The sequence below is a fragment of the Halostagnicola sp. A56 genome, assembly GCF_000691505.1.
GTDB lineage: Archaea > Halobacteriota > Halobacteria > Halobacteriales > Natrialbaceae > Halostagnicola.
The window spans coordinates 506,372-712,144 of record NZ_JMIP02000014.1 but is presented as its reverse complement, the minus strand read 5'-3'; the positions used below and the strand labels follow the sequence as shown (position 1 = coordinate 712,144).

191 protein-coding genes, 2 tRNA genes and 9 pseudogenes are annotated in these 205,773 nt (G+C 62.5%); 109 read left to right on the top strand and 93 right to left on the bottom strand.

Annotated elements, in window-relative coordinates:
- Positions 1 to 312: 312 nt before the first annotated feature.
- On the bottom strand, positions 313 to 2,295 hold the full coding sequence (locus EL22_RS05345; protein WP_082146673.1) for an ABC transporter ATP-binding protein: 1,983 nt from the start codon (positions 2,293 to 2,295) through the stop codon (positions 313 to 315).
- 785 nt (positions 2,296 to 3,080) lie between these two features.
- Between EL22_RS05345 and EL22_RS05340 the strand changes: the two genes are divergently transcribed.
- The 6 genes and pseudogenes from EL22_RS05340 to EL22_RS05320 all read left to right on the top strand — a co-directional run bounded on the left by EL22_RS05340 (position 3,081) and on the right by EL22_RS05320 (position 7,929).
- The gene (locus EL22_RS05340) at positions 3,081 to 4,853 is read left to right on the top strand and encodes an ABC transporter substrate-binding protein (RefSeq protein ID WP_231587880.1); all 1,773 of its coding nucleotides are present in this window, start codon (positions 3,081 to 3,083) and stop codon (positions 4,851 to 4,853) included.
- Between the two features lie 77 nt (positions 4,854 to 4,930).
- The gene (locus tag EL22_RS05335) at positions 4,931 to 5,941 is read left to right on the top strand and encodes an ABC transporter permease (protein ID WP_050050478.1); all 1,011 of its coding nucleotides are present in this window, start codon (positions 4,931 to 4,933) and stop codon (positions 5,939 to 5,941) included.
- A gap of 13 nt (positions 5,942 to 5,954) precedes the next feature.
- Positions 5,955 to 6,659: pseudogene (locus tag EL22_RS19130) on the top strand (ABC transporter permease); the annotation flags it as partial.
- A gap of 106 nt (positions 6,660 to 6,765) precedes the next feature.
- A pseudogene (locus tag EL22_RS05330) lies at positions 6,766 to 6,954 on the top strand (hypothetical protein); the annotation flags it as partial.
- Positions 6,955 to 7,093: 139 nt separating this feature from the next.
- Positions 7,094 to 7,468, top strand: a complete 375-nt coding sequence (locus EL22_RS05325) for a helix-turn-helix domain-containing protein (protein ID WP_050050476.1) — start codon at positions 7,094 to 7,096, stop codon at positions 7,466 to 7,468.
- A 110-nt stretch (positions 7,469 to 7,578) separates the two neighbouring features.
- Positions 7,579 to 7,929: a HalOD1 output domain-containing protein gene (locus EL22_RS05320; RefSeq protein ID WP_050050475.1), complete on the top strand. Its 351-nt coding sequence runs from the start codon at positions 7,579 to 7,581 to the stop codon at positions 7,927 to 7,929.
- 58 nt (positions 7,930 to 7,987) lie between these two features.
- Here EL22_RS05320 and EL22_RS05315 read toward each other — a convergent pair whose 3' ends face one another.
- Positions 7,988 to 8,485 (bottom strand): TspO/MBR family protein, encoded by a 498-nt coding sequence (locus EL22_RS05315; RefSeq protein ID WP_050050474.1) that lies wholly within the window; start codon positions 8,483 to 8,485, stop codon positions 7,988 to 7,990.
- A gap of 280 nt (positions 8,486 to 8,765) precedes the next feature.
- On the opposite strand from EL22_RS05315, the gene EL22_RS05310 reads away from it, so the two are divergent.
- Positions 8,766 to 9,317 (top strand): hypothetical protein, encoded by a 552-nt coding sequence (locus EL22_RS05310; protein ID WP_050050473.1) that lies wholly within the window; start codon positions 8,766 to 8,768, stop codon positions 9,315 to 9,317.
- A 36-nt stretch (positions 9,318 to 9,353) separates the two neighbouring features.
- On the opposite strand, the gene EL22_RS05305 is transcribed toward EL22_RS05310, so the two are convergent.
- Positions 9,354 to 10,118 (bottom strand): DUF5806 family protein, encoded by a 765-nt coding sequence (locus EL22_RS05305; protein WP_050050472.1) that lies wholly within the window; start codon positions 10,116 to 10,118, stop codon positions 9,354 to 9,356.
- 188 nt (positions 10,119 to 10,306) lie between these two features.
- Here EL22_RS05305 and EL22_RS05300 point away from each other — a divergent pair, with 188 nt between their 5' ends.
- From EL22_RS05300 to EL22_RS05290, 3 genes are all read left to right on the top strand, one after another.
- Positions 10,307 to 11,443, top strand: a complete 1,137-nt coding sequence (locus EL22_RS05300) for a thiolase family protein (RefSeq protein WP_050050471.1) — start codon at positions 10,307 to 10,309, stop codon at positions 11,441 to 11,443.
- Positions 11,444 to 11,638: 195 nt separating this feature from the next.
- The gene (locus tag EL22_RS05295) at positions 11,639 to 11,986 is read left to right on the top strand and encodes a hypothetical protein (RefSeq protein ID WP_050050470.1); all 348 of its coding nucleotides are present in this window, start codon (positions 11,639 to 11,641) and stop codon (positions 11,984 to 11,986) included.
- A gap of 67 nt (positions 11,987 to 12,053) precedes the next feature.
- Positions 12,054 to 12,656 carry a molybdenum cofactor biosynthesis protein B gene (locus EL22_RS05290; protein ID WP_050050469.1) on the top strand — a complete coding sequence of 201 codons (603 nt, stop codon included), beginning with the start codon at positions 12,054 to 12,056 and terminating at the stop codon, positions 12,654 to 12,656.
- Between the two features lie 42 nt (positions 12,657 to 12,698).
- Here EL22_RS05290 and EL22_RS05285 read toward each other — a convergent pair whose 3' ends face one another.
- Complete coding sequence (locus tag EL22_RS05285; protein WP_050050468.1) at positions 12,699 to 13,208, bottom strand: PaaI family thioesterase; 510 nt, start codon at positions 13,206 to 13,208, stop codon at positions 12,699 to 12,701.
- Between the two features lie 159 nt (positions 13,209 to 13,367).
- Between EL22_RS05285 and EL22_RS05280 the strand changes: the two genes are divergently transcribed.
- The gene (locus EL22_RS05280; protein ID WP_050050467.1) at positions 13,368 to 14,096 is read left to right on the top strand and encodes a phosphatase PAP2 family protein; all 729 of its coding nucleotides are present in this window, start codon (positions 13,368 to 13,370) and stop codon (positions 14,094 to 14,096) included.
- Positions 14,097 to 14,098: 2 nt separating this feature from the next.
- Here the strand turns inward: EL22_RS05280 and EL22_RS05275 are convergent, their stop codons facing one another.
- Positions 14,099 to 15,208: a hypothetical protein gene (locus EL22_RS05275; protein WP_050050466.1), complete on the bottom strand. Its 1,110-nt coding sequence runs from the start codon at positions 15,206 to 15,208 to the stop codon at positions 14,099 to 14,101.
- Positions 15,209 to 15,276: 68 nt separating this feature from the next.
- On the opposite strand from EL22_RS05275, the gene EL22_RS05270 reads away from it, so the two are divergent.
- Positions 15,277 to 15,996, top strand: coding sequence for a lipoate--protein ligase family protein (locus EL22_RS05270; protein WP_050050465.1), 720 nt, complete (start codon positions 15,277 to 15,279; stop codon positions 15,994 to 15,996).
- An 87-nt stretch (positions 15,997 to 16,083) separates the two neighbouring features.
- On the top strand, positions 16,084 to 19,344 hold the full coding sequence (locus tag EL22_RS05265; protein ID WP_050050464.1) for an FAD-binding and (Fe-S)-binding domain-containing protein: 3,261 nt from the start codon (positions 16,084 to 16,086) through the stop codon (positions 19,342 to 19,344).
- 293 nt (positions 19,345 to 19,637) lie between these two features.
- Here the strand turns inward: EL22_RS05265 and EL22_RS05260 are convergent, their stop codons facing one another.
- Positions 19,638 to 20,678, bottom strand: coding sequence for an Lrp/AsnC family transcriptional regulator (locus EL22_RS05260; protein ID WP_050050463.1), 1,041 nt, complete (start codon positions 20,676 to 20,678; stop codon positions 19,638 to 19,640).
- Positions 20,679 to 20,886: 208 nt separating this feature from the next.
- On the opposite strand from EL22_RS05260, the gene EL22_RS05255 reads away from it, so the two are divergent.
- The 3 genes from EL22_RS05255 (at position 20,887) to EL22_RS05245 (ending at position 23,446) form a co-directional block, all read left to right on the top strand.
- Positions 20,887 to 21,441: a hypothetical protein gene (locus EL22_RS05255; protein ID WP_197075847.1), complete on the top strand. Its 555-nt coding sequence runs from the start codon at positions 20,887 to 20,889 to the stop codon at positions 21,439 to 21,441.
- Positions 21,413 to 22,483, top strand: a complete 1,071-nt coding sequence (locus tag EL22_RS05250; RefSeq protein WP_050050462.1) for an anthranilate phosphoribosyltransferase — start codon at positions 21,413 to 21,415, stop codon at positions 22,481 to 22,483. Before EL22_RS05255 ends, EL22_RS05250 begins: the two co-directional genes overlap by 29 nt.
- A gap of 201 nt (positions 22,484 to 22,684) precedes the next feature.
- Entirely contained in the window at positions 22,685 to 23,446 is a 762-nt protein-coding gene (locus EL22_RS05245) for an SDR family NAD(P)-dependent oxidoreductase (RefSeq protein ID WP_050050461.1), read from the top strand.
- Positions 23,447 to 23,485: 39 nt separating this feature from the next.
- Here EL22_RS05245 and EL22_RS05240 read toward each other — a convergent pair whose 3' ends face one another.
- The gene (locus EL22_RS05240; RefSeq protein WP_050050524.1) at positions 23,486 to 24,490 is read right to left on the bottom strand and encodes a succinylglutamate desuccinylase/aspartoacylase family protein; all 1,005 of its coding nucleotides are present in this window, start codon (positions 24,488 to 24,490) and stop codon (positions 23,486 to 23,488) included.
- Positions 24,491 to 24,584: 94 nt separating this feature from the next.
- Here EL22_RS05240 and EL22_RS05235 point away from each other — a divergent pair, with 94 nt between their 5' ends.
- Positions 24,585 to 25,103, top strand: a complete 519-nt coding sequence (locus EL22_RS05235) for a peptidylprolyl isomerase (protein ID WP_050050460.1) — start codon at positions 24,585 to 24,587, stop codon at positions 25,101 to 25,103.
- 69 nt (positions 25,104 to 25,172) lie between these two features.
- On the opposite strand, the gene EL22_RS05230 is transcribed toward EL22_RS05235, so the two are convergent.
- The 7 genes from EL22_RS05230 to EL22_RS05205 form a co-directional block, all read right to left on the bottom strand.
- On the bottom strand, positions 25,173 to 25,907 hold the full coding sequence (locus tag EL22_RS05230) for a hypothetical protein (protein ID WP_050050459.1): 735 nt from the start codon (positions 25,905 to 25,907) through the stop codon (positions 25,173 to 25,175).
- Between the two features lie 895 nt (positions 25,908 to 26,802).
- Positions 26,803 to 27,699: a DMT family transporter gene (locus EL22_RS05225; protein ID WP_050050458.1), complete on the bottom strand. Its 897-nt coding sequence runs from the start codon at positions 27,697 to 27,699 to the stop codon at positions 26,803 to 26,805.
- A gap of 213 nt (positions 27,700 to 27,912) precedes the next feature.
- On the bottom strand, positions 27,913 to 28,425 hold the full coding sequence (locus EL22_RS05220) for a hypothetical protein (protein WP_050050457.1): 513 nt from the start codon (positions 28,423 to 28,425) through the stop codon (positions 27,913 to 27,915).
- Positions 28,426 to 30,114 carry a sodium/proline symporter gene (locus EL22_RS05215; RefSeq protein WP_050050456.1) on the bottom strand — a complete coding sequence of 563 codons (1,689 nt, stop codon included), beginning with the start codon at positions 30,112 to 30,114 and terminating at the stop codon, positions 28,426 to 28,428.
- The gene (locus EL22_RS17875; protein ID WP_197075846.1) at positions 30,104 to 30,250 is read right to left on the bottom strand and encodes a hypothetical protein; all 147 of its coding nucleotides are present in this window, start codon (positions 30,248 to 30,250) and stop codon (positions 30,104 to 30,106) included. Before EL22_RS17875 ends, EL22_RS05215 begins: the two co-directional genes overlap by 11 nt.
- 235 nt (positions 30,251 to 30,485) lie before the next feature.
- A complete protein-coding gene (locus EL22_RS05210) occupies positions 30,486 to 31,325 on the bottom strand; it encodes a proline dehydrogenase family protein (protein WP_050050455.1) in 840 nt (279 codons plus the stop codon).
- Positions 31,326 to 31,412: 87 nt separating this feature from the next.
- The gene (locus EL22_RS05205; RefSeq protein ID WP_050050523.1) at positions 31,413 to 32,141 is read right to left on the bottom strand and encodes a helix-turn-helix domain-containing protein; all 729 of its coding nucleotides are present in this window, start codon (positions 32,139 to 32,141) and stop codon (positions 31,413 to 31,415) included.
- 133 nt (positions 32,142 to 32,274) lie between these two features.
- Between EL22_RS05205 and EL22_RS05200 the strand changes: the two genes are divergently transcribed.
- The 3 genes from EL22_RS05200 to ppc all read left to right on the top strand — a co-directional run bounded on the left by EL22_RS05200 (position 32,275) and on the right by ppc (position 38,041).
- Positions 32,275 to 33,810 (top strand): aldehyde dehydrogenase family protein, encoded by a 1,536-nt coding sequence (locus tag EL22_RS05200; protein WP_050050454.1) that lies wholly within the window; start codon positions 32,275 to 32,277, stop codon positions 33,808 to 33,810.
- 487 nt (positions 33,811 to 34,297) lie between these two features.
- Positions 34,298 to 35,077 carry an IclR family transcriptional regulator gene (locus tag EL22_RS05195; protein WP_050050453.1) on the top strand — a complete coding sequence of 260 codons (780 nt, stop codon included), beginning with the start codon at positions 34,298 to 34,300 and terminating at the stop codon, positions 35,075 to 35,077.
- A 273-nt stretch (positions 35,078 to 35,350) separates the two neighbouring features.
- The gene (gene ppc, locus EL22_RS05190; RefSeq protein ID WP_050050452.1) at positions 35,351 to 38,041 is read left to right on the top strand and encodes a phosphoenolpyruvate carboxylase; all 2,691 of its coding nucleotides are present in this window, start codon (positions 35,351 to 35,353) and stop codon (positions 38,039 to 38,041) included.
- Positions 38,042 to 38,103: 62 nt separating this feature from the next.
- Here the strand turns inward: ppc and EL22_RS05185 are convergent, their stop codons facing one another.
- Positions 38,104 to 39,771 carry a PQQ-binding-like beta-propeller repeat protein gene (locus EL22_RS05185; protein WP_197075845.1) on the bottom strand — a complete coding sequence of 556 codons (1,668 nt, stop codon included), beginning with the start codon at positions 39,769 to 39,771 and terminating at the stop codon, positions 38,104 to 38,106.
- 171 nt (positions 39,772 to 39,942) lie between these two features.
- Positions 39,943 to 40,893: a MoxR family ATPase gene (locus tag EL22_RS05180; RefSeq protein WP_050050450.1), complete on the bottom strand. Its 951-nt coding sequence runs from the start codon at positions 40,891 to 40,893 to the stop codon at positions 39,943 to 39,945.
- Positions 40,894 to 41,011: 118 nt separating this feature from the next.
- Here EL22_RS05180 and EL22_RS05175 point away from each other — a divergent pair.
- The 7 genes and pseudogenes from EL22_RS05175 (at position 41,012) to pheT (ending at position 50,106) form a co-directional block, all read left to right on the top strand.
- Positions 41,012 to 41,096, top strand: a tRNA-Ser gene (locus EL22_RS05175).
- Positions 41,097 to 41,321: 225 nt separating this feature from the next.
- A pseudogene (locus EL22_RS05170) lies at positions 41,322 to 42,310 on the top strand (arsenic resistance protein).
- Between the two features lie 261 nt (positions 42,311 to 42,571).
- Positions 42,572 to 43,336: an endonuclease NucS domain-containing protein gene (locus EL22_RS05165; RefSeq protein WP_050050449.1), complete on the top strand. Its 765-nt coding sequence runs from the start codon at positions 42,572 to 42,574 to the stop codon at positions 43,334 to 43,336.
- 98 nt (positions 43,337 to 43,434) lie between these two features.
- Complete coding sequence (gene endA / locus EL22_RS05160) at positions 43,435 to 44,481, top strand: tRNA-intron lyase (protein ID WP_050050522.1); 1,047 nt, start codon at positions 43,435 to 43,437, stop codon at positions 44,479 to 44,481.
- A 382-nt stretch (positions 44,482 to 44,863) separates the two neighbouring features.
- Positions 44,864 to 46,489, top strand: coding sequence for a tryptophan--tRNA ligase (locus EL22_RS05155; RefSeq protein WP_050050521.1), 1,626 nt, complete (start codon positions 44,864 to 44,866; stop codon positions 46,487 to 46,489).
- Positions 46,490 to 46,789: 300 nt separating this feature from the next.
- Positions 46,790 to 48,346, top strand: a complete 1,557-nt coding sequence (locus tag EL22_RS05150; protein ID WP_050050448.1) for a phenylalanine--tRNA ligase subunit alpha — start codon at positions 46,790 to 46,792, stop codon at positions 48,344 to 48,346.
- A complete protein-coding gene (gene pheT, locus EL22_RS05145; RefSeq protein WP_050050447.1) occupies positions 48,346 to 50,106 on the top strand; it encodes a phenylalanine--tRNA ligase subunit beta in 1,761 nt (586 codons plus the stop codon). Before EL22_RS05150 ends, pheT begins: the two co-directional genes overlap by 1 nt.
- Positions 50,107 to 50,298: 192 nt before the next feature.
- On the opposite strand, the gene EL22_RS05140 is transcribed toward pheT, so the two are convergent.
- Complete coding sequence (locus EL22_RS05140) at positions 50,299 to 50,496, bottom strand: hypothetical protein (protein ID WP_049953837.1); 198 nt, start codon at positions 50,494 to 50,496, stop codon at positions 50,299 to 50,301.
- Positions 50,497 to 50,737: 241 nt separating this feature from the next.
- Between EL22_RS05140 and EL22_RS05135 the strand changes: the two genes are divergently transcribed.
- The 3 genes from EL22_RS05135 (at position 50,738) to pheA (ending at position 53,700) form a co-directional block, all read left to right on the top strand.
- Positions 50,738 to 51,046: a non-histone chromosomal MC1 family protein gene (locus EL22_RS05135; RefSeq protein ID WP_050050446.1), complete on the top strand. Its 309-nt coding sequence runs from the start codon at positions 50,738 to 50,740 to the stop codon at positions 51,044 to 51,046.
- Positions 51,047 to 51,517: 471 nt separating this feature from the next.
- Positions 51,518 to 52,843 carry an MFS transporter gene (locus EL22_RS05130; RefSeq protein ID WP_050050445.1) on the top strand — a complete coding sequence of 442 codons (1,326 nt, stop codon included), beginning with the start codon at positions 51,518 to 51,520 and terminating at the stop codon, positions 52,841 to 52,843.
- Between the two features lie 50 nt (positions 52,844 to 52,893).
- Positions 52,894 to 53,700, top strand: coding sequence for a prephenate dehydratase (gene pheA / locus EL22_RS05125; protein WP_050050444.1), 807 nt, complete (start codon positions 52,894 to 52,896; stop codon positions 53,698 to 53,700).
- 37 nt (positions 53,701 to 53,737) lie between these two features.
- Here the strand turns inward: pheA and EL22_RS05120 are convergent, their stop codons facing one another.
- Positions 53,738 to 54,475, bottom strand: a complete 738-nt coding sequence (locus EL22_RS05120) for a bacteriorhodopsin (protein ID WP_050050443.1) — start codon at positions 54,473 to 54,475, stop codon at positions 53,738 to 53,740.
- Positions 54,472 to 56,112, bottom strand: coding sequence for a methyl-accepting chemotaxis protein (locus EL22_RS05115; RefSeq protein WP_050050442.1), 1,641 nt, complete (start codon positions 56,110 to 56,112; stop codon positions 54,472 to 54,474). The genes EL22_RS05120 and EL22_RS05115 overlap by 4 nt, the downstream gene beginning before the upstream one ends.
- A gap of 248 nt (positions 56,113 to 56,360) precedes the next feature.
- Between EL22_RS05115 and EL22_RS05110 the strand changes: the two genes are divergently transcribed.
- The 4 genes from EL22_RS05110 to EL22_RS05095 all read left to right on the top strand — a co-directional run bounded on the left by EL22_RS05110 (position 56,361) and on the right by EL22_RS05095 (position 61,331).
- Positions 56,361 to 56,816 (top strand): peroxiredoxin, encoded by a 456-nt coding sequence (locus EL22_RS05110; protein ID WP_050050441.1) that lies wholly within the window; start codon positions 56,361 to 56,363, stop codon positions 56,814 to 56,816.
- Between the two features lie 100 nt (positions 56,817 to 56,916).
- On the top strand, positions 56,917 to 57,336 hold the full coding sequence (locus EL22_RS05105) for an Hsp20/alpha crystallin family protein (protein ID WP_050050440.1): 420 nt from the start codon (positions 56,917 to 56,919) through the stop codon (positions 57,334 to 57,336).
- Between the two features lie 154 nt (positions 57,337 to 57,490).
- On the top strand, positions 57,491 to 60,202 hold the full coding sequence (gene leuS / locus EL22_RS05100; protein ID WP_050050439.1) for a leucine--tRNA ligase: 2,712 nt from the start codon (positions 57,491 to 57,493) through the stop codon (positions 60,200 to 60,202).
- 883 nt (positions 60,203 to 61,085) lie between these two features.
- Positions 61,086 to 61,331: a ferredoxin gene (locus EL22_RS05095; protein WP_050050520.1), complete on the top strand. Its 246-nt coding sequence runs from the start codon at positions 61,086 to 61,088 to the stop codon at positions 61,329 to 61,331.
- 25 nt (positions 61,332 to 61,356) lie between these two features.
- Here the strand turns inward: EL22_RS05095 and EL22_RS05090 are convergent, their stop codons facing one another.
- Complete coding sequence (locus EL22_RS05090) at positions 61,357 to 62,013, bottom strand: helix-turn-helix domain-containing protein (protein WP_050050438.1); 657 nt, start codon at positions 62,011 to 62,013, stop codon at positions 61,357 to 61,359.
- Between the two features lie 80 nt (positions 62,014 to 62,093).
- Here EL22_RS05090 and EL22_RS05085 point away from each other — a divergent pair, with 80 nt between their 5' ends.
- Complete coding sequence (locus EL22_RS05085) at positions 62,094 to 63,485, top strand: cytochrome P450 (RefSeq protein ID WP_050050437.1); 1,392 nt, start codon at positions 62,094 to 62,096, stop codon at positions 63,483 to 63,485.
- Positions 63,486 to 63,547: 62 nt separating this feature from the next.
- Here the strand turns inward: EL22_RS05085 and mdh are convergent, their stop codons facing one another.
- Positions 63,548 to 64,462, bottom strand: coding sequence for a malate dehydrogenase (gene mdh / locus EL22_RS05080; protein WP_050050436.1), 915 nt, complete (start codon positions 64,460 to 64,462; stop codon positions 63,548 to 63,550).
- Positions 64,463 to 64,631: 169 nt separating this feature from the next.
- On the opposite strand from mdh, the gene EL22_RS05075 reads away from it, so the two are divergent.
- Both EL22_RS05075 and EL22_RS05070 read left to right on the top strand, forming a co-directional pair.
- Positions 64,632 to 65,075: a TIGR00725 family protein gene (locus EL22_RS05075; RefSeq protein ID WP_050050435.1), complete on the top strand. Its 444-nt coding sequence runs from the start codon at positions 64,632 to 64,634 to the stop codon at positions 65,073 to 65,075.
- Between the two features lie 82 nt (positions 65,076 to 65,157).
- Complete coding sequence (locus EL22_RS05070; RefSeq protein WP_050050434.1) at positions 65,158 to 65,955, top strand: Sjogren's syndrome/scleroderma autoantigen 1 family protein; 798 nt, start codon at positions 65,158 to 65,160, stop codon at positions 65,953 to 65,955.
- Positions 65,956 to 65,980: 25 nt separating this feature from the next.
- Here the strand turns inward: EL22_RS05070 and EL22_RS05065 are convergent, their stop codons facing one another.
- Positions 65,981 to 68,521 (bottom strand): DEAD/DEAH box helicase, encoded by a 2,541-nt coding sequence (locus EL22_RS05065; RefSeq protein WP_050050433.1) that lies wholly within the window; start codon positions 68,519 to 68,521, stop codon positions 65,981 to 65,983.
- A gap of 167 nt (positions 68,522 to 68,688) precedes the next feature.
- Here EL22_RS05065 and EL22_RS05060 point away from each other — a divergent pair, with 167 nt between their 5' ends.
- Together EL22_RS05060 and EL22_RS05055 are read left to right on the top strand one after the other, a co-directional pair.
- Positions 68,689 to 69,621, top strand: a complete 933-nt coding sequence (locus EL22_RS05060; RefSeq protein WP_050050432.1) for an ABC transporter ATP-binding protein — start codon at positions 68,689 to 68,691, stop codon at positions 69,619 to 69,621.
- Entirely contained in the window at positions 69,621 to 70,466 is an 846-nt protein-coding gene (locus EL22_RS05055; RefSeq protein ID WP_050050431.1) for an ABC transporter permease subunit, read from the top strand. The genes EL22_RS05060 and EL22_RS05055 overlap by 1 nt, the downstream gene beginning before the upstream one ends.
- A gap of 123 nt (positions 70,467 to 70,589) precedes the next feature.
- Here EL22_RS05055 and rpiA read toward each other — a convergent pair.
- Positions 70,590 to 71,323 (bottom strand): annotated as a pseudogene (gene rpiA, locus EL22_RS05050) (ribose-5-phosphate isomerase RpiA).
- Between the two features lie 123 nt (positions 71,324 to 71,446).
- On the opposite strand from rpiA, the gene EL22_RS05045 reads away from it, so the two are divergent.
- Together EL22_RS05045 and EL22_RS05040 are read left to right on the top strand one after the other, a co-directional pair.
- The gene (locus tag EL22_RS05045) at positions 71,447 to 72,172 is read left to right on the top strand and encodes an ABC transporter ATP-binding protein (protein WP_050050430.1); all 726 of its coding nucleotides are present in this window, start codon (positions 71,447 to 71,449) and stop codon (positions 72,170 to 72,172) included.
- Entirely contained in the window at positions 72,169 to 73,719 is a 1,551-nt protein-coding gene (locus tag EL22_RS05040) for an ABC transporter permease (RefSeq protein ID WP_050050429.1), read from the top strand. Before EL22_RS05045 ends, EL22_RS05040 begins: the two co-directional genes overlap by 4 nt.
- Before the next feature lie 56 nt (positions 73,720 to 73,775).
- On the opposite strand, the gene EL22_RS05035 is transcribed toward EL22_RS05040, so the two are convergent.
- Entirely contained in the window at positions 73,776 to 74,423 is a 648-nt protein-coding gene (locus tag EL22_RS05035) for a DUF5518 domain-containing protein (RefSeq protein ID WP_082146671.1), read from the bottom strand.
- 163 nt (positions 74,424 to 74,586) lie between these two features.
- Here EL22_RS05035 and EL22_RS05030 point away from each other — a divergent pair, with 163 nt between their 5' ends.
- The 5 genes from EL22_RS05030 (at position 74,587) to EL22_RS05010 (ending at position 80,840) form a co-directional block, all read left to right on the top strand.
- A complete protein-coding gene (locus EL22_RS05030) occupies positions 74,587 to 75,684 on the top strand; it encodes a thiamine ABC transporter substrate binding subunit (RefSeq protein WP_050050519.1) in 1,098 nt (365 codons plus the stop codon).
- An 87-nt stretch (positions 75,685 to 75,771) separates the two neighbouring features.
- A complete protein-coding gene (locus tag EL22_RS05025; protein ID WP_082146670.1) occupies positions 75,772 to 77,634 on the top strand; it encodes an iron ABC transporter permease in 1,863 nt (620 codons plus the stop codon).
- The gene (locus EL22_RS05020) at positions 77,631 to 78,794 is read left to right on the top strand and encodes an ABC transporter ATP-binding protein (RefSeq protein ID WP_050050427.1); all 1,164 of its coding nucleotides are present in this window, start codon (positions 77,631 to 77,633) and stop codon (positions 78,792 to 78,794) included. Before EL22_RS05025 ends, EL22_RS05020 begins: the two co-directional genes overlap by 4 nt.
- Positions 78,795 to 79,077: 283 nt before the next feature.
- Positions 79,078 to 79,389 carry a hypothetical protein gene (locus tag EL22_RS05015; RefSeq protein ID WP_050050426.1) on the top strand — a complete coding sequence of 104 codons (312 nt, stop codon included), beginning with the start codon at positions 79,078 to 79,080 and terminating at the stop codon, positions 79,387 to 79,389.
- 92 nt (positions 79,390 to 79,481) lie between these two features.
- On the top strand, positions 79,482 to 80,840 hold the full coding sequence (locus EL22_RS05010; RefSeq protein WP_156184049.1) for a hypothetical protein: 1,359 nt from the start codon (positions 79,482 to 79,484) through the stop codon (positions 80,838 to 80,840).
- Positions 80,841 to 80,897: 57 nt separating this feature from the next.
- On the opposite strand, the gene EL22_RS05005 is transcribed toward EL22_RS05010, so the two are convergent.
- Positions 80,898 to 83,273 carry an ATP-dependent DNA helicase gene (locus EL22_RS05005; RefSeq protein ID WP_050050518.1) on the bottom strand — a complete coding sequence of 792 codons (2,376 nt, stop codon included), beginning with the start codon at positions 83,271 to 83,273 and terminating at the stop codon, positions 80,898 to 80,900.
- A 265-nt stretch (positions 83,274 to 83,538) separates the two neighbouring features.
- Here EL22_RS05005 and EL22_RS05000 point away from each other — a divergent pair, with 265 nt between their 5' ends.
- Both EL22_RS05000 and EL22_RS04995 read left to right on the top strand, forming a co-directional pair.
- Positions 83,539 to 83,778 (top strand): hypothetical protein, encoded by a 240-nt coding sequence (locus tag EL22_RS05000; RefSeq protein ID WP_050050424.1) that lies wholly within the window; start codon positions 83,539 to 83,541, stop codon positions 83,776 to 83,778.
- Between the two features lie 80 nt (positions 83,779 to 83,858).
- A complete protein-coding gene (locus EL22_RS04995; protein WP_050050423.1) occupies positions 83,859 to 84,434 on the top strand; it encodes a DUF1684 domain-containing protein in 576 nt (191 codons plus the stop codon).
- Between the two features lie 159 nt (positions 84,435 to 84,593).
- On the opposite strand, the gene EL22_RS04990 is transcribed toward EL22_RS04995, so the two are convergent.
- Positions 84,594 to 85,274, bottom strand: coding sequence for a class I SAM-dependent methyltransferase (locus EL22_RS04990; RefSeq protein WP_050050422.1), 681 nt, complete (start codon positions 85,272 to 85,274; stop codon positions 84,594 to 84,596).
- A 484-nt stretch (positions 85,275 to 85,758) separates the two neighbouring features.
- On the opposite strand from EL22_RS04990, the gene EL22_RS04985 reads away from it, so the two are divergent.
- From EL22_RS04985 to EL22_RS04975, 3 genes are all read left to right on the top strand, one after another.
- Complete coding sequence (locus EL22_RS04985) at positions 85,759 to 86,337, top strand: ATPase involved in flagella biogenesis (protein WP_050050421.1); 579 nt, start codon at positions 85,759 to 85,761, stop codon at positions 86,335 to 86,337.
- Between the two features lie 283 nt (positions 86,338 to 86,620).
- Positions 86,621 to 87,427 carry a hypothetical protein gene (locus tag EL22_RS04980; protein WP_050050420.1) on the top strand — a complete coding sequence of 269 codons (807 nt, stop codon included), beginning with the start codon at positions 86,621 to 86,623 and terminating at the stop codon, positions 87,425 to 87,427.
- 130 nt (positions 87,428 to 87,557) lie between these two features.
- Positions 87,558 to 88,184: a DsbA family protein gene (locus EL22_RS04975; protein ID WP_050050419.1), complete on the top strand. Its 627-nt coding sequence runs from the start codon at positions 87,558 to 87,560 to the stop codon at positions 88,182 to 88,184.
- Positions 88,185 to 88,232: 48 nt separating this feature from the next.
- On the opposite strand, the gene EL22_RS04970 is transcribed toward EL22_RS04975, so the two are convergent.
- Complete coding sequence (locus EL22_RS04970) at positions 88,233 to 89,075, bottom strand: NAD(+)/NADH kinase (protein WP_050050418.1); 843 nt, start codon at positions 89,073 to 89,075, stop codon at positions 88,233 to 88,235.
- Here EL22_RS04970 and EL22_RS17040 point away from each other — a divergent pair.
- The 4 genes from EL22_RS17040 to EL22_RS04955 all read left to right on the top strand — a co-directional run bounded on the left by EL22_RS17040 (position 89,053) and on the right by EL22_RS04955 (position 91,526).
- On the top strand, positions 89,053 to 89,250 hold the full coding sequence (locus EL22_RS17040; protein WP_156184048.1) for a hypothetical protein: 198 nt from the start codon (positions 89,053 to 89,055) through the stop codon (positions 89,248 to 89,250). The two genes, EL22_RS04970 and EL22_RS17040, sit on opposite strands and share 23 nt — an antisense overlap.
- Before the next feature lie 51 nt (positions 89,251 to 89,301).
- Positions 89,302 to 89,550, top strand: a complete 249-nt coding sequence (locus tag EL22_RS04965; protein ID WP_050050417.1) for an amphi-Trp domain-containing protein — start codon at positions 89,302 to 89,304, stop codon at positions 89,548 to 89,550.
- 87 nt (positions 89,551 to 89,637) lie between these two features.
- A complete protein-coding gene (locus tag EL22_RS04960) occupies positions 89,638 to 90,066 on the top strand; it encodes a universal stress protein (protein ID WP_050050416.1) in 429 nt (142 codons plus the stop codon).
- Positions 90,067 to 90,224: 158 nt separating this feature from the next.
- Positions 90,225 to 91,526 carry a YrzE family protein gene (locus tag EL22_RS04955; protein WP_050050415.1) on the top strand — a complete coding sequence of 434 codons (1,302 nt, stop codon included), beginning with the start codon at positions 90,225 to 90,227 and terminating at the stop codon, positions 91,524 to 91,526.
- 29 nt (positions 91,527 to 91,555) lie between these two features.
- Here the strand turns inward: EL22_RS04955 and EL22_RS04950 are convergent, their stop codons facing one another.
- Together EL22_RS04950 and EL22_RS04945 are read right to left on the bottom strand one after the other, a co-directional pair.
- The gene (locus tag EL22_RS04950) at positions 91,556 to 92,209 is read right to left on the bottom strand and encodes an HVO_0476 family zinc finger protein (protein WP_050050414.1); all 654 of its coding nucleotides are present in this window, start codon (positions 92,207 to 92,209) and stop codon (positions 91,556 to 91,558) included.
- Between the two features lie 55 nt (positions 92,210 to 92,264).
- Positions 92,265 to 93,221 (bottom strand): aminopeptidase, encoded by a 957-nt coding sequence (locus EL22_RS04945; protein ID WP_050050413.1) that lies wholly within the window; start codon positions 93,219 to 93,221, stop codon positions 92,265 to 92,267.
- Between the two features lie 250 nt (positions 93,222 to 93,471).
- Between EL22_RS04945 and EL22_RS04940 the strand changes: the two genes are divergently transcribed.
- Both EL22_RS04940 and EL22_RS04935 read left to right on the top strand, forming a co-directional pair.
- Positions 93,472 to 94,485 (top strand): type II glyceraldehyde-3-phosphate dehydrogenase, encoded by a 1,014-nt coding sequence (locus tag EL22_RS04940; RefSeq protein ID WP_050050412.1) that lies wholly within the window; start codon positions 93,472 to 93,474, stop codon positions 94,483 to 94,485.
- An 89-nt stretch (positions 94,486 to 94,574) separates the two neighbouring features.
- Positions 94,575 to 94,970, top strand: a complete 396-nt coding sequence (locus tag EL22_RS04935) for an Hsp20/alpha crystallin family protein (protein WP_050050411.1) — start codon at positions 94,575 to 94,577, stop codon at positions 94,968 to 94,970.
- Positions 94,971 to 95,053: 83 nt separating this feature from the next.
- On the opposite strand, the gene EL22_RS04930 is transcribed toward EL22_RS04935, so the two are convergent.
- The 3 genes from EL22_RS04930 to EL22_RS04920 form a co-directional block, all read right to left on the bottom strand.
- The gene (locus tag EL22_RS04930; protein ID WP_050050410.1) at positions 95,054 to 95,923 is read right to left on the bottom strand and encodes a RimK family alpha-L-glutamate ligase; all 870 of its coding nucleotides are present in this window, start codon (positions 95,921 to 95,923) and stop codon (positions 95,054 to 95,056) included.
- Positions 95,924 to 96,118: 195 nt separating this feature from the next.
- Positions 96,119 to 96,649, bottom strand: coding sequence for a 50S ribosomal protein L16 (locus EL22_RS04925; protein ID WP_050050409.1), 531 nt, complete (start codon positions 96,647 to 96,649; stop codon positions 96,119 to 96,121).
- 296 nt (positions 96,650 to 96,945) lie between these two features.
- Positions 96,946 to 97,182, bottom strand: a complete 237-nt coding sequence (locus EL22_RS04920; protein WP_050050408.1) for a hypothetical protein — start codon at positions 97,180 to 97,182, stop codon at positions 96,946 to 96,948.
- Positions 97,183 to 97,267: 85 nt separating this feature from the next.
- Between EL22_RS04920 and EL22_RS17035 the strand changes: the two genes are divergently transcribed.
- Together EL22_RS17035 and EL22_RS04915 are read left to right on the top strand one after the other, a co-directional pair.
- Positions 97,268 to 97,432, top strand: a complete 165-nt coding sequence (locus EL22_RS17035) for a hypothetical protein (RefSeq protein WP_156184047.1) — start codon at positions 97,268 to 97,270, stop codon at positions 97,430 to 97,432.
- Positions 97,433 to 97,566: 134 nt separating this feature from the next.
- Positions 97,567 to 98,847, top strand: a complete 1,281-nt coding sequence (locus tag EL22_RS04915; protein ID WP_050050407.1) for a site-2 protease family protein — start codon at positions 97,567 to 97,569, stop codon at positions 98,845 to 98,847.
- A gap of 214 nt (positions 98,848 to 99,061) precedes the next feature.
- Here EL22_RS04915 and EL22_RS04910 read toward each other — a convergent pair.
- The 5 genes from EL22_RS04910 to EL22_RS04890 all read right to left on the bottom strand — a co-directional run bounded on the left by EL22_RS04910 (position 99,062) and on the right by EL22_RS04890 (position 102,434).
- Positions 99,062 to 99,134: transfer RNA gene (locus EL22_RS04910), tRNA-His, on the bottom strand.
- Positions 99,135 to 99,270: 136 nt separating this feature from the next.
- On the bottom strand, positions 99,271 to 99,693 hold the full coding sequence (locus EL22_RS15870) for an IclR family transcriptional regulator (RefSeq protein WP_082146669.1): 423 nt from the start codon (positions 99,691 to 99,693) through the stop codon (positions 99,271 to 99,273).
- Positions 99,694 to 100,136: 443 nt separating this feature from the next.
- Positions 100,137 to 100,592 (bottom strand): hypothetical protein, encoded by a 456-nt coding sequence (locus EL22_RS17870; RefSeq protein ID WP_197075844.1) that lies wholly within the window; start codon positions 100,590 to 100,592, stop codon positions 100,137 to 100,139.
- On the bottom strand, positions 100,589 to 101,134 hold the full coding sequence (locus tag EL22_RS04895; RefSeq protein ID WP_050050405.1) for an aromatic-ring-hydroxylating dioxygenase subunit beta: 546 nt from the start codon (positions 101,132 to 101,134) through the stop codon (positions 100,589 to 100,591). Before EL22_RS04895 ends, EL22_RS17870 begins: the two co-directional genes overlap by 4 nt.
- 1 nt (position 101,135) lies before the next feature.
- Positions 101,136 to 102,434 carry a Rieske 2Fe-2S domain-containing protein gene (locus tag EL22_RS04890; protein WP_050050404.1) on the bottom strand — a complete coding sequence of 433 codons (1,299 nt, stop codon included), beginning with the start codon at positions 102,432 to 102,434 and terminating at the stop codon, positions 101,136 to 101,138.
- A gap of 242 nt (positions 102,435 to 102,676) precedes the next feature.
- Between EL22_RS04890 and EL22_RS04885 the strand changes: the two genes are divergently transcribed.
- The 4 genes from EL22_RS04885 (at position 102,677) to EL22_RS04870 (ending at position 106,355) form a co-directional block, all read left to right on the top strand.
- A complete protein-coding gene (locus EL22_RS04885; RefSeq protein ID WP_050050403.1) occupies positions 102,677 to 103,120 on the top strand; it encodes a VOC family protein in 444 nt (147 codons plus the stop codon).
- 53 nt (positions 103,121 to 103,173) lie between these two features.
- Entirely contained in the window at positions 103,174 to 104,001 is an 828-nt protein-coding gene (gene hcaB, locus EL22_RS04880) for a 3-(cis-5,6-dihydroxycyclohexa-1,3-dien-1-yl)propanoate dehydrogenase (RefSeq protein WP_050050402.1), read from the top strand.
- A gap of 499 nt (positions 104,002 to 104,500) precedes the next feature.
- Positions 104,501 to 104,815: a hypothetical protein gene (locus EL22_RS04875; RefSeq protein ID WP_050050401.1), complete on the top strand. Its 315-nt coding sequence runs from the start codon at positions 104,501 to 104,503 to the stop codon at positions 104,813 to 104,815.
- Entirely contained in the window at positions 104,808 to 106,355 is a 1,548-nt protein-coding gene (locus EL22_RS04870) for a sodium:solute symporter (protein ID WP_050050400.1), read from the top strand. The genes EL22_RS04875 and EL22_RS04870 overlap by 8 nt, the downstream gene beginning before the upstream one ends.
- Positions 106,356 to 106,842: 487 nt before the next feature.
- Here EL22_RS04870 and EL22_RS04865 read toward each other — a convergent pair whose 3' ends face one another.
- Complete coding sequence (locus EL22_RS04865; RefSeq protein WP_231587879.1) at positions 106,843 to 107,763, bottom strand: alpha/beta hydrolase; 921 nt, start codon at positions 107,761 to 107,763, stop codon at positions 106,843 to 106,845.
- Positions 107,764 to 108,011: 248 nt separating this feature from the next.
- Here EL22_RS04865 and EL22_RS04860 point away from each other — a divergent pair, with 248 nt between their 5' ends.
- Entirely contained in the window at positions 108,012 to 108,512 is a 501-nt protein-coding gene (locus EL22_RS04860) for a cyclic nucleotide-binding/CBS domain-containing protein (protein WP_004594590.1), read from the top strand.
- Between the two features lie 68 nt (positions 108,513 to 108,580).
- Here the strand turns inward: EL22_RS04860 and acnA are convergent, their stop codons facing one another.
- The gene (gene acnA, locus EL22_RS04855) at positions 108,581 to 111,364 is read right to left on the bottom strand and encodes an aconitate hydratase AcnA (protein WP_050050398.1); all 2,784 of its coding nucleotides are present in this window, start codon (positions 111,362 to 111,364) and stop codon (positions 108,581 to 108,583) included.
- Positions 111,365 to 111,435: 71 nt separating this feature from the next.
- Positions 111,436 to 111,633: a heavy-metal-associated domain-containing protein gene (locus EL22_RS04850; protein WP_049938510.1), complete on the bottom strand. Its 198-nt coding sequence runs from the start codon at positions 111,631 to 111,633 to the stop codon at positions 111,436 to 111,438.
- A gap of 134 nt (positions 111,634 to 111,767) precedes the next feature.
- On the opposite strand from EL22_RS04850, the gene EL22_RS04845 reads away from it, so the two are divergent.
- From EL22_RS04845 to EL22_RS15865, 5 genes are all read left to right on the top strand, one after another.
- The gene (locus EL22_RS04845; protein WP_049986206.1) at positions 111,768 to 112,358 is read left to right on the top strand and encodes an AsnC family transcriptional regulator; all 591 of its coding nucleotides are present in this window, start codon (positions 111,768 to 111,770) and stop codon (positions 112,356 to 112,358) included.
- Between the two features lie 94 nt (positions 112,359 to 112,452).
- Complete coding sequence (locus EL22_RS04840; protein ID WP_004594598.1) at positions 112,453 to 115,059, top strand: heavy metal translocating P-type ATPase; 2,607 nt, start codon at positions 112,453 to 112,455, stop codon at positions 115,057 to 115,059.
- A 17-nt stretch (positions 115,060 to 115,076) separates the two neighbouring features.
- Positions 115,077 to 115,301: a hypothetical protein gene (locus EL22_RS04835; protein ID WP_004594599.1), complete on the top strand. Its 225-nt coding sequence runs from the start codon at positions 115,077 to 115,079 to the stop codon at positions 115,299 to 115,301.
- Positions 115,298 to 116,299 carry a DUF63 family protein gene (locus EL22_RS04830; RefSeq protein ID WP_050050397.1) on the top strand — a complete coding sequence of 334 codons (1,002 nt, stop codon included), beginning with the start codon at positions 115,298 to 115,300 and terminating at the stop codon, positions 116,297 to 116,299. The genes EL22_RS04835 and EL22_RS04830 overlap by 4 nt, the downstream gene beginning before the upstream one ends.
- A gap of 67 nt (positions 116,300 to 116,366) precedes the next feature.
- Positions 116,367 to 117,458, top strand: a complete 1,092-nt coding sequence (locus EL22_RS15865; RefSeq protein WP_231587878.1) for a helix-turn-helix domain-containing protein — start codon at positions 116,367 to 116,369, stop codon at positions 117,456 to 117,458.
- Between the two features lie 43 nt (positions 117,459 to 117,501).
- On the opposite strand, the gene gvpO is transcribed toward EL22_RS15865, so the two are convergent.
- A complete protein-coding gene (gene gvpO, locus EL22_RS04820) occupies positions 117,502 to 118,065 on the bottom strand; it encodes a gas vesicle protein GvpO, halophile-type (RefSeq protein WP_050050396.1) in 564 nt (187 codons plus the stop codon).
- Positions 118,066 to 118,166: 101 nt separating this feature from the next.
- Positions 118,167 to 118,451, bottom strand: coding sequence for a gas vesicle protein GvpA (gene gvpA, locus EL22_RS04815; RefSeq protein ID WP_050050395.1), 285 nt, complete (start codon positions 118,449 to 118,451; stop codon positions 118,167 to 118,169).
- A 749-nt stretch (positions 118,452 to 119,200) separates the two neighbouring features.
- On the opposite strand from gvpA, the gene EL22_RS04805 reads away from it, so the two are divergent.
- The 8 genes from EL22_RS04805 to gvpM all read left to right on the top strand — a co-directional run bounded on the left by EL22_RS04805 (position 119,201) and on the right by gvpM (position 124,038).
- A complete protein-coding gene (locus EL22_RS04805) occupies positions 119,201 to 119,830 on the top strand; it encodes a GvpL/GvpF family gas vesicle protein (protein ID WP_050050393.1) in 630 nt (209 codons plus the stop codon).
- A gap of 6 nt (positions 119,831 to 119,836) precedes the next feature.
- Positions 119,837 to 120,091 carry a gas vesicle protein GvpF gene (gene gvpF / locus EL22_RS04800; RefSeq protein WP_050050392.1) on the top strand — a complete coding sequence of 85 codons (255 nt, stop codon included), beginning with the start codon at positions 119,837 to 119,839 and terminating at the stop codon, positions 120,089 to 120,091.
- Positions 120,091 to 120,768: a gas vesicle protein GvpH gene (gene gvpH / locus EL22_RS04795; protein WP_050050391.1), complete on the top strand. Its 678-nt coding sequence runs from the start codon at positions 120,091 to 120,093 to the stop codon at positions 120,766 to 120,768. The genes gvpF and gvpH overlap by 1 nt, the downstream gene beginning before the upstream one ends.
- A complete protein-coding gene (locus EL22_RS04790; protein WP_050050516.1) occupies positions 120,761 to 121,723 on the top strand; it encodes a hypothetical protein in 963 nt (320 codons plus the stop codon). Before gvpH ends, EL22_RS04790 begins: the two co-directional genes overlap by 8 nt.
- Positions 121,724 to 121,833: 110 nt before the next feature.
- Positions 121,834 to 122,430, top strand: a complete 597-nt coding sequence (gvpJ, locus tag EL22_RS04785; RefSeq protein WP_082146683.1) for a gas vesicle protein GvpJ — start codon at positions 121,834 to 121,836, stop codon at positions 122,428 to 122,430.
- Positions 122,427 to 122,771: a gas vesicle protein GvpK gene (gene gvpK / locus EL22_RS04780; RefSeq protein WP_050050389.1), complete on the top strand. Its 345-nt coding sequence runs from the start codon at positions 122,427 to 122,429 to the stop codon at positions 122,769 to 122,771. Before gvpJ ends, gvpK begins: the two co-directional genes overlap by 4 nt.
- Positions 122,768 to 123,688 carry a gas vesicle protein GvpL gene (gene gvpL / locus EL22_RS04775; protein WP_050050388.1) on the top strand — a complete coding sequence of 307 codons (921 nt, stop codon included), beginning with the start codon at positions 122,768 to 122,770 and terminating at the stop codon, positions 123,686 to 123,688. The genes gvpK and gvpL overlap by 4 nt, the downstream gene beginning before the upstream one ends.
- Positions 123,685 to 124,038, top strand: a complete 354-nt coding sequence (gvpM, locus tag EL22_RS04770) for a gas vesicle protein GvpM (protein WP_082146665.1) — start codon at positions 123,685 to 123,687, stop codon at positions 124,036 to 124,038. The genes gvpL and gvpM overlap by 4 nt, the downstream gene beginning before the upstream one ends.
- 73 nt (positions 124,039 to 124,111) lie before the next feature.
- Here the strand turns inward: gvpM and EL22_RS04765 are convergent, their stop codons facing one another.
- From EL22_RS04765 to purF, 3 genes are all read right to left on the bottom strand, one after another.
- Entirely contained in the window at positions 124,112 to 124,327 is a 216-nt protein-coding gene (locus tag EL22_RS04765) for a hypothetical protein (RefSeq protein WP_050050387.1), read from the bottom strand.
- Positions 124,328 to 125,326: 999 nt separating this feature from the next.
- Positions 125,327 to 126,604 carry an HAD family hydrolase gene (locus EL22_RS04760; protein WP_050050386.1) on the bottom strand — a complete coding sequence of 426 codons (1,278 nt, stop codon included), beginning with the start codon at positions 126,602 to 126,604 and terminating at the stop codon, positions 125,327 to 125,329.
- 203 nt (positions 126,605 to 126,807) lie between these two features.
- Positions 126,808 to 128,280: an amidophosphoribosyltransferase gene (gene purF / locus EL22_RS04755; protein WP_050050515.1), complete on the bottom strand. Its 1,473-nt coding sequence runs from the start codon at positions 128,278 to 128,280 to the stop codon at positions 126,808 to 126,810.
- Between the two features lie 284 nt (positions 128,281 to 128,564).
- Here purF and EL22_RS04750 point away from each other — a divergent pair, with 284 nt between their 5' ends.
- Both EL22_RS04750 and grpE read left to right on the top strand, forming a co-directional pair.
- Positions 128,565 to 129,395 (top strand): cytochrome oxidase assembly protein, encoded by an 831-nt coding sequence (locus tag EL22_RS04750; RefSeq protein WP_050050385.1) that lies wholly within the window; start codon positions 128,565 to 128,567, stop codon positions 129,393 to 129,395.
- A 111-nt stretch (positions 129,396 to 129,506) separates the two neighbouring features.
- A complete protein-coding gene (gene grpE / locus EL22_RS04745; RefSeq protein WP_050050384.1) occupies positions 129,507 to 130,427 on the top strand; it encodes a nucleotide exchange factor GrpE in 921 nt (306 codons plus the stop codon).
- 64 nt (positions 130,428 to 130,491) lie between these two features.
- Here grpE and EL22_RS04740 read toward each other — a convergent pair whose 3' ends face one another.
- Both EL22_RS04740 and EL22_RS04735 read right to left on the bottom strand, forming a co-directional pair.
- A complete protein-coding gene (locus EL22_RS04740) occupies positions 130,492 to 131,283 on the bottom strand; it encodes an alpha/beta fold hydrolase (RefSeq protein WP_050050383.1) in 792 nt (263 codons plus the stop codon).
- 88 nt (positions 131,284 to 131,371) lie between these two features.
- Complete coding sequence (locus EL22_RS04735) at positions 131,372 to 132,055, bottom strand: helix-turn-helix domain-containing protein (RefSeq protein WP_050050382.1); 684 nt, start codon at positions 132,053 to 132,055, stop codon at positions 131,372 to 131,374.
- Positions 132,056 to 132,283: 228 nt separating this feature from the next.
- Here EL22_RS04735 and dnaK point away from each other — a divergent pair, with 228 nt between their 5' ends.
- The 7 genes from dnaK to EL22_RS04700 all read left to right on the top strand — a co-directional run bounded on the left by dnaK (position 132,284) and on the right by EL22_RS04700 (position 140,741).
- A complete protein-coding gene (dnaK, locus tag EL22_RS04730) occupies positions 132,284 to 134,131 on the top strand; it encodes a molecular chaperone DnaK (RefSeq protein WP_231587877.1) in 1,848 nt (615 codons plus the stop codon).
- A gap of 205 nt (positions 134,132 to 134,336) precedes the next feature.
- Entirely contained in the window at positions 134,337 to 135,317 is a 981-nt protein-coding gene (locus EL22_RS04725; protein ID WP_050050381.1) for a glycosyltransferase family 2 protein, read from the top strand.
- 61 nt (positions 135,318 to 135,378) lie between these two features.
- Positions 135,379 to 136,341 carry an NAD(P)-dependent oxidoreductase gene (locus tag EL22_RS04720; RefSeq protein WP_050050380.1) on the top strand — a complete coding sequence of 321 codons (963 nt, stop codon included), beginning with the start codon at positions 135,379 to 135,381 and terminating at the stop codon, positions 136,339 to 136,341.
- Between the two features lie 223 nt (positions 136,342 to 136,564).
- Entirely contained in the window at positions 136,565 to 137,326 is a 762-nt protein-coding gene (locus tag EL22_RS04715; protein ID WP_050050379.1) for a hypothetical protein, read from the top strand.
- A gap of 746 nt (positions 137,327 to 138,072) precedes the next feature.
- Positions 138,073 to 138,696 (top strand): FkbM family methyltransferase, encoded by a 624-nt coding sequence (locus EL22_RS04710; protein ID WP_197075843.1) that lies wholly within the window; start codon positions 138,073 to 138,075, stop codon positions 138,694 to 138,696.
- Positions 138,697 to 138,876: 180 nt separating this feature from the next.
- Entirely contained in the window at positions 138,877 to 139,827 is a 951-nt protein-coding gene (locus EL22_RS04705) for a glycosyltransferase family 2 protein (RefSeq protein WP_050050377.1), read from the top strand.
- Positions 139,824 to 140,741, top strand: a complete 918-nt coding sequence (locus tag EL22_RS04700; RefSeq protein ID WP_050050376.1) for a glycosyltransferase — start codon at positions 139,824 to 139,826, stop codon at positions 140,739 to 140,741. The genes EL22_RS04705 and EL22_RS04700 overlap by 4 nt, the downstream gene beginning before the upstream one ends.
- Here EL22_RS04700 and EL22_RS04695 read toward each other — a convergent pair.
- The 21 genes from EL22_RS04695 to EL22_RS04600 all read right to left on the bottom strand — a co-directional run bounded on the left by EL22_RS04695 (position 140,734) and on the right by EL22_RS04600 (position 155,005).
- Positions 140,734 to 141,930 carry a glycosyltransferase family 4 protein gene (locus EL22_RS04695; RefSeq protein WP_050050375.1) on the bottom strand — a complete coding sequence of 399 codons (1,197 nt, stop codon included), beginning with the start codon at positions 141,928 to 141,930 and terminating at the stop codon, positions 140,734 to 140,736. The two genes, EL22_RS04700 and EL22_RS04695, sit on opposite strands and share 8 nt — an antisense overlap.
- Before the next feature lie 66 nt (positions 141,931 to 141,996).
- The gene (locus EL22_RS04690) at positions 141,997 to 143,112 is read right to left on the bottom strand and encodes a glycosyltransferase family 4 protein (protein WP_197075842.1); all 1,116 of its coding nucleotides are present in this window, start codon (positions 143,110 to 143,112) and stop codon (positions 141,997 to 141,999) included.
- Positions 143,113 to 143,272: 160 nt separating this feature from the next.
- On the bottom strand, positions 143,273 to 143,791 hold the full coding sequence (locus EL22_RS04680) for a hypothetical protein (RefSeq protein WP_050050373.1): 519 nt from the start codon (positions 143,789 to 143,791) through the stop codon (positions 143,273 to 143,275).
- A 3-nt stretch (positions 143,792 to 143,794) separates the two neighbouring features.
- Positions 143,795 to 144,166, bottom strand: coding sequence for an HK97 gp10 family phage protein (locus EL22_RS04675; RefSeq protein ID WP_050050372.1), 372 nt, complete (start codon positions 144,164 to 144,166; stop codon positions 143,795 to 143,797).
- Positions 144,167 to 144,168: 2 nt separating this feature from the next.
- Complete coding sequence (locus EL22_RS04670; protein WP_050050371.1) at positions 144,169 to 144,597, bottom strand: hypothetical protein; 429 nt, start codon at positions 144,595 to 144,597, stop codon at positions 144,169 to 144,171.
- Between the two features lie 3 nt (positions 144,598 to 144,600).
- On the bottom strand, positions 144,601 to 144,903 hold the full coding sequence (locus EL22_RS04665) for a hypothetical protein (RefSeq protein WP_050050370.1): 303 nt from the start codon (positions 144,901 to 144,903) through the stop codon (positions 144,601 to 144,603).
- Entirely contained in the window at positions 144,896 to 145,078 is a 183-nt protein-coding gene (locus EL22_RS04660) for a hypothetical protein (RefSeq protein ID WP_050050369.1), read from the bottom strand. The genes EL22_RS04665 and EL22_RS04660 overlap by 8 nt, the downstream gene beginning before the upstream one ends.
- Positions 145,079 to 145,081: 3 nt before the next feature.
- Entirely contained in the window at positions 145,082 to 145,486 is a 405-nt protein-coding gene (locus EL22_RS04655) for a hypothetical protein (protein ID WP_050050368.1), read from the bottom strand.
- A 3-nt stretch (positions 145,487 to 145,489) separates the two neighbouring features.
- Positions 145,490 to 145,864, bottom strand: a complete 375-nt coding sequence (locus tag EL22_RS04650; RefSeq protein ID WP_156184046.1) for a hypothetical protein — start codon at positions 145,862 to 145,864, stop codon at positions 145,490 to 145,492.
- A gap of 8 nt (positions 145,865 to 145,872) precedes the next feature.
- Entirely contained in the window at positions 145,873 to 147,033 is a 1,161-nt protein-coding gene (locus EL22_RS04645; protein WP_050050366.1) for a bacteriocin, read from the bottom strand.
- Between the two features lies 1 nt (position 147,034).
- On the bottom strand, positions 147,035 to 147,520 hold the full coding sequence (locus EL22_RS04640) for a hypothetical protein (RefSeq protein WP_050050365.1): 486 nt from the start codon (positions 147,518 to 147,520) through the stop codon (positions 147,035 to 147,037).
- A gap of 2 nt (positions 147,521 to 147,522) precedes the next feature.
- Entirely contained in the window at positions 147,523 to 149,082 is a 1,560-nt protein-coding gene (locus tag EL22_RS04635) for a hypothetical protein (RefSeq protein WP_050050364.1), read from the bottom strand.
- Between the two features lie 74 nt (positions 149,083 to 149,156).
- Positions 149,157 to 150,059, bottom strand: a complete 903-nt coding sequence (locus tag EL22_RS04630) for a hypothetical protein (RefSeq protein WP_156184045.1) — start codon at positions 150,057 to 150,059, stop codon at positions 149,157 to 149,159.
- Positions 150,056 to 150,181 (bottom strand): hypothetical protein, encoded by a 126-nt coding sequence (locus tag EL22_RS18950; RefSeq protein ID WP_255349657.1) that lies wholly within the window; start codon positions 150,179 to 150,181, stop codon positions 150,056 to 150,058. The genes EL22_RS04630 and EL22_RS18950 overlap by 4 nt, the downstream gene beginning before the upstream one ends.
- Positions 150,182 to 150,332: 151 nt before the next feature.
- The gene (locus EL22_RS17025) at positions 150,333 to 150,494 is read right to left on the bottom strand and encodes a hypothetical protein (protein ID WP_156184043.1); all 162 of its coding nucleotides are present in this window, start codon (positions 150,492 to 150,494) and stop codon (positions 150,333 to 150,335) included.
- Positions 150,487 to 150,786: a hypothetical protein gene (locus tag EL22_RS04625; RefSeq protein ID WP_050050363.1), complete on the bottom strand. Its 300-nt coding sequence runs from the start codon at positions 150,784 to 150,786 to the stop codon at positions 150,487 to 150,489. Before EL22_RS04625 ends, EL22_RS17025 begins: the two co-directional genes overlap by 8 nt.
- Complete coding sequence (locus tag EL22_RS04620; protein ID WP_050050362.1) at positions 150,779 to 152,368, bottom strand: anti-CBASS protein Acb1 family protein; 1,590 nt, start codon at positions 152,366 to 152,368, stop codon at positions 150,779 to 150,781. Before EL22_RS04620 ends, EL22_RS04625 begins: the two co-directional genes overlap by 8 nt.
- Positions 152,369 to 152,376: 8 nt before the next feature.
- The gene (locus EL22_RS04615) at positions 152,377 to 153,702 is read right to left on the bottom strand and encodes a hypothetical protein (RefSeq protein WP_050050361.1); all 1,326 of its coding nucleotides are present in this window, start codon (positions 153,700 to 153,702) and stop codon (positions 152,377 to 152,379) included.
- Positions 153,677 to 154,366, bottom strand: coding sequence for a hypothetical protein (locus EL22_RS04610; RefSeq protein WP_050050360.1), 690 nt, complete (start codon positions 154,364 to 154,366; stop codon positions 153,677 to 153,679). Before EL22_RS04610 ends, EL22_RS04615 begins: the two co-directional genes overlap by 26 nt.
- A gap of 58 nt (positions 154,367 to 154,424) precedes the next feature.
- Positions 154,425 to 154,673: a hypothetical protein gene (locus EL22_RS04605; RefSeq protein WP_231587876.1), complete on the bottom strand. Its 249-nt coding sequence runs from the start codon at positions 154,671 to 154,673 to the stop codon at positions 154,425 to 154,427.
- Positions 154,674 to 154,756: 83 nt separating this feature from the next.
- Complete coding sequence (locus EL22_RS04600) at positions 154,757 to 155,005, bottom strand: hypothetical protein (RefSeq protein ID WP_050050358.1); 249 nt, start codon at positions 155,003 to 155,005, stop codon at positions 154,757 to 154,759.
- A 46-nt stretch (positions 155,006 to 155,051) separates the two neighbouring features.
- On the opposite strand from EL22_RS04600, the pseudogene EL22_RS04595 reads away from it, so the two are divergent.
- The 3 genes and pseudogenes from EL22_RS04595 to EL22_RS04585 form a co-directional block, all read left to right on the top strand.
- Positions 155,052 to 155,327, top strand: a pseudogene (locus EL22_RS04595) (Lrp/AsnC ligand binding domain-containing protein); the annotation flags it as partial.
- A gap of 63 nt (positions 155,328 to 155,390) precedes the next feature.
- Positions 155,391 to 155,879: an SRPBCC family protein gene (locus EL22_RS04590; RefSeq protein WP_050050357.1), complete on the top strand. Its 489-nt coding sequence runs from the start codon at positions 155,391 to 155,393 to the stop codon at positions 155,877 to 155,879.
- Positions 155,880 to 155,983: 104 nt separating this feature from the next.
- Positions 155,984 to 156,562, top strand: a complete 579-nt coding sequence (locus EL22_RS04585) for a nitrous oxide reductase accessory protein NosL (protein ID WP_050050356.1) — start codon at positions 155,984 to 155,986, stop codon at positions 156,560 to 156,562.
- A 40-nt stretch (positions 156,563 to 156,602) separates the two neighbouring features.
- Here EL22_RS04585 and EL22_RS04580 read toward each other — a convergent pair whose 3' ends face one another.
- The 4 genes from EL22_RS04580 to EL22_RS04565 form a co-directional block, all read right to left on the bottom strand.
- Entirely contained in the window at positions 156,603 to 157,052 is a 450-nt protein-coding gene (locus EL22_RS04580; RefSeq protein WP_050050355.1) for a hypothetical protein, read from the bottom strand.
- A gap of 164 nt (positions 157,053 to 157,216) precedes the next feature.
- Positions 157,217 to 157,963 (bottom strand): 7-cyano-7-deazaguanine synthase QueC, encoded by a 747-nt coding sequence (gene queC, locus EL22_RS04575; RefSeq protein ID WP_050050354.1) that lies wholly within the window; start codon positions 157,961 to 157,963, stop codon positions 157,217 to 157,219.
- A gap of 14 nt (positions 157,964 to 157,977) precedes the next feature.
- Positions 157,978 to 158,913 (bottom strand): 7-carboxy-7-deazaguanine synthase QueE, encoded by a 936-nt coding sequence (locus tag EL22_RS04570; protein ID WP_082146662.1) that lies wholly within the window; start codon positions 158,911 to 158,913, stop codon positions 157,978 to 157,980.
- On the bottom strand, positions 158,914 to 159,399 hold the full coding sequence (locus tag EL22_RS04565; protein ID WP_082146661.1) for a 6-pyruvoyl tetrahydropterin synthase family protein: 486 nt from the start codon (positions 159,397 to 159,399) through the stop codon (positions 158,914 to 158,916).
- Between the two features lie 110 nt (positions 159,400 to 159,509).
- On the opposite strand from EL22_RS04565, the gene EL22_RS04560 reads away from it, so the two are divergent.
- The gene (locus EL22_RS04560) at positions 159,510 to 160,199 is read left to right on the top strand and encodes a molybdopterin-binding protein (RefSeq protein WP_050050353.1); all 690 of its coding nucleotides are present in this window, start codon (positions 159,510 to 159,512) and stop codon (positions 160,197 to 160,199) included.
- Here EL22_RS04560 and EL22_RS18945 read toward each other — a convergent pair.
- Positions 160,196 to 160,318: a hypothetical protein gene (locus EL22_RS18945; protein WP_255349656.1), complete on the bottom strand. Its 123-nt coding sequence runs from the start codon at positions 160,316 to 160,318 to the stop codon at positions 160,196 to 160,198. The genes EL22_RS04560 and EL22_RS18945 overlap by 4 nt on opposite strands.
- 118 nt (positions 160,319 to 160,436) lie before the next feature.
- Here EL22_RS18945 and EL22_RS04555 point away from each other — a divergent pair, with 118 nt between their 5' ends.
- The 6 genes from EL22_RS04555 (at position 160,437) to EL22_RS04530 (ending at position 164,805) form a co-directional block, all read left to right on the top strand.
- Positions 160,437 to 161,522, top strand: a complete 1,086-nt coding sequence (locus tag EL22_RS04555; protein ID WP_050050352.1) for an ATP-NAD kinase family protein — start codon at positions 160,437 to 160,439, stop codon at positions 161,520 to 161,522.
- Between the two features lie 102 nt (positions 161,523 to 161,624).
- On the top strand, positions 161,625 to 162,656 hold the full coding sequence (locus EL22_RS04550) for a phosphate uptake regulator PhoU (protein WP_050050351.1): 1,032 nt from the start codon (positions 161,625 to 161,627) through the stop codon (positions 162,654 to 162,656).
- 105 nt (positions 162,657 to 162,761) lie between these two features.
- Positions 162,762 to 162,965, top strand: a complete 204-nt coding sequence (locus EL22_RS04545) for a hypothetical protein (protein WP_050050350.1) — start codon at positions 162,762 to 162,764, stop codon at positions 162,963 to 162,965.
- Positions 162,966 to 163,226: 261 nt separating this feature from the next.
- Positions 163,227 to 163,451 carry a hypothetical protein gene (locus EL22_RS04540; RefSeq protein ID WP_050050349.1) on the top strand — a complete coding sequence of 75 codons (225 nt, stop codon included), beginning with the start codon at positions 163,227 to 163,229 and terminating at the stop codon, positions 163,449 to 163,451.
- A 52-nt stretch (positions 163,452 to 163,503) separates the two neighbouring features.
- Entirely contained in the window at positions 163,504 to 163,938 is a 435-nt protein-coding gene (locus tag EL22_RS04535) for an SRPBCC family protein (RefSeq protein ID WP_050050348.1), read from the top strand.
- A gap of 6 nt (positions 163,939 to 163,944) precedes the next feature.
- On the top strand, positions 163,945 to 164,805 hold the full coding sequence (locus EL22_RS04530) for a carbon-nitrogen family hydrolase (protein WP_050050347.1): 861 nt from the start codon (positions 163,945 to 163,947) through the stop codon (positions 164,803 to 164,805).
- Between the two features lie 245 nt (positions 164,806 to 165,050).
- On the opposite strand, the gene EL22_RS04525 is transcribed toward EL22_RS04530, so the two are convergent.
- Complete coding sequence (locus EL22_RS04525; protein WP_050050346.1) at positions 165,051 to 165,857, bottom strand: RIO1 family regulatory kinase/ATPase; 807 nt, start codon at positions 165,855 to 165,857, stop codon at positions 165,051 to 165,053.
- Positions 165,858 to 166,020: 163 nt separating this feature from the next.
- On the opposite strand from EL22_RS04525, the gene EL22_RS04520 reads away from it, so the two are divergent.
- Positions 166,021 to 167,358: a hypothetical protein gene (locus EL22_RS04520; RefSeq protein WP_050050345.1), complete on the top strand. Its 1,338-nt coding sequence runs from the start codon at positions 166,021 to 166,023 to the stop codon at positions 167,356 to 167,358.
- A 73-nt stretch (positions 167,359 to 167,431) separates the two neighbouring features.
- The gene (locus EL22_RS04515; RefSeq protein ID WP_050050344.1) at positions 167,432 to 168,574 is read left to right on the top strand and encodes an acyl-CoA dehydrogenase family protein; all 1,143 of its coding nucleotides are present in this window, start codon (positions 167,432 to 167,434) and stop codon (positions 168,572 to 168,574) included.
- 62 nt (positions 168,575 to 168,636) lie between these two features.
- On the opposite strand, the gene EL22_RS04510 is transcribed toward EL22_RS04515, so the two are convergent.
- From EL22_RS04510 to EL22_RS04430, 17 genes and pseudogenes are all read right to left on the bottom strand, one after another.
- Entirely contained in the window at positions 168,637 to 169,143 is a 507-nt protein-coding gene (locus tag EL22_RS04510) for a DUF2062 domain-containing protein (protein ID WP_050050343.1), read from the bottom strand.
- Positions 169,144 to 169,246: 103 nt separating this feature from the next.
- Positions 169,247 to 170,503 (bottom strand): Glu/Leu/Phe/Val dehydrogenase, encoded by a 1,257-nt coding sequence (locus EL22_RS04505; RefSeq protein ID WP_050050342.1) that lies wholly within the window; start codon positions 170,501 to 170,503, stop codon positions 169,247 to 169,249.
- 88 nt (positions 170,504 to 170,591) lie between these two features.
- Entirely contained in the window at positions 170,592 to 171,629 is a 1,038-nt protein-coding gene (locus tag EL22_RS04500) for an NAD(P)-dependent oxidoreductase (protein ID WP_231587874.1), read from the bottom strand.
- Positions 171,589 to 172,830, bottom strand: a complete 1,242-nt coding sequence (locus tag EL22_RS04495; protein ID WP_050050340.1) for an NAD-dependent epimerase/dehydratase family protein — start codon at positions 172,828 to 172,830, stop codon at positions 171,589 to 171,591. The genes EL22_RS04500 and EL22_RS04495 overlap by 41 nt, the downstream gene beginning before the upstream one ends.
- A gap of 788 nt (positions 172,831 to 173,618) precedes the next feature.
- Positions 173,619 to 174,422 carry an ABC transporter permease gene (locus EL22_RS04490; RefSeq protein ID WP_050050339.1) on the bottom strand — a complete coding sequence of 268 codons (804 nt, stop codon included), beginning with the start codon at positions 174,420 to 174,422 and terminating at the stop codon, positions 173,619 to 173,621.
- Positions 174,415 to 175,338, bottom strand: a complete 924-nt coding sequence (locus EL22_RS04485) for an ABC transporter permease (RefSeq protein ID WP_050050338.1) — start codon at positions 175,336 to 175,338, stop codon at positions 174,415 to 174,417. Before EL22_RS04485 ends, EL22_RS04490 begins: the two co-directional genes overlap by 8 nt.
- 3 nt (positions 175,339 to 175,341) lie before the next feature.
- Positions 175,342 to 176,478, bottom strand: a complete 1,137-nt coding sequence (locus EL22_RS04480; RefSeq protein WP_050050337.1) for an ABC transporter ATP-binding protein — start codon at positions 176,476 to 176,478, stop codon at positions 175,342 to 175,344.
- Positions 176,479 to 176,483: 5 nt separating this feature from the next.
- A complete protein-coding gene (locus EL22_RS04475) occupies positions 176,484 to 177,626 on the bottom strand; it encodes a PotD/PotF family extracellular solute-binding protein (protein WP_050050336.1) in 1,143 nt (380 codons plus the stop codon).
- A gap of 154 nt (positions 177,627 to 177,780) precedes the next feature.
- Positions 177,781 to 178,607: pseudogene (nth, locus tag EL22_RS04470) on the bottom strand (endonuclease III domain-containing protein).
- Positions 178,608 to 178,729: 122 nt separating this feature from the next.
- A complete protein-coding gene (locus tag EL22_RS04465; RefSeq protein WP_082146660.1) occupies positions 178,730 to 179,218 on the bottom strand; it encodes a DUF371 domain-containing protein in 489 nt (162 codons plus the stop codon).
- A 69-nt stretch (positions 179,219 to 179,287) separates the two neighbouring features.
- Positions 179,288 to 180,631 carry an alkaline phosphatase family protein gene (locus EL22_RS04460; RefSeq protein WP_050050335.1) on the bottom strand — a complete coding sequence of 448 codons (1,344 nt, stop codon included), beginning with the start codon at positions 180,629 to 180,631 and terminating at the stop codon, positions 179,288 to 179,290.
- 153 nt (positions 180,632 to 180,784) lie between these two features.
- Entirely contained in the window at positions 180,785 to 180,907 is a 123-nt protein-coding gene (locus EL22_RS18940) for a hypothetical protein (protein ID WP_255349655.1), read from the bottom strand.
- A 226-nt stretch (positions 180,908 to 181,133) separates the two neighbouring features.
- On the bottom strand, positions 181,134 to 181,667 hold the full coding sequence (locus EL22_RS04455; RefSeq protein ID WP_050050334.1) for an inorganic diphosphatase: 534 nt from the start codon (positions 181,665 to 181,667) through the stop codon (positions 181,134 to 181,136).
- Positions 181,668 to 181,899: 232 nt separating this feature from the next.
- Positions 181,900 to 182,121 (bottom strand): hypothetical protein, encoded by a 222-nt coding sequence (locus EL22_RS04450; RefSeq protein ID WP_050050333.1) that lies wholly within the window; start codon positions 182,119 to 182,121, stop codon positions 181,900 to 181,902.
- A gap of 559 nt (positions 182,122 to 182,680) precedes the next feature.
- A complete protein-coding gene (locus tag EL22_RS04445) occupies positions 182,681 to 183,433 on the bottom strand; it encodes a hypothetical protein (RefSeq protein ID WP_050050332.1) in 753 nt (250 codons plus the stop codon).
- Positions 183,430 to 186,032 (bottom strand): annotated as a pseudogene (locus EL22_RS04440) (alkaline phosphatase PhoX). Before EL22_RS04440 ends, EL22_RS04445 begins: the two are co-directional and overlap by 4 nt.
- Positions 186,033 to 186,379: 347 nt before the next feature.
- On the bottom strand, positions 186,380 to 186,793 hold the full coding sequence (locus EL22_RS04430) for a hypothetical protein (protein WP_050050330.1): 414 nt from the start codon (positions 186,791 to 186,793) through the stop codon (positions 186,380 to 186,382).
- Positions 186,794 to 187,066: 273 nt separating this feature from the next.
- Between EL22_RS04430 and EL22_RS04425 the strand changes: the two genes are divergently transcribed.
- The 8 genes and pseudogenes from EL22_RS04425 to EL22_RS04390 all read left to right on the top strand — a co-directional run bounded on the left by EL22_RS04425 (position 187,067) and on the right by EL22_RS04390 (position 198,090).
- Entirely contained in the window at positions 187,067 to 188,074 is a 1,008-nt protein-coding gene (locus EL22_RS04425) for a Cdc6/Cdc18 family protein (RefSeq protein WP_050050329.1), read from the top strand.
- A gap of 110 nt (positions 188,075 to 188,184) precedes the next feature.
- A pseudogene (locus tag EL22_RS04420) lies at positions 188,185 to 188,933 on the top strand (hypothetical protein).
- Positions 188,934 to 189,111: 178 nt separating this feature from the next.
- Positions 189,112 to 189,819, top strand: coding sequence for a hypothetical protein (locus EL22_RS04415; RefSeq protein WP_156184042.1), 708 nt, complete (start codon positions 189,112 to 189,114; stop codon positions 189,817 to 189,819).
- The gene (locus tag EL22_RS04410; protein WP_082146659.1) at positions 189,819 to 190,181 is read left to right on the top strand and encodes a hypothetical protein; all 363 of its coding nucleotides are present in this window, start codon (positions 189,819 to 189,821) and stop codon (positions 190,179 to 190,181) included. Before EL22_RS04415 ends, EL22_RS04410 begins: the two co-directional genes overlap by 1 nt.
- The gene (locus EL22_RS04405) at positions 190,178 to 192,496 is read left to right on the top strand and encodes a DNA polymerase domain-containing protein (RefSeq protein WP_050050327.1); all 2,319 of its coding nucleotides are present in this window, start codon (positions 190,178 to 190,180) and stop codon (positions 192,494 to 192,496) included. The genes EL22_RS04410 and EL22_RS04405 overlap by 4 nt, the downstream gene beginning before the upstream one ends.
- A gap of 164 nt (positions 192,497 to 192,660) precedes the next feature.
- Positions 192,661 to 195,882, top strand: coding sequence for a PAS domain-containing protein (locus EL22_RS04400; RefSeq protein WP_050050326.1), 3,222 nt, complete (start codon positions 192,661 to 192,663; stop codon positions 195,880 to 195,882).
- Complete coding sequence (locus tag EL22_RS04395; protein WP_050050325.1) at positions 195,879 to 196,343, top strand: response regulator; 465 nt, start codon at positions 195,879 to 195,881, stop codon at positions 196,341 to 196,343. Before EL22_RS04400 ends, EL22_RS04395 begins: the two co-directional genes overlap by 4 nt.
- Before the next feature lie 46 nt (positions 196,344 to 196,389).
- Entirely contained in the window at positions 196,390 to 198,090 is a 1,701-nt protein-coding gene (locus EL22_RS04390; protein WP_050050324.1) for a bacterio-opsin activator domain-containing protein, read from the top strand.
- Between the two features lie 83 nt (positions 198,091 to 198,173).
- Here EL22_RS04390 and EL22_RS04385 read toward each other — a convergent pair whose 3' ends face one another.
- Positions 198,174 to 198,773 carry an HdeD family acid-resistance protein gene (locus EL22_RS04385; RefSeq protein ID WP_050050323.1) on the bottom strand — a complete coding sequence of 200 codons (600 nt, stop codon included), beginning with the start codon at positions 198,771 to 198,773 and terminating at the stop codon, positions 198,174 to 198,176.
- Positions 198,774 to 199,197: 424 nt separating this feature from the next.
- On the opposite strand from EL22_RS04385, the gene EL22_RS04380 reads away from it, so the two are divergent.
- From EL22_RS04380 to EL22_RS04370, 3 genes and pseudogenes are all read left to right on the top strand, one after another.
- Complete coding sequence (locus tag EL22_RS04380) at positions 199,198 to 202,455, top strand: MMPL family transporter (RefSeq protein ID WP_050050322.1); 3,258 nt, start codon at positions 199,198 to 199,200, stop codon at positions 202,453 to 202,455.
- A 279-nt stretch (positions 202,456 to 202,734) separates the two neighbouring features.
- Positions 202,735 to 203,487: pseudogene (locus tag EL22_RS04375) on the top strand (TrmB family transcriptional regulator); the annotation flags it as partial.
- Between the two features lie 187 nt (positions 203,488 to 203,674).
- Positions 203,675 to 204,730 (top strand): hypothetical protein, encoded by a 1,056-nt coding sequence (locus tag EL22_RS04370; protein WP_156184041.1) that lies wholly within the window; start codon positions 203,675 to 203,677, stop codon positions 204,728 to 204,730.
- A 345-nt stretch (positions 204,731 to 205,075) separates the two neighbouring features.
- Here the strand turns inward: EL22_RS04370 and EL22_RS04365 are convergent, their stop codons facing one another.
- Positions 205,076 to 205,750: a helix-turn-helix domain-containing protein gene (locus EL22_RS04365; protein WP_050050320.1), complete on the bottom strand. Its 675-nt coding sequence runs from the start codon at positions 205,748 to 205,750 to the stop codon at positions 205,076 to 205,078.
- Positions 205,751 to 205,773 lie beyond the last annotated feature (23 nt).

Here is a 205,773-nt window from a genome sequence, read left to right as displayed (position 1 = left end):
TGAATCGATTTGAAAAGAAACGTTAGTCGATTTGCAGCCGTTTAGAACGTATGATTTGTTTCCCGGAAGGACCCCATATACAGTAGTATGGTTGTAAAGAATTTTGGCCACCGACCGAGTAGTTCCCCCAGACACCAGTTGAGTGCCGAGTGAGACGCGTTCCGGGCGACGATTCGAAAATATGCCATGTAAATTCACACCACATATAATTCGGTAATGAAGAAAGTTGTTCCGATATGGAACACCATGTTCCCTCAGCTAAAACACCAGGGGGAGGAACGTGTCGCAACGACTCGAGGGTGGGGCGACGCCCTACTCGTTTCGCGTAATTCGCTCGACGAACGCCTCCGGCAGTTCGTCGATCTCGCCCGCCTGTACCCGCCAGAGGTTCGCGTAGAGACCGTCTCTCTCGAGCAGTGTTTCGTGACTTCCACGTTCGACGATCCGGCCGTCGTCGAGGACGAATATGGTGTCTGCGTCCCGCACCGTCGAGAGTCGATGGGCGATGACGACAGTTGTTCTGTCGACGGTGATTTCCTCGATCGAGCGCTGGATGAGCATCTCGGTCTCGGTGTCGACATCGCTGGTCGCCTCGTCTAGCACCAGAATGTCAGGGTCGGACAGAATAACGCGTGCGAGCGCGATTCGCTGACGCTGACCGCCGGAGAGTTTGACTCCTTCCTCGCCGACTTCGGTGTCGTAGCCGGCGGGAAGCGCATCGATAAAGGAGTGGGCCTGCGCGGCTTTGGCGGCGGAGACGATTTCCCTATCAGTCGCGTCGAAGCTACCGTAGGCAATATTCTCTCGGACCGTGCCGCCGAAGAGGTAGTCCTCCTGGCTGACGTAACCGATACCGTCGCGGAGACTCGAGAGCGTCACGTTTCGCACGTCGTGGCCGTCGATTCGAACCGCGCCAGCGTCGGCCTCGTACATTCGCATGAGCAACCGAACGACCGTCGACTTGCCGGCCCCCGTCGGGCCCACGAACGCGACAGTCTCGCCTGGTTCGACGGAAAACGAGACGTCCTCGAGGACGTACTCCTCGTCGGGGTCGTACGCGAAACTCACGGTATCGTACGCGATTTGACCATCGATGGTCGACAGATCCGTCGCTCGTTGTTCGTCCTCGATCGCGACGGGCATGTCCATGAGTCCGACGACGCGCTTGCTCGAGGCGAGCGCGTTTTCGTACTGCTCGACGATCCGTGCGATCTGTTTGAGCGGGCCGGTAAACCGCTGGCTCATGAACAAGAACGTCACCAGTGATCCGACGGTGAGCGTTCCGCTGAAAAGCGGCGGCGGACCGACGACGACCCAGTAGCCGCCGATGATAAACGTCGCCGCGAACGACGCGTTCGTGATGAGGCTGCTACCCGGGTGGTAGACCGTGTTGAGCTTGATTCGCTGCCAGTTCGTATGGAAGTACCGATACGAGGCATCGGCGACGCGCTCGGACTCGTACGATTCGGTGGTCATCGCCTTGATGAGGTTGATCCCGCCGAGGTTGTTCTCGAGGCGGGTGTTCATCCCGCCGACGCTCGAGCGAATCCGATCGAAGACGGGTTCGATCCGTCGCATGAACCACAGCGTGAAGACGGTAAGCAACGGGACAGCACCGAGGGTTACGACGGCCAGTTGCCAGTTCAGGTGGACCAACAGGGCCGTAATACCGACGAGGACGGTCACGATTCGAACCGTCATGGTGAGCGCGTCGTCGAAAAACTGCTCGAAATTAGAGATGTCGTTGTTGAGAATACTCATCAGTTCGCCCTTTTCGTGGGCGTCGAAAAAGCGAACATCCAACCGTTGTAGTTTGTCGTACGTCGACGTCCGGACGACGTGCATCAGGTGATGAGAGTAGTAGTCGACCGAAAGCATTCGAACTGTTGCAAGCAACGCGGTTAGTAGGTAACAGACCAGTATGACGCCGAAGGAAAACCAGAGTTGGCCCTCGGTCGTCGCTGGAATCATTGCAGTTGGGACGAGCGGGAGTTCGTACGCCGTCGTTTGATTGAACACGGCGTCGATGGCGACACCGAGAACGAACGGCGGAATCAGCGACGCCACGCGTTCGAACAGTCCGGCGAAGAGGCCGAACACGAACCAACCACGGCGGCCCGCGCCGAACCGAGCGAAGAGACGAACCAGCGGCCATTCGACTGCATCACGATACTCCTCGAGGTGGTGATCAATACGAGACACTTTCTCGGTTACCGTCGTCTCGCTTCGTTCAAATAGATTGTTGCTCGAAGACGAACACGAACACACCAGCCCGGTGCCGTCCTTAGACTGCATCAAGCGGTGTTTATCCGGTTTGATGCACTCCGCACGGGCGTATAGTACTGCACACCCACGAACGACACTAGCCGGTGCTGCCGACGGCAGCGATCGGGGAGTGCGACAGTGTTGATTTCCGAGTTCGTCCATTTCTGCCCTTGCATGTTCAAAATGCGAACAAAAAGGCACTGTCTCGGAACGTTACGGGCCTATGTAGCTATCCCTGTCGGAATTCACGCGACCGTGAGACCAAAATGGAGACGACACGCAGACTCGATCTACCGGACCCGGGATGGAGGGGACAAATGTGGAACCGGGCAAGCCGGAACGATCCACCAGTGGGCAATTCTGCGAGTATCGCCGTTGAATGAGACTATCGCCGGTGAACCGACAGTCGATCACCGACGGACCACTCGAGAATGATTTCGAGGGACTGTTCGAAGTTGGTGATCCTCAGCGGTCGTTCGAAATCGGTGGGACGGTCGCTGGTTTGCAAGTTTCAACGAGCTACGTTCTCGAGGACAGAATACGCGTTAGATAGGGGAATCACTGGAACTCGTCTGCAGCGATCGTTCTATTCGTGGTAGTAGCGGTGAAACTGCGCAAATAGATGTTCTACGGACAGTTCCGTCGATACGGTCGCTCAGTTACCCGCTCTGACAGACACTTGATGGAATCGGCACCACGGTCACTTTTTTCAGCTAAAAGGAAACATTCACTGGTTCAATAGGCCTGAAAAGTCAATATACGGAAGGGACAACCGATCCATAATGTTTTTTATTACCTAGTAACAATAGATGAGTATGCCATCACATGGCAAGGGACAACTACGGACGTCGAATCGGGGATCCATATCGCGCAGACACCTCCTCCGCGGTGCAGCGATGGGGGGAGCGGTCGCACTGGCTGGTTGCACAGGGGGTTCGTCTGATTCAGATACGTTCATTCAACCAACGACAGTAAATCCGAAAAACTGGCAGTTCAATCACCTCAACCTGCAGAATCCGTTCTCACACGAGTTGCAGAGCGACCAGCTCCAACGATACTACATCAACGAGGAGGAGTTCGAGTCCTATGCTGTTTCTATCGAGGAATTCGAAGGCGATACCGCGGTACTGAAGGTTCGTGACGGTCTCACGTGGCACAACGGCGATCCGGGTGATCCGGTCAACGCCGACGACCTCTACACGAAACTCGTCACCGACGCCATCATCGGCGATACGATATCGACGCTCTGGACGGACATCCAGCGAGCTGGGGACAAGTCTGTCGAACTCACCCTTGACGGAACAGTCAACAAACAGCTATTTCAGGATGGATTGAATTACTACTGGCTCGAGACGCCGTTCCGGCTGTACAAGGACTACGTTGAACGATGGGAGGACGCAACGACCGACGACGAGATCAGCGACATTCGGAACGACCTCCGTAACGACTCGTTCGACGAGTCGAAGGTGAAGGGCAACGGCCCCTTCCAGTTCGAGGAGCGGGACAACCGCCACCTCCGGATGAGTCTGTACGAACACCATCCGGATGCGGACAACATCAACTGGGAGACCTGGGAGATCCGCAAGGTCTCGACTAATACCTCAAGCGTGCTCCTCGGCGGCAAAGTCGACGGAATCCGAAATTACACAGCACCGGAAACGGTCTTCGAACAGGCTCCCGATGACCTCTTGAATGCGCAACTTCCCGCGCTGTGGGGGCACTCTCTCCCGTTCAATCACGAAGACGAGGACTTCAGTAATATACGAGTTCGACAGGCCATCAGCGAGTTCATCGACAGGGAAGCCTGTGCGGGCAACTACGGTCGGCTCGGGCAACCGGTCGAAGCACCGAGCGGACTCGTCGGAAACATTAATGGCCAGAACGAACAGACGAGCCGCTGGGAAAACAAAGTCTCCGACGAAATGGCCGATCAGCTGTACCGGTACGAGGACCCGGAACGCGGCCGTCGACTGCTCCGCAACGAAGGGTACCAGAAGGACGATGGCGACTGGTTCCGGCCGAACGGCGACCGGTTCGAAATGTCTATCAAGGTCCCTGCAGGGACCACTGATTGGCATCCGGTGTACCAAACGATCCGCGATAACCTCAAGACCGAGGGGATCGCTGCAGAAATGCAGCGGATCGAGGCGTCGACGTATTGGGCCGACCACTACACCGCCGGAAACTTCAAGGTGGCGTCGACGGGATGGACGCTCCAACGGTCCAGTCCATACTACGTCTTCGACATGTACTACAACATCGATACGGAGTTCATGAATCTGGATCCCGAGAACCTCGAGGCTCCACCAATGGGAGAACCCGACGGCGATCTCGAGTCGGTCGATCCGCGCGGACTAATGGAAGACTTACTCGTCGCACAAGATGAGGAGGAAGCAACCGCTCTTACTGACCAGATTGCGTGGATTACGAACCAAACGGTCCCCATGCTTCAGATACAGGAGATCAACGACCCGGTCTGGTTCTACACTGACGACTGGGAGGTTCCGGAGCCCAACTCGCCGAAGTACCAGTCGAAGTGGCCACTCTGGTGGTTCCCACGAACCGGCGAACTACAGGCCAAGGAGTAATTAGGTACCAGTAGATCCAGAGAGTCAACGAAAGGAGAACCATTATAAGCTAACACACACCACGAACAATCAAAATAATGTACATACTCAAGCGGCTTGGGCAAGCGTTCGTCACGTTCATCGCAGTAATTACTGTGACATTTGGGCTGACACGTGCGATGCCGGGCGGACCGGCGGACCACATTAGGGCGCAAGTCATCCAGAGCCGAGGGTCAACGAGCGTGGATATGTCTCGGATCAACGAGCTCACCGAGACGTATACGAATATCGACCCCTCGGCCCCGTTGCACGTCCAGTACTACAAATATCTCACGAACGTTCTGCAGGGAGACATGGGAGAGTCGATAGAGCTCGGCAGGAGCGTCAGCAGCCTCATTGTTCAGGCCGCCCCGTGGACGATCTTCCTGCTCACGCTTTCGATCCTGCTCACGTTCCTGATCGGCGTCGTGCTCGGCGCGGTCATGGCGTACCGGGAGGGAACCCAGTTTGACACCGGGTCGACAGTCCTTTCGATGTTTCTGAACTCGGTTCCCTACTATATCGCGGCGATCTTTCTGGTGTACGTCCTCTCGATCCAGTTAAGTATCTTTCCGCAGTCGGGGAACTACACTGTCGGGTTAGAGCCGGGACTGTCACCCGTCTTTATCTCCGACGTGTTCTACCACGCGACGCTTCCGGTCGCGTCCCTCGTCATCACCGGATTCGGCGGGACCGCCATCACGATGCGTGGGAACTCGATCCAGGAGATCGGGGAGGACTACATTCGAGTGGCACACCTCCGAGGCATTCCCGGACGTCGAATCGCGGTCCGGTATGTCGGTCGGAATGCGCTGTTGCCCATGTACACGAACCTGATGATCTCCGTCGGATTCATGTTCGGTGGATCGGTCATCCTCGAAGAGATCTTCGCCTACCCCGGTCTCGGAACCTACCTCCTGCAAGCAGTCAGTGCCCGCGATTACCCACTTATGATGGGGATATTCCTCGTCATTACCGTCACCGTTCTAATTTGCATCCTGATCGCGGATCTTACCTATGGGATGATCGATCCGCGAGTCAGCGAAGGCGAGGGCAAGGAGGCGTACTAAGAGGTGACATTCGATGGCTGAAACTAATTCAACGTTCGACGCGACCGACGATCACGAAAGTACGAAAGACAAATCAACAACCCGTTCGGAACTATACAAGGAATGGCTCGATGTGGCCGTGCTCGCCCCCCTACGGGTCGTCTGGAACGACTGGCGAACGAAGACCGGCTCCCTCATCATCCTGTTCTACGTCCTGATGGGAACGGTCGGTCTCTACCTCGTTCCCCCTCCAACACAGGGACAGGGACCGCAATATGTTGGACCCTTCGAAAGTATGGCGTATCCACTCGGAACGAACCACCTCGGTAGAAGCCTCCTATCAGAGCTCGTCCACTCGACGCCGCCGATGCTGAAGATGATTCTGGCCGGAGCAGTGTTCTCGACGATCATAGCGATGGTTGTCGGGACTATTTCGGGCTACAAGGGAGGAATTATCGATAGCGTCCTTACCACTCTCACGGACATCGCTATAACAATTCCCGGATTGCCCCTGGTTATCCTCCTCGTTGCCATCTTCGAACCGGAGAACCCATACCTGATCGGCATTTTCCTCGTGATCAACTCGTGGGCCGGTCTCGCGCGATCGATCAGATCCCAGGTACTCTCGATTCGAGACCGTTCCTACGTCGAGGTCTCCCGAATTATGGGTGCATCCTCCCCAAAAATAATTGTAGATGATGTCCTCCCGAATATTATGCCCTACGTCCTAATTAATTTTGTAAACTCAGCTCGTGGGATTATCTTCGGTTCAGTTGCGCTCTTTTATCTCGGGTTCCTTGGCGGATTCTCGAACAATTGGGGAATCATGCTCAACCAAGCAAGCGTACGTACGGGAGGAAGTCGACCGCGTCAACGAGAACTTCGAGAAACACGAGACGATCAAGCAGTTCCGACTGGTCCCCAAGGAGTTCACCGAGGAAAACGACATGCTCACGCCGACGATGAAGAAGAAACGCCGCATCATCCTGAATCGGTTCGACGACCGAGTCGACGAGATATACGCACCGGAGTGACGACACGATCGAATCACAGATTTGGCCGGACCGGGCCATCGAGACGGTGCCGAGATGGATCGGTTCGACGACGGCCGATTGTACAAGGTGACGTGGTCCGACTCGGTTCCCGGACTCGCGGACGCCCTCCTCGAGTCGCGTGCGACGCTCCTCGAGGGAATCGGTACCGACGAGGGGTTGGACGTTCGAGATCAGATTCCGCGAACAAGAGCGCACCGAGGCGTTCCAAGCGCGCGTCGACGAATACGATATCTCGCTCGAACTCGAGCGGCTCCGGGCGGAACTCGAGATTTCGACGAGCATGCAGTACGACCGCATCGACAAGCAGTACGAAACGCTCGTCACGGCCTTCGAGGCGGGGTATTTCGAGCACCCGAAGGACGCGACGCTCGAGGAAATCGACGACGAATTCGGCGTCTCCGGAGCGGCGATCACCGGTCGGTTGCGTCGCGGACTGACATCGGTGCTGTCACAGACGATAATGTGGGGCGAACAGCTGGACCGTTTCGAGTGACTCTCTGAGTTATCATCGGAAAAGTGTTTCAACATATTAACGGCTGTATTTAAGGGTCGAGAGACGCTACTCGAAGTCGACTATCGCCGGCGTCTGATCAGGAGATCTCAATGTCAGATTCATCGGAAACGGATTCACACCGGAGTGACGAGTCGATCACGCTACGCACCGATATCCAGCCGGACGAAACCACGACTGACGCGATCGTTCGCCTGCTGGAAAAGTTGCCCGAACGCGTCTACGACGAGGTGACCCCCCTCTACGACCACGTCGACCCGGAGGCGCTCGAGCACCTGTTCGCCGATACGACCGCGAGCGTTCGGCAGGGCACTGCGAGGGTGACGTTCGAAGACGTCCAGATCGCGGTTCGAGATGGCGACCGCGTCGAGATACGGATCGCCGACGAAATCGCTCCACCGACGATCACCGATCGAGACGAGTGCGAGACCGATCCGCCCTAAACCACGATTCGAACGAGTTCTGATCCGAGACGGATTAGGGGAACGCATCCTGGGCCTATTAGGCGTTCAACCGCCAGATCTCGAACGTGAGGGCGGTCGCGAACGCGACCCACGCGAGATACGGGACGAGCAGTGCGGCCGCCGTGCGATCGACCCGCCGAACGGCGGCGATGGTGGCGACGACCAGTACCAACAGGACTGCGACCACGCCGAGTGCGACCAGCGGCTGTTGCAGCGCGAAAAACGCCGGCGTCCAGGTGACGTTGAACGCCATTTGCACCGCGAACAGCCCGATCGCGAGCCCTCGCCCGGGGCCGTCGGCCCGCCAGACGCGCCACAGCGAGATTCCGAGAAGCGTAAACAGCGCCGTCCAGACGATCGAAAACGCGATCGACGGCGGGTAGAACCACGGCTTCTCGAGGGTCTGAAACCAGGCCGTGTTCGTCGAGGTGATCAGCGCCGGCGCGCTTCCGACGGCGTTGACCAGCAGGACGAAGCCGACGAGTTCGGCTATCGGGCGTGGCTCGAGGTCCAGGGACCGGACGCTGTATGCCATAGTCGTTGTACGGATCCGAGCGTCTTATACCCTCAGTCACGGGCCGGTTCGGCGGCGATTGGGCCCGTTCGAGACCCTCTCACTGCAGACCGAACCGGTTCCCATCGTACGGCCGTACGATCGACTCGAGGGGGCAACGCTTTTGTGACAGACCGTTGGGGACAAGCTATGAACGATCGCCTCGAGTCCACCGGGTTGGTCTCGATCGACTATTCGCGGAGCGGGTCCGAAGTGGCTCCGAGCAGGCGGATCACCGGCGATTCCGAGTGGGGCGGCTGCAATGACTGACGGAACCTCATCGGGTTCGACGCCGGACGAGTCCGATCCGTGGCTCGAGTTGCTCGCAGACGCGACAGCCGTCGAGCGAGAGTTTCGGGACGCAGGCTGGGAGACGGTGCTGGTCGAACCGGACGCTGTCACGCCGATCGAAACCGACGACCGCGTCGGTATCCGAGCGACAGTCGCGCAAAATCGCTACGCCGTCCTCGAGGACCTCGTCGAGCGGGACGACATCGCTTTCAGCGCGGTCGACGTCTACTACCAGACCGACGGCCAGACGATGTTCGTTCTCGCGGTCGAACGCGACGACGAGAGTCACCACGCCGTCCTGGTCCCGTTGTACTACGATCTGCCGGACGCATCCGCGGTGCTCCAGACCGCACTCGCGGAGGGCAATCTCTCGATCTACCTCGACCCAGCGGACGAACCCGAAGCCGAAGCGGAACCACAGCAGGCGGACGAATCAGAAGCGCCGGACGAAGACCGTTGGGTCGTGTTCTCCCACGACGATCCGTCGCTGTTCGTCGAGTCCGTCGATGAACTCGAGGAGTAACCGATCAATCGACGCGAGCGGAAGCCGCGGATTCGCCTACGCCTCGTCTTCTCGCAACTCCTTGCTGGCGTCGCGAACGTCGCGCATCACCGTCGAGATCCGCTCTTCGGCCTCGAGTTCCTCCTCGACCGAGAGGTCGACGCCTTCGACCTCGAGGAGGAACTTCGCGACTTCGGTCGCCTCGTACATCACGTCGTCGAGCTCTTCGGCGGTGAAGAAGTCACACATCGCGCCGTAGAGGAAGGTCGCGCCGGCGGTTCGGATCTTGTCCTCGAAGGAACTCCGGGCCTGATTGACCGCCTGCGGGGTGTAGGTGTCGGTCATGAAGGGGACGAGTTCGGGGAGGTTCTCACCGATCTTGGTCATCTCGACGCCGGTTTCGGTCCGGAAGTCCGAACAGAGGCGGGCGATGGCCCACTCGCGGGCCGTGATGTACGTTCGATCTCGCAGAAACTCGTTGACCCGGTCGTACTGTGCGCCGTCCATCTTCTGGAACCGGGCGTACTTCTGGACGTCCGCCGGCACCTCACTCCCGTCGCCCTCGTCCGGGTCCGGAACGCCCGGCATCGACTGCTCGGCTGACGCGTCGCGTTCGCGTGGCTCACTGCGACCGTCCGGCCCAGTGCGTTCGTCCGATGCGGTCTCCTCACCCTCGACACCTGCCGTTTCAGCACTGTTGTCGTCGGGGGTCGACTCGTCAGTCCCGGCGGGCGTCGAGTCGCCGCTTTGCTCCGTGGGAACTGTCTCGCTCGAGTCGGAATCCATATCCTCGGACCCCATTCGCGAACCGTCCTCGTTCATAGCCCTTCATTCCCAAGGCCCGGAGATAAGGATTGTTCTCGAGGGCGTCGCCTCGTCCGCCGCTCGCCGTTGACCCGCTTCCAGCATCGATTCATCGACCGCGTCTCGAGACGACCCGCGAGATAAACTCCCCTTGCATTTGGTGTGGTTCTGCGTGTTTTAAGATGATAAAGGCCGTCACCTAGGCTATGTCACAGACGCCAGTCATCGCGGCCGCGTATCGCACCCCGCAAGGGAAAGAAGACGGCGTGTACGCCGACCTGCGAAGCGAGGACCTCTCCATTCCGCTAATCGACGAAATCCTGGCCGAGAGCGGCCTCTCGAGCGAGGATATCGACGACCTGATGTGGGGCTGTGCCCAGCAGCGCGGCGAGCAGGACAACAACCTCGCGCGGATCATCGCCCTGCTCTCGGATCTGGGTGAGGGCGTTCCGGCGACGACGATCAACCGCTGGTGTGCCTCCTCGATGCAGGCGGTCATCTCCGCGTCGGACGCCATCGCGGCGGGCAACCGCGACGCGATCATCGCCGGCGGTGTCGAGTCGATGAGCCGCGTTCCGATGGGCGAGAGCACGACGGAGGTCCACCCGCGGATGGCCGCCGAGTACAACGTCGGCGAACTCCAGATGGGGATGACCGCGGAGAAGGTCGCAGAGGAGTTCGGCGTCTCGCGGGCGGACCAAGACGAGTACGCGGCCCGGAGCCAGCAACGGGCCGTCGAGGCGACCGAGGAAGGTCGCTTCGAAGACGAGATCGTCCCGATCGAGACGGAAGACGGAACGATCACCGAAGACGAGGGCCTCCGGCCGGGGACGACCGCCGAGAAACTCGCCGAACTGCCGACGGTGTTCAAATCCGACGGCAGCGTCACCCCCGGCAATGCCTCGCAGATCTCCGACGGCGCGTCCGCGCTACTGGTCACGAGCGAGGCCTTCGCCGAGGAACACGACCTCGAGATCCTCGCCGAAGTCGGGATGAACAACGTGGCCGGCGTCGACCCGACCATCATGGGAATCGGCCCGGTGCCGGCGACGCGCGGCCTGCTCGAGCGAAACGGTCGTGATATCGATGACTACGATCTGGTCGAACTCAACGAGGCCTTCGCCAGTCAGAGTCTCTACTCTCGAGACGAACTCGGGATCGACCCCGAGAGCTTCAACGTCAACGGTGGCGCGATCGCGATCGGCCACCCGCTCGGTGCCTCGGGTGCTCGCCTGCCGGTCACCCTGATTCACGAACTCCAGAAACGTGGCGGCGGTCTCGGACTTGCGACGCTGTGTGTCGGGTTCGGACAGGGAGCGGCGATCGAGTTCGACGTGAACTGACGGCCCGTTCGTTCACCTTTTGGTCCAGATTTTCCGAGGCTGCGAGCGAGCGACGCGAGCGAGTCGGCCGAGAGAAAAGGTGGTCGCGGCAGGGAGCGGCGATCGAGTTCGACGTGAACTAACGGGCTGATCGTCGCCTCCCGAGCGCGATACTGCCACGGAGCGATTTACAACTGTGTAGCCCGAACACCCCCTATGAGCAGTCTCCTGCTGATCGCGCTCGTCTTCGTGGCGCTGTGTGCTCACGCCGGGCTCGTGGGAGTGGTCTACTACGATACCGGGACGGTCGCGCTCGAGCGCCGGCGCTGGCTGTTTCTCGTCGGGCTGATCCCGATCTTCGGCTTTTTCATGTACCTCTTCGAGCGGAGCGAACTCGACTACGATCCGTCGACGGACCCCTACGCCGGCGGTGGCTACAACGTTCACCCGTCTCGAGCCGACGATTTTCCGTTCTCGAGTTCCGAAGGACAAGAGGGGGCTCGATTGGGCGAATCGGACGATGTGAGCCCAGCAGAGACCGAGAGGCGGCGGGACAAGGAATAGGACGACCTGCTGATAGCGGTCTCAGTACGGGGGAGCTATTATCGCCCTCGAGTACCGACACATCTCCATGCCCACAGACGAGACTCGCCGAACGACGGACGAGCACGGACACGATATCATCGACCCGCTGCACGTTGCCATCGTGACGGTATCGTCCTCTCGAGCGACCGCGGCCGACGGCGACGATCCGTCGGCGATCGAGGACCCCGGCGGCGATACGGTCGCCGAGTGTTTCGAGACCGACGGCCACGAGGTGCGCGAGCGCGTTCTGGTCCGGGACGATTACGCTGCGATCCGGACCGCGGTGCGACGACTGGTCGCGAAACGGGACGTCGACGTGGTGGTGACGACCGGCGGAACGGGGGTCACCGCGGACGACGTCTCCCCCGAGGCGACCGCCTCGCTGTTCGAACGCGAGTTACCCGGCTTCGGCGAACTGTTCCGGTCGCTCTCCTGGGACGAGGTCGGGACGCGGGCGATGGCCTCTCGAGCCACGGCGGGAATCGCGGTCGACACGCCGGTTTTCACCCTCCCCGGGAGCACGAACGCCTGTCGAACCGCCTGCGAGAAACTCATCGTCCCCGAAGTACCCCATCTCGCGGGACTCGCGACGAGTCACCGGACTGATGCAGCGGATCAGTCGCTCGAGGCGTTCCGATCCGAGGACTGAGCCGACGCTCGTAGCCAGCCAAACCAGCCGGTATCGGACCATCTATCGGTCGGTTACGCCCCGGAAGACGCGATAGGATCCCTGTCCGGTCGCGACCGCTTTCGTCTCGCCGTCTTCGGTCGTGCTCTCGACGGTGATCTCGCTTACCCCGACGCTCGAGCCGACCCGGACCACGTTCGCGGTCGCGCTCAGATCGCCCGTCGCCGGTCGGAGGTAGTTGACGTTGAGGTTGATCGTCGCGATGCTCGCGTCGAACGGGTCCTCGAGTTCCGTCCGGAGGGCGAGTCCGCCCGTCGTATCGACGAGCGTCGCGGCGACCCCGCCGTGCATATCAGGGCGTCGACCCGACCCCGAGTCGGGGCGGACGTTGGTGAGCTTCTCGTCGTAGGGGATCGAGAGCGTCATCGTTCCCGCGCCGACGTCGTCAACCGACGTACCCAGCCATGAGAGAAACTCCTGTGATTCGTCGATGTACGCCTGCAAGAACCCCTCGAGGTCGGCGTCCTCGGCGCCCGCGGGGATGCCAATCGAATCCGATATCTCGTCGCTCATAGCAATTCGTGGGTGAGCGCCGGTCTTGATCCCTGCGCTTTCGTGATTTCCCCGGGCAGCGCTCTCTCCCGTCCGAACTCGGACGGGCCACTCGAGCGACTCTCCGGCGAAGCTATCGACTCCCCTATCTTTTCCCCTCGGCCGTCGTAGTCACTGCCGATGTCTCGAGGCGTCGGCGCGCTGGAGTCGATCCAAGAGCTTCTCCCCGCGTGGGCAGCGCTCCCCGCTGCCGCGCTCACGCAACTGGGCGACATGTGGTTTTTGGCGCTCCTCTTCATCGCACTCTACTGGTTCGACGCGCCGAGACGCGAGGCCATCGCGACCGTCGCGGGCGCGTGGCTGGCCGGGGTCGGCGTGTTCCGGGGGCTGAAGGTGTTCTTTGGCCTGCCGCGCCCGAACGCACCGCTCGCGGATCCGAGCGCGTACCCCTCGATCGTTCGACCGGTCTACGAGGCGACGGCGCTGGCCGGCGGATACGGATTTCCGAGCGGCCACGCCGTCAACGCCACGATCGTCTACGTCGGACTCGCGGCGGTCCTCGCGGTCGGCACGCGACGCCAGCGCGCGGTTGGTGCGGCGGCGGTCGTCGGTATCGTCTGTCTCACGCGGATCGTACTCGGCGTGCACTACCTCGTCGACGTCGTCGCCGGCGTCGCGGTCGGGTTCTGCGTCCTCCTCGCCGTGCGAGCGCTCGCAGTCAGACGACCGGACGCGCCCGCGACGAGCGCGTTCGGGCTGGCCGTCGGCTGTGGCGTCTTCTTCGTCGTGATGAGCGGTGCCGTGACCGATTCCATTCTCGTCCTGCTCGCCTCGATCGGCGCGCTGATCGGGTTGCAGGCGTTCGCTCTGGGCCGTGACGATCCAGGGCGTGACGATCCGGGCCGTTAGGTTCAACTCTCGACGCGAACCTGAACCCGCTGACCCACCGCGAACGACCGATCCGGACAGACGAGTTTGGCGCCGAAGTCGGCGTCTCGAGCGAAAAACAGGGAGAGACCGGTTATCTCCTCACCGTCGACGGTGACGACGAGTTCGTCCCACGTGATCGTCCGCCCGTTCGCAGTTCCCAGGCGGTTCCCGTTCAGCGAGATGTCGCTCGCTATTCCGTGAGTCCGCCGAGCGACATCGTTGACACCCCTAGCGTCGCCATAGTCGCCACCGTCGCTGGCGTCGCCGTCGTTGCCGTCGTCGCCGGCGGTGACCAACCCGTCCGGCCGGGTCGAATCCGCTTCGGCGCTCGAGTTCTCGAGCGCCCCGCCTCCGGGTTCGAGAATCCCGCCGCCGTCGTAGTGGGGGAGTCCGCCGTCGAGGACGCCGCCGCCATCGGCGCGAATTCCCGCGAAGGACGCCCCTGGATTCGGGTGCGTCGGGCTATCGAGGATCGCGTACGTGTCGCCGACGTCGACGACCGTTCCGGTGCCGTCCCACTCGAGGGGCGTGATGTCGACATCCGCGCCGAGCTCGAGCGGGAGCGATCCCGTCGCACGGACCGGGTTCTGATCGGATCGGCGAAACCCGACGTGGAGGTGGTTGTCGACCCACGGCGCGAAGAATCCCGATCGAACGAGCATGCCGAGCGACTCGCCGGCGTGGACACGGTCGCCGACTTCGACCTCGGGTTCGACGTGGAGGATTCTGGCGAGGAGTTCGTCGGATTTGCCGACGCTGGCGGGATCGTCGGCTCCACTGCTTCGGCTCCCGGTATCGATTCCATTCCAACCGGCGCTCTCGTTCGACCCCTCGATCCCGTTCTCGTCGTCGATCTCGAGGACGATGAGATGGTCGTGTTCGGGCGCGTAGGGCTTCGACGGCGCGCTGACCGCTTTCGTCTCGAGAACCGTTCCCGAGACGGGATTCGGCGCGTCGGTCGTCCGGCCGCCCTCGAGCGTTCCAGGATAGAGGTCGATCGCACAGCCGCCGTCGTGGGCAGGATACGGCGAGTTGTACAGCGAGAACCGCTCGTACCGGGCGAGCATCGACTCGGTGAGTGTGACGACCATCTGTCGTCCGCAGGTGGGTGCCACGAAGGTTTAGGCGCGTCGGCACGTAGCCGGGCTCGAGACGACGAATGTCCGTCCGTGTCCTTCGCGGCCGTTCCGAGACCATCGACGCCGATCGCGCGGCGAGCCAGCGGCTCCTCGAGATCGCAGCGACCGGAACGCCCGCGGTCCGAGTCTGGCGACCCCACAGACAGGTCGCCTTCGGCCGACGAGACGCCGGACTCGAGGGGTACGACGACGCTCGGGCGGTCGCGCGCGAGTTCGGATTTTCCCCGGTCGAGCGTAGCGTTGGCGGTCGAGCGGTCGCCTACGACGGGAAGACGACGCTCGCCTTCGCCCGCGCCGAGCCCGTCGCGGACTTTCGGCAGGGGACCGACGAGCGCTACGAACGCCTGACCGCGGATCTCGAGCGAGCGCTCGAGCGACTGGGGGTGAGCGCCGTCCGCGGCGAGCCCGCGGACTCGTTCTGTCCGGGCACCCATTCGCTTTCGGTTTCGGCACCGAGTGATCGAACCGGCTCGAGTGAGGCTCCTGACCGCCGGAAGGTCGCCGGTCTCGCTCAGCGGGTAACGCAGGACGCGGCGCTCGCGTCCGGAATCGTCGTCGTCGCGAATCGCGACGAACTGGCGAGCGTTCTCGAGGGGGTCTACGGGGCGCTCGAGGTCCCGTTCGATCCCGGCTCTGTCGGCGCTCTCGAGACCGAACACGTCGATATCGAGCGCGTTCGGACCGTTCTCGAGGAGACACTGATCGGCGATCGCTCGGTATCGGCCGTCGACGCGGTGTGAGGTCGCTGTACCGGCCAGCGACGTGTCGGTAGTTCGAAATCCGAGGGATGCCCCACGCTTTATGCTGGCGACGCACAAGAATGTGGTATGGCCACGGAGCCGAGTGAAGATTCGGTCGTTGACGCGCGCGCTGAGAGCGACGATCCGGCCGCCGACGCGCGCGCTGATTACGACTACGCGAGCGCCGATGTCGATCGGCCGGGGTTGGTTCGGGACCTCGAGAACCTCGTCGACTGTTCGGTTCGGTTCGATTCGTACTCGCGACAGCTATACGCCACCGACGCCAGCCCCTACGAGGTGACGCCGGTCGGCGTCGTCTTCCCCGAGTCGACGGCGGACGTCGCACGCGTCGTCGAGTACTGCGCGAGACGAGAGATTCCAGTCCTTCCCCGCGGCGGCGGGACGAGCCTCGCCGGACAGACCGTCAATCGCGCGGTCGTCCTCGATTTTACCCGGCACATGAACGAGATCGTCGAGACAGACCTCGATGGGCGGACCGCGACGGTCCAGCCGGGAACCATCCTGGGGACGCTCAACGAGACCCTCGAGCCCCACGATCTGAAGTTCGCCCCCGACCCCGCCTGGGGCGACAAGAGCGCGATCGGCGGCGCGATCGGGAACAACTCGACGGGCGCCCACTCCCTGCAGTACGGCAAGACAGACGCCTACGTCGAGTCCTGCGAGGTCGTCCTCGCGGACGGCACCGTCACCCGGTTCGGTGAGGTGACTCTCGAGGAGATCGACGAGCGCAGGGATCCCGACGGCTCGCTCGAGGCGCGGATCTACGCCGAAATCGGGCGCATTCTCGAGGAGGACGCGGACGAGATTTCGGAAGCGTACCCGGACCTCAAGCGGAACGTCTCGGGGTACAACCTCGATCGGCTGGTCGCGGAAGCCCGGGGAGAGGTTCTCCCCGGGGGAGAAGACACCGGCGAAGCGGGTCTCGTCAACCTCGCGCGGGTGCTCGCCGGCAGCGAGGGCACGCTCGCGATCGTGACCGAGGCGACCGTCTCCCTCGAGCCGGTTCCCGAAACGAAGTCGGTCGCCCTGCTGTGTTATGCGGAACTCCACGACGCGATGGCAGACGTTTCGCCGATTCTCGAGCACGATCCCGCCGCCGTCGAAGTGCTCGACGACGTGTTGATCGATCTCGCTCGCGATACCGCAGAGTTCGCCCCCGTGACCGAGATGCTTCCTGAGGGAACGAACGCGACGCTGCTCGTCGAGTTCTACGCCGAGGACGACGCCGAGGGTCGGGATCGGGTCGCCGAACTGCTTGCCGACCGGTGCCCGTCGGTCACGCCCGCCGGGACGCCCGACGGCGGCGTTTCGGAGGGTGACTCGAGCACCGACGACTCGAGCGATCTGGACCCGAACAGCCGTGACTCGAGCGGTTCGGATTCGGGCGACTCCGACTCGAATACTGCGGTCTCACGCGACACGGAACCGGTCGCGATCGACGCGCTCGAGGCCTACGAGGACGCTGAGCGAGCGAAGCTCTGGAAGCTCCGAAAGTCGGGCCTTCCGATCTTGCTCTCGCGGACGACTGACGAGAAACACATCTCCTTTATCGAAGATACGGCGATACCGCCCACGCGGTTGCCCGAGTTCGTCAACCGGTTCGAGTCGATCCTCGAGTCACACGACACCTACGCGACCTTCTACGCCCACGCCGGACCGGGCGTGCTCCACGTGCGGCCGCTGATCAATACGAAGACCGATATCGGGATCGACCAGCTACGGGGTATCGCCGACGACGTGACGGACCTCGTGGTCGAACTCGGCGGCTCCGTCTCCGGCGAGCACGGGGATGGTCGCGCCCGAACCCAGTGGAACCGCAAACTCTACGGCGAGGACCTCTGGGGGACGTTCCAGGATCTCAAGACCGCCTTCGATCCCGATTGGCTCCTGAACCCCGGCCAGGTCGTCTTCCGCGATGAGAACCCGACGGACCTCCGCGAGAACCTCCGGTTCGACCCCGACTACGAGTACGACGCCGGGTTCGAGCCGACCCTCGAGTGGGACAACGACAACGGCATGCAGGGGATGGTCGAACTCTGTCACGGCTGTGGCGGCTGTCGCGGCGAGCAGTCGACGACCGGCGGGGTGATGTGTCCGACCTACCGCGCCTCACACGAGGAGATCACCAGCACCCGCGGACGGGCCAACTCCCTTCGGCAGGCAATGAGCGGGGATCTGCCGCGAGGGGAGCAGTTCTCCGACGAGTTCACGGAGGAGGTCATGGATCTGTGTATCGGCTGTAAGGGCTGTGCCATCGACTGCCCGAGCGAGGTCGACATGGCGAAGTTGAAAGCCGAAGTCACCCACGAGTACCACCAGCGAAACGGCTCGTCGCTTCGCGACCGGCTGTTCGCCAACGTCGCGAACCTCTCGCGATGGGGCAGTCGCTTCGCGCCCTTATCGAACGTCGCCCACAAGGTTCCGGGCTCGCGCTGGCTGCTCGAGAAGACGGTCGGCATCGCCGCGGATCGACCGCTTCCGACGTTCCACAGCGACACGTTCTCGGACTGGTTCGAACGCAGGGGCGGCGCGACCGTCGAGGAGGCCGACGCCGAGCGCGAGGTCGTGCTCTATCCCGATACCTACACCAACTACAACCATCCCGAGGCCGGCAAGGCGGCGGTTCGGGTGCTCGAGGCGGCGGACGTCCACGTCACAGTCCCCAACGGCGTCGGCGACACGGGCCGGCCGGCGTTCTCGAAGGGATTCCTCGAGAAGGCCCGGGAAACGGCACGGGAGAACGTCGACGCGCTCGAGTCGCATCTCGAGGACGGGCGGGATATCGTTCTCATCGAGCCCTCCGACGCGGTCATGTTGCAGTCGGACTACCTGGACCTGCTCGGCGAGGACGCTCGAGCGCTCGCCGACCGAACCTACGGCGTCTGCGAGTACGTCGATACCTTCCGGCTCGACGAGTCGATCTCGTTCCTGTCGCCGTCCGACCTCGAGCCGGGCGGCGACGATTCTGCGGCGGAGGAGGCGACCGCGGACGGCGGCGCGCTCGAGCACCTCACCTACCACGGCCACTGTCACCAGAAGGCGACGGCGAAAGACCACCACGCGGTCGGCGTCCTCCGGCGGGCGGGCTACGCCGTCGACCCGCTCGACTCCGGCTGCTGCGGGATGGCCGGCAGTTTCGGCTACGAAGCCGAACACGCCTCGATGAGCGAGGCGATCGCCGACGTGCTCTACGAGCAGGTCGACTCGAGCGCGGGCGACCGGGTCGTCGCGCCGGGTGCCTCCTGTCGGAGCCAACTCGAGGACCGCCCCGATGCCGAGGAGGAGCCGCCGACACCGATCGAGATGCTCGCGAACGCGCTCGAGTAAATCGTCCTTTCTCCGCCAGAGCTGTGATCGCCTGCCCTTCCCGTTGAGCGAACGCGATGCGTTCGCGATGGTCGGAAGAGCTTGCTCTTCCGTAGAGTCGTCCGGCTCTCGCGTTGCTCGAGCCACACTCCCGGCCGTTCACCCCGGCGCACGCTGGCGACGGTATCGAACATCGTGAGATGACGTCGCCGATCCCGTGCGAGGGACGGTGCTGAACGAAGTGAAGCGCCGAGGCTGGGGTGGCTCGAGGTATCGTGCGGGCGAAAGTGAAACGTGAGTGCAGTGATGTCCGATCAGTTCCCGACCAGCTCTTCGTACTGCGCGCCGGTTTGCTTCAGCGTCTCCGTCGAGTACAGTCGCTCGTGCTCTACGGGCAGGTACTCGCTCGCGAGTTCGTCGATCTTCGCGTCGACGGCCGCCGGATCGCGGCCGTGGATCATCGTGAACAGGTTGTAGGGCCACTCGAGCGCCGCTCGTCGCGGCCGGTGATAACAGAGCGTGACGTACGACCGGTCGCCGACGCGAACGCCGCGCTCATCGAGTTCGTCGTCGGGTACGTCCCAGACGACCATGCAGTTGGCGTCGAACCCCGTCACGACGTGGTTGACCACGCAGCCGATGCGCTTGATGCAGCCCGTCTCGAGGAGGCGCTCGATCCCGTGGAGGACCGACTCGACGTCCGCCTCGAGCTCCGCGGCGACGTCTCGGTAGGGCGTCCGCGAAAGCGGGAACCCGTTCTGGATCGCGAGCAGGAGGTCGGCCTCGAACCCCGAGAGGTCGCCGACGGCCTCCTCGCTGATCCGGGTCGCCGAGGCGTCGGTCCCGCCCTCGAGCGATTCGCGCGCGAACCGATCCGCGTTGACCACGGGGAACTCGAGATCGATGTAGTAGTCGGTCAGCATCGGGAGGTTCAGGACCGTACAGCCGGTTCGAGCCTCGATGTCCGCCAGAATCTCGTCGCGGGCCGCTCGAGAGCCGGCGGTGACGACGAACCACATGTTCCACTCGTGGTCGCGGGCGTAGTTGTGGTTGACCTGCCGGTAGCCGTTGATCACCTCGGCGATTTCGTCGAATCGCTCGTCGGGGGCTCGAACGGCCGCCAGCGTCGACGAGCCGATCACCGGCGGGTTGAGCACGGGACCGAATCGGCGGAAGATGCCGGCCTCGTGGAGACACCGAACCCGCTCGAGGGCGTCCGACTCGCCGATTCCGAGCTCCTCGCCGAGGCTTCGAAACGGCCGTTCGGTGACCGGAAAACCGCTCTGGTAGCCGTCGATGATCGCGGCGTCGGCGTCGTCGACCGCCTCGCGCCAGTCCCTCGAGAGGGTACTCATTGATTCGCCTAGGGACGAGCGCAAGGTAGTGGTTTCGGATCGTTTCCGGACCGCGTGGCGGGAGTAGAACCAACTCGAGCCAATCACCGGCCGAAACTGGAGAGCCCGCGTCGGAATCGTGAAATCGCCATCTACCGGTGAGATTTCGGTCCGGACCCTACTAGCGTAGCCATCTTGGTTAGGATATTCTCGCCGAGAGGTATTATCGATGTCACAGACACAACAGGGGTCGACCGACGAACGCGGTTCGGACAGCCAGTGGAGCCTCTACGTGGAAGACGGCGTTCTTGTCGCGGAGTTTCCCGAGGGGATGCCCTCCGAGCGGTCGGAGTACGAGAAGGTAAACCGCCGATTCGAGGAACTGGCCGCACAACCGCACGTCCACGCTCATCTCTCGTGGCTGAAGATGGACTCGGCGTTGAACGCGGATGTCTTCGAGAAGGCCCAGGAGGCGGCGAAAGCGGGCCTCGAATACGACATTACAAAGTGGGTGATGGTTTCGGAGGGAATCAAGCACATGGCCCTACGGAGCAAGATAAACGATATTCCGGACGTGGAGACGAACACGGCGAACACGTACGAAGCGGGGATGGAGGGGCTCGGCGCTGATCCGCGCTTCTCGACAGACTGTGCTCGATCCACGCACCGCATTCGAACCAATCCTCGCTCGAGCGTACGTATCAGCCGGTCACCGGAAGCGGGAGGCTTTTGCGCCGTCCGTCCGAACCATGGACATGGCTCAGACAACTCGAGAGTTCGGTGAGTGGCCGTTGAAACGGCTGATGACCGAGGTCGTCGGCACCGGCACGAAATCGTCCGAAGACATGTCTCGCGAGCAGGCCCGCGAGGCGTTCGAACGCATTCTGGCCGGCGAACCGGATCCGACGACCCTCGGCGCGTTCTGGCTCGCAAACCGGTGGAAGCACAACAACGCCGAGGAGCTCTCGGCATTTACCGACGTGATGCTAGAGGAGGGTGTCGTGAGCGCGGAACCCGACTGCGACCCCGTCGATTGCGGCGCGAACTACGACGGCAAGCACACCTCGGCGATCCTCGGCGTCGGTGCCGGCGTCGTCGCGGCCGCCGCGGGAACCCCCGTCGTCGTCCACTCCGGCGACCGCGTGCCGACCCAGAAGGAGACCGCGTACAAACACGTCCTCGACGAACTCGGCGTCCGAACCGAACTCGAGCCAGCGGAAAGCGCCGACATGGTCGACGAAACCGGCTTCGGCTTCTACTACCAGCCCGAGTTCAATCCGCCGGTCGACTCGCTGTACGATCGGCGCGATCAGATGGGCGTCAGGACGTTCGTCAACACAATCGAGACAGTCGCCAATCCGGCCAACGCGGACGTTCACCTCGGCTCGTTCTACCACCTCGCGTTCGCGAAGAAGATGACCGACCTGATCAAAGGCAGTGAGCACCTCGAGTACTCGCGCGTGATCATGTTCCAGGGGATGGAAGGTTACGACGACATTCGTCCCGGCTACACGAAGGTCGCAGAGTGGGACGAGGCCGACGGCACGTTCGAGGACTTCGAGATCGAAACCGCCGAGTACGGCATGGAGATGGAGGGCGACGACCTCGCGGTCGAAGACGTGCAGGTCGACTCTGCGCGGCTCACCGAGGAGGTGCTCGCCGGCGAGCGCGACGATCACTTTGCCGACGCCATCGCCTTGAACGGCGCGTTCCGGATCTACGCCCGCGGCGACGTCGACTCGCTCGAGGACGGTCTCGAGGCCGCTCGAGCGGCGATCTCCGACGGCAGCGCGCAGGCGGTGCTCGAGGATCTCCAGTCGTTCTGAATTCGGAACTGCACGTATTCTCCCCGCCTTCTCCAGCGGATTGAGGCATCTGAAGCACCGCGGCTTCGAATCGCTGATTCGGTTCGTGTCTCGAGCGGGCTCTTACCATCGTTCATTAACATCTGGTGCGCAGCGAACATCACTCACTCACGAGCGTGAAACTATGAACGAATTTATGTGCCGTCCGATCGATACGGAACCATGCGACTCGAGAACAAGACAGTTGTTGTCACGGGTGCGGCAGCGGGAATCGGGCGCGCGACCGCCAAGCGCTGTGCCGAGGAGGGCGCACGCGTCGTCGTGACTGATATCGACTCGAGCGGCGGCGAGGAGGTCGTCGCGGCGATCGAAGGGGCCGGCGGCGAAGCCGGGTTTTCCGAACTCGACGTTACCGACAGCGACCAGTTTCATGCGGTGATCGATGCGGTCGCCGCGGAGGACGGCCTCGACGTGCTGGTCAACAACGCCGGCACGGGCCATCCATCGTCGCGAATGGAAGCGACCGACGAGTCACTTCGGGACTTCGTGCTGGATGTCAACGTCAACGGCGTCTGGAACGGCTGTCACGCCGCGTTGCCCCACCTCAAAGAACAGGGTCACGGAGCCATCGTCAACGTGGGCTCGCTCGCGAGCATCCTCGGTCTCCCGAAACAGGCCGCCTACTCGCTGAGCAAGGGCGCGGTGTTGAACTTCACTCGAGCGATCGCCGCCGAGGCGGGTCCCCACGGCGTTCGGGCGAACACGGTCTGTCCGGGCTTTACGAACACGCAACTGGTCGAGCAGTACCTCGAGGGCCAGGGCGATCCGGAGCAAGCTCGCGAGGAGATGGAGGTCCAATATCCGCTCAAGCGGTTGGCCGAACCGGAGGAGGTGGCGGACGCGATTCTCTTTCTCGCGAGCGACGAAGCGTCGTTCGTCAGCGGTCACGGGCTGGTCGTCGACGGCGGGTTTTCGACCTGTTGAGCGGCGTGGCTCCGCTCCCGGTTTTGCTCTCAGCCGACCTCACTCGAGCGCGTGGTCTTCCTCCCGAATCGCGACGCTCGCGAGTTTGCTCCCCGCGGTCACCGTCGCTTCTCGTGTGAGCGTATAGAGGATCCCCTCGCGGTCGGTCACCGGGCGCTCGAGGACCTCGTAGGTGGCCGGCTGGTAGATCGTCCCGAGATCGACGCCCGTCGAAATCGACTGACCGAGTTCGAGGTCGGGATTCGGTCGAAACAGTCCCGATTCCTCGGCGGTGACCTGCCCGAGGTGATTCCGCGCGACGATCGGCGCGTCGACCCGATTCTGATCGCGTTCGCGGGCGAACTCCCGCGGCAGCATCTCGAGGTGAGCGAGGACGCTCGTCAATCCCACCACGCCGTCTTCGACGACGCTCTCGAGAATCTGCTTGCTGTGTGCGAGCTCGGGCGTTATCGACGGAATTCCCTCCTGCGTGGCCGCGACCCGAAGCTTGCCGGCGAACCCGCGTCGGTGCCACTCGTCGGGTGCGTCCTCCGCTGCCTCTTCGGCGAGCAGGAGGTCGGTACCGAACGCCCGCGCCAGCTCGGCGGAGGGCTCGTCGGCCTCGAGATAGACGACGTGGGGGAGCATGTCCGGGCTCCCCGTGTGCAAGTCGACGACGGCGTCCGCGTCTTCGATGTGCTCCCAGAGGCGGGCGGCCATGCGCTGGTGGAGGCTCCCGCTCTCGTCGCCGGGCCAGACGCGATTCATGTTGTCGTTGACGCTGTCGATCGAGTCGGGCGCGGTGTAGGAGACCCGATCGAAGGTCAGCGGGTTCGCGACCGGAACCGCGACGACCGTTCCCGAGAGCGACTCGAGCGGGAGGCGGTCGTGGAATCGCCGCAGGACTGCCGTCCCGTTGATCTCACGGCCGTGTTGGGCCGCCTGCACGTAGAGCGTCGGTCCCGAGTCCCCGCCGCGATACGTGTGGACCGTGGTCGTCAGTTCCACGCCCGAGGGCAGGCGGGCGAGCGTCACCTGCTCGGCAGTGTGCGTGCCGTCACTCATACGAAGCCGTTTCACGGCCAGCAGTATGTAGCTGCGGTCGCCGAATCCGATGGAGACCACTACCGTTTTCACTCGGCCGCCCGTCTCGAGTGATATGGGAGACGTTACTGCGACGCTGCACACGAACCGTGGCGACATCGACGTCGAACTGTACGACGACCGCGCGCCGCGGACCGTCGACAACTTCGTCGGGCTGGCGACAGGCGCCAAGACCTGGGAAGACCCCGAGACGGGCGAGGAGGTCGAGGGCGAGCCGCTGTACGACGACGTGGCCTTCCACCGGATCATCGAGGACTTCATGATCCAGGGCGGCGACCCGACCGAAACCGGTCGCGGCGGCCCCGGCTACCAGTTCGACGACGAGTTCCACGACGACCTGCGCCACGACGACGAGGGCATCCTGAGTATGGCCAACTCCGGCCCCGACACCAACGGGTCGCAGTTCTTCATCACCCTCGCTCCACAGCCCCACCTCGACGACCGCCACGCAGTCTTCGGAAAAGTCACCGACGGCATGGATGTCGTCCACGAACTCGGAGACGTCGACACGAACGCGAACGACCAGCCGAAAGACGACGTCGTCCTCGAGTCGGTTTCGGTCGACTACGAGTAAGGTACTCCGACTGCGGCCGAGTCCGAAACAATTTTTCACGAGTTACCCGCGTTCGTCCGGTATGGTTACCTACCAGCCGTCGGTAATCGTAACGATGCCTTCCCCGGTGGCGACGTTGACCCGCGTCTCCGGGTCGACGGTTAGACTGGTCAGCCCCGACTCGAGTTCGTCGGGTCGCTCGAACCGGGCAACACCCGTTCGGTACGTATAGTCCGTCGTCGTCAGGCACGGACGGCGGTAGCAGCCGAACGCGTGGATGCCATCGTCGGTCTCCTCGATCCGCTTTATGTACGGCGTTTCGGCGCTCGAGCCCCAGCCGGTCTGGACGATCAGAACCGCCTGCTCCGCGAAATCGGTCCGTTTGAGCAACGCCGTCGCCGGGGTGGTGGTTTCGAGGTCGACGCGCTCGAGGTCGGTCTCGTCGGTGAGCAGCGCCGTAAACAATTGCGGATTTCCGTCGCCGCCATCGCCGCTCCCGAGGCCGCCGTCGATCGATATCGATCGGCTCGTCGCCTCGTACTCGAACTCGAGTGACGGCGCGGCGGGCATCTCGTCGCAGAGATAGAGCGGGTCGCGTTCGTTGTCCGACCCGAACCCGCAGTCTTCCGCCTCGATTTCGTACGGTGGCGTGTCGATTCGGTCGAAATCGTCCGTAGGCCATCCATCGACGCTTCCGTCGGAACTCGTTGGGTTGCGGTCTCGTGAACGCGACCTCCGCCTGTCGCCTGCCACCTGTCCGGTGGCGAATACGGTCGCGAGCGATCCACCTGCGGCCAGTAGCGCCTTTCGTCGAGTATACTCCATGGGCAAGTGACTTTCCAACGGCGTATAATAAAAATCTTTTCTAGGATAAAAATATGTAGGTAATTGGTGGATGTAATAAGTCATAAGAGAGGATTGATAACGCCGTGTGGATTTCCAACAGGGAATCCACACTTCCCCCGAACTTGTCGGGTCGCTCACCAGATGAGGAGACGGCAGTCGGTTCGCTCGAGGCGTGTGACATCGGTTGTGTCGACGGCGTTACGTTCCGCGCGATCGGCTCGACTCGAGCTATTGACCGGCGCACGTTATGGGGATTTGAATATGATAGTACTTGTATGTATACACCATCTAGTCAATACTCATATGGTTAATTGCGGTCGCCACGACGTTCGCAGCCCCCTATCCCACTGGAACGGCGATCGGTTCGGGCTGGGTTGCTCGAGAGCCGTACCTCCTCGCCGGAAGATCGTGACTCGCGCAAACGGTGATGGAGTGTCGTAACGCGGTTAGTCGCAGAAGGACGACGCCTCGAATCGTTTGTCGGAGCAACCTCCGGTGATCGCTCGTCGTTCCCGACCGGCCGCGACACCGCGATATGAGGGCCCCGAAGCGTTTCCGTACTCGTAGTGAGCGGATCGACGGATGAAGCGAGCTCTCGAGCTGTGAGTCGCCGTACTCGGTCGCCGCGATTCGATATCATTTAACCGATGTATGCCTGTAATAGTACGAAAGCAATCATGAACTTATTTTTGATATATTTGGCAGGCGATCCGAATAGGTGGAATCGGTAACCGGGGTCGACCGAGAGAAGCTACCGGGCTGAGAGGCCGAAACGCGACGGCGAGCGTCGAGCGTCGGGGACTACGGCTGCCGTTCGCGAGTTGACCTTCGGCGATCGGATCGATCGCTCGTGAGGGAGACGAGGTCGGTGCGATCACGAGGCGGTAGTCACGACGTACACGCCGAGCGCCATGAGTAGTCCACCGATGAAGAATTCAGTGCCGATCGATTCGCCCAGTACCACGGCACCGAGTGCCGCACCGACGATCGGTTGGGCGAAAAAGAACACCGCAACCGTTCCCGCGTCGGTGACTTCCATCCCCTTGTACCAACAGTACCAGGCGACGGCGGTACTCAGCACCCCCAGATAGAGGACGGCTGCCACGAGCGGTCCGGTTACCGAAACCGATCGTATCGTCGCGTCCGTAAACCGGAGTTCGACCGGTACCAGTATCGCTAGCAGCGGAACTGCGAGCACCGTCGAGTACGTCGCGGTCTCGAGGGCCGAATACCGACGAATCAGCGGCTTTCCACACACCGTGTAGGCCGCCCATCCGGCGCTCGCGATGACGAGAAAGCCGATCCCCGCTGCGCTTTCCGCCCCGATCGTCGCTAGTTCGTACTGACCGGCGAGGACGAAAACCGTACCTCCGATCGCGAGAGCCGTGCCGGCGAGTTTGCGAGGCGTGAGTTCTTCCCCGAGAAGGGCGACGCCGAGACCCAGCGTGAAGACGGGCGTGAGGACGGTTATGAGTGATCCCTCGCTCGCCGTCGTCAGGTCTGTTCCGGCGAACTGCGTCCCCATCGTGACCGCGACCCAGACGCCGAGGACGGCGAATCCCCGCCAGTCCCTGCGAGTAAACGACCGTCGGGGGTACGCGACGCGAACCAGTCCGAGAAGGACGGTCGCGCCGATAAAAACCCGTAGAAACGCCAGCGTTACCGGAGGAATCGACTGAAAGCCCCATTTACTGACGACGTACATTCCACCCCAGAGAATCGCTGCGAACGACGGCACGAAGAGAACGATTTCCGAGCGAGGATCGTCCATAGTGGCGAACGCGGACACACCGAAAAGAGCGTAACGGAACTCGCTTCTCGAGTGGTGCTTTTCGCCGTCTCGGGACAGACGCCTGTACGATCGGATCCGGGGTTGGAGATCCCGCGTCGATATACGGAGCGGAACCGGCCAACGAATCCGGATCGACGAGCAGTCTCGAGACGAGCGATCACGCAGGGAGGCGACCAAGTGGAGGGTTTCGCCTCAGTCCGTTAGCGGCATCTCCGTACCGCGGACGCTATCGACGATGACGTCCCCGTCGGGTCGGGACGCGATCCAGAACAGTTTGTGGGCGTCGACCGACCGTTCGAAGGTCAGTTCCGGGGCGGAGCCGACGGCGACTTTCCGGAGGGTCCACGTGAACACCGCGTCTTCGGCCTTGTCTCGGACTTGCACGTCGGAGAGTTCGGACGGGAGGACGAGCACGTCGTCGACGGTTTCCGTAACGGTCTCAGGAAACACGTCAGCCCGAACGGCGAGCCGACGAGAGCGGTCGACGCTGACGACGTACTCGATGTCGCGCGCCGAAATCAGTGGCCGTTCGATCGTCGCAACAGCGTCGTAGATCCGGTATGGGTACGCGACGGCACCGACGCGACCACTCGAGTCGACGTCCTCGCGCGTCACCATCGGCTCGATGACGGTGAGGGCCGCGCGTTCGCGCCGCTGGCCCGTGATGGTCGCGGGCTCGACAGACTGCCGACGCGCGTCGCTCATTTACTCGTCACCCTCGTCCCAGTACTCGCTGCCCCTCACGTGTGCGCGAATGGTATCGGTTTCCGTGACGGCCTTGGGATCGATGTCGCGGCCGCCGTCGGTCACGTAGTCAGGGGTACCGGTCGGACCGTCGGCGCTCGAAAGAGCCGAGAGCGGTTTGTTGAAGGAATCGAAATGATCGTCGATATCCTCCGGCGGCGTCGTCAAAAGCGAGACGACGATGAGCGTCGCCGTCGAGAGGATGAACGCGGGGAAGAGCCCGTAGACCCCGATCAGTCCCGTGAGGAACGCCGACCCCTCGACGGACCCCATGAGCCCGGCCAGTTCGAGGACGGTCGACAGTTGTGTCCAGAGGATCATCGTCGTCGTGCCGACGATCATGCTCGCGACGGATCCCGTCGCGGTGACCCGTTTCCACCACACGGCCGCGATGAGCGTCGGTCCGATGGCCGCACCGAGGCCGCCCCACGCGTAGTCGAGGACGAGCGTGTAGATCGGCGTGTTCTGTGCGAGGAAAGCGAACGCGACGCTCGCCGCTCCGAGCCCAAGCGTGACGTACTGGGAGTAGCGAACGAGCGTCTCCTGACTCGCGTCCGGATTGACGTACCCGTGGTAGACATCCTCGACGATAGCGCTCGTGGCGACGAGCAGCTGTGAGTCCGCACTGGACATCATCGCGGCGAGCGCGGCCGCCAGGATGATTCCCGCGATCGCACCGGGGAAGAACTCGAGCGTGAGCAGCGGCATGACGTTGTTCGGGTCCTCGATGCCGCCCTGACCGAAGGCGACCAGCGCGTACAATCCGACGAAGCCGGCGCCGATGTAGGCGATGAACATGAACAGCTGGGCGACGAGGGCGGCGAGACGGATGTTCTTGACCTCGTCGATTCCCATGAACCGGACCATCACGTGTGGGTTCCCGGGGATACCGAGCCCGATGGCCGCGTAACTGATAATACCGAAGATGGCCGCCCAGCCAGTCATGCCGGCCGTGACGCTCGTGTAGGAACTCCCGACGGAGGCGAGTTCGCCGAACGGGAGCCCGTAGTTGGTAAACGCGATGATCGGCAGGATGATGAACGCGGCGAGGATGATCGCGCCCTGTACGTAGTCGGACCACGCAACGGCGAAGTAGCCGCCGAGCATGGTGTAACCGACGACGATGACGCCGCCGACGAGGATCCCGACCACCGAGGAGACGCCGGTGAGAACCTCGAGCAGCGTCCCGGCGGCGACGATCTGTGCGCCCACGTATCCTCCCTCGAAGATCATTAGGACGATCGCAGAGACGCCTTTGACGTACCCGGTATCGTCCTGCAGCCGCGTCTCGAAAAAGGTCGGCAGCGTGACCGCCTTCACGATCTCCGTGTACTTCCGGAGACGCTTTGCGATCCCGGCCCACGCGAATAGGTCGGCGGGGATCATCCCGAGCCCGTTGTAGAAGGCCATCACACCGGTTCCGAACGCGTCGCTCGGAACGCCAAGCGTGAGCCACCCGCTCATCTCGGAGGCGCGTTCGGAGAACCCCGTGACGACCGGGCCGATGCTTCGTCCGCCGATGACGTAGTCGTCGACCGAGTCCATGAGTCGGGAGGAGTAGAGTCCGATCCCGAGGAGGACGAGGAGATACACCGCGAACGTCCCGAGAACCCAGATCCCGGCCGAGCCGGCGAGTCCCTCACTGACCATGGTTCGTTTCCTCGTAGCGGTTGCGTATCTTCTTTTCCCGTTTCCCTTCCCACACGTAGTATACGCCGAGCATCACGAGATACATGGCGAAGGGTCCGAATAACCAGACTAATTCGACCGATCCACTCTCAGGCATACAGGTGTGTGCTTACCACCCACACATAAACGTACCGAATTTGCCCCTTTTTTGGTGGCGAATTAGTCGTCTCGAGGAGAGCGCTGTTGCTGTCGTCCCGCAGTGAGATCGTTTCCAGCGGTCGATCGCGGGGCATTACGAGGTGCTTCCGTCGAGTCGAGAAACTCTCGGGAAGCGTGTCTCGAGTCGGAACCGACAAACGCGTCTCGCGCGCGATAGAGCAAAACCGGGTCAGTCAGACGCCGACGACGGCCCGAAGCGCGAACAAGGCGTTTTCCTTTCGCTCGCGGATCCGACGGTAGAAGTACTGCATCCACTTGTCGCCGTAGGGAATGTACTGATTGACCTCGTAGCCCTTCGTGGCGAGGTCTCGCTGGGCGTCCTCGCGAACGCCCATGAGCATCTGGATCTCGAAGGGGGTGTCGTGCTCCTTGTGAAGGTCGATCGCAGTCTCGAGCATCGTCAGATCGTGGCTTCCGACCGCGATACCCTGATCGAACTCCCGGAACAGGAACTCGAGATGCTCGATATACGCCTCGTTGACGGCTTCTTTCTGCTTGTAGGCGACCGAGGACGGCTCGTCGTAGGCTCCTTTAACCAGTCGGACCGCCGCGGGAACGTCGGCGAGGCGGCGCAGGTCGTCGCCCGTGCGTTTGAGGTTCGCCTGAATGGCGACGCCAACGCCGTGGGGATGGTCCTGGGCCGTCGATTCGACGGCGTCTAAGGTCGTGTCAGTCGTCGTGTGATCTTCCATATCACACCAGACGAAGATGTCTTCGTCGGCCGCGACATCGACGATCCGTTCGAAGTTCTCCGTGAAGACCTCGGGGCCGACGTCGATCCCGATCTGGGACGGTTTGACCGAGACGGACCCGTTCAGGCCGCGAGAAGCCAGTTCGGAAACGAGACGGCAGTACTCGTCTGCGTCCGCGTCCGCGGGCTCGCGGTCGTGATAGTGTTCACCGAGGAGGTTGACGATGCCACCCATCCCCGACTCGTTACAGTCGGAGACGTGATTCAGCGTGCCGGACACGGTCGTTCCGGCGACGAATCGGCTCGCGATCGGGGGGATCATATCGTGTCGGTGGCACGCAACCCCCCTAAATCGATACCCGACCAAAATATTCAGTAGGGAGGGGCAGGAATTAATGTTGGGGGCCGATCAGGGCTCGTCCGGGTTGAGCAGTTTCGCTTCGGCTTTCCGGAGGTGCTCGAGCAGCGTCGTTTTCGAGACGCCAAGTTCGTCAGCGAGTTCGCGCGTGTCGATCTCGCGCGGCCACGCGTAGTAGTTGTGCTCGCAGGCGAGTTCGAACGCGTCCCGTTGGCGGGGCGTCAGCCGATCGAGTCGGTCCGGCGTTCCCGACGAGTCGCCCGCCGGCGAGGCGATTTTGCTGATCGAGATCTCGGCATCGGTCTCGGCTCGGATGCTCTCGAGTCGGCTCTGAATCTCGGGGCGACCGCCGGCGACGAAGACCGGCCAGTGCTCGAGCCCGCGTTCGACGCGCACCGACGCGTCGTGAATGAAGCCGTGAGAGACGAGCGTGTCACTGATACTGTGTTCCGGCTCGTACTCGACGAAGAGTTCGCGGGTCGCGTTTCCGGGATCCGGTGCCCCGCTGGTTGGTCGCTGGCCGAGTTCGACCGTCGAGTGTGTCAGTGGCGACTCGTTCGCGAATTCGACGAACTCGTCGAGTTGCGCCGTCGTGTCCGCGTAGACGGTGAAGTGGCCCTTGACCGTTTCCTCGACGGTTCGGTGGACGGTGTGGACGAGCAGTCCAGCATCGACCGCCTCGGTCGCCTGTAACCCCCAGCAGTCGGGATGCCAAATCTCGAGCGCGAGTCGCGTACCGTCTGTCCCCGTCGTCGTCGCTGTAGAACTCGTGCTGCTCATGTGTCGGTTCTGTTCGTCCGTTTCGGTGTGAGCAACATAAACATACTGAATACAGACACCGTGGTCCCCGCCTGAGTCGGTCCCGACCATGGGAGGCGGTGGTTATTCCCTGCCGATCCGTGACTGATACGATATGAGTCAGCAGACGACAGCCCAGCCGAACCGTCACTACATCGACGGCGAGTGGACCGACGGCGAGGGCAACGAGACGTTCGAGAGCGAGAACCCTGCAACCGGCGACACGCTGCGGACCTTCCATCGCGGAACCGAGGCCGACGTCGACACGGCCCTCGAGTCCGCCGAACGCGTCCAAGACGAGTGGGAAGAACTGTCCCATATCGACCGCGCGGAGTACCTCTGGGACATCTATCAGGAACTCCGCGACCGGACGGACGAACTCGGTGAAATCGTCACCAAGGAGTGCGGCAAGGAGATCTCCGAAGGGCGAGCCGACGTCGTCGAGGCCGCACACATGGTCGAGTGGGCAGCCGGGAACGCCCGGCACCCGCATGGGGACGTCGTTCCGTCCGAAATCGGGAGCAAGGACGCGTACATGCGGCGCAAACCCCGCGGCGTCGTCGGCTGTATTACGCCGTGGAACTTCCCCGTCGCGATCCCGTTCTGGCACATGGCCGTCTCGCTGGTCGAGGGCAATACCGTCGTTTGGAAGCCCGCCGAGCAGACGCCGTGGTGTGCCCAGATCGTCGCCGAAATGTTCGAGGCAAGCGGGATTCCCGACGGCGTGTTCAACATGGTTCAGGGCTTCGGCGACGCCGGCGAAGCCATCGTCGAGGACGAGCGCGTCGACACCGTCCTCTTTACCGGTTCGGCGGAAGTCGGCCAGCAGGTCGGACAGACCGTCGCCGAACAGCCAGGCAAACTCGCCGCCTGCGAGATGGGCGGCAAGAACGCCGTCGTCGTCACCGACGAAGCCGACCTCGACACGGCCGTCCACTCGGCCGTGATGAGTTCGTTCAAGACCACCGGCCAGCGCTGTGTCTCCGCCGAGCGCCTGATCGTCCACGAGGACGTCTACGACGAGTTCAAGGCGCGATTCGTCGAGATCGCCGCGAACGTCGCCGTCGACGACCCGCTCGCCGAGGACACCTTCATGGGCCCGCTCGTCGAGGGCGAGCACAAAGCGAAGGTTCTCGAGTACAACGAACTCGCTCGCTGCGAGGATGTCAACGTACTCGTCGACCGTGACGAGCTGGCCGCCGACGAGATTCCGGAGGGCCACGAGGATGGCCACTGGGTCGGTCCGTTCGTTTACGAGGCAGATCACGAGGCGGACCTCCGCTGTACGCAAGAGGAGGTCTTCGGCCCCCACGTCGCGCTCATGGAGTACTCGGGCGACATCGAAGATGCCGTCGAGATCCACAACGATACCGAGTACGGGCTCGCGGGCGCGATCATCTCCGAAGATTACCGCGAGATCAACTACTACCGCGACAACGCCGAGGTCGGACTCGCGTACGGCAACCTGCCGTGTATCGGTGCGGAAGTTCACCTGCCGTTCGGCGGCGTCAAGAAGTCCGGAAACGGCTACCCCAGCGGCCGCGAAGTGATCGAGGCCGTCACCGAGCGCACCGCCTGGACGCTGAACAACTCGAACGACATCGAAATGGCACAGGGCCTGTCCGCGGACATCACGACCGACGATGACTGAACCAAACTGTCCGCTCTGTGGGCGACCGACCGACACGTCGGACGACTGGTGTCAACACTGCGGTCTGACGAGTCACTGCGGCGCTGATTAGCGCCGAGTCCCGGTCGACGACCGACACGGAGACCGACCGCGCAAAACTGATCTGCTGTCGTCGACGGTGGGGCGTTCCGAATGCGTGAACGATCCGGTGATCAGCTCCGATCTGGAGATGCGATCAACTGGTGCGTTCGATCGATCCGCCCATCTCCGTAGCCGGCCCGTTCACACGTTCCGAACGGAAGACCACTGACGGGAATCGCGGCTCTGCCATCGACGGCAATCGAACGGTCGTGGGAACAACCCACATATATGGGCGGTGTCGGATGTACCGAATGAGAAACTCACAGGATGATAATTGAAGAAATAAACTCGATATCTGACAGACATCGCAGAATTGTGTTCACACATTCCGAACGCTTATGCGCAGACGACACGACACCCTCGAACCATGACGGACGATCGCCCTCGGCCGGTTAAGACGACACAAACGTCACTCGGACTCGTTCGCGCGGTCCGCGACAGTGACGGTGCCACGCTGAGCGAACTGGCCAGCCGCCTCGAACTGGCGAAAAGCACCGTCCATAACCATCTCCACACGCTGGTAGACGAGGGATTTCTCGTCCGAGACGGCGATACCTACCACATCGGTCTCCAGTTCCTCGCGTTCAGCGAGCACGCACGCGAACGGAACCCGTTGTACGCGACGGCGCGGCGACACGTCTACTCCCTCGCCGAGAAAACCGGCCACGAGGCCGACTTCATCGTCGAGGAAAACGGCCGTGCGTACTCTCTCGAGTACTCGATCGGCGAGTCGACCCGACAGGGACTGTCGGAATCCAGTCCGTTCCGGGCGGGCAACCGATTCTACATGCACAACTGCGCCTCGGGCAAGGTCTTGCTGGCGTCGATGCCCGAATCGCGTGTCCGAGAAATCATCGATCGGTGGGGACTTCCGGCGACGACTGATGACACCGTCACCGACGAGTCAACCCTGTTCGACGAACTCGAGACGATCCGGCGCCGCGGATACGCAGTCAACGACGAGGAACTGATCGACGGATATCGGTCCATCGGTGCGGCCGTCACGAGGCCCGAAGGCGAGGTCGTCGGCGCATTCTCGATCGGCGGACCCACGTATCGCATGGCCGTCGACGAGTCGACGACTGAGGAGATCGCACAGCTGCTAATAGAGGAAATCAGTTCGCTCGAATCGGAACTGTTTCGGTAGACATTACAACAATATGTATGTAATGAGCTCTATGATCGATCGATAGTTTTCTGCTGAGCCCCTTTCGCTCCGACGACGTGATAAACAATAACTGTTTTTTCATCGAGCCCGCCAGGCGTTCTAAATCACTCTATAGACACTATAATTGAATTAGAGACAGTATCACCGATATCACAATATATTCGACGATCGACGAATGCACGTACGAACAATAATCGTAGTAAAGGTTTTAATTCCATCGGGTTTTTCAAGGGGGAGGATCACAACCATGTTATGGACCTGCACAACAGGGACGTCCGACAGGACGTACGCGAACTGGGTGCACTGCTCGGTGACGTCCTCGAGCAACAGACCTCACGGCGGGCGTTCGACACGGTTGAGTCGTGTCGACAGACCGCGATCGAGTACCGCTCCGGCGACCTCGAGAGTCGGGATCCACTAATCTCCGAACTTGAGGGACTCTCGCCCCACCAACAGCGGATCGTCGCCCGCGCGTTTACGACGTACTTCGAACTGATCAACCTCGCCGAAGAGCGAGAGCGAGTTCGGTCGATCCGGCAGGGGTCACAGGAGGGCTCGCTCGCGGATAGCCTCGAGATGGTCGCCGAGGAACTCGGCGAGGAGGATCTCGAGACCGCACAGCAGATCCTCGACGACGTGCTCATCGAACCGACGTTTACCGCCCACCCGACGGAAGCGCGGCGGAAAACGGTCAAATCCAAGCTCCGGGCGGTCGCGAACCACCTCGAGACGCTCGACGAACGGCTCTTGACCGACAAGGAGCGAAGCCAGGTCTGGCGCGACGTCGACGCGGAAGTGACGAGCCTCTGGCAGACGCCGCAGGTTCGCAAACGCCAGCCCGAACCCGAAGACGAGGCCCGAAACGTGCAGTGGTACCTCGAGAACACCCTCTTCGACGTCGTCGGAGAAGTATACGACGAGTTCGGCGTCGCGCTCGAGGACGAACTCGAGGGGGACGTCGACCTGCCGAAGCTGTTCGAGTTCCGGTCGTGGGCCGGCAGCGACCGCGACGGAAACCCCTACGTCACCCCCGAAGTCACCGCGAACACCTTGGAACGCCAGCGCTCGGTCGTCTTAGAGCGGTACCGCGAACAGCTCAAACGCCTGTCCGGCGTCCTGAGTCAGGACGGCAGCCGCCTCGAGGTCGACGGCCCCTTCGAGGCGAGCCTCGAAACCGACCGTGAGCGCCTGCCCGGCAGCGCACAGACCGCGGAGACCCGGTATCCGGGCGAACCCTACCGACAGAAGTTGAAGCTGATGCGCGAGCGACTCGATCGGGTCGGCGACGTCCGTCCGGGGGGCTATCCGGACGCCGACGAACTCCTGGGCGACCTCGAGTTGATCGCCACCAGCCTGCGGGAAAACGGCGCGGAAACCGTCGTCGAGGCTCACGTGGACCCGATTCTCCGGCAGGTCGAGACGTTCGGCTTCTCGCTGGCCAGTCTCGACCTCCGCGAACATCAGGCGAAACACACCGACGCCATCGCCGAGGCCCTCGAGCGCGAGGGAATCGATTACCGCGGGCTCTCGGAGGACGAGCGCGTCGAGTTCCTCACCGACGCCGTCTTACAAGACGAGACGGTTATCGACCTCGAGGCCGTCGAAGACCTTTCTGACGCTTCGGCGCGCGTGCTCACCCTCTTCGACGAACTCGCGGACTGGCAGACCGAGTACGGCGTCGAGGCGATCGACACCTACGCCATCTCGATGACCGACGAGCCGAGCCACGTCCTCGAGGTGCTGTTTCTGGCCGATCAATCGGGCATCGTCTCGCTGCCCGAACACTGCGGAATCGACATCGTCCCACTGCTCGAGACCGAATACGCCCTCTCGGGTGCCCGCCGCATCATGGGGACGCTCTTCGAGAACGAGGCCTACGCCAAGGCGCTGGAAGCCCGCGGGCGAACCCAGGAGATCATGCTCGGGTACTCGGACTCGAACAAGGAAAACGGCTTCCTCGCGGCGAACTGGTCGCTGTACAAGAACCAGCGCCGGCTGGGCGAGATCTGCGACGATTACGACGTGACGATGCGGCTGTTCCACGGCCGCGGCGGCTCGATCTCTCGCGGTGGCGGCCCGATGAACGAGGCGTTGCTGGCGCTGCCGAACAGCACCGTGACGGGGCAGGTCAAGTTCACCGAACAGGGCGAGGCGATCGCCGAGAAGTACGGCAACCCGCGCATCGCTGAGCGAAACATCGAACAGATGTTAAACGCCCAGCTTCGCGCACGCCGAAACGCGATCAACCAGCCCGAAGAGGAGATCCGCGAGGAGTGGTTCGAGGCCATGGAGACCATGGCGACCGCCGCTCGACAGGAGTATCGCGACCTCTTAGAGAGCGACGGCTTCGTCCAGTACTTCGAACAGGCGACGCCGATCACCGTCATCGAGGATCTGGACCTGGGCTCGCGGCCCGCCTCCCGCAGTAGCGAGCGGACGGTCGAGGACCTGCGGGCGATCCCGTGGGTCTTCTCGTGGACCCAGTCGCGGTGTATCCTCCCCGGCTGGTACGCGATCGCCGCGGGCGTGAGCGCGTATCTGGACGATGGCGGCTCGATAGAGACGCTCCAAGAGATGTACGACGAGTGGGCGTTCTTCCGTTCGGCGTTCGACAACGCCGCGCTCTCGCTGTCGCGAACCGAACTCGAGATCGCCGCGGAGTACGCCGACCTCGCCGAGGACGACCTGCGCGAGGAGTTTTTCTCCCGCCTCACCGACGAGTACGAGCAAGCCGCCGAGTACGTCACGACGATCGGTCGGCGCGACCAGTTACACACTCGCGACTGGCTTGGCGAGAACTTGGAGCGACGAAATCCCTACGTCGATCCGTTGAACGTACTGCAGACGTACCTGCTGGATCAATCCCACAGAACTGACGTCGAGGAACGAACGCTCAGACTGACCGTCAAGGGGATCGCGGCCGGAATGAAAAACACCGGGTAATTCGTCGGTCGTCCGATTCGAGGATCCGTTCGAGCAATCGTCTGACTCCACGGCCCGTTCGATCAATCGTCTGATTCGAGGGTCCGTTCGGTTTGTGCCGTCGATTCGTCGGTTTTACTGCGACGTCGGAGCCACTCGAGCGCGAGGCCGCCGCCGACGAGTCCCGCACCGCCGGTGAACCCGGGAGTATCGTCGCTCGCGGCCTCATCCCCACCGCCATCGGTAGAACCGTTCGCACCTCCGTCGCTGGACGCGTTCGAGCCCGCAGTCTGGGACTCGTTCACACTTTCGTTACCGCCGGTGATTCCGCCCTCGCTTCCGTTTGCGGCCGTCCCGCTCGAGCCGTTCGACGCGTTCGTCGGGTCGCTCTCGTTCCCGGGACTGGTCGTCGCGTTCTCCGAGTCGATGATGTCTTCGAGGTCCGTCACGTCGTCGGTTCCGTTCTCCCCGCCTGCGCCACCGTCGGCACCTTCGTCAGTCGCGTTTTCCCCACCGCCATCCGGTCCTCCGTTTTCGACCTCTGTGTCCGTCGAGTCGGTCTCGCGTTCCTCGCCGCCGGACGGGCGTATCGCGACGACCTGATTGGGGCTGGTGATGTAAATCGTCTCCTCGGTCGCGACGAAGGAGTCACTCGGCCAGTTCAGTTCGTCGAGCGTGTTGATGTCGAACTCTCCGAATCCGAACGCCCAGCGACGGCTTCCGTCCGCGAGGTCGAACGCGAATATCGCCGGCTCGTCGGCCATCAGATGTGATGGGACGACGACCGTTTCGCCGACGATCACGGGTCGGCCCCACTGGTCGACCGAACCGCCGATCGACCAACTCTTGTCGGTCTCGTGGTGTGTTACCCGCATGCTGTGTCGGTTCGTTCTGACCCGTACGTCGTCGGTCACCGCCAGCGGAAACCGAAACGAGATGTTGGCGACCCGTTCGCCGGTCTTCGCGTCGAGGACGGGGCTTTCGGCCGCGTCCGAGATGTCCCCGGTGTAGAGGCGCTCGCCCGTCGCCACGAGGTAGCCGTGGGGATCGCTCGAGTACTTCCACCAGTACGACCACTCCCGTTCGCCCGTCGTCGCATCGAGCGCGACGAAGCCGGCGTCACCGACCGCCGCGTACACGAGGTCGTTCGCGACGGCCACCGGAATCGCCTCGAAAGACAGTTCCTCGGAGCCACCGCTCGTCTCGAGTTGAACCGTCGATCGCTCCCAGACGACCGAGCCGTCGCCCGCGTCGAACGCGTAGAGGGTGCCGTCGACGACGACGTACACCAGATCGAAGGCGACGGTTGGATCGGGAACGGTCGCCCCGTCGTCGAACTGTTCTCGCCAGCGCACGTCGCCTGTCTCGGACTCGAGGGCGGTCAACTGCTCGCCGCCGACGAAGACGCCTTCTCCCGCTACCGCGGGGGTTCCGTCTGCGCCGATTTCCTCGCCGACCCACAGCGCTTCGCCCGTCTCGTCGTCGATCGCGTGGACCTCGTCGCTCGTCCGGAGGTACACCGTTCCGTCGACGACAGCGATGTCGCCTTCTTCGCCGTACGACCAAGCGATCGCCTGCGGTTCGGGAATCGGCTCGTCTGCCGACACGTACGCGGTATTTCCTGGGTTTCCGTGATAGGACGACCAGCCATCCGGCGCGGCCACCGTCCCGTCGGACGACTGTGCGCTCGCGCCACTCGCACCGACCGGAGCGAGCAACCCACCCGCCACGAGGGTACCACCGACCCCCAATACCGATCGTCGACTCCATCTAGTCATACCCTCACTGACGTGCGATCGCTCATTCCTATCCCCACGGTAAGTCGGTTTCAGTGGCCGAAACTCGAGGGAAGTTCTGCGCTCCGTGCGGGGCCCGCAACTGTCCTGGCACCGATCACCGGAAGTAAAACGAGTGTGAGTGGCTCACTCGAGGGTCGGAACCGGGACGGACTCGAGGACGCTCTCGACGATTGCCGACTTTTCGACGCCGTTTACTGTCGCGTCGGGGGTGAGAACGAGTCGATGCGCGAGCACCGGTTCGGCTACGCGCTTGATGTCGTCCGGCGTGACGTACTCGCGGCCCGCGAGGGTCGCGCGAGCGCGGGTGGCCTCGAACAGGCGCTGGGTCCCTCGCGGGGAGACGCCGACCTCGACCCGGCCGTCCGATCGCGTCTCGCGAACGAGCGAGACGACGTACTCGAGGAGGTCCTCGTCGACGCGGACCGATTCGGGAACGTCACGAATCGCCGAGACGGTCTCGGACTCTAACACCGGATCGACGGTGGGGCTCATGTCGTTCCGGCTGGCTCGCCGCCGGAGAAGCTCTCTCTCGCCAGCTTCGTCCGGATACCCCATCGACGTCTTGACGAGGAAACGATCCACTTGCGCCTCCGGGAGCTGAAAAGTGCCTTCCTGCTCGACGGGGTTCTGGGTCGCGATGACGAAAAACGGCTGTGGCAACTGCCGCGTTTCTCCGTCGGTGGTGACCTGTCCCTCCTCCATCGCCTCGAGCAACGCGGCCTGGGTTTTCGGCGGCGCGCGGTTGATCTCGTCCGCGAGGACGATGTTCGCGAAGATGGGGCCTTCGTTGAACTCGAACTCGCGCTCGCGTTCGTTGAACACGTGCGTGCCGGTGACGTCGGCCGGCAGGAGGTCGGGAGTGAACTGAATGCGCGAGAACGAGAGCCCGAGCGCGGTGGCGACGCTGCGGGCGGTCAGGGTCTTTCCCGTCCCGGGGACGTCCTCGAGCAAGACGTGTCCCCGTCCGACGACGCCGACGAGGATCGTCTCGAGAAACTCTCGCTCGCAGATGACCGCGTCGCCGATCTCCTCGAGAACCGACTCGCACTCCGCGCTCGCCTGTGTGAGGTCCATGGCGGTATGCAACGACGGAACGCTCAAAGCTTTTCTGCTTAGTTGTCACGTTGGCGCGGAAACAACTCGAGCGAAAAATCGAAACCCGTAAAAACGTTAGCCGGGTACTACGAGTTGAGCCGAGATAGCCTAGCCCGGCCAAGGCGGTAGATTCGAAATCTACTGTCCTCACGGACACGGGAGTTCAAATCTCCCTCTCGGCGCTTTTCACGACGACAACGACAGTGAGCGAAGCGAGCCGTCCGTCGTCGTGAAAACGTATAGAGGAGTTTGAACGAGACCAGTCGCGCGCAGCGATAGCGAGCACGTCTGGCCGTTGTTCAAATCTCCCTCCCGGCGCTTCTCCGCTCGAGACAGGAGCAAAACACAGCGAGCGAACCGCGAGAGCATCCAAAGGTACTTCCTCGATATCGACCAACGTCGACCAGATGGACCAGCGCTGGTTGCAACGCCACCAGATCGGCGTCTACGCGCTCGCAGTCGGCGCTGCAGTCAGCGTCGGACTCGCCCGACCCGACACGGCGTCGGCCCTCGAGCGACTCATCAACCCGTGCTGGCGGTCTTGCTCTACGTGACGTTCCTCGTGATCCCACTCGTCGAACTCCGGAACTCGCTGACGAACCGCCGGTTCATGGCCGGTGCGCTCGCGGTGAACTTTCTCGTCGTCCCGGTCGTCGTCTTCGGCCTCGCTCGAGTCCTCCCGGACGATCCGGTCATCCTCGTCGGCGTCTACATGGTATTGCTGACGCCCTGTATCGACTACGTCATCGCGTTCACCGACATGGCGGGGGGCGACGCGGGGCAACTCACCGCTGCGACGCCCGTGTTGATGCTCGTCCAGTTGCTCTCGTTACCGATGTATCTCTGGGCGTTCATGGGTCGGGACATCGCGGCGACGATCGAACCAGGGCCGTTCCTCGAGGCGTTTCTCTTTCTCATCGCCGGGCCGCTGACGCTCGCGTGGCTCACGCAGCTGTGGGGTCGGCGTGCCGACGCTGGCCGCCGATGGGAGGAGCTCATGGGGTCGCTGCCCGTTCCGATGATGGGAGCCACGCTGCTCGTCGTCATCGCATCGCAACTGCCACGCGTGCGGGACTCGCTCGAGCAGATCGTGGTCGTGATACCGGTCTACGTCGCGTTCCTGTGTCTTATGCCCGTCCTCGGACGGGTGGCGGCGACCGCCCTCCGGCTCCCTGACGGGGAGAGCCGGGCGCTCGTGTTCACGTCCGTCACGCGTAACTCGCTGGTCGTGTTGCCGCTTGCGCTCGCGCTCCCGGCGGAGTACGCCATCGTCCCGTCGGTGGTCGTCATGCAGACGCTCGTCGAACTCATCGGGTTGCTCGTGCTCACTCGACTCGTCACCTCCCGCGTCTGGGAGCGCTCGGAAACGATGCTCAGAAAAGTTGGATCACAGTGATCAGCGACCAAATTAGCTGCTCGCGTTTCGCGAACGAGCACGAAAACGATCCTTAGAGAGCGTACCATAGAAAGATCCARTGAACTCGATTAGCTCTGCTTCTGGATCCGGTGCAACGTGCAACTCGTGACCTTTTGTATCTTCGTGGGAGTTATCGTATCTTCGGATGGTCCCATCCTCGACCGTTGGTTGTACAGCCAACGAGTTAAGAATGCCGGTGGTGCCCTGTAGTTTATATACGAATCCGCGGCCAGACCGCCCATGATCGACGATGCGCTCCGCGTGCTCGCGGGCGACTGCACCGTAATCACCGACGGAACGTCTCGAGAGGAGTACCGCGGCCGCGTGACGACCCTCGTCAAGCCCGACAACACCGTTCTCGTCCACGATATTAACGGCTACCAGCCGGTCGCGTGGCTCACCCGCGCCGACAGCGTCTCGAGCGACCGCTCGGACGGCTTCACGCTCGTGGCGAAAAAGGACACCCAGACGCTTCGGATCGCCGCCCACGAACAGGACGCGTTCGCTCACTACCCCGCCTCGGCGGCGGGAACGCCGGTTGGCGACTGTCCCGACTGCGGCGGCGCGCTCGTGCGCTCGAGCGGCGTGAATTGCGTCGACTGTGGAACCCGCTACGGCGTTCCCTCGGACGCGACGATCCGCGAGGACGCCTGCGACTGCGGGCTTCCTCGGATGCGCGTCGAACGCGGGCTGGCGTTTAACGTCTGTCTCGATCGGCGGTGCGAGTCGCTCGACGACGCGGTTTCGGAGGCGTTCGACCGCGAGTGGGGCTGCCCCGAACCCGACTGCGATGGCGACCTGCGAATCCTCAGACGCGGCGGGTTGCTCGCCGGCTGCGAGCACTACCCCGACTGCGACACCGGGTTCAGGGTCCCGTCGGGGGTCGTCGACGGCGAGTGCGCCTGCGGACTGCCGACGTTCAACACCCCCGGCGGCACGCGCTGTCTCGACGCCACCTGCGAGGGGGTGGTAGAGCACGCACCCAAAGCGACCAGCGGCGACTGAACCGGGTTCGCGACGCGCTCCCGTGCAGATGCAGCACCCCGGCCCCGCCTGCCGACCCGATCCACAGTCCCTTTGTGCCGGGCGGCACAACCGCGACCATGACACTCGAGGGTCGGTTCGACGAGGACGCGGGCGTCGTCCGGGTGGGCGCGGACGCACGCCAGCGCTACCACGATTCGCGGGGCTACGGCTATCCGCTCGAGGGAAACGAAATCGCGCTCGCGCCCGTCGAGGCGGCGCACTTGCTCTATCGGGGCGACCTCGAGGCGGTGGTCGACGACGGCGAACGACTCGCCTTTCGGGACCTGCTCGCCCGCGAGCCCGGCACCGATTTCGGGGTTCGATTCCTCGTGTACGCCGATCTGCGCTCGAGGGGGTTCTATCTCTCGCCGGCCGCGGAGCCGTGGGTGGCCGACCCGCCGGACTGTGACTTCGCGGTGTTTCCCCGCGGCAAGGGCCCCGGCGACGGCGAGGTCGCCTATGCGCTCCGGGTGATCGGCGAGCGAACCGACATTCCGGCCACGGCGCTCGAGGAGAGCGTCCTCGCGGTCGTCGACGAGGAGAGCGAGATCACGTACTTCGACGTGAACCGGCGGGATCCGACGGGGGACTCGGCGACGATCGAGTCGGATCGCGGGATCGACGCCGACCTGCTGGCCGATCGGGTCGTCGTCTGGGAGCCGCCGGCGGCCCTCTACGAGACGGCCTTCTACGGTCAACCGCTCGAGGGCCGGGAGTACGACCGGCCGACGCTGCAGTGTTCCCTGCTCGAGGCGGCTCACCTCGCCGAGCGGGGCGTTCTCGCCCTCGAGCCGTCGGTCGTTCGCGAGCGGGGGCGGGCGGTCGAAGGCGAGCGGTTCGATCGGCGGCTTCGAGTCTACGAGACGCTTCGCGAGCGCGGCGTCGTCCCGAAGACGGGCTACAAGTTCGGGGCCGACTTCCGGACCTACGCCGAGGTGGACTCGATCGACGATCTGGGCCACTCCGAGTTGCTGATCCGGGTGCTCGCTGGGGATCACGTTTTTGAGCCGCGAGACCTCGCGTTGGACGTTCGGCTCGCCCACGGCGTTCGGAAGACGATGGTGTTCGCGCTCGTGGATGGTGGTGAGATCGAGTGGTGGTCGCTCGAGCGACTTACACCGTAGGACGTGCTGTAACGGAATTATCTACTGTACAGTAGTGAGAGCGATCCACTCAGGAACGCTACTCACGCTGGTAACACTGACTTCCACATCGCTCACGGGTCACTCCGTTCCCCGTTCACATTTCGAGATCCTCACTACGTTCGGATCTCGCACTCCCCAACCGATTCGCTCAATCGCTCTGCGCTTTCGCTCATCCACTGGAAGACGCTTCGCGACTTCCAAGCCGTTCGGTCACAAAGTGACCGAAGACCTCGCACGACTTTCGATCGCCGTTCGCTTGAACCGCGATCGAGCGCGCGCCACTGTCGGATATCTGGCCGATCACGCCGGATCCGCACCGAAGCCGAAGCCTTTTGCGCGCTGGCGCGCCAACACGGTGATAATGACCGGAGACGAGCCACTTGAGGACTCGGTGGAACTGAGAACGGATGGCGGTGAGCGATCACGTAGATCGCGATCCTCGTCGGAACTCCGCTCCGACGGTGGAGCCGCAGGCGCAGACGACGTCGCGCTGGATCCGTGGGGTTCCTCGAGCGTCTCCGACTACCGGAATCTCTTCGAGGAGTTCGGGATCGAGGAGTTCGAGAAAATTCTCCCGGAGGTGCCGAACCCGCACTATCTGTTACGCCGGGGCGTCATCTTCGGTCATCGGGATTATCGGCCCGTCGCCGAAGCGATGCGAAACGACGAGCCCTTTGCGGCGCTCTCGGGGTTCATGCCGACGGGGGATCCCCACATCGGCCACAAGCTGGTTTTCGACGAGATCATCTGGCACCAACAGCAAGGAGCCGACGCCTACGGGCTCATCGCGGATCTCGAGGCCCACGCCGCCCGCGGGCTGACCTGGGACGAGATCGACGAGCACAGCCGAAACTACCTGCTCTCCTTGCTCGCGCTCGGATTCGATCCCGAGGAGGGCGACCTGTACCGCCAGTCGACCAACCGCGAGGTGCAGGATCTGGCGTTCGAACTCGGCGCGGAGGCGAACTTCTCGGAGTTCGAGGCGATCTACGGCTTCGACGGCGAAACCGACGTCTCGCATATGCAAAGCGTCGTGACCCAGATGGCCGACATCCTCTACCCGCAACTCGAGGAGCCGAAGCCGACCGTGATCCCCGTCGGCCCCGATCAGGACCCCCACGTCAGGCTGGCTCGAGACCTCGCCGAGCGGATGCGCTTCTTCAAGGTCTCGAAGGCCTACGCGAGTTTCGAACTCGACGACGAGGAACGCGAACTCGTCGCCGAGTACTACGAGCGACTCGATCCGGCGGAGTTCGACGACGACGCGCTTCGGTGCGTGCACGTCGCCGAAGAACTGGAGCGGACGCCGCTCGAGGAACTCGACGTGTCGCCCGACACCCTCGGCTCGGTCGTCTCGAAGCTCTCGGAGGCCGGCAAGGAGCCGGTTCGCCCCCGAACCCGATTCTTCAATCGTCGGGCGACTGACGACGCCTTCGAGGCGCTCATCGACGCCGTCGACGGCGAGAAGCGCGTCTACGAGAACCACGTCGACGCGTTCGACCTCGACCTCGAGGCGGCAGAGTCGCTGGCGAAGACGATCGAAGTCGAGAACGGCGGCTACGGATTCGTGGCACCGTCGTCGATCTATCACCGGTTCATGACCGGCCTCACCGGTGGCAAGATGTCCTCGTCGATCGAAGCCTCCCACATCTCGCTGCTCGACGATCCTCAGGAGGGCTACGACAAGGTCAAGTCGGCGACGACCGGCGGCCGCGAGACGGCCGAAAAACAGCGCGAACTCGGCGGTCGGGCCGACGAGTGTCCGGTCTATGAGCTGTACGCCTACCTGCTCGCAGGCGACGACGACGAGTTCGCAAAGGAGGTCTACGACGAGTGCGTCGGCGGCGAGCGCCTCTGTGGCGGTTGCAAGGAGCAAGCGGCCGAACTGATGCGGGACTTCCTTGCGGACCACCAGGAAAAGCGCGAGGAAGTCGAGGACCTGCTCGAGCAAGCGGACATCGAACTCGAGTCGCCGCGGCGCGGGTAGGGTCTCGAGTCGCCGCGACGCGGATTGAAACAACTGGCCGACAACTACACGCGCTAGAGGCGTGGGACCGTCCCGCAAGGCTTTTGCCGGAACCGGCTCACCGGACAGGTATGGCAACCGAATCCCGTGTCCGTGCCAGTGTCACTCGCAAGCCACAGCAGCCGTCGTCGGGATTCGGCTTCGCTTTTTTCCGGTGAGTCGGTGAACGCTCGAGCGGCTCTGACGAGCCGATCGGGTCGAAACCGGCCGTACCGAGTCGGAACCGCTAACTGACCGACCCACAGCCATTGAAGTAAGCGAATGAAACTCCCACACGCACAGGCCGCGGTCATCGAGGCCGCGAGCGCAGACGAGGCACAGTCCGTCGACGCCCTCGCTGCGGCGACCGAACTTCCCCCGGAGACCGTGACCGGCGCGCTCTTCGAACTCGCAGACGAGGGATTGGTCGCCGTCGAGGAACGCGTCGACGAAACGGTATCGATAACCGATGAGGGCCGCGAGTACGTCGATGCGTGCCTTCCCGAAGTTCGGCTCTACGAGGCAGCACTCGAGGCCGGTGCCGATTCCGGGCCCGTTTCGATGGGACAGGTCATCGGCGCATCCGGGCTCGAGGGACAGGCGGTCGACATCGCGCTGTCGAACTACGCCCGGAAGGGGTACGGCTCGATCGACAGCGGGGAGATCACCGCCGATCCCGACGCTGACCCCGGCGCAGATTCGGAGGCGAACGCGCTCGAGGTGGTCGCGGATGCGACGGAAACCGACGACGGCGCGGACGAAGCCGCCGGGGCACCCGTCGATGTCCTCGAGGTCGACGCAGAGACGATCGCTAACCTCGAGCGTCGGGACTTACTCGAGCGAAGCGAGACAACCGTTCGCTCCGCGACGCTTTCCGAACTCGGCGTCACGGAGCTGATGGCGGGCATCGAGACCGCAGAGACCGTCGGGCAGGTCACGCCAGAACTGCTCACCAGCGGCGACTGGGAAGATGCGGCGTTCGCCGAGTACAACGTCGAGGCCGACGCCGAACCGGCTCGAAGCGGCAAGACCCACATCCTGCGCCAGACCGCGGATCGCGTGAAAGACGTCCTCGTCGGTATGGGTTTTCAGGAGATGGAAGGCCCCCACGTCGACGCCGACTTCTGGATCAACGACTGCCTGTTCATGCCCCAGGACCACCCTGCTCGGACTCACTGGGACCGGTTCGCCTTAGAGCAGCCGACCCACATCGACGACCTGCCCGCGGATCTGGTCGACCGCGTCGAGCGCGCTCACCGCGAGGGCGTCGGCGAGGACGGCGAAGGCTATCACTCGCCGTGGGACGAGGACTTCGCGCGGGCGCTCGCACTGCGCGGCCACACGACCTCGCTTTCGGCGCGATACCTCTCCGGCGAGGAGATCGGCGATCTCGAGCCGCCACAGCGATTCTTCAGCGTCGAGAAGGTGTATCGAAATGACACGCTCGACCCGACCCACCTCCTCGAGTTCTTCCAGATCGAGGGCTGGGTGATGGCCGAGGATCTCTCCGTTCGCGACCTGATGGGCACCTTCGAGGAGTTCTACGCCCAGTTCGGGATCACGGACATCGAGTTCAAGCCACACTACAATCCCTACACGGAGCCGAGCTTCGAGCTGTTCGGGACGCATCCGACGACGGGCGAACTCGTCGAGATCGGCAATTCGGGGATCTTCCGCGAAGAAATGCTCGAGCCCCTCGGCGTCGACTGTGACGTGATGGCCTGGGGACTGGCCTTAGAGCGCCTGCTGATGTTGATGTACGGCTTCGAGGACATCCGCGACATCCACGGGACGCTATGTGATCTGGAACTGCTGCGAGAGACGGAGGTGACTTACTGATGCCCACGGTCGAAATCGACCCCGACGAACTGCGCGAGTTAACCAGCGCCGACGAAAAGAGCGACGACGACCTGATCGAAGACTTATTCGCGCTCGGTCTGGAGTTCGAGGGCCGAACCGAGGACGACGAGTTCGAACTCGAGTTCGCGCCGGATCGACTCGACCGGCTTTCGGTCGAGGGCGTCGCCCGCTCGCTTCGCTACCAGTACGGCGACGACAGGGGCGTCTACGTGCCGAACACGAACTCGGCCGAGTGGACCATCGAGGTCGACGACGATGTCCCCGACGAGCGCCCGTACGTCACGGGCGCGGTCGTCCGCGGCGTGAATCTAGACGAGGAGGCGTTAGATTCGCTCATCCAGCTACAGGAGAAGCTCCACGCGACGATGGGCCGCAAGCGCGCGAAAGGCGCGATCGGCATTCACGACCTCACTATGCTCAAGGGCGCCTCGACGGGAGCGGCCGACTCGAGCGTCCGCTACACCGGCATCGACCCCGAGGGCGACCGGTTCGTGCCGCTGGATTCAGATCGGGAGATGACGCCCACGGACGTGCTCTCCGAACACCCGACCGGCGACACCTACGCCGATCTGGTTCGAGACCTCGAGCGATATCCGGCGATCTACGACGAACTCGGGCTGTTCTCGTTCCCGCCGGTGATCAACGGTCGGCGAACCGAGGTCTCGACCGACTCGCGGGACCTGTTCGTCGAACTGACCGGCACCGACCAGTGGACGATCGACAGGATGTGTGCGATCATCTGCTACGCCCTGAGCGCCCGCGGCGGGACTATCGAGGAGGTGACCGTGGCGTATCCGGATCGCGAACTCGTTCGGCCCGACCTCTCGCTCGAGACCAAGACCGTCGCCCACGACCGCATCGAGACGATTCTCGGCATCGACCTCGATCCCGAGGAAGTCGTCGATCTGGCCGAACGAGCCGGTCTCGAGGCCGAGACGGAGGAGGCCGAGACGACGGAGGCTGAAACGGCGGAAAGCGACGCCGCTGCCCTCACGTACGAGATGACGATTCCGCCCTACCGCGTCGACGTACTCCACCCGATGGACATCATCGACGACCTCGGGCGGGCCTACGGCTTCAACGAACTCGAACCGCGCTACCCCGACGTGGGGACCGTCGGCGGCCGGCACGAGCGCAGTCGCCTCGAGGACGCGACCCGCCGGAGTCTCGTCGGGCTCGGGTTCGAGGACCTGCTCAACTTCCACATGATCAACGAGGCCGAGAACTTCGATCGACTGTCGCTTCCGACGCCGGACGACGACAGTGCGGACGAGGCAGTCTACGGCGTCGGCAAACCCGCTACGATCAAAGAGCCCTACAGCGAGGACTACACCATGCTTCGGACGTGGGTGCTTCCCTCGCTGGTGATGGTCCTCGAGCGAAACACCCACCGCTCGTACCCTCAGGATCTGGCCGAAATCGGCTTCGCGGCCGAGATCGACGACTCGGAGAACACGGGCGTCGCCGAGCGCCGGAGCGTCGGTGCCGTGCTCGCACGCCACGACGCGGCCTACGAGGACGCGAAGGGCCGACTCCAGACGCTCGTCCGAGACTTCGGCGGGGACCTCGAGACGCCCCCGACCGAGCACCCGTCGTTCATCGACGGTCGGACCGCCGCGGTCGTCATCGACGGCGAGGAAGTCGGTGTGATCGGCGAACTCCACCCGAAGGTGCTCGTCGAACACGACCTCGAGGTTCCGGTCGCGGCGTTCGAGTTCGATCTCGAGGCACTGAACTGAGCACCGTCCGCTGAGTGGACGCGGTAAGTCAACGATATTTTCCCGCGAGCGAACGAAGTGAGCGAGCGGGCCGACGACTGACTCGGAGTGAGCAACGCGAACGGAGAGGAAAAAGGAGTGCTTTTCATCGACGTTTTGCCGAGCGAGCAGCGCCGCTCGCCGGCGCTGTGAGCGCAGAGCAAAAGGTCGGTTTTAGAAATTGTGTTCGACTTCCTCCTCGTCGGCTTTCTGGATGATGATCTTCCCGTCTCGAACGCGGACGAAGACCTCGTCGCCGATGTCCATGCCCGCCACCTCGAGTTCGTCCTCGTGGAGATTGAGATGGACGTTGTGATAGTTCCCGTTATCGTCTTTCGCGCCGCTTGGACTCAGCTTCTTTTTCCGGACCATCGCGGGGTTCTAACACGAACTTCACCGCAGGATCTACTTAAGTGTTTTCTACGCGATATCGATGTGCCACGTCACCTATGACGTACGTATCTGAATATATGGGCGGAATTTCACGCCGATGAACCAGTTGGTGACAGTTTGTGGGGGACCGGATGTACTTAAAGATACTGGCGCAGTCGGTCGATTTTGGGGGATATCTTTATGTCGGACCGTGTGCTGAATTGACACGGAGGGAAAAACCATGGTACGTGAAGATGGTAAGCGGAACTTTGCACTGCGCACGTCTAACGGAGATGAGGAGAGCGTCTTCTCTGGGAACACACCTCGGCAGGCCGCACTCAAAGCGGCACGGCGACTCGAGGCCGGCTCGAGCGAGGACGCCGCCGAGCGAGTCGAACTCCGGCTTCGTGAGAAGGGGACGGACAAGGTCCACATCTACGACGGCTGGGCCTGGGAGGAAACCGCACCGGACGACAAACCGGACTGGATGCCGGGTGAGATCACGGAAGCGAACGTGGCAAAGCAGGGAATCGAACACCTCGACGAATAATCGGCGGCCGGTGATTCTCGCGAGGGTGTGACTCGAGTGCCGACGCTCTTGAGTACTGGGTCTTCGGCCCTGTCTCCGTCGTACCATCTAATCGATCAACTTCGGCCGGCCGGCTTCGGTCGATCGCTTCGACCGACTGCTTTCGATCGACTCCCTCGGACCGTATTAGTGGTCGCTTGTCCAGTTTCAAAAGACGATAATACAACCTAGTGTAACGGCTATCCCGTTGTACTGTTATATCTGTCTAATAAACACGCTTATATGTGGCTGGCTGGCCATACCCAATAGAAATATGAGTACGTTCGTCCACCAAATATGGGATGGGGCAACTGTGTGTCCACATCGAAATAAGAACATCGTTCTGGCCGGGTTCGTGGCCTCGTCAGCGCGACCCGCCGAGCGCCGACGGTCGGTCGGCTGTGTCGGTCTGGGTTCGATCGGATCGGTCGTCGAATCGAACGAGGTGGGCGTATGATCGACGCCAAGTGGAAGAACTTGCTCCTCGCGACGGCGATGTTCAACCTCGGTTTCGTCATCTGGTTCTCATTCGCTCCGTTCACCGACGCCATCGCGACCGAGTTCGGCCTCTCGATCGCGCAACTCGGCGTCGTCTCGAGCGCGGCCGTCGTTGCCGTCCCGCTGGGGCGGATACTCGTCGGGCCGCTCACCGACAGGTACGGCGCGCCGGTGATCGCCGGGATCACGCTTCTGGTCGTGGGTACCTTCTCGATTATCAGTGCGTTCTCCCAGACCTACGAGGTATTCGTCGGGTCGCGTATTATCGCGTCGCTGGCCGGGATCACCTTCGTGATCGGAATTCAGCACGTCTCCCAGTGGTTCGAAGAGGAGAACCTCGGACTGGCGGAGGGGATCTTCGCCGGCATCGGCAACGCCGGTGCGGGGCTTGGCGCGTATTTCACCCTGCCGCGGCTTTTCGGCGCGGAGTACAGCGGCCCGATATTCGCGTCGAACTGGCGCGCCGCGTTCTTCTACACCGGCGTGATCGCGGTCGTTCTGGGCGTCGTCTACTACGTTTTCGGCGGTGCCGCGAAGACCGAAGCCAGACGGCAGGCGACCAGAGACGGCGTCAACAGACGACAGTGGCTCTACATCGCAACCCGCCACGGCGCGGTCGTCCTCGCAGCGGCGTACGTGATGACGTTCGGCCTCGAGGTGGCGATGAACGGCTGGCTGGGGACCTACTACCGCGAGGGATTCGGACAGGGCGACATCGTGATCGCCGCCACCTTCGCCGCGACGTTTTCGGTCGCAGCGGGCTTGCTTCGGCCGATCGGCGGCTACGTCAGCGACGTCCTCGCTCGCAGGGAACTCGAGTTGCTACCGTGGTTCGAAGGACGATACCGGGAACAGTGGACGTTCATGACGCTCGTGTTCGTCGTCCTGACGATGTTCGGTATGACGGCAGCCGGATTGACCGGGAACGTCTACATGGCGGTCGGCGCCGGATTCCTGGTCGGCGTCGGCTGTGCCTTCTCCGAGGGCGCGATCTTCGCACAGGTACCGGCGATGTTCCCGAACAACTCCGGTACCGTCGCCGGCATCGTCGGCGGTATCGGTACGGTCGGCGGCTCCGTCTACCCGCTCGTGTTCGCCGCGCCGTTCCTTCCGAACCTCCACGTCGGCTACGCGATCGTCGGCGTCTCGATGATTCCCATCCTCGCCTTCTGCGCGTGGGTCTTCCAACCGCACGTCGCGGCGGATGCGACCGAGAAGGGATGGCTTGTCTCCGATGACCCGCCGACCGGAACCAGCGCTCCCACCGCGGCCGACGACTGACGACCCGGGTTCCCGATGGGCTTTTGCTCCCGACCCGTAAACAAGAGGTTATGACCGTTGTCACGCTCGGACCCGAGGGGACGTACTCTCATCGCGCGGCACAGGCGATCGGCGACGACATCGACTTCCGTCAGTCCGTGACGGCGATCGTCGACGCCGTGGCAAGCGGCGAGTACGATCGGGGTATCATCCCCATCGAGAACAGCATCGAAGGCAGCGTCACCGAAAGCCTCGACGCGATCGCCGAGTACGAAATCGCGATCGTCAGCGAGATCGTGACCCCCATCAACCACGCTCTGCTCGCCCAGGGCGAGGACTTCGAGACGATCGCCAGCCACTCTCAGGCGCTCGCTCAGTGTCGATCCTACCTCGAGGAAACGTACCCCGACGCGACCCTCGAGGCCGTCGCCAGTACGGCCCAGAGCGTCGAGTACGCCCGCGAGGACCCGTCGATGGCCGGTATCGCCCATCCGGACAACGCCGGCGACGGTATCGAAGTGATCGCCGACGACATTCAGGAACGGTCCTCGAACGCGACGCGATTCTTCGCGGTCGCACCGGCGGCGGATCGATCGCCCGGCGGCGGGAAAACCTCCATCGTCGCGTATCCCGACGTCGACTATCCGGGGCTGCTCCTCGAGCTCCTCGAGCCCTTCGCCGATCGAAACATCAACCTCACGCGACTCGAGTCCCGTCCGAGCGGCGAGCGACTGGGTGACTACGTCTTCCACATCGACATCGAGGCGGGCCTCTACGAGTCTCGAACCGAGGAAGCGCTCGCGGAACTCGAGAAACTCGCTGAGAACGGCTGGGTCCGGCGGCTGGGGTCGTACGATACGGAGCACGTGGTCGAATAGGACGGATTGGGTTGCCGAAAACGCGTTTGTACTCCCGTCAGTCGCCTGGTTCCCGGTTTTCGACCGGATCGAACGAATCGGTCGTGTCGGTACCGAACGACAACAGTCCAGTCCTCGATGCGTCCTCGAGCGCCTCGACGTTCCGGAGGACGAGCGCGCCGAAGCCGACGACGAGGACCACCTCGACGTAGAGGAGCACGATCAGCCCGACGAACTCGTCGACCAGCTGGAAGGCGACGATGAGCCCGTTCGCAACGAGTCCGATCCACGCGAGGGCGATCAGGTGCTTGAGTTTGTTGTACAGGAGCGACCGCTCCGGCGATTGGACGGCCGCCGTCTGTGCGAACGGGCCATACAACAGCACGATGCCGACCACGAGAAGCACGAACGGCACGAGCGTCGCGGCCGTCATGGCGGCCCCGTCGAGGAAGCCGGCGAAGTACGTCACCCACACGCGCGCCAGGACGACGCCGAGCAGGCCCAGCGTCAGCCGCTTGCCGGTGCCGGCGATCGAGCCGATAACGAGTACGATCGGGATCCACATCGCCGTATACCCCAGAAACCGGATCGGATCCTCCCCGATCCCGAGGGCCTGCTGGATCGGTGCCGTCCCCAGGTAGACGACGGCCATCGCGCCGGCCGCCACGGTGGCCGCGTACCCGTACCGCCGACACGCGATCGGGAGGGTGCGCGCCCAGCCGACGAATCCCAGGGTGATCAGTCCGAGAAGGACGCCGGCGAGTTGCATCGAGTTCGCATAGAGGAAGTTCATCATACACGACCACCTCCGCTCCCGTCGGCCGTTATCGGACGGGACTGCCGTTCGAGGGCGAACTCATCGATCAGTCCGAGCAGATCTTCGGCGCTGTCCCCGAGATCCGTCGCCGTCTGCGTGACCGAGTCGATCGTCGCACTCGTCTCCTCGGAGGCCGCGGCAGCCTGCTGTGATTTGGTGCTGGTCTCGTCGGCGACGTCGGCGACGTCGTCGACGATGATCGACAGCTCCTGGGCCGAGTCGGCCTGATCGCCGGTCGTCTGCGCGATCTGCTGGATGCTGCTATCGACCTGCTCGATCTCGGTTGAAACCGTCTCGAGGCGCGACTCGAGGTCGTCGACGAGCGTCGCCGTCGTCTGCATGTTCGAGTCGACCGCGGAGATCTCGTCGGCCGTCGTCTGCGTGCGGTCTCTGATCGACTCGAGGGTTCCCTCGATGTCGCCGACGGCGTCCATCGTCTCCTCTGCGAGCGATTTGATCTCGTCGGCGACGACCGCGAAGCCGTTGCCGGCGTCGCCCGCCGTCGCGGCCTCGATCGACGCGTTCAGCGCGAGCAAGTTCGTCTGGTCCGCGATGTCGTCGATCAGGGCGATGATCTCCTCGATCTGCTCGGTCTCTCGGGTGAGTTCCTCGGCCGTGTCGACGACCGTCTCCGTGTTCTCGACGAGTTCGTCGATGTTCGTCGACACTTCGGCCGCGACCTCGCGTCCTTCGTCGGTCAGCGTCGACACTTGGTCGGACTGCTCGGCGATCTCGTTGGTCGTCGAGGCGACCTCCTCCGTGGCGGCGGACAGTTCGCTGACTTCGCCAGAGGCGTTGTCCAAGTCCTTCGACTGGTCGGCCGCCCCCTCGGCGATCTTCTGGACCGACTCGGCGACGTCCTGACTCGCCGTCCGGATCTGGCGACTCGAGTCGTCGAGTTCGACCGACATGGTCTCGACGGCCTCGGCCGAGCGCTGCACTTCGGCGATGGTGTCGCTCATCCGGTCGAGCATCTCGTTGAACGAGGTCGCGATCGCTTCGGTCGCCTCGTTATCGACCGACGGCTCGAGCCGCCGGGTCAGGTCGCCGTCCGCACAGGCGTCCATCACCTCGGAGAAGCGCTCGGCCTCCGCAACCAACTGTTCGTTCTGCCGTTCGACTTTCGCCCGCGTCTCCTGAACCCGGGCCCGTTCGGCCTCGAGTTCTTCGGCGCGCTCCTCGGCGTCGGACCGGGCTCGTTCGGCCCGTTTTTGTTCCTCCTCGAGCGTCTCGAGCGATTCCTCCAGGGAATCGCGCATCCGCGCGACCGACCGGTAGAGCGATCCGATTTCGTCGACACGATCGGTCTCGAGGTCGACATCGAACTCACCATCACCGATCTGTTCGGTCTTGCCGGCCAGGCGACGAAGCGCCAGCGAGACGTTGCCGCCCAGTACGATACCGAGGAGGCCGAGGTTCACGCTGAACACGACCGTGATCCCGGTCAGTGCGGCGATGGCACGCGTCGTCGCTTCATCCGCCGGACCGGTGACGACGTGTCGGCCGAAAAGAACCGCAAACGCGAGCGTAACGACCAGCACACAGCCGACCATCACGGCTATTTTCATGCTATACTGCTTCCGAATTCTATCGGGAACGAACGTTTCGAATACCATTATATTTCCTGCCCGAACGTACCTACATCGGTGACGGCGGGTTGCTGCTATGACAAAACTATATGGAAGACAGATAATTGTTATCGCCGATCTGTTCGAACTCTCGACCGGATTTTCGGAGAGTGTCATGGCCGAACGAGTATATACTCGTTCCAAGTTCGATGTGTCCGGCGGTAGAAGTATAAAAATTATATCTGGTTGCCCTCGAGCACCGTAAACGGTTTTTCGGGTCCAGCCGGAGTTCGGGTATGTCCCTCGACGACGGCGACGACGCCCCGAGTGTCCGCGCATCGAATCAGGACGGCGACGAAGTTACGCTCGAGTTCGACGATCCGACCGTCGTCTACTTCTACCCGCGCGACGACACGCCCGGCTGTACCATCGAGGCCACTCAGTTCCAGCGCGAGTACGACACCTATCGGGATGCCGGCGTCGAGGTCTACGGCGTCTCGACCGACGACGTCGACTCCCATCGCGAGTTCTGTGAGGCGGAGGGCCTCGAGTTCGATCTGCTGGCCGATCCGGAGGGGGACCTGGCGGATCGATTCGGTGTCGACCGGAGCGGTGGCACAGCAGCCCGGACCACGTTCTTCCTCGCGGACGGCGAGGTAAAGACGGTCTACGAGAACGTCGATCCGGACGGTCACGCCCGCGACGTGCTGGGTGACGCACTCGAGGACGGCCACGCGACGCTTTCCGAGTAGCACCACGTCGTCGGATACCGCTCCGGTTCCATCGGTCGCGACGGCCGTCCGTCGACGACCGACGGGCAGCGTTTATTCACCTCGAGCGCGTACTCGAAGTATGCGCCAGAACCCGTTCGACGACCTCGAGGAACTGCTCAACCGAATCAGCAACCAGGTCGAGGAGGGAATGATGACCGGCGGGCTACAGGTCCCCGGCTCGGTCGCCGTCGATGTCGCCGACGAGGGCGACGAGTTCGTCGTGACAGCGGACTTGCCCGGCTACGAAACCGACGACATCGAACTGACGCTCTCGGACGGCGCGCTCCGGCTCGAGGCGACTCGCGAGGACGAGACGGCGTTCGAGGAGGGCGAGTACGTCCGTCGCGAGCGGACGAGCAAGTCGGCGAACCGCCGCATTCGGCTCCCCGAGCCGGTCGACGAGGAGGCCGTCTCGGCGACCTTCACGAACGGCGTCCTGACGGTGACGCTTCCCAAAGAAAGCGGGGACGACGAGTCGAAACGGATCGACATCGAGTGATCGGTCGAATCGACCGACCGATCGCGCTCTCTGCCGAACGGCTCGAGCGTGTCCCGACGAGACCGTCGCGGCGATGAAAAACGGCACCGACGGAGCGAGGCGGCACTTGGATGGAAAGGTATAGGGCCGCGTCACGAACACACCTAACCAAGAGATGACCGAAGAGGGATACGACCACGTAGCGGTCGAACGGCGCTGGCAGGACGCGTGGGACGAGGGCGACGCGTATCGAACGTCCGACGACGTCGAGGATCCGACGTACGTGCTGGGGATGTACCCGTATCCGTCCGGTAAACTCCACATGGGCCACGTCCGAAACTACACGATCACGGACGCCTACGCCCGCTACCGGCGGATGAACGGCGACGACGTGCTCCACCCGATGGGCTGGGACGCGTTCGGCCTGCCGGCCGAAAACGCGGCCAAGGAACGCGATACGAACCCTCGAGACTGGACCCTCGACTGCATCGAAACGATGCGCGAACAGATGGTCTCGATGGGCTTTGGCTACGATTGGGAGCGCGAAATAGCGACCTGCGAGCCGGAGTACTACCGGTGGAACCAGTGGCTCTTCTCCCGGTTTCACGAGGAAGGGCTCGTCGAACGACGCGACGCCGAGGTCAACTGGTGTCCCGAGTGCGAGACTGTGCTGGCCGACGAACAGGTCGAGGGCGAGGCAGAACTCTGCTGGCGCTGTGACACGCCGGTCGTCCAGCGCGAACTCGAGCAGTGGTTCCTGAAGATCACCGAGTACGCAGACGAACTGCTCGAGGCCATCGACGACCTGGAGGGGTGGCCCAACTCGGTGCGCCAGATGCAGCGCAACTGGATCGGCCGCCAGTACGGGACGGAACTGGACTTCGAAATTGAGGGGAGCGAGGCGCGTAGCGCCTCGAACGGACGCGGCGAGGGCACCGAGCCGCGGGAGTACGGTGCCGTCGAGGCCTTCACCACCCGCGTCGACACGATCCACGGGGCGACGTTCTTCGCGCTCGCGCCCGACCATCCGATCAGCGAGGAACTCGCCGAGGAGAACGACGAGATTCGCGAGTTCGTCGAGCACGAAGCCGATCCCGAGGGCGACGAACCCAACGGCGTCGCGACCGGCCTGACCGCGACCAATCCCGTGACCGGCGACGAGATCCCGGTCTACGTCGCAGACTTCGTCCTCTCGGACGTAGGGACCGGCGCGCTGATGGCCGTGCCGGGTCACGACGAGCGCGACCACGCCTTCGCCGAGAAGATGGGCGAGGAAATCGTGCCCGTCGTCGCCCCCGAGCCCGACGACTGGGACGGCGAGACGGTTCCCGACGCGCCGGACGTCAGCGAGGAAGCCTACACCGACGACGGCGTGCTGGTCAACTCCGGGGAGTACTCCGGCCTCGAGAGCGAGGCCGCTCGCGAGCGACTCACTGCGGACATCGACAGTGCAACAGAGGCGACCCAGTACCAGCTTCGCGACTGGGGGATCTCCCGCCAGCGCTACTGGGGGACCCCGATCCCAGTCGTCCAGTGTGAGGATTGTGGTCCCGTGATGGTTCCCGACGAGGAGCTGCCGGTCGAACTGCCGGAGTTCATCAACACCACCGGAAATCCGCTCGACGCCGCCGAGGAGTGGAAGGAAACGACCTGTCCGGAGTGTGGGAGCGAGGCCACTCGAGAGACGGACACGATGGACACCTTCGTCGACTCCTCGTGGTACTTCCTGCGGTACGTCTCGCCGGATCTCGAGGACGCGCCGTTCGATCTCGAGCGGGCCAACGACTGGATGCCGGTCGACCAGTACGTCGGCGGCATCGAACACGCCGTGATGCACCTGCTTTACTCACGATTCTTCACGAAAGTCCTCGCCGACAACGAGGGCTTAGACCACCGCGAGCCATTCGAGAACCTGCTCGCACAGGGGATGGTCCAACTCGAGGGCGAGAAGATGTCCAAGTCCGTCGGCAACGTCGTCTCGCCCCAGCGGATCGTCGAGGAGTACGGTGCGGACACCGCGCGGCTGTTCATGATGCAGGCCGCCCAGCCCGAGCGGGACTTCGACTGGAGCGAGGAGGGCGTGCGATCGACCTACGCCTTCCTGACCCGCCTTCAGGAGCTGGTCGAAGACTATGCTTCGAGCCCGCCCGACGGCGAGGACGACGCCGTCGCGAGTTACGTCGAGAGCGAGATCGACGCGGCGATCGCGATCGCCGGCGAGGAGTACGACGACCTGACCTTCAACGCCGCGGCTCGCGAGAGTCAGGAACTGGTCCGCACGCTCCGCCAGTACGCCGAGTACACCGAGCCACACGCTGCGACCTACGAGCGCGGCCTCTCGGCGGTCGTCCGCCTGCTCGCGCCGGTCGCGCCCCACATCGCCGAAGAACTGTACGACGCGCTCGGAAACGACGAGTTCGTCGTCGACGCCCCGTGGCCGAGCGCGACGGTTGATCGCGCCTACGTCGAGAAGCGCCGCAACCTGGTCGAGAATACCCGCGAGGACATCCGCCAGATCATCGACGTGGCCGGCATCGAGGACCCGAAATCGATCGATGTCGTCGTCGCGCCCGAGTGGAAGTACGACGCCCTCGAGATCGCCATCGAGAGCGACGCCGACAACCTGATCGGCGAACTGATGCAAAACTCCGAGATCCGCGAGCAGGGCGACGCGGCCGCAAGCTACGGACAGGACCTGCAAGCCGAGCGAGAGGCGCTGACCCACCCGCTCGAGATCGACGCCGAGTACGACGCCCTCGAGTCGGCCGTCTGGCTGATCGAACGCGAGTTCGATGTGCCGGTTCGGGTCGTCCGCGCGACCGACGCCGCCGACGACGTGCTTCGAAACGCCGAACCCGGCCGCCCGGCGATCGAAATCGAAGACTGACTCGGGTGGAATCGGGGAGTCGGGTGGCGCTCGGCGTTCGCCTCGATCGTCAACTGGGTCCGTTTGGTGTGGGTTGTTTTTCGATGATGGCGGTCTCGGGTTCGGGAGCGCCGCGTGCCTTCGATCGTCCGCTCCCAGTTTCACTCGAGCACGGACAATCGCCGATTGCTCGATCTCGAGCGCTATCGAATAGCACTACTCGAGCAGATCTTTCGCGACCCGACAGCCACGGGCCGAGTCGCTGTGATGTCCTAAAACGAGCCTAAAACGAGCTTGACGACTGCGGTGGCTGGAAGCTCACACTGGGCGATATGATGTCGGAATCCACTACTGAGGCTGACGACAGGGATTTCCACGTCCTCCCCAACCGATTCGTTCGCTCGTACACTCGCTCACTCATCCCTCGCGCAAATTTCGCTCGCGGGTCGGATCGCGACCCGCGAGCGAGCGCGCGCCACCGTACTTCACCGGTATGGTGTAGAATACGCACTTTGTACGTCGCGAGAGTTTCGAACTTAGGGTTGAAGATCGACATAGAGCGACTATCTACTGGCTGGTGTCGCCCGCCGGGCCGTCGCGGGCCGCTGAGTCGCGACTATCGCCTATTGGGCACTCGTTGGTCTCCATTTACAATTTCGTAAAAACGGGCGTATTACTCTCGAGAACCCCCCATTTCGAACTCGAGTCGAGCGCTTTTCGAGACGGCTCGAGACCGATGCGTTTGTTAACTCTGATCTGAAAGAATAATTCACAGACTTATAATACCAATCCTATATCGTATTCATTTTAATTTACTGGCCAGTTGTATTACTATTGTCATCTCGGCTTCCGTCTCGAAATCCGGTCCGGAAGCGGTATGTCGGTGACTCACGAACCCTCGAGCATGAGAGTCGAATTCGACGAGGACACGTGTATCGGCATGTACCAGTGTGTCGCCGAATGGGACGCGTTCTCGAAAGACAAGTCGGCAGGAAAAGCAGTGCTCGAGGGAAGCGAGGAGGAAACAGATGGGATCTTCGTCCGCGAAGTCCCCGACGGGGCAGAACTCGACGCGAAGTTCGCGGCCCGAACCTGTCCAGTCGACGCGATCACGATCTACGACGACGACGGCGAGCAGTTGATCCCCTGATCGATCGGTACGTTTCTTCGAGTCACTACCGTCGTAAGGCCGCGTCCACTAATTTCGATTCGACCGTCCGAAGAAGCGTCGAAGCCGCACTTTCCGAGCATTCGAGCGCTGTCGCGACCTCGGCTAACGACCCGCTGCGAGGGACGTCGTAGTAGCCCAGTTCTCGAGCCATCTCCATCGCTTCGAACTGCCGCATCGTCAATCGCCCCGCGAGCGTCTCGGCTCTGCGCTGATGATCACTGACTCGCTGTACGTCGATACCGATATCATCGGGGAACCGAGCAAGCAGTCCCGACAGTGCGTCGGGTTCACCGAGTACGGTGACGTGCATTCGCTCTCGCCCGGTATAGACCAGTGGCGGGACGATAACGAGACCCGATTCGTCGAACGCGCCCAGCAGCGTTTCGTCTGCGGCCCGAATGTCCATCACGGTGTAAGCGTAGAACGTATCATCGTCGATCGGCATAAGTTCGAATTGACGGACGACGGCTAAGTCGGTCGCCGCTGCTTTGATTTTGTCGGGATCACCGACGATCAACGAGAGGAATCGCACCCGCTCGCTGTCGGAATCGACGTGCCAGGAGAGCAGTTCCTCGCGGTGAAAATCGAGTTCGGAATCGGGTCTGGGGACCGAAAGCTGCATCCATTCCGGAAGGCGAAGCGTCAGGTCCATCGATTGCATACGCTCAGGTCATTCGCATTGATAAAGAAGTTCAGTGGTTCGGGCGAACGCCGACCATTGCGTCTGCCCTGTGTCCAACTATGTCCGATACCGAACCGCACTCGCTCCACTCCAACGATTCCGGGCCATCTTCGGCAACCAACCCATCGAACGCTGCTCTCCCACCAGGACCGCGAGGACTACCAATACTCGGAAGCACGCTCTCGATTGTCCGCGACCCGCTCGAGTTCGTCGAGTCGGCGAAGCAGTACGGTGATATCGTCAGCTACGAGGCATACGGAACCGAGTTCGCACTCGTCTACGATCCACACGCCGTCGAAGCCATCTTGGTCTCGCGATCGGACGAGTTCGAAAAAGGTGATTTCGAGACCGACTTCGGCGAACTCATTGCCCCCGACGGTATTGCGTTCACCGAGGGGCAGCGCTGGCGACGACAACGCACTCTCTTGCAATCGTCGTTCACGCCCAATCGAATCCACGCCGTTGCCGACGGAATGGTCGCTGAGGCGAATCGACTCGTCGACGACTGGGACGACGGCGACGAGATCGCGCTTCGGGACGCACTGTCGACGTACACGCTCCGCGTGCTCGCCCGGACGCTATTCGACCTTCCGCTCGACGGAGAGCGCATTGCGACCGTCACGCGGGCGGCCGCCGCGGTGAACAAGTACGCATCCCCGCAGCGGCTCGCTATCGGATCATTCCTGCCGTCGTGGATTCCGGACCGCGCCGAGCGCGAGTACGAGACTGCGATGGCCGACCTCGAGGCGCTCATCACCGAGCTCGTCACAGAACGTCGTCAAACGGACGCGACGGGTGATGACCTCCTCTCGGTGCTGGCTCGAGCGGAGTACCCGGATGGGTCGCGACTCTCGGCTGACGAGATTCGAGATCAACTCGTCACGTTCCTCTTTGCCGGTCACGAGACAACGGCGACGGCGCTCGCAGTGGCCTGCTGGCTCCTCGCTGGTAACTCGAGCGTTCGTGCCGAACTCGAGTCGGAACTCGCGGCCGTCTGCAACGACCGGAATCCCACGATCGGAGACCGTGCTCACCTCGAGTACACCGAAGCTGTCCTCAAGGAAGCGATGCGACTCTATCCGCCGGTCACGGGCATCTACCGCGAACCGCTGGCTGAGACGGTGCTGTCCGGCTATCGGATCCCGACCGGGATGACCCTACAGCTCTCAGTTTACGGTATCCATCGTGACGAGCGCTGGTGGGCCGACCCCGAGACCTTTCGCCCCGAACGGTGGCTCGCAGATACCGAACGGCCGGAGTACGCGTACTTCCCCTTTGGCGGCGGACCACGCCACTGCCTCGGCATGCGTTTTGCGATGGTCGAACTCCAACTCGCACTCGCAGCGCTCGCCCGCCGTGTCGAGTTCAGTCGCCTTGTGGAGACCCTCGAGCCGTCACTCGGGGTGACGCTCGATCCCGGCCCGCTCGAGACGCGAGTGGAAAATCGATAACGCAGGCCGTTTCGTTCGATCTGCGCACAACTGACGAAAAACCTTCCGACGGAACGAGACGCCTACGAGATCTTCTCGTACTGCTCGGAGAGTTTCTCCGCGGCCTCGCCAAGTTCGTTGCGCTCGAACTCCGAGAGGTCCCACTCGACGATCTCTTCGATTCCGTTCGCGCCGAGTTTGGCCGGGACGCCGAACGCGGTCCCCTCGTGTCCGAACTCGCCCTCGAGTTTTACGCTCGCGGGTAGCACTTCGCCTGTATCGCGGAGGACGGCCTCGACCATGTGGCCGACGCCGGTGGCCGGCCCCCACTGGGTCGCGCCTTTCTTCTCGATGACGTTCATCGCCGAGGTCTGGAGTTCCGAGAGCAGTTCCTCCTTCTCCTCGGCCGTGAACTCGAGGTCGCGGCCGTTGACTCGGACCTTCGAGAAGACGGGGACCTGCGCGTCGCCGTGTTCGCCGAGGATCGTCGCCTCGACGTTCTGGACGGGAACGTCGTAGCGCTGGGCAATAACGTACCGGAAGCGAGCTGAATCGAGTCGACCGCCGAAGCCGATCACCTGCTCCCGTGCGCGCTCGCCGGTCTCGTAGAGGTGCCGGTTGAGCAGGTCGACCGGGTTCGACGTGGTGATCGTGACGAAGTCGTCGTTGTGTTCCGCGAGCGAGGAGCCGATGTCCTCCATGATGGGGGCGTTGTCGCCCGCGAGGTCGATCCGGGTCTGTCCGGGCTGGCGCGGGATGCCCGCCGTGATGACGACCACGTCCGAGCCTGCGGTGTCCTCGTATCCCCCCTGCCGGATGACCGTGTTGGAGTCGTAGGCGACGCCGTGGTTCGTATCGGCGGCCTGTCCGATCGTGTCGTCTTCCTTGTCCGGAATGTCGACGAAGACGAGTTCGTCCACGATATCTCGAAGCGCGATGTTGTAGCCTGCGGCGGCCCCGACCGTCCCGGCCGCGCCGACCACGCTAACTTTCGTCATACCACGTAATGGTGCACCATCCCACGCGTTAAATCCGTCGAAACCCGTCAGTTTGGACGAGATACCCGTCGTCGAATCGATGGTCGTCGACCGACTGAGGGTGCGCTCGAGTTCTCCACACACCGTCGATGACCGAACCGATCATAGGACGGGGTGTCGAAACTCGAGTATGCGCGTGAGCGTCGTCGGCGGTGGAACGATCACGAACGGACAGGAGCGAACCGCGGTTGCAGTCGGGAAAGCGCTCGCGGCGAACGGCCACACGGTCGTCTGCGGTGGGTTGGGCGGCACGATGGAAGCGGTCTGTCGCGGCGCAAACTCCGAAGGCGGCGAGACGATCGGAATCTTGCCGACCGATCGACGAGCCGACGCCAACGAGTACGTCGACACGGCCGTCGCGACTGGACTCGGCCACGCCCGAAACGCGCTCGTCCCGATGAACGGGGACGCCGTCCTCGCGCTGGCCGGCAGTGCCGGGACGCTCTCGGAGATCGGCCTCGCGCAGGTCTACGACCGTCCGATCGTCGGGATCGACACCCACGAGGTCCCCGGAATCAAGGTCGTCGAAACCCCCGAAGCGGCGGTCGCCGCGCTCGAGGCGGCCGTTCGCTGATGGAAACGGGCGAGATCGACAGTCCGAACGCGCCTGCCCCACCTTCGCAGCTTTTTCGACGTTCCAGCCCGTTGAGACGAGTATGAGCGACTTCGACAAGGAAGCCGAACGGGAGAAGCTTCGGGAGAAGTACGAGCAGGACAAACGCGAGCGGGAGGCGACCCAGCGGATGAGCGACCTCCTGCTCAAGGGCGCGCGGATGACCAACACCCACTGTAACACCTGCGGCGATCCGCTCTTCCAGCAGAACGGCACGACGTTCTGCCCGTCCTGTCACGGCAGCGCCGAGGGTGTAGAGGCGTCTCCGGCCGACGAGTCGACGACGCAGGATTCACAACAGACGAGCGCTCCCGACGGCCAAGCCCCGGCCGCAGGGTCCGAGACGGATACCGCGACGCCGGCGGACGCGTCTGAGCCGGTGAACTCATCCGAAGCCGTCGACTCGTCCGGGCCAGTCGATGTGTCCGAAACGACTGCCGACGCGTCCGAGACAGCCGCCGACCGATCGGGCGCGACGGCGACGGAGCAGACGCCGCCGACCCAGCCTCGAGACGGTTCGACCGAGCCCTCGAGCCCAGACCGAACGACCACGCAGCCGTCTAAGCCCTCGAGCCCCGACCGACCGGCCGCCCAGCCGTCCGAGACCCGGGACGAGTCGCCTCGATCCGCGCCGAGCACAACGCCCTCCCGAGCACGCACCGGCGACGACCGCGGGACGCCAGTCGCACTCGAAGGCGACCTCGAGACTGCCCAGGACGCGCTGGTCGAATCCCTCGAGCGATTCGCCCGGAAGGCCGCCGAAACGGACGATCCCCGATACGCCAGGGAGTGTCTCGAGGCCGCCCGCGAGGCGAGCGAGGCGCTGTCGGCGTTGCGGTGAGGTGAGGTGGAATCTTCTGTGCCGGTTATTTTCCAGAGCCGGTGTAGTCGCTCCCGATAACCTCGCGGATCCGCTCTGCGGTGACCGAGCCGACGCCGTCTGCGGCCTGTAACTCGTCTTCGGTCGCGATCATCACCGCCTCGACGGTGCCGAACTCACAGAGCAACGAGCGGGCGGTCACCGGCCCGATTTCGGCGATGGAGCCGACGACGTACTCCTGTTGTTCGGCAAGCGTTTTGCTCTGTTTCTCGCCGTGGACCGAGACCTCGCGGTCCGACGTCTCCTGTTCGCGCCCGGCGATGACGCCGAGCAGTTCTTTCGTATCGGTTTCGTCTTCGGTCCGGAGCACGCTCGCGCCGAAGTCGACGGCGAGACTCGAGAGCGCGCCTCTGACCGCGTTCGGGTGGACGTCCCGCTGTTCGTACAGCCCGTCGCCTTCGACGACGACGACCGGACGGGAGTAGTGTCTGGCCATCGCGCCGACCTGCTCGAAGACCGACCGATCGCCCCCGACCAGCGAGTCTACGAAGTCAGCGACCGACTTGCGCTCGACGACGACCCGATCCGAGAGCACGTAATCCCCCACATCGAGCGTCTCGAGGCGGATATCGACATCATCGCGTTTCGAGAGCTCTCGAGCGATGTTCGCGTCCATCTCGCGCTGGTCGGCGACGATTTCGATCGCGTCGCCCTCAGCGTGGGGCTCGTGCGGTTCGATTTCGGCATCCGCGGAGTCGTCGGTTCGGTCACCGCCATCGCCGTCATCGCCGCTGTCGCCGCTATCGCCGTCATCACCGTCGTCACCGCCGTGGAATTCGCGCAATCCTGGCCGATCGGCAACCCCCTCACTTCCACTGGAGGAGGCGGCTCCGTCGGGCGATTTCTGCGTTCCGTCGTTCACTTCCGCTTCGGTTTCGCTCGCGGTGGCACTCCTGCTATTACTCCCGCCTCCGCCCCCGTCCCCGCCAGCGCTCTCGAACGCGGCGAGGGACTGCTGGGCGTCGTCGAGTTCCTCCTCTAAGTCGTCGGCCATTCCCTTCAGTTCGCGCAGTTCGTTCTCCATCTCCTTCTCGCGACGGCGCGAAATCCAGAAGTAGGCCTCGTCGCGCGTGTCTTCTGCCATCAGGACGACGACCCGACCCTCGGACTGACGTCCGGTTCGGCCCTTGCGCTGGATGGATCGAATCGCCGTCGGCACGGGTTCGTAAAAGAGCACGAGGTCGACTTCGGGAACGTCGAGTCCTTCTTCGGCGACGGACGTCGAGACGAGTACCTCGAACTCGCCCGCCCGGAAATCGTTTAGCACCTCCTGCTGTTGGGTCTGGGTCATCCCGTCGGAGCCCTCGCGGTCGCCCTGGCCGACGAAGCGTTTGGCGTCGAAGCTGTCGTTGAGGAAGTCCGTCAGCGCCTCCGCGGTGTCTCTGGACTCGGTGAACACGATGACCCGCTCGCCGCCCTCGAGGCCGAGCGTTTCGGCGAGCAGCATCCGCGTTTTTCGGTACTTGGGGTGGAGTTCGTCGTACTTCTCGGCCTTTCGCATCGACTCTTTGACCCGCGGGTCCGAGACGAGTCGCTGGCTCGCCTTCGATGCGCCCGAGGATCGGGCCTGGTTGCGCTGGCGGTCGAAGTACCGCCGTAGCGCCTCGACGCTCTGGGTCTCGACGAGCGTCACCGCCTGCCGGAGTTTCATCACCTCGGCGTGGACGGACATGCCTTTGAACCCCTCCGACTGGTCGTTGTTGATCAGCTCCTGTAACTCGGCGCGCATCCGGTTTAGATCCTTCTGGGACTGGTCCGGCTGGGTCGACTTCGCGATGCCGAGTTCCTTGAGTTTCTCGAGGCGCTCCGTGATCACCTCGTTCAGGGCGTCGCGGATCTCGATGACCGCTTCGGGAAGGTCGATTCGTTCCCACTCGACGTCGGTGTCGTGGGTGAACTCCGAAACGTCCGCATCTTCCTCGGTCATCACTTCGACCTCGTGGAGCCCGAGGTTCTCACACACCTCGAGGATAGCCTCCTCGTCGCCGCCCGGCGAGGCGCTCATTCCGGTCACGAGCGGCTGGTTCGCGTCGGCGTGGTACCGCTCTGCGATGTAGTTGTAGGCGTAGTCGCCGGTCGCCCGGTGGCACTCGTCGAAGGTGATGTGGGTCACGTCCGAAAGCGAGATACGACTCCCAACGAGATCGTTCTCGATTACTTGCGGCGTCGCCATGATGACGGTCGATTCGTCCCACAGCGCGGCCCGGTCGTCCGGACTTACGTCGCCCGTAAAGACGACGATCTCGTCGTCGGGGATCTGGAGAGCCTCTCGGTAGAATTCCGCATGTTGCTGGACGAGGGGTTTCGTCGGCGCGAGCATGAGCGACTTGCCGCCGACCTCCTCGAGCCTGCGGGCGGTCACGAGCAGGCTCACTGTCGTCTTGCCCAGCCCGGTCGGGAGACAGACCAGCGTGTGGTCGTTCGCGGCCGTGCCCGCGAGTTTCAGTTGATAGAGTCGGCGCTCGAGGAAGTCCGGCTCGAGCAGGGGGTGATCGATGGAGGGGATTTCCTCGTCCGTCGCTGCCATTGCCGTCGATTCGAGGCGGTCCCGGTTAAGAATTCGTGTATCGGGGTGAAAGTGGTCGCCGGCGCGAGACGTCCGTCTCGGGGGTCGAACCGGCTCGGGGAGAACCCGGTTCGGCATATATGACAACAGATAATAAAGTCTATGTAGATGGACGCTCGCTCTCGAGTATGGCCGCCATCGAACTCAGCGGCGTGACCAAGCGGTACACGAGTTACGGTTTCTTCGGAAACCGCTCGGTCACGGCCGTACAGGACCTCGATCTCACCGTTCGTGAGGGTGAGATATTCGGGTTTTTAGGCCCGAACGGGGCCGGCAAGTCGACGACGATCGACCTCCTCCTCGATTATGCCGAACCGACAGAGGGCTCGGTTCGAGTGTTCGGCAACGATATCCCCGGCGATAGCGTCGCCGCCAGAGAGCGCATCGGCGTCCTCCCCGACGGCTACGGCCCCATCGGCGAGCGAACGGGTCGCGAGCACGTCGAGTTCGCCATCGACGCCAAGGACGCGGACGACGACCCGGACGAACTCATAGAGCGGGTCGACATGCGCGGACCCGACGAATACCCCGTCGAGGAGTACTCGAAGGGGATGGCCCAGCGACTCATGCTCGCGATGGCCCTCGCCGGCGAACCCGACCTGCTGATTCTGGACGAACCCTCGACGGGGCTCGATCCCAACGGGGCACGAACCATGCGCAAAATCGTCCGCGAGGAGAACGCGCGCGGTGCGACGGTCTTCTTCTCGAGTCACATCTTAGAGCAAGTCGAGTCGGTCTGTGACCGCGTCGGCATCCTCGACGCCGGGCAACTGGTCGCCGTCGACAACCTCGAGAGCCTCCGGGCGGAGACCGGCCAGTCGGCCACGGTCACGGTCGAACTGTCGACGGTCCCGTCGGACGTATCCGCTCGAGTGGGCGAGATCGACGGCGTCGCCGACGTTCGAACGAACGGAACGGCGGTCGTCGTCGCCTGTCGAAACCACGCGAAGGCGCCCGTGATCGCCGCCTTCCACGAGTCGGCGGCCGACGTGACGAACGTGACGACCAGCGAGACGTCGCTCGATGACCTCTTCGAGCACTACACGAGGGGTGTCGCCTGATGGCGGTCGGCGACGGCTCGCGACTGGGGCTGTACGTTCGCGAAGATGTCCGCGACACCGTTCGCGAGCGGCAGGCGCAGGTGATCCTCGGACTGTACGCGCTCGTCGGGTTCTGGGTGACCAACAGCGCCGGGAGCAACCCGGCGGTCGATCCCGCGGAGATCGACCTGTTCGCGAAACTCGCGACCCCACTCGCGTTGCTGACGCCCCTGCTCGTGCTCGGGTTTTTCTGTTCCTCGCTCGTCGAAAAGCGGACGTCCGGTGCGTTGACGGTCGTTCTCGGGCTCCCGTTCTCGCGGAAGACGGTCGTCCTCGGCACGCTGATCGGGCGCAGTATCCTCATCACAGGGGCGCTAGTGATCGCAACCGTCGTCGCCATCCCGGTCGGTTATCTCCGCGGTGTCTCGATTGATCCAGTCGCTCTCGTTGGATCCACGCTCGTGTTGATCCTCCTCGCGATCACGTTCACCGCCGTCGCGGTACTGATATCGGCGACGACGCGAACGGCGACTCGAGCGACCGTCGCCGCGTTCGCTACCTTCGTGATCTTCGCCGCCAACATCTGGGCGCAGTTCCCGCGCCTCGTCGTGTACGCTAGCAACGGCCTGTCGTATCCGGAGACGTTTCCCGCGTGGTACGACTTCGTCGTCGCGTTGAATCCGATGGCAGCCTACACCTATCTGATCGCGGACGTATTCCCGGCCCTCGGCGGGATCGGCTTTATTCGACCGCCCCAGGAGCCCGCGTTCTACGAGCGCCCGGCGTTCGCCGTCGCGGTCCTGCTGGGCTGGATCGCGTTCGCGACGTGGTTCGGACACCGCCGGTTCCGGGGCGCCGACCTGTAACTTACAGGCTCGACTGAGCAGTCGTCTTTCAGAGGTAATCGCTTTTTCTCAGAGGGATTTTTCGTCAGTAATCGGCTTTCGTCACGTAGTCGCCTACCGGAATAGCCGTCTGCCGCCAGTCGCTCAGTACTCGCGCACCTCGACGCCCGACTCGGTCCCGACGTAGGTCGCGTCGGTTCGCCCGACGAACAGCCCGTGTTCGACGACGCCGGGGATCGACGCGAGCCGACTCGCGAGGTGCTCCGGATCCTCGAGCGGGCCGAACGAGCAATCGAGGATGAGATTGCGGCGTCGGTGACGACGGGGCCGTCCTTGCACTCGGCCGCCCGGAGGGTCGGCTCCCCGCCCAGTTCGCGGACCGCGTCGGCGACGACCGTGTGGGCCTCGGGCACCACCGCGAGCGGGACCGGTCCCGAGAGGCGGTCGACGAGTTTCGAGGGATCCGCGACGACGACGAACCGATCGGCCGCGGCGTCGACGATCTTCTCGCGCGTGTGGGCCGCGCCGCCGCCTTTGATCAGGTCGCCGTCGCCCGCGTCGGATCGGTCGAGGACCTGCTCGGTGCCGTCGCCGGTGTCGACCACCTGATCGGCACCGTCGATCGCCAGGTCGACGCTCGAGACCGCATCCAGGGACGTAAGCGGGATCCCGACCTCGAGCGCGAGCTGGCGGGACTGAAAGGAGGTAGGGATTCCTTGCACTTCGAGTCCGTTCTCGACCGCCTCGCCGATCGCCCTGATCGCGTGGGCCGTCGTCGAACCGGTGCCGAGCCCCACGACGAACCCGTCTTCGACCGCCGCGGCGGCGCGTTCGCCCGCCCGGCGTTTCGCCTCGTCGGAGCCGCCCGTACGCTTCATGTCTCGAGCACTGTGCGGGGGCGCAAAAAACGTTGCACCTCCCGTTCGCCGGCGACGGCGAGCGGTCTGCACCCAGTGGGGTAGCCGCGAAGGTTTTTCGCCGACGATGTGGAGGGGACCACCATGTCGAACACGGGGACGATTTCGGAGCCCGAGATTGCGGTCTCGCTCGAGGACGTCCGCAAAACCTACCAGCTGGGTGAGCCCGTCCACGCGCTCGACGGCGTCTCGCTCGAGATTCCCCGCGGGTCTTACACCGCGATCATGGGTCCGAGCGGCTCGGGCAAGTCGACGCTGATGAACCTCGTCGGCTGTCTCGATACGCCAACGGCGGGGGCGGTCGTCGTCGACGACAAGGACGTGCGCGACCTCTCCAGCCGCGAGCGAACCCGGTTGCGCGGCAGCGAGGTCGGCTTCGTATTCCAGACGTTCAACCTCATGCCGCGGCTGAACGCCCTCGAGAACGTCGCGCTCCCGCAACTGTTTCAGGGGATCTCTCGAGGCGATCGGCGCGACCGGGCGCGCGAACTCTTAGAGCGCGTCGGGCTGGGAGATCGGATCGACCACCTCCCGAACGAGCTTTCGGGCGGTCAACGCCAGCGGGTCGCGCTCGCTCGAGCGCTGGTGAACGACCCGGCGATCGTCCTCGCGGACGAGCCGTCGGGGAACCTCGACACGGAAACGGAATCGCAGGTACTCGACCTCTTCGCGGAGTTCCACGGCGGCGGGACGACAATGATCGTCGTGACCCACGAGCGCCACGTCGCCGAGCGCGCCGAGCGGATCGTCCACCTGCTCGACGGTAAAATCGAGCGAATCGAGGAGCTCGACGGGGTCGAGGAGAAATGAAGGTCCTCGAGACGTTGGGGCTCTCGTGGCGTTCGATCGCCGGCCACAAGCTTCGATCGGGGCTGACGATGCTGGGGATCGTCATCGGCATCGCGGCGGTGATCGCGTTCGTCACGCTCGGCGCGAGCCTCCAGGCGGGTATCATCGGCGACATCAGCCCCGACGACCAGCGGTCCCTCTACGGCTGGGCGGCCGATCCCGACGTCGAGGCCGGACCGGGTGCCGGTGGACAGCCGATCTTCAGCCAGAGCGACCTCGATGCCGTCGGCGAACTGGAGGACGTCGAGGCGGCCTACGGCTACGCGCCGTTACAGGCGCAGACGGTCTCCAGCGGAAACGAGACGGTTCCACAAGGCGACGGGGTGGTCGCGTCCGGGCCGTCGTATATCGGGAACGACAATCTCGAGGCGGGCGAACAGTTCGAGATGGGGGAGACCCAGGCGGTTCTCAACCCCGCTGCTGCCGGCCAGTTCGAAGATGAGGTAGCGGTCGGCGACACCATCACGCTCACCCTGCTCGGCGGTCAGGAGATCGAAACCGAGGTAGTCGGGATCACCGAGACCTCGGAAGGGTTGAGTCCGTTCGAGGGCTTCGAGAGCTCGCCGCGAATCTACGTTCCGACCGACCCCTACTACACGGAGCAGATAGCGGGACTGGGCGCCGGAGCCGGTCAGGGGGACGGACCCAGCCAGAACGGTGGGACGAATCAGAGCGGTGTGCCGGGTGCGAACGACAGCGGACAGTCGCCCAACGCGAGTGACGGCGGAGAGCCGAGTAATGCGAGTGTCGCTGGACAGCCGACTAACGCGAGTGACGCCGAACAACCGACGAATGCGAGCGACGCCGGACTGCCAGTTATTACGAGCAACGCGGAACGGTACGGAGCCGCGAGTCACACTGACACTGGCGGCCTGCAAACCCGCACGCTCTCGATGCAAGACGGGGCAAACGGCGACTCGAGCGCCGAGAGCGTCCGGTTTACCGCCATCGTGGTCGAGGCCGAGTCGAGCGACGACGCGGCTATCGAGGCCGCTCGAGACGCCGCCACGAACTATCTCGAGAGCGACGAGTCCGACGCGAGCGAGTTCCTGGGGGACGATCTCGTCGTCTCGCTCGAGACCAGTACCGAGCTCCTCCAGCAGGTACAGGACATCCTGAACCTGCTCCAGAGCTTCATCGTCGGTATCGCGGCGATCTCGCTGCTCGTCGGCTCGATCGGAATCGCGAACATCATGCTCGTGTCGGTCACCGAGCGCACGCGCGAGATCGGCATCATGAAAGCCGTCGGTGCGCAGAACCGCGACGTACTCGGCCTCTTCCTGATGGAGTCGGTGATCCTCGGCCTCGTCGGCGCGGTGCTTGGGACCGCACTCGGGTTCGCGACGGGCTATCTCGGCGCGTGGTACATCGACCTCCCGCTCGTCTACCCGCTCGAGTACGTCGCGCTCGCCATCGTCGTCGGCGTCCTCGTCGGTATCGTCTCCGGCCTGTATCCCGCCTGGCGAGCCGCGCGAACTGATCCGATCGACGCGCTCCGGTACGAGTAGGCGGTCGGCGATCGAAGTGGTCGGTGATCGAGACGGCCCGGCGATCGGTCGGTGAGCTATCGCGAATCGTCGTCTCGAGCGTCGCTGTCTCGCCCGTCGTCGCTCCCGTCGGTGTTCTCGTCTCGAGAGCCGGTCCAATGCTCCTCGCGGTCGTCGGTGACCGGCGGTCGGTCCCGGTCCCAGTAGGAGTCCGACTGGCGGTCATCGGCCCGATCGGCGTCGGAGCGGCCGACCCGATCGGCCGTGTCGGAGGGTGATCGCGGGGTCGACGACGCGTTGGTCGAACGGGTCGACCCCCGATCCATTCCGATCGTTTCCCGCGAGGCGGCGTGTTTGTCGGGGTACTCCCGCGCGACGTACGCGCCGAGCAGCCCGCCGAGGATCGAGAGGCCGACGATAGTGACGAACAGCGTCCCCGCGATTAGTCCGAGCACCACCAGCCCGAACAGGGCACCGCTGGCGGGGACGCCGACGAACCCGACGCCGAAGCCAAAGAAGACGAGAAAGAGCATCGCTATGCCGGCCATCGGCAAGAACATTATCAGTCCCGCTAGCGTGCCGGCGACGAGTCCGTCCCGGCCGTCCGGCCCCTCGAGGAAGCCGGCCACCGCGCCGCCGATTGCCGGCGATATCGGGAGAAAGGAGAAGACGACGCCGACGACCGCGCCGATGACCGCGTTGACGAGTGTCCGTCCGGAAGCCATGCTCGAGTCGCTAGTCGACGGCCACGGAGAAAAAGTCGGTGGGGATCTCGAGGACGGGTCGGAAGTGAGAGGGCGGAGACGCCCCACGAGCGCCGTTATCGGAGTCAAAACGGCGAACGGATCGATCACGGCGCTTAAGACCACCCAGTGTAACAACCGAGTAATGCAACGACGATCGTTCGTTCGCGCAGCCGGAATGGGGGCAGTTACTGCCGGACTTGCCGGCTGTCTGACGCGTGAAAACGGCGGGAACGGTGACGGAGATGGGGACGGCGACGGACAACTCGAGATCGCGAGCTACACGTCCTTCGTCGAGGGGAACTTCGAAGACGCGCCCTCGCCGGCCGAGTGGCTCACGGAGGCGTTCGAGGACGAATATCCCGACACAGAGCTCAAGTGGACGGTTCCCGAAAACGGGATCAATCGCTACGTTCGGGATGCCAAGCAGGGAAACGAGATCGGGCCCGACGTCTACCTTGGGCTCAACGTCGACGACCTCGTCCGCATCGACGAGACGTTCGGCGGGCAGTTGTTCGATCCGATCGATCGGGACGAACTCGAGAACGTCGACCGCGTTCGGGACGATATCGACTTCGGTGACCCGGACGACCGAGTGATTCCCTACGACACGGGCTACATCAGCCTCGTCTACGACGAAAGCGCAGTCGAGACGCCCAAAACGCTCGATCAGTTGCTCGAGAGCGAGTACGAAAGCGAGTTCGTCGTCCAGAACGCACAGCGCTCCGATCCGGGGCGGGCCTTCCTGCTCTGGACGATCGATATGTACGGCGAGGACGGCTACCTCGAGTACTGGGAAGATCTGCAGGCAAACGATACCTTGATCGGCGATAGCTGGACCGACACGTACTACGGCCCCTACGACAACGAAGAGCGGTCGGTCATCGTCTCCTACTCGACCGATCAGGTCTTTTACGCGGGCGGCGACCTCACGCGCCATCAGGTCGCGTTCCTTGACGGGAAAGGGTACGAAAACCACGAGGGGATGGCCGTCTTCGCCGACAGCGGAAACGCCGAACTGGCCCACGAGTTCATGGACTTCGCGCTCACGGGCGAGGCCCAGGCGGCGATCGCCGAGAAGAACGTCCAGTTCCCGGCGGTCGCGGACGAACACGTCGATCTGGGCGAGGACTTCTACGACCACGCTCTCGAGCCCGACGAATCGATCACGTTCACCTACGACGAACTCGAGGGGAACCTCTCCGGCTGGGTCGACGAGTGGGGACGGACGATCGCCCAGTAACACCGTGACACGAAGCGACGACGCGACAGTGAACGAAGCTGGTTCGACCGCCGCTCGATTCGCCGAGGGAGTTCAGACCGGTGGGCAGTGAGCGGTGGGAATTGGCTCGAGCGCCACGCTCTGGGACTGGCCGCCGCGCTGACTGCGGGCGCGCTCGTCGTCATGTTGTACTTCCCCATCGGCGTCGTCTTCGCGAACGCGGCGTTCGTCGAGGGAGTGCCGACCCTCGAGCCCGTTCGCGACGTTCTGACCGACCCATTCTACGTTGGGTCGCTTGCTGCGGTCTTCGAGAACCCGCTGGCGATCGGGAGCCACATCGGGGCGCTCGCCGACTGGATCGGCTCGAGTTCGATCTCGCCGACGGTCGTGACGCCGCTTCCGGGAATCGATCTCCCGCTGCCCTGGCTGTCGATTCAGACGCCGGGTTTTCGGGGCGGCCTCTTCGGATTTACCGCCTATCAGGCGACGCTCTCGACAGTCGCGAGCGTCGCGCTCGCGCTGCCGGCGGCGGCTATCCTCGCGAACTACGAGTTTCGCGGCCGGCGGACGATCCGGTCGCTGACGATCCTCCCGTTCGTCCTCCCCGGAATCATGGTCGCGGTCGGGTTCTACGCCATGTTCGGACAGGCGGGGACGCTCAACTCACTGCTCGGACTGGTCGGCCTCGGCCCGGTTCCGTTCATGCAGTTCAGTCCGCTCGTAATCGTTATCCTCGCCCACGCGTTCTACAACGCGCCGCTGATCGCCAGAATCACCGTCGCCGCATGGGAATCGATCGACACGCGGACCGTCGATACGGCCCGCAGCCTCGGTGCGAGCCGGCGGCGCGCCTTTCGCGATGTCGTCGTTCCGCAACTGCTCCCGGCGGTGTTGACTGGGGCGCTGTTGACGTTCGTCTTCACGTTCATGACCTTCCCAATCGTGCTCGCGCTTGGCGGCCTCGAGCTGGCGACCGTCGAGGTTTGGATCTACGACCGAATGCGACAGCTCGAGTACGCCGAGGCCGCGACGCTGGCCCTGCTCGAGACGGTCCTCTCGCTCGCGCTCACCTACGTCTACCTCCGATACGAGTCCGCCCAGACCGGGCTCGCTCGAGTCGACGCGAGGACCGCTCGAGAGCCGCTCTTTCCCGACGTTAGAACCGCGCTGTCGCCGCGGCGGCTCGCGATCGGCTGCTACGGCGTCATCGCACTCGTCGTCTTCGTCGGCCCGATGGCGAGTCTCGTCGTCGGCAGCGTCACCGACGCCAGCGGGTTCACCCTCGGGCACTTTTCGTTCCTGCTCGAGCGACAACTCGACGGGGCGGCGTTCCAGACGCGGCCGTTTCCGGCAATTCGAAACTCGCTGCTTTTCGGCGTCGGGACGCTGGCACTCGCCGTGCCGATGGGCGTCGTCGTGAGCGTGCTCACCGCTCGAGCCGGATGGAGCGGAACGATCGTCGAAACCCTCGCGATGGTTCCCCTAGCCGTCAGCGGCGTCGTCGTCGGAATCGGACTCCTTCAGGGCCTCGTCTTCGGAATCGAGCTCCCCTACGGCTGGCAGTTCGAAGTGACCGGACCGGTCGCCATCGTCGTCGCCCACGCGGTCGCCGCCTACCCGTTCGTGACGCGGAACGTCTCCCCGCTGCTGTCGAACCTCGACCCGACGGTCGTGGAGTCGGCGCGCGCGCTCGGGGCCTCCCGAATCCGCGCCCTCCTCGATATCGAACTGCCGCTGATCGCGAGCGGGATCGTCGCCGGCGCGGCGTTCGCCTTTGCCATCTCGATCGGCGAGTTCTCTTCGACGGTGATTTTGGCGGGCGGGACCGACGCCTACACCATGCCAGTCGCACTCGAGCGGTATCTCGGGCGGCGGTCCGGTCCCGCCATCGCGATGGGGACGATCCTGCTTTTCGTCACCGCCTCGAGTTTCGTCGTCATCGACCGCGTCGGCGGGAGGTTCGAACGGTGACCGAACTCCGCCTCGAGTCCGTCTCGAAGCGATACGGGGCAAACGAGGACGGGACTGCGGCGCTCGAGTCGGTCGACCTCCGCGTTCGGGATGGGGAGTTCTTCACCCTTGTCGGCCCTTCCGGCTGCGGAAAGACGACGACGCTCCGGACCATCGCGGGCTTCGAGGAGCCGACGACGGGAACGGTTTCGTTCGATGGCGAGCCCGCGAGCGGGACCAAGCCTGAAAACCGCGACGTCGGCGTCGTCTTCCAGAACTACGCGCTCTTCTCGCACATGACCGTCGCCGAAAACATTGGCTACGGCCTCCAGTTTCTCGAGTCGGAGGGGGATCCCTCGAGCGACCGGCGCATCGCGGAGTTGCTCGAACTCGTCGATCTCGAGGGGATGGGCGATCGGGAACCGGACCAGCTCTCCGGCGGTCAGCAACAGCGCGTCGCGCTCGCTCGCGCACTCGCTCCCGAACCCAGCGTGCTCCTGCTCGACGAACCGATGAGCGCGCTCGACGCTCGCCTTCGGGAATCGCTCCGCCGACAGCTCAAGCGAATCCAGGAGCGACTCGAGATCACGACCGTCTACGTGACACACGATCAGGAAGAGGCGCTCGCCGTCTCCGACCGCGTCGCCGTGATGAACGACGGCGCGGTCGAACAGGTCGGACCGCCGGAGACGGTCTATCGCGATCCGGCGAGCCGGTTCGTCGCCGAGTTCGTCGGCGACAACAACGTCTTCGAAGCCAGGGTGCTCGAGTCGAGCGCCGAGGAGACGCGGGTGGAAATCGGCGACCGAACGTTTCGAGTGCCGGCGCTCGAGGGCGAACGTAACCTCGAACGATCAGGCGAACGCGGCCTGGAGCGGTCGGGCGAACGCGGTCTCAAGCAATCTGGCAAGCGCGGCCCCGAGCAATCGGGCGACCGCGGACGGCCGTCCGTCGCCGATCGCATGACGATCTGTATTCGACCGGAACACCTCTCGCGGACGGCGTCGACCAACCGGTTCCCGGTGACCGTCGAAACCAGCGAATTCCTCGGCCCGACCGTTCGCGTTCATGGTCGGTGGAACGGGATACCGGTCGTCTTGGCGCTCGAGGAGGTGCCCACCGAGGAATTGACCGTCGGGTTTGCTCCTGAGGACGCCCGACTCGTCGAACGGTCGCCGTAGCGAAATACAAGTGCGAACATATTCGGTTCAATTCTTTGCCGCTGAGAACCGAACCCATTACTCAAGAGAGTAACCGGTTCAGTTTCTTTCACAGTCAGGGTGAATCCGTTCGCGTCCCGCGGCCACTCAGGTGACTCACCACAGCAGTTCTGAAGACGCATTCGGACGACACCTGAGACGGCCACCATAAATCGATTCCCGCGGGTCTGGCACGCGTCACGGGCCTCGTTCACCCGTTTCGCTGCTGGATATCGACGATCACAGCACCCGACCGACTCGAGATATGGACGAATACACGGCAATCATCACGGTCGCGAACACCGCGACGCTGCTCACCGGCGGTGCCGTGGCAGCGCTCGCCTTTCGCGCGTACAGACGCACCGACGCACCGGCGCTTCGAGCCGTTACGATCGGCTTTTGTTGCATCATCGTCGGCTCGATCCTCGGCGGACTCATCCACTCGCTCGAGGGGAACGTCGCCCTCGGCGTCGCCGTCCAGAACTCGTTTACGGCGTTTGGCTTCGCCGTCCTCCTGTACTCGTTGTACGCGGAGATGAGCGACTCGGCGTCCGGATCGACAACGATAATCCGATGAGAGTCCGATAGCCATCACTCGACATGACTCTCTTTGTTGTGCCGTCGGTCGCTACAGTAATTATTTGACACGTGAGATCGATATCTTCGATCATGCGCCCTCCACGCGTGGTCCTCGGTATCGCTGTGGTCTTCCTCCTCACGGTCGCGTTCGTCCCGATCGGTTCGCCAGCGCCGCCGCCGGAAGGCGTCTGCGGGATCTGTGGGGACGAGTTCGAGCGGACGGCCGAGCGAAACGGCGTCAACACGAGTGTCGGTGAAAGTGCCCTCGAGATCCGAGTCGACGCCGACGGCGACAGTCAGTGGCGCGCCACCGCCACCCTGAACCGAACCGCTGCGGCCCAGTTCGAGGAGAACCGGACGGCCCTCGAGCGCGCCGTCACTCGGACGTATTCCTACTCCGGGATCGTCGGGGGTGAGGTCGAAAACCGCTCGACGACGCTCGAGGACCGCACCCTCACGGTCACGTTCGCCGTCGATGATTCCACTCACCAGTACCCCGGCGGCGTGATCGTGTTCGACGAGTTCACCCAGTCCCCGCCGACGACCGACGTGTACGTCAATGCGAACGCGTTCACGATCACGGGGCCGTCTGGAACAACGGTTACGCACGCGCCACCCGGCGGGTCGGTCGCGGAGAATCAAGCGACCTGGACATCCGAGAGCGATCAGCGATACGACGGTCCCGAACTCGGTCGCGAGCCGACCGTCGCGTTCGCCCCCGACGACGGCCTCGTCTCGAAGGCGGCCACGAGCGGCGCGCTCGAGGCCCACTCGTTCGGCCTGATCGAGTCGGAACTGCGCGAGTTCGCAGCGCTTCCGACGGGACTCCTCGGCCTCGTCGCGGCCGGATTGCTTCTTGCCGGCAACCGGCTTCCACGATCGCTTGCTCGAGGGCGAACGGCGACGCGGTGGGTCGGCGCCGGTGCCGTTCTCTACGCCGCGCTAGCCGTCCTCGCGGGCGTCATCGCCGGCGATTTCTGGATCGTCCTCGCAATCGTCGGACTCACCCTCGCGCCGCAGACGTTCCTGACGGCCGTCACCGCGCTGCTCACGGATTTCGTGAGCGCGAACACCGACAGGAACGTCTCGAGAATCGCCGCGGTCGCAGTTCTCGCGTGGACGGCTGGACTTATCGTCGGTGCGCCGCTGAGCGCGAACCTCGTGTTCTTCGCCGGTCCGCTGATCTTCCTGCCGTTCGGCGTGCTCGCGGGTGCAAACCATCCCGCGCGATTCCTGTTCCCGTTCGTCGCCGCGCTGGGACCGATAGTGGCTGGATTGGCGCTCGTCCCGCAGATCGGGATCGCGATCATCTCTGCGACGATGTTCGCGGGAATATTCCTCGGAACGATACTGCTCGGCGTTCCGCTGTTCGCCATCGGCCATCGGTTCGGGCGAACCGCCACGACTGAAACGGAACGGACGGACGCTCCGACGGGGACAGCGAGCTAGTTCGATAGCGTTCTCGAACCACAGTTGGTCGAATGCGGTGACTTACGGATCGAGCACCTACTGCTCGAGACGCGACCGAAACTGGTCGAGGCCGAACTCGAGCATATCGGGACTCACCGGCTGGAACTCCGCGTCTGCGGCGAGATAGGGACGGACCGAATCCCAGCTGTCGCGGGCGTAGCGCTCGTCGAGCAGCACGCGAACGCCGACGTCCTCGGGGCTTCGAACGACCCGACCGATCGCCTGTCGGGCTTTCCGTACGGCGGGGACGGTCAGCGCGTACTCGAACCCGTCGCCGAACTCGTCGTCGTAGGCGCGGCGAACGGCCTTCGTCCGAGGGCTCGAGGTGTTGACGATGGGGACACCACAGACGACCGCGGCGGACAGTCGGTCGCCGCGGTAGTCGACACCCTCCGTGAGCGTTCCCCGCAGGCTCGTCACCAGCACCTTCCCGTCGCCCGAGAAGAACTCGTCTTTCAGCGATTGGGTGGCGTCGTCGCTACTCGAGGCGTCGAGCAGGACGGGTTTGTCGATTCGGTCCTCGAGCGCCCCCGCCGCCCACTCGGCCTCGGCGTAACTGGGCATCCCGGCGAGCACGTTCCCCGGCAGTCGGGCGACGCGCTCGAGCGCGTCGATGTAGCTTCTGCGCGTCGGATTCTCCTCGCCGGGTCGGCCCCTGTTCTCGTAGGTGAACTTCGGCGCGGCGACCGCGAAGCTCTCGCGATTTTCCGCCGGGAAGTGCAGGCCGTACTGGCGCGTGACCACCGGCCGATCCTCCTCGCGTTCGAGGTACTCGAGACCCGTCACCTCCGTGAACGCGTCCATCGGCTCGAGGGTCGCGCTCATGAGGACGCCGCCGCCGAACGACGAGAGCTGCGAGCCGATGGCGTCGCTCGGGACGCAGTTGTGCAGGGCGATTCGAGCGGTGTAGGCCCGCCGCCAGGAATCCTGGGGCTCCATCTCGTTCCACGTCCGCTCGAGTTCGATTTCCCTGAAGTAGTCGGTGTGGCCGCGACGGTACCACTCGCCGAACAGACGGCCGGCGGCGGGCATCGAACGAGTTCGCTCCTCGTCTTCTGCGCTGTTCAAAATTCGTTCGACGACCGCGCCGACCGCCTCCGCACGAACCCACACCGCGTCGCTGTAGCCCGCTCGAGATGCCCACTCGCTCAGTTCGTCTTCGGACGGTGTGGCGGGGTCTCGAAGCGGAATTTCGTCGTCCTCGAGTTGGGTTAGATCCGCCTTCCAGTTCCCGTACTCCCTATCGAGGTGAGCCTCGACGCGACGAGCGAGTTCGCCGCGTAGATCCTGAACGAACTCGAGGGTCCGCTCGAGTTCGTCGTACGAAACGTCGCTATCGGCGAGTTCGCCGCGTACGAGATCGGCATCCGCCGTCTTGGACCCGCCCTCCGCCCGTCTCCCCTGCCGTTCCTGGCGAACCGGCTGGATCACGCGCGAGAGTTCCGTCTCCGCGTCTCGCAGCGTCCGGTCGGCGACCCCGTCGCTCACGAGGTTGCGAACGCGAGGTTCTAACATGTGCGCTTCGTCGCAGACGACGAACGTCGAATCGTCCAGCAGCGCGCCGGTAAAGGACGAGGTCGTCGTCGGGTCGAACGCGTGGTAGTAGTTCCCGATGACGACCTCGACGTGACCGAGCACGGCACCCATCACCGAGTGCGGACAGGTTCCGCGGCTGGCCGAGAGTCCAACCAGATCCTCGGGGGTCACGAGCCCCGTCTCGGTGAAATCGAAGGGGACCGCTTCGGCGGCGTCACCGTCGCTGCCGTCCTCTGGGAGATCCTCGAGGTACTGCGCGTAGAACGGGCAGTACTCGACCTCGCTCCCGGCCGGCCCGCCGTCGTCGTACTCGGGCATGTCCGGCGGATACGGCGTCGCTTCACCGGCGGTCTCGAGGAAGTTCGCCGACCCGCCACGGGACCCGCTGTCGGCGAGTCCGATCTGTTGACTTCGTGCACGCGAGGCGAGGGTCCCGGCCGTCGTGGACCCGCCCTCGCCGGTCAGCGCTCGAGTCCGATCTCGAAGCGACTCACAGCGGTCGTAGACGTTTCCGTCGTCGATACCTCCCGTCCCCTCGCGATTGTACGGACAGACGTCCGCCTTCCCGACGAGGGTGAGTCCGGAGACCGGATCCCAGTCGCTGGGCAGGTTCTCGTTTATCGTCTCGAGGTCCTTCTCGAACTGGTGGAGCTGTTGTTTGACGCTCGTGAGGACGAACACGCGCTCGTAGTCGCTGTCGGGATCGCGGACCAGATCGATCCCCGCCGTGAGCGCGATCATCGTCTTGCCGGTGCCACAGGCCCCCTCGATCACGGTGTAGCCGCCGTCTCGAGCGGTTTCGATGGCGGACTCGATGCCGTCGACCTGCTCGTCGTAGGGGGTCGGGTGACCGAACACCGAGCGCCAGTTCGTCATGGTGTCCGTATTCATCGTCGGTTGTCCATATCGTTGACGGACCTCGATAGGAGCGGCTTCCGGTATAAACACTCGCCCGCTAAACGATACAAAATCTCAATACCCACTGAACGATACAGGAATCACAACACCCGCCGAACGGTGCAGAAATTCCAGCACCTGCTGGGCGGTACAAAAATCCCAACACTGAGAGACGACGTGCCGAGAAATCGGAGGGTGATACTGCCAGCGTGGGGCTTACACGTCTCGGACACCTAGGGATGGTATGAGAGTCCCAAAACAACTGCGAGACGTCGACCGACACGGAGCCACCGTTCGGACCTACGACTACGACGACAGCGCGGTAATCGCGGTCGATTTCGGCGTTGGGGCAGGCGACATCACGATCGACGTGATCGACGACACGGCGATCGTCGTTACCGGCGACGAGCAGTTCGAGTTCGAACTGCCGGCCGACGCGAGCGACGTCTCGGTGAAAAACGGTATCCTCACGATCACCGAGTAGCGATCGATTCGTCGGTCGCTTTCGACCGCATCCGACTTCGAAACCACAACCCACTCGAGTCAGCGGCCGGTACGATTCCTATGAACGATTCGTTCGATGTCAATACGTGGCGAGCGGAACTCGAGGACAAACGCGACGAGAAAGACGAGTTCTTCGCCGAGCATCCCCAGTCGCCGATTCCACCAGAAGAGCGCGAGGCGTTCTCCGGGCTCGAGTACTTCGATCCGGACGCCGACTACCGAGTTCACGCGACCGTGTCAGTCCACGACGATCCCAATCCAGTGACGATGGACACGACAACGGGGAGAGAGGTCAGATACCTCCGAGTCGCGACGCTCTCGTTCGACCTCAAGCGAGACGACCCGGAGCTGTCCGACGGGACCTATGAACTCGCAGCCTATCAGATGGAACGACCCGAAGAAGAGCCGCTGTTTATCCCGTTTCGGGACAAGACGACCGGCCAGCAGACGTACGAGGGGGGACGATACATGGAACTGTCGCCTGATCGAGAGTTCGAGGACGGCGACGAGGTCGTCCTCGATCTGAACCTGGCGTACACGCCGTTTTGTGCCTACAGCGAGACGTTCGACTGTCCGCTCCCGCCCGAGGAGAACTGGCTCGGGGTGACGATTCCGGCGGGCGAACGATTCGAGTAGTGACCCATCACACGTTGGGAAGAGAGGATGGTTTCACGGTGGGAAAAGAGGACCATTTCGACTCGAGCGATCGCATCTCGGAAAGATAGCGTTCGATCGTTGTCTGCCGGTTTGTGCGGGCTGACACGATCTCGAGTGGAAATAGAGGGGTTCGAACGCTCAGAGTGCGACGCCGACGGTGAGGAGAGTACCGTACTCCCGGTATCGTTCGATCATCGCGTCTCGAGTGTCCCAGTCGTCGATCGGGAACTCGGCTTCGGCCGGGATCGTGATCTCGCGATCCGGAATGTTGTCCTGGGCCGCGACCGAGAGACCCGCCGCGCGGAAGGCGTCTCGATACTGCTCGCGAGACCAGCGGGTCATCTCGACGGAGATGAACTCCTGCCACTCGTGAGAGTGGACGTTCTCCTCGTAGTAGTTCACGGCGCAGTAGAAGGTTCCGCCGGGCGCGAGCACGCGGGCGATCTCCGCTACGGTCTCGTGGGGATCCGCCGCGTAGTAAAACGCTTCCATCGACCAGACGTGATCGATCGAGTTCGTCTCGAACGGCAGCGAGCCGAAGTCGCCGACGACGAATCCAACCTGCGGGTCGGACGTGTAGGTTGCAGCGTTCGACGCCATTTCCGGAGATCCGTCCAGTCCGTAGACACGGCCCGCGTCGTTGGTATCGCGAATCGCACGGCCGGCATACCCGCTGCCACAGCCGAGATCGAGGACGGTGTCGCCGGGCTCGACCGGCATCCTGGCGAGCGCGTGCTTTGCAGTGTGCCAGTGGCGATCCTCCATTCCCTTGTCGCGGCCGTCCGTGGCCCACTCGTCGAACTCCTCGCGAACGCTCATGGAGTGACGATACGGCGCGAACGACAAAACGCGTTCGCATCGCTGGACTCGCGTTCGCATCACTGGGCTGCTCCGAGACGGCGACAGACGACCGCACGAGCCGTTGTGAGAACGGGGGGCGGTGACCGAAAAAGCAGCTGTGTACGGCGCCGTGAAAACAGGGGTGGAATCGACCGACAGATACTTTAGGCTTGCCTAAAAAATAGAGTGTAGAGAGGTCCCGGCTGATACACGTCCCTGGGCATCGGACGGAGACCAGCCGTAAGCTGTCCCACCTCTCGCCCTTTTCCCATAGCACTCGCGATCTGTGCAGTCTCGGCGATCGCAGACCTACAGCCTGCGCAGTCTCGGCGATCGCAGACCTACAGCCTGCGCAGTCTCGGCGATCGCAGACCTACAGCCTGCGCAGTCTCGGCGCTCGCGGACCTACCACGTTCGATACATCCGCACGCTTAAGTCGATCCCGGAAGTTGATACCCTCAATATGGAGTATACTCTCGACATCGATGAGACACCGCCGACGGTCCCGGGCGGTACCGGCGTACTACTTCTTCATCCGAGCACGGGCGAAACCGACCGAATCGACACGGAGTTTTTCAAGACAGATACCGACAAGTTTCTAGTCGTCTCGACGCGAACGACCGCCCGCGAGGTACGACAGAAACTCGAGTACTACGACGTCGACGAGAAATCCGCGGAGATACTCGACACGCTGAGTATCGAACGAGGGCACTCCCGCCGCTCGAGTGATACCGTCCACTACGTCAGCGCACCGGACGACATCGACGGCATCCTCGAGCACATTGAAGGCTTCCTCGACGAGCACGAGGGAAAACTCCGCGTCAGCATCGACTCGGTCACGGAACTCGCCTACTACGCCGACGACGAAGCAGCTCTCGATGCCGTCGATTCGATCCTCGAATTACTCGCGGAGTACGACGCAATCGGGCTCTTTCACGTCTCCGAAGAGGTCCACGACGACGAGATTGTCGACGCGTTTCGCGACCGCTTCGACGGCGTGATCGACCTCGACGCGGACGGAACCGTCGCTGCGGAGTTCTAACGCGGTCGGAATCGTCAGTGGACGAGTTCGAACTCAGCGGAATCGTCGCTGCAAAGTTCTAACGCGGTCGGAATCGTCAGTGGACGAGTTCGAACTCAGCGGAATCGTCGCTGCAAAGTTCTAACGAGATACGAGGAGCTTTTCGGAGATATCGATCCCCGGGCGGGTGCGCTCTGTGTTATCATCGACCTTCTAAATCTATCAGCGCTACGTGAAGTTTCGCTAACAGCTTCTCCGATTCGAGCGAGGGTTTTTCCCTCTCTACGTGTGAGCCACGAACGAGATGCACGACGGTGACGCCGGAACGCGCCTCGAGCGAGCCGGGACCGGAGAGCACGCGCCGCGACGCCGTCTCGAGAGTCGCGCGGGTGCGGGATCGGTCTCTCGAGCGGCGCTGCAGCGAGACGCCTCCGTGCGCCAGTGGGGCGTCGTGACGCCGAGTGCGACCGTCATCGGCCGCGCGGAATCGCCCGAGGCGGAACTCTCGGATCGCGTCCGCCGACTGCACGACGAGCAACACGGGGCGACGCCCGGCTACGCCGAACGCGCCCACCGCCTCGACCGTCTCCGGACGGCTCAGGCGCTGTGCAACGCACTCGAGGTGACGCCGTGGCAACGTGACCTCGCGCTCGGAGTGATGGACGAGATCGACCTGACGGCGTTCGGCAGCCAGCGAGCGATCCCGACGGTCGCACTGGTCGTCATCCGCCACGTCGTCGACCGCGACCGACAGGCGTACTTCGGGCTGGACGACGTCGACGCGGCGTCGCTGTCTCCCGAACGGATGGAAGAGCTCTTCGGGCAGTACCGGGCCCACGATATCACCGACGAACCGACGTTCGAGCGACTGGCGGCGGAACACGGCCTCGATACGACCAGCCTCAACCGGCTCCGACGCGTGCTCGAGGAGCAACTCGAGGACGAACTTCCAGCCTACGGGCGGAACCCGTGGCGGGACCCGAACCTGCCGGCGACGGCGGCGATCGACTCGAGCGAGTCGGGCGAGTCGGGCGAGTCGAGTGGAGCCACAGAAGCCACGGAGCCTGGCGACCCCGTCGGGACCAGTGAGTCCGACGCCGACAATAGCTGACGCGGTCTCCGTCACCGCTACTCGTTGCGACTGATTCGTGGGCGATCTCCAATCTGCTCGCTCGAGGACGACTCGCGACCGGGATTTCCGGGAGCTATCGACTTTTCCGTGACGGTCCGTTAGGACGGCCATGAGCGAGACACCGGATCAGTTGACCGTCTACTCCGACTACGTCTGCCCGTTTTGTTACCTCGGGAGAGCGTCGCTCGAGCAGTACCGCGAGCGTCGGGAGGAACCGCTCGAACTCGAGTGGCATCCGTTCGACCTCCGGCGAGATAAACGCAATCCCGACGGCTCGATCGATCACTCCGCTGCGGACGGGAAGGACGACGACTACTTCGAGCAGGCGAAACAGAACGTCAGGCGGCTGCAAGAGGAATACGACGTCGAGATGGCCCAGGAGCTCGCGACCGAGGTCGACTCGCTGCCGGCGCAGATGGCCTCGTGGTACGTGCAGACGGAATACCCCGAGCAGTGGGAGGCGTTCGATCGGGCAATCTTCGACGCGCTCTGGACTGACGGGCGCGACATCGGCGACGGGGACGTTCTCGCAGAACTCGCTTCGAGCGTCGATCTTCCGCCGGACGAGGTTCGAACTGCGACCGGGGACGACGAACTCCAAGCTGAACTCGAGGACGCGTTCGATCACGCCTCCCGCAAGCGGATTACAGGCGTTCCGACGTTCGTCGCCGACGGAACCGCAGCCAGCGGGGCGCTCCCGCCGGATCACCTCCAGCGGCTCGTCGAGCAGTCCTGAACCGTTTCCAGCGGTTCGGAGAAACGATCCGAACCGCCCGGAGGAATCTCACTCGAGTTTCTCGAGCGCCTCGAAGAAGTCCACCGGAGGCCCGGCGAGCGTCACGGGATCGTCCGCGGTGGTCACCGTTACCGATGTCGGCGGCTCGAGACGCTGTCTGTTGCGGCCGTCGCTGATCGCGTAGGCCGTCTCGGCGTCGCGAACGGTGAGCGTGAGTTCGCTCGTGTGATCGATCACGAGCGGCGGCATCGGATCGGTCGCGGCCATCTGCGTGACGATAAGGGAGTCGACTGCGGGGTGCACCAGCGGGCCCCCTTCGCTCAAGTTGTAGGCGGTCGACCCGGTCGGCGTCGCGACGAGGACGCCGTCCGAATGGCTCTCGGCGTACCGCTGGCCGTCGACGAAGATCTCGATCGTCGCGCCGCCCCCGCTCCCTCGTTTCGGCCCGTGGACGACCACTTCGTTGAGCGCCGACTCGAGCGTCCACCCATCGCCGCTCGCCCGGAGTCGCTTTACAGCTCGACCGCCGATCGAGCCAGTATCGCGGCGTTCGGCGACCAGCGACGTGACCGCCTCGAGCGCGCTCTCCGGGGTGACGGCGTTGAGAAAGCCAACTTCGCCGAGGTTGACGCCGACGATCGGCGCGTCGCCGGCCTCGCGGGCGACGAACAGGAACGTCCCGTCGCCGCCGATGCTCACGACCAGGTCGAATTCGTTCATGCGCTCGACGGGAACGCAGCGCTTCCCGAGTGCGTCGCCGGTCTCGTCGTCGACGACCGCCACGACGCCCTCGCGCTCGAGCGCGTCGACCAATCGGGTCGCCAGCGACTGCGCTCGGTCGTTGTTTCGCTGGGCGACGATCCCGACCGTGAGCTCCTCCTCGGCGTCCATCGTCGCCGGCTACCCGCCCCGTCGCCAAAAACCCACTCGTTCCGCGCCGGATCGAACCGGGAGCGACGATGTCGACGCTGATCGACTGCCGATCTCGTTTCCGATCGTCGACCAGTCGCGTGCGACGCCGGTGATCGTCGACGGGAGGCCACCGGCGGCTGTAATCGGTTGTTAGAGACGTGTTCGCGGTCCATACTTTTGCGGGGCCGATCCCATATGCCGGCGCATGGCCCAACGAACGACGGCCGATCAGACGATGTCGCGAGCGGAACTCGGCGCGTACCTCGTCGAACTCGCCGACGAGTTCGACCGCGGAGGCGAGGATATCGATGTGGGCGTCGGAAACAAGACGGTGACGTTACACCCGCCGGACGATGTCTCCGTTTCGATCGATGTCGTCGAGCAGTCTTCGATGCTCCGCGGACAGCGCGAGACCGTCGACGTCAAACTCAGCTGGAAACCCGACCGCCAGTAGGCCTTCGAGTCCCGTCGAACCGCGCGAGACCGACGCGGCCGCCCGGAGTGAGAAGTTCTTTTTCCCCTCGCACCAGAGGTCCACCTAATGTACGAGACGATTCTCTTTCCCACCGACGGCACCGATCACAGCGCGACCGTCGCCGACCACGCCGTCGACATCGCCGAGACGCGAAACGCGTCGCTGCACGTGCTTTCGGTCGTGGACGATCGGGCCTTTCTGGTCCTCGACGACGACCGCGTCGAGGGCGTTCGCGCCGATCTCGAGGAAAACGCGCTCGAGGCGGCCGATCGTGCGGCGACGCGTGCGAACGACAACGGTATCCAGACCGAGACGGCTATCCAGACCGGCAATCCCGCCGAGTGCATTCTCGAGTACGCCGATGCACACGAGATCGATCTCGTCGTCATGGGAACCAGCGGCGACGACTACGAGAACAACGTCGTCGGGAGCGTTTCCCAGCGCGTCGTCAGGTCGGCTGCCGTTCCCGTTCTGACGATCGGTCCGGACGCCTGATCGCGGCTCTGCAGGCGACCTACTCGTCCGTCTGCGTAGCCCGCCTTGTGGCGACGCACGCCGGCCCTGTTGCACGCCAATCCTGTGTCGGTTGCGGACTGTCGTTTCGGGACGAACAACACGTACATTGATATCCAGTGGCACTAAACGCCGGACAGATGCGTCGCTCGCTCGTCATCGGGGTCGTGTTGCTCGCGTTCGCCTTTCTGTTTATCGGCGGTCCGTCCCTGTTTCTGTCGCCGTCGACCGGCGACGTCGCTCCCGAGTCCGCCGAGCGCCCGGAACCCGAAGTTCACTCCTTCGAGGACGTAGACAGCGGGATCTGGCCCTACCTGAGTCCACGCAAGGATCACGTCAAGCGAAGCCCGGTCAATGTGATCGTCCGCGGAGAGAGCGACGAGATCGTTCGGTTGCTCACTCACGAAGCGGACGGCGACTGGGAAGAACTGGATCAAAACGAGACGGCGGCCGGCTCCGATACGTATCGGCTCTTCGACGACGAACAGGTCGCGACAGGGACCGAATGGGGCGAAGCCGCTGGTGCGACCCGGTACGCGTGGGTCGATCCGGGCGGGGACCGCGAGCCCTACTGGACGACCGAGACGCTGCAAGTCGACGACGGCAAGTACTACGGCGAACGCATGCATATCCGCCTCTACGAGTCGCCCGATAGCGGCGACGACTGGGTCGCGATGCAGACTCACACCGAACACTTCGACTGGTTCACGCTCCGCCACCGCGTCGACGGCTCCGAACGGGCCCAGCTGAAAGTCGAGTCGGAGTTCATGGAGCTCCCGGGCGTCGACAGCCAGGAAGACGTTCGGCGTATCAATCTGGAAAACTCGGGTCCCTCAGATGCCGACGGCTGGGCGACCGTCGTTGACCTGCTCGGAATGGCGCTCGCGCCGGTCGCGATCAGTCTCGCGAGCAAAAACCAGGTGCGCGAGTGGCTCCCGAACACCGTCGACGAACGCCTCACTGCGGCCGATCGACGCAGGTTCGCGGCCGCGGTCGATCGGATCACCACCAGACACGTCGCCCTCGCCCTGTCCATTCTCGGGCTGTTTCTCGGGGTCAGATTCGCCGGGATCACCCTCGAGCGACACGCTGGGATGCTGACGATGCACATGATCGCCGCGTTGCTCTACCCAATTATCTCGATCGGCATTCCCGCCGTGACGTATCTGATCGCCCACGGGCTCACCCGCCGCCTCGACGCCGCGATCACCGCCTCCGGATCGCTGATTCTGGCGATCTGGATCGATTACGGCGTAGTGAACGTCAACTCGCTCCCAGTGGATGTCGTCGCTCAACGTATCCTCGTCGTCGTCGCGCTGGGACTGATCGCAGGCGGCGCAGCCAAACGCGCGACCCGGGAGTCGTGGCTCAACGACCTGCTCGTCGTCGGCGTCGCTATGTGGGTGTTGTTGTTAGCTGGAACGTTGTTCGGGTACTTCTGAGGCTCCCCGACTCGAGCGTATCGTCCGCGTTACCACGCCGACCAGGCGGTCGTCGTCTCGTCGTAGGCGTAGACGCGCTGTGCGTCCTTCGCGAGGACGATGTCGCCCTCGAGTTCGTTTCGGTCGCGCTCGTAGCCCGTCGCGTCGTCCCGAACGACGAAGGCGTCGATTTCGAACTCGTCGTCGCCAAAGGTTTCGACCGTTCCGACCTCGAACTCGTAGTCGCCGGGGACGTAGACCGTGATGCTTCGACTCTCGTCGTGCGTGCCGTCCTGTGGGTGGACCGTGACATCGACGGAGACGTTGTCGACCTCGCGCGTCCAGACGGTTTCGACGTCTTGGGCCGGCGCGGCCTCACGTCGGCGCTGCTCGTCGAGTTCGATGCTGGTCACGCGAACCGTCGAGAGCACTTCGTCGGTCTCGAGGATGAACTCGTCGCCCGTCTCGATGGTCTCGTCTTCGGGGGTCGTGACGTTCGCGGTGAAGGATTCGCCGTCCTGAGAGACGACGACATCGAGGGTGACTTCGCGTTCCGGCTCAGGTTGGATCTTGTGGACGTGGCTGCACTCGCTACAGCGGACGGTGATGCTACCGCCGCCCGGCGAGAGCACCTCGTGGACCGTCTCGAGGTCCGGAGAACACGAGGGACAGGTCGTCGGGACCCGGTCGGGTATATCGCTCATACCCGGCGTAAGCGCCACTGCCCTAAAAGGTGCGTGAACCTGATCGTGACTCTCCTCAGCGCGATTCTCCCGCGGGAAGGTCGACCTCGACGCCGTCGGCGAACACCGTCGGCTTGCGGATGATCCCGTCCAGATGAATCGGCGCGTCGACGTCGCCGCCGATGCCCGCGTCGTCTCCGATTGCGATGTGGACCGTGCCGCCGGCCTTCTCGTCTAACAACACGGAGCCGACCAGTTCGGTGACGGCGACGTTCGTCCCGATTCCCAGTTCCGCGAGGTTGTACGCCGCGTCGCCGACTTCTGCCGCGGCGTTCTCGACCGTCGACCGGATCTCGTCGTCGGAGATGTCCGTCACGAGGCCGTCTTCGACCTCGAAGGTCAGCGTCCGGCCGTCCTCGAGCAACCCGTGGGGCATCATCGTGCCGTCGACGACGAACGTCCCCGCGGCCGTCTCGGGGCTGACAAACACCTCTCCTGCGGGGAGGTTCGACATCGCACCGGCTTCGTGGACGATGCCGGTATCCGAGCGAAAGTCGCGGTCGCCGATTCCGAACGTGATGTCGGTTCCCGCCGCGGCCGTCACCCGAATCTCGTCCGCGCCGTCGACCTGCTCGCGGATGGCTTCACAGCGGGTGGCGATCTCGTCGTAATCTGCTTCGAGACCGGTGGCGAACACTTCTTCGGTGATCCCCGGCAGCGTCGCGACTCGAGCGCCTGCCTCGTTCGCATCGGTTCGCGCTCGCGTGTGGCTCAAGCTCTTCGTCGTCGGAGCCAGCACGACGTCGGCACCTGCCATCGCCGCTGCGACGGGTTCAGGCGGTTCCTCGCCGTGGGTGTCTCCCGGGGGATACCGGACGAACGCGACGTCGTCGGCTCGCTCGAGCGCAGCCTCGTAGAGCGCGTTCGCGATCGGCTCGCGGTTGCTGTCCGTGACGATGACACAGGACTCGTCAGCCCGGACGTCGAGACACTGTCGGATCGCCGTTTCGGCGGGTGTTCGAAGGTCTGCCATACCACTGGATGCGTGTAGTACGCCGAAAGGTCTTGCTCTCCCGGCGCTCGAGACGCCTCGATTCTCGCAGGTGTTCGCTTTGTACGAACGCTTCGATTCTCATCGATCCCTCGCCTCTCACGACCGCTCGAGCTCGCGGACGGCTCGAACTGGCACCCCCCATGACAGCGCGAGTACAAACTCCGAGGCGAGTAAAAACCGGCGGAGAAGCCTCGAAACGATTATCCGCGTCCGTAGTGGAGTCGGGAGTATGATACAGGTCGCGATCAACGGCTACGGGACGATCGGCAAACGCGTCGCAGACGCCGTTCGGGAACAGCCCGATATGGAGGTACTCGGCGTCGCGAAAACGCGCCCGAACTTCGAGGCCGAGACCGCCGTCGAGAAGGGGTATCCGCTCTACGCCGCGATCGAGGACCGCGCCGACCGCTTCGCCGAAGCGGGCCTCGAGATCGCCGGTCCGGTCGAGGATCTCGTCTCGAACGCCGATATCGTCGTCGACGCGACGCCGTCGGGGATCGGCGCCGAGAACAAGTCCCTCTACGAGGAGTACGACACGCCGGCGCTCTACCAGGGCGGTGAGGACGCCGATCTGGTGGACGTGAGCTTCAACGCGCGCTCGAACTTCGAGGCGGCGACGGGCACCCAGCACGTCAGGGTCGTCTCCTGTAACACGACCGGGCTCTCTCGAGTCATCGCGCCGCTTCAGGAGGCCTACGGCGTCGAGAAGGTCCGCGCGACGTTGGTTCGTCGCGGCGGCGATCCCGGCCAGACGTCTCGCGGCCCGATCAACGACATCCTCCCGGATCCGGTGACGATCCCGTCTCACCACGGCCCCGACGTCGAGACGATCTTCCCGGACCTCGACATCGACACGCTCGGGATGAAGGTGCCCGCCACCCTGATGCACATGCACAGCCTGAACGTCACGCTCGAGGAGGCCGTCGACGCGGCCGAGATCCGCGACCGCTTCGCCGACGAGTCGCGTCTGTTCTTGATCCCCGAGTCGATGTCGATCGACGGCAGCGGGAAGCTAAAGGAGTACGCCCACGACGCGGGGCGGCCACGTGGCGACCTCTGGGAGAACTGCATCTGGGAGGAGTCGATCTCGACCGTCGGTCGGGACTGTTATCTCTTCCAGGGAATCCACCAGGAGTCGGACGTCGTTCCCGAAAACGTCGACGCGATCCGCGCTGTCCTCGGCGCGTCGGATGCGACCGACAGCATCGCGACGACGAACGAGCACCTGGGAATCGGCTTCTAGCGAATCTCGTCCGATCCCGTTTTGAATTCGACCGCCGAACGATTCGGACCGACAGAAAGTTTTTGCCACGTGCCCTACTAGAGTCGTTCATGCGCCGAGATGATCGCGACGAACCCTTCGACGATCTCTTTCGTGAAATCGAGCGGATGATGAACGAAATGATGAACGGCGGCGACGTCGACTTCGACTCCGCCGGCTCCGTCGAGAACGGCTTCGGCACCGACACCCACATCGACGTTCACGAGACCGACGACGAACTCCGAGTCATCGCCGACCTCCCGGGCGTCGAAAAGAACAACATCGACCTCGAGTGCGACGGCAAATCACTCACGATCTCCGCCCAGAGCCAGCACCGACAGTACGACGAGCGCGTCTCGCTGCCACAGCGGGTCAACGAACACACCGCCGAGGCCACCTACAACAACGGCGTTCTCGAGGTCGTCTTCGAATCGGCCGAGAAGTCCTCCGACATCGCTCTCGAATAAGCGTCTCAATTCGATCCCGATCTCGCCCGCGTTTTCGGTCGAACAGTGGTTTCTTCTAGTGGATTTTCACCCGGTCCGATCGGCTACTCCGCTCTCGAGCGTATTGCCTCGGCGAGTCGGTCGTAAAAGCCGGGTTCGTACTTCGTCTCGTCGTCGATCGTCGGGCGGGCGTTCGTCTCGTTGACGACGACGCGGTCGCCGCTCACGAGCAGGTCGACGCCGAGAAACGGGATCTCGAGTTCCTGTGCGACCGACTCGGCGAGCTCTCGCAGCGGCTTCGGCAGGTCGACGCCGGTCGCGGTCGCACCGCGGTGGACGTTGTGCTTCCACTGGCCCCGCGTCGTGGCGTCCTCGGGAAGCGTTCGTTCGACCGCCCCGACGTACTCTCCCTCCAGCATCATGACCCGATAGTCGACCGCCTCCGGCAGGTACTCCTGGACGAGAAACGACTGGTCGCCCGTCGCCCGGTAATCGTGCACCAGCGAGAGGTAATCACAGATTCCGAGGAACGAGTCGAGATCGTGGGCCTTCGCGACGCCGACGCCCCGCGTCGTCGAGTTGGGTTTGACGACCACCGGCGCCTCGAACCGCTCGAAGACGGCGATCAGTTCGGACTCGCTCACGTCGTTCGAGACGTACACCGAATCGGGTATCGGAAGGTCCGCTCGCTCGAGTCGGGCGAGCACCTCGGCCTTGTTCCGCGAGGTCAACACCGTCTCGTGGTCGTTGAGCCACGGGATATCGAGCAGCGCGTCGGCTACTCCACCTTCCATGAGTCGGCCGGGGTAGACGAAGCCGACGTCGTACTCCGCCGGGGACCACGGCGCGTCCGCACCCAGCGGAACCGCGCGCTCGCGAACGGGGACGTGCTGAACATCGATCCCTCGCTCGGAGAGGGGCTCTCGCATCCGCTGGAAGGTCTCCTGATCGTTTGCGACCGCGAGATCGATCATACTCGAGTGTGGGGGCCGAGACAAAAAACGGTAGAGTATTCGCGCCGGGAGTTCGGCGCCTCCGCGCCCAGCGGAACCACGCGCTCGCGCGCCGATCGACAGTGGCGACTCGAGCACTCGCGAACCGACGGACGGTGTGGATCCGATAGCCGGCGCTCTGCTCGAGAGAGCACGGAAAAACGGTCGAGTCGGGCCTTACGCGATCAGTTCTTCTTCGCCGCGCTCGACGACGACGCGACACGGTGGCGAGATCTTGTTGTAGGACCGTCGGAGCGCGTCCTTCGCGAACTCGGCGTCCTCGACGTCACACCAGATCGTGAAGATGCGTTCGCCCTGCTGGATTCGGGCGGCCGTGCCGACGATCTTGCCGAACGCCTGGCGCATCCCGTCGGAAACACGGTCCGCACCGGCGCCGGTCGCCTGCTTGTTCTCCCGGATGACGTGGTGGGGGAACTTGCGCAGGATCATCTTGTACTGGTTCTCGCCCGCGTTTTTCAGCATGTGGCGGTTCGCCGACAGCCGGGAGGCCTCGAGCGATCCGTGGCGGATCTGGCACTCTTCTTCGGTCTGCAGGCTGATCTGAACGGGGTAGTCCTCGGGTTCAGCCGCGACGTCTCCCATCTTGTGCTGTGCGATTTTCGAGCCCGGAATGCCGGTGATGTACTCTCGGCGGGTGTAGGCCGGCTTATCGATCTTCCGGTACATAGAGGCGGGTTTCTCTGACATGGTTGTAGTTACTTACAAAAACGGAGTGTTACCGCGCGGATAAAGGCTTCGAACCCATCGCCACTGTCGTCTGCGTCGTGCCCGCGGCAAAAGCGGGTCCGATCATCGGTCACGCCGGTCGTGAAAACTCGAGCGACATTTGATCGGCCACGGCAATCGATTGAGGCGACAACCGGTCGCAATGGCAATCGACTGGGTCGGCAACCAGGCGACGGTAACCGATCTGGAACGGCAACCCGTCGATTACAGTCGGATAGTGTGGACGATGTCGGACTCGTCGACTCACGAGGTGAGCCTCAGTGAACGGTAACGTACTCATCGCCGGTTTTTTCGATCAATCCCTGCGTCGAAAGCGATTTGGTGACGCTCAGTGCGGCCATCTGCTTCATCGAGAGCGCGTCGCTCACCTCGCGGATCGTCGCGCCCGTTGTCGCGTCGAGGTAGAGGTAGACCAGCTTCGCCTGGGCCGAGTTCAGTTCGGTCGGTAACGCGGCTCGGTCGGTGGCGGTCGTCGTGGTGAGTTGGGCTGTCATCGGTCTGAACACATCGACCACGAACTTCCGTATAACTCTATGGGAGGATGAATGCATATTGGCTAGTAGATAATAGTGTGATTATATGCATCGGTATTGGGACACACTGACTCGGACTGTGACGGTTTCGAAACGGCGTCCGTCTCTCGAGCGGTGTCTTCCTCTCGAGTGTGCTGTTCGACCGATGCTCGAGAACTTCGTCCAGCGCTTCTCGAGCCACGACACCTGCGAGGCGGTCACGCCGCAGTAGTCACTGGGGAACGTCGCAGTAGCCACCGGGAGAACGCCGCAGAATCATCGGGACTGCCTATTCGCCGGCGTGCTCCCGATCGAACGCTGCGTTTCGGCGGCGTGTTTAAGGTTCTTCCGCCGATACATGCGGGTATGTGGAAGAGCTTCCGTATCGGGTCGCTGTTTGGGATTCCCATCAAACTCGATCTGACGTTTCTGCTGGTTTTGCCCTTCTTCGCGTATCTCATCGGCGTCCAGATCGGGACGGTCGCGGAACTGCTCAACGACCTGCTCGGGGCCGGCATCGATACGGCGGCGGTCTCCGGCGGCCCGATGCCGCTGGTGCTCGGATTCGCGGCGGCGATCGGACTGTTCATCGGCGTCGTGCTCCACGAACTCGGTCACTCGCTGACCGCCCGACGGTACGGGTTCCCAATCGACTCGATCACGCTCTGGCTGCTCGGTGGGGTCGCCTCGTTCACGGAGATGCCCGAGGACTGGAAGCAGGAACTGGCCATCGCGATCGCCGGCCCCATCGTCTCGGTGCTCGTGGGTGTGCTCTCCTACGGCCTCTTTCTCGTTACGCCAGCCAGCGTCGACGGCGCGCTGTTCGTCTTCGGCTACCTCGCGGTTCTCAATATCGCGCTCGCGGGGTTCAACATGCTCCCCGCGTTCCCGATGGACGGCGGCCGCGTGCTCCGGGCGCTGTTGGCTCGAAACCAGCCCTACGCGAAAGCGACCCAGCAGGCGGCGAGCATCGGGAAGTTCTTCGCAGTGCTAATGGGGTTGTTCGGACTGCTCGTGACGTTCAACATCATCCTCATCGGCGTCGCTTTCTTCATCTACATCGCCGCCTCGGGCGAGTCCCAGCAGGTGACGATGAAAGCCGCGTTTCAGGACGTTACCGTCGGCGACATCATGACGCCCGCTCGAGACCTGCACACGGTCGGCCCCGACACCAGCGTCGAGGAACTCATCCAGCGGATGTTCTCCGAGCGACACACGGGCTATCCGGTGCTCGACGACGGGCACCTCGTCGGCCTCGTCACGCTCTCGGACGCACAGGAGGTCAAACCCGTCGAACGCGACGCGTTTACCGTCTCGGACGTGATGACGACGGACCTCCAGACGATCGACGCGAACTCCGACGCGATGACCGCGATCGAGCGAATGCAATCGGAGCGAATCGGTCGGCTTCTCGTCGTCGACGGAGCCGGTTCGCGACCCCGCTCGAGTGGGTCCATTCAGGACGAGGCCGTCTACGACGACGGCGGCTTCGACGACTCCGTTCTCGAGGAAACCGGCGATACCGGGTCGTCCGAGCGCGGCGATCTCGTTGGACTCATCTCGAGAACCGACATGATGACCGCGCTGAACATCGTCCAGCAGAGCGGCGAAGTCAATCACTCCTCGCAGTCCCAGCCGTTGGATTGACCTCTAAACGAACTTCGCTGGCCACGTGACTCGTCGGCGTTCCCGTCGAACGCTGCTCTCCCAGATGCACTCGATGCGGGTTCGCTTGAGAATCCCCGTTTCCGACGCGGTCAGGGATTAGTTTATCGGCTCCCGTACTCGATCGGTGCGCGCGGCTGGTACGGTTACATTCTTCCGTTCCGTTTCGCCGCTCACGTCCATTCCCAGCGAAAAGGTCCAGGTGCGAGAATTGAACCCGCGTCTCAGCCTCCACAAGGCTGAAGGATAGTCCACTACCCCAACCCGGACACGCAACCTGAAGTAGTTGGCTGGGATTAAAATACGTTACGACTCGGTTCGTGACGGGAGCGGATAGCAGTCGGCGCCGAAAACGAGGACGTGGGTCGGTGGCGCGTTCTCGGTGAGCAGAAACAATAGCGTGGCCTAGGACGGGTCGTCTGACAAGCGTGTCGAGTAGAATTCTGCCCGTCGGTCAGATGACAGAGAAATTTTGTAGAGATAGACGCCGTGCCCTTGTTCTTGGACGACGAGTCGAGCGAGTTCTCCCGTTTCCGTGGCTAATTCGTCGAGCGGATCCTGAGCACATTGGTAGACGAGGTTTTGTCGTTTTGCGAACTCGCCAATCTCGAGCAACTGCAGACCGAGACGGTACTTTCCGTTGTACTCCATCACTGCACCATGTTGCTTGAGGGTACTCAGATACGTGTGTACGGATCCTTTGGACATATCCAGTTCGTTGGCAACATCCGTTACCCCGCTACTCCCCTCTTCTTTTAGGACGCCCAAAATACGAAACGCTCGATCGACCGATTTGATCCGCCGCCGGCCCTCGTCTTTGTTGCTCATGTGCCAAGATTGAACGCTAGTGATAAAAATATTTGGTAATAACAAACATAATGGACAGTTATATTACCAGTATCCCGTCTGGAAACGGATTCTAGCTGAAGCTATCAATGGTGAGCACCCCATGTTTGGGATTCACAAACGTTTTTATCGGCCGTTACTACCGGTGTTTTGCCTCTCCCCATCCATATTTTACGTCCGTATTAGTGTAATTGGTATCTCATATATTCGTTTGTCAACTACAAACACCCCTGTAATTCCCTATCATGAGGGCTCTGAACATCCTCCGTTCCAAGTCATTTGCTGACTTCTCAAGAGACGTACTTGTACATCCCTAAGCAAGTGAGAGAAGCGAGGAAACGACTGTTCGCTGTGTTCTGTTACCATTGCGCTGCTCGTACCAATTGAACAAGCCGAGCAGCGATAAACAGTAATCCGGTGCCCAATCAATGAACGCCGTGGTGCTGGTCCTCTTCGGGACCAAACGGCGTCTCAAGCAGGTCGGAGAAGAAGTTGATCCGTTTGTGCGTGAGCGCGTCGAGTTCCGCCGGACTGAGACGGCACGCGTAATTCAGTTTCGGAGACGTGATCGATAGTCGCGGACCGGCAGTCGTTTCGACTTTCCGGAGTTTGACGACTGTATATTCGTTGCTGATCTGTAGCTCGTCCGATGGCTCGGTCGCGTTCATGCCGTCCTCGTGGGGTTCTGAGGTGAGTTCTTCGAAGACCTCGTCGTCTTGCCACGTGAGACTCTCGAGTGCCAGCGCGTCCACTCGCGTCTCGGCGCTCTCGCCGCTGAGTATCAGCCGTTCCCCAGTCGGCGTTTGCAGTGTCCAGAGTGAGACCGTCAGATCGCCGTCCGTTAGCGTGAGCGGGTCAGCTATTGGTCGTGTCGAGGTCATAGAATGATCGAGAGCGAGTCGGTCGGAATGACCGTGTGGTCGAGCAGCACGGTTCGTCGGGCGAGTTTCAGCCCTCCGCCCTCCGACCAGTCGGGAACGTAGCCATCCTCTTCGCGACGGAACGTATCGTGACGCTCCATCGAGAGGATATCGGGATCGGTTTCGGCCTTGCGCGACCTGACGATGACGAGATTGCTTTTGAGTTCGATTTCGTCGTCCGTATAGTCGATTACGCGCACGTTCGAGACCTGCCGGCGGGTCCGAGAGGGCGGGTCCTCCGACCAGGCGAAGTCGCTCGACATCCGCTCGGTCCGTACCTTGAGCGTTCCCCAGTCCTCTTTCATATGGAAGGCCTCCTCGCTGAACTCGGTGTTGGAGGACCGTTCACGCGTCGTTCGAATCGGCACTCGGTACTCGATGTCCTCGGTTACGAGGTCGTGCCAGTCGCTCAACCGACGATCGTCAAGCAGTTCCGCTGCGTGATAGAGGAACTCCTCGCACTCGAGACGGAGCGTTCGTCGGCGTTCTAACTCGTCCTGCATGTTATTCAGCCCCCTCCGTCGTCATCGTCTCGTGCCATTTCCGGTAAAAGTCGAGTTGGTTCTCATCGGTCACGCCGCCGTTCGCGTAGGCCGTTCCTGGCCCGGCCCAGTCATCGTCGACCGTCGCTGCGGTGTTCTCGCCGCGTCCCATCGTAAACAGCGTCGTCGCCTCCGTCTGTTCTGCGAACACGCTGCCCGCTGCCTCGTCGATCCCGTCCCAGATACCGATATCGTCTGGCTCGAAGTTACCCGCGGCGCTGAACGTCGACATCCCGACCTCGTAGACGCGTTCTTTGTATTCGTCGGGCGCGTCCGTCGGTGCGAGGATCCAGTTCCAGGCCTCCATCTCACCGGGGCCACGGGGTTGCCACTGACGCAGACAGAAGGTTCCGACAGGGTCTTTGTTCGGATCATCGCGACCCCCGAGGAAGATAAAGGAGAGGTTCGGGAATATCGTCCCGAGGGTCACGCCCGACTTGCGTGCAACCTCGTACTGGTCGTCATCAAGCGCATCGTGGTTGAACGTCTCGACGACTCGTTCGGGGTGGCCCCAGAACATCGGCTTTTCCGACTCTATCTGGTAGATGCTAAAGGCATGCCCGTCGCAGTCGGCGATGCCGTACAGTTTGCTTTCTTCTTCCCCGGTGGCCGTCTCGCTGCCGATTCCGACGTCGATCGCGGATTTGTGTCCCATCGGAACGTGGTAGTTATCGCCGTAGAAGTTCTCAGTCGGCGTTTTCCAGTCGGCATCGACGACCCAGCGCTGCGGGTCGCCGACGACTTCCATGTCGATCAGGTCGAAGTACATGTCGAGATACCACGTCGCTCCGCCGAGATACTCCTCGAGCGACGGCGCTTCAGGCGCTATACAGGCGAAGACCAGCCCGTTGTAGGTATCGACGTGTGGCGCCTCACGAAGTCCGTGCTCCTCGGCCTCGAGGTGATCGAATCCCGCACCTTTCTGGGGCACACCGACCAGATCGCCCGTGTTCTGGTAGGTCCACCCGTGATAGGGACAGCGGAAGTGAGTCGTGTTTCCTTTCTCAGCACGGCAGATGTTCGCACCGCGGTGGCGACAACTGTTGAACAGCACTCGGATCTTGCCGTGCTCGTCGCGGACGAAAACGAAGGGGTCCTCCCCAATGGTCCGCTGGCGGTAATCCCCCGGTTCGGGCACCTCCGACTCGTGGCCGACGTACACCCAGGCCTGACCGAATATCTCGGTTAACTCCCGTTGATAGATATCTTCGTCGTTGAGGATCTCTATCGGAACTTCCCCCCGTTCTAGGGTCTCTCCCATGGAGTCGAGTATTCGCCGAGTCCGTTGTGGGCCGGACTCGCCCGCGGACAGTGACTGCTCTATGTCGTGGGACATGTATACATACCAATCCAGCGGGTTACAACTACTTAGTTATTGTTCCACGGAGATCCGGGCGACAGCGCGACAGTGGCTGTAGTCGTTGTGGATCGCTAACTGCTCCGAAGCCACCCCACCCAAATATTTTTGAAAGAACTGTCTGTATTCAACGGTGATCGGTACGAATGATCGGACACGCTACACACTACGGACTGAACGTACAGGATATAGAGCGTTCTCTCGAGTTCTACAGGGATCAACTCGGATTTGAGATCGACAGGCGATTTCCAGTGAGCGATGTCCAGAGCGATATCGTCGGCGTCGATGGCGTCGCGGGGGAGATCGCCTTTCTCGATGCAGGTGGTTTCGAGATCGAACTGATCACGTACGATGCTCCCGAAAACGATGTCGTTCACGAGATTGCAGACGGACATGATGTCGGCGTTGCCCACATCTGTATTACCGTCGACGACATCAATGGTCTCTACGAAGAACTCACGCCAGCGGTGGAGTTCGTGAACGCGCCTCAGACCGTCGGTAACGGAGCTGATATCGCGTACGCCCGTGATCCGGACGGAAATTACGTCGAACTGTACGAGCCGCCCGTTGCTGACTCGGACGGTGACTGACGAGCGTCACATACCCGGTAGATATTAGTGCCAACCGGCCGCTGTGAGAACTAATGGGTTGGCTCGACAATCAGGTTACGCTGGTCACTGGCGGCGGCTCAGGGCTCGGACGCGCAGTGGTTGAGCGGTTTATCGACGAAGGCGCATCGGTTGGCGTACTGGATATCGACGAACAGCGACTCGAGGACCTCGAGTCGGAGTTCGGGGACGACGTGGTCACCGTTGCAGGTGACGTGACGTCGGTCGCCGACAACGAACGCGCCGTTTCCGAGACGGTCGACACCTTCGGTAAACTGGATGTGTTCGTCGGGAACGCAGGCATATTCGATCAGAACGTCTCTCTGCCGGAACTGTCCGATGAGGATCTCGAGGAGAGCTTTCGCGAACTGTTCGACGTGAACGTCCTCGGCTACATGATGGGGGCGAAGGCGGCGCTGCCCGAACTTGCCGAAACCGACGGACGGATCGTGTTTACCGCCTCGCAAGCGAGCTTCGGATCCGACGGCGGGGGTGCTCTGTACGTCCCAGCCAAGCACGCGGTTCTCGGACTGGTCCGACAACTTGCATTCGAACTCGCGCCGACGATCCGGGTCAACGCCGTCGCACCGGGATTCGTGCCGACGGACCTCTCTGGGACCGACTCGCTCGGCGGCGAACGCGGCGTCGTGTCCGCCGAGGAGTTCGATCCCACGAACCACCCGCTCGATATCACGCCGTCGGCCGCCGACTACACCGGTGGGTACGTACTGTTAGCGTCCGAATCTGACTCTCGACCGATAACCGGATCGGTGATCCGGGCCGACCTCGGTCGCTCCGTTCGCGGGATCACTGAAGTGAGCCGCTCGGCGGTCGAATACATCACTGAGGACATGACGGACTGACTACGATCTCCTGTCGGATCTCGACCATGACAGACCTCCGACCGGTGCATACATTCAAGTGGAACTTCGCCATACGCTATCGTATGCCTTCACGAGAGCGCTCGCCGCTAGAATGCTGTCAGTACTGTCCGCATAGAAAGTCGGTTACCGGGGCGTGCGAACACGCGATCCGGCAAGCAGTCGTCAAGCAACTCACCGAGGACCGACACGGTGCCTGTCCAGTTTATCGAGACGTAAGACGGCAAGCGATGGACGACCTCTCAACACGACTCGAGTCCCAATCGTAGGGTTTCCCGCCATCGATTATCGGTTACGGTCGATTCGTACGTTTCGATGATATCTGTGAGCGGTGAGTGGCGATTATCACTCATTTTTTTGATGGGAAATCCGCCTGTTGATCGATACGAGTCGTCAATCGTACACTTTCTGCGGGGATAGCAACAGATATTACCGAACACCACCAGTACATTTATATGTCGCCGGTTAGGTGTGGTAAATCATGTCTTGGAGCGAACAATGGCGGTCAGTTGATCGGCCGGACTCGAGCGAAATCCCGGACGAATTCAGTATCTCGGCGCGCTCGACCGAGAAGATGATGCTCGTCTACTTCACGGGTACCACGATCATCGCATATCTCGGGATGAAGTTCATCGGAACTCGAGACCAGTTGATCGCGGGACTCCCCGTAATGATGTGGACGGTTGTCCTGGTGTCGGTGCTGGTAATCCTCGGTCTCTACGCTGTGTTTACTCGAAGCGAGCCGTCCGAGCAGGTGGCTGACCTCGGGGATTCAACGGAGGCGAAGCATGAGTAGCGTCCCGATCACTCCGATACAGGCGCTCCCACCGGAACTCGCCGAGACGATTTCGACGAATCTCCCGCTCTCGCTCGGCATCTTGGCCTGCTACGTCATCGTCTTCATCGGTATCACGCACTTCGCGAGACGGGGGTATTCGGACAGCCTCTCCGATCACATCGTCGCCTCTCGAGGACTGGGGTGGGTCGTCGCCTCGCTCACCCTCGTCGCAACCGTTTTGAGCGGCGTTGGAATGGCCGGCTTTCCGGGGACGGTGTACTCTGTCGGGTTTTCGTTCATCGCGATGATCCTCGTCGGCTACGCGGTGACCGCACCGGCGGTCTGGTACCTCGGTCGGCGCATGTGGGTCGTCGGGAAAGAACACGACCACCAGACGCCCGGCGACCTGCTGGGCGACTACTATCAGAGCGATACGGTCCGGCTCTACACGGTGCTCGCGAGCCTCGCGTTCAACACGACGTACATCGTCGCACAGCTGCTCGCCGGCGGACTGATTTTGATGATACTCACAGGGGGAATCGTCTCGTTCGAACTGGGTGTCATCGTGCTCGCACTCGTGGTCACGGCTCACCTCACTACTACCGGAATGCGCGGGATCGCATACCTCGATACGTTCAACGGAGCGTTGATAACCGTCCTCCTCGGTGGGTTCGGCGTGTTCATCGTAATCCACGCCGGCGGCGTCGGAGAAGTTTTCAACAGCCTTGGCGATGCCCGCGCTGGATTCACGACAGCACCCGGCGTCACAGGGCTGTTCACGCCTGAGGTCATCCTCATCGTCGGCGCTCTGTTCACTATCGGTAACACCCTGCTCTCACCCGCGGGATGGATCCGGATGTACTCCGTCGACGCCGAACGGAACTTCGCCAAGGTCGCCGCGATGATCGTTGGGGTCCTCACGTTGATCTACGTCTTCGGGACGAGCTTCATCGGTATTTACGGACAAACCGTGCTCTCCGAAGGTACGAATCCGGACACGGTTTCATCGCTACTCGCGTTCGACGTGATGCCGTTCGGTCTCGCCGCCTTGTTCCTCGTCGGCATTCTAGCCGCGATTGTCTCCACGACCGACTCGTACGCACACGTGCTGGCGGCGACCGTCTCTCGTGACTTCATCAAAGCGTTCATCAGTCCTGACCTCTCCGAGGACCGCGAACTGGTTTTGAACAGAATCGTAATCATCGCCACGATGCTCGCCGGTGTCGCCGGCGCGCTCGTGTATTCGAGCCTGATAACCCCGCTCGCGCTGTTCGTCGTCGCGATGGCGGTCCAACTGCTACCGCTGTTATTCGGAGCCGTTGCCTGGCCGCGCGCATCCACGGAAGCCGCGATCATCGCCCCAGCTGTCGCCACGATTCTCCTCGGACTGTTCCAGTTCCAGATGATCCCGAACCCGTACGTCACACCGCTGGTTCCGGGGATCCTGGTCGCGACCGTTGCCAACTTTGTCCTCTTTGTAGGCATAAGCTTCCTCACGTCGCCACAGCCGCTCGACAAGATGGAACAATATCATGGACTTATCAACAGGAAGCTCTGATTCATTCTAAGGCCTAACTCTGTAACATCCCATTCCAATCGATTCTGTTGTGATCGACAGGTGTTGGCGGATCAATCCGGTGATTTCCACTCTCAATGCCGTCGTCGTGAAGACCGGTGACGTCGCGATTTCACGATTTCGTCAACCGCGACCTGAGACGGCGTTATCGTCGGCGAGTCGCGCTGCTGCAGCCAGCCAATGTTCTCAGTTCCAAATCGCTTCGTGAGAGTGTTCAACACCTATTCAATGATAATAGTCATGACTTCAGCGAACAACCGGTCTGCTAAAGGCGATAAAGGCGGCCAAGAACGGGACCCGAACAACCAAAACACCACTCAAGGAGATCGGCACACCGCCGCGCTGAGAGGGGAACCGCCTGCTTTACGCCAACCATCCCCAAGTCGGAAAGAATACGAAAACCCACACTCTCAACAGTACTGCAAGCACACGGAGCGATTCGGGAATTGATCAGGCTCTCATGATCACTTCACTCCGTACGGGTTGTCGGATTCAGTCGCGACTGAATATGGTCCGCTAATCGGCTCATCGCTTCGTTGGCCCTATCGACTTCGTCTGTGAGGCTCAAAAAGCCGTGCGCAAGCGACGGATAGTGGTCGTGAGCTGTCGGGATACCGTTTGCTTCGAGTTGTTCTACATACTCAACACCGTCATCCCGAAGTACGTCTAAGCCGGCGGTCAATACGACTGCGGGAGCAACGCCAGAGGGGTCTGATGCTCGACGAACTGCTGCGAGTGGATTCCGTTTGTGGACGGGATCATCGAGGTACTGATCCCAGAACCACTCCATATCGCGACGGGTAAGTAGGGGCTGATCGCTGTGCTGAACGTATGAATCCGTCTCGCGGACAGTGCCCGTGATCGGATAGAGCAGGAACTGCCCTGATAGGCTTGGTCCCGTTTCCCGAGCCCGGAGAGCCACTGCAGCTGCAAGGTTCCCTCCAGCACTCGTCCCAGCCACGCCAATACTGCTCGAATCAGCACCTAACTTGTCTGCGTACTCTGCTGCCCACCGCAGAGCTGTGGAGACATCGTTGAGGGCCGCAGGGAACGGGTGTTCCGGCGCAAGGCGATAATCGACCGAGATAACCAGGCAGCCAGTTCGACTGGCGAGTTCACGACAGATGTTGTCCGCAGAATCGAGTGTACCGAGCGTCCATCCGCCGCCGTGGCAAAAGACGAGAACGGGTGGATGCTCCACCTCCGGCCGATATACCCGTATCGGAATTGCGACTTCGTCACCCTCAATCTCGAAATCACGGACTAAATCTAGGTCGATCCCTACACCACGAGAGAAGACCTCGTCTTCAATCCGCCGGGCACACGGAATCGACATCGAATGCCAGTCCGGGATACCGTTGTCTTCCAGTTCTTCGATAACCGTTGCCATCTGGGGATTCATTCGCTGACTCATCTACGAATAGGTATGATTCCCCATTGCAAATAATTTCACCTTCTGATTGCCTCGGCTGGCGGCCGGTCCGTGCCACCTCTGCTTCTCTGTACAAGCCGAATCACTGTGCTTTTGTAACTTCACAAAGTTTGGAGATTGTCGTCTCTCACGGTTGAAGAGTGGAGGATTTCTATGACGACCAGCTGATGCTAAGCTATTTCCTGTTATGAGTCGTACTGATTAGCATGGGTACCAGACCAACTGACCTCCGGATGGATATTGGTCGTATTGCTGATGAGTCGGTCGCCCGTGTCACGCCTGACGCCACGGTTGCCGAGATCGCTCACACGATGATCTCCCAATCGCGGTGTGCCAGGTACGTGGTCGTCGAAGAATCCGATCAGATCTCTGGTATCATCACCGATCGAGACCTGATTGCTAACCTGCTCACCGAGGAAAGCGAGTTAAGTGTGCTCACAGCCGAGACGAGTGGAGACGACGTACGAGCTGCTGACGTGATGACGCGTGACCCACTTACTGTGCCAGCAGATGCTGAGATTCCAAAAGTCCTGAGACAAATGAACGAAGCGGGTGCTCGACACGTCCCGGTTGTTGAAGACGGGAGCGTTATCGGGATGATCACTCTGGACGATTTAATTACGCATGTTGCTGGTGAGAGCGCACACGTTTCAGCTCAGATGGATAACGTAGCGGGCATCATCCGAACAGAGTCTACGCACGATTGAAACGCTAATTTGGACTCAAAGTTTTTCGTGTTGCTTGTGCTTCCAGAAATAGAGTCAGTTGAGAGAGATTATCGCATGAGGAGCCGTCTAAGGACGTAGTGGAGGATGCCGCCGTGTTCGATATAGGTCACGGCGGCCGGCGTGCCGACCTGTGCTGTGACCGGGAACTCGACAGTCGACCCGTCCGCGCGCTCGGCGATAACGGTCAGTTCGTCCATCACATCGAGCCCGTCATCGAGGCCGTGGATCGTGAAGATCTCAGACCCATCCAGACCGAGAGATTCCCACGAGTCGCCATCATCGAACTGCAGGGGGAGCACACCCATGCCGACGAGGTTGTCGCGGTAGATGCGCTCGTAACTCTCGGCGATGGTTGCGCGAACACCGAGTAGGTCCGTTCCTTTCGCCGCCCAGTCCCGGCTGGAGCCGGTACCGAACTCTTCGCCTGCCATCACGACGAGCGGGACTCCCTCCTCGCGGTAGCGCTGGCTGGCTTCGAACACGGTCGTCTGCTCGTCGGTTGGGTGGTGGATCGTATAGCCACCCTCGACATCGTCGAGCATCTCGTTCTCGATGCGGACATTGGCGAACGTTCCCCGCATCATCACCTCGTGGTTGCCCCGGCGCGCGCCGTAGGTGTTGAACTCGTGCGGCTCAACGCCGTTATCGAGCAGCCACTGGCCGGCAGGGAGGTCAGATCCGAAGGGGCCAGCAGGGCTGATGTGGTCGGTCGTAACGGTATCGCCGAGTGTCAGCAGGCAGCGTGCATCCTCAATATCGGCGACGCCGGGTTTTTCGAGGGGGAAGTCCTGGAAGAACGGCGGCTCTCGGATGTATGTCGAGTCGTCGTCCCACTCGTAGACGTCACCTGTGGGCGCGTCGAGAGCAGCCCACCGCTCGTCACCCTCGAACACAGAGGCATACTTCTCCTCGAACATCTCAGGAGAGACGTTCTCGTGGATTGCTGCCTGCACGTCCGCTGCGTCGGGCCAGATGTCCGCCAGATACACCGATCCCCCCTCCTCGTCGGTGCCTAGCGGCTCGTTCTCGAGGTCGACGTCCATCCGCCCTGCGAGGCCGTAGGCGACGACGAGCGGCGGGCTCGCGAGGTAGTTCGCGCGGATCTTCGGGTGAATACGCGCCTCGAAGTTCCGATTTCCGGAGAGGACGCTCGTCGTCCAGAGGTCGTGGTCGTCGATCGCTTGCTCGATGGGATCGGGAAGTGGTCCGGCGTTCCCGATACAAGTGGTACAGCCGTAGCCGACGACCGCGTACCCGAGCTCTTCGAGATACGGAAGCAGGCCCGATTCCTCGAGGTACTGCGTGACGACGCGACTGCCGGGTGCGAGACTCGTCTTGACGTACGGCGGGACATCTAAACCTTTCTCGACGGCGTTCTGGGCAAGCAGACCAGCAGCGATCATCACCGACGGGTTCGAAGTGTTCGTACAGCTCGTGATGGCGCTGACGAGGACGTCTCCGTGTCCAATTTCCACTGTCTCACCGTCGAGGTCGACCTCAACGCGTTTGGTTAACGGGTGCAGTTCCGATTCGGGTTCGACCTGAACACCGCCGTCGGTCTCCGCACCAGCTGCATCACCTTCGCCGAGCCACCGCTGTAGGGCGTCTTCGTCGACATCATCGAGGTCGTCTTCGAACTCCCCGTGGAGAAGTCCCCGGAAGCTCTGTTTCACGTCCCCCATCGGAATCCGGTCCTGTGGCCGCTTATGTCCGGCGAGACTCGGCTCAACAGTCGAAAGATCGAACTCGACCACCTCGGTGTATTCCGGTTCCTGTTCTCCGAATAGCCCTTGCGCTTCGAGGTACTCGCGAACAAGGTCGATGTGGGCGGGGTCACGCCCGGTGAGTTCGAGATACTCGAGCGTCTGCTCGTCGACCGGGAACATACTGATCGTCGAGCCCTGTTCGGGCGCCATATTGGCGATCGTGGCCCGGTCGGGGACTGTGAGATTCTCCACACCAGGACCGAAGAATTCGACGAACCGGTCGACGACGCCGACCTCGCGGAGCCGTTCGGTGATGTGGAGCACGAGATCCGTCGCCGTCGCGCCCTCGGGTAATTCGCCTTCGAGGCGGACGCCGACGACCTCGGGAAGTTTCATCGTGACCGGCTGACCGAGCATTGCCGCTTCCGCTTCAATGCCGCCGACGCCCCAGCCGACCACACCGATGCCACCGATCATTGGGGTGTGGCTGTCCGTGCCGACGAGTGTGTCCGGCAGGAGCCATTTCTCACCGTCTCGCTCGCGGGCGTGGACGACCCGGCCCAGATGCTCGAGATTCACCTGGTGGACGATGCCGGTCCCCGGCGGGACGACGTTGAAGTTCTCGAAGGCGTTCTGCGCCCACTTGATCGCGCGATACCGTTCGGCGTTGCGCTCGTACTCCAGTTCGACGTTCTTCTCGTAGGCGTCCTCGGAGTCGAAGTAGTCGACTTGGACGCTGTGGTCGATTACGAGATCAATAGGGATCTCTGGTTCGACCAGGGTCGGGTCCCGATCTTTGCGGTCGACTTCGGATCGAAGGGCCGCCAGGTCGACAACTGCGGGCACGCCAGTGAGATCCTGTAGGACGACTCGTGATGGAGAGAACGGAACCTCTGCGTCCGGTACGTCTGGCTTCCAGCCAGCAGCATTCTTGACATCCGCTGCAGTAACAGTTTCGCCGTCGGCGTTCCGGAGCACCGACTCAAGCAGAATACGGATGCTCACAGGGAGCGTGTCGAGGTCACAGAGCCCCTGCTCTTCGAGTGCTCGAAGATCGGCCATCTTGTACGTCGTCCCGTCGACGTCGAGCTCGCGGACGGCATCGAACGGAAGTGTATCAGTCATAGTATCTACACCTGGGATTGGCAGTCGTATCAATCCCTCTCCGAATCCGATTCGACGAGAATCGGGATTTGTTACGCAGAGGCATCGTATCCAGCGTCTTCGACCACAGTCACAAGCTCATCCCGTTCAGCGGACCCCTCGACCGTCGCGGATTCTGAGTCACGATCCGCAGTAGCAGACGTAACCCCCTCAACTTCTTCGAGTGCCTCTTCGACGGTCTGCTCGCAATGTTCACAGGTCATTCCTTCGACGGTGATTGTCTGAGTCATATCCATTCGTAGATAGGGGCGAGTATTCTATGTGGTTTTCTGCTTAGAATCCAATGTTGTCGCAGCCCTGGATCACCGATTTCGAAGGTGTGTTGTGGGCAACAATAATGTATCCTGCGAGACGAAGCGGTCGTATGCGCAATTTGGATGAAACCGACTTAGAAATCCTCTCGTTACTCGCTGATGACGCCCGCCGCCCGTTCAGCGATATTGGCGAGGAGGTCGACTTGTCGGGGCCAGCCGTGTCTGACCGGGTAAAGCGATTACAGGAAGCTGGCATCATTAACAACTTCACGATTGACGTCAACCGGGCTCATCTCCGAGCTGGTGTACCGGTATTTATTCAGGCCGAAATCGGCTCAGCGTCGTTGGAGGCCGCCCGCGAGCGGGCTCGAGAGTCAGATGGCGTTGAACACGTCTTCACGACCTCCGAAGGAGATCTTTGGTTCTATGCCCGTGTTGAAGCCCAGAACGTACGTCAGTGGGTAGATGGACTCTTTAACGAGATCGATGTAGCAGATTACACCGTCACGCTAATTGACGAGCTTGAATGGACGCCGTCCGTTGATGGCGTCGAATTTGCACTCACCTGTGCTGAATGTAACAATACCGTTGATAATCAAGGTGAAACGACGAGAATCGACGGAGAGATCTATCACTTCTGTTGTCCGTCCTGTCTCACACGGTTCGACGATCGGTATCAGCGACTCGAAGAGGGAGCGTAACGCTGTCTTTGGAATCCAAATTTTCCTGCAGTCGAAACCCCGCCTCTCGAAGCAGTAAATCGCCTAAACCTAGACCCCGTATAGTAGAACAAGCATGACAAGCCAAACAATCCATCTTGATATCACGGGAATGTCCTGCGCCAACTGTTCGGCGACGATCCAGGACACTCTCGAATCGCTCGACGGGGTATCGGAGGCGGATGCGAACTTCGCCACCGACGAGGGTTCCGTCACCTACGACCCTGAAGAGGTATCGCTCAAAGAAATCTACGACGCGATCGACGAGGCCGGGTACGGCGCAGTCTCTGAGACGGTAACGATTGCCATCTCCGATATGACCTGTGCCAACTGCGCCGAGACCAACCAAACCGCTCTTGAAAATATTCCGGGCGTCGTTAATGCGGAGGTCAATTACGCAACCGACGAAGCACAGGTCACCTACAATCCTGCGGAAGTATCTATTGGTGCGCTGTACGATGCTATCGAGGAGGCTGGCTACTCGCCCGTCCGCGAAGATGGTGCCGACGAAGAGTCGGGCCAGGACGCACGAGATGCCGCCCGTCAAGCCGAAACTCGGAAACAACTCAGGTTGACCCTCTTTGGGGCAGTGTTATCGGCACCGTTGCTCTTCTTCCTCATCGACAATTATCTGCTCGGTGGCGCGATCGTCCCTGAAGCCGTCTTCGGTGTGGAACTTGGCTGGGTTGAGTTCCTCCTCGCCACGCCGGTACAGGCGATCCTCGGCTGGCCGTTCTATAAGAACTCGTACAAGGCGATCGTGAAGAACGGCCGCGCCAATATGGACGTGCTGATTGCGATCGGTTCAACAACGGCCTATCTATACTCTGTGGCAGTCCTTGCTGAACTCATTGCAGGTGGACTTTATTTCGACACGGCAGCCCTCATCCTCGTGTTCATCACGTTGGGTAACTATCTCGAAGCTCGGTCGAAGGGCCAAGCGGGTGAGGCCCTCCGAAAGCTCCTCGAAATGGAAGCCGAAACGGCGACCATTGTCCGCGAGGACGGCAGTGAAGAAGAAGTTCCGCTTGAAGAGGTCACAACTGGTGACCGGATGAAAATTCGTCCAGGTGAGAAGATTCCCACAGACGGTGTCGTTGTCGACGGTCAGTCTGCCGTCGACGAGTCAATGGTCACTGGCGAATCTGTGCCTGTCGAGAAAGAGGAGGGCGATGAGGTCGTCGGCTCGACGATTAACGAGAACGGCGTCCTTGTCGTGGAGGCGACGAAGGTTGGAGAAGACACGGCCCTCCAACAGATCGTCCAGACAGTCAAGGAGGCCCAGTCGCGCCAGCCCGACATCCAGAATCTCGCCGACCGCATCTCCGCGTACTTCGTGCCTGCGGTCATCGCGAACGCCCTTCTCTGGGGTGTCGTCTGGTTCCTGTTCCCCGAGGCTCTCGCTGGCTTCGTCGACTGGCTCCCGCTGTGGGGTCAGGTTGCTGGCGGCCCGGCCCCGGTCGGTGGGACCGTTTCAGTCTTCGAGTTCGCGATAATTGTCTTCGCGTCCTCGATCCTCATCGCCTGTCCCTGTGCGCTGGGGCTGGCGACGCCCGCAGCGACGATGGTCGGGACGACGATTGGTGCCCAGAACGGCGTCCTGTTCAAGGGCGGTGACATCCTCGAACGAGCGAAAGACGTCGATACAGTCGTCTTCGACAAGACGGGCACACTCACCGAAGGGGAAATGGAACTCACCGACGTGGTCGTCTTTGATAGCGATGGAAATGTGGTGACTGACGGTGGCGAGCCGACCCCAGATGGTGGACAGCTCAGCACCCGTGAGCGCCTCTCAGAGGATGATGTGCTTCGACTGGCGGCGATAGCTGAAAGCGGCAGCGAACACCCGCTCGCCCGTGCAATCGTCGAAGGGGCCGAAGAACGCGGCCTGGACGTGACTGAGCCTGACGACTTCGAGAACGTTCCGGGCCACGGGATCAAAGCAGTCATTGGTGACAGCGAGGTGCTGGTCGGCAACCGCAAGCTGCTGCGGGACAACGGGATCGACCCCTCTCCCGCTGAGGAGACGATGGAACGCCTCGAGAACGAGGGGAAGACGGCGATGCTGGTCGCCTACGAGGGGGAGCTCGTGGGTGTGGTCGCCGACGCCGACACAGTGAAGGAAAGCTCCAAGCAGGCTGTCACAGCACTCCAGGAGCGGGGAGTTGACGTGATGATGATTACGGGCGACAACGAGCGAACTGCCCGTGCGGTCGCTAAACAGGTGGGTATCGACCCGAAGAACGTCCGCGCAGGAGTCCTTCCTGAGGACAAGTCCAACGCGGTCGACAGTATTCAAGACGAGGGCCGGCAGGCGATGATGGTCGGTGACGGCGTCAACGACGCTCCGGCACTCGCGGTCGCACACGTCGGGACAGCAATCGGCTCCGGCACCGACGTCGCCATCGAAGCTGCAGACGTCACGCTGATGCGAGACGACCCGCTCGACGTGGTAAAGGCGATCCGAATCTCAGACGCGACACTCCAGAAGATCAAACAGAACCTCGTGTGGGCGCTCGGTTACAACACGGCGATGATTCCGTTAGCGTCGCTCGGCCTCCTCCAGCCCGTGCTCGCTGCAGCAGCAATGGCGTTCTCGTCGGTGTCGGTGCTGACGAACAGTCTCCTGTTCCGGCGGTACACCCCCGATCACGACTACAAGCTCTTCGGATTTCTTCGCTAACCGTCACCTCTAGATCAATGTCGAATATTTCCCGGCACACGGTTCGAAGGTACCTCGTCGAGACAGCCAGTAGCGAACCGACATACCTCCGGGCTCGCGAGATTGCCAGCGACCTCGACGGATCTCCCAAGGCAGTCGCGCAGTACCTCAGCCAGCTCCAGGACGAACTCACAATCGTTTCACTCGAACAGTGGGGGCGCTCGAAAAGCACGACGTGGCGATTGGAGGTGAACGGGTCGTGAGTACTGTCACCCGCCGCGTCGAGACTGTCCTTCCGGAGACCGGCTCACGCGAGTGGTGGGCGCTGTACCTGCTGGCCCCGCTCGTCCTTCTCGGTGGGGGCATCCTCGTGTTTCCGACGTTGGTCTACGACCGGTTCATCTGGCAGTATCTCTGGGGACCAGTCGTCGCCGATGCGGCCGGTCAGCCAGTCACGCACGAGGGGATTCGTGCTGTCCAGGGCTACAACGCGGTGAACACGGTAATCTACCTCGCGGCAGTCGTATACAGCCTCCCCGGACTACGTGCGTATCTCGACCAACTCGACGTCACGTTCGACGCACGACTGGCCTACGGGTTCGCTCCGATCATCATCGCAGGTGGGGCGATGCGCGCCCTCGAGGATCTCGGGCTGCTCGGGGACTACGCGGTGTGGTTCATCACGCCATCGATTTACATCGTCGTCACCGCTGTCACCATCCTCGCGCTCGGTGTCGGTGCACTCTTGCGTGACCAAAATATCGGATCTATCCCGCTAACAGTCGGGCTCGTCGGGTCGGTGTGGGCTGTCGGGGCCGTCTGGTGGGCTGTTTGGCACGGCCTCTCGACATCGACCCCACTCCGCCTATGGGTTCCTGTCGCGACGACGGGGATAGCGCTCGGCGTAACCGCACTCTACTACTGGGGCACGAGTTTCGCCAATATCACCCACCTTCGACACCCGCTAATTCTGCTGGCCGTTTTCGGCCAGTTGTGGGACGCTGCGCAGAATCTCATCGGTGTGACGTTCCTCGGCTACTCCCCAAAGCTGGTCGTGACGAATCTCGTGTACCAGGCGACTGGATTCTCCGGATCGACGTTCGTGCTGAAACTCGTCGTGACTGTCGGCATCGTGTGGTATCTCGCCGATGCGAAAGAGGAGATGAATCACACGTGGTGGTGGCTTATGACGTTCTTCATCGGAGCGATCGGACTCCCGATGGGCGTTCGTGGGTCACTTCGGATGCTGTTGGGAGCTTAACGATGGCCTCAAAGATTGGCAAAAACCGATGACTCGAACGTCCAAAATTGCGGTAATAGGTGGAGGGATGGCCGGGCTTGCAGCAGCTGCTGGATTCGACGACGCTGGATTCGTCGTCGAACTATATGAGCGGCAGTCCTACGATAGCAAAGGCGTTAATTGCGGAGAAGCGATGACAGCGGTATCGAAGATCCCACTCGAACCGACTGTAGAGAACGGCTTTCTCAACCCGCTGCCAGCGATGGAAGTGGAGGTGTATGACGGAATCGACGCCGATCGCCACCGCACTGGAGCCGGCACCTTTCCTGCTGCGGATACATATATAACGGACCGAAATGTCGTTGAGCAGTCCTGGGCAGAACAACTCTCAGAGAAGGGTGTTGACATCCACGAAAACCAGTCTATCACACGGACAGATTTCCACGAGTTCACCGATGAGTATGATCTCGTCGTTGATGCAACCGGTCAGCCATCACTCATCGGCGCGGCCGGCGCCGGTCTCGGCAGTGCTGGAACGGCGGGCGCGAGCGCCGCCGGGAGCGGGGGGCTGACCGGCACCGCCAGAACTGCGGTGGCGAACTGGTCCGCGACCGGCCGGCGCTTTCTCAGGAGGGGGCTCGCTGCGATCCCCTGGGAGCTACTCCCGATCTTCAAGTACAGCAGGTACGACGACTCGGACCCCCTCGAGAACGAGACTCGAGCGACAATCTACGAGACCGTCGAAGCGAAGCCGGGCTGTTACCTCTCAGAGCTCGGCGAGGACGCCGGCGTTTCCCTGTCGACGGTTCGCCATCATGTCCAGATCCTCGAGGACGAAGGGCTCCTCACGACCGCCAAAGTCAACGGCAAGCGCCGGTACTACCTCGAGGAGACCGACGCTGCCCTTCAGGCGGCGCTCGAGGAACCCGCCAAACGCGACGTACTCGAGGTCCTCTCGACGCTCGAGCGCCCGAACAACAGTCAACTCGCGAGCGCGCTCGAGCGCGATCCGAGCACGATCACGCACCACCTGTCCGCGCTCGAGGACGACGGACTCGTGATTCGCGAGCGCGACGGGCGCTCGACCGTCACCGAACTCGCGCCGGAGACGAAAGCGGCGCTGCGGAAGACGGAGGTTTCGACGCTCGAGGACGCATCGGGCGGAGCCACGGCCGATTGACCGAGTGCAGACAGACGCTGTGCTGGCTGAATTCGGTGACGGATCAGTCCTCGAACGACCCCGTGTCGCCGCGTCGGTACCGGTCGATCCGCTGGTAGCCGAGCACGACCGCGTCCTCGTCGAGTTCGATCTCGTACCGCCCGAGGACGTCCTGCGTGTCCGGGACCGAGGCGCGTTCGACGACTTCCGCGACCGCGCGCCAGCCCTCGTCCGTCGGCGTGATTTCGCTGACCCCGTCGAACCGATAGCCGATGAGTTCGCCCGCCGTCGACTCTACGGTTCGACGGACTGCGAGCACGCCCTCGATCTTGCTCTCGTCGACGTCGCCGGTTTCGATGTCCGCATCCTCGAGCGAACTCGTATCGACATCTTCGGGATCCGTCGTTTCCTCGCCGGCCATCGCGGCCGTTTGCGAACCGGTGGTATCGCCCTCCTGCTGGTCGTGTTCCTGTTCGTGCTGTCGTTCGGTTTGACTGTCGCTCACTGTCGAATCACTCTCGTCGTGTTGGTAGCAAAACCCGTCGTCCTGGGCCGGCCGAGAGCAGCGCTCGCCGTCGTCGGTGAGCGCGTGACATCGCTCGCTCGAGTCGGTGTCGGCTTCGGCCATCGTAACAGGGTAGTTTCGGTGGTTCGATTCGCTGCGTCCTCGGCCGTTTCTGGGGGCCGCTTTCGAAGGTTATCGGTTGCGTCGTCGGTTCTAAGCCGTAATTACGAGGTCGACTGCGGCGACGACTCGGCGCGTCGTTCGATCTCGAGTTCTTCGAGATCCTCGAGATCCCCGTCGGCCGTCGCCTTCTCAATTTTTGCGATCTCCTCCGCGTAGTGCAGGAAGGTGTCCACCGACGCGACGACGACGCGCGCTTCGATCGTGAGCAGTTCGATCCCGACGACGGAAACACGTGCCCAGATGTCGATTACGACGCCCTTGTCGAGGACCCGATCGAGTACCTCCGCGAGACTCGAGGAGTCCGGTCTTCGTTGTGGTGATGCCATCTCGACTGTCCCTCCACTGGGAACGGGTTTGACGGCTCGCGTTGCGTTTGCAAGTCGGCCGCCACACCACGTCTCCCGCCGATTCAACGCCGTTAGCTGCTGTTCAGAACTGAAGTGTGATCCAGTATCGGCGAATCGGCCGGGCAGCGATAGTCTGAGAGGTGTGGCGGTTTTCGCACGCGGACACGCCGCGCGCCGCCAGAGAGACACTCCGGCAGCGGGCCGCTCGTGCGAGCACGAGTATCCCCCGGCGGGGAACTGCTACTGCAAGCACGAGTATAACGGCGGCTGGAAGCGTACCTCGGTTCGAATCGCGATCGCGGTCCCACGGTGACCTGACTGGTGACCCTGACCCGACTGATGGCCCCACGGCATTCGGGCTGATGATAGTCTGTGGAGTCTCCCCTCGTCTCCGCTGTGGTCCGTGGGGTCTCCCTCGAGCGCCGTCGGAGGTTCGGACCCGACGGTTCCCGACCGATCTGACGACGGGTGGAAGCCACGACGCTCAACCGAGCCCGCGAACGCGACGACACCATGAACACCGTACTGAACCGCCGTCGGCGACTCCGAGCGCATCCCGTCTCCTCGAGCGGTTGCGTTCGATCCACCTCCTCGAGCGATTGTATTCGACCAGCGAGCGGCTTCGTTCGACGCACACCTCGAGCGGTGCGTCGATCGCGCCCCTGCCCACGCTCTGCGAGGCTATCGCTTGCTTCGAGATGTGCCACCATCGAAGGAGGTGCTCACGCGTGAGCAACCGCTACGTCTACGGCATCGTCGAATCCGGCGCGGATCTCGAGTTCGAAACCGACGCCGTGGGGGGCGCAGATCGCGTCTACACCGTCTCCCACCGCCGATACGAGGCCGTCGTTTCGGACATCGACACGACCGAGCCGGAGGAGACGGACGAGGACGCGAGACGCCACGACGAGGTCCTCCGCGAGATCATGGCGCGGACGAACGGTCATCCGATCGTCCCGATGCGGTTCGGGATGGCCTTCGAGAGCAACCGGGCGCTGAAGAACGTCATTCGAGGCGCTCGCTCGGCGTTCCGACGCGCGATCCGCGATATCGAGGGCCGGATCGAACTCGGACTCAAGCTGGTCACCGAGGCGGACGCCGACGTCGACCGAGCGGAGATCGAAGAACTCGTCGCCGAGACGCTCGAGCCGCTGGCCGTCCAATCGGTCGAGAACGACGACTTCAGCGATCGGCTCGTCGTAAACCGGTCGTACCTCGTCGAGGAATCGGCGTGCGAACAGTTCGACGAGGCCGTCGCGGAACTCGAGGATCATCCCAATCTCGAGGACGTGATCGTCCAGTATACGGGCCCGTTCGCCCCCTACAGCTTCGTCGACGTGACGATCGGGGCGCGGTGATCTCCCGTGTTCGTCCTCGACGACCTTCTCTTCGGGCCGTTCGTGAACATCCTCGATGCGATCCACACCGTCGCACTCGACGAACTCTACGATATCGAGGCACTCGAGGACGAACGGAAGGAGAACCGGCTCCTGTACGAACTCGGCGAGCGGTCGGAGACGGAGTATCGCGACCGAAAGGAAGCGATCGAGGACGAACTCGAGGTCGCCCGCGAAGCCCACGAACACCTGCGGAGTGGACGCGTCGAGGTGAAACGATAATGACTGACGAACTGCCACCTGACGACGACCGACCGGACGAACCGGATGGAGACCGACGGGACGAAACGGATGGCGACCGATTGGACGAACGCGACGACCAGAAGAAGCGCTCACGCGGTGACGACCACTGGCTCTCGAGTCTCCTCGGGCTTCTCGACGCGCTAGATCGGTCCGCGAGCGGCTCCGGATCCGATCGGCGCGGCGGCCGGTTCGGCTTCGAGTACGATGTCTCGATCGATTCGGGGCTCGAGTCGGACGGGTACGCAAACGGACGGCCACCGATTCGATCGTCCGACGGTTCGCAAGAGCGTCCCGGCGGGCGCGATGCCGGGTCTCGATCCTCCCGAACGCGTCGGCGTCGCCCATCACCCCCGCCACATCACGTCTCAGTCCGACGGTTCGACGACGAACTGGTGCTCGCCGCCGATATCTCCGGCGTGGACCCCGAGACGGTCACCGTCGGATTCAGCGGGAGCGGCGACGACGCCGCGCTCGTCGTGGGCGTCGGTGACAGGGAACTCGAGCGCGTCGACGTGCCGTGGAACCCGTCGGCCGTCGAAACTGAGGCGCGGATCAAAAACGGCGTCCTGACTGTGACCGTCTCGAGCGGTCCCGCCGACACGGAGTCGAACGCGAGATCCGACGCCCCAGGTTCGGGGGGTGATCGACGTGACTGAGGGATCGAGCGAAACCGATACTGGAGCCGTTTTCGAGAACGCGCTGGAACGACTCGAGTCGCTTCGGGCAGAACTTGATCCCGTCGAATCGCTCGAGGACGTGGACGACGAGACGCTCGAAGCCCTCCTCGGCGACGTCGACGCGCTCGTGACGGTCGCGACGGAACTCGAGGAGGTGTTCGACGCGCTCGACCTCGAACAGCTGCCGGAGGCGGTCGACGGCGACGAACTGCTCGAGGCGATCGACGCGAGCGAGGTTCCCGCGGCGCTGAGCGACGACGAGCGCGGCGTCGGCGATGTCGTCGACTTCGGTCAGGTAGTCAAAGCGATCGACTTACTGAGCGCCTGGAACGCGACCGATCTGACCGCGATCTGGGAGGAAACGCAGGACCTCGAGGAAGCGGTCTACGACCTCGCGAACGACGAAGACGGCGGACTGGCCGCTACGGCCGCATCGGCCGTGACCGACGAGGAGGGCGGCGGCCTCGTCGGCGACGATGGGATTCTCGGCGGGGAGGAAAACGGCGACGGACTGCTCGGCGGCGGAGACGAACTCCTCGAGGATGTGGACGAACGTCTCGAGGGCGTCGATCCGACGGACGCGCTGGGATCGATCGACGTCGACGAAAATCCCGAGGCTTACCAGGTGTTCATCCAGCAGCAGGCGATGGCGGGGATCGACGAGTTTCGGGATGCGCTGTTAAAGACCCACGGGAAGTTCGAGACGCTCTACGAACTGAACCGCGAGAAGATGCGCCGACAGGATACGAGCACCAGTTCCAGAAATCCGACCGCCGTCTCGACGATTCCGACCGATCGGCGCGACCTCGGCGGTGGCGCTCGGTACTCGACGGTCCCGCGAAAAGTGAAGTACTCGACCGCACCGGCTCGAGACCGGATCTACGGACGCCGATTCGAACTCGAGCGAAAGCGGCGGGGGTACGACGATGACTGAGGTGAACGCAATGCTAGCTAAATCACGATGTCCGACGGTCGACGCGTCAGCCCGAATCGACTACGAACACCCGCGGAGCGCTCGAACGACCGCGCGGGGAGGTGATCGGCGTGGTCGATGACTTCCAGCCGAGTCGCCAACAGACCGACCTCGCTGAGGTCGTCGAACTGCTCCTCGACAAGGGGATCGTCATCAACGCCGACATCGCGGTCTCGATCGGCGACACACAGCTTCTGGGGATCCAGCTTCGAGCCGCGATCGCCTCGTTCGAGACGGCGGCGAAGTACGGTCTCGAGTTCCCCGAGGGGACGGATATGCGGCGAGTCGCCGAGGCCGTCGACGATCCTGAGCTGGCCGACACGGATCGTCCCAATCCGGCGATCGATCCGACTCGAGGCGTGAACGTCACGCCGAATCCCGAGGATGGCGGCGGTGATTCTGACGATCAGGCCGACGCCGAAAGAGACGAGACAGCCACTGATAGCGACAGCGATCGGGGCGCAGCCGTCGAGGAAACCGAAGCGAACCCGACCAGCGACGGCACCGAAGCGGACCCGACCGTCGGCGACGCTGAATCGCAGCAGGCTGCCGACGACACCGAGGCGGCCCTGGCTGATACCGACACCGAGTCGGCAGACCCGGCCGGTGACGACGCCGACGAGGACGACGGAGAGATCGAGGCGATACCGGAGGCGGGTGCCGAATGACGACCATCGACGTCGGCGACGGCGAGAACGCGAGGGACGGCCTCATGACGCTCGTAGTCACCGTCGTCGAACTGCTCGTCGACGCACTCGAGCGGGAAGCCATCCGCCGAATGGAGTCCGGTGATCTACAAGAGGACGAGATCGAGCGGCTGGGAGAACAGCTCGCGACGATCGAGGCCGAACTCGAGTCGCTGAAAGCCGACGAGGGCATCGACGACGACGTCGACGACCTCCGTGGCGACCTCGACGGGCTGGTACGCGACGCCATCGAGCAGTTATCGGGCGAGCACGAGGACTACCGACGACCCGGCTACTCCGTATTCGGCGGTGAGAACCGATGAGTCGCGATCGAGCGGACTCGGGCGTCGGCTCTCGGGGGCGTCGGTCTGGTGCTGCCGATGAAAATACCCCGCCCAATATCGAGGACGGCCGCTACCTATACTGTGCGGTTCGGATCGACGGCGACGACGTTCCGGGCGACGGGGATCGGCTCTCCCTCGAGAACGGCGGTGTCGACGGCGAACCCGTCACGGTGCTCGCCGTCGACGATATCGGCGTCGTCTGTCACGCGTGCGACGACATCTACGATTCGGGCGACATCGCCCAGATCAAACGGTGGCTTGTCCGCCACCAGACCGTCGTCGATAGCGCGGGGGAGACCTTCGGCACGCCGGTGCCGTTTCAGTTCGATACGATCGTCAGAACCGGCGACGAGGGGCTTCGAGAGTGGCTCCGGACCGAATACGGCACGCTCGAGCGAACGCTTCGGGAACTGGCCGGCCACTGGGAGTACCGCATCGAAGTCGTCGAGACGGATTCCGTCGACGAGCAACACCTCCTCGAGACGGACGGGCGACTCGCCGACCTCCGCGATCGGATCGACGACTCGAGTTCGGGAACCGCGCACTTGCTCGAAAAACAGTATGAACAGCGCGTCGGCCAGTTGCGAGCGAACCGTCGGGAAACCGTCGAATCGGACCTCCGGAATCGGCTCGACGAACGCGCCCGCGAAGTGCACGCGCTCGAGCGCTCCCCCAGCGCGACGCTCGGAGACGGCTCGACGGGTTCGACGAAACCGGCGGGAATCGACGACGGCGAGACGCTGTGTCGGTTTACTGTTCTGGCCCACGAGGACGACGAGTCCGCGGTCGGATCGGTCCTCGACGACGTCGCGGAGAACCCCGGCTTCGCGGTCACGTTCACCGGTCCGTGGCCGCCGTACACCTTTGCACCCGAACTGGGAGGGACCGACGAATGATTCCAAGAAAAGACGACGAGGTGCTGGTCGACCTCCTCGACGTGATCTTGCGCGACGGGGTCGTCCTCCGCGTCGACGTGATCGTTTCGGTCGCCGACATCCCCCTCGTCGGGCTCAAACTCACGGCCGTCCTCGCCGGGATGGACACGATGACCGAGTACGGACTCTTCGAGAAGTGGGACACGGAGCGCCGTCGCTCGGCCCTCACCCGCCGACAGTACGGCGACTCGAGAAACCGCGTCCCCGCTGGATCGAACGATACGGACACGACGACGAACGCGGACACGACGACGAACGCGAACGATCGGAACGCATCGTCAGAATCGAACGAGCGAAACGAAAAACGGTGAACGCCAGAAGATCACCGAGCGAGACGAACCGATTCCAACCCCGAGAGAGACGAGTCGAACTCGGCGCGAGTTTTTACGCGTACTTCGGTCGCTCTCTGGTGAGTTCGACGTCGCCTGTGACGCTCGCTTCGTCGTGGTCCTCGTCGTAAATGTACTGTCCCGTCGATTCACAGAGCGTACATTCGTAGTGTTCGGTGATTTCGTTGATCATCTCGCCGTCTTCGAAGTACACCCGACTCTGCGTGATCTGGAGAAACTGGGCGGTCTCGCAGTTCGTACAGGTGATCATACCGACCTCTCGGCCGGGATAGGTTGTAGTTATCCGGCTTGTAACCGAAAGTAGGCGGTTTCTATGAGCGGATTAACAGGGCCGAATCTCGAGCGGCTATTTCCCACGCAGCGAACGATCGTGCAGCTCGTCACAACGGTCGTTAGCGACCGGGTAAGCAGTCTATACCGCAAGCGTGCGCCGTGGTTTTACCCCGTCGAACGCAATCCAACCGGCAGAGTAACACGCGCTGTCTCCCGTCGAAAGCGATAGCCGGCAGGCACCGTGACCGCGGTCCGGAGTGTCATCGCAAAACCGAATCGTTTCGATGCCGCTCCGAATCGACATCGTTGCTTTCCTGAACGAAACAGTTCTCGAAAGTGAACCGAACACCGAATCGGTTCGTCGTCCGTCGGCGTTCGTCCTCCAGTGTCGCAGTCGACCACCCGCGTCACCGGCGGACGAGCGGCCGACGTGACGACCGGTCGACGCGCCATCCGTGTGGATCGATACGCCCTACGTTGGTCGCCGCATCATCTACCCCGTGGATCGGCCGCGCCAGAACGCGAGCCTATTCGTTCCGGCTGCCGACACCCGTCCGTTCTCGATCCCGACATCGTTCCGGACGTAGGCACACACCACCGAACGAAATCGCGGTCTATCGGCCGACGCGAGGCGTGTTCACTATCCGCGTAGTCGGAGGGTACGTCGACCGGCGAGACCGGGCCGAACGAGTTTCGATACGCTACTCTCAGGCAGGTTGTTCATAACAAAACACCTGCCTCACATCGACGCCTTTGCGGGGAACACACCCCGTCGGGTGCGTACCCAGTGCTCATCACGTACTGACCGTACGATTGCGTGTCCGTGCCCGGATCCTCGAGGCGGCTTCGCCCCCGTGTCGAGGATGCTCATGTCTCTCAACCCAGGACGGGGTCCCGCTCCCGTCCGGGCTTCGATCGAGCGCAGAAACCGGACTGACGAGGACGGCGGCGAGTTCGACGCGAGTTCGCCGCCCGCTCACTCGAGTCGCGCCAGCAGATTGAGCGCGTAGACCGTCCGTAACACGTCGACGCTCTTTCCCTGATCGAAGACGAGGTCGTCCGTCCGAAGCACGTGATCGAGCGTGTCCTGCGAGGCGTGTTCTGGAGCCGCGGCGATGCCGGCGTCGTTGTCGTCGACCCACTTCATCACCCGCAGGTCGCTCTTCGAGTCGCCCATCACGAGCGCGAACGGGTCGTCGATTCCGAGCACCTCGAGCGCTCGTTCAACGCCGACGACCTTGTTCAACTCGAGGCTGCCGATCTCCGCCGCGTCGGCCTCGTAGTAAGCCACGTCGATTCGCTCGAGCGTCTCGGCGAGCACGGACGGGATCGAATCAGCGTCGAGGTCCGGATAGGCCTGTTCGCTCTCGAGGACGGCGCGGATCTCGGGATCCTGATCGGCGTAAAACGCCCGCGTCCACTCGACGACCGCGTTACCCTCGATGGTGCGGGTGTCGCTCCCGTCGTCATCGCCGATCTCGAGCGCCGAGCCGACGGCGTCGGCGAGCAGGTCGATCAGGTAAACCAGCGCCTCGTCGATGACCGCTCGCGCCTGCGAGGTCCCGGTCTCGTAGTTTGGCTTCATCGTCACGTTGAACTCGTTGCCCTGCAGGTGACAGCCCCGGCGGAGGTCCGTCGGGGCCTCCGGGAGTACCCGGCTTCGAACGTCGTCGAACACCGTGCGAATCTCCTCGTCTAGGTCCTCGTAGAGCAACTGCTTCGTGTTCGCGCCGTGGCCGGGCGTGAAGACGCCCGTCCCCGCCTCGTAGACGATCGAGAGGTCGCCCGAGTGGACGATTTCGCTGCCAAGCCCCTGGATTGCAAAGCCCTTGACGTTCTCTAGGGTCTGGCCGGTACAGATAACGATCGGAATCCCGGCCTCGTGAAACTCCGTGAGCATGTGCAGCGTGTCCCGTGGTATCTCGTTGTCCGTCCCGCCCGCGGATCGAAGCGTCTCGTCGACGTCGAGGACGAGCACGTTCACGGCCCGGTCGTACTTCGCGTTCAGATCGAGGGCGGTAAACGCCTGCTCTCGAGTCGCCCGCGCGGCGGTCTCGGCGAACGTCTCGCCCGCAGCGAAATCGCCGCGTATCTCGTCCTTTCGCTCCTCGAGGACCGTGTTCGCTTCCTGCCAGTGCTCGAGGGCGGCCCGCGAATCGATCGCCGGAAACACGTCGACGAACTCCTGGTACTCCCGGAGCGTCTTCGTATCGTACTCGTCGTAGAGTCGATAGACGAGATCGTAACGTTCCATGGTACCTACAGGCGGTGGCAGTGGGATAATCGTTTCCCGAGACGGTCGACGCGCCATCGCAAAATTGGATCACTCGATTGGCTCGTTGGCGCGATCGGTCGGTGGCGTGCAGCGCCGGACCCTCGTTGTCTGCGTGCAGCGCCAGCCCGCAGTCGCGGTGTGTAGCGCAGACCCCTCAATCGTCCGCGTGTAGCGCCGTTCCCTTAGTCGTCGGCGTGTAGCGCCGACCCCTCGAGTTGGGGTCGAGCCACGTCGCGGTCGGTCTCTTCGTCTTCGATGTCGTAGGGGTATTTGCCGGTCACACAGCCCATACAGAGGTCATCGCGGTCGCTCTCGAGAACGTCTGCGACGCCGTCGGTCGAGAGGTACGCGAGGCTGTCGGCGTCGATGGCCTCACAGACTCCCGCGGTGTCCTTGTCTGCGGCGATCAGTTCCTCCCGCGTCGCCATGTCGATGCCCATGTAACAGGGCGCGACGATCGGCGGTGCGCCGATTCGCATGTGGACCTCCTCGGCCCCGCAGTCTTTGAGCAGTTGCACGAGCTGGGTGGAGGTCGTCCCGCGAACGATGGAGTCGTCGATGAGCGTGACGGTCTTGCCCTCGACGGTCGATTTGATCGGGTTGAGCTTCAGCCGAACCGCGCGCTCGCGTTCGTCCTGGGTCGGCATGATGAACGTCCGGCCCACGTAGCGGTTTTTCATCAGGCCCTCGGCGAACTCGACGCCGTCGTCGTTCTCGTCTCGGGGCTCGCCGTCGGCCGTCGTCTCGCTCGCCGCGTCGGCGTAGCCGGAGGCAAACGCCCGCCCCGAGTCGGGAACCGGCATCACGACGTCCGTTTCCACGCCGCTTTCGGCCCAGAGCGTGCGACCGAGTTCGCGTCGAGCCTCGTAGACGAGCGTGTCGTCGATCACGCTGTCAGGGCGGGCGAAGTAGACGTGTTCGAAAAAGCAGTGTGCCGTGTGCTCGCGCTCGATCAACTGGTAGGAGTCGAATCCCTGCCCGTCTTCCTGCAAAACGACGAGTTCGCCCGGCCGAACGTCGCGGACGAGCTCGCCGTCGAGCGTGTCGATCGCCGCCGACTCGGAGGCCAGAATGTAGCCGTCCTCGAGCTTCCCGATACAGAGCGGGCGATTCCCCTGCGGGTCGCGCACGCCCATGATCGTCTCGTCGTGGCTGATCGTCAGCGAGTACGAGCCGTGGATCCGCTGCATCGTGCGCTTTACCGCGCGAACGAGGTCCTCCTCGAGCAGGTTGCGCGCGAGGTCGTGGGCGATCACTTCGGTGTCACCGTCGCTGGTAAACGCGTGGCCCGCGCCGGCGAGTTCGTCCCGAATTTCGTCGGCGTTGACGAGGTTACCGTTGTGGCTCAGCCCGAGCGAGCCGCTCTTGAACGACACCGAGAACGGCTGTGCACAGCTCGAGTCGACCGATCCCGCGGTCGGGTAGCGGACGTGGCCGATCCCCGCCGACCCGTTGAGCACGTCGAGGTCGTCCTCGCCGAACACGTCGCCGACCAGGCCCATGTCGACGTGGCTGTGTTGCTGGAAGCCGTCGTGTGTGACGATCCCCGCCGACTCCTGACCGCGGTGCTGGAGCGCGTAGAGTGCGTAGTACAACGGTCGTGCCGCCGATCGACCGTTCAGCGCGACGCCGACGACGCCGCACTTCTCGGTCATTCCTGTTCGCCGGGGAGTCTCGCCCCGCGCTTCAGTCATGGCTCATCCTACGGAGCCCGACCGATAAAAACCTCCTTGTTTGTGCTCGAATCAGTCTCGAAAACGCGAAAGATATACACGATTGTGGATATAGTCTGGTTCACAGCCGTCTCCGACGACAGGTCGAAGATCGGCGCTGGATTCGATTCTCGAGCGCTGGGACCGACTCGGATAACCTAAATGCGGGCGTTCCCAAGCCCCGCCTGAAGACCGTGTCGTCTACTACACACACATCCAACTCGACTATGCGTTCGCTCCGCGATCGGTTCGGCTTTCCGCATCTGTTGGCGGGGACGCTCGTGCTGGTCGGCGCGACGATTCTACTCGGTGTCGCGGCGAAAGCGACCGGTTCCGGTCTCGGTTGCGAGGCGAACTGGCCCCGATGTGACGCCGGGCCGTTCAACCTGTTTCCGGCCCACATCGTGAGTTTCTACGAGTGGTTCCATCGCTTCGTCTCGATGTTCGCCGGCTTCGCGATCATCGGGACCGCCGTCGCCTCGATCCGACGGGCGAACGTCGACCGACGCGTCACCGCGCTGGTCGTCCTCGGAATGGTACTGACGCCGGTTCAGGTGGCGCTGGGACGCGAGACCGTCCAGCAGTACACTACGGACATCCTCTCGCTTCACTTCTGGACGGCGATCCTGATCTTCACCCTCTTCGTCGTCGCGACGATTCTCGTCTGGGCGCCGCGACTAACCGCGGGACAGGTCACCGCCGCCTTCGCCGCCGGGAGCCTGACGGTTCCGGCCCACGTCGGATTGAGCCTGTTCTATCTCGCACCCGGGGCGAGCTATCCCCCGCGCGTACAGATCGCCCAGTACGCGCTCTCGCTCGCCGTCGTCTCCGTTGGCGTCTTCGTCGTTCTGGTCGGTCGCCGCCACTTCGAGAAGCGAGGTGTTCGAAGCGTGCTCGCCCTCTCCTCCCTGCTCGCCTATGTCACCGTCTTCTTCGGTCGCCAGTCCGTAGCAGGATTCAACCGACTGGTCGATCTCACCTACCTCGGACTCGCGGCGGTGCTGACGGGGACGTTCCTCGTCGGCATCTGGCTCACGAAGTCGAACTCCCGCTCGTAGCCGGACGAACCGCGACTCGTCGAACGCCTCGCCCGCGGCTACAATCGGACCGGTCGACACGTTCGCGACCGGACCTCAACCCTTTTATTACCGCTGTTCTTTGACTGGGATATGAGCGAAGACGAGGGCACGAACGCAGACGCCCAGTCCGTTCCGTCCGAGGAGGAATCCGACGACGTTGCCGGCGGAAACGAGCAATCGGCACGCCGAACCGACGACTCTGTCTCCGACGGGCGCGATATGGCCGATGCGTCGGATTCTGCGGCCGAACCGACCGGCGACGAATCGCCCGAGGGTGGACACGCCGAGACCGACGTTTCGGTGACGCTCGCTGACTCCGTCGCATCGATCCCGGACGAGGACACCTCCGAGGAAGTCGACCGACTGCTCGAGGACGCGGTCGAACGCGAGGCGGACCTCGTCGGTCGCATCGAGGAACAGGCCGAAACGATCGGTGAACTTCAGGCGGCTCTCGAGCAGCGAGACGAACAGCTCGAGGAGGCAGAAGCCGAAATCGAAGACCTCCAGAGCCGGCTCAAACGCAAACAGGCCGACTTCCAGAACTACAAGAAGCGGGCGAAAAAGCGCCAGGAGCAGATGAAAGAGCGCGCGACCGAGGACCTGGTCGAACGGCTCGTCGGCGTCCGAGACAACCTCAAGCGCGCGCTCGAGGAGGAAAGCGGCGACGTCGAGAGCCTCCGCGACGGCGTCGACATGACTCTGCGGGAGTTCGACCGGATCCTCGAGGACGAGAACGTCACCGAAATCGATCCGGAGGCGGGGGCCGAAGTCGACCCCCAGCGCCACGAGGTCATGATGAATGTCGACAGCGACCAGCCCGAGGGAACGGTCGCGGACGTGTTCACGCCCGGCTACGAGATGGGCGAGAAGGTGATTCAGAACGCACAGATCACCGTCTCGAACGGGGAGTTTGCCGACGAAGACGTTGAAACCGGCGCGGATGCGGACGGTGGGACAGCCGAGGAGTCGGCAAACGAATCTGGAGACGCCGAAGCGGAAACCGGAAACTGACAGGGTTCGAAAACGGGCGTGCGATTCGAAGCCGTCCGTATCGGGTCCGCTCTCCTTTTACTGTCTAATTTGCCGCTCCCGTTTCTTCGAGAAACCGTCGAACCTCGGTCGCGATCCGTTCCGGTGTTTCGGTCGGACCGAGGTGACCGATTCCGTCGAACTCGAGGAGTCGGCTCTCGGGAAGTGCGTCATGAACCGCTCGAACGCTCTCCCGAAGATGCGACGGTCCTTCGTTTCCGGTCAGCAAGAGCGCCGGCGCGTCCGCGTCCAGCGTCTCTGGAAGTCGGTGGTCCTCAAGCGCGCGGTCCATCCGCGCCGCGTTCTCGACGTGTTCGACGTACTCCGGCCAGGCGGGCCACTCCTCTAGCCATCCGTCGATATCGTCGATTTCGCCGCCGTGGATTACCTCCTCGAAGTGGAGTTTCATCGCCTCGCGACGATTGCCGTTCTCGAGTTGGGCCTGCATTCGGGACGCGAGATCCGCTTGCGTTCGGTACTCGCCGACCAGATAGGCAGGTTCGTAAGCGACGATCGCTTGCACGGACGCGTCTCGAGCGACCTCGATTGCCTGTAGACCGCCGAAAGAGTGCCCGAACAGGATCGGATCGCTGGCCACGGCGTCGACCACTGCGCGAGCGTCTTCGATCTCGCGGCCGATATCGTACTCGTCGCCGTCGCCGCTGTCTCCACGTCCTCGTCGGTCCGGCCGAACGACCGTGAAGTCGTCTGCAAACCGGGGAACGAGCGGCTCCCAGTAGCTTCGCGTTCCGCCCCCGTGAAGGAGGACCAGCGGCGGGCCATCCCCGTCTGTTTCGTACGCGATACTGGTTCCGTCTGCTGACGTGATCGTCTGCATGGGTGGATCGACGGATTGGCCGCCGACTCGGCTAAACGTGTCTCGTAATCGTTCGGTGATTTATAAAGCGACGACTTACCGCATCAGTTCACTCCGGCAAGGGCGGCCACGTCGAAGCCACCGTGGTCTCTATCAGGTGCGTCTGTGCGCGACGAAGTCGTTCAGAGAGCGACGACGGTGAAATCTCGAGTTCGGCGGCGACCGCCTCGAGCGACGCCACCCGCGGAATCTGGAAGTACCCCATCTCGTAGGCGGTCCGGAGCGCTTCTCGCTGTGGATCGGTCAGGCCGTCGCCCGGCTCCTCGGGTTCGTCGACGCGTCCGAGTCGTCGGAGCGAAAAGCTCGCGTTGTCCTGCCAGAACCGCCGGAACTCGTGGAACGCCTCCCGATCGGCGAACCATCCGTTCTGGATCCAGCCTGTCGGCGTGACGCGGATTCGTTCAATGCTTGAGTCTGTCGTGGCCAGCGCGCGCAGTCCCGAGAGATCGATGTCGTCGCCGAGTTGTTCGACGATCCCGACGGCCGGGATCACCTGATACCGGCGCGTCTCGCCGGCCTGCCCGAGCACCGTCCACGTCGCGACAAAGGACGACGACTCGAGTGCCCGCTCGACGGTCCCGAGCGCGTCGTGGGTCGCGTGGACGATAAACGGCGGCCGGTTGCCGTGATTGAACTGTATCTCGACCTCGATCGTCGCCGACGGGACGACTTCGGACATCTCGACCAGCGGCAGCGCTTCACAGCGAATCTCGAATTCGGCGACGAGTCCCATGGCACGACGATCACGGTCGATGGCTATCTGTGTGTTGATACGATCGGATTCCGCCCGTGTTGATACTATCCGATTCGTTCAGTAGCGGTTGGCGAACGGAGCGAGCCGCAAATTTTATCGAATCCCAACTGGCGGAAATCACCGGTAGAACCGCTCACGGTGGGTTTTATTCGATCGTCGGACCCAGCTAGTAAGCTTTAAAACAAAGTGCGCGTTATACCCGGCCAGATGACGAGCAACAAGATTCTCGGGATCGACCTTGGGACGACGAACAGTGCCTTCGCAGTGATGGAAGGCGGTGACCCGGAGATCATCGTCAACTCGGAGGGCGACCGGACCACGCCGTCGATGGTAGCCTTTACCGACGATGAACGGCTCGTCGGCAAACCGGCGAAGAATCAGGCGATTCAGAACCCGGAAAAGACCATCGCCTCGATCAAGCGCCACATGGGCGAGGAGGACTACACGGTCGAGATCGAGGGCGAAGACTACACGCCCGAAGAGATCTCGGCGATGATCCTCCAGAAAATCAAACACGACGCCGAGGAGTACCTCGGTGACGACCTCGAGAAGGCGGTCATCACGGTACCGGCGTACTTCTCGGATCGACAGCGTCAGGCGACCAAAGACGCCGGCGAGATCGCCGGCTTCGAGGTTGAGCGGATCATCAACGAGCCGACCGCGGCGTCGATGGCCTACGGCTTAGAGGACGATGCCGATCAGACCGTCCTCGTCTACGATCTGGGCGGCGGGACGTTCGACGTCTCGATCCTCGACCTGGGTGGTGGCGTCTACGAGGTCGTCGCGACCAACGGCGACAACGACCTCGGCGGCGACGACTGGGACCACGCCATCATCGACTGGCTGGCCGAGCAGTTCGAGGCCGAACACGGCGTCGACCTCCGCGAAGATCGACAGGCTCTCCAGCGGCTCAAAGACGCCGCCGAGGAGGCCAAGATCGAACTCAGCAGCCGGAAGGAAACCGAGATCAACCTCCCATTCATCACGGCGAGCGACGACGGTCCGATCCACTTAGAAGAGAGCATGACTCGAGCCAAGTTCGAGTCGCTCACCTCGGACCTCATCGAGCGGACGGTCGAACCGACCGAACAGGCGCTCGAGGACGCGGGCTACGAGAAGGGCGACATCGACGAGGTCCTGCTCGTCGGCGGCTCGACCCGGATGCCACAGGTCTCCGAGAAGGTCGAGGAACTCATCGGCGAGGAGCCACAGAAGAACGTCAACCCCGACGAGGCCGTCGCGCTCGGCGCGGCGATTCAGGGCGGCGTCCTCGGCGGCGAAGTCGACGATGTCGTCTTGCTCGACGTGACGCCGCTCTCGCTCGGTATCGAGGTCAAGGGCGGTCTCTTCGAGCGGCTCATCGAGAAGAACACGACGATTCCGACCGAGGAGTCGAAGGTGTTCACGACCGCGGCGGACAACCAGACGTCGGTGCAGGTCCGAGTCTTCCAAGGCGAGCGCGAACTCGCCGAGAAGAACGAACTACTCGGCGAGTTCCACCTGACCGGCATCCCGCCGGCACCGGCCGGAACGCCACAGATCGAGGTCGGCTTCTCGATCGACGAGAACGGGATCGTCAACGTCTCCGCCGAAGACAAGGGAACCGGCACCAGCGAGGAGATTACGATCGAAGGCGGTGCCGGCCTCTCCGACGACGAGATCGATCGACTGCAGGAGGAAGCAGAAGAACACGCCGAAGAGGACCAGCAGCGCCGCGAACGGATCGAGGCGCGCAACTCCGCCGAAGCCGCGATCCAGCGCGCGGAAACGCTCCTCGAGGAGAACGAGGATGTCGACGACGAGATCCGCGAGAGCGTCGAAGCGGCCGTCGAGGACCTAGAAGAGACCATCGACGATGAAGACGCCGAGGCCGACGACATCGAAGCGGCGACCGAGACCCTGAGCAAGGAGCTACAGGAGATCGGCAAACAGGTCTACCAGGACGCTGGCGCGGGTGCAGCCGGCGGAGCGGCCGGAGCCGGCATACCGGTACATATTAGGGAAATCCTTTGTTCGGCAACGAAATCTCTCGAACGCTGTCACAGAATTTTGTAAGGCTATCGTCGCCGATCCCCGATGGACAGTAGAGATTCTCCACTACCTGTCTGGAAAGATTAGACTGCATCTGTTCTCCGTACCATTATCGATCACGTCACACCTGCGAGAGTACTGTAATTCAGACTGATGGAGTAGCCTGCCCGTAATCACCTGAACCGTGTGCAATAATTATAGCCCTCCTGAAAATCCCGACGGGTAGTCGATGAATGCTACCGAAGAAATTTCTGCCACGGTCGGCGTGGTGACGTACGATCGACCCGAACGCATCGATAAATTATTAGCACTGCTTCTCTCTCAGCGGTCGGTCCCTGACGAGGTTATCGTCGTCAATAACGGTGCGAACGAGGAGACGAAGACCGCTCTTGAGTCGTATGCGAAGCAATTCGCTCAAAATTCTATCGATCTGCGCCACATCGCTCGTCCCGACGATACCAACCTTCAGAGGGGTCGGAATGCAGCAGTCGCGGTAGCAAATGGGGACATTATCTGCTTCGTGGACGATGACGTTATTCCCGAAAAATCGTGGTTAAAAGGCATTAAACGTGGCTACGAATGGGACGACTCAGCAGTTGCTGTAGGCGGTCCGGCCCCGGTCACGGATGAGGACCTCTCGTTTCAGTACGAGATCGTTGATTCGCCGACGAATCAAAACTCCATCAACCGATTCGGTGAACACAGGCAGATCGCGTACAAATGGATCCCTCCCGCGCCGGTCGTCACAGACACGCTCGTCGGAGCCAATATGTCGTTCAAAGTAGACGTTCTCGAGGAACTCGGCAGCTTCGATCCGTCATACGAAGGGCACCCGCAGTACGAGGAAACGGACGTTATGGCGAAGTTGTGGAAACGCGACGAAACGATCGTCTATCATCCGAGCGCGCTCGTGTACCATTTGAACGATTCACAGAAACAGAGCGAATATGTGTCGTACTGGTACGGTCGTAACAGCGTTCGATTCCGCCGGAAGAACTTCCCGGAGACGTATTCGCGTTCGCTCTTGCGATTATTAACCAACCCGGAGTACGATGCGCCCGTCTGGCGACAACTCAAGACGGCTATATTCGACGACGGGAGCCCGTACCGGTGGCGATTACGAGGGTACCTCGACGAGTTAGTTTTCGATCGGTTCGAAGGACCGGTTAGCGACCAGTTGAGAGCGTCACACGCGGAGGGTCCCAAATGAGAACCACGAATTCGGCCCGTCGCACCGATCGACGGACAACCCTACAACGGAGGACGGAGTCGTGACGTTCGATTCTATCCTCGTTACGGGGAGCAGCGGGATGATCGGAACGGCGCTCGTCGAACGGTTACTGTCCGAGGAATACGACGTCTGCGGAGTCGACATCGTATCCAATCCCTGGTCCGAGGAAGTCGACGACGCCACGCAACTAATCGACCTTCGCGAGGAGCGGGCTCTCGAGCGGTTGCCGTCAGATGTCGACAGCATCGTTCACCTTGGAGCACACGCACGCGTTCATCGGCTCGTTGAACGTCCGGAGCTCGCGATGGAGAACATGGCCATGACGTTCAATCTCCTCGAGTTCGCGCGAACGAACGACGTTTCTCACTTTCTCTTTGCCAGTTCACGGGAGGTATACGGGAACACCAGTCAGGTCGTATACGACGAGTCGGCGACGTTCGCAGATACCAGCGAAAGTCCATATACGGCGAGCAAAATCGGCGGCGAATCTATGGTTACCGCGTACAACCAGTGTTACGATATGACGACGATGATCGTCCGTTTCTCGAACGTATACGGACGATACGACACCGCAGACCGAGTCGTTCCGTTGTTTATCGCCCGGTGTGACAACGCTCTCGACCTGACCGTCTACGGGGCAAACAAGGTACTCGATTTCACGTACATCGACGACTGCGTCGACGGGTTGTACAAAATGATCGATCAACATCACAAAGTGAAAAATATGACGCTGAATATCGCGTCCGGTCAGGGGACCTCCCTGATCGAACTCGCTCGAAGAGTAAATGAGTTGACGCCACACGATTCTGCCATTACGGTGGAGTCGACGAGAACGGGTGAAGTAAGTCAGTACGTCGCCGATATCGAGCGAGCGAAACGTATTCTCGAGTACGAACCGGAGTTCAGGTTCTGTGACGGGATAGAGAAAACGGTCAGTTGGTACCTCGAGCATCCGTCCGTATTGGATCAGATTCCGGCCGGTTCGACGGACGCCGACCCGTGACGTTCACTGCATCCACGAGAATGACCGAAAGCTACCCGCCGCGACGAAATCGGTGGCGATGAATCTTCCACAGAACGCGGTCGGAAAGGCGTTGAAAAACCCGAAAAAGGCGGTATGTTACGTTCGTGACGAGCTATTCCACAATAAAAAATTATATTTGGCGTTCCGATCCGTGAACCAAAGGTACCATCAGCGGTTCCGGAGGCCAGGCGACCACGATATTATGAACGGCGACTGGGACACCGTGCTTTTGATCGACGCCTGCCGGTACGATTATTTCGCTGACGAATCAAATCTACGAGGAACGCTCGATGATCGAATAGCGCCGGGGTCGATGAGCCAAGAGTTTATCGAGCGATCGTTCGTTGGTCACCAGTACCACGATACCGTCTACGTGACGGCGAACCCCTTTGTGGTAGAACTCGAGTACGACACGTTTCACGACGTCGTTAACCTCGTCGACGATTACTTCGACAGCGGTATGCGTACAGTTCGTCCCGAGGTCGTGAGTGCTGCCGTTCGAAAAGCGCACGAGGAATACCCGCACAAGCGAATCGTCGCTCACTATATGCAACCGCATGCTCCCTTTCTGTCGGATTTCGGGCAGACAATCACCGATGCACTCGCGTGGCGAGGAAACCAATATCACCTCCCCGATACCGTCAGCGTATCAGATGTGAAACGGGCGTATCGCGAAAACGTAGAGATCGTTCTCGAGGAGATCGAAGACGTGATTCCAGACATCGACGGGAACGTTGTGGTCACATCAGATCACGGTGAATTACTCGGTGAGCGACTGTTCCCCATCCCGATTCGCGGATTTGAACACCCGAAGTCGATCTACAAAGAGGAGTTACTCCGGGTACCGTGGCTGGAGATAGAATCCGACACGCGGCGTGATATCCGAAGCGAACCGCCAAAAACTCGGAACCCGATTGCTTCGGAAACTGCTGAAAAACGGCTCGCACAGTGGGGATACCTATAGGTGGCGAGGGTGCGAAACCGACGCTCGAGGTCGAGTTTGGTCACAAATTCGTCCGAAAAACTGATTTCTAACTGGTACAACACTGACACAACGAGTACTCCCCATTTGATCTCGGTACCGACACAGCGTTCTACAGATAAACAAGGCGAGTGCCTCGGGGTCGTACGGAAATCGAAGATCTCCGTGATGACGAGAATCGGAGATTCGCGAACCACTTGACCGCGAGGCAGTTCACAAGCGAAGTAGGCCAGCGGTTCACGGAGAGACGAGCCGATTCGGTTCAAGGGTCGGTTACGGTCGCACGTGCCACCGCAGTATTACTAATCTTGCACCCCGAGTCTGAGACCGTTGCGGATCGAATTGCCCGCTGGATCGGTCGCCCCCTCGAACGAGGACGAATCGCGGGGACAGACACGACAGGACGAGACAGTCGGCTACTGGTGTAGGCACCGGATTACATACTGGGGGAAAGTCCAGGAGAGAGTATGAAAGCGGTCGACGTCATTACTAATCGAGCCCCACGTTTCAAAAACGGCGTACACTACGTGCCAGAACCGATCAAGGCCCCGTTGCGTCGGCTTGGCGTGAAATCGACCCTCTCAACTGCCTATCGAACTGGTCTCAGACCGTTCTTCCCGACGGAACAGGAAATCGTGGTTCACGGCCTGACGCTACGGTTTACGATCGATGACATCGACGAATACCTAGTGTTCCAGAAGTATCCCGAAACGAACGATGCATTCCCAGTGCACGGAGACATATTGAATCACCTCGAGCCGGACGACGTGTTCTGGGATGTCGGGGCGAACGCCGGTATCTACACCTGTCTGGCGGCGGCGAAACTCCAGTCCGGGCACGTCCTCAGCATCGAACCGAATCCGAACAACGTCGACCGAATCCAAGAGAACCTCCGACTGAACGGGCTCTCAGCGGCTGTCCACGAACGAGCGCTAATGGCTACCAGGGATGAGGGCGTACTGCAGATATACGAGGACGCGAACGCCGGAGCGTTCGGCTTCCTCTCGACGAACGGTTCTTCAGTTGAGAACGAATCGCTGACGGTCGAACCAACGGCGAGCGTTCACGTCGAAACCACGACCGGAGATGCGCTCGTCGAGGACGGTTCGCCCGCACCCGACGTGATGAAGATCGACGTCGAGGGGGCGGAACTAGAGGTGTTAAAGGGAATGGAAGAGACGATCGCAGCGGAGGTTCGTGTGATCTACATCGACGTAATCACCTCGGATGACTTTTACGACCGACCCGTGGCTGCGGATGAAGTGTACGACTGGCTCGACCGACACGGTTTCGAGATCGACCGTCTCTGGGATTGGGACGGCGGACATTTCATCCGGTGTGAGCGGGCCTAAGTCACCAAGAGAACGTCCGCGAGCTTCGGCTGGCGGTTTAACACTGTTCAATTCGACCGCCCGATCTCGAAGTCGGTCTGGGTACTCTTCCGATTAGTTCGGTGAATCTCTCCAAGAATATCTTGTCTGTACCGTAGCACGCATATAACGATATAGTTCCCTTTCAACTCCCATCACTGAATGGCCCACGTCAGCGTTATTACTCCTACATATAACGACGCTCAATCCGTCTCTCGAGCGATACATAGCGTCCTCGGTCAAACGTACGACGATCACGAGCACGTCATCGTCGACGACGCGTCGACGGACGATACCGCACGGATTCTCGGACAGTACGACGATGGACGGATCAAAACGGTGACACGGGAGACGAACGGCGGTCTGGCCGCCGCTCGAAACGACGGCATTCGGGAAGCAGAGGGGGAGTACGTCATCTTTCTCGACGCTGACGACGAGTTCCTTCCCGAGACGATCGAAACGCTCGTCGACCGTATCGAAGCCGGCGAGTGGGTCGCAGTGTGTCCGTCGCAGTTGTGGATCTGGAAAGACGGGACGACGGAGGTCGATCCTGCACCGCCGAAGACGATCACGAAAGACGACCTGCGAAGCGACGGGATGCACGTCGTGGGCGGCGTAGGCGGACTGCTCGTCGAATCACAGGTTCTCGAGGACATCGGATCGTTCGATGAGAACCTTCGGTACCTCGAGGATTACGACATCTGTCTCCGGCTCGTCGAAGAGAACACGCTTCGCGGGACCGACGAGATACTGTACCTGTATCATCGGGGATACGAGGGCCAGCTAACAACGCACAAAGACGAACACCGCCACGAACGGCGAAAGTTTTTGAAGAAGAACCGAGAACGGCTTTCGAATCACCATCGATCGAAGCACTACTATCGGTTGACGCACGAACACGCTGCCGCCGGCGAGATGGACGACGCGATGAAAAATCTCACCGACGCGATCGGCGCGTATCCGTTCAGACTTCCCTATTACTATTATCTGCCGCCAGTCGTCGTCGGACACCATGCGTACAGCGTCGCATCGAAAGCCCACAAAGCGACGAAACGGGGCGTCCTCTCGATGCTTCCAGAACGCCTCCGCGACGACGCCGTTGAGAACCGATGAGCTCTGTAAGCGTTATCACGCCGACGCACAACCATGCACACCTGCTCTCTCGAGCGATACTGAGCGTCCGGAATCAAACGGACGCGGACATCGAACACGTGGTCGTCGACGACGCGTCGACGGACGGAACGCCCGAATTAGTATCTAGGTACGACGACTGGGTTCGTTACGTTCGAAAGGCGGAAAACGGCGGGCTCAGCGAGGCACGAAACCTCGGAATTCGACGTGCCAGCGGCGATCGAATTCTTTTTTTGGACGCTGATGACGAACTCAGGGCGGACGCGGTCGAGTCCCTGCTCGTCCAACTCGAGGCGAGCGGAGCGGCGGGTGTTATCCCCGCCAAAATGAAGGTAGCGGCTGGCGAGTCGATCAGGTACAGCACCGTTCGAGAAGGGGTCGTAACTGCGCAGGACCTCCGGAAGCAAAACGTGATCGGTGGTATCGGCGGCGGTCTCTTCGAACGGGACGCCCTCGAAGCAGTCGGCTGTTTCGATCCGCAGCTCAGACACAGCGAAGACTACGATCTGTACCTCCGTCTCGCCGACCGTTTTTCCCTGTACGCCGTTGACGATCCGCTGTACGTTCATTACGTAGGCTTCGAAGACCAGTTAACGTCGGAACGCGGCCACTACGATCACAGGGAGAGCATCAAACGTTTTCTGGAAAAACACGAAGACAGGATGTCCGCGTATCGCACCGCCGAGCGCCGCTACAACCTGGCGCACATCTGCGCCCGGCAGGACGACGCCGAGGAAGCCGTCGACGGGTTCTGGCGTGCGATAACGACCTTTCCATTTCGACCGCCGTACTACTATTACCTCCTGGCGACAGCGGCCGGGATGGACCGATACACCACTGCGCGAACGGTCCACGAAACCGCCAGCGAGTGGGGCTCGAAAATTCCGTTCACGTGAGGCTTCGATACTCACCCAACAGGTGTTCGAGAACTCGGTCGGGTTCGAACCGTTCGATTCGCTTCTCGGTTCGATCTCGAAGCGCGGATATCGACCCGGGGTTCGCATAGGCCGATGTCAGCTTCGCACACAGGTCGTCGGAATTCCCCGGTTCGAACGTCAGCCCCGCATCACCGATGACCCACGGTGGGCCACCGACATCCGAAACGATCGCCGGAGTCCCACACTGAAGCGACTCGAGTACCGCGCGGCCGAACGGTTCCGGCCACGTCGCCGCATGGACGAGGATATCCGCGCTCCTGTAGTACTGGGGCAGTTCAGAATGGGCCACCCAGCCGTGAAACGCAACCCGATCCGCCAACCCGAGCGAGGCCACCCGGGACTCGAGATTCGCCCGATCGGGGCCGTCGCCAACGACGTGAACCTGCATCGGAACGTCGAGCTTTGCCGCCGCATCGAGCAACGTTCGGACGCCTTTGTACCGCTCGAGCCGGCCGACCGACAGGACGTTGAAGACCTGTCGATCGAAGTCAGGCTCGGAGCGTTCGTCGTCGGAGGAACTTGGGGCGGGCGCGGCGAATTCAGGATCGTAGAAGTTAGGGACGACCGTGGTTTCGACATCGAAGCCAACTGTCGAATACACGTCTTTTACCGCCGGGCTCTGGGCGAAGAGTTTGTCGACGCGAGCCACCAGTCGTGGAACGAGGTTCGTCCGGCCGACGTACACCGGCGTTTTGAGCAGCTTTCGTCCAATGCTGCCGTCGTCGTGAGCGAATTTTTTGTAACTAGAACAGCGCCTGTAACACTCGGCGCCCATCTCCGACTGGTTCGTACAAAACAGGGCGTACGAATTGAGTCGGCCAACGACGGGCGTGTCGCCGTTCTTTCGATAGACGCCAGCCGCGGGGAGCAGAATCGGCGTAAACACGTGAAAGAGATCACAGTCGTCGTGGCGATCCATGATCCGAGCGACCGCTCGAATCCAGTTCACCGCGTGGGTCGACCGATCGACCGAATACTCGACGACAGAGTAGGATCGATTCGCTGGTAACTCGTTTTGTTCTTCGTCGATTGTAATCACGTGAACCGAGTGGCCCCGCGCCGAGAGCGCTCGAGCCAACGCATCGAGGCTGACGTTCGATCCGCCGCCGGTCACGGTGAGTTTTTCACACAGGATAGTGACGTGCACGCATTCGATCCTCGTTCGAGTGAATCATACCGGGGCATCCGACTTGGTATTCGGGCGATTTCCGCGCTAGCTGGTACTGGCGTAAACTCCCACACCGGTGTTTTGGGAACGTACCTCGGCGTAAACGTCGATTAGGTCCTCAATTATGGTCGCTAGATCGTACTCCGTCGCTTTCTGTCGCCCCCTTCGAGACACCTCCGTGAACCGATCCGCACGAACCAGGTCAAGGATTTTCCTGCGGAAATCGTCGACCGAACCATCGGTGGTCACGCCGCCCCCACCGATGATTTCCGAGACGGTTCCGTACTCGCTGGTTACGATCGGCGTTCCGGTAGCGAGCGACTCGAGGTAGACGCGAGCGAGGGGTTCTTCCCAAATTCCAGGGTACACGAAGCAATCGTGTGCGGCATAGACGGCCGGTAATTCGCCGTTCGGGACGAATCCTGCAAAGGTTACCTGGTTTCGAAGTCCGCGATCCTCGGCTTGCGCTCGAAGCGTCGATTCCAACCCGCCAGTTCCCACGACTGTCAGTTCGAATTCGAAGTCGCTATCGCGCACGGAGTCGAGTATCGGTATCAGTTTTCTAACACCCTTTCGTTCGACGAGATACCCGACGTAGAGGAGTTTGTAGGGCTCCGTAAATCCTCTCTGGGGGTCGATGAGAAACTCTTCGTCGACGGGGTGGGGAATGACGTGAATCTTGTCTCGATCGTATCCGAACTGCGTATAGTTCGCTCGAACGTGCTCCGACGGAGCGCGAAACGCGTCAATCCGATCGAAACACTCGTCCGCTGACCGAACGAGTCGAAGCGAGAGCAGCTGACCCCCAGTTTCGTAGAGGTAACCATGCTCGTTATCTCTGAACCCGGTACGTCCGATACAGTCGATGCATTTCAGCAGTGATTTACTCTCGCAGTGTTCGGCGTTGCGATAGAGGAGATCGTTCTTCGCGCAAACACCCTGATAGGCGTTTAACGTGACGACCGTTGCCGCATCGGTCCGTTGGCCGATCTCTGCGAGCGCAGGGATCAGCGCCATCAAGTAACTATGGACGACATCGTACTCGCCGAACTCCTCGAGTCGAGAACGTATTTCGTTGATCAGTTTCGTATCCCTCGCGATGTCGGGATGAGTTCGGTTCGGACTCCCACTGATTCGTGTTCGACGAGATCGAAATGTCACCCGCGGTCCGGGTGAGGAACGTTTCTGTTTCTTCGGCGGTGCCTGGGCCCTCCACGAGGGAGACGTCGACCCAGTCGCCGGAGAGCGTGTCTTCTCCACTGTAATCGGATGTTGCACTCATGATTGTATTATGTCGTGTTGTCGTCTGTTGGTTCGCGTGCTATGCTCGTGGGCCGTCTTGACCGACGATGCTTCGCTCAACGCGCCAGCGACCGGGGAGCGACCACTGCGCGCCGTCTTCGACCTCGAGGATGTCCGCCCCGCCGGCGAACCCCTGCGGACTCAGGTAGTCGACTCCAAAGGCCAGCGCTGCGCGATCGCCGACGGCCGACTGGATACGGTACATCCGCGCTTCGGAGAGCTCGCCAGCGACCTGCGAGTCGATCGCCTGCCGCCAGGCAAGCCGAACCGTGACGGTCGCCTGGACGATGTAAGCCGTCGACGTCGACGAACCCCGATGCCCTCCCGCTGCGGGAACCAGTCCGATCGAGACGCCCACCGGAAAGTCAGTGTCCTGCAGCGTCTGCGCTGAGTAGATCTGCTGGGTCGTCGTATCCGGACCGTCGACGCCCTCGAGGTCGGATAGGTCGAGCAACTCGAGAAGCCAATCGTGATCACGGAGATCGGCGACGACGTCCTCGAGGAGCTTGCCGGCCTGGGGATCGCGTTTTCGAGGCATGGATCAACTCACCTCTCGAACGGCGCGTTCCCACGCCTTTTCAACGTGAGTCTCAAGAAGCGGTTTCGCTCCCTCGAATGCAGGACCGAGGTGGGATTTGCCGTACTCAAGGAACTCTTGGAACGGGGCATATTCGACGTCGGTCTCAACAGTGCCCTCGATCTCACCGGTGAGCTTCTCGACGTCCTCCTCGTAGCTGCTTTTCAGCTTTCCAGTGTCGACCGGAGCGAGTCCCTGAACGCGTTTGCGAAGTGTCTCCATGAGGTCCTCAAATTCGTTGAGGAGTTCCTCTTCGAGGATCTCTGCAAACTCACGGAGTGCATCTTGCATCTCACCGGGTGTGTTTCCAGTCTGCCATTCGAATTCGAGAGTCATGGTCAGGTGTCCTCCGGATCGGTCCGTTCGACTTCGATCACAACGTGACTGGGTCGCTGCGGACCCTCGTAGTGAACGTCGACGTTACTCAACGCGAACATCCCGTCGACGCTCTCGAGGGAGAGTCTCCAGCCATCTCCTTCGTCGACCTCGAGCTGATATTCGTAATCGGGATCGTCATCCTCGTCAGAGACGTCAACCATCTCGCCAGCGCTACGGGCAGGAAAGTAGATTCGCGGCGTTGAGTAGACACGGCCGCCCTGATCCTCACGGACGTAGCCCTGGCCCGCAGGTTCGTACCTGCAGGGAACGCCCTCGAGGACGGTGACCCAGTCTTCGACCGGCACTTCGCCGCCCATGCCGTCGTCCTCAGTCTCTCCAGTCTCCTGGTACTGGTCGACCGTCGCGAGATGAGTCAGTGTACCGCGCATGGATCAGTCCTCGTCTTTCTCCGGATCCTCGAGCGCGTAGGCCTCGATGATCGCCTCCATTTCGGAGTTCCCGTCGACGTCGTCGATGTCGCCGGCAGCAGCCAACTTCTGCAGTTTCGTGTAGTGCAGATGCCGCAGCGTCTCTCGGGGGAGACGGCCGTCCTCGTCGAGGCGCTCGAGCTTGCTGCCGAGTTTCTCGACGACGAACCCCGGCGGGTCGATCACGAGATCGCCCGTGCCGACGCGACTGGTGCCAGCCCAGGAGATGGGGCGCTCAGCGCGATAGACGGCGATGCGGTCAGTCATCGTCCACCCCGAGTTCACCGAAACGGTATGCTTCGAGTTCTCCTTCGAGCTCACGTTCATCTTCGGGAACGGTCCCGATCGTCGGTTTCGGCTCGATGTCGGTGACGATGATCCTCCCCGCCTGATGTTCGTCGATCAGTTCCTTCGCGCGCTCGCGGCTGATCTTGTCTGCCATCGGTCAGTACCTCCCTTTCGTGTTCGGGACGCTGATCGATGCCGTTGGCTTCGCCATCTCGGCGAGCGTGCCTGACTTGTCGTACGTGATCGCCTTCTGTCCGAGCGTTGTGCTCTTGAGCGCCTCGCCGAAGTCGCCAGTATAGGTTTTCGACTCGCGATCGGTGCTCTCTTGAGACGTCTGCCGGAGATCGTCGATCCCCGACGAGAGGATGTTGTGACCGGCGAGGTAGCGCTCGACCAGTGCGAGTCGGTCCTCGGACTGACCAGTGTCGGCGAGATCTTCATCGACGAGTAGCGCCGCCGGCTCGATGCCGATCGTCTCGATCTGGGGGTCCGAGAGTTGGGCGGTTGGGAAATCCGTCCGTTCGAGCTCGGAACGGACGTCGTCGACGCTGGTTCGGGACACGGGTTACCCCTCCAGTTCGTTCAGCCGGGCTTTGACCGCGTCTTTCGCAGTCGTACGGTCTTCGGCGGTTTTCTCAGCTTCGAGGATCGTCTCGAGCATTTCGACATCGGTGACGTTCTCGAGTCGTTCCTCCAGCTGGGAGACCTTGAGGTCTGCCGGGTGAGGGTCGATATCGTCGACGGTCAAGCCATCCTCCCCGCCCGCGTCTTCGGAGTCGTCATCGTCGGTTGCTGGCGCTTCGGTAGCTGCCTGGTCGACTTTCTCGAGCGTGTTGGGATGTTTCGAGAGCGTACTCTCGTCGACCTCGATGATCTCGCCGCGCTGGTGCATCCCGAACTGCGATCCCGCTACTCGGGCGTATACTGTGTTATCAGTCATAGGAGACCTCACGCGTCAATGCCAGTTATCCGGGCGATTCCACGAATGCCGTCAGGCTGGAGCCGGATGAACGGGTTGCGGCTCGAGAGGACGCGGGCCTTCAGGCCAGCGCCGCCGTCGACATCCCAGGTCGTGCTGGTGACGCCCTGGGCGTTGACGATCTGGAAGTACCGTGGATCATTCAGCAGGAAGATCATGCTGTCGGCGTCAAGGTACTTCGACGGCACGAAGTTGATGTACGGGTACTTGCGCTCGAGGCGCTCCATGAGCGGTTCGTCCGTCGCCGATGACTCGTAGTCTTCACGGTCGACTTCGCCCCAGAGGGCGCGGGGGATGATCACCCACGCCCCGACCTCTCGAACGAGCGGGACATCGTCTTCGTCTTCGACGTCCGTCTGGCTCTCGATGAGGTCCTGGACCTGCTTGACGTCGGCCAGAATCTCGTCGGGGGCGTTCTGCCAGCCGTTGGAGCTGTCCTGCATGATCTGTGGGATGTCCGAGTCCAGCCCGTCGACGGTGAGCAGACCGCGTTCGGTCGGGACCTGCTTGTTGCCGCCGCCCCAGCCGTCGAAGACTCGCTTCCCTTCCTTTCGGTTGAGTGCCCTGCGGGCTTCGGTGCCGACCGAGGCGTCGAAGCTCTCGCCGTGGGCCTGTGCGTTCTCGTACTCGCGGGCGTCGATCTCGTAAGTAACGACGTCCAGCGGCTGCGGGATGCCGTCCAGTCCGTAGGCCGGCATGTCCTGCGTGCTTTGCGTCCGGATGTTCATGCCCGTCTCGGCCTCGAGGCGGACGTTCCGGATCTGGTTGAAGTACGCGTAGCGCCAGAGGCTTGAGGAGGCACTGAAGCCAGCGCCGATCAGCGTGTCGATGAGGGTTCCCTCGACGAACTGATCCTCGAGGATGACGTCCGCGTAGTCGGCCCACGAGTCGACGGTCAGCGACGAGTCCGCGGTCAGTTCGGCACGCGGACTGGTGTCTTTGATGCCGACCGCCGCGTCGAGTTCGTTCCACTGGTCCGGAGTGAATGCCGAGGAGGCCCGAAGCTGCTGCAGCGCCTGGTCCCGAGCCTTCTTCATCGGGTTGAACAGCGCTGTCCGCGCCATTCCTGGGAGCGAGTTGTGGAAGTCCTTTGCGCCTGCCGTAGTCGTCTCTAATACTTCGCCTGACATTTTAGAGCACCTCAATGAGGAGGAGATCGTCTTCGTCGGTTCGTTCGATCACTTCGATTCCGCGGGCAACGAACGTATCGACCGGGTCGGTCCCATTGATCGTGTCGTCGCTCGCATGACCGTTCTCGTCCCACCCGACGAGCGAATCGATTGGATCCGCACTCGCGTTTGTAGAGAGTCGGACGCGGAATTTGTCGAAGCTGCGTCCGCCGACCGTGAACGCGTGATCGTCTGCGGCGTAGCCGTCGTCGAGTGGCGACTCACCAACCGAGCCGAGGCTCATTGGCGGGTCGCGCGCTTCTCGAGCGACGCGTGCAGTATCCTCGTTTGCGCTGGCCTGCCGGACGCGCCAGTTGCCGTCGGCATCCTTGTACGTGACGACGCCAGTTCCGATGTCGATCGCGCCGTCGGCCGTTCCTTCCTGCTTGTCCTGTGCGCCGTGTACCTCTGCGATGACACTCGTTGGTGTGTTGATTCGATCTGGCATGATCAGCTACCTCCGTCGTCGCCCTGGACACCGGTTCCGTACTCGTCCGAGTCCTCGGTGCCGCCTCGAGATGCGCTGGCAGTCAGCGATCCCGACCGGCCCGTGTTTCCGGGGAAGCCGGCTGCGTTCTGCCTTCGAATGCGCTTGTGTTCGCGGTCGATGATCTTCGAGGGGGATGCGACGAGCTCCTCTCGGTCGTCCTCATCGAAGTCATCGCTCTTCGCGATGATCTCGTCGACCTTCTCGCCCTGCTGGATCTCGTCGGTCGCCTGTGCGACGACCTCGTCGGCGTTGTCCTCGGTGACGAAGCCCTGGTTTTTGAGTTCGTCTCCGAGCGTTTCAGCCGCCTCGCTGGGCGTCATCTCGGCGAGCGTTTGTTCGTCACTCCCGCCGTCGCCGCCGGGGGTGTCGTTCTGTTCGTCTTCGTCCGTACCGTCTGAGGTTTCGTCTCCCATATCTGTATCTTGAGATTCCACAGCAGATTCCGCCGCCGTCGTTTGAGTCGATTCATCCGGGCTGTCAGCATCGGCCGTGACCTCCGTGCCTTCGGGAGCGATGCCGACGAACGCCTTTTCGTAGAAATAGCCGCCCTTGGCGCTCGTGATCGGCTCGAGGGGGCTCTCGTCGCCGGCGAAGTGGAGAACAATATAGACGTCAGTGTCATCCTCGAGCGGGTCTTTGAGGGTAATTTCTCCTTCGCGGAGGGTTTCACCAGCATCCATGGGAATTCCCTCGCCGATCGAGGGGCCAAGGCCTGGGCCGATATCGTCGAACTCGTCGCCCTCGAGGTGAGCGCACGGGATCCACGAGGCGTCTTTGAACGCCGCCCGGTTGACGGTGATCGTCTCCCCGTCGCTGGTCTGGTCGGTGAGGTGGATCCGCCCCCGCCGATCGCGGCGATCGGGGATGATCCCCATCCTCCGGGCGAGGCGCTCGACGAGTCCTTCCGGATCGTCGTCGACGTCGTCCCGGACGGCGTCGGCTGCCGTCAGCTCCGAGCCGATGTCAGTCTCGGTCGTCCACGACGCGAGTGCCTCGTTCGGGCCGTACTCAGCGGTCGCCGAGGGTGAGTCCCCCTTCGAGACCACTGAGAGGTCTCCGAATCGAATATCGGTCGCAACGACATCTGCTTCGGCACCGTCGTACGGCTTCGTTTTGAAGAACGGATGGACAGAGACGTCGTAGCTGTTGGACCGAACGCCGGTCGCAACGGCTTTATCGTGGGTTGATGCCTCGTAGGCGACTGCCTCCTGCTCTTCTACCCAGCCAGCTTTCGGAACTTTTCCAAACGTCTCGTCGACGTCTGGCGGGTACTTCGGCCGCCCGTGATCGTCCTCGGGGTGGTCTTTCGTAAGCGGTTCGCCTGCCTGCGTATCAGCTGCGGCTCGGAGTTCCTCCGCGGTCATGAGAACGCGTGTCCCGTCGTCCATGTGGAGGACGTCTCCAGCCGCAACAGCGACGCCGCCGAATCGATATGGCGGACCGTCATCGGTCGAGTTCGCACCTGCGGTTAGCCGACACGTTCGGGCCGACACCCGCAGGTCGTGATTGTCAGTTTGCATGGTTACATCGGCCCAGGTCCTCGCCCCTCACCGCTCTCGCGGTGGGTGTCGTACGGGGGTCATCGGTCTGGGAGTTAGAACAGCGATCGTGCGTCTTTCACCCGGAAGCGACATCGGCAGTAGCCGTGGACCGGGATCGGGTTCTGGGCTTGCGCTTTCTCGAGCGTCCACTCCTGTGCGGAGAGCTCGAGGCAGCGCTGACAAACTCGGCTGTCACCGGCATCGACGTACTCGACTTCCGTCTCGAGTTCGATCTCGGCGTCGACTCGGTCGTAGGATGTCAGTTGCGTCGTCGAGTACTGGTTGACGACCTCGCCCGACGCCTGGGCGGTGACGTGCGAGTTGTAGACTGTCGCTCGCTCCGTGATATCCTTCGCGAGCGTTCTACGAGCCACGTTGGAAGCGAGGCCAGCCGACACGAGACGGCGGACGTCCGATCGGTAGTCTTCGATTGCGGTTCCAACGCGATCGCGAACGTTCTCGTGAACGCTGTCGATCTGCTCCTGGACGGCGTCCTGCTCGAGGACGTCCGCGGCGTCGTCGGTCGGGATGTCGAACTCCCGGAGATCGGCGTGACCATCGATGATCCCACTCTTCGCCGCCGTCTCGAGTATCGATCGGACCTCGTCGGAGTCAACGCGATCGTGGACGAGTCGGTTCTCGGCGTTATCGAACCAGGAGTCCAGCCGCATCAGTTGGGCTTCTCGAGGCCCTCTCCACTCGGCGTCGCTATCGCCGAGACCGAAGACGTCGTCCTCGACGATCCGCTTTCGGAGGTCGGCATTCAGCGAGTTGATCCGACCGCGAAGGAAGCGGGCGAGATCGCGCTGGTAGCTGATCGTGCCGGTCGGGTCGAGTCGGCCAGACTGCTCGAGTTCGAGTTCCGACGCTGGCGTCGCTGCGACGAGCTCGTGACTTTCGCACGCGTGACACTCGCAGATGTCGGCGTGCCGAAGGGGAGCAGGCTGGACGCTCATGGTGGTGTTTCTCCGTTGAGGATTCGTGGGGTGCAGTCGTTGCAGACGGCGTCTCCCTCGCCCGATGTGACGACGGCCAGCGTGATGTTCTCGCAGTCCTCGAACGCGCACTTAGTCGCCATGTTCTTCCTCCGCGTGAGAGAGGACACGCTCACGTGCTTCGTCGTAGCCGGAGACCTCCGACATGTCGACTCGTCTCTCACAAACTTCGCAGTAGAAGTAACCAGCGTCAACAGCCGCCGCCAGCTTGGCACCGACATTGATCGACATCGACTAGATCACCTCGAGTGAGTCCGTCGAGTGCTTCTTGCCACAACGCTGGCACCGACAGACAGTCTCGGGATCGTCCGGCTTCCGGAAGGCCTTGGGCCCTTTCGGCGGATGTGGACGGCAGTACGTACACCGGAGTCGCATGCCGGCGAATGGGTCAGTCATCATCCACCTCTTCGCCATCATCGACGAGACCGAGGATACAGGTCGAGCAGATGGCGTGCTCGTTCACACGGATCCACACACCGTCCGGTTCGTCGTGACCCATGTGAACGATGTCGCCACAGCTGTCACAGCGGAAATCAACCCAGTCCTCGTCGCGGATCTCAGCGAACTCCTTGAGCCAGGCTTTCCCAACCGAGCTACTGACTACATCCCACACGTAGCCGAGATACGATCGAGGATCGATACCACCGTGCTCAGTTTCATCATCCAGTGTTTTGATTTCCTCAGTCATCTTCGGATATTCCTCCGTCGGTGACCGCCTCGTACTCCGCAGTCATTTCATCGACGTCTCGAGCAGCGGCCGCCGTGGCCTCGGCGTCCTCGAGCGCAGCGATATCATCTGCGACATCATGCAGTTCTGTCGGGAGTGAGCCATCGCACAGATATTCGAGGCGCTGTTCGGGAGTCAGCCCGACGCCGACAACCCGTTCGAGAACTTCGGAGCGGATGTTCCGCACCTCGGCCTGATTCTTCTCGCTCAACTCGGCGAGCGGATCCCACTCGACAGAGTACTTACTGGGCCCGCGTCGCGGTGGCGCTACGATCCCGAGGTCGATCAGGCGATCGATAAGCGCTCGGACGATCGTCGGCGTGATGAACGTCTCGCGACGCTCCTGAATCTCGCCGTACCAGTTCTTGAGATCCTCACCAGTCGCCCGCTCACCAGTCTCGTTGCCCTTGAGGACCGACTGGGGTGGCATATACGGCTGAGAACTGATCGCTTCGATGTTCGGATCGATCACCCCGGAAGGATCGATCTCTTCGCCACCGAGATTCTGGACATCCGCGGCGCCGTGGGTCCGAAGGACGTTCTCGAGGCCGACCTGCCAGCGGTGCAGATGTTCGGTCAGCGCGTTGTCGTTGTCGAGCTGGTAGTCCTTGTCTATGTTGACGTTGATCCCCCACGCCGAGGCTCGGTAGGCCAGTTCACCGGCACTGCCGAGCGCCTTCTCGATATCGATCAGATTGTTGTAGCAGGCCTGTTGGCGCGGGATGCCCCGGATCTGGTCGTCGAGCAGTTCATCCGAATGGATATGGATGACTCGAGAGTGATGGACGCGGAGTAGGTCCGATTCCATCCCGTCTTCAGTGCGAGTGTCGAACTCCTCGTCATCCTCGTCATCGAGGTCGATCTGGTACTCGACGGGTTTCCCCCAGCGGCCCGAGGTTGGACCACCGAGGACGACTTGCTCGATCGAGAGCCTCGAGAACGGACGGAGCTCGACTAGCTGCTCTGCGCCATCGGCGGGCTGTGCAAACGCTTGTGAGTCGACGTTCCCGTCGTCGTCCGTGACATCGCTCTGCTGGACGTCGTCGAAGACGAGCACGAGACAGCCGTAGTCACCGATTCCGGCCAGCTTGTCCGCCCGTTTCGTGTAGTCCCAGAGGTTGTGCTCGCGTACGATGCGGTCGATGTCCTTTTCGAACTGCGTCTGCGAGTCCGTTGTCGAATCCGGTTCGGCATCGTCGACGATCGTTGGCGGGTCACGCCAGGACGTCGAGGCCGGCAAGAACGTGACAGCGAACGCGTACGGGTTGCGGAGTGCGAGGGCGTAGAAGTCGGCTGTCGATGGGTTCGGATCCCAGTCGAAGATCTCGTAGTAGTCAGGGAGGTCGTCATCGTCAGCCCCAGCGATGTTCTGGCCGAGGTTGGTGGCCATCGCCTGCCGCATCTGCATGTCGACCTGCTGCATCGCAATGAGTTCCAAAGTATCCTCATCGAGCTGCTCGATCGCAGTCAGGCCCTCGAGTGCTTTGTAGTCATGATCCTCTGCCACTGTCTCCTCGAGGTCGTCGTCAGTTGTATCGCTCATAGGTAAAATCACCAAGTGCCGGAGCCGCTGGGGCCGTCGTCTTCGTCCTCGACGTACCGATCGCCCATAATCGCGTACCGGGTGACGTCGAGACAGTGATCCTCGGCCCTCGAGGTGCCGACGTCGGCCTCCTTGTAGGACTGGAACTCGTTGACGAGCTCCGTCAACTCGTCGACGACGATCAGGCCGGCCCCGACGTCGGGGTCGACCTCGAGGACACTACGGACTTCGTTGATCCCCTCGTCGAGATCCTTATTCGCGGCCTCTGCTGCGAAGCCAGCTTTCCGGAACTTGTCAATATGCTCGGGGTCGTGGTCGCAGTAGATCGGCCCGACCGGTTTGTCGTTGTCCTGGAGCCAGTCGATCGCGTGTTCGACTGACTTCCCCGATTCATAGTAACAGTCGTAGGCAACGTACTGATCGGCGGGCGTTCGTCCGTACTCGATGATAACGCGGGGATCTTTCCAGCCGTAGTCGTATCCGTACATACGCCTGTCATCCAGGATGTCGATGTCGTCCCGAGACCGGACGTGCTTCTTTCTAGTGAATTGGCCGTACACGAGCCCTTCCGATGCCGAGAAGCCGCCCTCGAGCGCTTGTTTTTCCCGGTCGCTCCCTTCGAACTGAGCTTTCATTTTCTCGAGTTCGTTGTGGAACGGGTTGTCTCGCGTGTCGCCGACAATCACTTTCATCCGGTCTGCCCACGGCAATTTCTCTTCACCGCCCTTGCCGTCAGGCTGGATCCGGCGCTCGGTGATGTCGTAGAACTGGTCGAACCCATTTCCGGTCGACGTCCAGAGCGTGACGTTCGGCCCCTCCTCGGTGCGCTGGCGCGTGACGAGCATCTCGTGCAGGTCGTAGAGGTCGGTCGTCCCGTAGTGGGCGACCTCGTCGCACCAGATGACGTTGAACTCCGTGCCGGCGAACCGGCTCCAGATGTCCGCGCCACCGAGCTGGATGATGTGCCCGTTGATGAGCGTGACCCGATGCTTGGTGCCGTGGTGGCCGGCGACGATCGGCGAGTTCTCCGGATCGCCGTCAGCATCGTTCGGGACTGTGTTCTCTCCAGGGAGGCGCTCGTAGAAGCCCTTGTACGTCGCTGGCCCACCCTTCGTCTTGTCGGGTGCGAGAACGAGCGAGTGTCCGTTCGGGATCTGCATCGCCTCGCCGAGGACGAAGTCGCTCCCGAACAGGGTTTTGCCACCACCGTAGCCAGCGCGGAAGACGACGACGTCGTAGTTGCCTGACTCGAGGGCGTCAAACGCTCGGAGTTGGGCATCCCAGTACTCGCCGCCGATCTCGACTGGCTCACTCGTCGGGCTCGTAGCGCTCACGGTTGACTGTTACCTCGATTGCGCCGCCGCCTTCGCCGCTCAGTTCGACCTTGTCCTTGTAGACGCCGAGCACGTCGCCTTTTGCCTGGAGGTGCTGGGACTGTTCCTGCCGAGCCATCGCCTGCCCCTGGAGATCTGGTTGGTCGCGCTCGAGGCCATCCAGTTCCTTCGTGTATCGCGGCGAGCCGTCGATTGCCCGAAGCGGATACTCGCCGCCCGGCCTGATCGACGTCGTTTCGTTCTCGAGGAACCGGATGATGATGTCGCGCTCGGTCGCCCACTCCGGCCAGTCGTCGTCTCCGGGTTCGACGATCTCCCACGCTGGCCATCGCATCGGCGTCTCGCGGTCGGTCGAGACAGTGTCTGTCTTCGGAGTGACGCGAACGATCGGCTGGTCCTCGAGAGACTGGGACTCGGCACTGCGAGCTCGCTGGAACATCCGCTCTTCGCGTTCGGCGATCTGGAGTCGAGCGTTCGCGTGTTCCTCCTCGATCATCTCGAGGACCTCGTCGGCAGGATCCTCGTTGAGGTACCGGCGGATGGTCGACTCGGCGTAGGAGCCGATGCCTTCGTCCTCGAATCGCTGCTTGATGTCACTGACCTCGAGGTTGTCGAGGTAGTGCCACTTCAGCGCGAGCGTGACGCGGCGTTGTTTGGTGCTCATGAAGTTCGAAAATCGTTCAGGAGTGATCGGGGGTAGTATATACTATAAATAGGCAGGGTCAGTCCTCGCGATCATCGTCTCGAGGCTGGCCGCCGTCGGTCGAGATCGTGATTCCATCGAGGACGCGCTCGACCTCGAGGTCCCACATCCTGCCGATCACGAGGAACACGACGGCGGTCGTTCCAAGCTGAAGTTCCCATGGTGCGGGTCGGGCCCCGAAAAACATCGGTCCAAGGACGATCGCCGCCCAGACACCGAACAGAACGATTGTCGCGATCGTCCGCTCGTGTGTCTCTTTATCAGGCATTAGCGTTCTCCCCAGACAGACGAGCTCGATTTTCGCGCGGTACAGCAGATTATCGGATTGTGGTCTAACAGACATGGCATCTATCAGTCCTCTTGACTGTCGCCACCATCCTCGCCTTGGAGGTCGCCGACAGCTTGGACGCCATCACTCATCGCGTCATCCCAGAGGTAGTAGCCCGCACCGAGGGCGATCGCGACAGCACCTATAAGAATGAGTGAATCGGGTTCACGACCGGTCCATTCCATCGCCAACCAACTGGCGAATAGCGCGAGAAGAATAACGCCGGCGATGGCCGTCTTTATCAGTCGCGTTGCGGTCCGATTATCGGTCATGGGAATTACCCCGAAGAACTGCGAGCTTCACTGATCGACGGAAAATTTCGGTGCGGATATCGATCCGAAGAAACTCTCGAGTCAAACGATCGCGCTCGTCGGGATCGACGTCGCCAGCGAGCGATACGTCGAGGCCACGAACGCGCTCAAATCCCTCCAGAAGGTCGAAGCGCTCTACAGTTCGAGTGGCGATCACATGTTGATGGCGGAGGTTCGAGCAGCAGACGGCGACTCACTCGGCGAACTCATTTCCGACGAAATCCTCGAGATCGACGGCGTCACGGCTGCACACCCGTCTTTCCTGCAAGAGCGGTTGAAGTAATCGCAAATCTGGCCCAACGAACGACGGCTTCGTCCTTTTCCCGCTCGAGAGCGTTATCCGCGCATGGCCACCTACCAGCGAGAGACGCGAGTTCGGACGCCCCTCGAGGACGTGTGGGAGTTTCACTCGTCGATTTCGGGACTCGAGGCGCTCACGCCCGACTGGCTGAACCTGCGCGTCGAGTCCGTGGTCGGCCCCGACGGCGACCGCGATCCACCGGTGCTCGTCGTCGGGACCGATGTATCGCTTTCGATACGCCCGTTCGGTGTCGGACCGAGACAGCGGTGGCGGTCGGTCATTACGGCGCGAGAACGGTCCGACGGCAGCGCGTTCTTTCGGGACGAGATGGTTGACGGCCCGTTCGAAACGTGGGTCCACACGCACTCGTTTTATGCGGACGGCGACGAGACGATCCTTCGCGATCACGTCGAGTACGCGCTTCCGTTCGGCATCGTCGGCGATGTAGTGTCTCCGTTCTCCCGGATCGGATTCGAACCCATGTTCCGGACCCGACACAGGCGAACGAAAGAGCGCCTCGAGTCGCCTCGCTAATCGTCGCCTCGCACGTCACGAGGAGGCGATGGGAGCCGCCGACTCAAGGGGAAATTCGACTATCGAACCAAACGGGTTTTGCTGCTAGACCGAATACAGATCGTATGAACCGATCCGGTAGCCGGTCGCTCTCGAGGCGGACGTTCGTCGCTGTTGCGGGTGTCGGCGCTGGGTCTCTCGCGGGCTGTCTGAATCGCTCGGAGGGTACCGAGGGAGACCCCGAAGACGAACGGGAAATCGAACCGATCGAACTCGTCGATCACTCCGGCGACGAGCCGATCGAACCGCCCGAGGAGTACAGATGTCCGGTCTGTAATATGGTGCCCGCTGATTGGGACAACTGGAACGCACAGCTCGTCCACGAGGGAGAAGGGGCCACGTTCTTCGACTCCGCCGGCTGCCTGTTCAACTACTACGTCGATCCAGCGAAAGAGGGCGGACCGGACGCGGAGATCAGCGCTGCCTGGACGACGGGCTACGAGAGCCTGGATCTGATCGACGCGACGGAAGCTTCGTTCGTTCTCGAGCACGATCAGGAGCGCATCGACGCGCCGATGGACAGTCCGGTGCCGTTCGCCGACCGAGACGACGCCGTCGCGTACGTCGAGGAATACGACGACCTCACCGAAGACGACATCGTCGGACTCGAGGACGCGGACAGCGAGGCGGCGTTGATTTACTAAGCGTAGTAGGTTTTCGTCTTCGCTGCGGTCCCGAGGCGACTCAAATCGTGCCCGGGGGATCGACTCCGCGGCGCGCGGGGTCACAGCCGTCGTGCAGCGGCGAGAGGAGCCGAAGCGCGTAGACGAGCGCCACCGTCGTCCCCGAAGCGAGTACGAAAAACAGCACGGGACGTGCGAGGTGTACGGTCTCGAGCGTCGAGAGTCCGAATCCGCTGCCAAATAGCGTTAGGAGTATCGTCGCGCTCGAGTCCTCCGGAAGCGCGTCGATGACAACCGATCGATAGCGCCGCGTGTACGCGATTCCAGCGACGATACCGAGCGGAATCGCCGGCCAGCGCCACCCCGGATCGAGCCCGCCCACCTCGCTCGCGAGCAGCCAAACGACGACGGGAAGCCCGGCGAGGAGGACGACGAACTCGCCGCGACGATCGGCGAAGACCGTCCAGTCTCCGTCGTCGTTACGAAACCACTCGAGTGGTATCGATCGCATTTACCGTTAGTTCAGCGCAGTGACGGATGAGCGTTTTCCTCGCGGTCGTGATTGTTCGAGTCTGTGAAACGGCGGTGGTCGGAACTGATGGCGAGTCAGTGAGACGCTGCGTTCGGGACTGGTGGCGGGTCTGTGAGACGCTGCCGGTCAGAGTCGGCGGAACCTTATCTCCCGTCGGGTCCGGCGTGAGACGGTCGCTTCGCGTACGCAATCGGATCGCGGGCGTCGTTGTTTCGGAAGGCCTCGAGTCGAAATGCACACGAATCGCAGGTTCCGCAGGCGGGTTCGTCGTCGCGATAGCACGACCAAGTATGCTCGTAGGGGACCTCGAGTTCCAGCCCTCGGCGGGCGATGTCGGTCTTGGACCACTCGACGAACGGCGCTTCGATCGAGATGTCGGTCCCGGGTTTCGTTCCCGCGTCGACGACCGCCTCGAAGGCCTCGAAGAAGGCGGGCCGACAGTCGGGATAGCCCGCGAAGTCCTCGCTGTGAGCGCCGATGAAAACCGCCCCACAATCGCGGGCCTCCGCGTAGGAGACCGCCATCGCGAGGAGGTTCGCGTTACGAAACGGGACGTAGGTGTTCGGAATCTCGTCGCTGTCGGGCTCTGCGTCGCCGACTGCGAGGTCGTCGTCGGTCAGACTCGAGCCGCCGATCGCGGCGAGATGGCCGGTCTCGATTCGGAGGAAGTCGTCGACCTCGAGCGTCTCTGCGAGCGTCCGCGCACACTCGAGTTCGCGCGTTTCCGTGCGCTGGCCGTAGGAGGTGTGCAGTGCGCAGATGTCGTAACCGCGCGCTCGAGCTTCGTAGGCGGCGGTTGCGCTGTCCATGCCGCCCGAGAGAAGTACGACGGCTCGCTTGTCCTGTGCTGTCGATTCGTCGGTCGTCGCGGCGTCTGTCGTCTGATTCATTCGTGATCGGTTGGTTACGTTTCGGGGGCGTCGTTCCACAGATCGACGTGGAGTCGGGGCGTGTATCGAAAGCCGTGTTCCATCGCGAGTTCGGCGACGCGGGTCCGAGTTTCGGCGAGTCGGTCGCGGGTCGCGCCTTCGGGCATCAACAGCACGTCGTCGGCTCCGATCGATGCCGTCGATACCGCACGGAGATCCTCGAGGATGGACTCGACTTCGGCGACGTCCGGTTCGTCGGTGACGACGAACTTCAACTGGCTATCGTACGTCTCGACCAGCCGCGCCATCGCCTCGAGATCGATTCGGTTGCGTTCGTGGCGCGAGGCTATTCCGTCGGAGTCTCGACTCGAGTCACCCGCGGCTCGTTGACCACTCCCGGCGTCGTCCCCAGATTGCTCCGCGCGCGGGTTTCGGTCGGGCGTCGGGGTGCTGCTCTCGAGTTTCGGGCTGATCGACGCGAGATCGATCGGCGCGTCGCGGAAGATCGTCCCGTTGGTCTCGACGGTCGTGTGATAGCCAAGCTCCGCGAGCCGTTCGAGCAGGCGGACCGACTCCTCGTGAAGCAGCGGTTCGCCACCCGTGAGCACGATGTGGTCTGCCCGCTCGAAGGACTCGACCTCGGCGACGATTTCGTCGAGGCCCATCCAGGCGTGGGTCGGCTCCCAGGACGTGTGATAGGAGTCACAGAACCAACAGCGGAGGTTACAGCCGCTCGTGCGAACGAACACGGATGGAACGCCGGCGAGGATCCCCTCCCCCTGTAGCGAGTAGAAGAGTTCGTTGATCGGCAGTGTGTCGCCCTCCCGATCTGCTCCCGAGGCTCGCGCCGCGTCGGCATCCTCGTTCGGGGTCCGTGGCGCGTCGTCACCCTCATTCGAGGCCCGAGCCACGTCACCCTCCCCGTTCGAGGGGGTCTCGCCCGAGCCGGGGCCGGTACTCGAGACGGGCATTCAGAGATGCCCTCCGCCGCAGAGTTCGCTCGTTTCGTTCACTCGCACGCTGACGGATTCGACGGTTTCGGGCAGCGTTTCCTCGAGTTTTCGCTCGAGCACGACGCTCATGACCTCCGCTGTTGGCGGGTGCTCGAGGACGACGACCCCGTCCGCGTCGCCCGCGGTCTCGAACGCGTCGACGAGCGGATCGCCGGCCTCGAGCAAGAACTTGTGATCCCACTCGCCGATTACCTGGGTAATATCTCCTTTGTCGACGACCCAGCCTTCGTCGGTCAGTTCGCCCGTCACCGTGACGGCAACTTCGTAGTTGTGGCCGTGCGGACGAGCGCACTTCCCGTCGTGGTGGCGCAATCGATGCCCCGAGCTGATCCGAATCGGTCGGTCGTGGCCGATTCGGAGCGTTCGCGTGGTGTCGAGGACGTCCGTCGAGCGAGGACGGTTCGCGCTTGTTGAGGTGTCTCCGGTCTCGAGCTCTTCCATCATATCACAGGAATACCGCGAGAATACTTAGTTCCTCTCCTCCCGACGCTTGACCGGCACGGCGACCGTCTCGAATGCGAGATAGCTATGAGTCAGGCGCGCGTAGAACGGATATGGACGTCGCAGTAGTGACCGTCGGGGACGAACTGCTCGCCGGTCGAACGACAAACACGAACGCAGCGTGGCTCGGCGAACGACTCGCCGACCGGGGCGTGCGCGTCGAGCGTGTGACGACCGTTCCAGACCGCGTCGGCGACATCGCTCGCGTGGTCAACGAGTACCGCGCCGAGTACGACGCGGTGATCGTCACCGGCGGGCTCGGGCCGACCCACGACGACGTGACGATGGATGGCGTCGCCGCGGCCATCGGACGACCGCTCGAGCCCCACGACGACGCGCTCGCCTGGCTGGCGGAAAACGGTGGCTACTCCCGCGAGGACCTGACGGACGGTACTGGCATGCTCCCGGCCGGGTCCCGAGCCCTCCACAATACGGAGGGGGTCGCACCCGGGGCCGTCCTCGAGAACATCTACGTCCTGCCGGGAGTCCCGCGAGAAATGAAAACGATGTTCGACGCAATCGCCCCTGAGTTCGACGGCGTCGAGACCCACCGAGCCGTCGTAGTCGCAGACGAACCCGAGAGCGCGCTCCTCGATCGACTCGCCGACCTTCGATCGGAATTCGACGTCTCCGTCGGCAGCTACCCCGGCGAGTCGGTCCGCGTGACTATCGAGAGCCCCGATCCGGAAATCGTGACGGCGGCCGCTGAGTGGCTCGAGCGGCGAGTCGAGAGCCCCGCCTAGCGGTACAGCGCTGAGAGCCAGCCGACGGTGAGAAGCAGGCTCACGATCAGAACGCCCCATCCGGTCCACGAGGGCAATACCGGTTCCGTCGCCAGAAGCAGGTCTGGTAGTGTACTCATGTACGGTAGTGTCCGCCCAGCCCTCTTAACGTTTCAGAAACCGACCGGTCCCGACCGATCGAGTCGCGGCTGAACGCAAAGCCACACGCCTATTGGGTCGGACTCCCAAATTTCGCGCATGAACGAAATCGGGTTCGTCGTCAATCCGATCGCCGGAATGGGCGGTCGGGTCGGGTTGAAGGGAACAGACGACAAACTCGAGGAGGCCCGTCGACGAGGCGCGACGCCGCGCGCGCCGGATCGCGCCTCCGACGCCCTCGAGACGCTGTACCGGTTGGAACCCTCGCTCACCATCTATACGGCGGCCGGGGGCATGGGAGAATCGGCGGCGGCCGCTGCCGGGTTCGACCCAGTTGTCGTCTTCGAACCCGAATCAAATGTCGAAGAAGCTCCCGAGACGACCGCCGAGGACACGCGCGGAGCCGTTCGAGCGTTTCTCGAGCGCGGGGTCGACCTCGTGGTGTTCGTCGGCGGCGACGGCACCGCCGCGGACGTCGCCGCGGTGCTCGAGCGAGCGGACGGGGAGACGCCGATGCTTGGCGTCCCAGCGGGGGTGAAAATCTACTCGTCGGTCTTCGCCGTGACGCCCGCGGACGCCGGTCGCGTGGCCGCCGAGTTCGACCGCGTGGAGTCGCGGGAGGTAAACGACATCGACGAGGCGGCCTACCGCGAGGGGACGGTCCGCTCGGAGCTACGGGCGGTGGTGCCGGTGCCGGTCGCTCCGGAGATCCAGTCGAGCAAGCAACTCGCCAGCGGGAGCGTCGACTCACTCGCCGACGGCTACGCTCGAGACGCCGACGCCGGACGAACCTACGTATTCGGCCCGGGGAGCACGGTCGGGCGAATCGAAGACGCACTCGAGATCGACGGCTCGCCACTCGGCGTCGACGTCTGGCGGGACGGCGAGGTTCTGGTCCGAGACGGGTCCGAGAGCGATATTCTGGCGGCGCTTTCGGACCCGGTCACGATCGTAGTGTCGCCGATCGGCGGACAGGGGTTTCTCTTCGGGCGTGGCAACCACCAGCTCTCGCCCGCCGTGATCCGACGGGCCGACGCGCTTGATATCGTCGCCTCGACGGAGAAACTCGACGACATCGGCGCATTTCACGTCGACACCGACGACGAGCGCCTGAACGAGGAGTTGCGGGGGTGGATCAAGGTCCGAACGGGCCGATACACGACCCGTCTCGTGAAGATTGTTTAAGGACCGGAGGTAATCTGCTGAGGCTATCAACGATATAACGACAGCGCCGAATGTATGCAGCATATAGTCAAGATTAAGGTCTGGTCCAGCGTACGCTGTGATATGGAAACACGGAAAGTGCAACGGCTCGGTCCGTCGACGCTGGCAATGACGCTGCCGGCCGAGTGGGCGTCCGAGCACGGCGTCGAGAAAGGCGACGAAGTGTCGCTTCGAACCAGCGGCAAGGGCACGCTCACCGTGATGCCCGAATCCGCGAACTCGGAGGAAACAGAGGCAATCATCCACGCCGACGACCTCGATTCCGAAGCGGTCGAACGGGCGATCGTCGCCCAGTACGTCCTCGGGCGACGAGTCATCCGCATCGAGTGCGAAGACGGCGCGCTCGAGTCCGAACACATCAACGCGGTCTACCGCGCGGAGACGCAGTTGATGGGCCTCGGCGTCATCGAAGAGACGCCGGAGAACATCTCGATTCGCTGTTCGGTCGATCCGGAGGACTTCACGCTCGATAACCTCTTGGAGCGCCTCGAGCGAACCGGACGGACGATGCGCGGCGAAGCGATCAAGGCGCTGGCACACGGCAACCCCGACCTCGCACAGCGGGCGCTCAACCGCGAGCGACAGGCGAACAAGATCTTCGTGTTACTGCTCCGTCTCATCTTTACTGCCTACCAGAACCCGAACCTCGCCCGCGCGGTCGGGCTCAACAGCGGCTTCCCGCTGATCGGCTACCGATCGATCGCGAAGAACCTCGAGTTGACCGCGGACAACGCCGAGGACATCGCGGACATCGTGATGGAGACGGAGGGTCACACCCTCGACATCGACAACAACGTGATGCGCGAGATCCGGGAACTGACCGAACTGGTCGACGACATCACCGCCCTCGCGGTCGAGTCGGCGGTCGAGCGAGACTACGACAAAACGATCGAAGCCCGAAAGCTCTACCGGGACATCGCAGATCGGGAAGAGGAGATCCTGGCCGAGTTACCCGAGATGAACAACGATGACCTCCTCAAAGTTCGAGAGGTGCTGGTCAGCGTCCAACAGACCGCGGGGTACGCGATGCGAAACACGGAGATCGCCGCCAATCTCGCGCTCAACGAGGAGTCCGACCACACGACGATCAAGTGAAGCGTGACCGTCTATGCCTGAATCCGCATGCGAACTCGAGGGCTCGGCCGCTCGAACCGCAGCGAATGAGTGCAATTAAGAGCGTTCACTCGAAACCACCGTGATATGGCTACGCAAACGGAATCTGCAACCGACAAGGGCGTCGGTCTCTCGATGGCACTCGGTGCGCTCGCCGTCGTCGGTGCAATCGCAATGATCGTGGGTGCGCTCGAACTCGGCGGCATCCCCGAAATCACCGCCGCGGGCGGCTTCGCCGGCGCAGTAGCGTTTTCGATCCTCGCGGTCGCCGGGATTCACCTCTGGGACTGACTCCGCTGTCGTCCGATTCTCCGTTGACCTCGTGGAGACCGGCAGCGAGACGATCCGTTCGACGCAGGCTGTCGAATGGCGGACGTATTCTCGAGGAAGTCCAGACCACGATAGCGTTGCTTCGAGAGTGCAAGTCCCAACAGCGTTGGTTCGACGAATTACACACGCGTCGATCGGTCAGTAGCAGCGATAGTTGCTCCCAGCGGCCGGTCTCACCCGTTAAGAGTTAAGGCGACCGAAACCCTAGATACTGTACTGACGATGACCGACTACTCCAACGAAGAACAGCGCATTCTCTCGTATCTCCGCGAGAGTGCAGCCCGAGGAGAGCAGTACTTCCGGGCGAAAAACATTGCATCGGCGATCGGCCTCTCGTCGAAGCAGGTCGGGGCTCGGCTGCCCCACCTCGCGGAGAAGTCGGAGGATGTCGATATCGAAAAGTGGGGTCGCGCGCGCTCGACGACCTGGAAAGTCACGCTCAGTTGAGTCAGTCGAGGATTCACCGTCTTTTTACCCGTCAACCACGGAGGTATCGCACATGACAGTACGGGTCGATCGATCGTTCGAAGTCGAGGCGACTCCCGAGCGCGTCTGGGAGTTCATTTCCGACCCGGAGAACCGAGCGCGGGCGATTAGTGTCGTCTCCGAGTACACGATCGACGACGAAGCCGGCCGAGAGGCGACGTGGCACGTCGAACTCCCGATTCCGCTGGTTCGACAGACGATCACGGTCGAGACCGAGGACGTAACGCGAGCACCGCCCAACGAGGTGGCGTTCGTCGGACGGTCGAAGGTGATGGACGTGAAAGGCGAACACGAAATCACCCCGACCGAGACGGGCGCTCGCCTCGAGAATCAGTTCGTCGTCGATGGCAAACTCCCCGGCGTCGAGACGTTCTTCAAGCGGAACCTCGACGACGAACTCGAGAACCTCCGCCGAGCGCTCGAGGACGACCTCCGATCGACCCCCTGAATCGAGATGGTGTCTGACAGATCGAATTCGAATCCGCCGAACCGATCGACGACGGGGTCGGCGATCGAACTGGCCCTGGCACAGATCGCTATCGAACCAGGCGACGTCGACGGAAACGTCGACCGGGCGACGGCGGCGGTCGCTCGAGCGGCCGCGGCCGGGGCCGACCTCGTCGCGCTGCCGGAATTGTTCAACGTTGGATACTTCGCCTTCGACGAATACGCCAGCTACGCCGAACCGATCGAGGGGCGCACGTTCGGACAACTCAGAGATGCGGCACTCGACCACGGCGTGGCCGTTCTGGCCGGCAGCATCGTCGAAGACCTCGCGGCGACCGACACCGTTTCGACGCCCGCGGAAACCGGCCTCGCGAACACCGCGGCCCTGTTTAGCGCCGACGGCGCGCTCGAGTTGGTCTACCGAAAGCACCACCTCTTCGGGTACGAGTCCGCAGAGAGCGACCTACTCGTTCCCGGCGAGTCCGTCGACACGGCGACGATCCGTGGCCTCACGATGGGCGTGACGACCTGCTATGACCTCCGATTTCCCGAACTCTACCGCGAACTGGTCGACTCGGGCGCGCAGTTGCTGTTGATCCCCAGCGCGTGGCCCTACCCGCGAGTCGATCACTGGGAGACGCTCTCGCGGGCTCGAGCGATCGAAAACCAGTGTTACGTCGCGACGATCAACGGGTCGGGATCGTTCGACGACGCCGACCTGCTCGGGCGTTCGACCGTCTACGATCCCTGGGGCGTCCGCCTGGCCTCGAGCGGCGACGATCCGGCGCTGGTCACGGCGACGATCGATCCCGAGACGGTCGAGGGGGTTCGCTCGTCGTTTCCCGCGCTCGCGGACCGACGACGGTAGTCAGATTGGCGCACGATGCGCTCGATTCACGAACAGTCCGCGTGACCAACGTCGGTTCCGCGACCGGGAACTTTTTGTCCCTTCCGACCGGCATACGAGTTACCGGTTCGAGACGCTTTTCACGTCTTCACCGGTACTGCTCGTCTCCGGCTCCGTCGAACTCCTCGAGGACGGATCCACCGCTCGCCCACGCCTTTCGCCTTCTCGTTTCAGTACCGACAGATAGTGGAGTCTGGTCGACCGAGTCACTCCTGTAGGTCTGCGACCTTCTCGACCTCGCTTCGAAGCCTCGTGGAGTCGAACTGGTGGTCCGGGCGCATTCGCACGAAGTCGAGGAATTCCCGCGCCGACAGCAACGCGTCGGCGTCGTAGACCGCCGCCGCCTCGCGAACGGCGTCTCGAGCGCCGATTCGGGGCTCGAGGAGGGCCATCGCACACGCAAGGTCGTAGGCCGTCGTTTCGTCCATACGGTCCGCCGAGACGCTCGTGGCGTCGATGACGTAGAGCTCTCCCTCACAGAGGAGGACGTTTTCCGCGCGCAGATCCCCGTGGGCCAACTCGTTCGCGTGCATCGTCGCGAGCAGCTCGAACAGTTCCGGCGCTCGAGCGCAGACATCCGAGTCGTCGATGTCGTCGAGCGACCGGAAGTCGGGGAGGTACTCGAGGACGAGGACGCCGAGGCCGTTGACCTCGAACGATTCGATAGGTTTCGGCGCGTTGAGGCCAATTTCGCGGATTCGCTGTGTCGCGTCGTACTCGTGTTCGACCATCTGGCGAGGGGTGTCAAATCGATCGAAAAAGCCCTCGGTCCCCGACGTGAACGCACCCACGTTTCGTCCGGTCGTCAACACCGCGTGGACCAGTGCGTTCTGCTTGGAGACGATCTTGACGAAGAACTCGTCGTCGATCACGCAGGGCGTCGAGAGCCAGTTGTCCGCCTCGAGAAACTCGACGCGCACCACGTCCCGGTCGTAGCGCTCCGCCAGCGTGCGTGCGACCCGCTCGAGACGACCCCATTCGATGGAGCCACGCGCGAGTTGACGGATGTCCATGTGGTGTGGCTAAGGACGGTGAGGCATATATGCGTCTCGAACGGTTGTCGAGAATGGATGTCTGCCTGCGGGTGCCGTTCGGAAGCTACTGGAAACCGATCGTTTCGTGTGACACTCACAACAGTATTATTTTCATGGTGGCGATACAACCACCGAGACAATCATGTATGCCGTGGATGATCTCAGCGACGCAATCGACGCGACTCGCGAGTTCCTGACGCCGATCAGTCTCGGCCTGGTCCTCAAACTCGCGCTCATCGTTTTCTTCGTAAGCAGCCTCGGGTTCTCCGGACCTGGAGTGCCGGTGACCGATCCCGGGATGGTAGCCGACGATCCAACCCAGACTGGCACGCAGGGAGAGTCCCAGGAGAGTATTCAAGAACTATACGAAGAGGAAACGGGCGAAGAGTTCCCCGTGGATCAGGTGATCGCGGTCGCGCTCGTTTTCGTAGCAATTCTCTTCGGAATCGGGCTGATCTATCTGTTCATCCAGGCAATACTGGAGTTCGTCTTCATCGAATCGCTGCGATCAGAGGAGGTACACGTCAGGCGGTACTTCCTCGAGAACGTCGGACGCGGGTTTCGACTGTTCGTCTTTCGAGTCGTCCTGAACGCTATTCCGGTCGCAATCGCAGGCGGACTGCTGTACTACCAGTTCACCGGGGGGGACGTACTCGATCAACTGACCGGTGCCACGCTGTGGGGGGCTCTGGCGGCGGGAATCGTGTTCGTGCTCGCCTACAGCATCATCCTCGGCTTTACAGCCAAGTTCGTCGCCCCGATCATGTTGCTTGAGGACCGCGGGGTATTGAGCGCCTGGAGCCGGTTCTGGGCGACGTTCAAGGCCAACTGGGCGGAGTACGTCGTCTACCTCGTGCTCGCCTGGATCATCATGCTCGTTATCACGATCACCGCGTGGTTCGTCATCGCCATTGCGGGATTCATCCTCGCGATTCCGTTCGCGATTCTGGCGTTCGTCCTCTTTGTCCTCCTCGCTGATCTCGGCGTGATTGGCGGCATCGTCTTTACCGTCTTCATGATCGGTGCCTTCCTCGCGTTCCTGTTGTTGCTGTCGGTCATCTGGACGCCTATCACGGTCTACTTCCGGTATTACGCGCTCTTGTTGCTCGGGGACACGAACGACGACCTCGATCTGATCCCGGACCTTCGCGGGGCGCTACGCGGCACCCCGGTCGGGACGGCCGGTGGCGCTGGGACGGCGGGCCGAGAGACAGAGTCCGGCTGGGACGACGGAACTCGAGACGGGTACGACTCCGAGACTGACGAGTCCTGGTCGACGACGGAACCGGACGACGACGACGGGTTCGAGTGGTACGAGACGCGCGATTCGACGGACGAATCGGTCGACGCGGACGGATCGGTCGACGACGGCGAACCCGATGCGAACGGCGAATCGGACCGAGACGGTTCGACGGACGCTCGCGAGGACCGCGACGAGAAACCGGACGATGACGACGGACTCGACGACCGCGGCTGGTAGCGCCGGTCAGTGACTCCGCCGGCCTCCTGATATCCGTCGGTGCGCTTATCCCTCGAGCCGGCAAGTATTGCGTATGGCCGCCGAACTTTCGGACGAGCATCGGATGATTCGCCAGACCGTCAGAGACGTCTGTACGGACGAGATCGAGCCGATCGCTCAGGAGATCGAGGACGAACATCGGTTTCCCGAGGAGGTGTTCGATGTCCTCGCGGAACTCGACGTCATGGGCGTGCCGATCGGCGAGGAGTACGGCGGACTCGGAGGCGATACGATGATGTACGCGCTGGTCGCGGAGGAACTCGGTCGCGTCTCGGGCTCGGTCGGGCTCTCGTACGTCGCACACACTTCTCTGGCGTCGAAACCGCTCGAGCTGTTCGGCACCGACGAGCAGAAAGAACGGTGGCTTCGACCCCTCGCCGAGGGAGAGTACCTCGGCGGGTGGGCACTTACAGAACCCGAAAGCGGGTCGGACGCCTCCGGAATGAGCACGACGGCGCGAAAAGACGGCTCGGAGTGGGTTCTCGACGGGACCAAGCAGTTCATCACCAACGCGTCGGTCGCCGGTTCGATCCTCGTCAAGGCCGTGACCGATCCCGAGGCGGGGTACGACGGGATCTCGACGTTCATCGTCGATCCGAACGAGGACGAGGGTTTCGAGGTGACGACGACGTGGGAGAAGATGGGACTCAACGCCTCGCCCACGTGCGAAATATCGTTCGACGGCGTCCGCCTGCCGGCGGATCGCCTGCTCGGCGCGGAAGGCGAGGGGTGGGAACAGACGAAAACGACCCTCGACGGCGGCCGGATCTCGATCGCCGCGCTCTCGACGGGACTGGCACAGGGGGCCTACGACCACGCCAAACGCTATAGCACCGAACGCGAACAGTTCGGACAACCGATCGCGAAGTTCGACGCCGTCCGCGACAAGGTCGTCGAGATGTACCGCAAAACCGAACGCGCGCGGCTGCTCACCTACGAGGCCGCCCGAAAATACGACCGGGGCGACCCGGTCACGAAAGCCTCCGCGCTCGCGAAACTAGACGCCAGCGAAGCCGCTCGAGAGGTCGCCGAGGACGCGGTGCAGGTACTCGGCGGCTACGGGTACACGACCGACTTCGCCCCCCAGCGATTCTACCGCGACGCGAAACTCATGGAAATCGGCGAGGGCACGAGCGAGATCCAGCGACTCGTCATCGGGCGGGAACTCGGGCTCTAATCGAGCCGGAGAATCGACGGGCCGATTACCGGAGTACCCTCGGGTCAGACGATCAACGACGATCACTTGCGGCGGTTGAACGGGAACAGCGACATCGAAACGACCGAGGAACGAACCGTCGTTCCCTCTCGTCGGCGGTACGACCGCGTCAGGTGGAAGGCGACCAGATAGCCGATCGCGAACAGTATCGCTCCGATGACGACGTTGCCGACCAGCAGAAACTGAACGAACCCGATCGCCATATCGGCGATGTCGTGCTCGAGCGTTACGAGTTGTTCCGAGCCGAGGAACGCGGTTCCGAGCCGGTAACTGCCGAGATAGACGGCTGGCTTGACGAGCGGGTTCAGGAGGATAGCCGCCGCGAACATCGCCGCTTTGCTCGCCCAGGACTGCCAGTACGCGAGCATCGCGAGTGCCCCGAGGCTGAGTCCGCCGGTCGGCATCGACGTCACGAAGAGCCCGATCGCGAAGCTGATGGCGACCTCGTGTGGGGTATGATCCGCTCTGAAAGCTGCCGTCAGTTCGCGTCGAACGCGGTCGCGATAGACCGCCACCCGTTCTCGAAGCATTCGACTGATTTGAGTCGATGGAAAGCCTTCAGGAAAAAACTATCGGTGGCGACGGAACGCCATATAACATCCGTAGCCACCGTCACGCTGGCGTTCCGGTGAATTACGGGAAGGTTCCGGCCTCTTCGAACGCGCCGGCGACCCGCTCGAGGGCGACGACGTAGGCCGCCGTTCGGAACGAGTCGAGATCGTTCTGTTCGTAGCTCTCGACGAGGTCGTCGAAGGCGTCGACGATGATCGACTCGAGTTCCTCGTTGACGCGCTCTTCGGACCAGTAGAAGCGCTGTCGGTTCTGTACCCACTCGAAGTACGAGACGGTCACGCCGCCCGCGTTCGCGAGGATGTCGGGGATGACAAGCACGTCCTTGTCGGCCATAACCTGATCCGCTTCGGGCGTCAGCGGGCCGTTTGCGGCCTCCGAGATGACGTCGGCCTGCACCGATTCCGCGAGATCACCGTCGATGGCGTTCTCGAGGGCCGCGGGGATCAGCAGATCCACGTCGAGCGTGAGAACGTCCTCGTTCGTGATCTCCTCGGTCGCGCCCTCGAACCCGGAGATGGATCCGGTTTCGTGTTTGTGGTCCTTCGCGGCGACCGGGTCGAACCCGTCCGCGTTGTAGACGCCGCCGCTCGAGTCGCTGGCGGCGACGACTTTCGCGCCCATCTCGTCGATCAGCTTCGCAGCGATCCAGCCGGCGTTTCCGTAGCCCTGCACGGCCACGGTCGCGCCCTCGAGGTCCTTCCCGAGGTAGTCGAAGGCTTCGCGCGCGGCGAGCACGGTCGAACGGCCGGTCGCCTCGACGCGGCCCTCGCTGCCGCCCGAGTCCAGCGCTTTGCCGGTGATGACGCCGGGCTGGGTCGAGTTCTCGAGGGTCTCGTAGGTGTCTTTGATCCAGTTCATCTCCCGCTGGCCGGTGTTTACGTCCGGCGCGGGAACGTCGCGGTCGACGCCGATCAGCGGTCGGAGCTCCGTCGCGAACGCTCGCGTGAGCCGTTCGATCTCGTCTGCCGAGTACTCGCTGGGATCGACGATGATACCGCCTTTCCCGCCGCCGTAGGGAATCCCGACGGTTGCACACTTGTACACCATCCAACCGGAGAGCGCTTTCACTTCGTCACGGGAAACGCCCGGGTGGTAGCGAATGCCGCCCTTGTACGGGCCACGGTCGCCGTTAAATTGAGAGCGAAACGCTTTGAATCGCTCGAGCGATCCGTCGTCGAGTTCGACGGTGAGATTCGTCTCGAGCACGCGCTCTGGGTGTTTGAGACGCTCGATGACGTCGTCATCGGCATCGACGTACGGGCTCGCCTCGTCGATTTGGGACTGCAAACTTTCGAACGGGTTGGTTTGCTCCGACATACACAGCTATTTTTCCGACCGGGGGATAAGCGTAGCGAATGTCTGTCACGGTCAGTTTTAAAACATATATAATTCATATAAATATGGCTTAGGATGGCAAGACCGTTACGCTATCGATTTCAGTACTTTGTTCGAGATTCGATGCGGAAGCAAACCGTGTCGCTAGATCTCGGACACCTTTCCGGAGCGTCCATTTCGTCTTGTATCCTGTCTCTGCGAGGAGATCGAAGTTGACGTGATATGATGGCCCGGGATTTTTGTCCTCAAGATACGTTACCTCAAGGTTGGTATCGAGCTCTTCCCGCACGAGTTCGGCGATCGTTTCGATACGATAGTTTTCATCGTTTGTACCGACATTATACACTGGTTCCGACCATGCCTCTGGCTTACAGACAGCTTGCTTGTACGCCCGTGCAGCATCGCGTACATGAATAAATGGTCGCCAATTGCTCCCGTCCCCATAGACTGTCAACGACCGATCGGTTAGCGCTCGGAAGACGAAGTGATTGACAACAAGATTAAACCGGATCCCAGGGCTGTACCCGTAGTTTGTACTCATTCGTAGTGCCGTTCCGGTGAATGCCTCCTCATCGAGATATTCGCGCAGGAGCTGTTCAGATTCGTACTTTGTCTCCGCATACGGGTTAAGAGGGTCCGGTTCTGTTGTCTCGTCAATCTCCGTGCTCGTCGCACGGCCGTAGTTGTTACACGATGAAGCGAAAACAACGCGCTCGACACCGGTTTTTTGGGCAGCATTGAACACGTTTCGAGTCCCCTCAAGATTGACTGCCCGTGTTTCGTCGGCCCGATCATGGGTGCTTGCCGCGCCGGTAATCGCAGCTAGATGGACCACACGATCCACATCTCGCATAGCCGTTTCGACATCACCGTAGTTACGGACATCTCCTCGAACGAACTCGAGCGTTCCATCGAACTGTGCTTCGACGAGGTTCGACGGAGAACCACTTGCGAGCGAATCGAGGATCGTAATCCGAGCAACGCGGTCGTCGGCCTGTAGTTGCGGGACGAGTCTACTGCCAATATAGCCACACCCTCCGGTGACAAGGATATGTGTTCCGGTATTTTCAGTTGGCATCAGGGGTGGGTTGGTCGGCGTCGTCGCCATTGTACGTGAGCTCCGTCTCGTCTTCTTTTTCCCAGTCGTCGAGTACGCCGGGGAGGAACCGATCTTCGTGGGCGGTGATCGTCTCCTCGTACGTTATGAGTGTCTCGAGTATATCACGAACACCCTCGGTGAAGGTCTGGCGCTGTTCACCGATTAGATTCATGTAGCGGTCGTTTTCAATCTCCATCTTGTGGGTTTCATCCTCATCACGTGGGTTCTCGAAGTGTTCCACAGCGACGTCGAGATCAAACTCATCGCCGACCTCAGCGATAGTGTTAGCCATTTCAACGATGCTAATCGCGCGCGTTACCTGATTGTAAACGACGTGATCATCAGGTCTGTCAGCCGGATCAGCGAGTGCAAGCTGGGCAAGTCCTTCAACAGCGTCTTCTAAGCTGATGAATGGTTTTCGCTGTTCGCCTTTGCCATAAACCGTCGTCGGATAACCAGCGATTGCCTGGGCGCAGAAGCGGTGGGCGACGACTCCAAAGTAGTAGTCGAAGTCAAACCGGGTTGTTAGTCGCGGATCAGCGGCTGTTTCGTCAGTTTGTGTCCCATAAGTAATGGCGGTTCGAACGTCCGAAATTGGAATGTCGAACTGTTTGTGTGCAAGGCGCATGTTCGCAGCATCATGACTTTTTGTGAGGTGATACCACGATCCAGCCATTGCTGGGAATGGAACCTCATCACGATTATCTTGATTTACCATCGATGCGCCACCTTCGGGAATGGGGAACTCTGGTGCCCCATAGACGCCGGTCGTGGTAGTCTCAATGAAGTGGGTGTCGTTCAGGTCGTGTTCGTCCAGCCCCCAAAGCAGGTTGCGCGTAGCCTGCAGGTTGTTGTGCTGGGTGTAGTTTGCCCGTTCGCCATTGATCTGTGAGTATGGTGCAGACGGTTGGGCAGCCGTGTGGACGATGGTATCAGGTTCATGAATCTCGAGGAGTTCGTTTACGGAGTCTTTGTTCGTCAGATTGGTCTCGACGAACGACAGGTTGCGCAGTCCGTGGACATCCCGGGCGGCGTCGAGGCGTTCGTCCATTGTCGCAATCGGAGTCGCGCTCGTGCTGCCGACCTCCGAAACCCACTCTCGTCGGGAGAAGTTGTCCGCGCAGACGACGCAGTCGTCCGTTCGCGACGCAATCCGCAATGCAGTTGGCCAACCAATGTAGCCGTCGGCACCGGTAAGGAGTATTGTCATAGTTACTCAGCCTATGAATAACTAGATCTTCTGAAAAAGATTGTCGTTTTTGTCCAACGTGTTTTGACCCAATTAGCGTGCGAACCCGGTGTGCAGAGGCCTACTATTGATCGTAACACTTCGAGTAGGCACCTAAGAGCATGTTATACAATGGTATCCAACAGGAATCATTCACGATCTCGGTCTTGAGCAAAACCTATGACTGACGAATCTCACAGGATCATACGTGAATTGGGAGCACTATAATCGCCAGGGAGAGGGTATGAGACGTATTCTATGATGCGCTGTCCTAATTGGCTATCAGTTAGCGGCGGGGAAGTTAAATGAGTCTCCCCAATAATCATGCAACACCCCGATGAAATTTTGAGGTAACCAACAGTATTATATTGTTAGTTTACATAGAAAATTCGTGAGATGACCGGGGGCGAGAGAAATCACAGAGTTCCGTATGCCGTATATTGGGGGCGACCATCACACGATTACGGAAGGAGAAGGGATTGATGAGACAGTACATTCACACCTTCAAGGAAAACTGGTCTGTGACCCCTGATGCTACCGCTATCGTCGATTTCCCCATGCATACTATCAGCAAGACTGCGAACTGCCAGTTCATATTGTTCGCTGAACATCTTTTAAAGAGGAATCAACAATGACCGAAAACCCGACAGATCGGGACTTTAGGGAACCACTTGGAGATACCTCGGAAAGCAATATTGCGGACGATGAAAAAACGATCGAACGCCCGACAACAGAACGCCCGAAAATCGTCGAACGCTCGAGAGCGCCGATTAGGACAGCTGTTTCGACAGCCAGTTCAGGTTCGTCGCCGCGGCGGCGAGTAAGATCGCGCCGAGCGAGATCAGGATCAGGAACGTCGAGACGACGCTGACCATCGGCGACAGCGAGTTTCTGAGCTGGTTCCAGGCGACCACCGGGATCGTCTCGGTGGTGTGATTCGAGAGGAAAAGCGCCATCACGAACTCCTGCAGACTGACGATGAACGCCAGCAGCGCGCCGACGAAGATGCCGTGTTTTACGTTCGGCAGGACGACGTGGACGAACGATCGCACCGGGCCGGCGCCGAGGTCGTGGGCCGCGTCTAACTGCTGCCAGTCGAACCGTCTGAAGACCGAGCGCATGACGAAGTAGACGAGCGGCGTCGCCCACAGCGTGTGCGCGAGGATCAGGCTCACGTACGACCCCTGCAGGTCGAACTCGGTGAAGTACACGAGCAGCGTGACGCCGAAGATGACCGGTGGGATCAACATCGGCAGGAGAACGAGCGGCGCGAGCAATCGTCCCACGAGCCCGTCGTCTATCTCCTGACCGAACGCGGCCGTCACGCCAAGTATCGTCGCGACGACCGCCGTTCCCAGACCCACGAGCAGGCTGTTGTCGAACGCGCGCAGCCAGTCTGTCTGGTCGAAGAACGATTCGTACCAGGTGAGAGAGAACTCCGCCGGCGGGAACGCAATCTGTCCCGAAGCGCCGAAGGAGGTCACGACGACGACGGCGAGGGGCAACAGCATGAACGCGAACACCACGAGGTAGCCAGCCCGGAAGAGGGCCGTCTCGAGGCTTTCTCTACGCATACTCCACCTCACCTCCGAAGCGCGAGAGGACGGCGACGAGCGCAGAGATCACCACGAGCATCGCCGCGATCATCACGACCGACAGCGCGGTCGCGGTCGGCCACTGGAAGTCACGCAGGATCTGCCCTTCGACCCGCATCGCGAACGTGACGTCGTCGCCGAGTAGGAACGGCGCGGCGTAGGAGCCGACGCTCCAGGCGAAGGATATCACCGTCGCGACGATGATTCCCGGCATCGCCTGCGGGACGACCACCTCGAGGACCGACCGGGGCCGACTCGCCCCGAGGTCTCGGGCCGCCTCGACTAACTGCCAGTCCATCGTCGCGAGCACGCTGTAGATTGCCAGCACGGCGTAGGGCAGGACGATGTACACCTGTCCGACGATCGCTCCCGCGAGCCCCGGGACGATCTCGAGCGGCGTCGAGAGTAACCCGACCGACTCGAGGAGACTGTTCAGCGTTCCGGTGGGAGAGAGCAGCGGCCGGAAGGCGTAGGTCTTGACGACGAGCGTCGTCAGCAACGGCAGGACGACCGAGAATAGCAGCAGCGACTTGGTGAATCCGTCGGCCCGCCAGATCGCGTAGGCGTACAGGAGACCGACGGCGACGGCGATCGCCGTCGCGATGAGCCCGATCGTAAAGGAGTGGACGATGACCTCTCGCGGAACCTCGCTCGTGAGGACATTCGCGTAGGCGTCCGCCGACCACGTCCCCTCCGCGTAGGCCGTCCCGCGCTCACCTGCCTCCGAGACGCTGATTCGGAGCAGGATCAGGAACGGCGCGACGAATATCAGGAGTTCGAAGATCACGAGCGGGGCCATGAGCAACAGCGCTCGCTTCGAGCGCGAGCGCGCTACGAGCGGCTTCCAGAGCCGCTCTATCGCACCCGACGCGGTGGCGTTCGAATTTCCGGACATGGGTTACAGGTCGACCCTCGTTCCGTCTTCGCGGAACGCGAGTACGTCCGCACCGTTCCAGCGGATGCGAATGTCGTCACCGGCGTCGAACGCGCCCGAGTCGGCGACCGTTCGCTCGACGAACACCGAACTATTCTCGATCGCGACGGAGTATCGAACCGTCGAGCCGCGGTAAATGGCGTTCTCGACGGTTCCGACGATCTCGTTCGTCGTTCCCCCGTCTGCGACGGTCGCAGTCTCCGGATCGGCGTCGTTCGCCACCGGACTCTCGCCGATCGTGAGGACCTCGGGACGAAGCGACAGCGTGAGTGACTCCCCGACGGCGAGCGCGTCGTCGCCGTCGCTCGGGAGGATCATCTCCTGGCCGAGTTCCGTCTCGACGACGACCGATTCGGCCGTCGTCCGCGCGACCTCGCCCGCGAGGAAGTTCGTGTCACCGAGGAAGCCCTCGATGAATCGGTTCTTCGGGTTCTCGTAGACCTCGTGGGGGTCGCCGACCTGAACCAGTTCGCCGTCGGCCATGATCCCGATCCGATCGGCCAGCGTGAACGCCTCGTCCTGGTCGTGCGTGACGTGGACGAACGTCTTCTCGAGATCCTCGTGGATCTCGCGGAGTTCGATCTGCATGTCCTCTCGCAGGCGCTTGTCGAGGTTCGACAGCGGCTCGTCGAGCAAGAGGACGTCCGGGTTGACCGCCAGCGAGCGCGCGAGCGCGACCCGCTGTTTCTGCCCGCCGCTCAGGTTCGTCGGGTTGTCGTCGGCGTGCTCGGCCATCTCGACGCGGTCTAACATCTCTCGAGCACGCTCCCGACGTTCGTCCGTCGAGGTCGACTGCATCCGCAGTCCGAAGGCGACGTTCTCGAGGACCGTCTTGTGGGGAAACAGCGCCCAGTCCTGAAACACGGTCGCGGTCGTTCGGTCATAGGCCGGCCGCTCGGTGACGTCGTCCTCGCCGATGCGGACCGTCCCGTCGGTCGGCGACGTGAGCCCGGCGATCATGCGCAGCGTCGTCGACTTGCCGCTGCCGCTCGGACCCAGCAGGCAGAGCAGTTCGCCGTCTTCGATCGTCACGGAGACGTCTTCGACGGCGAGTTCGTCGCCGTAGCGCTTCTCCAGGCCGGAGAGTTCTATTTCTGACATTGGCTTCAGTCGTTTCGAATGCTCGAGTACTCGGACTCGAACTCGTCGTAGTAGTCGATGAGGTACTCCCAGTCGGGGAAGGCGATGTTCTGTGCCTCCTCGGCGCTCGTTGGCAGCTGCTCGCCGAGATCGTTGGCGTACTCCATGTCGGCGTTACAGAACAGCGACGGACTCGATTTCGACCACTCGGTCTGGACCTCGGGCCGCATGAGAAAGTCGATGAACTCCTCGCCTCGGTCGCGCTTGTCAGTCCCGCTCGTCACGCACCAGTGGTTGAGGTAGCCGGTGGTCTCCTCGGGTAGCGTGTGCGTGAGCCCGTCGTAGTCGCCGATGTCGTAGGCGGTCTGTTCGAAGTACCACTGCGCGACGTCGATCGTCCCGCTTTCGAACGCCTGCCAGATGTCCTGGCCGCTGCTGGCCCAGCTCTGGACGTTCCACTCTCGGATCTCGTCGAAAACGTCTCCGTGGAGGGATTCGTCGTAGAGTTCGCCGGCAGCCTCCTGATCGTCCATGCCCATCGCGGCGGCGTGAACCGGGAACCACCAGAAGCCGGTATCGATACCGAGCCCCCGACTGTCGTCGACCTCGCTCGAGGAGATGTCGGCCCACTCGGTCGGCTCGAAGTCGAGGTCCTCCCGGTAGATGATGTTACACGGCGCGCCGTCGACCGGCATGCCGTACTCCGTCGGGCGGAACTCGCTGTAGTAGTCGATGGTCTCCTCGAGATGAGGAACGTTTTCCGTCCGGATAGACTCGAAGAGCCCCTCCTGACGGCCACGGTAGTAGAAGTTGCCGTCCGTGACGGTGACATCGTACGGCGGGTTCCCCTGCGATTGTCTGATGTTCGCGAGGATGTTGTTCCAGCCGGTTTCGACCTGCAGCGTCACGTCATATTCGTCCTCGTACATCGGGACGACGGACTCCTTGAACCGATCCGCGTAGTTCCCGCTCCAGACGCAGACGGTCAGCGTCTCGCCGGACGACGTCGATTCGTCGCCGAAGATCCGCGTACACCCTGCCAGTCCCGCGGCCGATCCGGCCGCGACGCCGGCCAGCATACCCCGACGAGAGACGCCACTCGTCGATTTGGTCGTTGATTCCGTCCCAGCTCCCCTCGTCTCTGCAACCCGTGTCGGGTCTGCAGCCATTGGTGCCACGGCCTTATCCGAGTCCAACATAAAACGGTTGTGAAGTTCGAAACGGCCGCGTCCAGTCCCATGCGGACCGTTCGCAAGTCATTGGATCCCGAACGGATCGCGCGAGCCGACGGTGTCTCGCGGCCACCTTCGGTCCCCGGTGGACTCACTCGAGCGTCTCGGCCGGATCGACGACCGCACCAGTCGCGGGATAGACGCGACCTGCTCGCACAGTCCGCCCATCGGGCAGGCGTCCGGATCCTCGAGACACGCCGGCTTGCGCGCACTGCAGTACTCGCGGCCGAACTGGATCATCGCCGTGTGTCCGAAGCCGCATTTAGCCGTCGGGACGTCGCGTTCGACGACCTCGCGAACCCCCTCGTGATCCGCGCCGGGCGGCGCGATTCCGAGCCGTCGAACGATGCGGTGGACGTGGGTATCGACCGGGAAGACGCCGCCGCGACCGCCCGCGAAGAGCAACACGCAGTCGGCCGTCTTCGGACCGACGCCGCGAACCGAGAGCAGCGTCTCGCGAACCGTCTTCGACGGCTCGTCCGCGATGAAAGCGTCGAACGCCACCGCGGAGCCGAACTCCTCGAGAACCCACTCGGCCGTGTCGATGATCGTCTCCGACTTCTGGTTGTACAGCCCCGCGGAACTGATCGTCTCGGCGAGTTCGCTCTGTGCGGCGTTTGCGAGCGCCTCAGCCAGATCGGTCTCGTTTTCTCCCGACTCGTCGGCACCGTAGCGCTCGAGCAGCGCGTCGTGTGCGGGCTGGCTGGCCTTGTCGCTCGTGTTCTGGCTCAAGATCGTGCGGACAAGACAAGTGAAGGCGTCCTGCCCACCGTAGGTCTTCTGCCAGTACAGTTCGCCGAGCTTGTCGACGACCGCCTCCGCCCGCGTCTCGGCCTCCGCCGGGTCGAACGCTGCCGCGACGCCGCCACCCTCGAGACCGCCGCTGATGTTACGCGACGGTTCCGGGTCTTCGCTCATGTATTCACGTAGTGCTCGAGCGGGCAAAACCCCACTGGATCGCTCACCGGGGCTACTCTAGGTCGCCGACAGACACCGTGACAACGCTCGCTCGCGCTCTCACTCGGCCATTGAAACGCCCCTCACTCGTCTACGGAAACAGTAATCGTCACGGTCACGTCCGCGCCCGCAGCAAGCGACTCGACGAGGTCTCGATCGAACCCCTCCGCGGCGTGTTCCGCCTCGAGCGCGATCGTCCGCTCGTCGACGTACTCGCTCGTTCGGCCCACCGCGCTGCGCTCGCTCGAGAACTCGAGGGCCGGGTCGCCGCCACCCCGGACCGAGTCTCGGTGGCCGTCGGCCTCGAGCGTGACCGTGATCGTCGCGTCGGGGCGCTGGCAGGCGGCGACGAACTCCGGGTCGAAATCCGCTGGCGCGCGATCGGCTTCGATCGCGAGAATACAGTCGCCCGCGGGGGTCAGAAAGTCGTCCGTCGATATCTCGAACGTGCTCGCGTGCTCAGCGCTGACGTTCTCGTGGCCGCGAGCGTGAATGATTTCCTCGAGGGTGCGCTCTCGCTCGTCGGTATCCCCTCGCCGTTTACCGTCCCCACTCGTCGTCGGATCGCTCATAGCTACGTTCGCCGCCTCACGGTGAAAATGGAATCGATCGCGCGTCCGGTTCTCGAGCGGTGGATCAGTTTATACCAAGCTCGCGCCGTCGAACTCGCCGCGACTGTACTCGATCTCCATCAGATCGAGGATCGTCGGCGCGATGTCGTAGAGGTCGGCGCCGTCGATCGTCACGTCGGGATCGTCGACGTACAGCGACGTGTCGTCGAAGCTGTGCATACCGTTTCGCGGTCCCGTCGTGAACACCTCCGAATCGGCCTTGAAGCCGGATTTGAGATCGAAGCCGTTCGACGGAATCGCGACCAGATCAGGCGCGATCTCGTCGTGGTCGCCGCGGAAGGCGGCTTCCTTCTCGACGACGCGATCGACCACCGTGCGGCCCTCGGGCCCCTCGAGTGCCTCGAGTTCGGCCTTGAGTTCGTCACGAACCGCGTCGTACTCGGATTCGGGAACTGACCCCCGGGGCTCTCGCCCCTCGAGGTTGATGTAGAACCGACCCGGAATGAACGAGTAGGCTTTGGTCTCGTCGGCGATGTCGTCGAGTTCTTCGGGCTCGTCGGTCCGGAAGGAGAGCCAGTCGTTCTCCCGAAGCCACTCGTTGAAGTGAACCTCGTAATCGAGGCTGGTGAAGCCGTGATCGGAGGCGACGATGAGCGTGACGTCCTCGGGAAGCGCCTCGCGCAGTTTCCCGATGTAGTCGTCGACCTTCTCGTAGAACTCGAGGAACTCCTCGCGGAACTCGCCGTCGCGCTCGTAGTCTCTGAACAGGAAGTGGTTGACCCGGTCGGTCGTCATGAAGACGCCGAAAAAGAGGTCCCAGTCGTCCTCCTCGATGTAGTGTTTGAACGCCTCGTAACGCGCGTCGACGGTCGCGTGGGCGTCCTCGATGAACTCGCTTTTGTCCTCCTGGTGGCCGAGTTTCGGGTTGACGTCGATCCGGTACTCGTATCCCTCGAGGGTGTCCCGAACGTCGTCGGGATAGGCCGCCTTCTCGAGGCCGGGAGAGAGAAAGCCCGAAACCATCCGCTGGACGTTTCGCTGAGGCGGGAACGTGACCGGCACGTTCATCACCGTCGCGTTTCGCCCCTCCTCCTGTACGCGATCCCAGAGTCGGGTGGCCTGCACTTCGTTGCCCATCGGGACGTAGGTGTCGTAGGTGCCGACCTCCCGGTCCTGAAAGCCGTAGACGCCCGTCTCGCCGGGGTTCATCCCGGTCGTCAACGAGGGCCAGCAGGCGCTGGATTCCGGCGGTACGATGCTCGATATTTCGCTCGCCGTCCCGTCCGACGCGATCGCCGCGAAGTTCGGAAAGCGATCCTCGTTATCCCTGAGAAGACTGTAGGGAACACCATCAACTCCGATAAACGCGACTCGAGGGCTTCCATCGCCCCGTAACCGGTCAAACAGACCCATGCGGGATGGTAGTCCGAGCGGATACAAGAACCTTCGTTTCCAGACACTGTTTTCGAGAACGACCGACACCGATCGCGGCCAGGGTGCGATCCGAGAATCGCCGGCCGTCCGACCGTGTCTACTCGAGACGACTCGAGATCGACACGCCCCGCGTTACTCGGCGTCGTCCGGTTCGAAGTTCGTCGGAACGATCGTCGGATGCGCCATCCCGACGCCGGTCTCGGGTTCGTCGGGGTCTGAACGCCGGTATCCAACGGGGGACTCTTTTGCTGCCATAACGAGTAAATCAACGCTCCCGCGACCAATAAAATTACCCATGCTCATAACGCATGCGAGTCTGCGCGTTGATTACCGCTGTGAATCGCCGCAGTTCTGTGAACCACCGTGAATCGCTACACCCGTGAATCTTCGCACCACTGCGAATATTCGCAGCTACCGAGAGCGCTGTGTACCGAGTGTGTATCCGGCGAAAAAACCGATCGCCCAGTTCGGTCAGCGACGCTCAGGCGAAGTTCTCTTCGTAGAGATCCTGTGCGTGTTCGATCGCGTCGTAGGCGGCCTGTTTGTCCTCCCAGCCCTGCGTCTCGACTTCCTTGCCTTCCTCTAAGTTCTTGTAGGTCGCGAAGAACTCGTCGATCTCGTCGAGTTGCTGCTGTGGAATGTCCTCGAGGTCCTCAATGTGGTCGTATCGGGGGTCCTCGGAGGGGACAGCGATGACCTTGTCGTCCTGCTCGCCGTCGTCGTCCATCTTCATCAGGGCGACGGGACGCGCTTCGATGATGCAGCCGGGGAAGGTCTGATCCTCGACGAGGACGAGCACGTCGAAGGGGTCCTCGTCGTCGTAGTACGACTGGGGAATAAAGCCGTAGTCGGAGGGGTAGTGGACGTTCGAGTGGAGAACCCGATCGAGGACGACGCCCGGAACGTCCTTGTCGTACTCGTACTTGTTGCGTTCGCCTTTCAGACACTCGACGACGGCGTAGATCTCTTCGGGCGCGTTCGGTCCGGTTTCTATGTCTTCCCAGAGGTTTACCATACCGAAACGATTCATGGACGATCAAAAAGTACTTTCGTAATCGAACTGGAACCTATAGCTGATGGCCACCAGACGAATTAGTAAGGTGCCCGGGAAATCGAGATATAGCTCGATTTCCCCGTCTGCGGACCGCTTTGGATCTCGTGGGAGCCGCTGTTCGTCGGGATTCATCGCGACGAGTCATCTGGCCCACCGAACTCCTTTAGTGCGCAGGGGAGTCATAGAATTCTTCTCAAGAATGAATCCGCTCATAATATACCGTGTACTCAATATGGATGGAAATGGTATCCGAGTGGTACGCTTCGATCCAAAACCAGCGGCCACCGATCAACGCATACACAATACCGAAACCGGCGAAAACCAGATCGCCATTCATACTACCGAATACAGCCTGTATACCCCCCAACCCGATCATCGCCGCTCCAATGAGACGCTGTACGCGTTCTCGTTCCATTCATTCTGAGTGAGTGATTTTCGATGTACAAATTTTCACTGTACTGTGCGGTGTATATCGCTATCTGTACTGCCCCTCGAGGCCAACACAGTCGGTACGCAAACAGCCCGATAACAGCCTCATCGCGGCCGGTCGTCCGTTACGGTCTTATAGTGTGCTCGAGTCGAACTCCCAACTCGCGTTTTCGACTCACAGTGTGTTAGCCGGGGTTTCAGTGCTCTCGAGGCCTACCGCGATAAGTTCCGTGGCCGCTCGTGCCTACACAGACCGGCCGTAGCGGAATCGCTCGAGTCGACTTCGCTGTCGCTCATCCCCGGTTCGGGCGTCTCGTTTGGTGATCCAACTGCCACAGATGATGGCCGTGCGAACGGGCCGGCCCTGCGGCGTTCGACGGCGTATCCGGGCGTTCATCGGACATCTCAATCGCAGCCATCGCCCCAATAAATCATATACTGCAATACAAAATTCTGGTATTCGATCGTCGCCGAACAACTCCCATTCGAAAGGGTTCGATCACGACGCACCGCAAAAAGAAGCCTCGGGCGGCTCTCGCCGGTTATCAGGGTCGCCGCGCGACCAGAACGGCCGCACTACCCACGATCGCGGCGACCGCGATTCCGGCCGCGAAGCCGGGGACCGAATCGCCGTCCGAGCCGTCATCTCCTGCGGACTCGTTCTGTGTCGCTGGGTCCTCCCCGCCGTTACCGACGGTGAGGGTGCCGGCCGCTCGAGCCGGATCGATGGAGTCACCGCCATCGGCGTCGAGTTGGGCGTCCGAGACGCGCAGATCTGTCACGCCGTGGTCGACACCGCTAACGTCGACCGCTGCGAGAGTGACGTTCGTTTCGCCGGGCGTGACCGCATCGTCGAGGTCGATCGCTTCGAGCGTGATCGTCTGCTCGTCGCTGGTCACGACGGGATCACTCGAGAGGGCGAACCGATCCGGATAGCTGGCGTTTGCGATGGTCGCGACGCCCTCGGTCTCGAGAGCGAGCGTAACCTCGAATCCCGCGAGCCCTTCCGGTGCGTCGGTCAGCGCGATACGGTGTGTCGCGTTTGACGCTGGATCGACCGTCCCGTTGGAGACGACGAGCGTCGGGTCGGTCGCCGCGTCCTGACTCCCGACCGTCGCGCTCGGAACCGATTCGGCTCCGGCGACTGCGACCGCCCCGATCGCGGCCGATCCGACCGCGACAAGGATCGCCATCGTAACGGCGAGCGTCCGGATCGTCCGCCGGCGCTGTGGCGTTCGGACCGGGAACTGCGCGTCGGCGGTCGGTCCGCTCGAGTCGGTTCCGCCTATCGAGTTCACAGTTCGTCGGCGAGCGCGACGATGTCTTCGTAATCGATGCGGCCGTTCTCGTTGAAGTCGAAGGCGTCGTCGTTCAGTCGGACGGAATCGCCCTCGATGTTCTCGAACAGGACGACGATGTCGTCGTAGTCGAGTCGGCCGTTGCCGTTGATGTCCTCGAACATCCCGTCACCGTCAGGGTCGGTCGGAGGACTGCCGCCGGGTCCGCCACCGCCGATCGACGGCGGGCCGGTGACGATGACGCCGGGTCTCGGCTGGGGATCGATGGCCATCCCCGAATCGTCGTCCATCGCGTGGACCGCGAGCGTGAAGTCGGTCGTTCCCGCACCGACGCCCTCGAGTTCGATCGATGCAAGCGTGACGTTTCGCTCACCGGATTCGATCTCGTTTCCGATATCCGCGAATCTGAACTCGATGGTCGAGCCGTCGTCGCTAACGGTCGGGTCGCTGGTGAGTTCGATGCCGTCGGCATAGTTCGCGCCAGTGATCTCGGCGACGTCCGTGTGCTCGACGGACGCGGTGATGCGTCCGCCCGCGAGTCCGTTGGGAACCGACGAGAGCGTCAGGTCGACTTCGCCCGTCGCCTCCTGACTGACTCCGAGGGAGTCGACGTGAAGCGTCGCCGGCGGTTCGTAGACCCACAGGGTGTCGTTGGAATACGACCTGCCGAACCCGCCTTTGTCCTCACAGAGCAGCACTCGGCCGTCGTCCATCACCATCACGTTGTCGACGTTGATCAGCGAAACGTCTTTTAAGGACTTGGAGTCGCTCGCGTTCGGGCCGACGATGACCGGCTCGAGCGTGGAGACATCGTATCCGGTCTCGAGTTCTGCGCGGTAGACGACGCCGCTGTCGACCTCGTCGAATCGGAGTTCTCCTTCCTCGTCGGTCATGTACCCGCCGAGCGAGGAGATGCCGAAGTAGATGAAGTCGCCGGGTTGGGCGTCGTCGTGGGAGTCGATCCCTTCGGCCTTGTTGAACTCGACGCTCGCTCCAATCTCCTTGGCGGCGGCCCGCGTCTCGAGGAACGGGACCCTGCGCAGGTTCTCGTCGACCTCGTCGGGGCCGCGTTCTTCGTACTGTCGGCCCCACTCGACCACCTCCTCGTCGGTGATGTAGTCCTGATTCCCGTTGATGGCGACCTCCTCGTCGGCCTCGGCCAGCGCGGCCTCGAGGTCGTCCTCCCAGTCGGTCTCTGCGTGGGTCTCGAGGTAGTCGACCTGCGTGACGCCGTCGTAGTCGCTAATCCAGGATTCGACTTCGGCGTTGCTCGCGCTGCCCAGTTCGAGCCACTCGACCTCGAGGTCCGTCTCGGCGACCGGTCCGTCGCCGACTTCGGTCGCTTTTATCGCGAAGAGCGTGCCGCTGACGTCCATCCGGCTCTCGTATTCGGGGATCGGCTCGTCGGCGACGAACTTGTAGATTCCCTTCGCGCCGCCGTCGGAGGCGAGGTAGACCGTCCTCTCGTCGGGTAGTACTTCCGGACATTCCCACGCGGCGCGACCGAATACGTGGTGCTTGACGGGGGTAGGTTCCTCGGCGGTCGGATCGGCGATTTCGACGATGTGGCCGTACCGGTAGCGGTTCGGGAAGTCGCCGTCGATGGGCGTGTACGTCTCGTCGTCGTCCGACCGGTCCGGGGCATCGGCGCCGAGATACTCGGCCAGCCGCTCCATGCTCCAGGTCGAGCTGAGCCCCATCGGATACCAGCTCTCGTCGCCGAAGATCTCGTCGAGATCGTCCGTTAGGGTGTCGATATTGGGCCGGTTCCAGAACTCGCAGCCGCCGCGGATGCCGACGCCGCTACCTTCCTCGACGATGTCGCTGACCGTCGCCAGACCGCCGACGCGCGGGTGATCGTACTCCTCTTCGGCCGAGAGGGGCGTCTCCCACGGGCTCAGGTCGCCATAACAGTTGATCTTCGTCCCGCCGAGTTCGCGAAAGGCGTCGTGGTTCTCGATCTCGTCGGCGTTCTCGAGGTCGACCTCCCAGCTCCCCTCCTCGGTTCGGCTGATCGGCGTTCGCGAGATCGAACCGGGCGTGTTCTCGTTGTTCGTAAAGAGATAGCCCTCGGTGCTGTCCTCGTTCGTCGAGACGAAGAAGTTCATGTCCATGTTGTCGCCGGTCGGGATGTTCTCTCCGTCGGGGGTCTGGGGGATCCCCAGTTCTCCGTCCCGCCGTTGATCTCGTCACCGTACTGCGCGAGAAGCCGATACTGTCCGCCTGCTGACTGCACCTGCCCTTGCTCCCCGTTGGTTCGCGGCGGTGCAAGCTCCTCGAAGTCGTCGTTGTCTCCGTCGAACGTAAACCGGAAGTCGTCGACGACGCCGACGCCGCCCCGATCGAACGGCGCCGGGTTGTCGTCGCTCGGGTGCTGGAGGCTGTAGAGCAACTCGCCCGTCTCGAAGACGAACGGCCCCGTTACCTCGGCACCGCGCGCCGTCGTCGAGAAGCGTTTGAGCTTTCCGTTGACGTACGGAGCTGTCAGCGTGTCGTGTTCGTCCGGTCGATCCGCTGCGCCGGCTACGCCGACCGCGCCGGCGCCGATCGCCGCTGCCATCGACGATGCCATCAGGTTCCGCCTGGTAAATTCGGGCATGCAATTTGATGAGCGAATCGCCAATAAATGGAAGTTTATAATAGGTATAATAAATACTATTATCTCTCTATTTTCTACATCTATTGTCCTGTATCCTAACCGGATCTCCCAAGGACTATTGACCACTATGGAGGACTCGAGATCGGTCGTCACGTCGTGCAGTCGGACGGTCGTCACGTCGTGCGACCGGTCGAATCGTCGCGGCGGAACTGACCGAACGGTGGCAAGTTACCCGACTCGAGAACGGTTGGACTCGCTATCGAACGCCGAACGCTGGATCACGGGACGGGAGAACAGCCACGCGAGATCAAAAAGCCAGCGCTGAAAACAGCCGTCGAGCAGAGCGACTACTCGAGGTCCTGTGTCGTCACTTCGGCCCGAATCTCCTCGGCCCTGTCGTGGACCCACGAGCGATACCGGTCGATATCGGTCGGCGTGACGCCGTAGAACGACGCGACCCAGTTCGTATCGGCCCAGGGCAGCGTCAGGAGGTACGCGGCGAGGGTGTCCTTGCCGGCCTGAATAATTTCGGGCGGCACGCCGCGAGCGCCCGTATCCGCCTCGACGAATCCGTTAACGTCGAAGTAGACGTCGGCATACAAGCGGGCGTCCTCGAGGCTATCGAAAGCGATTCCGACGTGGTCGGGCGCCTCGAATCGGTAGTCGTCGCCGGCCCCGTCGGTTTCGACGATGCGAACTCCGAGCACGTACTCCTCGAGTACCGTGCCGTCGGTGTCGGAAAGGCTATCGGACGTGGACATGAGTCGGTTTCCTCGAGTTCAGGCGCGTCGACAGTCCCATTAAGAATTTATATGATCACTATATTGTCCTCGCGACGGAAACGTATCGTCACTTCGCGCACGGGAGCGAGGACGACGCGCCATCGAACGTCCGTCGATTAATTCGGGTTCGGGTCGGATCAATCGCCGAATCAAAATCGACCGCCGAATCACCATCGCGACGACCGGTCCGATTTCGGAACTATCGGAACCGCCGCACCGTCGCTTAAGGGAGTGGCACCCAAATCACGAGCCGTGATCGTCGACGACCGCGTCCTCCACGAGGATTTCGTCCCGAGCGAGGTGGTCCACCGCCACGAGGCGGTCAACCACCTCTCTGAGACCCTCGAGCCGCTGCTCTCCGACGCTCGGCCCGAGACCGCCTTCCTCTTCGGCCCGACCGGCGTCGGCAAGACCTGTATCGCCCGCTACACCGTCGACCAGCTTCGCGACCAGCTCCCGAGCGTTCGGACCGCCTACGTCAACTGCTGGCAGGAGTACACCCGGTTTCGGGTGCTCTACAGCGTTCTCGAGGCCGTCGACCGGGCGTTCGATGTCCATCGCTCGACGCCGAAAGACGAACTCTTCCGGCGGCTTTCGGACGCGGACGACCAACCCATCGTCGCGATTTTGGACGAGGTGGACCAGCTCGAGGAGACCGAGGTGCTCTACGACCTCCATCGGCTCCCCCACGTCTCGCTCGTGTTGATCGCCAACCGCGAGGAGGAGCTATTCGCGAGCTTCGACGACCGGGTTCGCTCCCGACTGCGGGCTGGCACCCGCGTTCAGTTCGACCGCTACGGGACGGACGAACTCGTCGCGATTCTCGAGGAACGCGCCGTACAGGGGCTCGAACCGGGCGCAGTCGGCGAGCGCCACCTCCGGACCATCGCCGACGCCGCGGCGGGGGACGCCCGCGTCGGGATCGGCATTCTCCGCTCGGCGGTTCGTCGCGCGGAGCGCCGCGGCCTCGAGTCGGTCACAGACGACGTGCTCGAGGCGTCGATTCCCGACGCGCGGACGGCGATCCGTCGAAAGACCGTCGAGCAGTTGATCGAACACCAGCGGGTGCTCTACGACCGCATCGCGGAGGCGGGCGAGATCGAACCCGGCGAACTCTACGCGGCCTACGAGGAGGCGGTCGAGGACCCGAAGACCAACCGAACCCTGCGAAACTACCTGACGAAGATGGTCCACTACGACCTGATCGAGGCCGTCGGCGAGCGTCGGGGCCGGACCTACCGCCTGGTCGACGACGAATAAGGGCGGTGCGTCTCCCACCGTTTCGAGCGGCGGACGGTTCGCCGCGCTAATCTGTCCGCTCGAGCGACCACCTGCAACCTACATCCCTGTCGGCGTGGTCCGTTCTCGAGATGTCCGCAAGCGGCCTCTCGACGCCCATCGCGTTTCTCGTCGCAGTATCTGCCGTCGCGCTCGCGCTCGTCCACCTCTTCGTGGGTCGACTCGCGCTCGCGGACCGCGTTCCTCGCAGTCGGTGGCTCTCGTTCGCGGGCGGGGTCTCCATCGCGTACGTCTTCGTCCACATCATCCCGGAGATCCACGAGGCGGTGCTGACGGTCGCGGGCTGGGATCCCGTCGTCTCGTTCGCCGAGGCCCACGTCTACCTGATCGTGCTCGTCGGATTCGTCGCCTTCTACGGCCTCGAGCAGTACGTCCGCCAGTCGAACGTCGCCGCTCTTCGGTACGGCCTCGAGCCGAGCACGGGCGTCTTTTGGATCCACGTCGGGTCGTTCGCTGCGTACAACGCCCTCATCGGGTACCTGCTGGTCCACCGCGAGAGTCCCGGCGTCGCGGGCTTGGCGACGTTCGCCGTCGCGATGGCGCTGCACTTCGCCGTGAACGACTCCGGGCTCCGATCCCATCACGGCCGGCTTTACCACGATTACGGGCGCTGGATGCTGGCGGCGGCGGTGCTCGTCGGCGCGCCGTGGGATTCGCCGTGAAGATCATCGAACCGCTCGTCTCGGTGCTCTTTGCCTTCCTCGCTGGCGGGATCATCCTCAACGTCATCAAGGAGGAGCTGCCAGCCGAACGCGAGAGCCGGTTCTGGGCGTTCGCGCTCGGCGCGGCGGGGTACGCCGCGGTCTTGCTGTTCGCGTGAACGCCGCGGTCCTCTTTCTCGTCTGGACGCCGCCTCCCTCGTTTCGGAACTCGAGTGGTCGCCGCGAACACTCGAGCGCTCCCCCGTCGTTCCTCCCGAACGCGCCCGAACCCGTCCCTATCGGAATTACGGAACCCGCGTTCCGCCGCTTATGGATCGGCCGGCCGACCGTTCGGGTATGTCACGACTCGAGTTCGAACCCGGACTGACGTGCTGTCGAGTGCCGTCGGCGCGGTCGCCGATCCTCCACGAACTGGTCTGTTCGCGGCTCGCGGAAACCGCCGGCACCGCCTACTGGATCGACGCGGGAAACGTCGCCTCGACGCGGGTGCTGTACGACTGTGCCTCGAGTCCCCGCGTCCTCGACTCGCTTCGTATCGCGCGGTCGTTTACGGCCTACCAGCACCACTCGATCGTCCGCCGCGTCGTCGAGAAAGCGACCCCGAGAACGTCGGTTATCGTCGCGCCGAACGTCGTCGGCCGGTATCGCGACGACGACGTCCCCGCCTGGGAACGCGAGGAACTGCTCGCGGCGACCCTCGAGACGCTGGCCGAACTCGGACGGGCGCTCGAGGTTCCGGTGCTGGTCACGGCGGCGAGCGACGCGGCCGAAGAGCGGGTCACAGAGCGAGCAGACCACCGCGTCGAGTGCATCCGGACGCGGGAGGGCGTTCGCCTCGAGGGCGACGGCGCGGAGACGATGGGGTACTGGCAGGGAGCCTACTGGCAGACGACGATCCCCTACTGGGTCGACTGCTGCGGCGTCGCCGACCGGATCGATCCCGTCGTCGCGGCGGCCGATCGCGGATTGTTCGACGCGGCTCCGGAACCCGGCGGCTCGAGCGGCGGATCACTCCGGACGCCCGAAACGGAGGCGTCGAGCTGATGGGCCGGACGAACCCGACCTACCGCGACGCGGTCTCGAGCCTCGAGTCCGAGTGGGGACCGATGCGCCGTGCGCTCCGGCGGGAGTACCAGGCCGATTTCGACCGCCTGTTCGAGCGCGCCCGCGGGTTCGCCGACGCGGCGGGCCACGCGAACGCGACGGACCCCGAACGCGCGCTCGTACTCTCGGTGTTGCTCGCCCACGAGGTTGAACTCCGACAGGTCCGCGGTCGGCTCGAGGAGGCGGAGACGGAACTCGAAGACGCCGAGGGACGGCTCGAGAAAATCGAGGCGAGACTCGCGGAAACCGATTCCAGACTCGAGGAATCCGCGACGACCGGTCCGGAGGACGGTCGCTCGTGACCGCCCCTTACACATTCGAGTTCGAGGACGGACTCGTCCGCGAGTGGCGACTCACCGAGGACGGGGCGACGTTTCGGGAGGTCGAACACTACCGCCCGTCGCTTTTCGTCTCGGCACCCGACCTCTCGGGGCTCGAGGCGCGCCTGCGGTCGGATCCGAAGGTGTCGGGGACGACGCGCGAGCGGTGGGCCGCAGACCTCCACGAGAGTCACGCCGACGACCGAACGGAGTTGCTGCGGGTCAGCGTCGAGCGCGTCGACGAAATTCGGACGCTGGCTCGCGAGATTCGCGGAGGCGACGGGCGCGTACCGCTCGCGCCCGGCACGATTCGGCTGTACGACGTCGACCTCGATCCGGGCTTTCGGTACTGTCTCGACAACGGGATCGACCCGACGCCCGAGCGCGGCTCCCGGACGACCCGGGGCCCCGAGCGCGGGCTTCAAACCCTCGAGATCGAGATCGACGACCCGGGGCTGGCCGACGAGGACGTCTCCGAGTTGCGACTCGACGGCGAGCGCGTCACCGGCGACCCCGCGGACGTCTGCTGGTCGATCGGCCGCCGCCTCGATCGGGTCGATCCGGACGTGCTCGTCCTGAGCCACGGCGAACTCGTACCCGTCCTCGAGTCGGCGGCCGCGCGTGCGGGACTCGAGGAGTTTCACCTGGGGCGGCTCCCCGGCTGGCGTCGAATCGCGGGCGCGAACACCTACGAGAGCTACGGCGCGGTCGGTCACTCGCCGGCCCGATACCGCGTTCCCGGACGGGCGATCGTCGACAGATCCAACAGCTTTCTCTGGCACCAGTCCGGGCTCCCGGGGCTGTTGTACATGGTCGAAAAGACCGGCAGACCGCTACAGGAGGTCGCCCGCGGGAGCATCGGCACGCTATTGACCTCGAGACAGATCCGGCTCGCGCGAACCGAGTACGACGTGCTCGCGCCCCAGAACAAGTGGGAGCCCGAGGAGTTCAAGGACGTCTCGACGCTCCACGCCGGCGACCGCGGCGGGTTCACGTTCTCGCCGGAGGTCGGCTTTCACGAGGACGTTCACGAGATCGACTTCGCGTCGCTGTACCCGCGGATCATCTGCCGGCGAAACGTCAGCCCCGAGACGATCGGCTGTGACCGCGATCACGGATCCGGTGGCGATGGACTGAGCGGACACGGATCCGATGATTGCGACGGATCAACGTTCGAATCCCCGCCCGACGTGGCCACCGTTCCGGACCTCGAGTACGACCGGTGTTCGAAACCCGGCTTCCTCCCGGAGGTCCTCACGACGTTGCTCGACGACCGCGCCGAGATCAAACGGCGACTCGAGTCCGATTCGCTCGCGGACGAGACGGCGAGGCGGCTCCGGGCCGAGTCGGGCGCGATCAAGTGGGTGCTGGTGTCCTGTTTCGGCTACCAGGGGTATCGAAACGCCAAGTTCGGTCGCATCGAGTGCCACGAGGCGATCAACGCCTACGCGCGAGACATCGCCCTGCGGGCGAAAACGCGACTCGAGGACGGCGGCTGGCACGTTGTCCACGGCATCGTCGACAGCCTCTGGGTGACCGCCCGCGCGGACGACCCGGAACCGCTCGAGGCGGTCGTCGAGGACGTCTCGAGTTCGGTCGGCATCGATCTCGAGCACGACGGGCGCTACGAGTGGGTCTGTTTCGTCCCGTTGCGCGACTCGAGCGAGGGGGCGTCCGTTGGGGGAGATTCGGCGTCGCCTGTTCGCTCGAGTTCGCCCACACACCCACAGTCGAGGTCGACGCGGCCGGGCGCGCTCAACAAGTACTTCGGCAAGCGAACGGACGGGAGCTACAAGTTCCGCGGGATCGAGACCCGCCAGCGGAGCACGCCGGAGTACGTCGTCGAGAGCCAGCGCGAGTTCGTCGCGGTCCTCGACCGCGAGCGCGACCCGGCGGCGGTCTGCGACGCGCTCGAGGCGCGAATCGGGCGACTCCGACGCGGCGCGGTCGACCCCGACCGGCTCGTCCACACGAAACGTGTCTCGCGTCGACTCGAGGAGTACGGCCAGCGCACGCGGACGGTCGCCGCCCTCGAGCGGTACGATCGCCACGGGATCGACCGCCACCCCGGTCAGTCCGTCGAATACGTGGTGACCGACGACGACGCGGACGGCATAGAGCGCGTTCGGCTCGCGTTCGAAGACTGTCCGTCCGTCGACGTCGAGTACTACTCGAACCTGCTCGTCAGCGCCTGTGTGAGCATCGTCTCGGCGCTGGGGTGGAATCGACGCCGGATTCGCGAACACCTTCGGGACGGGAAGACGGTTCGACTCTCGACGTTCGCATCGTCGGAATGAGTGATTCGAATCGTCGGAACGAGGGTCGCGGTGTCGGAACGCGGAGGTCGTCCGTCGACCCCGACGGCGTCGCCCGACGATCAACTGAAACCGATTTTCTGTCAGTCTAACTGGTCGAGCGCTACATTTACACCGCTCGGTCCTCTCTTTCAATCCATTCTACCATGGCGACCTCCGACCACCATCGAGCTGCTCTGCAATCTCGCACTCGACAGCAGGAGGCCGTCGCTGCGCTCGGGCAGCGGGCCCTCGAGACCGACGACGTCGACGAGCTGTTGGACGAGGGAGCCGAAGTAGTCGCAGAGACGCTTCCGGCCGACTGCTGTGGGGTTTTCGAGGCGATCGACGGGGACGACGAGTTGTGCCTGCGGGCGGGCCACGGCTGGGAGTCGGGGTCCGTCGAGACCGCAACGATCCCGGCCAACGACGAGTCCGACGGGACGCCCGACCTGCTGTCTGCGGTGCCGGTCGCCGTCGCGGAGCTCGCGGCCGATCCTCGGTTCGACGGCCCGGAACTGTTCGACGCCCACGAACTCGAGAGCGGGCTCTGCGTTGGAATCGGCCCGGCGGACGATCTGTGGGGCGTTCTGGGCGCGTACACGACAGAGCGACGGGAGTTCGACGACCACGAAGAGGCGTTCCTCCGATCCGTCGGGACCGTCCTCGCGTCGGCCATCGATACCAGACGAACGAAACGGTCGCTGCGGGCCGCGGAGACGCTCACCGACCGCATCGTCGAGACAAGTCCGGTCGGAATCACCGTCATCGACGCCGACGGCCGGAACGTCTTCGCGAACAGCCGCGGGGAAGAACTCCTCGGTCGCCCCCTCGAGACGCTCCGATCCTACGATCACGACGACGACCGGTGGAATCTCGTCGACGCCAGCGGCGACCCGATAACGGGCGATGCGATGCCGTTTTCCCAGGTCGAAGAGACGGGTGAGGCGGTCTACGGCGAGCGGCTGGGGATCGACCACCCCGACGGAACGCGGGTGTGGCTATCGGCACACTGCGCGCCGTTGACCGACGAGGACGGCGAGTTCGACGGTGCGGTGTACTCGCTCGAAGACGTAACCGACCGAACCCATCTCGAGGACGAATTCGAGACGACCCTCGACCGGGTCACCGACGCCTTCTACTCGCTCGACGACGACTGGCGGTTCACGTACCTCAACGACCGCGCCGAGGAGTTGATCGACTTTCACGATCGAGGGCTGGTCGGCGAGATGATCTGGGAAGCCTTCGAGTGGACGGCCGATTCGACGTTGCGCACGGAGTACGAGCGGGCGATGGCGACCCAGGAGCCGACGTCGTTCGAATTCTACTATCCGGCTCCCCTCGAGCGCTGGTTCGAGATCAACGCCCACCCCTCCGAGACGGGGTTGTCGGTCTACTTCCAGGATATCTCAGAGCAGAAGGCGATCGAACGAGAACGCGAGCACAACACCGAAACGCTGCATCGGCTGTACGCCATCGCGTCGGACCAACGCCGGTCGTTCGACGAGAAGGTCGATCGGATGCTCGAGATCGGGCGCGAACGGCTCGGCCTCGAGGTCGGTTACCTTGCCAAGACCGATCTGGAGTCGGATCGCTTCGAGGTGACACACGCCAGCGGCGAGAGCAAGACTATCTATCCGGGATCGGTCGCGCCGCTGTCGGAGACGTACTGTCAGCGGGTGCTCGAGACCGATGGCCTGTTCGGATTTGCCGACATTTCGACGGTCGACGCGACGGACGCGATTGACGATCAGGTCTACGATCGGTGGGAGTTAGACTGCTATCTCGGCGGCGAAGTGATCGTCGACGACGAACGATACGGAACGCTCTGTTTCGAAGATACGTCGCCGCGGTCCGCGCCGTTTACGCAGACCGAAGAGACGTTCGTCGAGCTCATCACCCAGTGGGTGAGCTACGAACTCGGCCGCCAGCGCCGTGAAAAGCACCTCCAGCGATACGTTCGGTACATCGACGCCGTACTCGATACGATCGACGACGTGTTCTGTATCGTCGACGAGGACGGCCGGCTTCGACGCTGGAACGAGACGCTCCCCGAAATAACGGGATATTCGCCGGCCGAACTCGAGTCGGTTCACGTCTCGACGTTCTTCGCGCTCGCGGACGACACCGTCGAACGCGCGATCGAACATGGATTCGAAGCGGGCCAGATCCGGACCGAGACGCCGCTTCGAACGCGAGACGGCGAGACGCTCGAGTACGAGTTCGTCGTCTCGGCCCTCGAGACGCCCGAGGGGGAGACGGTGCTCGCCGGCATCGGGCGGGACATCTCACGGCGGAAAGCCCGCGAGCGCGCACTCGAGGAGAGCGAGCGCCGATACCGGACCCTCGTCGAGCAGTTCCCGAACGGTGCGGTCGCGTTGTTCGACGAGGAACTGCGCTACACGCTCGTCGGCGGACAGTCTGTTCACCCTGTCGACACCACCGTCGACGATATCGTCGGCGCGACGCTCTGGGAGCGGTACCCAGCGGCGCTCGCGACGACACTCGAGCCGCACTTTCGGGCCGCCCTGGACGGGGAACGACGGTCGTTCGACTTCGAGTATCTCGACTCGCACTGGCACGCACACACGCTTCCGATCAGCGACGAGGACGGGACGGTGTTCGCCGGCATGATGATGGTACAGGACATCACCGAGCGGGTTCGTTCCAAGCGAAAACTCGAGGGGCTCGTCGACGAACTCGAGGAGTCGAACGAACGCTTAGAGCAGTTCGCGTACGCGGCCTCCCATGACCTGCAGGAACCACTCAGGATGGTCTCGAGCTATCTCACGCTCGTCGAGCGCCGGTACGGCGACGTACTCGACGAAGAGGGAACGGAGTTTATCGACTTCGCCGTCGACGGCGCGGACCGGATGCAGGAGATGATCGACGGACTGCTCGCGTACTCGCGGGTCGATACCGGCGGGAATCCGTTCGAACCGGTCGACTGCGAGCGGCTCCTCGAGGACGTGTTAGCCGATCTCGAGATGAAGATAGACGAGACCGACGCCGAGATTACCATCGAATCGCTCCCGACCGTCTACGGCGACCCGGGACAGCTGCGACAGCTGTTTCAGAACCTCCTCGATAACGCGCTCACCTACGCCGGCGGGGAGTCGCCGCGCGTGACCGTTTTCGCCGAGCAGTCCCAGTCATCGTGGACGATTTCGGTGCGCGATTCGGGAATCGGAATCGACCCGGCCGACGCAGACCGGATCTTCGAGGTGTTTAACAGACTTCACAGCATCGAAGAGTACGCTGGGGCTGGAATCGGACTCGCGCTCTGCCAGCGAATCGCCGAACGACACGACGGTCGAATCTGGGTCGATTCGAACGGTACGGACGGGTCGACGTTCTCAGTCCAACTCCCAGCACCGCTACAGCAATGACAAAGCGACCGACTTCCAGCGCCGAACCGGCTCGAATCCTGCTCGTCGAAGACAATCCCGGCGACGTTCGACTGACGAAAGAGGCGTTCAAACGCGGCCGAATCGAAATCGAACTCGACGTCGTCTCCGACGGCGTCGACGCGCTCGAGTACCTTTCCCAGGAAGGTGAGTACGCGGACGCGCCGCGGCCCGACCTCGTTTTGCTGGACCTCAATCTGCCTCGGATGAACGGCGAGGAGGTTCTCGAGGAACTGCAGGACGACCCAATGCTCCGGCGGATCCCGGTGATCGTCCTGACGAGTTCGCAGGCCGAAGAGGACGTCATCACGTCGTACGATCTGTGTGCGAACGCCTACCTCACGAAACCAGTCGATCCGGACGCGTTCATCGAGACCGTCCGAACGTTCGAGAAGTTCTGGTTTTCGATGGTCCGGTTACCGCCGGAGGACGATTCACAGTGACCAGCACGAGCCCCCACGAGCGCGCGGAGGTCGGGACTCCGACCCGGTGAACCGACAGACGGCGACGGACGCGAACGAGGCCGCCGCCGATCGGGCGATCCACGTCCTGCTGATCGAGGACAACCCCGGCGACGCGCGATTGATCCGCGAAATGCTTCGGGATTCCGAGGAACTCACCCAGCGGTTCGACCTGGACGAGCGGGCGGGCGACCGGCCGACGATCACCTGCGAGTCACGCCTCGAGGACGGTCTCGAGACCCTCGAGACGACGCGCATCGATGTCGTTTTGCTCGATCTGAACTTGCCGGACAGCCACGGCCTTGAGACGCTCGAGGCGGTCCACGAGACGGCCGAATCGGTGCCGATCGTCGTGTTGACCGGCGTTCGCGATCAGGAGATCGGTGTTCGGGCGATCCAACGCGGCGCACAGGACTTCCTCGTCAAGGACGAAGTCACGACCCCGCTTCTGGTTCGGACGATATACCATGCGATCGAGCGCGCCCGACAGCGCCGCGAACGCCGGCGACGCCGACGGCAGATGGAGTCGCTCAACCGGCTGAACCGGATCGCTCACGATACGACCCACGCGGTTATTACGAGCGACACGCGACGGGAACTCGAGCAGCAGGTCTGTGACCGCCTCGCCGACTCCGACGCCTACCAGTTCGCCTGGATCGGCGGCCTGAATCCGGGTAGCGACGAGGTCACGCCGCGTTCGAAAGCGGGTTCCGACGAAGAGTATCTCGAGCGAATCACGGTCACCGCCGGCGACGACGAGTTCGCGCAGGGCCCCGGTGGAAGCGCACTGCGGTCACAGGAGGTCCAGATCACCGCCGACGTGCGGACCGATCCCGACTTCAAACCGTGGCGCGAGGTCGCACTGGAGTACGGCTATCGCTCCGTCGCCTCGGTTCCGATCAGCCACGAGGAGCTCGTCTACGGCGTCCTGATCGTGTATTCGACGACAGTCAACGCGTTCTCCGGCCCCGAACGCGACGTGCTCTCTCGGTTGGGCGACGTCATCGGACACGCGATCACGGCGATCGAGCGTCGGGAAGCGCTCGTCAGCGACGCCGTCGTCGAACTCGAGTTCCAGATCGACGACCTCGCGGACCCGCTCGTCGACCTCTCGACGGAAGCGTCGGTAACGGTCCGGTTCGATCGCCTGATCTGGGAGGGCGAAACGCTGCTGGCGTACGGCTCGGCCGACGGCGTGTCTCAAGACACGTTCGAAGACGCCATCGACCGGACGACGCGGTTCGAAGACGTTCGATTCCTCACGAAGGGCGACGATCAGTTCCAGTTCGAACTGGTCGCCCCCATCGTCGATTCCCTGTTCGAGACCATCGCGACCCACGGCGGCCGGGTCTCGTCCGTGACGATCGACGACGGCGAGTTTCGATTCGTGGTACAACTCCCGCAGGGTCGTGACACCCGCCGCATCGTCGAACTCGTCCGGGACAGTCACGAGGGCATCAGTTACCTGTCCCAGCGATCCTACGATCAACGCGAAACAGACGAGTTGGGTGCACAGTCCGTGCTCGAAGAAAAGCTCACGGACAAACAGCGCGTCGCGCTCGAGACGGCCTACGCCGCCGGTTACTTCGATTGGCCACGGGGCAGCACCGGCGAGGAGATCGCCGAGCGACTCGACATCTCTCCGGCGACGCTCAACCAGCACTTGCGGACCGCGGAGCGAAAATTCTTTGAGTCGATGTTCGAGTCCTCGAGAGAGGACGGCTCGTAGCCCCAGATCTGCGCTCCCAACCAGCCACAGTGGCGCCAGCTACTTACAATCGCCAAAATAGTGAAAATCGCTGCCTCGAGCGCTCACGCCCGGCGGGGTTCGCCCGCGGGGGCGGTCGTCTCGTCGCCGCGTCGACCGGAGATGGCGACGGCGGCCATCGAGATCCCGGTGAACAGGAGGCTCACGCCGACGATCAGGCCGATGGCCCAGGCGGCGTCGGCGGGGAAACCGGCCCAGAGCAGCGCCGCCAGCACGAGCGAGACCGCGCCGCTCGCGCCGATCGTCGCGCGGCCTGGCTCGCCGGCCATGCGGGTCGCCATCCAGAGTTCGGCGATCCCGTCGACCACCAGGTACGCGACGAGCAGGAGCGTCAGGCTCACGAGCGCGATAACGGGGTTCGCGAGGACGAACAGCCCGGCGACGAGGCTCACGGCGCCGACCGCGAGTTGCCAGGCGGAGCCCTTCCAGCCGCGGGTCGTCACCGAGTGCGCGCCGTGGACGATCCCGCTCACGATGAGCACCGCGCCCAGCACGACGGCTACCGAGAGGCCGGTTACGACCGGTAACGCGATCGCAAAGAGGCCGAGTAGTCCGATAACGCCGCCGGCGAGTGCGAGCGTGCGCCACCCGCGCTCGAGGGAGTATCCGGGAGTCGATTCGTCTGTGGTCGTGGTAGAACTCATTGTCTTACACCGACAGTAAATACGACTCGAGAGTAAATATAGGTATATTCGTTATTTGATAGTAGTTCCGGACGATGGACCGGTCTGGGTCCGTGACGGACAGTATGAGAGTTTTAGATCTGTTCGTTTCCAGGTCATATTTTTCGATGAACGAACGAAACCGAGCGTCGAGCCGTCACACGACGACGGATCAAATCGGGGACGTCGCTCCCGAATATATCAAAATAAAATATTATTCTTTCAGGAGGACACTCAGATACGATTGAATCAGGTCCTTCCCCCCGATTATTCCCAGATTCGTCAACAGTTGCGACTTTCACGATTATGTTAGATTCCCAATAAGTACTTGACCGAGCGTTTTGTAGGATCGTAACAACAGAATGGTTTCCGCCGAGCCCAGCGCTCTCTTCGGAGGGCCGCGTCGATGAGCGTTCCCGACCGCATCGCCGATGTCGTAACGGCACGTACCAAAACGGTCCTCGTCGTCCTCTTGGTGCTGACCGCGCTCGTGGGGGCGGGGGCGACGATGGTCGACGACGATTCCTCGCTCGACCAGTTCGAGAGCGACTCGCCGGAAGGGAAGGCCCAGGCCTACATCGACGAGAACTTCACGTCCGAGGAGGCGGCGAACACGACGAGCGTCCAGTTGATCTATACGACCGACAGCGACGCCGTCGACGGTGGTGACGCGTCGTCCGTCAACGTCTCGAGCGAGAACGCCCTCTCCCGGGAGTCGTTGCTCGCCTCGCTCGAGTTCCAGCAGGAACTTCGGGACGACGAGTCGATCAACGACACCCTCGCCGATGAGAACCCGATCGTCGGCGTCGAGAACCTCGTGGCCTACACCGCGATCGCCGACGAGCAGGTCGCCGAACTCGAACAGCGGGGGAGCGAACTCGAGAACCGAAGCGCCGAACTCAACGCGACCAGCGAGCGACTCAGCGCGGGTATCGACGACGTTCGCGAAACCCAGCGCGCCTACGAGGAGTTGAACGCGACGGCCGAGCCCGGGAGTCCGGAGTACGAGGCCCAGGCCGAAGCGTACGAGGCACAGATAGACGAAACCGTCTCCGAGGCGACCGCGGGACTCGACGAGGAACAGACCGCCGCCTACGAAGACGCGGTCGAGAACGCCCGCTCGATCGAGTCCCAACTCGCCGCACTCGAGGCCGAGTACGGCGAACAGGTCCAGGAGCAGGAGGCCTACAGCGAACTGACGGCGCAAATGGAGGAGGTCTACACCGCCGCGACGATGGGCGTCCTCGAGGACGAGTACGCGGCCCTCGAGTCTGAATCCGAGCAACTCGAGGAGGAGCAAGCGGCGCTCGAGGAGAGCGGCCAAGATAGCGAACGGCCCTCGCTCGAAGAACAGATCGAGGCGCTCGAGGGCCTCGACGATGAGGAGTTCGAAAACGCCGTCGAGCGGACCTTGAGCGACGACGCCGAATCGGGCGGGGACACAGCGCTCGGACTGATGCCCTCGTCGTACGAACCCGGCTCGACCGAGGCTGACGCGCGGATGACCCTGATCACCCAGTCCGGTTCGGGCGGCGGGAGCGGCGGTGCGGAGATGGGCGCGGTTAGCGACCGAATCGTCGAGAGCCAACTCGACATCCGCGAACTCGCGACCGACTACGACGACGACGAACTCGCGGGCGGTTACATCGTCTTCGGCGGCGGCATTCTCACCGACGAGATCGACGGCTCGATGGCGGACAGTCTGGCCATCGTCGGCCCGCTCGCGCTCCTGTTCGTCGTCGCCGCGCTCGCGGTCGCCTACCGCGATCCGATCGACATCGTCCTCGGAGTGGCCGGCATCGGGGCCGTCCTGCTCTGGACGTTCGGGTTCATGGGGTGGGCGGGGATCGCGTTCAACCAGATGTTCGTCGCCGTCCCGGTCTTACTTATCGGGCTCTCTATCGACTACGCGATTCACGTCTTCATGCGCCACCGTGAGCAACGCGGGGTGGAGGGCGGCTCGACCGCGCAGTCGGGAGCCGAGGCGACCGGCGGGAAACAGGAGCCGGACGACGTACGCGGATCGATGCGGATCGCGCTCGCGGGCGTCGGCATCGCTCTTGTCTGGGTCACCGCGACGACCGCCATCGGCTTCCTCGCGAACCTCGTGAGTCCCATCGGCCCGATTCAGGAGTTCGGTATCGTGAGCTCCGTCGGTATCGTCGCCGCGTTGATCGTCTTCGGCGGGCTCGTCCCCGCGGCGAAAATCGAGATCGACTCGTTCCTCGAGGCCCGCGGCTACGACCGGCGAAAGCGGGCGTTCGGGACCGGTGAGGGGCGCTTCAGCGACGTCCTGGCCGTAGGATCGACTGCGGCGCGGAAGGCCCCGCTGATTCTCATCGTCGCCGTCCTGTTGCTGACCGCCGGCGGCGTCTACGGCGCGACGCAGGTCGACACCAGTTTCAACCAGGAGGACTTCCTCGCGGAGAGCCCGCCCGGGTGGACTGAGAACCTGCCCGGACCGATGAGCCCCGGCGAGTACCAGGCCACCGACGACCTCGATTACGTCAACGAGAACTTCCAGCGTGCTGACTCGCAAGCCGAGATACTCACGCACGGGGCGGTGACCGACGACGAGACGCTCGAGCGAGTAGCAGACGCGGAAGCCGAGGCGGCCGAAAGCGACGTCGCCTATACGCTCGCAAACGGCGAGGCTGACGTGCAGAGCCCGCTCTCGGTGATGGAAGAGACCGCCGCGCAGAACGAGTCGTTCAACGAGTCGTACGCCGCCGCGGACACGAACGGCGACGATGTGCCCGACGAGAACGTCTCCGCGCTGTACGACGAACTCTTCGAGGTCAACGAGGAGGGCGCAACCCAGGTCATCCACCGAACTGACGACGGCGAGTACGAGTCCGTCCGCATGGTTGTCGCCATCGACGGGGACGCGGGCTTCGACGAGACGACCGACGAAATGCGAACGATCGCCGCGGGAATCGGCGACAGCGGCGGGGGCGGCGACCAGTTCGTCACCGAACCCGACGGCCGCTGGAGTGCCATCGCGACGGGCGACCCGGTCGTCAGCTACGTCGTCGAACAGGACCTGCTCGAGACGGTCCTGCAGAGTCTCGCGATCACGCTCGTGTCCGTCTTCGTCTTCCTCTCCGTGGCCTACCGACTGACCGGCAACAGCGCGACGCTGGGTGCCGTAACGTTGCTCCCGGTCGCGTTCTCGGTGAGCTGGATCCTCGGGACGATGTACCTCATCGGGATGCCGTTTAACGTCCTGACGGGGATGATCACGAGCCTGACTATCGGGCTCGGCGTGGCCTACAGCATCCACGTCAGCGCCCGCTACACTCTCGAACTCGAGCGCCAGGGCAACGTCTGGCACGCGATGTACACGACCGTCACCGGAACCGGCGGCGCGCTGCTTGGAAGCGCGGCGACGACGATCGGCGGCTTTGGCACGCTCGCGTTCGCGATCCTGCCCGTGCTCAGACAGTTCGGGATCATCACCGCGCTGACGATCACGTACGCGTTCCTCGCCAGCGTCGTCGTCTTGCCGACACTGCTCGTGTTCTGGACGCGCTATTTCGGGCCGGATGTCTCCTTCGATCCCTCGAGCCGACCGGCGTCCGCGACCGCGGCGAGCGACGGCGGCCGCCCCAAACTCCAGTCTGAGGAAGCCGAGTCCGCTGGTTCGGACGGTGACGAGCGATGACGAATCCCCAGCGTCGTGAGTTGCCGTGGAGAAAGCGACTCGAGATGGCGGCCCGCGCCCGCAGACGAGGTGATGACCGTGACGGAAGATGACGACGAGTCCGAAGCCAGCGAGTCGGCGCGCCCGGCCGAAGCGGATGGCTCGGGACAGGCCAGTGAGCGGTCGGAGTCGGACGCCACACCGCGTTCTGACGATGCTCCGAGCACCGATAACACGGTATGCGACGACGCACAACCCACCGATAACGCCGTACGCGCCGACGACGCACCGCGCGCCAACGACGAAGGGAGCGCGGTCGAGGCGTTCGAATGCCTCGGGCTCACCGGCTACGAGGCGAAGGTCTTCATCGCGCTTCACCGCCTGGGGTCGGGAACGGCGCGCGACGTCGCCGAGGTCACCGACGTTCCCCGCTCGCAGGTCTACAGCGTCGCCGAGAACTTAGAGCGACGCGGCCTGCTCGAGGTCCACCACGCCAGTCCGATCCGATACCGACCGGTCCGGGTCGAGGAAGCCAGAGAGACGCTTCGTTCGCGGTTCGAACGCGAACAGGATCGGGCCCTCGAGTACGTCGAGTGCGTGCAGGCGGAAACGCCGACCGAGGAGACCACCGAAGAGATCTGGACGGTTCGAGGGCGCGGGCGCGTCGACGATCGCATCGTCGACCTGCTTTCGAACGCCGACGAGCGGATCGTCTTCGCCGTCCGATTGCCGGCGCTATTCGACTCCGAAATAGGGCGCGTTCTCGAGGACCAGGCGGGCGACGATGTCTCGGTCACCGCCATCAGCACCGCACCGTCGGTTCGCGAGCGACTCGCGGACTGTGAAAACGTCCGCGTTCACGAACCGTGCGAACCGCGAACGGAAGACGAACGATCCGGACGGATCGCCGTCGTCGACGACGACAGCGTGCTCTTGAGCGTCGTCGACGACGACGGGAGCGAGACCGCGATCTGGAGCGTCGAATCGCTGTTCGCGTCCGTCCTGATCCAACTGATCGAGGCCAACGAGGACACGCTCGAGCGGCTGGCCTAGCGGCTCCGTTACTGCCGTCGAGCCGGACTGACCTCGAGCGCGCCAGCAGGAGGTGGCTGCTGAGAGCTGCCGACAAACTATTGATAAGTATGATGGTAATAACTGATGATCGACAAAGACAGTCCTGTTGAACTGAATATTGTCCGAACCGGAATAGTTATTCATCCATACTATCAAATTTGTGACTATGGGGGAAGACCTATCACGCCGGAGTCTCATCCGGCGCGGCAGTACAGGCATTGCAACAGTGGGGATTGCGAGTCTCGCCGGCTGTACGGGAAGTATCCCGTTCGTCGGGGGCGACGACTACGGTGGGGTGTCGATGGGCAACTGGCTCGCCGACCCAGCGTTCGAGGAGATACTGGATACGTCGGGGAACCAAGACTTCGAGATTTCGGAAAGTACGCGAACCGACGCGGGGTTCCAGTACGTCCTCCCCGAACCGATATTCGACTACGCGGACGAACTTGACGGGTACCAGCAACTACAGGGCGGTTCGGTAGCCCAGCTTCGTGAACGGGTCGGCGTTCCTGCCTCCGATCTCGACTGGCAGCTTTCCCAGAACCTCGCGTGGGAGTGGGAGTACACTCGCCAGAACCAGTTTGGCGAGACGACTACAGCACAGCAACGCTCCACCGTCACCATCGACATCCTCGGGGGTGCGTTCGAAGCCGACGCAGTCGAAGACACCCTCGAGGACTGGGCCGGCGACGGCCTCTCGGGGGAAGGAGAATACGAGGGGTACGATTTCTACGAGACCGGAACCGCCGCGATCGGCGTCGGTGAGGAAGTGATTATTCAGATCACGTCCGACCGGAGTAACATCGATCACCTCACGGTTCTCGAGATCGCGATCGACGCGAACGTCGATGGTTCTCCGCGTCTAACCGACGATGACGACGCCAACGAACTGCTATCGCAGTTCGATCAGGGCCACATCAACAGCGGGGTGCTAACCGAAAACCCCGAAGAACGGTTCGGAACTGGGAGCGAGGAAGCCGGGTGGGAAACGGGACTCATCGGTCGCTCGAGGGCGAGTTCGATCGACGGCGAGTCGGCGGAGATTTCCGCCGTCTTCCTGTATGAATCGGAACGAAACGCGGTCGCGGACGACGTCGAGTCGTACATCGAGCGTAATCGCGATCTCGGCGACGAGTTCGCGACGCTCGAGGACTACTCGGTCGAGGAAGACGGTCGAGCGGTGACCGTGTCGGGAACCGTTCGGACACAGGCGTATTTCTGAGGTGGGCGAGGGTTCTCCTCGAATTCGTCTAAAAGACGCCGGATGACGCCGTTAGACGGGACCCGGCGCTCACAGGGCGAGCGACCGGTTTCGTCGAAACGTGCGGTCGCTTTCGGACAGTTCTCGCGGATGTGTGGGCGATGTCGGAGACGAGGTGCCCACGCGCTACTGGTACCACGTGCCCCTACGTAGCTAACCGCAGGCTGTCGCCATGACAGGCAGCGTCGAACCGTCGTGGGGGATCCACTACAGCGTCTGTATGGTGACCGAACCGTCACTACTCCGCGACTAGCGTGAGTATTGATACGTTCCGTCGGTCGGTTCGCACACGGTGAGTCCGCTCGCCTAGTTCCGGACGATCTCGCCTCGCGGCTGATTCAGTTGTTCGCCGGCGAGCACGCGATTCGCCCGACGGAGCCGTTCGGACAGTGCCTGATGCGAGATGTTCAGCTCCCGTGCAAGTTCCTCGAGCGAGATCTCGCGCGGAACGTCGTAGTAGCCCTGCCGGTAGGCTTCCGCGATCGCTTCGCGCTGGGGTTCGGTCAGCGCCGCGCTCGATTCGAGGTCGGCGTTCCGGCCCGCCTCGACCATCCGTCGGACGTCGACGGTGACCTCGTGGCCCTCGATGGCCCCCATCGCACTCGAGAGGCTCTCTCGACGCGGGAAAAGTAGTCTGAGCGTCCACTGGCCGTTCGAGACGCTCGCCTCGAGTATCGAGCCGTCGTAGTCGAAGACACAATCGCACACGTCGACGACGCTCGAGTCGTACTCGAGGCGATAGAGTCGCTCCGTACCGTCGGAACTGGTGAGCAGTTGCCGAAATTCGCACACGGTCGGATCGTCCGCGAGCGCGGATTCGACAGTCTCGCGATCGACGTTCGAGAACCAGATGAGCGGCATCGGTTGGTGTCCTTCCCCGGCGATGCTCTCGACTCGAAGCTCGAGCTCGGGGGTGGACTGGCAGGTGTCTGCGAGCGCGAAATCGGCGGCGGTGACCGTTATCTCCGCGATCGTCGTCATCGTCTCTCACCGGTAGGACGGAC

Coding starts and splice junctions, on each gene's coding strand:
- EL22_RS05345 (WP_082146673.1), bottom strand. CDS start 2,295: ATGCAGTCTAAGGACGGCACCGGGCTGGTGTGTTCGTGTTCGTCTTCG.
- EL22_RS05340 (WP_231587880.1), top strand. CDS start 3,081: ATGCCATCACATGGCAAGGGACAACTACGGACGTCGAATCGGGGATCC.
- EL22_RS05335 (WP_050050478.1), top strand. CDS start 4,931: ATGTACATACTCAAGCGGCTTGGGCAAGCGTTCGTCACGTTCATCGCA.
- EL22_RS05320 (WP_050050475.1), top strand. CDS start 7,579: ATGTCAGATTCATCGGAAACGGATTCACACCGGAGTGACGAGTCGATC.
- EL22_RS05315 (WP_050050474.1), bottom strand. CDS start 8,485: ATGGCATACAGCGTCCGGTCCCTGGACCTCGAGCCACGCCCGATAGCC.
- EL22_RS05310 (WP_050050473.1), top strand. CDS start 8,766: ATGACTGACGGAACCTCATCGGGTTCGACGCCGGACGAGTCCGATCCG.
- EL22_RS05305 (WP_050050472.1), bottom strand. CDS start 10,118: ATGAACGAGGACGGTTCGCGAATGGGGTCCGAGGATATGGATTCCGAC.
- EL22_RS05300 (WP_050050471.1), top strand. CDS start 10,307: ATGTCACAGACGCCAGTCATCGCGGCCGCGTATCGCACCCCGCAAGGG.
- EL22_RS05295 (WP_050050470.1), top strand. CDS start 11,639: ATGAGCAGTCTCCTGCTGATCGCGCTCGTCTTCGTGGCGCTGTGTGCT.
- EL22_RS05290 (WP_050050469.1), top strand. CDS start 12,054: ATGCCCACAGACGAGACTCGCCGAACGACGGACGAGCACGGACACGAT.
- EL22_RS05285 (WP_050050468.1), bottom strand. CDS start 13,208: ATGAGCGACGAGATATCGGATTCGATTGGCATCCCCGCGGGCGCCGAG.
- EL22_RS05280 (WP_050050467.1), top strand. CDS start 13,368: ATGTCTCGAGGCGTCGGCGCGCTGGAGTCGATCCAAGAGCTTCTCCCC.
- EL22_RS05275 (WP_050050466.1), bottom strand. CDS start 15,208: ATGGTCGTCACACTCACCGAGTCGATGCTCGCCCGGTACGAGCGGTTC.
- EL22_RS05270 (WP_050050465.1), top strand. CDS start 15,277: ATGTCCGTCCGTGTCCTTCGCGGCCGTTCCGAGACCATCGACGCCGAT.
- EL22_RS05265 (WP_050050464.1), top strand. CDS start 16,084: ATGGCCACGGAGCCGAGTGAAGATTCGGTCGTTGACGCGCGCGCTGAG.
- EL22_RS05260 (WP_050050463.1), bottom strand. CDS start 20,678: ATGAGTACCCTCTCGAGGGACTGGCGCGAGGCGGTCGACGACGCCGAC.
- EL22_RS05255 (WP_197075847.1), top strand. CDS start 20,887: ATGTCACAGACACAACAGGGGTCGACCGACGAACGCGGTTCGGACAGC.
- EL22_RS05250 (WP_050050462.1), top strand. CDS start 21,413: ATGGCTCAGACAACTCGAGAGTTCGGTGAGTGGCCGTTGAAACGGCTG.
- EL22_RS05245 (WP_050050461.1), top strand. CDS start 22,685: ATGCGACTCGAGAACAAGACAGTTGTTGTCACGGGTGCGGCAGCGGGA.
- EL22_RS05240 (WP_050050524.1), bottom strand. CDS start 24,490: ATGAGTGACGGCACGCACACTGCCGAGCAGGTGACGCTCGCCCGCCTG.
- EL22_RS05235 (WP_050050460.1), top strand. CDS start 24,585: ATGGGAGACGTTACTGCGACGCTGCACACGAACCGTGGCGACATCGAC.
- EL22_RS05230 (WP_050050459.1), bottom strand. CDS start 25,907: ATGGAGTATACTCGACGAAAGGCGCTACTGGCCGCAGGTGGATCGCTC.
- EL22_RS05225 (WP_050050458.1), bottom strand. CDS start 27,699: ATGGACGATCCTCGCTCGGAAATCGTTCTCTTCGTGCCGTCGTTCGCA.
- EL22_RS05220 (WP_050050457.1), bottom strand. CDS start 28,425: ATGAGCGACGCGCGTCGGCAGTCTGTCGAGCCCGCGACCATCACGGGC.
- EL22_RS05215 (WP_050050456.1), bottom strand. CDS start 30,114: ATGGTCAGTGAGGGACTCGCCGGCTCGGCCGGGATCTGGGTTCTCGGG.
- EL22_RS17875 (WP_197075846.1), bottom strand. CDS start 30,250: ATGCCTGAGAGTGGATCGGTCGAATTAGTCTGGTTATTCGGACCCTTC.
- EL22_RS05210 (WP_050050455.1), bottom strand. CDS start 31,325: ATGATCCCCCCGATCGCGAGCCGATTCGTCGCCGGAACGACCGTGTCC.
- EL22_RS05205 (WP_050050523.1), bottom strand. CDS start 32,141: ATGAGCAGCACGAGTTCTACAGCGACGACGACGGGGACAGACGGTACG.
- EL22_RS05200 (WP_050050454.1), top strand. CDS start 32,275: ATGAGTCAGCAGACGACAGCCCAGCCGAACCGTCACTACATCGACGGC.
- EL22_RS05195 (WP_050050453.1), top strand. CDS start 34,298: ATGACGGACGATCGCCCTCGGCCGGTTAAGACGACACAAACGTCACTC.
- ppc (WP_050050452.1), top strand. CDS start 35,351: ATGGACCTGCACAACAGGGACGTCCGACAGGACGTACGCGAACTGGGT.
- EL22_RS05180 (WP_050050450.1), bottom strand. CDS start 40,893: ATGGACCTCACACAGGCGAGCGCGGAGTGCGAGTCGGTTCTCGAGGAG.
- EL22_RS05165 (WP_050050449.1), top strand. CDS start 42,572: ATGATCGACGATGCGCTCCGCGTGCTCGCGGGCGACTGCACCGTAATC.
- endA (WP_050050522.1), top strand. CDS start 43,435: ATGACACTCGAGGGTCGGTTCGACGAGGACGCGGGCGTCGTCCGGGTG.
- EL22_RS05155 (WP_050050521.1), top strand. CDS start 44,864: ATGACCGGAGACGAGCCACTTGAGGACTCGGTGGAACTGAGAACGGAT.
- EL22_RS05150 (WP_050050448.1), top strand. CDS start 46,790: ATGAAACTCCCACACGCACAGGCCGCGGTCATCGAGGCCGCGAGCGCA.
- pheT (WP_050050447.1), top strand. CDS start 48,346: ATGCCCACGGTCGAAATCGACCCCGACGAACTGCGCGAGTTAACCAGC.
- EL22_RS05140 (WP_049953837.1), bottom strand. CDS start 50,496: ATGGTCCGGAAAAAGAAGCTGAGTCCAAGCGGCGCGAAAGACGATAAC.
- EL22_RS05135 (WP_050050446.1), top strand. CDS start 50,738: ATGGTACGTGAAGATGGTAAGCGGAACTTTGCACTGCGCACGTCTAAC.
- EL22_RS05130 (WP_050050445.1), top strand. CDS start 51,518: ATGATCGACGCCAAGTGGAAGAACTTGCTCCTCGCGACGGCGATGTTC.
- pheA (WP_050050444.1), top strand. CDS start 52,894: ATGACCGTTGTCACGCTCGGACCCGAGGGGACGTACTCTCATCGCGCG.
- EL22_RS05120 (WP_050050443.1), bottom strand. CDS start 54,475: ATGATGAACTTCCTCTATGCGAACTCGATGCAACTCGCCGGCGTCCTT.
- EL22_RS05115 (WP_050050442.1), bottom strand. CDS start 56,112: ATGGTATTCGAAACGTTCGTTCCCGATAGAATTCGGAAGCAGTATAGC.
- EL22_RS05110 (WP_050050441.1), top strand. CDS start 56,361: ATGTCCCTCGACGACGGCGACGACGCCCCGAGTGTCCGCGCATCGAAT.
- EL22_RS05105 (WP_050050440.1), top strand. CDS start 56,917: ATGCGCCAGAACCCGTTCGACGACCTCGAGGAACTGCTCAACCGAATC.
- leuS (WP_050050439.1), top strand. CDS start 57,491: ATGACCGAAGAGGGATACGACCACGTAGCGGTCGAACGGCGCTGGCAG.
- EL22_RS05095 (WP_050050520.1), top strand. CDS start 61,086: ATGAGAGTCGAATTCGACGAGGACACGTGTATCGGCATGTACCAGTGT.
- EL22_RS05090 (WP_050050438.1), bottom strand. CDS start 62,013: ATGCAATCGATGGACCTGACGCTTCGCCTTCCGGAATGGATGCAGCTT.
- EL22_RS05085 (WP_050050437.1), top strand. CDS start 62,094: ATGTCCGATACCGAACCGCACTCGCTCCACTCCAACGATTCCGGGCCA.
- mdh (WP_050050436.1), bottom strand. CDS start 64,462: ATGACGAAAGTTAGCGTGGTCGGCGCGGCCGGGACGGTCGGGGCCGCC.
- EL22_RS05075 (WP_050050435.1), top strand. CDS start 64,632: ATGCGCGTGAGCGTCGTCGGCGGTGGAACGATCACGAACGGACAGGAG.
- EL22_RS05070 (WP_050050434.1), top strand. CDS start 65,158: ATGAGCGACTTCGACAAGGAAGCCGAACGGGAGAAGCTTCGGGAGAAG.
- EL22_RS05065 (WP_050050433.1), bottom strand. CDS start 68,521: ATGGCAGCGACGGACGAGGAAATCCCCTCCATCGATCACCCCCTGCTC.
- EL22_RS05060 (WP_050050432.1), top strand. CDS start 68,689: ATGGCCGCCATCGAACTCAGCGGCGTGACCAAGCGGTACACGAGTTAC.
- EL22_RS05055 (WP_050050431.1), top strand. CDS start 69,621: ATGGCGGTCGGCGACGGCTCGCGACTGGGGCTGTACGTTCGCGAAGAT.
- EL22_RS05045 (WP_050050430.1), top strand. CDS start 71,447: ATGTCGAACACGGGGACGATTTCGGAGCCCGAGATTGCGGTCTCGCTC.
- EL22_RS05040 (WP_050050429.1), top strand. CDS start 72,169: ATGAAGGTCCTCGAGACGTTGGGGCTCTCGTGGCGTTCGATCGCCGGC.
- EL22_RS05035 (WP_082146671.1), bottom strand. CDS start 74,423: ATGGCTTCCGGACGGACACTCGTCAACGCGGTCATCGGCGCGGTCGTC.
- EL22_RS05030 (WP_050050519.1), top strand. CDS start 74,587: ATGCAACGACGATCGTTCGTTCGCGCAGCCGGAATGGGGGCAGTTACT.
- EL22_RS05015 (WP_050050426.1), top strand. CDS start 79,078: ATGGACGAATACACGGCAATCATCACGGTCGCGAACACCGCGACGCTG.
- EL22_RS05010 (WP_156184049.1), top strand. CDS start 79,482: ATGCGCCCTCCACGCGTGGTCCTCGGTATCGCTGTGGTCTTCCTCCTC.
- EL22_RS05005 (WP_050050518.1), bottom strand. CDS start 83,273: ATGACGAACTGGCGCTCGGTGTTCGGTCACCCGACCCCCTACGACGAG.
- EL22_RS05000 (WP_050050424.1), top strand. CDS start 83,539: ATGAGAGTCCCAAAACAACTGCGAGACGTCGACCGACACGGAGCCACC.
- EL22_RS04995 (WP_050050423.1), top strand. CDS start 83,859: ATGAACGATTCGTTCGATGTCAATACGTGGCGAGCGGAACTCGAGGAC.
- EL22_RS04990 (WP_050050422.1), bottom strand. CDS start 85,274: ATGAGCGTTCGCGAGGAGTTCGACGAGTGGGCCACGGACGGCCGCGAC.
- EL22_RS04985 (WP_050050421.1), top strand. CDS start 85,759: ATGGAGTATACTCTCGACATCGATGAGACACCGCCGACGGTCCCGGGC.
- EL22_RS04980 (WP_050050420.1), top strand. CDS start 86,621: ATGCACGACGGTGACGCCGGAACGCGCCTCGAGCGAGCCGGGACCGGA.
- EL22_RS04975 (WP_050050419.1), top strand. CDS start 87,558: ATGAGCGAGACACCGGATCAGTTGACCGTCTACTCCGACTACGTCTGC.
- EL22_RS04970 (WP_050050418.1), bottom strand. CDS start 89,075: ATGGACGCCGAGGAGGAGCTCACGGTCGGGATCGTCGCCCAGCGAAAC.
- EL22_RS04965 (WP_050050417.1), top strand. CDS start 89,302: ATGGCCCAACGAACGACGGCCGATCAGACGATGTCGCGAGCGGAACTC.
- EL22_RS04960 (WP_050050416.1), top strand. CDS start 89,638: ATGTACGAGACGATTCTCTTTCCCACCGACGGCACCGATCACAGCGCG.
- EL22_RS04955 (WP_050050415.1), top strand. CDS start 90,225: ATGCGTCGCTCGCTCGTCATCGGGGTCGTGTTGCTCGCGTTCGCCTTT.
- EL22_RS04950 (WP_050050414.1), bottom strand. CDS start 92,209: ATGAGCGATATACCCGACCGGGTCCCGACGACCTGTCCCTCGTGTTCT.
- EL22_RS04945 (WP_050050413.1), bottom strand. CDS start 93,221: ATGGCAGACCTTCGAACACCCGCCGAAACGGCGATCCGACAGTGTCTC.
- EL22_RS04940 (WP_050050412.1), top strand. CDS start 93,472: ATGATACAGGTCGCGATCAACGGCTACGGGACGATCGGCAAACGCGTC.
- EL22_RS04935 (WP_050050411.1), top strand. CDS start 94,575: ATGCGCCGAGATGATCGCGACGAACCCTTCGACGATCTCTTTCGTGAA.
- EL22_RS04930 (WP_050050410.1), bottom strand. CDS start 95,923: ATGATCGATCTCGCGGTCGCAAACGATCAGGAGACCTTCCAGCGGATG.
- EL22_RS04925 (WP_050050409.1), bottom strand. CDS start 96,649: ATGTCAGAGAAACCCGCCTCTATGTACCGGAAGATCGATAAGCCGGCC.
- EL22_RS04920 (WP_050050408.1), bottom strand. CDS start 97,182: ATGACAGCCCAACTCACCACGACGACCGCCACCGACCGAGCCGCGTTA.
- EL22_RS17035 (WP_156184047.1), top strand. CDS start 97,268: ATGCATCGGTATTGGGACACACTGACTCGGACTGTGACGGTTTCGAAA.
- EL22_RS04915 (WP_050050407.1), top strand. CDS start 97,567: ATGTGGAAGAGCTTCCGTATCGGGTCGCTGTTTGGGATTCCCATCAAA.
- EL22_RS15870 (WP_082146669.1), bottom strand. CDS start 99,693: ATGAGCAACAAAGACGAGGGCCGGCGGCGGATCAAATCGGTCGATCGA.
- EL22_RS17870 (WP_197075844.1), bottom strand. CDS start 100,592: ATGACCTCGACACGACCAATAGCTGACCCGCTCACGCTAACGGACGGC.
- EL22_RS04895 (WP_050050405.1), bottom strand. CDS start 101,134: ATGCAGGACGAGTTAGAACGCCGACGAACGCTCCGTCTCGAGTGCGAG.
- EL22_RS04890 (WP_050050404.1), bottom strand. CDS start 102,434: ATGGGAGAGACCCTAGAACGGGGGGAAGTTCCGATAGAGATCCTCAAC.
- EL22_RS04885 (WP_050050403.1), top strand. CDS start 102,677: ATGATCGGACACGCTACACACTACGGACTGAACGTACAGGATATAGAG.
- hcaB (WP_050050402.1), top strand. CDS start 103,174: ATGGGTTGGCTCGACAATCAGGTTACGCTGGTCACTGGCGGCGGCTCA.
- EL22_RS04875 (WP_050050401.1), top strand. CDS start 104,501: ATGTCTTGGAGCGAACAATGGCGGTCAGTTGATCGGCCGGACTCGAGC.
- EL22_RS04870 (WP_050050400.1), top strand. CDS start 104,808: ATGAGTAGCGTCCCGATCACTCCGATACAGGCGCTCCCACCGGAACTC.
- EL22_RS04865 (WP_231587879.1), bottom strand. CDS start 107,763: ATGGCAACGGTTATCGAAGAACTGGAAGACAACGGTATCCCGGACTGG.
- EL22_RS04860 (WP_004594590.1), top strand. CDS start 108,012: ATGGGTACCAGACCAACTGACCTCCGGATGGATATTGGTCGTATTGCT.
- acnA (WP_050050398.1), bottom strand. CDS start 111,364: ATGACTGATACACTTCCGTTCGATGCCGTCCGCGAGCTCGACGTCGAC.
- EL22_RS04850 (WP_049938510.1), bottom strand. CDS start 111,633: ATGACTCAGACAATCACCGTCGAAGGAATGACCTGTGAACATTGCGAG.
- EL22_RS04845 (WP_049986206.1), top strand. CDS start 111,768: ATGCGCAATTTGGATGAAACCGACTTAGAAATCCTCTCGTTACTCGCT.
- EL22_RS04840 (WP_004594598.1), top strand. CDS start 112,453: ATGACAAGCCAAACAATCCATCTTGATATCACGGGAATGTCCTGCGCC.
- EL22_RS04835 (WP_004594599.1), top strand. CDS start 115,077: ATGTCGAATATTTCCCGGCACACGGTTCGAAGGTACCTCGTCGAGACA.
- EL22_RS15865 (WP_231587878.1), top strand. CDS start 116,367: ATGGCCGGGCTTGCAGCAGCTGCTGGATTCGACGACGCTGGATTCGTC.
- gvpO (WP_050050396.1), bottom strand. CDS start 118,065: ATGGCCGAAGCCGACACCGACTCGAGCGAGCGATGTCACGCGCTCACC.
- gvpA (WP_050050395.1), bottom strand. CDS start 118,451: ATGGCATCACCACAACGAAGACCGGACTCCTCGAGTCTCGCGGAGGTA.
- gvpH (WP_050050391.1), top strand. CDS start 120,091: ATGACTGACGAACTGCCACCTGACGACGACCGACCGGACGAACCGGAT.
- gvpK (WP_050050389.1), top strand. CDS start 122,427: ATGACGACCATCGACGTCGGCGACGGCGAGAACGCGAGGGACGGCCTC.
- gvpL (WP_050050388.1), top strand. CDS start 122,768: ATGAGTCGCGATCGAGCGGACTCGGGCGTCGGCTCTCGGGGGCGTCGG.
- gvpM (WP_082146665.1), top strand. CDS start 123,685: ATGATTCCAAGAAAAGACGACGAGGTGCTGGTCGACCTCCTCGACGTG.
- EL22_RS04765 (WP_050050387.1), bottom strand. CDS start 124,327: ATGATCACCTGTACGAACTGCGAGACCGCCCAGTTTCTCCAGATCACG.
- EL22_RS04760 (WP_050050386.1), bottom strand. CDS start 126,604: ATGGAACGTTACGATCTCGTCTATCGACTCTACGACGAGTACGATACG.
- purF (WP_050050515.1), bottom strand. CDS start 128,280: ATGACCGAGAAGTGCGGCGTCGTCGGCGTCGCGCTGAACGGTCGATCG.
- EL22_RS04750 (WP_050050385.1), top strand. CDS start 128,565: ATGCGTTCGCTCCGCGATCGGTTCGGCTTTCCGCATCTGTTGGCGGGG.
- grpE (WP_050050384.1), top strand. CDS start 129,507: ATGAGCGAAGACGAGGGCACGAACGCAGACGCCCAGTCCGTTCCGTCC.
- EL22_RS04740 (WP_050050383.1), bottom strand. CDS start 131,283: ATGCAGACGATCACGTCAGCAGACGGAACCAGTATCGCGTACGAAACA.
- EL22_RS04735 (WP_050050382.1), bottom strand. CDS start 132,055: ATGGGACTCGTCGCCGAATTCGAGATTCGCTGTGAAGCGCTGCCGCTG.
- dnaK (WP_231587877.1), top strand. CDS start 132,284: ATGACGAGCAACAAGATTCTCGGGATCGACCTTGGGACGACGAACAGT.
- EL22_RS04725 (WP_050050381.1), top strand. CDS start 134,337: ATGAATGCTACCGAAGAAATTTCTGCCACGGTCGGCGTGGTGACGTAC.
- EL22_RS04715 (WP_050050379.1), top strand. CDS start 136,565: ATGAACGGCGACTGGGACACCGTGCTTTTGATCGACGCCTGCCGGTAC.
- EL22_RS04705 (WP_050050377.1), top strand. CDS start 138,877: ATGGCCCACGTCAGCGTTATTACTCCTACATATAACGACGCTCAATCC.
- EL22_RS04700 (WP_050050376.1), top strand. CDS start 139,824: ATGAGCTCTGTAAGCGTTATCACGCCGACGCACAACCATGCACACCTG.
- EL22_RS04680 (WP_050050373.1), bottom strand. CDS start 143,791: ATGCCTCGAAAACGCGATCCCCAGGCCGGCAAGCTCCTCGAGGACGTC.
- EL22_RS04675 (WP_050050372.1), bottom strand. CDS start 144,166: ATGACTCTCGAATTCGAATGGCAGACTGGAAACACACCCGGTGAGATG.
- EL22_RS04670 (WP_050050371.1), bottom strand. CDS start 144,597: ATGCGCGGTACACTGACTCATCTCGCGACGGTCGACCAGTACCAGGAG.
- EL22_RS04665 (WP_050050370.1), bottom strand. CDS start 144,903: ATGACTGACCGCATCGCCGTCTATCGCGCTGAGCGCCCCATCTCCTGG.
- EL22_RS04660 (WP_050050369.1), bottom strand. CDS start 145,078: ATGGCAGACAAGATCAGCCGCGAGCGCGCGAAGGAACTGATCGACGAA.
- EL22_RS04650 (WP_156184046.1), bottom strand. CDS start 145,864: ATGACTGATAACACAGTATACGCCCGAGTAGCGGGATCGCAGTTCGGG.
- EL22_RS04645 (WP_050050366.1), bottom strand. CDS start 147,033: ATGTCAGGCGAAGTATTAGAGACGACTACGGCAGGCGCAAAGGACTTC.
- EL22_RS04640 (WP_050050365.1), bottom strand. CDS start 147,520: ATGCCAGATCGAATCAACACACCAACGAGTGTCATCGCAGAGGTACAC.
- EL22_RS04635 (WP_050050364.1), bottom strand. CDS start 149,082: ATGCAAACTGACAATCACGACCTGCGGGTGTCGGCCCGAACGTGTCGG.
- EL22_RS04630 (WP_156184045.1), bottom strand. CDS start 150,059: ATGAGCGTCCAGCCTGCTCCCCTTCGGCACGCCGACATCTGCGAGTGT.
- EL22_RS18950 (WP_255349657.1), bottom strand. CDS start 150,181: ATGGCGACTAAGTGCGCGTTCGAGGACTGCGAGAACATCACGCTGGCC.
- EL22_RS17025 (WP_156184043.1), bottom strand. CDS start 150,494: ATGACTGACCCATTCGCCGGCATGCGACTCCGGTGTACGTACTGCCGT.
- EL22_RS04625 (WP_050050363.1), bottom strand. CDS start 150,786: ATGACTGAGGAAATCAAAACACTGGATGATGAAACTGAGCACGGTGGT.
- EL22_RS04620 (WP_050050362.1), bottom strand. CDS start 152,368: ATGAGCGATACAACTGACGACGACCTCGAGGAGACAGTGGCAGAGGAT.
- EL22_RS04610 (WP_050050360.1), bottom strand. CDS start 154,366: ATGAGCACCAAACAACGCCGCGTCACGCTCGCGCTGAAGTGGCACTAC.
- EL22_RS04605 (WP_231587876.1), bottom strand. CDS start 154,673: ATGCCTGATAAAGAGACACACGAGCGGACGATCGCGACAATCGTTCTG.
- EL22_RS04600 (WP_050050358.1), bottom strand. CDS start 155,005: ATGACCGATAATCGGACCGCAACGCGACTGATAAAGACGGCCATCGCC.
- EL22_RS04590 (WP_050050357.1), top strand. CDS start 155,391: ATGGCCACCTACCAGCGAGAGACGCGAGTTCGGACGCCCCTCGAGGAC.
- EL22_RS04585 (WP_050050356.1), top strand. CDS start 155,984: ATGAACCGATCCGGTAGCCGGTCGCTCTCGAGGCGGACGTTCGTCGCT.
- EL22_RS04580 (WP_050050355.1), bottom strand. CDS start 157,052: ATGCGATCGATACCACTCGAGTGGTTTCGTAACGACGACGGAGACTGG.
- queC (WP_050050354.1), bottom strand. CDS start 157,963: ATGAATCAGACGACAGACGCCGCGACGACCGACGAATCGACAGCACAG.
- EL22_RS04570 (WP_082146662.1), bottom strand. CDS start 158,913: ATGCCCGTCTCGAGTACCGGCCCCGGCTCGGGCGAGACCCCCTCGAAC.
- EL22_RS04565 (WP_082146661.1), bottom strand. CDS start 159,399: ATGATGGAAGAGCTCGAGACCGGAGACACCTCAACAAGCGCGAACCGT.
- EL22_RS04560 (WP_050050353.1), top strand. CDS start 159,510: ATGGACGTCGCAGTAGTGACCGTCGGGGACGAACTGCTCGCCGGTCGA.
- EL22_RS18945 (WP_255349656.1), bottom strand. CDS start 160,318: ATGAGTACACTACCAGACCTGCTTCTGGCGACGGAACCGGTATTGCCC.
- EL22_RS04555 (WP_050050352.1), top strand. CDS start 160,437: ATGAACGAAATCGGGTTCGTCGTCAATCCGATCGCCGGAATGGGCGGT.
- EL22_RS04550 (WP_050050351.1), top strand. CDS start 161,625: ATGGAAACACGGAAAGTGCAACGGCTCGGTCCGTCGACGCTGGCAATG.
- EL22_RS04545 (WP_050050350.1), top strand. CDS start 162,762: ATGGCTACGCAAACGGAATCTGCAACCGACAAGGGCGTCGGTCTCTCG.
- EL22_RS04540 (WP_050050349.1), top strand. CDS start 163,227: ATGACCGACTACTCCAACGAAGAACAGCGCATTCTCTCGTATCTCCGC.
- EL22_RS04535 (WP_050050348.1), top strand. CDS start 163,504: ATGACAGTACGGGTCGATCGATCGTTCGAAGTCGAGGCGACTCCCGAG.
- EL22_RS04530 (WP_050050347.1), top strand. CDS start 163,945: ATGGTGTCTGACAGATCGAATTCGAATCCGCCGAACCGATCGACGACG.
- EL22_RS04525 (WP_050050346.1), bottom strand. CDS start 165,857: ATGGACATCCGTCAACTCGCGCGTGGCTCCATCGAATGGGGTCGTCTC.
- EL22_RS04520 (WP_050050345.1), top strand. CDS start 166,021: ATGTATGCCGTGGATGATCTCAGCGACGCAATCGACGCGACTCGCGAG.
- EL22_RS04515 (WP_050050344.1), top strand. CDS start 167,432: ATGGCCGCCGAACTTTCGGACGAGCATCGGATGATTCGCCAGACCGTC.
- EL22_RS04510 (WP_050050343.1), bottom strand. CDS start 169,143: ATGCTTCGAGAACGGGTGGCGGTCTATCGCGACCGCGTTCGACGCGAA.
- EL22_RS04505 (WP_050050342.1), bottom strand. CDS start 170,503: ATGTCGGAGCAAACCAACCCGTTCGAAAGTTTGCAGTCCCAAATCGAC.
- EL22_RS04500 (WP_231587874.1), bottom strand. CDS start 171,629: ATGGCGACGACGCCGACCAACCCACCCCTGATGCCAACTGAAAATACC.
- EL22_RS04495 (WP_050050340.1), bottom strand. CDS start 172,830: ATGACAATACTCCTTACCGGTGCCGACGGCTACATTGGTTGGCCAACT.
- EL22_RS04490 (WP_050050339.1), bottom strand. CDS start 174,422: ATGCGTAGAGAAAGCCTCGAGACGGCCCTCTTCCGGGCTGGCTACCTC.
- EL22_RS04485 (WP_050050338.1), bottom strand. CDS start 175,338: ATGTCCGGAAATTCGAACGCCACCGCGTCGGGTGCGATAGAGCGGCTC.
- EL22_RS04480 (WP_050050337.1), bottom strand. CDS start 176,478: ATGTCAGAAATAGAACTCTCCGGCCTGGAGAAGCGCTACGGCGACGAA.
- EL22_RS04475 (WP_050050336.1), bottom strand. CDS start 177,626: ATGGCTGCAGACCCGACACGGGTTGCAGAGACGAGGGGAGCTGGGACG.
- EL22_RS04465 (WP_082146660.1), bottom strand. CDS start 179,218: ATGAGCGATCCGACGACGAGTGGGGACGGTAAACGGCGAGGGGATACC.
- EL22_RS04460 (WP_050050335.1), bottom strand. CDS start 180,631: ATGGGTCTGTTTGACCGGTTACGGGGCGATGGAAGCCCTCGAGTCGCG.
- EL22_RS18940 (WP_255349655.1), bottom strand. CDS start 180,907: ATGGCAGCAAAAGAGTCCCCCGTTGGATACCGGCGTTCAGACCCCGAC.
- EL22_RS04455 (WP_050050334.1), bottom strand. CDS start 181,667: ATGGTAAACCTCTGGGAAGACATAGAAACCGGACCGAACGCGCCCGAA.
- EL22_RS04450 (WP_050050333.1), bottom strand. CDS start 182,121: ATGGAACGAGAACGCGTACAGCGTCTCATTGGAGCGGCGATGATCGGG.
- EL22_RS04430 (WP_050050330.1), bottom strand. CDS start 186,793: ATGTCCACGTCCGATAGCCTTTCCGACACCGACGGCACGGTACTCGAG.
- EL22_RS04415 (WP_156184042.1), top strand. CDS start 189,112: ATGTCACGACTCGAGTTCGAACCCGGACTGACGTGCTGTCGAGTGCCG.
- EL22_RS04410 (WP_082146659.1), top strand. CDS start 189,819: ATGGGCCGGACGAACCCGACCTACCGCGACGCGGTCTCGAGCCTCGAG.
- EL22_RS04400 (WP_050050326.1), top strand. CDS start 192,661: ATGGCGACCTCCGACCACCATCGAGCTGCTCTGCAATCTCGCACTCGA.
- EL22_RS04395 (WP_050050325.1), top strand. CDS start 195,879: ATGACAAAGCGACCGACTTCCAGCGCCGAACCGGCTCGAATCCTGCTC.
- EL22_RS04385 (WP_050050323.1), bottom strand. CDS start 198,773: ATGAGTTCTACCACGACCACAGACGAATCGACTCCCGGATACTCCCTC.
- EL22_RS04380 (WP_050050322.1), top strand. CDS start 199,198: ATGAGCGTTCCCGACCGCATCGCCGATGTCGTAACGGCACGTACCAAA.
- EL22_RS04370 (WP_156184041.1), top strand. CDS start 203,675: ATGGGGGAAGACCTATCACGCCGGAGTCTCATCCGGCGCGGCAGTACA.
- EL22_RS04365 (WP_050050320.1), bottom strand. CDS start 205,750: ATGACGACGATCGCGGAGATAACGGTCACCGCCGCCGATTTCGCGCTC.